This is a genomic window from Sphingobacterium paramultivorum, from assembly GCF_014109745.1.
Classification (GTDB): Bacteria; Bacteroidota; Bacteroidia; order Sphingobacteriales; family Sphingobacteriaceae; genus Sphingobacterium; species Sphingobacterium paramultivorum.
The window spans coordinates 3,228,461-3,459,146 of sequence record NZ_CP058555.1; the positions used below are offsets into that span (position 1 = coordinate 3,228,461).

Sequence of the window (230,686 nt, forward strand, 5' to 3'; positions counted from 1 at the left end):
GTCCGTCTTTCAATACCGAAACACTTTCAATATCGTTGGGGTTGATATTATTCATCGAGCTTTCTATTCCATCGACAATAACAAGCGGATTCGCATTATTGATGGTACCCAGCCCACGAATACGGATCGTACCGTTGTCTTTACCGGGCTGTCCTGAATTTTGGGTAATCGTTACACCCGAAAATTTACCCTGGATCGCAGAAGATACATTGGTAACCGGACGATCCTGTAGATCTTTTGACGTGATCGCCTGTACTGCACCGGTTAAATTTACCTTCTTTTGTTTAGCAAATCCCACAACGACCACTTCCTCCAAAGCCTCATTATTACTTTCCAGCTGAATGGATAGGGTCGTTCCTGTAACTGTCACTTCTTTGGTTTTGTAGCCAACGCTACTAACAAGCAAAATATCTCCAGCTTTAGCTCGAATAGCAAATGTTCCCTTTGCATCTGTAGATGTTGATACCGATGTCCCTTTGACCGAAACAGTCGCAGCCGCAAGAGGACCACCTTCTGCAGTTACTTTCCCGGTAACTTGGTTCTGCGTGGCCTCGTTTGCTGTATGTTTAAATGCAATCGGCATTTCTGCGGCCCACAAACTTTGCGAAGACGCAACAAGAAGAGCAATAGCAAGCAGGCTTACCTTTTGGTTACTTGTAAATTTTGAAATCATAATTAAATAGTTAGTAAAATTGAGTCTGTCAGTTTAGTATTAGATTGACTGGTTCAGCCCATTAAATTAGAGGGATATTTTATGGGAACAAAACAACGGTGTCACGAAATCGATTGCGCAAATAACGCAATCGATTGACTTTTATTTATTGAAATTCACTTTGTCACTTTTTTAGTATAAAAAACAATGCAACCGGCTGCATCCAAGCTGGAACGCTGTTGTTATATTAAAAACAAATACTTATATGTTCCATTAATACTTTATTAATGGACTATTAATTGGGTTAATCGATATTTAGTGGCATAACTTAATTATAAATCGATATGATAGCTAAAACGCTCAAATTCCATCTTCTTGGCATCTGTCTACTTTTTTCGGTAGGCTTACTATTCGCACAAAAACAATACGACTCGTATAGCGGCCTTGTTATGGCCGGCTACCAAGGCTGGTTCAATAGTCCTACGGATGGTGCAGACCGCGGATGGTACCATTACCGTGGAAAAAACGGATTCCAACCTGGTTCTACAAATATCGATTTTTGGCCAGACGTCAGCGCCTATCAAATAACCTATGACAGTCCTTTTATGACAAAAGATGGAAAGCCCGCTAAACTCTATAGCGCACATGACTATTCTTCCGTCAACCTTCATTTTAAATGGATGCAACAATACGGAATCGATGGCGTATTTATGCAACGATTCGTGGGTGAGATCGCTAACCCCAGTGGTCGCAACCACTTCAATACGGTCCTGACTTCGGCTATTCGTTCAGCCAATGAATTTGACCGCGCAATCTGCGTGATGTACGACCTTAGTGGCATTAAAGATGGTGACGACAAAATCTTAATGGACGATGTAGCCGCCCTTGAAAAAGAATGGAACCTCAAAAAGCGGGATCGCGCCAAAACCTATCTTTTTCATCATGGCAAACCACTGATTGCCGTTTGGGGTATCGGATTTAACGACGGTCGCAAATATAATCTCAAAACAGCCGAACGTATTGTCAATTACCTCAAACAAAACGGCTATAGCGTCCTTCTTGGCGTACCGACTTATTGGCGTGAATTACACCAGGATACTGAATCCGATCCATTTTTGCATGAACTCATCAAAAAATCAGATATCATTATGCCTTGGTTTGTTGGTCGATATAATCAGGCCGGATTCGATCAGTTCAAATCCCTGATCAAAGATGATATGGACTGGTGCAAACAACATCAAATCGATTATGCTCCACTTTGCTTCCCGGGATTCTCCTGGACTAACATGACTGGGAGTTCACGTGCGTTCGTCCCACGTGATTCCGGAAATTTCTTATGGAAACAATTACAGTATAACCTTTCAATTGGTGCCCAAATGCTCTACATCGCCATGTTTGATGAAGTCGATGAAGGTACCGCCATATTCAAGACACTGCATCAAAAAGATGTCCCACTTAATGGAACAGGTTCATTTGTCGGTATTGAAGATAATCTTCCAAATGATCATTATCTTTGGTTAACCGGACAGGCAAGCAAATACCTAAAAACCAAAACCTCAGTCCCCGTAAAACAACCAAAAAGAAACTAAAAGATGAAAATAAAAACGCTCCTATACTGCGCACTGCTACTGATGGGCAACACAACAATTAAGGCACAGCAGTCTACTAAAATAATAGATGCCCCAGCTAGTCAGCGGCAACATAAGATCACGCAATTCTGGACAGACCGCACACAGATTCAATCGGCTGCAAGTCTTTCCGCAGGCCCTTTAACGTTATCCTATGCACGCCCCGCAGGAGTTTGGGAGGAAGCTCTACCGCTAGGTAACGGTCAGCTCGGTGCTATGGTTTTTGGTGGTGTCGCCGATGAACGCGTCCAACTGAACGAAAGTACGCTTTGGGCCGGTCATCCGCAGGATCCCAATAATCCCAAGGGGAAAATGTATCTACCTCGCATACAACAACTTCTTTTTGAAGGTAAAAATAAAGAAGCAATCGACCTTGCAGACACAACTTTGATGGGCTTACCCAAAAACATCAAACCCTATCAGTCGCTTGGCGAACTATGGTTTGATATGCCCCATCTTAAAGCTGAACAGTATGCGCGCTCGCTTGATCTTGAGCGTGCATTGCAACAAACAAGCTACGTGTATAATGGTGTCAAGTTCTTTCGCGAGTCATTCATTTCAGCTCCTGCCAACGCGATGGTCATCCATTATACAGCAAACAAGAAACAGGCACTCGATCTAAACTTCACCTGGAAAAGAGCCCAGGATTTCAGTTGCACGGCTGATCCGACAGATCCCACACAATTGCTACTTCAGGGGCAGATTGGCCAATCTGCTCACGCCAATGAGCGCGGAACAAAGTTTGCCGCAATTGCAAAAGTAATCCTTAAAGGCGGTAAACTTATCAATGCCGACGGCCGCATAGCGATTACCGGAGCAGATGAGATTACCATCATCGTCACCGCTGCTACGGATTATCCCGGATTGAAGCATATCGCCTATCCACAAACCCCGGTGGATATTGATCCACTTGCAAGCTGCCGCAAGGTAATCAGTAGCCTGAACAAACAGCATTATCAACAGTTAAAACAGGCTCATATAGAAGATTACCAACAGTATTTTAATCGCGTCAAGTTGAATCTTCCAGATCCAGAACAAGATAAACTCGCAAAACTACCCACCGATTCACTCATTCGGTTGACAAAAGAATTGCAAAAGGTACCTAATACCTTAGTCAACAAATTCTTTCAGTTTGGTCGTTACCTTTTAATCAGCAGCTCCCGTCCAGGACATATGCCGGCAAATTTGCAGGGCTTATGGGCTTGGCAGATGGATCCACCTTGGAATGCTGATTTTCATACCAATATTAATTTGCAAATGAACTATTGGCCTGCCGAGGTAACCAATCTTTCTGAATTGCATAAGCCCCTATTTGACCTGACCAAGGCATTAATCCCTTTTGGTGAGCGTACCGCAAGCAAGCTCTATGGAGCCAAAGGCTGGGTGGTACATCATCTCACCGATGCCTGGGGCTACACAGCTCCAGCCGATGGCGTACAGGGCATTTGGCCCATGGGATCGGCCTGGATGGCGCAGCACCCCTGGGAACATTATAACTATACTGGCGACCGAGAATTTTTAAAAGTCCAGGCTTATCCTATTATGAAAGGAGCGGCTGAATTTATTTTGGATTTTATGGTCAAAATCCCCCAAGGTAAATCATTTGCCGGTTATTGGACCACCAACCCTTCACATTCCCCTGAGAATAGTTTTATCCTACCATCGGGTGAAGTTTCCAGTTTTACCTACGGTGCCACCATGGATACACAGATTATCCGCGACCTCCTGCAAAATTGTGTTGAAGCCACAAAGCTCTTAGATTGCGATCCTGATTTCAGACAACGCTGTCAAGCTGCCTTAACCAAACTTATTCCAACACAAATCAGCAAAGAAACAGGCCGCATTATGGAATGGATCGAAGATTATAAAGAGACTGAGGTAAATCACAGGCATACGTCACATTTATTTGGTTTGCATCCGAGCAACCAGATTTCAATCGTTAATACGCCCGAACTAGCCGAAGCTGCAAAAAAGACACTATTAAGTCGGGGCGATCATGGTACAGGTTGGAGTCTGGCCTGGAAAATCAATATGTGGAATAGATTGCATGACGGAGAACATGCCTACCGCTTATTGTATAACCTGATCAGTGATAAGACACTGCCCAATCTGTTCGATAATCACCCACCCTTCCAGATTGACGGGAACTTTGGCGCGACCGCAGCGATTGCCGAAATGCTGCTGCAAAGTCAGGTCAGGGACAAAAACAACAATTACCTCATCGAGCTGCTACCCGCTCTAAGTCACAACATGGATCAGGGAAGCGTAACCGGACTTAAAGCAAGAGGAAATCGTACGGTGAATATACAATGGGAAAACGGTAAGCTTAAGAAAGCCGAAATCCTACCCAGCAGTAGTGGTCCGGTCTGTATCAGCTATGCAGGTAAACAGATCGAACGGAATGGAACAAAAGGTACAGCAGTCTTGATTACCCCCGATATGTTTCAATAAGGGAGTGTTCATCCATATTTGAGCTGCTTATCAAAGTTTTGGTTATTCGATTTAAAGCAAGGCGAATATCCTACAGCGTATAGACAATAGGACAAAGCTATCCATAAACAAAAGCGCTGTTGATCGATGATCAACAGCGCTTTTTACTTTTTTTACTTTCTGACATACACATGCTGGTAAGCAAGCTTTGTTAGTTTCCCCAATTTCGATTTGCGCTATCCCCCATCACAAATTCCAATGTGCCACCTTTCAGCACATCGGCATGGGTCAGCTGTGGAACATTCAGCGGCTGCCCATTTAATTTCGCCGATTGAATGTATTTGTTTTTTGCAGATGCATTCTTGCCGATAATTACAAAAGACTTGCCATTAGGAAGCTGTATGCTCACTTTCTGAAAAAATGGAGATCCGATGCTGTAGGAAGTCAGACCAGGTGTTACAGGATAGAAGCCCATTTGGGAAAAGACCACAAAAGCAGACATCCCCCCACCGTCTTCATCGCCCGGTACCCCCATTAGATCGTTTCTAAACCACTCACCGATCAGTTTATGTATCCGTTTCTGCGTCATCCAAGGTTGTCCGGCGTAATTGTAGAGATAAGGAATATGCAAAGCCGGCTCGTTCGCCATAGAAAATTGTCCAACATTACCTGTATGATCGGGAAGCTGTGCATAAAAATCAAATTTCGACCGACCCAAAGGCTGCTGAAACATCTCATCGAGGTACTTGACAAACAATTCATTTCCCCCCATCAATTTGATCAGATCCGGAATATTGTGCTGTACATCCCAGCGATAGATCCAGGCATTGTTTTCACCATAATACTCCCGTGCTCCCTGTCCGCCAGAAAACACATAATCAAAAGGCATGATAAAATTTCCCTTGTCATCTTTGGGATGGAAAAATTTGGTCTGTTCGTTGAAAAGATTTCGATAATTGAAAGATTGCTTCATAAAGAGATCATAATCAGCCTGAATACCCAATTCTTGAGCAAGCTGTGCCAAGCACCATAAGTCATAAGAGGTACCCAAGGTTACAGCGACAGGTTGTCTCCGTTCAAAACCGTTCACTTCTGGTATCGTTTCTTTTTCACCTGGGTACAATGCTGGAATATAGCCTTTCTCCTTAAAAAATTCGTCTAATTTCCCCGCGGCTTTACCCGACCAAGGAGCCAGCGTCTTTTCTGTAATCGCACCTTTTGCTGCCAGATAGGCTTTCTTGATATCAAAATTACGCACGCCTTTGCGGTAAGCATCCAACAAGGTTGCTACACCATGATTGGAATTCATCCGTCTACTATCGCCGGTAATCTCAGGAAAAGTAGGCAACCAAGGCTGCTCCATTTGTTCAGACATCCGAACAAAAGAATTGAGGATCAAAGATTCTGTGCCAGGCTCTAACAGTACCCGCAATGGATGATGTGCACGGTAGGAGTCCCAGATCCAGTCATCGGTAAAAAAAGGTTTGCCCTCGTCCTGATGTACCTTACCGTCGAACGCACTATAATAACGTCCATCCTCAGAAATATTGACTGGCCGTTCGTAGGTGCGGTATAAGGAGGTATAAAACACATGTTTATTGGACTCATTGTCGCCTTCCACAGCAATTTTACCTAAAGCATCGTTCCATATTTTACGCCCTTTTTCAGCCAGCTTCTTTTGGTCAAAATCGCTGATTTCACGTTTCAAATTGGCTTTTGCTTGTGCGACATCGATAAATGAAACACCATATTTCATGCGCAAGCTAGTCCCTGCCTGATTAAACTCCAATACCATACACGAATTCTTACCTGCAGTTTCTGTTGCATTTTCCAGTTGTTGGCCTTGCAGTCGCTTCACCGCAACTGGCTTGGATTCGGGAATAGCATAAATATACACGTGCGTACCATTACCGATATCCTGTGTACCCGAAAGTCCCTGTCCGTCCCATTGAAGTTTCCCTTCCTGTGAGTTGAACTGAAGATATTTTGTCGAAGTTGTCGGAAACGTAAAGGTATACATCCCCGACTGATGCGACAGCGCATAGTCTACTTGAATATTCTCTTGATCCAATAGCACCGAATAGGCATACGGATGTATTTCCTCCTGATCGTAACTATACAGTTGTACCGGTTTCAAACTGCCCGGCAATTTCACCATGGGACTAAGATTGAAAGCCGATTTTCCACGATGGCTGGTAACGATAAGCGGCAGACCAAACAGACGGTCTGAAGTATAGTCTCCCCGCTCAGGATAAACGCGCAAAAGGCTGTTTGGCAAGTGAACCGTTGGGTAGGTTGGCACCAATAAATGGCTGATGTTTCCCATATAAGGATTGACATAGTCAACATAATCTTTCGTCATTTTAGCTTGGGAAAAACCTTTTAGCATACTGACCGAAAGAAGAGAACAGCAACATATTGTGCGTAACAATGTATTGGTTTTACGTTTGATATTCTTCGTTAGCATTTTAAACAATTAAGTGTTCGATGGTTTAAGGGCGAAACAGTTGTTCCGCCCCTAAAGTTAATTTTTTTTGGCAACATCTCGTCTTCGTGTCCATCGATTATTTGGGACCTGTCAATAAGCCAGTCTGCTTTACCTTCTTGATACTGCCGTCCTTATTGTACTCCAAGCGGTCTACGCAGATGGAACGAAGCCAATCGTTGAATTCGCCATTTTTTTGTGACAATTCACTGTTATGGTAAAAAGCGTACCATTTACCTTTAAACTTGACAATGGAGCCATGGTTTGTATAGCTATTCGTCGGATCCATATAGATGCCCATTGATTTCCATGGTCCCATTGGACTATCACTTACCGCATAGCGCATGCGGTTATCCCCTTTTACTCCATCTTTCCAGTTCTCATCGTGATTGTCAGAATAGGACAGATAATATTTTCCATTATACTTGTGTACCCATGAAGCTTCGTGAAAATCTTCCAAACCTTCCATCTTTTGCAATTCACCATCAATCTCCATCATATTGTCTTTGAGCTTACCCGCTTTACAGACACCACCGCCCCCCTGATAAAAATAGGCCTGTCCATTATCATCGATAAAGATGTGCGGATCAATAAGTGCTTCGGCACCCTTTACATAGCCCTGTACCACAAAATCTTTTGCTGGTGATTTACTCGTAGCTACACCAACTTTCCAGGTCTTATTCCACTCCGTACCACTTGGGTGTGGAAAATAAAAATAATAAGTACCATTTTTATAGACACAATCCGGAGCCCACATAAATCCACCTTCTTTTCTACCCCAAGGGACTTGTGAGGCGCGTAATATTTCACCATGATCGGTCCATGTTTTCATATCCGCCGTCGAAAACACATGATACTGATCCATCAGATCGCAACCTTGAGGCGGAGCAATATCATGTGAAGCATACACATACAGGCGGCCATCGGCCCATACCCGTGCCGAAGGGTCTGCGGTATACATATGTTTGATAAATGGATTATCTTGCGCCTGCAAGTGTGTGGCAAAAAATAATGTCATGCCCAATAGGCATCTGGAACCTGCTTTGATAAATTGTTTCATCCGAATAATTATTTAGTATTGAGTAGTAGTAGCGGGCACCAAGTCCCGCTCATTGTTTAGATTCTTTACTTAAGGTACTTTAATAACCTCCACTTCCGAATAATTGAATTTTTCGTAAGTGTCGCGCACCTTTGCACCCATCCGTACATAATAGGTGTACCCTGATTTCAATGGAATATCCTTGATCGTGTAAGTTTCCTTTCCTTCTCCGGTCTGCATATTGCCGATATTTTCCCAGTTTTGATTGATCAATGCGCGATATTCATCCTTATAATACGCATCAATACGGTTGCCAGCCCCACAGTATGGTGTCAGACTCAGGAATGGGCGGACCTCAATCACTTGCGGCAATCCACCCGTAATAGGTGCGGCAAGCGTACAGGAGATTTCCAGTTTATTTTCCGCTTTTAAGGTCCACTTCACATTTTTGATCTGTAGGTAGGGCGTCACCTCAAAGTTTTGCTCTGCATTAGCACCCAGTTGGTAACCTTCGATCTTCTGTGCTGGCCAAAATGCACCGCCATAGGGCTGGAGGGTATACGTTGCCTGAAAGAGCTTTGTATGACTATACGATCCGTCCTGCTTGACGGCAATATCCTGCGGTGCGGGATTGTCACTCCAACTGGTTTCTAGCAAACGGATGCTAAATTCGCCCTGTCCGGTCAGGAAGGGTTTATTCGTTACCTTATCAATGACCTGCCCTTTCATACTCGCATTCGGGCCATCGTAATTATCTGTTTTCGAACAGGCATTTAAAAATAACAAGCCTGTCAATGCTGTAAATAAATATATCGTTCTCATTTCCGCTCAGTTAGTAAATAGGGTTCTGTGGATATAGATTAGGGTTTTTGTTCAGTTCTCCACCCGGAATAGGTTCATAATACCATTTCTTTTCAAAGTTGAACGTCTTGTTCCAAGGTTCCTTTTCGCGAATAAAAATAAAGGAGTTGATCCGTTCACCGCCCGGAGCATATTTCAGTTCATCCAATACAAGGTAAGGCATCAGCGAATTGGGTACAAAGTTGTTGAGCTCCACATCTGCAATGCGCCATCTCCGCATATCCCACCAATGGTGATTTTCAAAGCAAAGTTCACGTTCGCGCTCCTCGCGTATAAATTGCAGATTTCCATCCAGGGGATAACCATATTTACCGGAGAGGTTTGCCGAAGCAGCTGTGTAGAGATAAGGCTTGGCACCAGCACGATTACGGATCTGCGCGATGTATTGAAATGCTTCCTGTTTAAGTGCTTCATCATTTTTGATCAGGCCAAGTTCATAAGCAGCTTCTGCCTTATTCAAAAGTATCTCTGCGAGCCTAAAGACCTTCCAGGGTTGTGTACTGTTGTATAACTTCACATCCTTGGTAGACATTTTATAGTTAATGTATTTACGGATGTAAAATCCAGTTCGGGTATTGTTGGCATGTCCATCTTTCCACATGCCATGCTCGCCTGTTATGTTGATCTTCGTACCATTGTAATCAAACAGGCTATTTTTGGGGCCAGCCAAGATTCGATTTGACTCGCTATTTATCGTCGCAGTACCCGCGCCCATCTGTGCATCAGCAGCCTTACCGGGAAAGGTCTTATAGAGTCCACGCTGAATATCAAAACTCCGTCTTTCGGCGCCTTCGCGTAATTCCATTCCCGAGAAGTAAAATGTGGCCCGCTGACGAGGTTCCAAATCGGCATACAGCTGTTTACGGTCCGTATAGCGTACTGGTTTTCCACCGGCATCAGTGATTGGAAGTTCACCGAATAACTCCACGACATTCAATACGGGGTATGCCGCAGACTCATTGTCACTCGAAAAGGTCGGATTGGGTAAGTGTGTGGCGTCGTAGCTATGTTTGAGACGGTTGTTGTGCGGTGCGGTCAGACTGTACTCCTTGATCAGAATATCCTCAGGGCTGTCTAAGTCCAAAAACAAATTTACGTAGTTGAGTTCCTTATCCTGTGCATTTTTATTGTACAGACTGTACGGTCCTGCCAGCACGGTTGTTGCAGCATCATAAGCCTGTTTGAAGAACCATTCCGCTTCTTCCTTTTTGATACCTACCAACTGCTTGTCTGTGGCATCGCCAGAGAGATTGCTATACGAACTGTATTTAGCAATACTACCGGCATACAACATGGCGCGGGAAAGTAGAGCTGCTGCCACATATTTGTTGGCGCGGCCACGTTCGCTGCTTCCAGACATCATTGAAATAGCCACCTGCAAGTCTTCATTGATAAAATGATAAACCTCAGATTCTTTATTTCTGCTAACCAAGAGCTGTTCTTTATCAGCTGTTGGATCCTGCACGTCTTTTATAATAGGTACCCCACCGTAGCGCTTAACCAAAGCAAAATAATAGAAAGCCCGTAGAAAATGGGCTTCCCCAAAGATCTGGTTGTACCCCTGCTCGGTATAATTGGTTTTGTATTTAGGCAGGCCTGCAATCAGGGTATTGACATTCCGGATGCGATCATATGGCCAGTAACCAAAGCCCTGTGCCCCAGCTACGCCCCAAAATTGTCCGGTCATCTCGCCGCTCATGGCCGCAAGCGTTTCCGAATTTTGCCAATAATTGTCCCATCTAAATCCTCTTTCAGGATGATATACAAAGTCTTCTATGGGTAGATAGCTGTACATTCCAGCAACATATTTACGTGCTCCAGCCTCATTTCCAAAAAGCGCATCTTCACCCAATACCCCTAGTGGATCCAGATCCATTTTTTTACAGGATTGCATGCCCGAGCACAGAAAAAGGCCAATGATTGCTATAGCGATTGATTTTTTCATGTTTTGTTCGTTTTGAGATTAAAATTTAATGGATGCTCCAATGTTGTAGGTTTTATTGATGGGATATTTGTACACATCAATATCACCCGATGAAGAACCTCCGGCAGATCCTGGGTGCTCGGGATCGGTATATTTAAGACCTGTCCATGTCAACAGGTTATAAGCACTCGCATAGATCCTTAGATTCTTTATTTTTAGTGTCTTCAACCATTGTTGCGGGAGAGAATAACCCAGTTCTAAGGTTTTCAGACGCAGATAGGAGGCATTTTGAACTGCCCGGGTTCCTTCGGCCATGGCAGAGCCAGTAGAAGGATAATATCCAGCAAGCCATTGTGTGCTTGGGTTAAATAGATCGGCACCGGCATCAGCTGGTCTCCAGCGATCCAAAAACTGCGTCAAAGCACCGCCGTCAAACTGCAATGGTCCTGCCAGTACCTCACTATACTGTACATACACTTTTGCTGCACCCTGAAAATTCATCGTCAGATCCAGACCGCGCCACGATCCACCTACTGTAAAACCATAGTTGATCAAAGGCATATTATACGTTGCAATAGGATGATTGTCGGCATCGTTGATCACCCCATCGCCGTTCCAGTCCTGATAGTAATAATCACCAGGCAATGTGCCGCTGCTTACCAATGTTGGGTGGTTATAAATCTGTTCATACGATCCAAACTGTCCGGCGTACTCCTTGCCCCACCAGATATCCTTATTACGATTAGAATAGCGGTTACGCCAGTTGTCGTACGAATTACCGGCTTTTGATTCTACGCGGTTTACAAATTGACTCTTGGTAGAAGAAACCTGTGCATTAATAAAATAATTGAAATCATTGATCTTATTGCGATGTGTCAAAGAGAGCTCATAGCCGAACGTGCGATCGCTTTCCAGATTTTCCTGCGGTAGGTTGGCACCAACAGTACCAGGGATCAAGTCAAGGCTTGTCGCTAGAAGGCCTGAGCGATTACGGTTAAAATAATCAAAAGTCAAGCCCAGCTTGCCGTTCCATAGATCCATGTCCAAACCCACGTCAGCAGTTTTGGAAGTATACCAGGTGAGATTAGGGTTGGGAATTGCCGTAGGCAAGGCCCCATTCACGAGGTTTCCACCAAAGATCCATCCCGTTTCATTGGGTTCCAGTGCATAACCAACGATGGTTGAAGGGTAATTACCTGCCGAACGGTCATCCCCGAGCTTACCATAGGATGCCCTTATTTTTAAGTTATTGATAAAATTGTAGTTGTTTTTAATAAACCCTTCTTCGCTGATACGCCAGCCCACCGAGGCTGCAGGGAAAAATCCCCAACGCGATTCTTTTGGAAATTTAGAGGAGCCATCATAGCGAAAACTAAATTCGGCAATGTATTTACCCAAATAATCGTAATTGAACTTACCGACCAAACCTCGCGCTGTACGTTCGCCAATACCTTCCATATTTGCCAATTGGTTCTTGTCCTCACCAGCAAATAGATATTCCGAATTGACCATGATCTCCCGCTGTGCATAGAAGCTGTCCCATTTGTTATATTCTTCGACGAAAAGCAACAAACCGGAGACCTGATGTTTTTCGGCAAAACGACGGTTATAATTCAACGAGAATTGCATCAGGGAATGTGTATCCGGATAGGAACTCCGCCTCACGGTCGTAGGAGCATTTTTCTCATGTGCATTATACTTTTCAGGGGTTATAATCTGGCCGTTACCATCATAGACAGGTGGTGTATAGCTATATAAAAAATAGGACTTTTTGAAATCCGTATTGTCACTGTACTTGAAGTCATAATTATAGGTTGCTTTCGCATTTAAGCCTTCCACAAAGGGTACTTTATAGTCTAAAGCGATAATACCGTTGAATTGCTTACGCAAAAATTTACGATAGCCAGTCTGTTTGGAGTCCGTTACCACGACCGGATTTTCGTTATCGATCATCTCAAAATTCGGATAAAGGGGATTGTCGTTGACATAGATCGGCACAATAGGTCTTTGTCTCCAGGCCTGTTTGTAGACGGCCCAGATATCCGTACGTGGTTGATTGGTCTCATCGGCATACCCGCCCACATCCAAAGATGCTTTCAGACGATCTGTGATCTGCGCATCGATGTTGGAGCGGAAATTCCAGCGATTATAGTTGAGGCTCTTGCTTTTGTAAGCACCCATCTGATCCATATGGCCCAGGTTGAAGAAATAATTAACTTTCTTGCCGCCACCGTTGATGGAAAGATTGTGCTGATATTGTGGTGATACTTTGTCAAATGCCGCATCGACATAATTGGATGTCTTTTTTGTGCCGTTCTGATACGCTTCAAAATCTGCCGGCCCAAAAATATTAGGCATCTTCGCCGGATAATTGCTATTAAAATCGCGACCTATCTGTTCATTTTTAAGCTGCATATAGGCAAGGGCATCCACCGTATTGGGAACATAAAGAAACTTTTGCCAGGCACGATTATAGGAATAGTTTATTTCAAAGTTTCCATCTTCATTGCTTCCCCGGCGTGTGGTCACCAAAAGAACACCATTCGCCGAGCGCACACCGTAAACAGCTGCTGAAGCATCCTTTAATACGGATACACTTTCGATTTCATTGGCATCCATGCGTGACAGATAATCTTTATCACGGGGAATTCCGTCAACCACAATCAGGGGCTCACCCATTCCGCGGATGTCGATATTTGATTCAAATGATCCCGGTTGGCTCGACTGTTGGCTGATACGCACACCGGGCATCTTACCGGCTAACATATTGACCACATTTTCATTTTTTGTTACTGTGATTTCTTTATTGTTCACCGATGATATCGCCCCTGTTAACGAAGCCTTTTTCTGCGTGCCATATCCCACAACCACGACCTCTTCCAAGCTTGTATTATCTTCGTTGAGCAATACATCCATGAGCCGTTGTTGCCCAACGATCATTTCAGTCTTGCGGTAACCGACAAAAGTGATCACGAGTTTATCTCCCGGCGATGCGCTAATCTTGAAGCGTCCCTGACCATCAGACGATGTTGTCTGCCCGGTACGGAGGTCTGTAATGGAAGCCCCAGCGATCGGCTTATCCTTTGAAGTCTGCACCTTACCTTCGATCTGCTGTTGCTGCGCGATGGTTGCCATTGGAGACAATAGCAGCAGCGAGGACAATGCCCACTGCCAAGGGTAACTACGGAGCTTGTTCCACGGCAGTGGCCTTTCATTAAAAATGAAGTTTGTTTTCATGTATTGTTTTAAATTGGTTATTGAATTATATATTAGGTTTATGTATTTAGGGAGGACCTGTTTGCTACAAACAGTCCATTACCACTATTCCCTAGGGAAGAGTTGAAGATAATTTTTCGCTTTCATTTGATTGGTTATTAAGTATGAAAACGAATATATTGGCGAGGGGTATAATAGAAGATTAACAGAAGATTAACAGGTATCCAAAAACACCATTAACAACTGTATATCAATACATTAAAATTTTAAATATTTTTTCTTAATCTAGACAGTCTTTAAAACTTTTGGGGTAAGCTTCACCATATAAACGAGCGTAGATCTGACAGAAATTCTCATAGCACTGTAAAGCCAAGCTGTGATAGCCCAGCTGTAACAAGGAACGACATTTATGAACCATCGCCTCCTCATTGATTTCATCAAAATAGAATATCTTATTGCAGATCTCAATAATCAGTTCAGCATTATCCTGCACATTCAGATTTTCAATAAAATTGCCCAACGTGGTGAGCACCAGAATAGACATTTCACTTTTAAAATTATCGAGCCACTCATAGTCCACTTCGAAAAGGAAGCCTCCTTTGTCAATTATATCGAGTAATTCTCTAATTTCAGTTTCTGTAAAATGTTTTTTATTGGATACCATCCTGCTGAAGCGGAGGTAATCGATATATACTGTATCCATTGGCTCAATGCACCAATAACCGCTTTTTTTGGTCACCCTAAAATCACCCAATTGCTCGAGTAAGCTATTGAGCTTAGCGATGTTCACTGATCGATTATTGCGTGCACTGGACTGGCTCTTATCGGACCAAAATAGCTCAGTCAGCTTCTCTGAGCTAATTCCCCGCTCCCATCGTACGGTATAGAGAATAAAAATCAGCAGCATTTCTTTAAGCAATGGCGAAAACTTCTTTGTGATTTCTTTTCCAGCAAGATCCACAATCTGTAAGTCGCCACCGAAAAGGTAGATTCCGGCGCCATGTCGGGTTTCAAATCCCTCGGCCACTTTCTTGGTTTGCGGAAGATCAACCAATTGCGCGCTCTTATCTTGTTCAGTCTCCTTCAAGGGAGCTGCATGTAGGTGCGGCTCTCCTATTTTATCGGTTTCCATGACAGAAATAGCCTGTTTTTTTTGCTTGCCTCTTTTTCGATACCACCAGATCAAGAGCGATAATCCCATTACAGCGAGGGCATAAAGGCTGTATTTAAGCAGCATAGGCTTAGCCAAAGGCATTATACCCTGTTCAGACGGTAAGGGGGGAGCCAGCAAGGTATAAATCGTTGCTTTAGTCAGATCGGTCTTGTCATCATAAAACAAGGTGACTGCAACGAAAGACTTAGATTTCGGTGCATAATAGAGATCGGCAAAAGAACGGATGTCATGAAAATCGAAGGGTATACTGCTCCCCAGAAACTGGTATTGTGTCCCTTTGAGGCTACCTGCCACCAGTTGTAAATGTGTTTTGAATTTATTGTTCGGGAAAATCAATCCATAAAACAGTCCACTACTATCTTCAACGACCAGACTATTGGCCCATACCATATCGGCGAATGCAGATGAAAATTCGTAAACTTTTAGAGACTTGCGGTTTTTAAAATCAAGCTTAAGAAAATCATTTGAAATGCGGGGATTCAACATTTGATCTCCTGTGGAACTGCCATAACCACCGGCCAGGTATACACCATCTTTTCCCTGCCCCATTCCCGCAAGATAATGCGGAAAAATTTCATCACCTGTAAAAGGAATGCTATCCCAAGATTGTGTGGGCAGATGATAACGCAATACGCCCGCTTTGTATTTAAAATGTCCATAGCCCCCGATCATATAGATACTCGTGTCGGACGAATTAAAATATTTGTTGAACAGCCAATAGTTTGTGCCTACAGCAGGAAAATCAAATTGTTTATTCCATGTTCGACTGGTGGAATCATAAGCAGCAACGATTTTTTGGTCGATGGAGATATTCAGGACGTTCTTTTTGATCGGATCAAAAAGCGATTGGCTGCCATTGACAAGCAAAAGCTTGCCATCCGCATATTCCTGCGAACGTAAGTCACTACCACCAATTTTACTGATCATTAAACGCTTATTTCCAACAAAAAACAGTGTTTCTTCATTTTTGTCAAAGGCCACACTAGCTTGTCCTTCCAGTGTAAAAGAAGACTGTGTTTTCCATTCACTACGTTGCCGTTTGATCCAGATCGGATTACCGATTTCCGCTGCACTCTTTTTTTGTTCGTCTAAACTCTTGGTCCCTGAAGACTCATCCAATGGCCAATAGTATTTAAGTTTGCTATTATCCGCAATTCGAATATCCTTTAAGCGCATGGGTGGAACATCCATCGTTTGGAAGTTTTTCATCATATTTGCGCCAAAAACGAGCTTAAACTGAGGCGCAAACTGTTTATTGAGCCGATAGGAATATCGGGCTGTTCCAACCTGAAAATAAAGCTCCTTTTTATCCATATCGAGCTCGAGGCGCATTGGCGTCCAGTTATAATACAACTGTAAGGCTGTGATATTGAAAGATACCGGGGTAAAGTCCTCCCCCACTACCAATTTAAAATGTTTGTCCTGATCAAGCCGCCGATCGTATATCAAATCGATATTGACACCATCATCCGTAATCAGTCGAAAGATATAACCAAAATAATCCTGTTGGAGTGGCAGAAAGGAAAGATCGAACGAAACAGACAGTTTATGTTGAAAAGAAATCGATTCCTTGGTACCGATCTGCAGGCTAGTCCGCTTATCGGCTTCCATGTTGTGACTGGCAAATTCTAACCCATATTGCGCCGATCCAATCTGACAGATCAGTACGAACCATAAAACCAGAAAAAGATATCTTGATTTTTTCTTCACAATTTAGATTAAGCCTGATCTCAAAAATATAAAATTTTAAATAGAAATCTAAAATTTCTGCAACTATTACCTCAGTGGGTGTAGCGATCTTTTGCTTAGCAGCAAATTTCTTCTTCATCGTGTATTTTGCTTCCATTTATGAGTAAAACCATGTTTTCACATGCGTAAAAAAAACGCTACGCTTCACGACTTAATTTGGATGTTGGGCGATTATCCCTATATTCGACAAGCCAAATCCCATAGGGAATTGTGCGATATAAACCAATTTATCAATAGCAGGACATCATGAACATCCTAAAACCTTATTTGCTTATCCTTCTCCTACCATTCATGTATTTTAACTGCCTTGCGCAGTCCGCAACAAAGATTATCGATCTTTCCACCTATGGTGTTGTTCCCAACACGGGCAACAATAGTACTGCATTGGTCAATAAAGCTATTCAATCCATCTTCAGCAAGATTGGCAAGAAAGAACCTATTATTTTAAAATTCAAAAAGGGACGTTATGACTTTCATCCAGAAGGGGCGCTAACCCGCGAATACTACATCTCCAATCACGATCAGGACAACCCCAAGACCGTAGGTATGGCATTTGAAAATTGCGACAACATCACAATTGATGGACAAGGATCAGACTTTATTTATCATGGACGCATGTTACCAATTGCATTGATAGAGAATAAAAACCTCACGTTGAAAAACATCCACATCGATTTTGAGCGTCCCCAGATCTGCCAGGTTAAGATTTTACAAAACGATACAATCAACGGTACAATTACTTATCAAACTGCACCTTGGGTAACCTATACGATCAAAGACAGTATATTTTACAATACCGGTGAAGGCTGGCAACTGAAACCGACATCGGGGATTGCCTTTGAAGAAAAGACCAAACGCATTGTCTATAATACAAGCGATATTCGCGTGGGCACAACCAAAGTGAAAGAGCTCTCCCCGGGTATTATTCAAGCGCAGCAATGGAAGAACAGCAAGCTTATACCGGGTACCGTCGTTGCCATGCGCGCTGGATTTCGTCCCAACCCGGGCGTATTTGTCCATAAAGGAAAAAATATACGGCTTGAAAATATTGCCGTCCATTACGCCGAAGGCATGGGTTTGTTAGCTCAATTAACGGACAACATCACATTGGAAGGTTTCCGAATTGCACTTCGCAGCGATCAGGATCCGCGTTATTTTACGGCTCAGGCTGACGCAACACATTTTTCGGGTTGCAAGGGTGTCATTGTATCGAAGAATGGACTTTATGAAAATATGATGGATGATGCCATCAATATCCATGGTACCTACCTGAAGATCACCAAACGACTAGATGACAAAACATTGATCGGTCGTTATATGCACGATCAATCCTACGGATTTGACTGGGGCTACCAGGGGGATACAGTCCAATTTATCCGATCCAGTACAATGGAACTCTGGGACCAGAAAAATAAGATCCAATCCATTAGCATTTTACGCGAGAAAGCCTCAGACCCAATCCGCGAATTCAAGATTACTTTAAGTAGTGCTTTGGACCCAGCTATTGACCCAACAAAAATGGATATTGGCATCGAAAACCTCACATGGACGCCAAGTGTACTATTTAGTGGTAATATCATACGCCACAATAGAGCACGAGGTGCTTTATTCAGTACGCCCAAAAAGACCCTGGTAGAAAACAACCTCTTTGATCATACTTCAGGTACAGCTATTCTCCTGTGTGGCGATGCCAATGGTTGGTATGAAACTGGCAGCTGCCACGATATTCGCATCCGGAACAATACTTTCATCAATGCCTTGACCAATATGTTCCAATTTACCAATGCGATTATATCGATCTATCCAGAAATTCCGGATTTAAAAAATCAGCAGAAATACTTCCATAGCCATATCGTCATCGAAGACAACCGCTTTGAAACCTTCGATAAGCCTATTCTTTATGCCAAATCAGTCAATGGATTGGTCTTTCGCAACAACCAAATCAAAACCAATAAGGAATATCCAGCATTTCATTGGAATAAAAAGCCCTTATTTTTTGAACGTGTCGCAAATAGCAGTATTTCAAACAATACGGTAAATGGCAAACAAAGTGATTTACAAAGTTTGGATCAATAACAAGTCCCGATATTTAAACTATAAACTGTCCCTATGTTATTTCGCAAAAACAATTCATCATTCACCCTTGCGGTGTTATTCATGGGTATATGTATAGGAGGCCATGCGCAAACTGTCAACCGAACTAAAGCTAAGCAGAAGCACCAATCGGTATCCACAACAGAACGCCCCAATATTGTCGTGTTTTTTGTGGACGACCTCGGTTGGCAGGACATGTCCGAACCATTTTACAAGGTCAAAACGCCGATCAACGAAAAGTTTCATACCCCCTATCTGGAAACATTGGCCAAAGAAGCCATTAAATTTACCAATGCGTATGCAACACCGGTGTGCACACCTTCCCGGGTGAGCTTTCTGACCGGTTTAAATGCTGCTCATCATCGTGTCACCAATTGGACCCATCCCAAGGCTGACACCCCGACCGATAGCAAAGATGAATTGTTGAATCCACCGGATTGGAATATCAACGGACTAAGCCCTGTGCCCAATATACCACATACGATATATGCTACTCCATTTCCAAGCATCCTTAAGGCCAATGGTTACTATACCATTCATGTGGGCAAAGCACATTGGGGATCTGCCGGAACACCTGGTGCCAGCCCTTTAAATTTGGGCTTTATGGTCAATATTGCAGGACACTCCGCTGGGCACCCACAAAACTACTATGGCGAGCAGAATTACGGTAACCTTCCTGGCAAAGCAGGTTATCAGGCAGTTCCCGACCTTATGGAATATCATGGCACATCCACATTTCTAACGGAAGCCTTAACCCGGGAGGCGCTGAAGGCACTGGAGGAGCCTATACACCGTAAGGAGCCTTTTTTTCTTAATTTTTCCAACTATGCGGTGCATGTCCCGATCCAACCCGATCCACGTTTTGTACAAAAATACCTCGACCGCGGCTTAGATTCCACTGAAGCAGCTTATGCGTCACTGGTCGAAGGTTATGACAAAAGTATGGGTGATATCGTTCAATTTCTCAAAGACAAAAACCTATACGATAATACCGTCATTATTTTCCTTAGCGACAATGGCGGACTTAGCCTCAGCCCAATGCGCTCCGGACCAAGCCATACACAGAACCTACCATTAAAAGCTGGGAAAGGGTCGGTTTACGAAGGTGGAATCCGGGTTCCTCTGTTGATCAAACAGGCCAAGCAGCACTCTGCAAGCACAGATGCCACCCCTGTTATGGTCGAAGATCTCTTTCCAACGATTCTCAGCTTAGCCAAAATAGATCACTATCAGCTCGTACAGGAAAAACCAGATGGAAAAAATCTTTTGCCCTTAATGGAAGGTAATAGGTCCGACAATTGGAACAGCCGGCCATTGGTATGGAATATCCCCAACAAGTGGACAGTGCCAGACGGCCCTGGAATCAACTTTTTCTCGGCAATAAGACAAGGTGATTATAAGTTGCTTTACGACATGAAAAATGGGAAGCTTGAACTTTATAACCTGCAGCAAGATATCGGTGAACTCAACAACCTTGCCCCAAAAATGAAAGGAAAAACCAATGAGCTCAGCAAATTACTTTCGGATCAGCTCCGGACCTGGAAGGCTCAGTTGCCGACCTACAAAGCTACGGGACAGCAGATCCCCTATCCTGATCAAATTAAGCCGATGGATTAAGGGGGCTGCTTGGATGACTTATACAACGAAGCCCCAACAGTACATATCGGGGCTTCGCTGGTTTATCCTCTCCTCCGAGGATACGATTTAGCAAAATATGTTGCTATCCATGACAACTATCCTTTTTTCTCTTTTTTTGCAGATTCAATCAGTTCACGCATTTCTAACTTAATGTAATCAACATTAGGGGTCGATCCTGTTAACATATAGCGAATATTACCGTCCTTATCTAAAATAAATTTGGAAGGAATACCGTTTATACCCAATTTGCCGGCCAACACTTTTCCTGTTTCCGGATCTTTCTGATCATCAAAAATCACCTCAAAAGGATATTGATTTTTGTCGATAAACTTCGCGACATTCTCCTTGTAGTTTTTGTCGCGTTCCCAGGTATTAACAAAAACAAACTGTACATCTTTATCATGTGCATAGAGCTCCTGCGCTGCTTTCATTCCTGGAAATGAACGTACACACGGCTGACACCAGGTTGCCCAAAAGTCGAGTACAACAACTTTCCCTTTCAGGCTAGCCAAACTGACTTTATCACCTTTCAAGTTTAACAATTCAAAATCAGGTGCCTTCTTGAAAACCTCATTTCCTTTGATGTGTTCACGAATATTTTTAACAAGCTCTTCCTTAAGAGTGGCATTATATTGCTCATAACCTGCTAAAGTACCATTAAGATCGCCATATAATTTCTTCAACTCGGGCTCGGTCTCAAATTGACCTTTGGCATAGAGCCTAGATAAAATATTGTAAGCTTCAAGCTTGCGGTTGACGCCTAATAGCGTCTTTGCATGCACTTTTGCTAACCCATCGGCTTGTTCGGGAGCTGCTACCAAAGCCTTATCAATATACTCGAGTGCCTCCCGATATTTTCCTTGTCCAACTAAAATATTGACATAAGCTGACATCGAGCTGGCATAGCCCATGGAGGCAAATCTGGCTTTATTGTCTTTCTGTTCTTCCGGCAAACTGATATAGTAATAAGCATCATCCATTGCCGTCCTAAAAATTGGCGCGGCAGCGGCCGTATCTCCTGCAGCTAATAATGCTTGTCCCGTTGGCAAATAGCCATTTCCTCGCCAGAAACGCTCTTTCATCTCACCTAAATAATACGTTGCTTTTTTAGCATTACCATCTTTTGCGAAAGAAGTTGCCAAAGATCCCAATACATAATCATAGGTTAGTTCATCACCAGGAAAATTAGCTACTGGCCATTTTTTTATCAACTCCAGATAAGCTTTTTCTTTAGCCGTGGTTTCCTCTGCTTTGTAGAACACGTTTGTCACAAATGCTTCCCGTGTAATTTTCCCTTTTGGGTATTTTTTAGTCGCAATTTTCTCCAAAGCAAGCTGTTTATCTTCCTTTTCCAGTGTTCGGAGGATATTGATTGCCGTACGGTATTCATCTTCTGAATTATATTTTTTTGATTCAGCGAATAAGGCATTTGCCAAGGAGTCTTTCCTTTCGGCATTTCCACCATTGGCAATCTGATAATAACGTTCCATTTTAGCACGGTCCACTTGTTGGGCGAGCACAGTTCCCGAGGCCAACAAAAGGCCTATCATCAATTTAAATTTCATGTTATGTCTGTTTTATAATTAGTATTTGTATGCTAAGTCAATAATCCTCCCAAAACCTGTGAAGGTTTTATCCAGTGACTGAATGGTGCCTGTGGGGCTCACTTTAAAATAATAGACTTTTCCTTCTGTTCCATTCCAAGTAGCCACAATCAACCGCGGCAAGCCCTGACCATAGCCATGTCGTTCAAATTTTATTTTACTGACAGTTTCATTTGTCGGCAGCTGATATTCCACAGTATAACTATTAGAGGTCACCTCATACCGATAAAGCTTCGCATCGGCTACATAAAAGATATGTGGAGATAAAGTAGAACAGCTTAGGTCGGCTGCTTTGGTCAATCCTGGCGCGTCCAAGTGTTGTTTGGCCACATTTATAGTTGGCTCAGCAGCGGTTCTCGTGGTTCGAAATTGCAGCAAATAGGCTTCAGAACCATCTGTAGTGCTCATAATCGCATTTCGGACAGTACTTACATTGGAGGAATCCAGTTTGATCAGATCCATACCCACATTATTCATGTCGAAGAGTGCCGTATTCTGTGAAGCTGCATCAAAAGCATTGAGGTTGCTGGAAGTAACTGCATAAAAACACCTATTCAGCCGATCAAATACAAAAACATTGTAGGTATCCGAATAATTAGCGCCCGATATATGTTGAGCCGCTAGATTATACGTGTATTCATGCGTTGAAGACTTCATTTCAGCTCCAAATTTTTTTGCTCCGGGAAACCCACCGACCATATTGGGATACAGTTTACCGTCGTTAATCAAAAGACCAAGATTGTTGCCCCCAGCTCCACCCCAAGCGATATACTCGGGTTTGATCGTTGCTGGAGCCTGAAAAAATAGATACGCATAGTCAAAACGTTTCTTCATTGTATTGCCATCCAATTCAATAGCATCACTGGCTCCAACGATGTAGAATTTCTTACCATCCTGTGCCACTCCGTCTGAGATGGATTGGGGCGATATGCTAAAGCTTTTGGGATTAGCAATAGGATAATTTGCATTCCTTCCACTGTAGATATCGTGGTACAATGTTCCATTACGCAAGATCATGGAAAGATCAGCTTTTCCATTGCGGTCTTCCAAAAAGATCCAGCCCTGCGTAAATAAGTCCTGAACGGCAAGCTGATAGAAACGAAATACAGCGAGTCCTGTTTTATTATTTGTTACCTTATAGGTCAATTTGTAATTTTCACCCAGTATAAAAATATCTGGAGAAACCGTATAGTTCAACGATTTTGTTTTAGCAATCAATGTACTGTCCTGTATATAACTTGCACTTGCCGAATTAAGGTAGACAAACCACTCATAGGAAAGGTCATTGGCATCTCCATTGTACACAACCTCCGGTGAAAGCGTCAAAGCCTTCCCCTGCTGGATAAAAATTGTCGTGTCACTCTTTTCTTCCGGAAAACTAACCTTATCCAGCACAGTGTAACTGTAGTTACCCTCATCTTTTGCACAGGAGAAATTTAATAGTGTTATCAGACACAGGTATAATAGCTGATATAATTTTGTTCTTTTCATAATATTTCAGTTAGGGAATAATAACCCTGTTACCATTTTCGTCGAACATCGGGCCGTTGGCCTTTTCATATTCGTAAATACCTAATCGTGCTTGAGCCAGCATCCGATTGCTATCCTGTGGAAACAGTCCACCTTGGTTCCAATTGGTATAATCGAGCAACTGTGTCAGAAACAGGATCTTTGTATTGGAATAGTCTCCAAACAGATTTTTCCAATAGGAATCCCAAATACTCGGTTTTTCCAGTTTATCGGTTAAGGTGAAACGCCAGGTCAATCGGTCGAGCACTGCAGACACGGCATTATCGTTATATCCAGGTTTAAAGTCAGCATTTGCTATAATTTTTAATTCAGCCATAACGACGCTATCCTTGAGCCCTGCACGTCTAAAAAATATGACGTCCACAATACCATCGGAGGCATTGGCCGGAATTACAGCGTGTTCGAGCTTAAAGTGATAGCCTTCTTTTGCTGTCGAACCTGTCGCCAGTGCAATGGCTACGGGGCGATCAGTATTTCGGGGCAAACCAATAATCCGAATTGGAATTTGAACGGTATCCGTAAGGATATCTTTCGATTGAAAGGCAAAGCTGTAGTTTACGCTATCCACCAGTGTCCCTGCATAACGCTTATCAATGTAAACTTTGGGATCACTGTCATCGAACATCAATTTATTGTCCTCCTTACATCCGAGTAAAGTGAACAGCAGAGCAGCACATGCTCCAATAAAGGTGAGTAATCTTTTCATCATGCTGTCTAGTTCAGGCCAAATTCAATTTCATTGTCCGGTAAGGGGAAAACATATTTGCTATTGTCCATTGTTCCCCCAACGGTATTTTGTAGTGTACTGTAGTTTTTGCGCTTATAGTAGTACCATAACTGGCCTTCAGCATAAAAGTCTTTGCGATATTCTTTAAATAATTCACCTTCTAGCAGTGTAGGCGTATTGATGGTACTCGCAGATAAGGCCGGAATCAAACGTGCTGTACGCACTTTATTGAGGTAGCTCAGGGCTTGCTCTAACGTTTCACTCGCCTCTGCAGCAATGTAATACATCTCCGAAAGCTTGATCACAGGAACCAGCTTTTGATTAACATTTGTCACATTGTTGCCGACATAATACTTCGTATTATAAACTGTTGTGGCATTAAATTGATTCCAACGGCTGTTTGAAGCTTGTGGCCCACGGATATCAATGGCATGTCCGGCAACAGCGATCTCATACCAGCTATTGAGGTTGGTTAATGTGGTAAATAAATCCTCATTTTCAGGAGCGCCCGCTTCTGTTTTGAAATAACGGTCCGATAGATCTTTTAGGTTGGATTTGTAAATCGAAAAGATATGCTCCGTGCTAAAAATCGCATTGGAAGTGGCACTTGTGGCATTCACGGTATTGGTATTGCCGTTCACAAATTCAAACTTCTGGCTATCGATTACTTCTTTGGCATATTTAAGCGCATTGACCTTATCGCCCCTATACAGATAGACCCTTGCCAGCAGGGCTTTAACGGCCCAAACATTCAGTCGGTTTTGACGAAACATGGTAAAGACCTCCAAAGAGGTATTTGCAGCATTATCTTTAATCTGGTCTATTGTCGGATATACGGCCAATAATGCTTCAGCCTCCTTCAGATCTTTCTCCAATAAGGCAAGTACTTCGGCTCGCGAGAGAACCTTGCCCGGGTTGACCGTAAATGCGGTCATATAAGGGATACTTAGACTTTCCTCCGTGGGACTTGCTACGGGTGACGCAGCAAAAAGACGCAGCAGATCAAAATGAAGTAGCGCCCGGGTCGCCAAAGCCTCACCTTTAACAAGCTGATAATTTACTCCGGTAAAAAGTTCTTTATCGGCATCAATATCTTTGAGGATATAATTGGCCTGAGCGATGGTACTGTATTGTGTCGTCCATAAGCTGCTCAACGTAGATTTAACTGTAGCATCAGTATAATTATATCTTGCCATTTGACCGTAAGTATCTGTATTGGCATTCGATTTACTCTGATAGAGCTGTGCCAGTACATCCAGGTATCCATAGCTAAGCTCTTTACCATAACTGTTTGCCTGCGCCATTTTCTGATAGATTCCGATCAAAGCATCCTTATATCCCTGTTCGGACGAAAACTGCTTTTCTTCGGTTGTTTGTGTACTGGGCTGTACATCCAGCCATTTGTTGCAGGACTGAGTTAAAATGCCCAGTCCTATCATAAGCAATACAATATAATTGTTGTTGTTGTAAATGATTTTCATCTGTGTTGCTTTTAAAAACTGGTGGATAATTGAAGTGTAAATGAGCGTGCAAAGGGATAGTCAAGACCACGTTCCCGGCGTATCGAAGACATGCGAAATACATCATTGGAATACAGCGATATTTTAGTATTGCTCATCCGCCAGCGTTTGGTCAATTGATCTTTGAAGCGATAGAAGACCGAAACACTTTCCAGGGAAAGTAAATTGTCATTTTGCACAAACCTGGAAGTTGCGTAGGTAGGCGTATTAATCGCATAGCCATCGGCATCGATCAGTCCTTTATAGAATACATGATCTCCTTGTTTCATCCATCGCTCCTCGGCAACTCTTCTATCCACATTGTAAAGACGTGCATTGACATTTTCTACCCGATCTGCGAGTGTTTGGTTATAAGCCTGTCCGCCCAGCCTAAATCGGAAAAATGCATTAAAACCAATTCCACGGTATTCGAAATTGGTTCCGAAGGTACCCTCTACATCGCTGCGCGAGTCTCCAACGATTACCTGATCCAGTGGATTGTACGTATTGGTCAATTTGCCATCCCTTGTTCTAAAAATCTCATAACCCGATGCGGGGTCTATCCCGAGCGACGGTACCGCCCAGATCGCCGTTTGTGACTGCCCTTCTGCATAGCGGGTAATCGGGAGTGAAGACAGCTCCTCATTCGCCAATTTATTCAGTGCAGCAATGGTATTGGAGACTTTGGTAATCTTGGTCTTGACCGAAAAGAGATTAACAAAAACAGACCAGTTATTCCTGTTGGTACTGTTTGCCAAAATATTATAACGGGTGTAAAGTTCCCAGCCTTTCGCCTCGAGATCGCCCATATTTTCTTTATATTGATCAAATCCAGTCGATGGCGCCGTCGATATGCTCGCGATAGAACCTTCAGTTTTTTCGATATAATAGTTGGCTGTGAGATCAAAACGCTTGAAAAGTGTCAAATCCAATCCTATATTATTCTTCTGTGTCTTTTGCCAAGCCAAAGCATTATTTCCAAATCCGAGTAAATAGGTTCCGATCATACCACGGTAGTCTGTGGAATTGAAATACTGGGAGGTTGTTTTACCATAGAAAGAATCAAAATTTTGTGATCCCGTATAACCGAAAGAATAACGAATTTTAAGTCGGTCTATCCCGTTGACCTTTGCCAGAAAATGTTCTTTATGCAGGTTCCATCCTGCCCCTGCAGACCAGAATGGTGCAAATCTATTGTCACTCCCAAATTGGGAAGATCCATCCAAACGGAACGAGAAATCCAATAAATAGCGGTTATCGTGCGAAAAGGAAAGGTTAGAAAATAAACCTGCCAAGCGCTTGATATTCTCCGTTCCTTCTGGTTTTGTACCAGTTGCAAACTGAAGTCCCTGGCTCATGTTGTCCATACTCGCATTTGGAAAACCAACCACTTTGAACGTTTCAGTATGATTGTTTTCCTGACTAATATTCGCTCCCAACGTTGCGAAAATCAAATTCTTGTCAAAGGTTTTATTGAAATTGGCAGAGAATATCCCCTCATAACGTTGATTTTTACCATAACCTTTTGTGTAAGATCCCTTTTCAAAGGTTGCCACATTGGTAAAGGAAGAATGTTGTGCAGGCAAGAAGCGATCTGATTCGTCGGCTTGATAGAGGTAAGCAAAAGTTCCCTTTAATTTTAACCAGCTATACGCCTGCCATTCCAAGGCAAAATTATTGATTATACTATGGTAATTTGTCTGATCAACTAGGTTCAATGCCGCGTCATATAGCGGATTTACCGGCCTGCCCACATAACCAGTGAGGTTGTCATAGCTATCAAAGTTCGTCAGCCGTTTTCCCGTTTCCTCATTAAGGATATCTTCGAGATATACCTTATAAGATCCATCAGCGTTGTATGGGGTCCAGTAGGGATTTAGCTGTGCATATTGTCGAAATGAACCATAAGGTGAATTGGTACCTTTATTAGACACTAAAGTCAGATCATTCTTGAAGATGATGTTTTTGTATCGGTAGGCCAAAAATGTGTTTCCAGTCATGGTTTGGCGACTAGATCCCTTCATTACACCGGCATTGTTATAATAGTTGAGGTTGATTCCGTACTGAACTTCCTCTCGTCCTCCCTCGAGATAAAGATTATGCTTTTGCCCTATACCAGTGCGTATTGGTTGTGCCATCCAATCGGTATTGACACCAGAACGTACCGCAGCCAATCGATTGTTATAGATAGTTTTTAATTGTTGATCGGTACCATTCCAACTGTAGTCATACACGCCGATCTGTCTTTCAAGCTCGAGTTTTTCGGCCGCATTGAGTACATCATAACCCTTTAGATCGGGTATTTCCAAGGTCATGTTACCTGTATAGGTGACCTGGAGTTTGCCTGATTTTGGACGAATCGTTTCGATCACAACGACACCATTTGCCGCGCGTGACCCATAAATAGATGTTGCTGTAGCGTCCTTAAGCAGATCGATGTTTTTGATACGCGTCAGATCGAGATCATTGATCCGGGATAACGATACTTCAAAACCGTCCAGAATAAACAAGGGAGTATTTGGGTTATTCGAATAATTAAAAGGATTGCTTCCGCTGCTGTTTGGATCGATAAGACTATTTCCTCCGCGCAAAGTGACCTCAGGTAAAGCATTGGGGTTAGAACCCAAGTTGAGATTCTCTGGCATTTGAAAAGATGGATCAAGTGATTTTATCGCCGATAGCACATTGTCGCTGCTCACATTCTGCAACTGCTCTTTGGTAAATGATCGTGCGGCACCCGTATACATTTCCTTTGGCCGCTCAAAAAGGCCCGTAACGACTACATCTTCAATCCTATTTTCAAGCGTTTTTAATACCACCTTAAATTCGGATCTGCCGGAGAGAGCAAGCTCCTGTGTTTCATAGCCGATCATCGAAAAGACTAGGGTAGACACCGGTCCGGTAATAGGCAATCCCCAATGTCCATTTTGATCCGTTGCAGTACTATTGCCCGACGGTGCCCCCTGCTCCTTCCCATTTTTGGTGAGGACAGTCACACCGGCGATAGGCTTACCCTTGTCATCCAAGACTATACCGCCGATACGACGAGGTTGCTCACGCTCATTTTTGACTTTACTTTGTTTATCGTGATCCTCAAAAAGAACGACACCCAAAGAAGTTTCCTTAAAACTCAGATTGGTTTGCAGAAGCATAAGCTGTAAAGTCTGGGCGACAGACCGCGATTGCTTATCCATTGTGGGTGCCATATATTGCTCCACCAGATCACTGGGGTAGAAAATAGTAATCCCCGATTTATTTTCAAGTTCCTGAAGAGCCTTTTTTAATGACAAAGAAGAAGACCCCATGTGAATCTTCACTGTGTTCATCCGTTGACCCAACGTTTCGGGCAGTGCCATCAATTGTAATGAACTGGATAGCAGCAATGCCCCGATCAAATTTACTTTCATGGTAGATAGAAAGATTTTTCGATGTTTAGGGTTAAAGTGGGCAAAATAATCCCCACTTGCAAAAAACAAGAATTTTTGCATTATTTGTATTGGGTTTAATTGTTTGACAATAATCGAATAAGCTCAGCTCCCTGTTTGCTTCCTACGGCCAGGGAGTTTTTACTATATCAGTTGTTGTTAAGTCTGTTTTTTCATTTTCATTAGGCGTTGATTTTTAAGTTAATGTATGTTAGTTTTTTCTTTCGCTCCATTTTTTATTGACAGCCCTCTCCTTGTATTTCATATTCACCATCAGCTGTCTGACGATAGATCGCATTGCGCGTAGCACAGATATTCAACAATACCTCTTCGATCGTTTCACTTCCGGTAAATTTCCCGCTGACGGGACAATTTTCTAGGGCCGGATTGATAAAATGTAGTTTCACTCCATACCGTTTTTCCAAATTTTTAGCGATGTCACCAAAAGCCAGAGCGTCAAAAGACATATCCTGTCTTTTCCAGCTTAATGCCGATGCGGTATTTATTTTCTCAACCTTAGCCTTCAACTGTGATTCTCTTAGGTCGATTTTCTGATCCGCCACAAGCTCGGCAAATACTTGCTTTTCATTTTCTACCCTTACTTTTCCACGTTCGACAAGGACTTCAATCTGCTTGCTGTCAGTCGGGTATTTTATTGTAAATGCCGTACCAAGGACAGTTGTTTTAATCTCACCCGTATGAATGATAAAAGGTTGATTATTCCGATGTTTAATATCGAAATATGCCTCCCCCTCCAAGCTAACCTCACGTGTTGCATCATCAAAGGTATTGGGATAGGATAGTTTACTCCCTGCCCGCAAAACAACACGTGAACTATCTGGCAATAGGATAAATCGATTCGCCGATCCTTCCGACTTGGAAAAGGTCACCTGCTGTTCATTCGAAGTAGACTTGTTCCACAGCAGAATAGTGAAGGAGACCAACAGTAGCGCCGCTGCTACGGCCGCATAGGGCCAATAAACACGTTTACGTACAGGTATATTATCCATTTGCGCCCAAATATTGGCTTTCATTCGTTCACCGACCTGTTGCTCTGTTTCTCCTGGCGCTAGTTCCCAAATGTTTTCCTCTTCCTGCTGCTGACGATACCACAGTAGTAAACGCTCTTTTTCTTCTACAGAAATTGTTCCCTGAAGGTATTTATCGATTAGTTGCTGTAAATTACTATTGTCCATGAAATCGTCCGTTATATGATAGTACCACATGACCATGGGTACCCCTATATTCAAATTGCTTTTTTTAAATAAAAAATAAAAAGATAAAGCCAACCTTGCGCAATTGCATACGGAGCACTTTCAGGGCACGCGTAATATTTGCTTCCACAGCCTTCTCAGAAATTTGGAGTTCCGCGGCTATTTCACGGTTGGAAAAATGTTCTTCGCGACTCAGCTGAAAGACCAGCTTACAACGATCAGGTAGTGTTTCAACAACTTCATGAAGATATTCTTGTAAAAAACGGGCATCGATTGTATTCTGATCCTGCTGGAACATAGGTTGAACGACAACAGTGTTCAGGATTTGCTCATGGCGCTTGGCACGTTGCAATGCTTTAAAAGAAGCAAATTTTACTGCTGTCGCTAAATATTGGGACAGCAAGTTTATTTGCACATCCTCACGTCTATTCCATAGTGAAACAAATACCTCTTGTACAATTTCCTCAGCTGTCTGTTTGTCTTTCGTTAGGTTAAAGGCAATGCCTAATAATCTTTTCCAGTAAAAATCATAAATATCCGCAAAAACATGTCTATCACCTTGTTGCAAAGAGACTAGCCAATGCTTTTCTAAATCTGCTACCTCCATATCCGCAGTATTTTTAAAGTTAGGTCATTGTGAAACTGGTCAAATATACAAATTGCCCTACTATAATCTACTAAATTAATAGATTTTATTTTCAGCGATTTGTATCTCTTCGTCTATTCTTACCTAAACATACGACAACTTTCAAGAAAAAAGAATTGGGCACTAAATTTCAAGAAATATTTCAGATAAAACAGTATTTTACCATAAAAATTACAATTAAAAACACAAATTAATATAATTATCATCCACTACAGGTTTTTCATAAAGCCTCTTCCGCCCCTATTAAATACCATTGAATGAGCCATACAGCACATAAATTTGAGCTATCAGCAAAAATAGATCTGTCTCAGCAGTCTTATCTTTGTTGTTATACAATATGCAGATGGCAACAAGAAACAACAGCAATAAGTGGCTTCGGTTTTTGAAAAGAACAATCTTAGGACTGGCAGTTCTCATCGCTCTTATCGGACTATATATGATGCATCCACAATTCGGCAAAAGACCCTCGGGTGAAAGACTTCAACGCATACAGCTATCGAAACAGTTTAAAGGCGGAAAATTCCAGAATAGCAGCCCTACACCACAGCTCACACAGCCCTGGACCGTAGCCCTATACGATTATTTTTTTAAGCGCTCCAACGAAACAAGTCCCAAACATACTATACCAACAGTGGATATCGACTGGGAAAAGTTATTAAGTCAGCCTCATGGGCTTGTTTGGTTTGGTCACTCCTCTTATTTCCTTCGTCTCGATGGTAAGAACATACTCGTCGATCCTGTCCTTAGTGGCAGTGCTTCCCCTATTCCAGGAAGTGTAAAAGCGTTTAAAGGAGCCGATGTCTCTACCGTATCTGCTCTACCGCCGATTGACTATCTATTTATATCACATGATCATTATGATCACATGGATTACAAGACGTTAAAGGCACTACAACCCCGGGTTGGAAAAGTCATTGTTGGTCTTGGTGTCGGCTCTCATCTTGAATATTGGGGATATCGTCCTGAACAGATCATCGAAAAAGATTGGTGGGACGAAATCAACTTGGGTGATGGTTTCAGTGTAACAGTTGCGCCCGCCAGACATTTTTCAGGCCGCAGTATATTTACTGCCAATACTTTATGGGCATCCTATGCGCTCCAGACACCTTCCATGCGGCTCTATTTAGGCGGGGACAGCGGCTACGATAACCACTTCAAAGAGATAGGTAATCAATTGGGTCCTTTTGATCTGGCTATATTGGAAAATGGTCAATACGACCTCAGCTGGAAACATATACACATGATGCCAGAGGAGGTTGTCCAAGCGGCACATGATCTCAAAGCTTCCTTACTGTTTCCAGTTCATTCGTCCAAGTTTGTATTGGCCAATCATGCCTGGAATGAACCTCTAGAACGTATTTCCAATGAAGCAATACGACAACAACAGCCCTTGCTTACCCCAATGATCGGCCAGGTCATCGACCTCGATCAGCCCCCTTTAACACCTAGTTATTGGTGGCGGAAATAGTCTTAAGCAACGGAATTGATGGTCGCTGGTGTTATGCCAAACTTCTCCTTGAAAGAAGCATAAAAATGAGAAAGGTTTTCAAAACCCAGATCAAGATAAAAATCAGCAGGTTTTTGCCGCTTATTTTCAATTAGATAATAAGCCTCAGAAAGACGTCTTTCTTGCAGCCATTTTCGGGGAGACGTCTGAAATATTTTCTCAAAATCACGTTTAAAGCTTGCTAAACTCCGCCCTGTTAGTTTCGCAAAGTTTTCTAAAGGTACATTGTACCGATAGTTTTTAACCATAAACTGCTCGAGATCAATTTTATGCGGCTCCGAAAAGTCAAAAAGCAGGTCTTTTAACTGTGGATAGCTTTCCAACAACAAAGTGATCAACTCGTAGATCTTGATATTTTCCATCTGCGGGCTCACTCGGTCGATGGCTTCCGCATAGGGCGTCAATGACTCAAAATAACTTTTTATAAACAGGTTACTTTCCAGTACAACATTGGACTCACCCTGATACTTTTTGTCCGAACTGAGGTGATGGTCCATCGCGTATTGCTTCAGCCGATCAGCCCCCAGCAATACTGAAACAGATTTATAAACATTATTTTTCGCGGGATATTTAAAAGCTTTGGCCAGTTGGTTTCTACGGGCAACTACAATCTGCCCTTCTGTCGCCACCAATTTTCCTTTCTGATGGTCCAGATGTGTTTCACCAGATAGCTGAAAAAAAACAACATGTTCGGGAATGAACTGTTCGTGCCCAAATGCTTTCTCGACATAACAGGAATACAAAAAGGCATTCCCAAAATCTTTCTCTTCCATGCTCAATACGATTTATTTTAAACGGCTCTGCGATTATGGGTACCGATAGCTAAAATCAGTCCCAGCCTAAAGGTAGCAAATATCTCATACCTTTTGCAAAGTCTAGTTGTCCGAAAGCTCAAAATACATTTGGTACACAGCTCAAATCAAATCGCAAAAAAAACTCAACGCATAAATACATTCACTTTTTGGAAAGCCTTCTTCTTTTTTCTAAATCGAATGGCCCATGTCATCACCTACGTGTTTCAACATGGAGCCATTCGAACTGCTTGTTATTTCTTTGCAGCAAGCCTCTTACGTATAATACTGACAAATTCGGGTGAAACCCCCAGGTAGGATGCAATATAGTATTGCGGTACCCTTTGGGAAATAGTCGGGTATAGTTCAATAAATTCGAGATAGCGATCGGCGGCTGGTTTGGCCATTGTATGGATCAGCCTATTTTGCAGAACAGCGAGCCGGCGTTGCACCAACATACGAAAGACCCGCTCAAACTTTGGAACAGTCTCTAATAATCTCTCCTTGGTCTCTGGTGTTAACATCAAAAACTCACTGTCTTCTAATGTTTCCATGTATAAACTAGATGGTGTATGATAATGAAATGAAGCAATATCACTAATCCACCAATCTTCGACAGCAAAAGCCAGCGTTACTTCAAAACCATTTTCATCCAGATAATAAATCCGGACACAACCTTTTTGAAGATATCCTTCAAACTGACATACCTCCCCTTCCTCCAATAGCATCGTTTTCTTGGGAACCTTCTTTGCTGTCAATAAACCAGTAAACTGTTCGGTTTCTTCCGCTGTCAAAGTAATGCACTTGGACACATTTTTAAGAATATTTTCGTATAACATAGTATTTCTTTAAATAGATCCGGTCGTTAAACACCTTCATTTTCGTGTAAAATATAACCCGCTCCATAGATACTTTCGATATGAAGTTTGCGATCCATCTGCAGCAATTTACGAAGTCGGGAGATAAAAACCTCTAGGCTTTTACCGTTAAAAAAATCCGTATTACCCCAAAACTGCAGCAGGAGATCTTTTTTATTGACCAATAGATTTTTATGAAGGACCAGATGTCGCAGCAATTCAGCTTCACGGACTGTGAGCTTTTGTATGCTTCCCATCCCATCACGCAGACTATAACGTTCCATGTTGAGCAACAGACAACCGATAGCGAGTTCGATTTCCGAATTCGTCGGCATTTCGGGCGCATTTGCCACGGTCAATAAATTGCGGATCTTGAGCAATATTTCGTCCATGTCAAAAGGTTTCGCAATGTAATCAACAGCACCCAAACTAAGTCCTCTGAGTCGCGATGTGCGTTCATGAAGTGCTGTCAAAAAGAAAATAGGTTGCCCAGGATTCAATTGTATCATTTGTTGTGCCAGGTCAAAACCATTGCCATCGGGCAACTGCACATCAATAATTAGTAATTTGACGGCACAGGACTGAAAAGCCGCCCAGCCTCCTTGCGCCGTGCTTTCCCAGCGTACCCTAAAGCCTTTGTATCGCAAATAACGTGAGAAAACTTCGCCCAAATCAGGTTCATCTTCAATCAAAAGGATGTCAATCTTATCTTTTGCCATTGAATGCCACATTACTCATGTAAATATAAAAAATTGTACCGGAACCAGACTTACCGCCTGTTACATGGATCGTCCAACCCAGCCTGTCCAAATAAGATTTGACATAGTAAAGCCCCAGTCCTAGTCCAGGTTTATTACCGGATAATTTCCCTCTATAAAATGCTGTAAATATCGCTTCCTGATCTGCAGCGGCGATCCCAACCCCATTATCCACTATTTTGAGGTTATAATGATGACCTTGCTGCTCCCAGCTAAACTGAATCGTCTTCTTACTATTATCGTTAAATTTTATCGCATTGGATACCAGGTTATCTAAGATTGAAAAATAATAATCTTCATCAAGACTCATCTCCACATCGGCAGCTAAAGGTTCATATTGAATTTCAATTTCACCTCGGTAGCGCAAATGAAGTTCTTTCAGTATTTGCTGTGTCAGCCGATCAATAGAAACGGATACAATTGTAGCCTCTTGTTCCTGTAATGCCACAGATCCCATGACCTGTTCAAAATAAGCTTTGAGTCGTTTGGCTTGCCTTTCCACGATGCGCCCAAGTTGTGCCACCTCCTTATCGTCTTTTCCTGTTTCACGATCGATCAAACTATGTGCACTGATCAAAATTGTCGTCAGCGGTGTATTAAATTCATGGCGCATATGATTTAGAAAACTCGTTTTCAGGTCTGACAATTTACGTTGGTTGATCCAATTACGATAGGTTCGATAACTCAATAATACGATCACAACAATACAAGCTAAGGAGAGTAAAAACACGGGCATCATCCGTTGGACAAGACGCCAGTCCCTATTTTCATAATCAACATACAGGCTATAAGTAAAACGATAAGGAATAGGATTCTTGTCACTAACAGACAGTTGGAATACCCTATTATTATTTGTTCCGCGCTTGAGTTTGCCACTAATTAGACCTGCACGATCATCGGCTGCTAACGCATAGAAAGTCGTCCAGGCACGGTCTCTTGCATTATATATTTCCAATTTATCAAAATGGAATAGGTAAACAAGTGTCGTATCGAGCCCTTGCTGATGTACGATCCGACGAAAAATGCTGTCTAACGACTGCTGCCTCCGCATCTGATCGAGAAAGCCATTCATACAATGGTTACCGTACTGGTCTGCGTCTGCGGACTTATTTATTTTTTTTTCATACCATTTCGGCAAACAGGGTACCAATGTTGTCTGGAATATGGCATCTCCCCCAGGGAATATCTTATCATCCATAATAACAGCTCCATAAGCATTCTGGATCCGGTTGAGCTGTCCAATCTGATAATTCTTGTCCTCAAGCTTATACGTATTGAAGATCAGAAAACCGATCAACCCCGTCAAGATCAAGAAGCTTGTTCCAAATGCCCAAGGATATATATTTTTGCCGGTACTCTTCATGGTTTAAAAATAACATCAATTTGTCGAATCAAGATATCTATTAGGCTTTTATTAGGCTTTCGTTAGGTTTCCATTAGGCTTAAATAACACAACCTTGACCTATCTTTACAACATAACAACTTAGCAAATTATGTCCAAAATTTCACAGCAACTACTTTACTGCCTATCTTTTCTTTTACTGGGCAACACGCTATTGGCACAATCCGGTTTTTCAAAGAAGATCCTCGAACAGAGCCAGCTCGACTTTGTTAATCTTGGATTCGGTATGTTCATCCATTATGGCATGCCAACTTTTATGGAACAAGACTGGTCAGATCCCAATGCCGCACTTGAACTGTTCAAATCTCCGAAGCTCAACGCAGATCAATGGGCTAAAGCTGCCAAATCGGCCAATATGAGCTATGGTTGCCTAACCACCAAGCACCATAGTGGCTTCCCGATCTGGAATACCAAAACAACAGATTATAACGTAATGAAGACGCCTTTACATCGTGATGTTGTTAAAGAATTTACAGATGCTTTCCGCAAAAATGGTTTGCGTGTTATGCTTTATTATTCCATTTTGGATATGCATCAGGGCATACGTCCACATACCATTACCAAAGCGCATATCCAATTGATCAAAGATCAGCTGACGGAATTGTTGACCCAATACGGAGAAATCGACGCCTTGGTCATTGATGGATGGGACGCCCCTTGGTCGCGTATTTCGTACGATGATGTTCCTTTCGATGACATCTATTATCTTGTCAAATCACTCCAACCGAAATGTTTATTGATGGACCTCAATTCGGCAAAATACCCAGGTGATGCGTTGTTTTACACCGATATCAAATCGTACGAACAAGGCGCGGGTCAATTTATCTCCAAGGAGCATAACAAATTGCCGGCAATGGCCTGTCTTCCCTTACAGCAAAATTGGTTTTGGAAAACATCGTTTCCGAACACCCCAGTTAAAAACGTCAATGAATTGGTCGAGAAATTTGTAATTCCGTACAACAACGCGTATTGCAACTTTATGCTCAATGTAGCACCAAATAGTGATGGTCTGATGGATCAAAATGCGCTTGATGCACTGAAGATAATCGGTACATTATACAAAAATAAACCCAGCTACAGTTCATTACCAAGTTACCAAGCACCAATAGTCGACCACAATATAGCCAAACAAGTACCTTCATACAGTAGCTGGAGCGAAGATATGAACATTATGGATTTTGCCAACGACGATAACTTTGGTAGTGCCTGGGTCTCCAATCCGACAGTCAAAGGTGAAGTATGGTATGAATTGGATTTTGAACGTAGTAAAGCTTTCAATAGTGTTGTTATTACCGAAGGAAAAGACAATCCTTCACAGTATAACTTATCCTATCTGAAAGATGGAAAATGGCATCCTATCGCGGTTACAGCGGTACAACAGGGCCGCATCAAGATCTTCCGCTTTGATGAAGTACTGGGACAAAAATTACGCTTCAGCATCAAACCTGAAAAAGGCCATGCGGTCGTAAACGAAATCGGCGTTTACCAAGAAAGACGCTAACACAAAACAAAGAATCAAAAACGTCTTTGCTATTCTTCTCCTATAAAAGTCTATATCCACCGACTTTTATAGGGGGAGATTTGTACCCATGGTCTGTTATCCTATTCTTTCAAAATCGCTCCATTTTTAGTGAATTTCACGCTAAAGCCATGCATCAGAACCCGCAAACGTTTGACCTTTCCTTCTCGTTTTCCAAAAGTTCCCAAAGCCGTCTCTTCCGGTGCGCCAAAATCAAAATCCACATCAATCAACAGGGGATATTTCTTTGTATTAACTAAACCCAAGCGATTGCTCGCTTTAATCCAACGGGTCACATCATCATCCCGGTCAACAAAATAGGTTCCGATTGTTAACCGATAAAATTCATCGTTTCTAGCCAAGTCCAAATAAACCCTTTCTTTATCATTATTTAGGCTGTACTTACTTAAATGTTGTTCCAGTATTCTCTCTACGGAATCTGGAAATACATACAAAATTTCCTGCCCAACAGCCATCAGCGTCATACAGTTTAAAAATAAAAAAAGTAGGCTGCTTCTTATGAGGTGATGTATTTTCATGATCTTTATCGTTTTTCTAAAATCATCGGAACAGCGTTCATTTCAAGGGAATTCGTTTCATCCAAATGGAAATGGGCACCTTTTGGCACTTCATCCTGCGCAAGTATCAAAAGTTGCTTGGCCAATGAGATAAGCCCCTGTTTGTTGGCTCGAATTACAATTTCGTTGGCAACAACTTGAACTGCAATTTCGAATCCAGGTTCCCATGACGCCTGTAGCCCCAACTCCTCGGTATAGGTGGGTAAATTAATTTCTAAGTTCATATATACTGGTTTTGCTCCACCTAAACTTAATTAAAATTACCTAGATCTAGCGTCCATATAATCTAAAGTCCCCATAAAAGAGGCTCCTCGCAATGCAAGGAGCCTCTTTTATGGGGACTAATAAGTTAAATTCCTATTTACTCCAACCTGGGTTTTGTGTCAGATTTCCGTTCAGCACAATCGCTGCAGACGGAATTGGGTAAAGGTATTGCTTGTTGTTGTCATCCCAAGTACGCTTCACAGCTTTAAACCATTCCAGGTGATTGTCCGAAGTCATTGTCTGGAAATTGGTACTTTTACCCCCTATAGCCACCTTGGCTACTCCTGCAGGAACAGTTATTGAAGGAGCTGATTTACTTCCATCATAGAACACGACATCTGGAGTTCCATTGTGGTCGATATCAATCAACTTATCTAAAGCAGGGATATAAATTCCCGTCCAAGGCAAATTTGCCATAAGCGGTCCAAGTTTCCATCGCTTCAAATCATTGAAACGGAAACCCTCCAGAGCTAATTCCACCTGTCTTTCACGACGTATTTCTAAAAGTGCAGGGCTGTTGACTTCGGGGAAGAATGTATTTTTCAAGTAGGTATCCACTTTGGTCGGCAGTGTATTCGTTCCACTTGTTATTCCTGCCCTTGAACGTAATGCTCCAATAGTTTTCGACCAATCCGCATCATTGAACGTACCTAGTTCCTGTTTCGCTTCAGCATAGTTTAATAATATTTCCGCATAACGCATTAAAGGAACTGCATTGGTATTGTAACCACCATTGTCATAATAGGAATCGTCTAAAGTATACTTGATTGGTTGATATCCCGTATAGGTAAAACTTGCAAAATTTGGGGGAGCAGGCTGTCCATTACGGGAATATCCTGGCGTCCGGATCAACTGCGCCAAGCGCAAGTCGCGATTTTGACATTCCTCATAGAATTCCTCAGTCTGAAAGTTCGGTCTATCCGTATAAGGAGTACCGTCAACATTCAAAAAACTATTGATAAAAGGCCTTACCAAACTTAAACGTGGACCGTAGGTCGCTGATGTCCACCACCAGTTGGCGTCGTTCAAAAGCGCAAGATCTTTACTGAAAGTTACGGCTAACATGACCTCTTTTGTCACTGGCATATTACTGGTAAACAACTGTCGCTGTGATGTTTTAGGATCTGCGGAGATATTAAGCCCATAAGGACCATTTTCCATTAAAATCTTGCCAGCGTCTACCGCCATCTGGAAGAATACTTCCGGCTGTGTAGCCAAATTGAGCTTTTGGTATTTACGAAATGTTCCTTCGAACAGCGCGATTCGGGTCTTCAAACCAAGTGCTGTCCATTTATTAATCGTACTACCGTCGCCCGCCGTATTTGTGATATTGGCGTAGGCAAAGTCCAGATCTTCCATGATGTGCTTCATGACCACTTCGCGCGAATCCCGTGGTGCTTTAAGGATATCCGTCTCATCAACAGCCAAAGGGTGATCTACCCAAGGCACATCGCCAAAACGAACTACTTTCTCATAATAGAACCAAGCTCTGAAAAAGCGGGCTAAGCCGATATAATTATTTTTGATGGCATCGCTCAATTTGGGACTATTACATTTAGCTATCAATTGGTTGATATTACGCAGGGTAGTCCAGGACCACCCCGAACTGATCTCAGCACTGTAAGCGCCGCCGACCATAAAATCATTGAGGCTATTTACGGCCGAATAGTCAGCCATAGCGTCACCTTTATAAGCGTCACTACCAGAAGTGATATTCCGATAGAATGAGTTGCTGTAATTTTTTAATCCACTTTCGCTCCCGAAGATATCCTCCTCGGTGGCACCTGCCTTCGGCAGCTCGTTTAGTTCACAGGAGGAGAACAAAAGCGCAACAATAGGTATATAAAATAATTTTTTCATGATAATAAAAAACTATAAGCCAATAGATAAATTAAAACTAACACTCTTCATGATCGGATAGTTAAATCCGTCGCCAGAACCCGTTCCGATCTCCGGATCAGATTTGCCCAGATTACCGACATCGAGATCCTTCGTTTTTTTGTAAAGAGGCGACCAGGTCCATAAGTTTTCGCCCGAAAGTCCAGCCCGAAGACTACTGATTTTTAACCTGTTGGTTACAGATTTAGGAAAACTGTATCCGATCTGTATATTTTTCATCCGTATATAGGCCACGTTCTGCAGATATCTTGTCTGTGGCGTTGTTTTGATAGATTCATTGTACCCAGCATAGCGAGGAAAATAACCGTTTGGATTGTCTTCAGTCCAATAATTGTTGAGGTGCCATTCCGGCAAGTTGTTGTAAGGTCGATTGTATTGTCCCCAAAAAATAGATTCATTGCTCGGGTACCAATTCTGCTTACCCACACCCTGGAAGAAAGACGATAAATAAATACCTTGCCAATCAAGATTAAGGTTAAAACTATAGATATATCGTGGATCGGCATTACCGATTACAGTTCTGTCACCATGGCTATAAATCGTATTATTTCCATAATCGATTACACCATCACCATTTAGATCCGCAAAACGCACGTCACCTGGATATATTGTACCATTGTTTGACGATTTGATCAATTTTTGTTTTGCAGCACCATCAATTTCCGCCTGATTCTGAAATAAACCCTGCGTTACATAGCCCCATATTTCACCGATTCGCTGACCTTCATAATACGATCCATCTTTGATTAAACCCTCTTTATTTTCGTAACGGTCTATATTGGATCTATAATCAGCCAAAGTACCTCTTACGGACCAATTGAAAGGACTACCGTTCAGATCGAATCTATCCTTATAAGTCAGGCTCACTTCAAAACCTTTTGTGGTCATGTCAGCATAGTTTCCTTTCGGCGACTCCGCACCAAAGATATCAGGCAAAGCTACACCTAAAGTATACATATTTAAGGTCTTGCGTTGATAGATATCGCCCGTAAAAGTCAGTTTTCCATTTAAAGACGATAGATCAAGACCTAAGTTTGCCGTGCGCGCTGTTTCCCACGTTAAGTTATCGGGGATCACCTTAGGCACCGAGGTATACGCCGGCTTCTGTCCGTTCAATACCCGATCCATAATCTTGATCTCGTAAATATCCAAATAGGAATATGGATCGACATTACCATTACCCAATGAGCCATACGACGCTCTTAGCTTCAGATCAGAAAGTGCTCTTTTGTCCACCTGGAAGAATGGCTCTTCAGAAATACGCCAGCCCAGGGATGCGGAAGGGAACAGTCCCCATCGTTGGTTTGTCGGAAATTTGGACGAACCATCGTAGCGGCCATTGAATTCAAAAAGGTAACGGTCCTTGAAAATATAATTGGCACGCATAAATACCCCGACATTACGGTACTTGTTATATCCCGCTGTCGCTGTGGTATTCTGCCCTACTGCAAGGTTGATATTTTCAACGTCATCATTGAGTAAACCTGTTTTGGTAATATAGGTTGAATTATACGTACGCTGTTCATAATTGTATCCGAGCAAACCTTTAAAATAATGATCGCCTATTGTGCGTTCATATTCACTGTATAGATTTCCAAACAAGTAACGGTAGCGTTGGTCTACTTGATAAATATTGTCGTTCATACTTGTTTCCAACCGCAACATTTTTCCCTCCTGTGTGCTATACGGAACAGGCACACGGACTCTTACCGAATTAAAATCGCGATTTCTAAAAGTCAGATCCCCTTTAATGCGGAACGTATTGTTGAAAAACTTAGTCTCGAAAGAAGTTGTGTTGCGGAGATCCTGATTTGCCGTATTCGTACCATTCTTACCATAGATAAAATCCCCTACTGTATAGGCTGCAGAGAAGCTCATTGATCCATCGGGGTTAAAGATCGGCGAAGAAGGGTGCCCCTCATCGGCAATATTGCGCCAGATATTTCCACCTTCACCAGCAGTCGATGGGTCTCTATATTTGGCATAATTAAAATCGATATTATTGCTTATCCGTAACCAGTCAGTGACCTGAAGTCCCGCTTTTGCACGTGTATTATAGGTCTTATATTTATCACTGTTGTAGCGGTACAGGCCATTGTAGTCGTAAGCACGTCCTGAAATATAGTAATCCATTTTTTCCGAATTACCACTGATAGAAAGGTTGTGATCCTGGACAAACGTATTATCCTTTATCAACGTACCGTAATAATCTTCATTACCGTAGTATACATAATTACCCTGATCGTCTACTGTGACCTGTTCGGTAATGCCCTGTTCTTTTCTTCTCTTAAATTCTTCCAGCCAATCTGTTGTAAAGATCTGTGTCTTGTTGAGCTTGCTCGGAATCGAAGAATAATTATTCCAGGCATTATAAGCTGTAAAGAAATGCGAAGCATATTCATAACCATCTGTCACGAATTTGGGCAACGTTACAGGTTTTTGAAAAGAGCCACTTCCTGAATAGTTGATCGAAGTTTTTCCGGACTTGGCACGTTTCGTAGTGACCAAAACTACCCCGAAGGTACCGCGGGAGCCGTAAATCGCAGATGAAGCAGCATCTTTGAGTGTAGTTACACTTTCTATATCATTGGGATTGATCGCCGAAAGATCACCCTCGACACCATCGATAAGCACAAGTGCACTTCCACCCTGACCAATGGAAGTTGTCCCACGGATATTGAAACTTGGTGCACGATTGGGCTTACCATCTGCTGGGGTTACATTCAAGTTGGGAATTACACCTTGGAGCATCTGGCTTGCATTACCCAGTACGCGTCCCTCAAAAGCTTCTGATCCCACTTGGTCTACTGCACCGGTAAAATTCACTTTTTTCTGCGTACCATAACCGACCACCACAACTTCCTCCAGTTCGGTATCTTTGGATTCCATGATGATATCGATCTGCCCTCCCGTCACGCTGACGATCTTTTCACTGTAACCTATCCCTGTCAATTTGAGTCTTTGCCCCATAGTGGCTTCGATCGTGAACTGACCCGCTACATTCGTTGAGGTTGTTTTTTGGCTGGTTAAATTGGTAATGGTAATTCCGGACAAGGTTGTTCCGTTTTTGTCTTTTACCACCCCTTTCACGGTAGATTGAACTGCAATACTGTGCACCTCTTGATTCAATTTGACATAATCACGCTCTACATTAGCCCAAGTGGGGTATGAGAGACCCAATGCCATACTGATTAGTAATGTTTTTTGCATTTTTAGTCTGGTTTAGAATTTTGCATCAAAGTTGATGCTTTGACTTGGTTTATAATTTACCGTAATGTTAACAAATATTTAATTAATATCAACAACATTACTACCTAAACAGGTTTAGCACACCATTAAATAATCAAAATTTATCTTTTAGATAACATAAATCATAAAAACAAGTCTTGATACGCCTAAAAGTTAATCTATTCAATTCAAAAACCTAAAGTCCCATTTTCAGAATCCAGAAATACGTTAATTGACCGCGAAGGGATTACGCAATAGCCATTGTTTAGTACATTTTTTCTTTCCCTGTTTTTCTTGAACTAGTTCAATGAACAGCAAAATTAACTCGCCTAAATTTGGATATACAAATATCAAACAACAAAAAATACATATTTATGAAACCATCACTAGAACTATTGTCACCAAGCAACCATGCATTGGTATTGATCGACTTCGAAGGCCAAATGGCATTTGCCACAAAAAGCATTACCATGGAAGAACTCCGCAATAATGTCGCCGTAATCTGCGGTGCTTCCAAGATTTTCAATGTGCCGACCATCGTAACCACAGTCGCGGAAGAAAGCTTTTCAGGTCCTGTTTTTCCGGAAATTGAGACATATTATCCACAAGCAAGTACAGATTATATCGACAGAACCAGTATGAATACCTGGGAAGATGAGGCCGCTTACCGAGCCATAACAGGCACAGGTAAGAAAAAACTGGTACTGGCAGGCCTATGGACAGGTGTATGTATCGTTGGACCAGCCTTATCTGCACTAGCGGAAGGATACGAAGTTTATGTCATTGCCGATGCCTGTGGTGATGTAAGTCAAGAGGCACATGAGCGTGCGATGCAACGCATGATTCATATGGGTGTAAAACCGATCACTGCGGTACAATACCTTCTGGAATTACAACGCGACTGGGCCCGTCAGGAAACCTATGTGGCTGTAACAGACCTCATGAAAAAGCATGGTGGCAGCTATGGCTTAGGGATTCATTACGCCCACAATATGCTAAAACACGGTTAATTCAATTGTAAAAAAATACTCATTCAAAATCGTACCTCGTGCAACAGCAACAGACCATATTCAATTACATCCGTCAAGCGGTGGTCGTATTGTCAATACTCAGCCTATTTCCGCATTTTTCCAAGGCTCAAACCTACAAATTAATGCGTTTTGAGGAAGATTACAGCGCCCTCGCAGACAGTACACGTCATGGTTATCAAAAGCTCAAATATAGCCATTTAACTGCTGACGGTAAATTATGGCTTTCGATGGGTGGCGAGGCACGGTTGGAATATGTCGATTTTAACAATGAGGACTGGGGACGTGTAAAACTTGGGCATAACAACTTTCTACTGCAACGTTATAGCCTGCACGCCGATTTACATTTCGGGACGCGTCTCCGTCTTTTCACTCAACTTCGCTCAGCCCTGCAGCATGGCCGCAAAAATGGATCACGCCAGATCGATGAAGACCAATTGAATGTACAGAACCTATTTATAGATGGAACGCTGTTCAAACAAAATGATAAATCAGTATTGATTCGCCTTGGCAGGCAGGAGCTTGACTATGGCTCCGGCCGCTTAATCTCCGTAGGTGAAGGCCCGAATGCCAGAAGATATTTCACTGGAGCAAAACTAGCTTACAACAGCAGTAAAGTGAATATCGAAGCATTTGCCATGATGGCAGATACCATTAGACCGGGCATATTTGACAACAAACCTTCCAAACAGGTGAACTTGTGGGGAGCATACGGTAAATTTATTGTTCCTCAACAGGCCAATCTCGACTTATATTACATCGGCATCTATCGCGACCGTTCGGCTTTTGAGGAGGGTATAGCACAGGAAACCCGCCATACTGTAGGAATCCGGATCTGGAAATATGGCGGTGGATTTATTTACAACCTTGAAGGGGCTTATCAATTTGGATCTTTTGGCCAAGGTAAGATATCAGCATGGACTGCTTCCGTCGATATCGGCTACCTCTTTGAAAATACGGTACTCAAACCATCCATCAATCTACGTAACGACTATATTTCAGGGGACAAAAAGGCTGGAGATGGCAATCTGCAAACTTTCAACCCCATTTATCCCAAAGGCGGATACTTCGGTTTTAGTCCACAGATCGGTCCCGTCAACTTGATTGACATTCATCCTTATGCCACGCTAGACCTTCTTTCCAAACTCAAGATGCAGGTTGACGTGGTTTTCAACTGGCGGCATACCTTACAAGACGGTTTATACAGGCCAAGCGGATCTTTTAACCTCCCTGGATCTGCTTCGCGTAAACGTTATATCGGCACGGCTTATCTAGCCAACTTTACCTACGCCGCCAGTAAGCAATTGTCGCTGGTAACAGGTATTCAATATTTCAAAACCGGCGCTTTCATTGAAGACATCATTAGCACACCAAAAAATGGAATTTTCTTCAATAGCAGGATCGCCTTTAAATTCTAAAATCATGAAAACAATAAAGAGACTCTTTCAAAAGAAAACATGTCAATGGGCACTGATCGCCTTGCTTGGCATCCTGGCGGTCACTCCGATACAATCCTATGCACAAGTAAAGACAGCAGCTCCTATTAAAACCACAGCAATAGGCACAAGTACCATCTGGGGAAATGTCGATGGACTTGCTATTGAAGGCCTCGTTCAAGGTCCTTCGGCAGCCGCAAGTGATCTGCAGGTAGCCTGTGTATTTGAATATACCGAGGGCGATATCTTTATCTCACCGCCGGCATTACCTGCCCCATTGAATGGTCTTGTACATTTAGATGAAGCTTTACATGGTACGTTAACTGAAATACGTAAAACAGGAAAATTTAAGGGGCATGCACTCGAAACCATTCTCTTAGCTCCAAGCCAAAAGGGTACACTCGCAAGTAAAAAACTGTTGTTGATTGGGCTTGGCAAACGGGAGGACTTCCATGCTGAACTGATGAAGGATGTAGCCCATGTTGCCATGCGCGAAGCGCTTAGATTAGGTGTCAAAGATTTTAGTTTTGCGAGTGATCTCAAAGATGCAGGTGTGGATTCGCCGACTGCTCTGGTCGCAGAGAATGTTGTTCTCGGTTGTATCGATGCCTTCAGAACCCAAAAATGGTTGAGCGAAAAAAATATGGATCAACAACCGGTATTAAACAAGATCACGTTACTAGCCGGACCGGCATTTTTTGAAACTGCTGGCGAAGGCATCAAAAACGCGATTTCTTCCTTAAACAATTAAACAAACCAGATTATGAAAGCAGACCTTATTCTATATAACGGAAAAATAACCCATTTCGGCCACAACCAGGAAGCTGTTACCGCGGTAGCGATCCAAGATGGTAAATTTGTTGCAATCGGTTCGGACAGCGATGTCCTTAAGCTTGCCAACACACAGACAAAATTGATTGATCTAGGCGGTAGACGTGTTGTACCGGGCATCAACGATTCGCATATCCACCTGATCCGTGGTGGACTCAATTATAATCTTGAATTGCGCTGGGATGGTGTTCCATCATTGGCCGATGCACTACGTATGCTCAAAGAGCAAGTTGACCGTACGCCACATCCCCAATGGGTTCGTGTAGTAGGCGGCTGGTCCGAGTTTCAATTTGCCGAACGTCGTATGCCAACTTTGGCTGAGATCAATGCCATTGCGCCCGATACCCCAATTTTTATCCTTCATCTCTATGACCGCGCACTTCTAAATGCTGCGGCACTGCGTGCCGTAGGTTACACCAAAGACACACCTGCTCCTCCAGGCGGAACCATTGAACGGGACAGCCATGGTAATCCCACTGGATTGCTGATTGCATCGCCCAATGCCATGATCCTATATTCAACCTTGGCAAAAGGACCTACGCTTCCCTACGAAGAGCAGGTTAATTCGACCCGACATTTCATGAAGGAACTCAATCGCTTTGGAATTACCAGCGTCATCGATGCTGGTGGCGGTTTTCAGAACTACCCCGACGACTACAAAGTCATCCGTGATTTACACAGCGAAGACCAACTTACGGTTCGTATCGCCTACAACCTCTTTACACAAAAGCCCAAGCACGAATACGAAGATTTCCAACAATGGATAGACAGCGTTCCTCTCTACCAAGGCGACGATATGTATCGCCACAACGGCGCTGGTGAAATGCTCGTGTTTTCGGCAGCAGATTTTGAGGATTTTCTACAACCTAGACCTGATCTCAGTGAAAATATGGAAGCCGAACTCGAAAAAGTTGTTCGCTTACTGGTGAGTAACCGATGGCCATTCAGATTACATGCCACATACAACGAAAGTATCGGCCGCTTTTTGGATGTATTTGAGAAAGTCAACCGCGACATTCCGTTTGACGGATTGGCCTGGATTTTCGACCATGCCGAAACAATAGACGAACGTAATATTGAACGAACCAAAGCGTTAGGTGGTGGTATTGCCATCCAAAGCCGCATGGCCTATCAAGGTGAATATTTTGCAGATCGATATGGCACTACTGTGGCCGAACAAACACCTCCTGTCAAAAAAATGCTAGCCATGGAAATTCCTGTAGGAGGTGGATCCGATGCAACCCGCGTGAGCAGCTACAATCCCTGGGTGTCCATGTACTGGCTTACCGCAGGAAAAACTGTTGGTGGACTCCAGATATACCAAGATAGCAAGCTTGACCGCATGACAGCGCTACAGATCTATACCAAAGGCAGTGCCTGGTTTTCACAAGAACAACAAAAAAAGGGGGACATTGCTGTGGGAATGCTAGCTGATTTAACGGTACTTAACAATGACTATTTTACGGTAGAAGATGAAGCTATTAAGGAAATCGAATCCGAGCTTACTGTCGTAGCGGGCAAAATTGTCTATGCGGAAGGTGATTTCAGTTCCTTCTCTCCCCCACCGATCCCCGTTCTACCCGATTGGTCACCTACAAAAAGCTACGGCGGTTATTATAGTGTTTCGAAAACAGATCAAAAAAGCATTACAACTGCATCAACAGCTCAAAGTAGCATTGTAAATTCCATACATCTGTGTAGCGGCAGCTGTCAGGTACATGCACACGATCACAATCAAGCCCGAATGAGTAACATCGCGATAAACAATTACACCGCATTCTGGGGAGCCCTAGGCTGTTCATGTTTTGCATTTTAAGACACTGGAAAGATGGAAATACTTCAAAAACTTTTTTACACCGATTTGGGCAATACGGCCAATAACATTGCCATACTGATCTTTCGAGTTCTATTTGCCTGGGAATTATTGACCGTGCACGGTCTCAAAAAAATTCAGAAAGGCCCACAAGCTGAACCTGAACATATCCCAAATCCTTTGCAGCTGCCAGAAAAACTAAACGCCGCGGTAGCCCAGTTTGCAGACACTATTGTTCCTTTTTTTATTGCACTTGGCCTACTTGGAAGGTTAGCGCTATTACCGACAATAGGAGTCACCGCAGTTGGTTATTTTGTCGTCCATCGCCACGATTCACGCGAAGTACGCGATATTCCATTTATGTACACACTTTGTTTGTTTTTACTTCTACTGACAGGACCGGGTACATATTCCCTGGATTACTATATTTTCCAACTTCTAAAGGCATATTAAATATTATGGAAACTCAATCCCAAAACCACACACATATAACCACCTTGGTTCTTACGCTGGTAGGCGGCTATTGTGACACCGTTACATTTGTTGCCGCCGACAAGATCTTTTCGGCTCACGTAACAGGTAACTTTATTGTTTTCGCTTATCAATTAATAAATGGGGGAGACATCACGGCCTGGATCAAACTGGCGACTTTTCCGGTTTTTGTTGCAGCCGTGATGCTTGGAGGCTGGCTTACGTCACGTTCTCACAAAAAAAATACAGTTCTTTTTGTCGAAGCCCTATTACTTGTCCTTGCTGGAGCATTAGCCATCATACTACCGGTGGAAGAATCAAAAACAGTGATGTACAGTCTGGTTATGCTTATTGTCTTTGCATTGGGTATGCAAAATGCATTTGGTAAATTATTCACTAAAGAAACCCACGGTCCTACAACCATGATGACGGGCAATGTTACCCAAGCCTCCTTAGATCTTTGTGTACTTATCGCCAATAAATTTAAAAACCCTACCACCAATGTCAGTTTTGCTAAGCAGCTGATTACACTTTCTGGATTTTTTATTGGCTGTCTGGCAGGAGCCTATTTAGGTAAAGAACTTGGCTTAAGCTCAGTTGCATTTGCCGGAATAGCAATGCTCATCTGTTACTTTCTTTCCAGCCAAAGCGACCAATAGAAATAGCTCTAAGATAGGATAACAAAAAGATGCTGCCCTGATAGTATATCAAGGCAGCATCTTTTTGTTATCGCTTTTTGTTGTATGCGCTTATTTTCCGCTAATAAAAGCCAAAATATCCTTATTGATGGTCTCCGCTTCTGTAGTAGGCATTCCATGTGGAAAACCGGGATAGGTAATTAAAGTACCATTTTGGACTAACTTAGCCGCTCTTCTACCCGTTATATCAATGGGTACAATTTGATCATCTTCACCATGCAATACTAAGACAGGGATTTCTAATTTTTTTAGTTCTTCTGTAAAATCAGTTTCAGAGAAAGCTTTGATACAATCATAATGTGCTTTTATCCCTCCCATCATTCCTTGCCGCCACCAGTTGTCCATCACGCCTTGTTGTACATTCGCTCCATCTCGGTTATAGCCATAAAAAGCGAGGGTAAAATCCTGAAAATACTGTTGTCTACGTGTTGCAGTATTCAATCTTATTTCGTCAAAAACCTCCATAGGTACACCATCGGGATTTGTAGCACTCTTGGCCATTGTGGGGGTAACCGCACTGATCAATACAGCTTTTGAAACCCGAGAAGTACCATGATTGGTTATGTAGCGAACGACCTCTCCACCACCTGTTGAGTGGCCAATATGGATGGCATCTTTTAAATCCAATGCTTCTACCAATTGTGCAATATCCGACGCATAGGTATCCATCTCATTTCCTGTCGCTGTCTGTGTCGAGCGACCATGCCCCCGGCGATCGTGTGCGATCACACGGTACCCTTTTTCGAGGAAGTACATCAACTGCGCGTCCCAATCGTCGCTGGATAGAGGCCAACCATGATGAAATACGATCGGTTGTCCTGTTCCCCAGTCTTTGTAATAAATTTCTGTTCCGTCTTGAACTTTGAATGTTGCCATGATGATTAGTTTAAGAATTTTATTATTTACATGATATGTTGATTGGATTGGAATTCATAATCCAATTAACACATACAGCTGTATTTAAGCATATTAAAAAAGCAAAAGTTAATTTAAAAACAACGATAATTCATTATTTATACAACAGATTTATCCGTTTTTTACGATAGGTCCTATTTTCCTGCAAAAGGCTTCTCGTCGAGTGCGCACCTGTGTTCAAATAGTAATCATATATTCAGTTTTCACCTAATATTTGAACCAGATCTTCCGCGCCACCGTCAAATTTCTGTCCGTTGACAAAAAATGTCGGTGTCCCATTAACGCCACTCAGCATACCACTTTCAAAATCACCATCCACACGGTCCTGTAAAACTTCTTTCTGAACATCAGATTTAAACTTTGGCATGTCCAAATCCAGTTGCTCGGCGATATCCAACAGCAATCTCGCACTCAGCAAGTTCTGATTTTCGAAAATGGCATCATGCATCTCCCAAAATTTCCCCTGCAATGCAGCTGCCTCCGCCGCCAAAGCTGCGGTTTTTGCATAAGGATGCATTTCCGAAAGCGGAAAATTGCGGAATACAAACCTGATTTGGCTTCCCAGTTCGGCCATCATTTCTTTTATTATGGGATGAGCTGCACCGCAATGTGGACACTGGTAATCTCCATATTCAACAATGGTCAGATCGGCCTGGCCATTTCCCAATATATGGTCAGCATTGCTGACCTTCGGTTTCAATGACATAATTATTTTAATTTAAGATTCTCCAATGCTTCGATAATACCGTCTGCACCTGGATTGACCGCCGTCGGGGACATATAACTCCAAGCAATAATCCCTTCCTTATCAATCACAAAGAGTGCGCGCTTGCACTCACCTTCTTCTTCATCGTAAACACCATATTTCTTTGCTACCTCACCTTTACCCTCAAAATCAGCTAAAAGCGGAAAATGCAGCTTGCGAGATTGCGCAAATGCCATATGGCACCATTTGCTGTCAACGGAAATACCCATAATCTCCGCATCATATTTCTTAAAATACTTGAGCATTTCATTATATAGTGCCATTTGATCGCTACATACCGGACTCCAATCTGCCGGGTAAAATGCCAAGATCACATTTTGTCCCTTGAATTCAGATAATTTAATTTTCTGATCTGGTGTCGCATACAAGGTAAAATCAGGGGCAACATCATTTTTTTGTAACATACTAATATCTTTAAAGTGTAAGCAATATTGGCATTCCAGTCCGCCTGTTTATACATTTACAAATAGATCTGTACCACCATAATATAAAGGTGTGAACAGTTAAATTTGTTTTATTTAGTTTCAGGTTTGATAAAGATCTGACTTTCCGGAAGTCCTTTAAGGAATGAGTTTCCGATCAAAAAATCATTTTGAGCTGTCTCTCTCATACATCATAAATTATTTAGATTCAGAATTCCTTGAAAAGGCAGAAATTATCGTTCAACACAGCCAACTTTAGACTATTTATTTAGCCATTTACGAATCAGCTTAGTATACTTTGGCATGACAACATAGACCATCAAAAACACAATCGTACCAGAAATCAAGAGTGCATCCGAAAAGTGATTGAAGGGAAAATTTAAAGCGCGCAATAAGGGCACGAGTAACATGGGTATACAAATGGATAATGGATAAATAGCAGACCAAGTGATAAGATATTGTTTCCAGCGAGGAGGGATTTTTGCACTATTCTCTGGGGCCTCAAAAAGAAAATCCAAACCCGACCGGATTTGATAGTGATCGTGGCGACGAAATAGTGGCTCAACCTTTTCAATCCAGCGCTTTCGCTGCGTCGATTCTAGCCACATTTTGAGATGGTCGACCGTGTCAAAACGAATAATGACCGTATATACAAAAGTCAATTGAGGAATAGGCCTTACGATCTGAAGATCAATAAAACCCTTTGCATGTCTAGTTAATGGCATAATCTCTTCAAGCCATTTTTCATATTCATAGATTTTATCATCCAGAATATGATGTGTGATTACAGCGGAAGCGCCTTGGTTTTCCATAGGATCAGATAAAATTAAAATGCACGTTGGTATTGCCAGGGTATTGCTATTTCCTCTCCGAGTATTTTTGCTGCATGTAAGGAAAAATAAGGATCCCGAAGGTGCTCACGAGCAATTAGAATAAGATCGGCCAAACCGTCGGTAATAATAGCATTGGCCTGCACAGGTTCATTGATCATTGTCGCTGATGATGATTTCAACTGCCATCCTCCTTCTGAAACAGCCAAAGGCAGCATCCGTTCTTTTGGATTACATTCAGCGAGTAGCAATCCTGCTCCACCAATCGCACGGCTGCCCAAGTGGACAAGATGCCAATCTCCTGGTATACCTTCAGTCGCACTATACTGTTGCATAGGCGATACCACAATTCTGTTCTTTAAGGTAAGATCTCGTAGTCTTATTGTTGAAAAAAAAATTCATACTATTAGTTTTTTGGGTTCTTTTGCTCATAACTGATCTACTATTTTTTTAAAATTATAGTTGTTGAGCAGGAAACTTTACCATTCATCAAGACGGTCGATTCTTTTTTCTGGGCAATCAGGCTATTGGTTTTCATAACATATTGATTTAATGAAAAAGCGCTATTAGTCTTCCTTCGTTTAAAATTACCCAACATTTTTTTTAAGCTGTATAAATTTCGTCGAACGGGCAAATTCAGTCGTTGAAAGGATGACAATCCACGATTTGACTACAAGATCCGTTGATCTGCCTACATCCAAACTCGATCGATTAGCCACCTTTGTAGCATCAATTTATTAAAAAAAAGAAATACATGAAATCACAAAAGGTATGGTTCGTTACTGGTGCCTCCAAAGGGCTAGGTCTCAACCTCGTTAAAGAGTTGCTCGCCCAAGATTATTCTGTGGTTGCCACAACAAGAACAAAACAGGCCCTAGAAGATGAAATCGGTGATCAGGAAAATTTTCTGCCGCTTGAGGTAGACATTACCGATGACAAAGACGTTGCCCGGGCAGTACTATCGGCCATTGATTATTTCGGAAGGATTGATGTACTGGTCAACAATGCCGGATATGGTCAGACAGGTACCCTAGAGGAGCTCAGTGACCGGGAAGCACGCCGCAACTTCGAAGTGAATGTCTTTGGATCCCTTAATGCCATTCGGCATATCGCTCCCCAAATGCGACGCCAACAATCGGGACATATTTTCAATATAGCATCTATCGGTGGACTCGCAGGAAATTACCCAGCCTTTGGTGTTTATTGCTCCACCAAATTTGCTGTTGCAGGCTTTACTGAAGCCCTTGCTGTCGAAATGGAGCCTTTTGGTGTACACACGACCTTGGTGTATCCCGGCTACTTCAGAACTGATTTTTTATCTGAAGGATCCTTACATACAGCAGCCAATCCGATCGCAGCTTATGTAACTGCCCGAGAAAACGAAGCCACCCATCTGCATCAGATCCACGGGAATCAGGCAAACGATCCACAGAAAGCAGCAACCTTATTAATCGAGCTGAGTACGCTGGAGCAGCCTCCAGTCCATTTTTTAATGGGCGAAGATGCGTATGAACTGGCCAAAAACAAGATCAACATGCTTCGGGCAGAAATCGAAAAATGGAAAAGTTATACCGTGTCAACAGGTTTCGAGCAATCTGTATAACAGCTTAGTTCAGCATAAGGAGCTTCCTAGGATATTTCACAATAATCAAATAAGAAATTCAGTAAATTTACAACATGGAGAATACATTTCGCTTTCATTCCCTTTCGGAATTCCACAGCTTTTGCGGACTACCTAAACCCGAACATCCATTGATCAGCCTGGTTGATTATAGTCAAGTACATTACCCTGTGAATGATAGCAAATTGAATTGGATACAACATTTTTATTCGATCGGTTTAAAGCGAAATGTAAATGCCAGGTTCAATTATGGACAGCAGCACTACGACTTCGACTCGGGCATACTCACCTTTGTCTCACCATTGCAATTTCTAAAAGTGGAGATCAATCAGGAAGTACAGGCGCAACCCAGCGGTTGGATTTTGTTGATCCATCCCGATTTTCTCTGGAACAGCGAATTGGCAAAACATATTCACTCCTACGATTTTTTCCAATATCAGGTCAATGAAGCGCTTTTTCTTTCAGACAAAGAAGAAGCCATCATTGTCGATATTCTGCAGAATATCGAAAAAGAGTATCAGTCTAATATCGATAAATTTAGTCGTGAACTCATTCTCAAACAGATTGAACGCTTGCTGATTTACGCCGAACGATTTTACGAACGTCAATTTATCACCCGCAAACGATCGACTCAAGAGCTGGTCACCAAGTTTGAGCAGTTACTGTCAACACAGTTTCAGCAACACATACTTGTGGAGCATGGTGTACCTACAGTCAGCTTTCTGGCGCAGCAGCTCAATTTATCACCAAACTACCTGGGCAGTTTGCTGCGTATCTACACACAACAAAACACCCAGCAGCATATTCAGCATAAAATGATCGAGTATGCCAAATTAAGATTAAGCACGAGCTCCCTCTCCATCAGCGAGATCGCATATGAGCTAGGCTTCGAGCATCCACAGTCGTTCAGTAAGGTCTTCAAAAAGAATACCCAACAAAGTCCCGTGGAATTTAGGCAACTGTTTCAGTAGGTTATTTATCTTTACTCCGCGTAATATCCCGCTACTCCAATGCCAATCGTCCAAAAGAACTTTGACTTTTTAAGGTCCTCCAGCAGCATATCCGCATTGTCTTCGTATTCGCCATCGGCTTTGATTTCCTCAATCTCCTCCTGAACATCCTCTTCAGTAATCTGTCTCCAGACACCAACAGAGCTATTTAAAAATGTATAGCAATATCCCGCTTCGGCATCATCAACCTCACCCGCGTTTTTATCACTCAGGATGCTTACAAGTTCGGTCGCTTCGACCTGAAACGGATTAACACCATAGATACTGATTTCAGTTTTTTCTGGATAGGGTCCATTGATGCTTTCTATAAATTCCAATGTTCCCTGATCATTAAAATCAAGTCTCAATTCGAGTTCATCATAATAATATTGGTCGTCCAGCGCATCTGAAGGAGCACCAAGTACACTTTGAACTTCAGCACGGCCCGCACCGAGATTAACCTGACCAATACCTTCAATTTGAATCCCAACAAGTGGGACTAGTTCGATCTTTTTCATCCGTATTCAGTAAATTATAAAAACGACAACTGCATAAATAACACTTGAACATCCGCTATCGTTTTATCCAAGGATGAACATAGCTACAGCTTTATGCTGACATAAATTTACACTAATTCCCATTAAATAATTATTAACATTTTTCACTTTTCTTACGATCCTTAGTGCACATGATAATTCGCATACTCAGGCAATTATGACTAACTTTATGGATGCATCAAAAATCGACGATTATGCAACAGACGCTAGCGACATTAGACAGTTATATCCAAAATCTAATAAATTTGGCTAGACAATCTGCAGGTCCATATTTCTAAAGGGATTCAATTCGGAATCATTTGAATCCAGGTCGGTGATCAATGCCGTAAGCGAATCTATTGGACACACCCTAAACAGTTCACCTTGGTAAAGCTTATTCTGGCTGGCTAAGGCTATCGTTTTCTTTGCACATTGAACCATCATCTTTTTGGTTTCGCCATCTGCAGCTGACGCTGCGGAAACGCCGAGCTCAGGATCTACAGCACAAGTTCCCATGATAAAGATATCGGCATTATACTTAGCCACCTCCATACAGGTTGTGATGCCTGAAGTTACAGCCAGATCGGGTTCAAAATTACCACCCAAAAAAATAAGTTCTACATTTTTGAACTTCTCGAGCAGCGGCACGATGGAAAAATTATTTGTAACCATCCGAATCCGGATATCCAATGGCATCGCATTCACTACGGCCCATGTCGTGGTGCCGCCATCCACAAAAATGGTCATACCATCCTTCAGAAACGGCTGTACTTTTAATGCAATAATGTCTTTTTCTTTGGTCAGAAACGATTGCCTATCCTGGAAAGTCAGCGGATCTTTTTCACGCAGTATAGCACCACCCCTGGTCTTGGAAAGCAAGCCGTTCCGATAGAGAAGGTCTATATCACGGCGGATAGTATCTTCCGATACCGCCAACAACACCGCCAGCTCTTCAAACTTCACCTTCCTCCGGACCGCTAATTCGCGGAGGATTATCTCAAAACGTTCTTCTTTTAACATGCTATTACTTTCTGATTTTATAGATAAGAGCTACCACTAGAAAAAGCAAAGCTATTGTTTCGAAAGCAATGATCAAAGAAAAATGCTGCGCAATGGCCCCCAAAAGCGCGGGGCCCGCTAGCTGACCGGCATAGCCCATTGTTGAAATAACCGGAATGGCTACCGTCGGCGAAAGTCCTTCAATCCGTCCACCCTCGCTAAAAAATACAGGAACAATATTGGCGGCTCCCAGTCCCAAAAGGACAAATCCAATGAGCGTTAGCGATAACCAAGGACTACACACTACGATCAAAATGCCCAATGAAGCCAATAAGCTACCACCTATCACCACAACTTTACTATTCAGTTTACTTACTAATTGGTCACCCTGCAATCTCATGACCGCCATCGCAACGGAGAAGGCCGCATATCCAATTCCCGTAAACTCAGGAGATACTCCTTTGTGATCCCGCAAGAAAATCGCACTCCAGTCCAACATCGCTCCCTCAGACAAAAATGCAATGAAACACATCAGCCCAAGTATCAGCACACTCCACCTAAGCCATTGAAATCCTTTTTTTGAAACCTGAGTTTCATCAATGTGGGAAAACTGGACAATGATTTCTTTTTCCTTTTGATAGCTCAGCAACTTTCGATATTGTACGATCAGTAGCAGTATTAAAAGAATGGCTATAGTAATGGCTGCATAAATAGGAACTAACCCCATCTTTATCAGAAAACCCAAGCCGATCGATCCAAATAGCCCGCCTACACTGAACAGTCCATGTAAAGATGACATTATCGGTTTACCCATTGCATTTTGAACCTGCACACCATGTGCATTCATGGCCACATCTATGCCACCTATACTGCAGCCAAATATAAAAAGAACACAGGCCATCAAATAGCTATTGGTTACCATTAACAGTACAGGGAGCACTACGGCAGCTATCAAACCTGAAATCAAAATCACTCGTCTGCTCCCAACTTTCCCGATGAAAAACCCAGTAAGCGGCATCGTTAATAGTGCACCACCACCCAAACATAACAGTAAAAGCCCCAGTTCTCCGTCATTCAGACCAAGACGGTCCTTGGCGAAAGGTACCATCGGTGCCCAGCTTGATAACGCGAGGCCACATACCAAAAACATAACCTGTGTCGCTACCTTAGCCTTTAATATTGATTCGTTCAACATATCTGATAAATTTTACATTGCAATATTATGCAAATTTGCATAATATTGCAATGTAATTAAACAAAAAGATTTGCCATGCGAATAGAACACCTCGCCCTATGGGTCGATGATCTTGAGAAAACACGTGCTTTTTACGCCAAATACTTTGGTACTGTAAACGGAGAAAAGTACCATAACCCGAAGAAAGGGTTTTCATCCTACTTTCTTAAATTCCGCGAATCCGGCGCGCGTTTGGAGATTATGAATCGTATTGATATTACTACTGCCGCGGCTGATAGAAGTCTCAACAAAGGCTATACCCATCTGGCCATTAGCGTCGGTGGAAAGGATATTGTCGATAATCTGACCGAGCAATTACGGTCGGATGGTTATATTGTCGAAAGCGAGCCCCGTACTACGGGGGATGGTTATTATGAAAGCGCCGTGCTTGATCCGGAGGGAAATCCGATAGAAATTGTAGCTTAAAAACAAACAAAAGTCCATAATCAGCCAAACTTGAAGATTGGCTGATTATGGACTTTCCGAGATATTATCCTGCTTATTTTTGACCGTCAAATCACGGTTCTATCTTGAAGGATACCTTACCCCTTTTTTGCTAACTCGATCTTGTTTGAAATTTCGTTAACGATCTTTTCGACATCCGAACCACTACCTGACGACTGAAAGCGAATAAAACCGTCTTTATCAATCACCACTTTCGTAGGGATGCCACTAACACCGTAGGCCGAAACTACAGACTTATCCTTCTCCTTCATCTCATCATATAGGACATGGAAACTGTATTTATTGTCGTTGATAAAGTTGTTGACGAGTTCCTTATAGTTTTCCTCCTTTTGCCAGGTATTGATAAACAAGAACACTACCTCTTGATCACCTTCATATTTGTTGACTGCAGCTTGCATGCCTGGGAATGACATTTTACATGGTCCACACCAGGTTGCCCAAAAGTCAAGTACAACCACCTTTCCTTTCAGGCCTGCCAAAGATACTTCCTTGCCCGAACGATCCACCAACGAAAATTGAGGTGCTTCCTTTTTGATCATTTCACCCTTCAGTTTTGTCACCAGCATTTCGTCAATACGTCCATTTAGCGCTTTGAGATAAGTCGTCGTATCCGACAGTCCGCTATTCAGTTTACTGTACAAAGGCAGCAGTACTTCCATCATTTTGGGCTCTTTCCCTTCTTTGACAACTTCCTTTTCAATAAGTTGAAAAGCATCCAGATCGCGCCCTTTTGCCTGCAGCGCCTTAGCATAGGCAATCGTTGCCGATTCGGACGGTAATTCTGAACGCACTTTGTCCAATACTTCAAGCGCCTTATCCACATCCTTGTTGCCCATTAAAGCGTCCGCATACTGCAGGCCGATAGCCCCCAGGTATTGACCACCCGCAGTTTTCTTACCTTCAGATTTCAGCTGATTTAGATTGACATAGACGGGTTCAAGCATCTTTTGTGAAAAAGTGTACTCTTTTTGCCGGTTTAATTCGCGTCCGATCGCAAAAACAGCGTTAGCATAATTGTCTTTGGGTTTCAATAGATCCAAATAATAACTGACCTTATCCAAGTTTTTTTCTTTTGCATACTGTTGTGCAATAGTCCCCATGCCGTAACCATAGATTCCTCTATTTTTTTCGGTATAGCTATTTTCCGGAAACTTTTTAACCAAGCTAATATACTGCTCTTCTAATTGTGCCGCAGTCTGATTATCCGCTTTAAACAGTTTACCGAAAGCTTCATTTCGTGCGGTAATTCCCTTTGGAAACTTTTTGGCGATACCCGCCTTTATCGCATCGGCCTTATCTGCTTTTTGCAAACCGGTATAGATCTGCCCTGCTAGCAATTGGTCTTCCTCTTTTTTTGATTTCGCTAGAAATTCAGCTTCCTTCAAAATTTCTGCCTTCGAATCATCTGTACCTTTCTGGAACAAGCCATTGAGATGCTTATATAGCTCCTCCTGAGTGATTCCTTTTTTTGCAGCTAACTGTCCAAAAGCAGCCTGGCTTCCCAATAGTAGTAGCGGAATGGCTAATTTTATTGATTTCAAATTCATATTTTAAGATTTATACATGTTTAAATGAATGATATTATGTTTTAAGAGCTAACAGTTTTTATTGCGTCAATATCCCTAAATGGAGGTCGACGATCTCGTCAACCACATGTGGAAAAGACTGTTCCAAGACCATGGTGTTTGCATTATAAATATAGATGGACCCAGGCTTACTGGCGGTCAGATCATTGGTTGCTATCATCAGCTTGCCATCCAGGATCTTAAATTTGACAATATCTCCAGTGGCATCTGCAGGCAGCTGCGCATATTTCTGAAATTCGACACCGAGGTAAGAGGCCATATAAATAGTCTTGCCAATAGCCATAAACCAACGGCTTGTAGGACCATCAAAATAGACATAACCAATTGAACCAGTTGTCGGCATTGGGCCGGAGCCCAGTAGACTGAACGATTTCGGTTTATAATCTGCAGCGTAATCCAAACGATAAGAATACAATTGATTATCCTGTTTAAAGAGGTAGATATGGTTGATCGAAGGGATATTGGCATAACTACAGGCCAAAAATACCTTTCCATTCATGAGCTCCTGCCCTAGGATATCTTTATAATCATTGATATAAACATACTCATTGGCCGTAATACCATTATCCCACACCCGCACCTTTTTATTCTTTTCATCGTAGACACTCATAAAGTATCTTCCGTTGCCCAGCGGGGCGGCCACACCATTCGGCGCAACCTGGTAATCCGTCGGATCATTGATAAAAGCAGGCAGCGCTATAGCGCCCTTCCGCAGTACATGAAACTTACCTTTATTAACCACATAGATCACGTCATTGTATCGATCGTTCATCACCTGGCTTGGACGAAGCTCAAAATTACCACCACCGACATAGCTGGAAGAATTGTACAGCAGCGTAGGCACAAACTCCCTAGAATCAATGACCACGACAGGATTTACAGCATCCTGAATCCCGATGGTCAACACGTTATAAAAGTCTGTTGACGAAGCGCCATACTTTTTGGTCCCACTGATCGACAGCGGATTCTGGCCCAGCTTACCTAACTTGGGCAATAAAACCTGATCAAAGGACGCTTTTTTGGTAATGCTCGATAGGCAGTACAGTGATGCCGCTTTCGATTTATCCTGTGTCAGTAAATAGTACCCCCATTTGTAAGGGTTCACAATATTCAAAAAACAATTGTAGCTGCTTGTTATTCCCGTAGACCTGTCCGTTACAGTAAACTCGGCCGAGATCTTACCATAACGCTTATTGGCCACATAAAATAGATTTTTCGATTTACTGACCGCAACAGAGTCCACCTTCCATTCAAAGGTCAATTGTGCCGTATCACTAGCCGAAAGCGTCCCCTTCACTGTTGGATTCAACCGAATCGTATCGTTAAAAGGAATTTCATAGATTCGCCCCGTCGGATGATTAGCTTCCAGCAGGCCCGTGATTGTTATCGTATTCACGTCCTTGTAATTATAGTTACCTAGATCCTTAGAACAGCCTCCTACAATCAGAAGAGCCAGGAACAGGATAAAAGATCGGTTTATAAATTTCATCTGCTTCATCGTTAAGGTAATAGAATACGTTCTTTTGTACTGTCGCCATCAGGATAGACCTGGTGATCGATAAAATACTGTTTGAGCACCTGAATATAATTGAAGGTGACAGGATACCAGCTTGCAATAGCCGAAGTAGGCATATTATTCCAATAATATATCGGGCCCGGTGCCCCTGTCGTCAGATCTGGTGAAGGGTCGGCGCCAAGGTGATAGACCTGCATCCATTGCTGGAACACCTCTTTTTGATAAGGGCCAAAATAATTTTTCCAGGTATTCCACCAAGCCGGTTCATTCAGTATATCGTCAACTACAATCCGTATTTTTTGATTGTATAGGTTTCCGGGCGCAAAAGCCTCATTTTGTTCCAGGTGCAGATACAAAACCGTGGGCTCAGCTTTCATCTTGGCTGTACGTTGAAATGTGATAAAAAGGGTATCCACATATCGGCTAGCGCCAATCATTGCTGCAGAAAATTTCACGGTAGCTTGATCATATTTGGACGAATCTTCCAACACATAAGTATAACCACGGTCCTTCGCAATCGCCCTCCCGCCGATACCGATCGGAATCGCAATTGTCTTTTCCTTGCGTTGCAAATCGGCATCCAGCGCAAATCCATAATAGACACTATCTGCGTATTTTTCTACGGATCTGGTATTGGCATTTGGATAAGCAAAATAGATGTAGCTCTGCGCCTCGTCAAATTGGAGCATATTGTCGTTTTTATTGCAGGCACCCAGTATAACGGCAGCACAAAAAAGCAAAATATATCTTTTCATTTCGGTTAGTTTTGAGGGTTATACAACAATTCATCATCTGGAATCGGCAGCCTGAATATTTCGTTTTTAGGCTGTACCAGTGTAGGTCGGTCAATGGCCCTATACAGACGTTTATATTCCGTAAACAGGTAACCTTCACCAATATTCTCTTTGCGCATCTCGTCAAAAATCAGATCCTTGAGCTGTTGGGTTGTCATAGCTGTGTTGAGTACAAGGTCGGTGCTGATGTTTCTGCTTTTGCGCACCAGGTTGAGATATTCCATTGCTTTGGTTGGATTAGCAGCAGCATTACTTTCGGCCGCAATCATATAGATGGTATGTAGTCCAATGATCTTGTTTTCATAAGCCGGGCGATAATTGACCTCTGAAGGCAATCGCTTGAGATCAAATAGGTACTTCGAAAGCTTCCAGGGATACGCCGTATTAGGTTGTATAAACCAATTGGCCAAACGAGCATCATTCAGCGAGCCATGCACCGAGCTGTTGTAAAGGTTCGTTCGCAACCACGAATAATTAGGAAATAAAAAGGGTGAGGTCGAGCTTGAAATAGTCGCATCTGGCTGCGCAAAAACCAAACTTACCATCACGCCCAGTTTACTGGAAAACAGTGCAAAGATATTTTCCATGGGCATACGCGCAAAAGCACCCGGAGCTATTTCTCCAGCGAGGGCCAACCGAACACTCTGCGTAGTCTTAAGCTCCGTAATCAGCTCTTCTGCATACTTTCCCGCACCAGTCAGATCACCCTTCCATTGTGCGACCATCGCTTGCAGTGCCACAATTGCATAATAGTTCATGCGGATACCACGGTAATCAATTAAGCTGTTGTAATGTTCGTACGCAAATTGGTTTAAATTAGCATCCCGTGCATTCGAACGGATCGGATCTTTTTCTAGCAAAGCACGAGCTTCCGCAAGATCCTTTTCCAAAAAGGCGATCACCTCGGCTGCTGTAGAAAACTTCGTCGCCGAATAAGTCACCGCATCCCGGTACGGGATCGCCTGTGCCGAAGCCCCTTCGTTCGAAATGGCGGGACCAAATAATTTCAGCAGCTGGAAATGGCAAAATGCCCGCAGACCGATGGCCTCCCCCTTGATCAGATCGTAGTTTTCATCCGTCTTGATACGGTCTACGTTTGCCAGAATAATATTGGTCTGATTGATGCATTGGTAAAATTTACCCCAAATGTTGGCAATCGTTTTTTTAGGTATATCAAAATTGTATTCATACCGAAATGACCGGTAGTAGTTGTGCCCCGAATTGGTCACATTATACGATCCGACCAGGCTTTCCATAAAACCATATTTCATTTCACGGCCATAGAGTGTATCCGTATTCATGGTTTCGTATACACCAGCCAATGCAGCACTAAAGCCCGATCGATCTGTGAGCAGATCCTCCTCATAAGCTTTATCAGTGGGATTGACATTTAAGAATTTTTCGCAGCCCGACAGTATGCAGAGCACAGCGATGGCGATTATTAACTTTTTCATGCTTTAAAATTGAACCATTACACCAAAATTAAATTCACGGGCATACGGATAATCTATCCCCCGTTCCATGCGTACCGTACTCCAGCGGAACATATCGTTCATTGAGAAGTTAAGCCGAAGGCGTTCCAGCTTATACCGCTTGAGGATAGCATTGCTAAACGAGTAGTTGACGTTGATCGTGGAAAGACGTAAAAAAGACTCCGTCTGCACAAAACGGCTCGAAGGCTGTGTTACCGACTGATCACCGATCGCCTTATATCGGCTGAGGTCTCCAGGTTGCTTCCAACGTTCTTCCAATACACGTCGGTCGGCATTCAGATAAGGGGAGTTATTTTCGATCTTATCCATTAACGTCTGATTATAGATATCTCCTCCAAGGGAGTAATTGCCGATGATCTGCACTGACAAGCCCTTGTAATTAACCGTTGTACCCACGTTTCCATACAATGTTGGCTCCGCATTACCCACCACCTCTTGATTATTGGCATCCCATTGATAGGTTACATTACCGTTTCTGTCGCGGTATAGTTCACGGCCATTGGCTGGGTCAATCCCTAGCGAAGGTACCGCCCGAATAACACTCAGCGACTGGCCTTCCTGATAGAACTGCGATGGACGGATCACATTTCCCTTGTTATCTTTCTTCACAAGCGACTCGTTGAGGTTACGCAGCTCATTGGATATCTCTTTCAATTTGCTCCTGTTTTGTACCGCCCCAACAGAGAGGTACCAACTAAAATCCTTTGCCGTGTTGTTCAACACGCGGAGATTGGCCATAACCTCAAACCCTTTATTCTGTACTTTTCCCAGATTTTGAAAGAACTTATCGTTGTAAAAACCAAACGATGGAGCGACGTTCACCGTAGAAATCATACGGTTGGTGATCCGATCATAATAGGAAACATCCAATTTCAGCAGATCGCCTTTAATCCCAAACTCTCCACCGATGCTTCGCTGCTGCTGTTCAGGCCAGCGTACGGCTGGGTTTCCTTGCCCGGTATAAATGGCCGCATACTGATTATAATAGTTTTGTCCCGTAAAAAAGTTGTAGGCGGTACTCACCATCCCCACATTAAATTCACTTACGGTACTTGATGTCCCCGCATTCAGGTACCATCGCAGTTTGGTCAAGAAGCTATTTTTGAACCATTCCTCATTGTGCATGTTGTACGAAAATCCGGCACTCCAGAATGTACCAAAACGATTTTGACTTCCATAGATCGAAGCGCCATCCGAACGCAGGGTACCACTTACATTGTATTTATTGTCGTAGGTGTAGAACAAGGAGCCAAGGAAGCCCACCGAACGGACCGGCAATGAAGTCGACTTCGGAAGTGATCCCACGGCATATTGCAAGGCCATTTGAGGCGTCATAAAACGATCGTCCACGTACCCCGTTACTGTATTCAGATTACCCACGGTATTCTGCTTTCTGATTTCGGCAATAGCATTGGCCACGAGCTGATGCTTACCAAATTTGTTGGAATACTGCATATCCACTTTACCTTCATACTTGGTAAAGTTTTGGTTGCCAAAAGTGTAGGCCCCACGCAAATTAGCATCGGTGACGGTTGTAAAATCTGTATGGAACGGCGATTTGTACCGGTCTAGATCTGTAACGGTACGTACGATTGTTCCCGAAGCTCTAACAATCAGCTTGGGCAATGCATACCACTCTATGGACATATTATTCTGTAGCGTCTGGCTTACTTGTTCATCACGAAAACCAAGTCCCGCATTATACAAAGGGTTATACAGTGTTGGCCCCCAGCTATACCATTGCCCGAGTTCACCGAAGCGGATATTATAATTACCTCGATCATCGTAGATCCGTTCATAAGGATTCAGTGCAGTATAGGTTTTAAAGTCGCCGTAGGGACTATTGTAGGCCTTGCTGTACAGATAAGTACCCACATTGCGAAATGTGATCACATTGGGAATACGATATATCAGTGTAAAACCGGCATTACCGCGAGTCCTTCCAGACTCTTTCATAACTCCCTTATTGTCAAAATAACCACCTTCGAGGCTATACCTGACTCCATTGCCACCACCTTCCATACGCAGACTATGGTTGATGGAAAGCGTATTTCGCACAGGCTGTTTCAACCAATACGTATTCACTCCGGCCGCTACATCCTGCTCCCGCTTGGCGAGTAGGTTGTTGTAGCTTTCCTGCTGGATTAGATCCCAGGAAGGGTCTCCGCTTCGGGAAGTATAGAGATCTGCCAATTTTTCATACTGCAGCTTCTCGGCAGCATTCATCAGGTTGTAATCGGAGAGGTCGACCATCGCTACCGAAGGTTTCACGTCGTAGGTTACGGTAAATTTACCGTCTTTGGGCAGACGGGTTTCAATGACCACCACCCCATTCCCCCCACGGGAACCATACAAACTCGTGGAACTGGCATCCTTTAAAATCGAAATCGATTCAATCCGATTGACATCAATATCGTACAAAGTGGTAAGGGGCACCTCAAAACCATCCATAATAATCAGGGGTGCATTTACAGCATACTCCCCCACACTCGATACCCCACGAATATTGATCTGTGGCATCACATTGGGATTGGAGCCTGCAGTGACACGTTCATCCACTTTAAATGACGGATCCAGCGCTTGCAATACCGTAAAAATATTGGTTGAATTGAATTTCTCCAGATCCTGCCGAGTCACCATTGTAGCTGCCCCCGTAAAGTTGTCCCGTCGTACTTTGGTATAACCCGTCACCACCGTTTCCTCGATTTTATTAGTTACCTGCTCGAGAGTTACCGTTAATGGCTCTGGCGAGGAAACTTCGACGCGCTTGCTCTCATAGCCCACCATGGAGAAAAGCAGCTCGGTCTTCTTCGACATCACAACGAAGAAAACACCGTTTTCTCCCGACAACACACCATTATTGGCGCTGCCCACCACTTTGATGGATACACCAACTAGGGGTTTCCCCGTATTGTCCTGAACGCGGCCTCTTACCCTGATATGTTGCTCTACCGAACTTTCAGCTCTCTGCCGCGGGCGTTGATCGCTGACCGGCCCTGTCGCGGCAGGCTGCTTTCGGCGTACCAAAATGGTGTTGTTTTGAAATAACAGGTCCACAGGCTGATTTTCGGAAATCTCTTTTAATACCTGAACGATATTTTTGTTATCCGCCTGGATACTGATGGGTTTGCTGTTCTTGAGGAGAGCCAAATCACCTATCAAATCAGCATTTGCCTGTTTACGGATCTTCTCCAGAACCTGATACATAGAACTTTTTTGCTCCTTCAGTGTAATATTCTGCGCATGTGACACCCCCATGGTCACCGACAAAAGTAGTCCACTAAGCACTAGTTTAGACAGGTACTTACCGACATCTTTGGGCAAATCGGTAGCCGCCACTTTTTTTTCAAAATGGTAAACATTCAATTTCATAAGGTTAGTTTTTGTTAGTCCGTCGTTTTTCTATTTGATGTATATGTAATTATTTTCCATCGTATATTTCATCGGATGCACCGTTGCGATGAGATCGAGTACTTCTTTGAGATTTTTGTCGCGTCGCACACGCCCGAATAGCTGCACCTGTGCCACACTGGCATCTACGCGAATCTCTACGCCATACCAGGCAGTCAACTTCCGGGAAAGCTGCTCTACATTCACCTCATTCAAATCAAAATACCCTTCCTTCCAGTCGATATAGCGCGTAATATCTTTTGCTTCGGTAATTTTTTTGCCATTGTAAACCTGATTTGGCCGAATCCGCACAGTGAATTTTTCTTCATGCGCTTGCGCTAGACTTGATCCGCGATCAGAAAAAGCCACTGCCCCCTCAAGCAAAGCTGTTTCATTGTTAGCCGTAAAATCAGCATTGAATTTCGTCCCCAGCACCTGAATGGTCTGTTGGTCACCACGCACAAAAAATGGTACCCGCTTATGATTCCGCTCCTGCTTGGCCACCTCAAAGTAACCTTCACCCCGGAGGGCAACCTCGCGAATATTGCCTTCAAAATAGATTGGATAACGCAGTTCACTATTGGTATTCAGCCAAACTTTCGTTCCATCGGCCAGCTGTACATGGGCCGTACCACCGGTCTTTGTACGAATGGTATTGTAGACCGCCTTTGAGGTATTGACTGCATCAGTTAGGTAGATAATCTGATCGTCAGCTGTCCGCACAATACGATAACCCAGGGCCTGTAAAGTATCATTACGCTTGAGCTTATCGAGGTCAAACTCTTCGTTGTTTTCCAATACGACGATGGCATTTGATTTCAATGGGGCTTTGACCTCCTCAATATTAGCAAATAAAACCCGTTCGGCTTGTTTCTGCCAATATAGATACAATGTCGTTGTCAATAAGGCCAGAATACTCGCCGCAGCGATCCACTGCCATGTAGCCTGTTTTTTAGGTTTCTTAATAAAAGGCATCTTTTCATCCAGACTTTCCAATATGCTTAACATCCGTGCATCTTCGGGCTCCGGAAATTTATCAAGCTGGTCCAGCCAACGTTCAACCACAGCCATCTCCTCTGGGGAGCATTGCCCAGCCTGATACCTTGCAAATAGTGAATCGTCAATTTTCATAGTCATAATTGTTAGTCCAGCCCTAATGGTGCTATACTAAGGTAAACGGCGCTACTGGACGATTGTCCCTTAAAAAAATAAAAAAAGCAAAAACGATGAAAAGTTAGACCTGATAATTTTTAAAGTAGATGAATATTGATTGCGCACGGTCTTCTCCGAAAGGCCCAATAAGGCCGCTATTTCAGGGTTGGAGTATCCCTGTAGCCGTAATTTTAAAATGGCCTGGTATTGTGGCCCATAGCGATGGAGCACAGCAAATATTGAATCGCTAAAAGATTGTGTACGGATAGATGCATCAGCCTCTTCAAAAGCAAATTCATTTCCATAAGATTTTAGATCCTCAAGATAGCCCTGTACATTCGTTTCTTTGGCAAAATAATCGATGATTCGCCGCCGGAGGGCTGTAAAAAGATAAGCTTTGAAATCGTTCTGATAATGGATGGTATACCTGTTGTTCCAGGTACGGATAAAGACATCCTGCACAAGATCCTCGCCGACATCTTCGCCGACCCTTTTGATCGCATAGATGAGCAGAGCAGCCTTATACCGTTCATACAACATATGAAATGCCCCATCCTGGTTATTAGAAACCAAAAGAAGCAGTTCCTCGTCACTCAAACTTTCCAACTTAGGCATGATGTATTGATTTGGACAAATATAGTTATTACTATAAATATCTTACGTAATTATTATTTTGCTAAAAACTCCAGATTTTCATCACATCATAATCCTAAAATGTGATTAATCCAGTGCAAAAATAATAAAATTCCAATAAAGACTACTAACTAAGTATACTTTTAACAACATTGCGTAATATCAAACAGTTCAAAAAAGTAAAGCATCCTGAACACGATCGAGATGCTTTATCTTATTCTGCATGAAAAGTAAGTCTAAAAGGCTTTTATAAAGGCTTCCCTTAGGATTTTCTTATGACAGGATCAATCCAGTAATAGTCATGGTTGGTATGAGCGAAAAACTCCATCGGCGTAACATGGCAATCAATGGTATCGCTGAGCCCGTCGTCGGTATAAGTGACTACATCTTCGGAGGGCATCACCATCCCACTCATAATGGATCCATAATCCAGGCAATGGAGATCCGACATCAGTACATTGACATGATTTGAGACGACCCATTGCTCCATTTCTTCCTTACTGACACGTTTTACACGATCGGCTAAAAAACGAGCTTCCTCCAGCTCTTTTTCAACGCTGTCCGGAAAAAATAACAGCAAAAATGCCTCATACTTTTCAAAGTCTTTATTTCGAATTGCTTCATTCCGTAGAAACAACTTCTCGCCCATCTGTCCATACTGGTCGGCATATTTTTTCAGTTCCATCTGCGCCAGTTCCTGGTCCGACCATTGTTGCAGTTCGGATAAAGTATACACCTCCGTGCCTTGTCCGTCACAGCGGTTGAGGTATTCCCAGATGTCGCCCTGTACGACTTTGGGCTTCATGTGCTCCAGCACATTGTAACCTTGCGCCACCCATGCTTCTATTTGTTCTCTTCTCATCTTAAGCTGTTTTTTTAAAATAAACAACAGCGCAGCTGCAATGGTTTTCTTTTTCTATTTGAGATTCCGGGCTTTCAGCTCCGCATCGACAGCCTTTTCATTTTTACCAAAATATTTATAGGCTATGACCGCCAGTATCAGGGGAAAAATTGTCGGCCAGGTTATGCCCGCTACGAATACACTGTATGCGGCTATCCCTAAACAAAAGCCAATGATCGATGCATTGATTATTTTCGTGGGTTTGGCTTTCTTCTTGAGAACCAACAACTCTTCGTTGCTCAGTTCATTTAATTTCTTTTCTTCCATCTGGTCTATACTTTTATAGGTTAGTTATTTTATATGTTTGATGCGAATATAATTATTTAAATGGGCAATAAAAAAACAGAAAAGGTTGGAAATTAGCAAAAGAATAGCGCAAAAAAATAAAAAAGGTCGGATGAAAATGGAACACCCGACCTTTTAACTAAGTTACTCCTTACATGGATACCTATAGGACAACAGCCGCAGGCAGATGGTTTGTTTTTTACAATTTTGTATCAACTTCTGTTCAACCAGTCTTCACCCAATCAGCTCTTGCATGTACTTTTCAAAGCCCATGCAACCAATATGGGCTGAAAAAATAAACGGGCAAGCCGCTTTCCATCCGTATCCAATCCAAAGCCGTCGCGATGGTCTTTATATTGAGCAATATTTCCGGGAAACACAGCTGCAAAAAACGCTGCTGCGATTTTTCCAGCGTTCGATCGCTGTTTAGCAGGTGCGAAAATCAGTGTAGCACCCAAAGCAATTTCCGCAAAACCTGAATATACAACAGTATCATCTTTGGAGATCGGAACCCAGTCCGGCACCTGAGCCTGAAATTCCTTTCGGGCAAAGGTCAGATGTCCAATACCGGCTACAACCAAAAAGGCTCCTAATCCAACCCGTGCAATCTTCTGCATATGTGATTTATCCATAGCTTTTTTATTCAAAGTACATTTTTCGACGTAAAATTGTTTGACCTATTACAACGCGTCCATATCATAGCCTATGATGAGAAAGAACAGCAACGTATTATAAATTTAGTCAACGAGGCTGGCGTTATGCTCAAGAGTGTTGATTTCATGTGCTATCCTACCGATGATTTTTTGGGTACGGGATAATACTCAAACGTTTTCGAAGAAATATAAGAACAGCTGCCTTTCTCAAATCCAAAACCTAAGCATATTTCCCTATATTTATACCGTGCTCCCAGAGCGCCTGTTATGTCAATTTCTTTATACATCATCAAACAAGGTGGAAAATTTGCAGATAGCTTTACCTTACGATATTGAATCTCTTTTTCAGCAATACTACCGACAGCTTTGTCTCTTTGCAAACAATATCCTACACGACGAAGCTTTGGCTGAAGATGTTGTTCAGAGCTTTTTCGCAGGGCTCTGCGAGGGACGCAATACCCTACCCGATGATGAAAATACACGCCGAGGTTATCTCTTCATTGCCATCCGAAACAATTGCCTCAAACACATCCGCAGTGAAAAAATAAAAAGTAAATACGTCGATCAGCTTGACAAAGATATGATCGAAGAGCAGACAGTCATGGATGCCATGATACAGGCCGAAGTCATAGACCAGCTCATGGAAGCCATTCATCAACTTCCTCAGGGCTGCAGACAGGTATTGCATATGGCCATCTTCGACAAACTCTCAAACGAAGAAATTGCGGGCAACCTGACCATCTCCATCAACACCGTCAAAAGTCAGAAAAAACGAGCGATACAGCTTCTCAGATCACGTTTAGATGCACGAGCACTCCTCCTCTTGTTATTTTTACTCACTGAATAACAATTATTTATAATTTTTATTTTTTTTCCTTCCATCCTTTTGCGCCCCCCGTGGCTCTTCTCTTTATACAGCCAATTGAACAACATGATGGATCACCAATTTATACTCGTAGATTTCTTAGTCAAGCACTTTAGCGGGACATTGAGTCAAGCAGATATGCAGGCTCTCCAAAAAATCTTTGAAGATGATCCGACCCTACGCGAACAATGGGAACGATATACCAGTCAGGGGCTCAGATCTAGCGATGCAGAGTTCTGGGATAGACTGGACCTGGATCAGGCTAGAGCGAAGATACTAAACTATACGTCGGCCAAACCAGCAAAACGACCATTACATACCCGCGGCATGCGCCGACTAAAGATCTATGCAGGTCTTGCTGCCAGCCTACTCATCTTTTTAGGTGTCGCATGGTTTCTAAACTCTGCTCCTCAGGACAAACAAATTGTCGCCGATCAAGTCTATCGGTATAACAACGATGTATTACCCGGCGGGCAGAAAGCCACGCTTACCCTCTCCAATGGTAAAACTATTGCGCTCTCTGACGAGCAGACGACTATAGAGGAAACGCATGGCGAACAGCTTCAGATCGTAGATGGCCAGCTGCACTACAAACCAAATAGCGGACAGGTCGAACTTGCAAGCCTAAAAAACACGTTGAAAGTACCCGAATCGGGCTTCTATCGCATGGTCCTGCCCGATGGCACCAAAGTGTGGATCAATTCAGCTTCTGAGCTGAGCTATCCTTTGGACTTTGGTAAATCGACCCGCAATGTGGAACTACGGGGCGAGGCCTACTTTGAAGTGGCCCACGAAAAAAATCGTCCCTTCATCGTCAGCACGACACACGGTGATATTAAAGTACTGGGGACCGCCTTTAATCTGACGGCCTACAGCAATACGGCCTCCAATGTCACATTAATCAATGGAAGTATCCAGCTGACCAATAAAAATAATACGACCAAACAAATCGTACCTGGACAGAAAGTCGAATTCGACGGCAGCGTCATGCGCGTCTCTCAGGCAAATATTGAAAAGGAAACCGCCTGGCAACATGGCTATTTCTATTTCGAACACGACCAGATTCAGGACATCATGGAACAGCTGGCACGCTGGTATGATATCCAGGTTATCTACAAAGGACCGATCAGTAAGAAAAAGTTTGGCGGGAGCATGAGCCGAAGTGTAAGCCTCGCCGAAGCCTTAGAACTCATTAAACGCGGGGCCGGCCTTGAATTTGAAATTGACAGAAAAACCGTTACCGTAAAGAACAAAAACTAAAAAGATAAACCAATTTTTAAAAACCAAAGGAGGACCAAAGATGATTTAAATATTTACCTACTCCAACAAACATTGCTATTACTCTATTCAGCAGTGCTTGAATAACATCTATATGTGAATTAAACAAAAAACCAACCCTATTACTGAAAATATGAATTACTTTATCAAATGCAAAGATTACCTATTCGGGAACCGAATGGCCGAACCTAGCTTTGCACCTCTCATTTCCAAAAAGGTGAAAGCCACCCTTTTCCTGGGTTTACTATTTACCTATGGTGTCTACGGTAAAACCGAAGCCCAACAGGTTACCCTGCATATCAATAAAGGAAATCTAAAATCGGTCTTTACAGAAATCAAAAAACAGACCGGATATCATTTCTTTTATGACGAAAGTCTCTTTAATGATCTCAAGCAGGTAAATGTAGACGTTTCCAACCAAAAACTGGAAAACGTTCTCAAAAAGCTTTCAGACGAGTTGCCCCTGCAGTTTGAAATGCACAAAAACCATATTATTGTATTGCCAAGTGCGCCAAAGAGTATGCCCCAAACGCTGCAACAGCAATCTACCATCAAAGGGCAATTGGTAGCAAAAAAAGATGGCAAGCCCATCGAAAACGCAACGATCAGCATCAACGGCGGCAACAGCAGGACCTCTTCCGATAGTAAAGGAAACTTTTCCCTGCAAACAGTTCAGGCGGAAGGTACGCTGACCATTTCGCACCTTTCCTTCAAACCACAGACTGTGCGGTTTAACAGTGCAACAGCCAGTGCTTTGACAATAGCATTGGAGGAGAATGACAGTGCATTGGAGGAAGTAGTTGTTGTCGGATTCGGCACACAAAAGAAAGTCAACTTAACAGGAGCCATTTCACATGTTGGCAAAGAGGCCTTTGAAAATCGACCGGTAGCCAATATCGGGCAGGCTTTACAGGGTCTTGTTCCCAATCTAAACATCACCTTCGGAAATGGTTCGCCAAACAGCACACCTGGGTTTAACTTACGGGGTGGTACCTCCATGAATTACAATGGCAATACAGGAGTATTCGAATCCGTAAACGGAGACCCTTTGGTGATTATAGACGGCGTGGAGAGTTCTACCGGTGCCTTGAATCAGCTCAACCCAAATGATATCATGGACATGTCTTTTATCAAAGATGCATCTGCTGCCGCAATTTATGGTACAAAAGCAGCCTATGGGGTAATACTGGTACGTACCAAACGGGGTGAATTCAATCAGAAAGGCAAGATCGCCTACAACTTCGACTCCAACTTTGATACGCCCTCTGGACTACCTGATATCCTTAACGCGTATGAGATCCAAAAATCAGGCATGGACAGGACATTATGGACCAACGGCAAACCAGGTACTTCCGATGAAAAAAAGCTGGAGATGATCCAAAAGTACATGGACAATCCCACTCCCGAAAATGCATGGTATCTGGAAGGGAACAGCATTATTTGGGTAGCTAACGTTAACCCATTTGAGGAAGCCGTCAAAAAATGGACGCCGATGCAAAAACATACGCTCAACCTCAGTGGTGGAGCCGAGTCCATTAACTATTATATTTCGGGTGGTATGCAGAATCAATCGGGTATGTACAAGATCAATACCGATAAACTGAAACGCTATAACGCCCTGATGAATATCAACGCCAAAGTGAATAACTGGTTCAGCGTTTTTGGAAAAATAGGTTTCGACCAAACAAATTTCAATAGCCCCTATATCGTTGGGGGCAAAGGCAGCATCTGGTCGGCTATGATGGGTGAGACGAACAAAAACATCAATATGCCTATCCAAACCGGTCCCAATGATCCGCTCCCCAATACCTATACAGACAATATTCTTGCCTGGCTGAGCTATGGTGCAAACAACCAGTCCATGGACAGAAGAGTATCCTTGTTGATTTCACCGGAATTTACCTTGATACCGAATGCGCTGAAATTAAAGGCAGACCTCAGTTATCAGCCCCAGTCTTATAGTTTGAGCCGATACAGCCCCAAATTCAACCAAGTCGTAGACTCTTGGCAGTATACCTCTCAACAGGCCGAAGCGGCTGAAAACAGGGCGTATTTTGACAATAATAACACCAACAAATATCTGGTCAACATCTATGCTGATTATAAGAAAACCTGGGCAGAGAAACATAATTTCGCTACTGTAGTCGGCTACAATCAGGAGCAGACAAAATATAATCAGATCACGAACACATTCAGAAAGTTGATCTCGCCAGATATACAAAACCCTGATGCCGCTGAGGACCCATCTCTGCATACGGTCTCCCGAAATGCTTACACACTTGCGGGACGAGCACTATTTGGGCGTGTCAGTTACAACTTTGCAGAAAAGTACTTTGTTGAGAGCAATCTCCGCTATGATGGAAGTGCAAAGTTTACGGAAAAAGACCGATTTGTCACTTTTCCATCCTTTTCTGCCGGCTGGCGCATATCGCAGGAAAATTTTATGGCCGGAACCAAGAGCTGGCTCAACGAACTCAAACTGCGTGGAAGCTGGGGGAAATTAGGAAATCAGCCTTCATCCATCTATCCCTATCAGGCAACCATGAATACCGGCAAAGCACCTTACTTAATCAACGGGCAGCAAATAGTCTATATCGATCCTCCGGGACTCGTATCCCCATACCTTACATTTGAGAAAGCAAGAACATGGAACGTCGGTTTTGATGGAACATTTCTCAAAAACAGGCTCGATGTAACATTTGAATATTACAATAGAAAGACCACCGATATCCTGACCGATGGCAGTGCCTCGTTTCCAACCACTTTGGGAACCGCTGCGCCACTGGAAAACTCAGGTATACTCGAAACCAAAGGATTTGAACTTTCTTTCCTTTGGAAGCAAACGATCAATGCGGACCTCCGCTACCGTGTAGGCCTCAACCTATCCGACTACCTCACCAAAGTACAGCATTACGCTGCCAACACCAGCATGATGATCACCAACTCTTCGGGCAGGGAGGTGATGTATGATGGTAAAACGATCGGCGAAATATGGGGTTACCGTACCGGTGGTATACTACAGGAAAGTGATTTCGCAGGTCGCAATCCAAGCAATGGCAACTGGATCTACAACGGAGCGTACCAGGGCACGTTATATCCAGGTTATATCTGGTACCAGGATCTTGGCGGACCGGAGGGAATTTCTGATGGAAAGATAGATGCCGGACTGAACACCTTGGCAAATCCAGGCGACCGGGTCATTATTGGAAACTCTACACCACGTTATCGATTTGGTATCACTGGAAATGTCCAATACAAACATTTCGATCTCGACTTTTTGTTCCAAGGTGTGCTGAAACGTGATATCTGGGCCGGACTATCTTCTTACTGGGGCGGTGGAGCAGGCTCAAAATGGATGTATGAGAGATCTTGGACACCAGACCGCACAGATGCTGAATTTCCGATGTACGGTTCTTCGGTCAATGTCCAGGACAGATACTTGATCAATGGCGCTTATCTGAGACTTAAACAGGCGGTATTGGGCTATACCCTACCGCAGGAGATGACCAAACGATTTGGTGTGGAGCGCCTGCGTTTCACGCTTGCCGGTTACAACATTTTTGAGCTCACAAAAATACCTACAATTTTTGACGTCGACCAGATATCTGCAGACTATCCACAAAAGAGATCAATTGCTTTTGGTGCCCAAATTGTTTTCTAACTAATACTACTATGAAAAAAAATATATCCAGATTAATCGTCATTGCCGCAGCATCCTCCTTATTGCTGACACAATCTTGTAACGATAAATTTTTACAGCTAAGTCCCGAGACCGATCTATCGAAGGACAACTCCTTACATACCGAAACGGAGTTGACATTATACCTCAATAATCTCTATAACCGCTATATTCTAGGACACGGTTCAGGCTGGGCCGATGCTAAAGTAAACCCCAATGTTGTCGGCGGCAGCCATTTGTTGGCATCCGACTTTATGACCGACAATATGGTCCGCTACGGCAATATCAGCAGTATGATGGACAACACCTTTATTCCACCAAATGCTGGTACGTCGGTCGACTGGACTTGGGAAAACCTACGCTCAGTCAATTATTTCCTCAAAAACTACAGCAATGCTTTGCCCACCGTCAACAATGACATCAGCAGACTGAACAAATATGTGGGCGAGGCCTATTTCTTTAAGTCGATGGATTACTACCGCAAGCTTATGCTTTTTGGAGATGTGCCCTGGTTTTCAAGCGACCTCAATATCGACAGCAAGGACCTTTACAAACCTCGGGATAAGCGAACAGTGGTTGCTGATTCTTTAATGAAGACAATCGATCTTGCTATTGCAGGTCTTGCAGGCATTACTGGCCGTCCAGACGGACGTATCAATCAGGATATGGCCTTGTTTTTAAAAGCGAGAATTGGCCTTTTCGAAGGCTCCTTTAGGACCTACCATAACGAGTTGTCTCTACAAAGCACAGCAAAACCTTTTTTGGAGGCAGCTGTGGATGCTTGCGAAAAAATCATCGCCTCAGGTCGCTATCAATTGTATGCTACGGGTGAAACTCCTTACTGGAAATTGTTTACATTCAAGAAAGATCCAAATTCCGACGGCAATAAAGAGGCTATCTTAGCACGCGTTTATGATGGCACTGTTGTCGGTCACGCAACGCAGCGTTATTGGGATCAGAACAACAGTATTTCGGGCGGAAGACCTGCTGGAGGTGCAACACGGGGCCTGATCGATGAATATCTGTGTATTGACGGTAAACCGATCTATACGTCAGGATCCGCTGGCAGCTATACGGCCAACCCACTTTTCAAAGGTTACGACGGCCTCTGGTCCGAACTCGAAAACCGGGATCCACGTCTGAAACAGACCATTAATTATCCCGGTGAAAATCGTTCCTTGTTTAATCGAACAGATGGGACGACCAGCCTCGAAAAAAATGGTATAACATATCCTCGGCTATCTTATAATGTCAGTGGTGGTACCACCGTAACCGGCTACTTACCTATTAAGCACTGGATGGGTGACCGTACCGAAAACGAAGCGACAACAAACGGACAACAAACGGCTATTGAATTCCGCTATGGAGAGGTATTGCTGATGTTAGCAGAAGCAAAAGCCATTTTAGGTACTTTGACGCAGAACGACCTAGATAGAACAATCAATCTATTGCGTCAACGCGCGGGATTTGACTTTGCAAAATATCCGAGCAGCAAACTCGAGCTTGGCAACCTCCCTGCCGATCCAAGGCTCGATGAGATTTATGCTGCAAAACTTGATTATTCCGTTAGCCCCATCATCCGTGAAATAAGAAGGGAACGTCGTATCGAGATGGTCCTGGAAGACCGTCGATATGAAGACTTGATGCGTTGGAAAGCCGGCAACCTGATGACAGTTCCGTTACGGGGTATGAAATTTACAGCAGAAAAAGGTAAACTCTACGACGGTACCCATACTGCCAAACCGGTTATTGCCCTAAAAGAAGAAGTCAATAAAGACATCTTTTTAGATAATAACGGATTTATCATCGCTTATCCGCGGAGTGCCAACATTGCTGATGGTGTCGCCTTATGGGCAGACTACCGCTACTATTGGCCGTTACCTTTATACGATCTCACTTTAGATGGTAATCAGCTCGTTCAAAATCCGGGATGGCTGGGTGCAAAATAATACGTATTAAAAAGAAATAACATTATGAAAATTAAAGCATATATCTACCTGTCGATTAGCCTCCTATATGTAACTATGGGGTTGAACGCATGCAAAAAGGACCTGGGGCCCATTAAAGACAACTTGACTGTTCGGGAAGCTGTACTTTCTGGAGGTTTCATGCAGATTCCTGTTAAAATCGGAACGCCGCTTCAGATCAATCTAGCCGTCAATCCGGGAAACCGCAGTGTCACTGAGGCGACCTATACCAGCAAACATCCAGAAATCGCAACATATAGCAATACAGGCTTGGTTACCGGTTTAACCGTCGGTAAGGATACCATCACCATACGATCTGGCGAACTCCATGTTTGGTATATTGTCAATGTAACCAAATAATAGCGGACATATAAACAAGTCAAAAGAATAATGGTAAGAGATGACCATTTGTTAGTTTAGTGTTTAGTTTAGACTATCAGACAAACCCGTCTGGTAGTCTTCTTCTGACCAAATAACATTTATTCGCTTTACCATTTTTCAATTTATAGAAACGGTTTACTTAATTGCAAACCCCTGTAAAACAAACCCTATTTCTTACTATAGGCTTGTATTTTGAGTAATTATAAGCCACCAATATACATTAACAATTATAAATTATTTACTTCAAAAATTATGACAAAACAAACAAAAAGATGGATGCAGATCATGAAAGGATTTGCATTGTCCACCGCGGTCCTATCACTTTTTTTCGCCTGTTCAAAGCCATTGGTAGAGCAAAATGCAGCAGAAACTCAACGTTTAAAAGCGTCATCGAATGGTGCCATAGACACCACACTTTCCAACCTTACCTTTGTGACTAATCCAGTAAATCTCAATATCATCATGTTTGTACCCACAGACAATCCAGCGTTGCCTAACTATAAAACACGGTTATCCCAGCTGTTTGTCCATTTCCAGGACTGGCTGCATAATGAGATGGGTCGCTATGGTTATAGCAGCTATCTGGGCCTGGCAAAAGATTCTGCAGGCCTAGTTAACATCATTGAAATCCCGGCCTCAGGAGCTCAAGCGGACTACCCCTACAGCTCGGCCGTATCCGCTGGTAAAATTATAAATGAGATCAATATCTACAGAGCTGCCCATCCAAGCCAATTTTCATCCAACAATCACTATCTAGTGCTGTTGCCTGCAAGAACAGATGGCGATAACAGCCAACCATTCTATGGCTATGGAAAATACTGCTTTGCAGTAGATAATTCCTCCATGTCTGTCAATGGAATTCCAAACCCTAGCTCAAACTATCTCGGCGGCATGCTACATGAATTGGGTCATGGACTAAATTTGCCCCATAACCGCGCTAAATATGTCAGTGAAGAACCTACATTGGGTACATCATTGATGGGAAGCGGCAATGTGAGTTTTAGCAAGGGACAGCCTACATTTCTAACCGGCTCTGATGCAGCAATTCTCAACAGAAATGAAGTTTTTCAACCTGCAGTGACGACAGCTAGCCCTTATCAGGCACCTACTTATTCGGTACAACCTCAATTTGCCATTGACAACAGCCAGCAAAAAATCTTTATTACTGGAAATTATACGTCCAATTTGCCTGTGAGTGAGATATTGGTTTATATGGATCCCAATGTAAACAACGAAGGCACAGGAGCCAACAAAGATTACAATGCAGTTACCTGGAAATTTGCCCCCGTTTCCTCTGGAGTCATCCAAGGAACTATAGATCTGAATGAGCTTTACTACAAAGGCAATACACCTTACGAACTTAAGGTAAAATTATTATTGCAAAATGGCTACACAACTTCTAATGTTTACGAATTTAACTATGTCAATGATCTCATGACAACCAATCAAGATTCGGTGTATACCTATTCCAATGCGTCCTATGCCGGTGTGAAAGGAAGCTTTGGCAAAGGGCAGTATACTACTTCAGATTTATTGGCAAAAGGCGTGACAGACAATAGCATCTCTTCCATTAAAGTTGGCGCCAATGTTAAAGTAACTTTATACAACGGCAATAATTTTACAGGCGATAGCCTTGTCGTCACCTCTTCATCGACCTATCTCTCGACTTTTAACGATAAGGTTTCGTCCATGAAAGTACAAAACCGTTAGAAAACTTGGGAAATACGATGCATAAATTATTTTTAACAAACACAAGTAGATTACTGGCTCTGGTACTATCCTTCATGGCATTAAAAGTGTCGGGCCAGCCCGCTCCTTGGTTTACCGACAGTAAATTCGGTCTGTTTTTGCACTGGGGGCTCTATTCCCAGACTGCGGGCGACTGGAATGGCCATCCCACCAAAGGCGGCGAGCATTTTATGCTCTACGAACGCATACCCGTCAAGACCTATGCAAAGATCGCCGATCAGTTTAATCCAACAGACTTTGATGCCGACCGTTGGGCTCAGATGGCCCACGATGCCGGCATGAAATACCTGGTGATCACAGCCAAACACCATGATGGATTTGCGATGTATAACTCAGCCGTCAGCGACTATAACATCGTCAAGCGCAGCCCTTGGGCAAAAGATCCGATGAAGGAGCTTGCTGCAGCCTGTAAGAAATATGGTCTCAAGCTCTGCTTCTATTATTCCCTTGGCCGCGACTGGGAGAACCCCGATGTACCCACCAACTGGCCTGTCAAAGCCGGGCGCAGCAATACCTGGGATTATCCCGACGAAGATGCCAAAGACCTCAACAAATACGTCGAAAACAAGGTCAAACCGCAGCTGCGCGAATTGCTGACACAATACGGTCCTATCGGTATTATCTGGTTTGATACTCCCGAGCTGATCACCAAAAAACAAAGTCAGGAAATCAAAGATCTGATCCATTCCATTCAGCCCGACTGTATCATCAACAGCCGGATAGGCAATGGGCTTGGCGATTATGCTGTTGTTGAGCAGTCGCTGGTTTCTACTGCACGGAAGAACTGGGAAGCCTGCATCACGATGAGTGAAAATTGGGGTTACAATAGACATGACATAAAATGGAAAAGCCCTGAGCTGCTGGTCCGCAACCTTATTGAAGTCGTGAGCAAGGGGGGCAACCTGCTGCTCAATGTAGGCCCCAAAGGCGATGGTACCTGGCCAGTCGAAAGCCAGGAAAACCTACATGCTATAGGAAGCTGGATGAAAACCAATGGTGAAGCGATTTACGGCACCACGGTCTGGAGCGGAGTCAAACAAGCGCTGCATACCGTGCCGTCGGACAATAAAGCAACCAAAAAGGATAAAGCCAGTATGAAAGATGCTGTGAATGATGCAACGTCAAAAGAAATCGTATCAGACTACCGCTTTACGCAGAAAGGGAAAAGTGTTTATCTTTTTGTGCGTAGTCCTTCAACGGCCACGATCGACATCCCGGAACTTGCAAAAAGCAGCCTCTACATCAAAAGTTTAACGCTTCTCGGCAGTTCCTCAAAGGTGAAATGGACACAAGGAAGAGATGGCCTACAGCTGTCGTTACCCACTGTCAAAGACCCAGAAATCCCGATTTACGTATACAAGATCGAAGCGAAATAGCCCAGCGCCTATTTCACAAATCGTCTTACTCCCTTTAACAATAAGCTCCCTGATCATTAAATTATCAGGGAGCTTTTACGATTCACAACGAAGCCCAAACCATTATTCATCCAGGTGCAACGAATCGTAAGCCAAAGCGATCGGATATAAATCCACAGAAAAGAGCAGTCTTAAAATGTGCATCTTTGTTTCAACGACAAAAGACAAAGCACACACATGAAAAAATATATTATCGTATTCAGTCTATCCTTACTTACGTTAAGCGTCTCGGCGCAAAAGAAAAAGAAAAAACAGGGCCCGCCACCAGTGGTGAAACCTATCCCCGAGCCACCAAAAGTGATCGAACAGGCAGGTACTTCGGAAAGCATGCCTGTTATGATATCCATGCCCATGCGGGCGGCAGATCAGGTGCGCATCAAAAAGACGGATGGGCAAGAACTCAATCTGGAGAAACTGGAGGAATTAGTAAGCACAGACCTTGCTCAGGTAAAAACCTTATCCCTGGGTTCTTCCATCTCCGGAAAGAAGCTCAGCAGCGAAATCCTGCAAAAGATTATGGACGAAGGCAATCAAATGGAGTCACTGGAAATTAGCAATCTAGACATCAGCACATTTCCTGAAATCACAGCCGCCCATCCTAAACTTAAAAAGATCGCGTTAAGCAGAAATAATCTCAGTGTACTTCCCGCAAGTATTTCCAATCTGACAGCGTTGGAAGAATTTGACTGCAATAATCCCTTGACGGGTTTGCCTTCAACCTTTGCACAACTCAAAAACTTAAAACAGCTCGGGCTTAACGGGAATCTGTTCAGCACTTTTCCAAAAGAAATTTTTAGTTTGAACAAGCTGTCTTTCCTATACCTTTCAGGCAATTACAAAGGTGAGACTAAGCTGACAGATCTGCCCGATCTATTTGAGCAGTTGCCCGAACTAAAAGAACTCGGCATAGAACATGCGGGGCTATCGACACTGCCAAAATCTATTGCTGCATTAAAAAAACTAGAAAAGGCCAATTTTTCTTTCAATCAATTTACAAGCTTCCCCGCCGCATTGTACAATAATCCCAAACTGGTGTTTATACCATTTACAAATAATCCCCTGCAATGGGAGCCGTTTTTGGCTTCTGTCAAAAAAATAAAATGGAGCGGTCTCTTCTTTTTGAACGATACAGGGCTTAGCAAAAAACAGTACGAACAGGTACAGCAGATCCTCAGCAAGACAGACGTCTATTATGATGAGATGAATGATTAAATCTTATAGTTAGCCCAAAAGATAATTTTTGGGCTAACATTCGAAATTATTCATTCTAAATTATACACTATATAATTATTAAGCATGAAATTTATCTCTAATCGACTTTGCTAAATTTGGAATATCAACAATAGCTTGATCAATCATTTTTCGATATAAATTTTCTCCATATTTTGCTATTAAATGCTCATTTAAATCACCGCTCGCTGGCCTTCCCTCACTATAAACATAAGTAGGCACAATTAAATAATTTGGCACATCATCAAAGGTTATCATTTCCCATGACAACAGCCCTTTAAAATCTTTTACAGCATCCCTGATTTTGCTATATATAACATCATTTTTATCTTTTTCCTTAAATCGGAATCTTAAAAAGGGAAATGACACATATGGATTATTTGAGGCTAGCATGCCCGCCCTACCTGTCGCGATAGGATAAATATCATTCAGGGTAAAAAACAAAATTATATTTACTTCTTCGAAATCCATATTACAGTCGTTTAATTTAATAGCAATGTTAGTCTGACAGTTTATTCGCCTTGAATTTTAAAAATCAAAAGTCATCAGACATTATTAATTCGGAGAAAGTGCGTTTTGAAAGATTAATTTCTAATTTCCCATAGGTACCTTCATATGTGGGCGAATCAAAAGAAATTATAGGATAGTACCTAAAAAAATCCTTAAGAGATTTATTATTCTTTAAGAAGATATTTACGTCAACAAGTACACTATCCGAATTACTATAAACTTTCAATTGTTTGTAAAATGCATTATTACCCTCTTTATTTTTCAAAATTGACGTTAGAACAGAATCAATAAAAATTAAATCTCTTTGATTCAGATTATAACTATTATCAAAAACAGAATCCTTTGGAGCATTGAAAATTGCATAATCATGAAACCTCTTTTGATCGAAATAATTTATACTATACGAGTTCCCTATTTGTAACCGTAGTCTCCTGAAGAAACTATCCCCAATATATAAATCCATAAAGCCATTTTTCAGTAAAGCCTTATCAACCTGTTTAAAACCAGGATTAAAGAAGAAAGTATTTCCATCTATTCTAGTTTTACCCGTAACAGTATTCTCCGCCAACAATAGCGAATTTTCTTTAGGATCTATTAATTCCAACGTAACAGAATCAAGACCTAGGGAATAATCAATTACCCGATATGAGGAGTCTTCTCGTATTTCAATAGCGTAATCCGAAGCACCAAACATATCACTATTGACTGTTACGGCCTCAACCAAAACATGATCTTTAGGGGTACTATTACAAGAAACTGTAAAAATTACGACGACCATGCAAATAAATGCGCTTCCTCTCATAAATCTCATTATTTTCCCAATTTTAATTGAACCGACATAACCCTCGGCTGATTTATTCGAGCCCAACTTCATACCCTCCTTCCTTCAGATACCATTATCTTCTCAAGCTTTTCATGATCAGACAAATCCCAATACCACCATTTGTGAGGATTGTCTTTTTCATCAATAAATCTTCTCTCATAAGCTACTTTAAATAAATTTAAAAGCAGCACAAATGCTTTTGTTAACTCATATTCCGGCAGATTTATAATTTTTTCTAAATTATGGTTTGCAACTCCTCTTTTAAGCAGCACGCAGGGAGTAAAAGTGGACTTTAAATCACTTTTTATAATCGCGGGTTCAATATCTCCTTCCTCCGGTTTAGACTGCATAATTAGAAAAAGAAGTTCGTTTAGAAATTTCTTTTTCGTCATCAATTCAAGTAATCTAAAACCTGGTGTTAATTGATCAATTGCAATCAAACCTTGTCCAAACCGATTAACTAAAATTTGGTCTTCTAATTTCATATTTACATAAGTACGGATAAATAGTCACATGAACTTGGTTCTCTTTTTAGCGACAACAACGATAGTATACATGTCGTTCTTTTCATATCTGGTCTATCAGCTAAGGCTCATTAACACCTACTAATTTTAAAAATAAAAAGACAAATACTTCCCCTAAATAGATTACTTTACTTAAGAATAAATAAGCTAGCCCGGGAACTACATTTTCTGTCTTCCTCTTTCCTGCAAACCATTTTGACAGCACAAAATCTAACTGTAATATTTTATTTATCATACCTTTGCTTCCTACAAGCAACTAAATTTATTTTTCCATTTAAATTTGCCACACTCCGATAATTCAATCACCGAATAGGTTTAATAACCAAAGCTCGTCTAGCAGCATTGGGCCTTGTTTCATTAGTTTCATTCAATGATTTGCACCTTTATCTCCGATACTACATCCGCAAAATCTTTCCACTTCCAATGCGAATAAATATCCTTGACCACACCTATCTTACTGAAAACTGAGTTAAAATAGCCCTCATTTAATATAGCTTGGAGAGCTGCATGAATCCCCTGATAAGAGAGCTCTTTTACAATAAGCATATCTGTAGACCAAAAATAAATTTCACGATTTTTCTCCATCAGTTTATCGATATTAGTCAACGTAAACAATGTTCCAAAATAAACCTCATCATTCTCTAAAATAATGTTGACATCAAGGTTATCATCATATACATCGATAACTTGATAAGGAGCTGGAAATCGAACTTTAAATTTCATAACCTTCTTACTTTTTATAAACTGTCAACCAAACTACATCTGTCTCGGCACCGAATCATAAAACCTAGCCCCATAATCATAGCTATATATTATCCTATAATTCGGAACCAAAGCAAAAACATCAAAATACTAAAAGTGAGCATTAGAATTAGGATTAGCTTATATACATTTAACTTTGCATTTAGATCGTTAAATCTAGGGATCAATAAAGTAAAAATCAAGGCTATTAAAGAAACGCATAAGATTTCTTTAAAAAGGACTGGATATGAGTATCTATGCAAATAAAGATCAGATCCAATAATTAACATATATATTGTCGTAAACGCAATTGAGGTATGATAAAAAAAACTCTTCTTCTTAATGATTAAGATCAGCATATTTATAGTAAATAATGTGATTAGACAGCATATTGACACTATACTGTGATATGGAACGGGGTAGCCGTAGGAACCTTTTGGAAGTCCTAAATATCCATCATAGTTTATCAAATCATTGCCTTTTTCGACCAAAAGTACGAGCTGGAGGAGGATGACTAGGCACGCTATAATTTTAAATAGGTTTTTCATAATTAGTTTTCTCGCCCTAATATTCATTGTGGGTTTTTTGGGTTATTTAGTAAGTTTGCACGCAAAACACTACAGCACCTACTTTATTTAATGAGCAATCGAAAGAGAAACAATACATATAAGAAACAGAAATTGACAGAAAAATTTGCTCTTCACTTTCTTTTGCCTTTTGTATATCTGATAGTCCTGTATTTTAGTGAAGCTCCGGTCATTATTTTTACGGGAATCCTGTCCCCACTCCTCTATATATTTATTTTTGACCGCAAAATTTTCAGTAAAAGATTTGTTATATTTTCTTTTCCTGTATTTTTGACCGGAGCATTGATCTACAGCTGCTTACCCAATTTTCAATATCAGAGCTTTCGTTTTTTTCACCCCAACTGGACAGAAACAGAGGGTAGAATTATCGATTATAAAATCGAATGGCTACCGACTGCCAAACGCACTGATAAAGCTTCTACAGCCACCATTCATTATGCATATAACGTCGACCTTCGCGAAGAACAGGTATATGCACCAAAAACAGTCATCCGATATTCGGGAGACGTCTGGAATACCGAAAACGATATTGCTACTTATAATCTAGCGCTGCAAAAACAAGTGCAGGAATATATCGGTGCCAAAAATTACAAGATACTGCTCAATGAACGAGCTGAACCAAAATTATTTATGCCCCTGGATATTTTTAACTTCAGAGGGTCAGTCTTACTTCAGTCCTTAGTCATCATTTTAAAAGTCTCCGTCGTACTGGCTATTTTTGTAACCTGGCCTTATCTGCCAGCGATCCGATCGAAATTTTTAAAGAAAAGTTAGTCAAAAAAAACAACTATTTTAATCCCCTCTTTTTTAACCCCATCTTTTGATAGAAAATCTGGCTCTCTTCTCGAGCTAATTTCGACATTTTGTGATCGACATTAACTTTTTCTGCCTTATATTTCTTTAAGTTACTAATCATAACTATGTAAGCCTGCAAAAGCTCATCAGGGCCCGTATTTTGATGATCTATTACACGTTTGATTACTGTACCGTTTCTAATAAATGATATGGAATAGTGTAAAGATGGGCCTGTGCCTCCGCCAATATATTCAGACTTTAAAGAGCCGACATCCAAACGATCATATGCATCAAATATGCGATCGACCATTTTCTGATTAAATCGATAAGCTGAAAGTTCATCCTCACTATTTTGATAATAGTAATTGCCGTGTCTATCAAAATAAAATGATTCATCAACACATGTGTACCCAACACCTACAAATACTTTAGAAAAAAATATTCCATCAAAACTATTATTTTTTGAACTCGAAGGTCTGCAATATGCGACATCATAGTTCATATTTTGATCAAATAATATCAGGCTGTCTTTTGTCAGATTTTTTATCAGGTAGATATGCCAGCTCTTTCGTTCAACATCCCAAATCCGTAAAGAATCTTTTTTAATATCAAAATTGGTACGGAATCCTGTCGTCATACCATCGCAAACATTCGACTCGCTTTTTCGATAAAATGCACAGCTCATATTACATGAATCCATACGAAATTCAAAACCACAATTATCACGGATTTTTGAAATCACTCTTCCCGAACCAATATCGGGCAGGGTTGCCGTATCGAAACCCCAGCTTCCCTGTATATTTTCTATTGATTGCTTTTCATTATTCCCGGTACAGGATAGGATCAACGTACCCATAAATACACTAAAAACAAGTAAAAAACGATTCATTATACTATACATGCTAAAATGAAATTTCAATTCGTTATGGAAGTCTACTGTATACGATGTTTATAGTCCTAAATCTCCATAATTATGTTAGGCCGTATTTGTTTCTCGCCTACGAGAGCTGTCATCTGTTCACTAGAAACATTAGAGAAAAGGTATTCATGTTAAAATCTATTTGCGTGCCAATACAGTATTCTTATATATATCATCAGTATCCATGCATCTGATTTTTTGATATTGATTAGATAGCGCTTTTTATATGCGCTCAGTATATGGAAAAAGCTTATCACTTATCATAAATATATAATTGGAGTTCAAAAGCCAATCAGCTTCACCAATCACCTGTTTTACAACTTGCTCTGCTTTTATCAGCGATTCCATATTTTCGATTTTGTCAATAAACAAAACCGTCATTCCCTTTTCATTCAACCCTTTTTCAATGATGTCAGGCACTTGATTTATCCTTTCGCAATTAACCAAGACATTTCCCCAAGCACCTATATACTGCTCTTCGAGTTCTTCTTCATGATCAAGGAGATCATGAAATATTTAACCGTCTTTTGCTTCGATTTCAACTAAAGCAAGCCAAATATTTTTGTACATTTTTATATCTCTTGTTGATCAATCATCAGATCGTATATTATTCCTTTGGGTCTATTTTTACCAACTTTAAACAAATGTCCCTAATATAATAATAACATGCTTTACAGTAGGTTATTCTAAAAAATCAGATTGAATTCATAAATTCACATCCTTAAGGATAACCTTTTCATTTAATTATTTTTGTTCAACGGAACAAAAAAACTATTCGGCTCATAATCATCTTCGTCAAGTGAAAAACCATTTAAATAAAATAGATAAGCAATAGAATATTTTGTATCAAGTGGACTTTGAAACTCACCTTTCAAACGCAAGATAACCGATCCACGGATATGGTACGTAAATCGTTCAATAGATTCTGAAATAGGTTGGTCAACGTATTTTAATACTGCTAAATCTTGATTAAAAATCCTATATTTATCAACTATTTCGGCTATAAAAGCTTCATCTTGCGGATTCGTTAAAAGATCATTAAGAAATTGCGAGAAACTTATCTCGGTATCCATATTTTCCTTAAAATAGTTTCTAAACCACAGTAAGCGCCCCATAAAAAGTCTATTCCCCTTTGTTTTTCCGTATACAAAAAGTAGATCATTTCGATCGTAAAAAAATTCACTACTATCGCTTAAAACAAACGTCCTAATGCTTGCGGATTTGTGCAATGTTTCTGCGTCTTCTCTAGAAAAGCTAACTTCATTAGGGCGAGGATCTATAGAAGCCGTTTTCTTGTCGTCAGGATGACAACTACAAAAAAAAGCTGATACACAAACTAGAAGTAACAATCGCAATCCCATACGTTCCTATTTATATTTTACATCGACTTCATAATAAGTTTTTGGTGGACTTGGTGGATTTTTTATCGCCTCATATTTATGTTTATCCAAAAATGCTGAATTTCCGGATAAATAGATCCGGTCGATCTTCTCAAAATAATTGTAATAGTCAATCAGCGATCTGATTTTATCTCCAAAATCCTTATCCCGAAACGTGATGATGCCATTTTTGCTCTTATAAAAAATATCGTTATCATTATTAATCAATAAGATATCGTCTTTAGAAGTAATCAGGTAAATTTTATAGTCTCCATAGGGATACATTTTATTGTCATCGCGATTAATGGTATCTCCCTGGGTTCGATATTTATTTACTATCGTTTTATACAACTTGTTCCATTCGGCACTATCTAATAGTTTATCATGGACCTTTGCAACAGCATCGTAATCAAATATATTTTGTTGAAAAGTTGAAAAGCTAAACTTGTCATCTTGGATAAGTCCATCTTCAAAGATAACTTTAATATAAGCACTGTCTGTCCTAGATGCGCTGTCTATCTTTTTATTTTCAACAACAGGTCCATTGCAGCTTGATATAAGCAGCAGGCAACTCATCATGCTGGCTAGCAACCAATGTAGAATCTGTTTCGTTTTTTTCATTTCAGATTGCCCATTTTTAAACATATTTTCATAATGCTATGTTACGGAAGTTTATTTCTTACGATGTTTATTGTCCTAACTTTCCATAATTATGCTTGGATTAATGCCTTTCCAAATTCCATCCAGTCGGTTTATCTTCCAGATCTGTGATGTCAAGCCCATTGATTAGTGTATAAAGTGGCTCTTCAGGAAAATTATTCATCCGCAATAGAATCAGCTTGTCGTATTCTTCGTTGTAATAGTAATACCCAATTTCTGGATGTTTTTTCCAAAGAATAGTTGACGAAATTAATTCTTCATTGTTCATAAGACCTTTATTTAGTAAACCTTGTTCATCGCGTTACCGGTATGTTTGTACTGCAATCCCAGATTATCCAATACCCTGTTTTTAAAGTTGTCTATAGCGATTTTTCTATCACGGATCTCCGCTTCATTTTCAGGTTTGTTATTAACATGTTTTCTTTCTCCCGATTGTTTATTTTCTACAGAAAGAAGCAATAATTCGGTTGGAGATTCCGTTGGAACCGGAATTAATACCCAGTAGATATCATTATTTTTCTCATCATTAACATAACCTTCGTAAAAATAAGGACTGTCCGTGCCGATTTTAAATAATGAATCCTGGAGAGTCATGTTATTATAAGCTGTTATCTTTTTAATAAGAGAATCCTGCGTTACATCAAATTCATACCGTTCGGCCATTAAATTACTTCCAGCAGCGATGAAGTCGCAAGAGGCAAAGAAACCGCTCAATAAAATTAGAATCACTATGGTTTGATAAAATTTGAACATGCTTAATCCTTTTAAAAATAATATGCTATCAAGTTATTCAGAACGATAAGAATTTATTTTGATCCAATTGCTTGACGTTATAATTCTTCCATTTCCCTTATTTTTTAGATATAGGTGCAATTTCACCTTCCTATCTGCGGTCGAAACTCTCAAATCGTCCTTTCCTACAGTAAATCGATATGAAATAATACTGTCCTTTTTCAATTCCAATTTGAATTCCTCTAAAAATGCGCAGTTTGGCAGTACAGTCGGTACTTGCTTTCCTTCTGGATAAAACTGTCTTGACAATAACCTAATTTGATCATCTGTATTTTCAATAATAATTTGGTTATGTTTTAATGCATCTGGATTCTTGGTTTTATAAAATACGGTCGGGTCTTCCCAATAATCAGGACAGCCAGTTGCAAACATTCGCTGATCTAATTTTAATATTGTATCCATTTTTGATTTGAACTCCAACCTTACAAGATAATCATTCCCCGTTTTTCTAATCGCTGTTTTTAAACATATTGAATCTTCGCATTTTTCAACGGATTGACATGAAGATAAAATACCTAATAAGGCAATATTTAAAAGTAGAATTATTTTCATAATGCTATGTTACGGAAGTTTATTTCTTACGATGTTTATTGTGCTGACTTTCCATAACTCCACCACTACCTATTTTTCAGCGTATTTCGTATATAAATCAATAATTCTAAGCATACATATACAATAAATATAAATATGAGGATGATTTGAGCCCAATCATTCAAAAAAGCTAGTTTATCCATCATATTTCGGTTTATTTTTAAGTTTAAAAATATTTTTCACAATCTTAACAAAGAAATAAATAATCAAAATTATATGGAGAAGCAGGCTGGCAGGGGTAAGTATACCGCCATCACCTGGCTCATACCTAACTACGGTATTCATTTGTGGATTATGCACCCCAATCCCACCGTAGGGTACAACTACTTTATGATTATATCCTTCCAGACGAATCAATGAATCATAATATTTGACATACTGCAATGAATCATAATTCACAGTTTCCTTTTTATCCATATTTAAAATTGACTTGGTCTAAAATAAATTGCGGCACTTTCTTATCCATGCTATTTCCATAAACCGTCCATCGTACTCATTACTATTTTTTGATAGTTCGGACAGATCCTATAAGGAAGTTCCTCTATAGGGCTTTAATAGAAAAGAATCCGACTTGTTTTCATTGATGACCTTACGCAGCAGTATGCGATAAAATGCCTTCATATTTTTTTTCTGAATTCATTCTTCCCAGCTAATGATACCTCTCAATAAAAAATGCAGTGGTTTTTATGGCCTTTTTTTTTCTAAAGCAAATTTATAACTTTATTTACTTGGAGACTTAAAAAAATGCAATCATTTAATGAAGATCTAGCGCAATGCAGCAACAAATAATGATATTCTCTAAATCGATTATTTAACATACCAGATAACGCATCAGCAGATTGGAATATTAATATAGCTAAATTAGAGATAAACACATGAAAAATTTCGAAAGAAACGGAAATGAATACAAAATGAAACCCCAGTTAGGAACCTATGTTCCTTTGGTTGGTATATTTTCCATTATGGCCCTAGTAGGTTTCATTAAAATGCCTGAATCCTCATTTAAATGGTGGATGCTGGGTATTGTCGTTATCTTGATGATTTCCCTGCTTAGAGCCTATTTCATCATTGATATGGACAATAGGGAGATCCGTACACGTAAGGGACTTTTGGGTAAAGAAGTGACCATTCCACTGGAGAGCCTACAGGGTTTTAGTATCCACAAGCTTAAACAATATGGCTTTATCACGATCAACGTCGCCCTGATCGCGCGTTATAAGGATGAAAATGGGAAAGAAAAAAAGGTACAGCTGGCCCAGAGCTATTTCACAAAACCAATTAATCGTATTATTAATGATATCGACGAAATCATAGCTGTTCATTTGGCTCAACAATGATATAAATCCCTATATAATCATCAAACTGCAGTATCTACTCAACTACGATTTAAGATCGATGTCATCACGTCCTCCCTTAAATTTCGGGCGATCGGAATTTTGTATTCCCCCACATGTAACTGATTCCCTTCTATGATTGCTATCCTATTCCTATTGACAAGATAGGATCGATGGCAGGCGATAAACTGGTGGACTGGCAGCGTACTCATCATCTGCTGTAGGCTGCAATAGGTCACTTCCTGCGAATCTATCGTCTGCACGATCACATAGTTACCCATACTCTGCACGAATAGGATATCGTGCAGAAAAATCTTCTTTAACTGTTTGTCCACCTTCAGAAAAATATGCGCATCTGGAGAAGTTGCCAACAGACCTGCAGATGGAGCAGCGCTGCTGAGCACATCAAATGCCCGATTCGCCGCCTTAAAGAAGCGTTCGAAGGGCACCGGTTTTAACAGATAATCGACAACGTCCAGCTCATACCCCCGCAATGCATATTTTTCGTACGCTGAGACGACGATTATCTTGGGCGGATTGCTCAGGCTCGCTATGTAATCCAAGCCCGATATCTCGGGCATCTCAATATCAAGAAAGATAAGATCAAGGGGATGCAAACGCAGATATTGGCTCAACTCGATCGCATCTTCGCATTCAGCAACAAGTTTTAAAAAATCTATTTTCTCGATGTAGGATGCGATTCCTTTGCGCGCAAACGGTTCATCGTCCACTATAGCACATCTGATCTCTCTCATAAACAATTATAAATCTAGTATTAACTCAGCAAAAAAATGCGTTGTATCGGCATGCGTATTCAAGGTATGCCGCTGCGGATAGCGCAATGCCAATCTCTTTTTCAGATTGGTAAGTCCAGCCCCCGACTCCGCTACCTCAGCCCGGGGAATTGCCGCCTCAACCGCCGCGGCCCCGGATAGACTATTGGAAATGCTGAAGCATATGTTGGTAGGCCGACGCTTGAGACAGATTACGATGTTGTACTGCCCGCGCACATATTTAAAGGCATTTTCTATTAAAGGCTGAAAAAGCAAAGGAAAGATGCTGATGTCTGTCCAATCCTCGTCAATGTCTGTGCGCACGGTCAATCTTGCTGTCAACCGCTGCTGCTGAAACGCAATATAAGATTTTAAATATGCAAGTTCCTGCTCCATGGATACCTTTTCATCCACCGTATAAATCTGATAACGTAACAGTTCCGAAAGCTGTTCGACACTTTTTTTTGCCAATGTATTTGATTCATCAATTTGAAAATAGACCGTATTAAGCGCATTAAAGAGAAAATGCGGATGATACTGACTTTTCAATAATTGCAATTCGGTATTTAGCTTGTCCGCTTTGATCTGCTCCACATAGATGCGATTGTCGGCCATATTCCTGTCGCTGCGCTCGTTCCGCAAAAACATGTAGTAAAGCAGAAACAAGGGAACATAAATCGCATTAACCAAGATGTAATCAATATAACCATCCCCCATATAGATCCAGCCCAGGCGTTGGGACACGAAGACCGTTGGATTCAATATCCCCATGATTTGTACAACAGCAACGATATACTCTACTGCGACATTTGGTTTAACGGTGGGCTTTGCAGCAAAGATTCTCACCAGTCTCCGGCGCCAAAGCAGTGTTATGACGTAACAAAAAACCACCGAGATAAGCAGTCCAACCGAATGGATCCTAATTCCGCCAGACCAAAATTCATCTTTCTTGGTTATATCTGTCACGACACGAAGAATATTGAAAGAAGCGATTCCCCAGAGTGCCGGACCTAGATAGTGTATGGGGTTTACGCTTAATTTTGCAATGTTCGCTCTCATGATATCAGTAATTAATCCGGCTATTTTCTTCCAATCGGTCATTGGTACGATCGCTTTTTAGGTTATCTTTCATTCCGCGATGTAATCGGTAGGAAAGGTTGATCCCAATAGCTCTACTGTCGTACAACTCCCTGTACTTCCCTTCCATAGCATCACTACTAAAAATTATTTTAGGCCTGTTGGTCCTGAAAAGGTCATTGGCATAAATATACAAAGTTAATTTATCTTGCAAGATGGTTTTGCGTACGGCAGTATTCATAGACCAGAGGGAAGCCATGGTGGCTTGCCCCTCGGCAGTAGCCCCATTCCAGAAGCCATTGAGCTCGAGACTGAGTTTAAAAGGCAGACTTACCGTATTTTGTACCTGCAAAGAAGGAACCAGCCGCCTGTTGCGATGCACATCAGTTACCGTCCGCCATTCAAAAGAGGTATAGTTCAGGTTCCCGTTCAGCTGTATGTTCCACTTTTTCAGGGGGGAAATACTGGCTGCATTAAACCGCAACCCCACATTGGATGCGTGCTCCAGATTCATCGGCATAACGACAGTCCGCCTTTGCTCATCCAGGTTGTAACTCTTGCTGATCGCATTTTGCCGCAGGTTATAGTGCAGCTGCAACGAATAGCTGTTTTTGAACAACCAGGTCAGTTCCATCGTATGGACAAACTCGGGCTTCAATGCTGAGTTTCCCTTCTCGTACAAATAGGGGTCGTTGACCTCCACAAAAGGACTCAGGTCTTTGAAATTGGGACGATTGACCCGCCTGTTGTAATTGAGCGAAAGCTTTTGTTCCGCATCCATTGCATAAGTAGCGGTCAGGTTCGGAAACAAATTTTTATAGGATCTCAGCATGGTAAAATCTGTATCCTTATCATTGGCGGTCCTGCTCTTAAATGTAGCATCCTCAAAACGTAGCCCCACATCGATTTGGAAGAGGTCCGAAGGGCTAAACCGCGTCTGCATAAATAGCGCTTTCAGCTGCTCCTCATGACCGAATGTATTGGTCAGGTCGGCGCGCTCCTGCCAGCTGTTGTCATGAGTTTGCTGATAAAATGAATTGGTGCGCATATTAACCTGCGTCAACTTTCCACCAAAAGAGGTCGTCATATTTGGACGGATGTCGAGCATATATTTCGATTGTACCGTCGTAATAGTAACCTTTCCTCCCGTCTCACCGCGGAGTTTTTGCTGCAGGGCTGTTACTGAACCATCAGCACCAAATTTGTCCAGCAGTTGATCTTGGGTTTCGGATTGGTTAAACTGTTGCCGATCAAGATAATTTTCCCATTTGGAGCCAGCGCCAAACTGAACCGTCAAATGGGCTCCGGTACTAAAGTTCCTAAAGGTATGCCCCAACACATTTCCTGTTGCTATGCTGGAGTCCACCTGTGAAGAGCTGTTAAAGAAATTAGAACGAACAGCTTCCTGTTTGGTCCGCTCATGATTGTTGATTAATACATAAGTCCCCATTTTCACGTGATCATTTGGTGCATAATCGAGCGTGCCGTTGTAATAATGATTGCGATAATTTCTCTTTCTAACGGCGTCCATATCCAATCGCAATGCATTGCCCCTCTTATCCCCCTCCTTGCTGATATACCTGGTCGAATTAACATCAATTAATTCCGTCCCTTCTCCATAAGAATAGGTATGCGACATCGCCAACTTAGCGGTGTTGGCGGCCACGGCGATATTTTGGAAGGTTCTGCTGTACTTCCCTTGTTCGGCATTGGTCGATAAAGAAACACTGAGGCCAGGGGCGGTCCTGTTGATCCGTTTCAGATTGATAAAGCGGGCATCACCATTGGCATCCATTGTAGCATCTGGTTGCGTAATAAGTTCGACAACATCGAGCGATGCGGCTGGCATGGAGGCCAAAAAATTGATCAGATTTTCGCCATCCATAAAATTTGTTTTGCCGTCGACCAGCAGTTGAATGCCCGCTTGCCCGTTTAAACTGATCTTACCATTTGCTAAAATGCTCACACCAGGCATTCTGCGCAGCAGCTCCAGGGCGCTACCCGAAGAACCGGCGCTGCCTTTAGCTACCTGATAAGTCAGCCTGCCGGGAGCAATTTTAAGGGGATTTACCCGTCCAGACACGTGTACCTCATTCAAGCGTATCGGTTTAATGGTGGTGGTATCCTGCAACGAACAGCCTGTCTCCCCATAAGCGGTACGGCAAGCAAACAGCATTGTGGCCAACTCTAGATAGATTAATTTTCGGATCATTATTCGTATTCTTTAATTCGATACGAATGTATAGGCCTAACAGCGGTTGCCTAAATAATTTATTCGAACGGTATGATTTTCGGGATGAATGACCACAGCTAAGCGCAGAGCCCAGAGGCATCGATACAATAGCAACAATACAAAAATCAAAAAAGCCACATCTCCCGACGTGGCTTAAACTAAACATAAACATATGAACCACCATCTCATCTTGTGGTTTTAACATACTCTTATTTGATATTCACATTAAATGTGAACGTCGCCTGCACGCTTTTCGTTCCTTCGTACGTATACAGCAGTGCCTGCTTGATGGTGTATTTCTTTCCAGTGGCCAAAGCGCCCGGATATTGACCGATGGAGAACGTTATCGTACTGGCGTTAAATTCCGAAAACAAGCCCGCACTGGCACCCCAGTTGGTGACAGCCCCAGCAGGCGTAAACCAATGCCCGTAACCTGTGGCCGTATTGTTGGGATTTAAACTTCCATTCGGCTCCACGGCATAGAACTTAATTTTCCCGCTGCTCATCAAACCCGCCAGGTCTGCCGAAGATATGGCCAAAGCCTCCCCTAGCTGAGCGGCATTGACGCTTACCTGCGCACCCGAATACCCTGTGGCATCTGCCGGGAAGCTCAGGTCATAATTCAACGCGATATCTTTGGGCTGACTGCTCACCTCATTGTATCCTGTAGCCGTTGTACCCTGAATTTTGATTTCGTAAGGCCATTGCTCATCATTGCTATCGTCATCATCCCAGGCATGTGGCTGGTAAACCGATGGGGCGCCTGTGACAACAAACCAGAGGTTGCTACAATTGGCCGGAACAGTAAACGCTACCGTATTCTCCGTGCCCTCCGTCCTGTCACCATATACCCGCGTGCCGTCTTTCAATAAAGCCACATAGCCATAGCGCCATCCGGCACGGCTGGCATCCACCGCGTTGAATCCGGCGGCATTTGGTAGTCCCTTAAAAGCTACTGAAACCGGGGTTCCCGCAGCCGGAACTTCGAGCGGAATCACATTATAACCCGTAGTACCCGGACAACGATCATAGGCAACGCGAAGACTACCGTTGGATTGCCGCGTAAATTTGGTCGTCAGCTTACCAATATAATTCTTTCCATAATCCCGGATGCTGTTCAGGTCCCAGGTCACAAAGTGGGTCGCCGCATCATAGATCTCATTGTTGAACTGCTTCACATCGATACCCGTTATACGCATATAGGCCTGCACCGGATCTTCGGGTTTTAACGCTTCGCGCCAGATGCGGCCAATCATATCGATCCCATGTTTACTTGTCCAATACCAATGGATGAAATAGCTGGCATAACGATATTTCTCGTGATGAATATGGCGAAAGTAATTCTCGGTATAGACGGGAAAATCGGAGCCCGAAAATGCCTGTGCGGGATAGGTTTGGTAGGCCTGCCATTGCGCTGTCTGCTCCCAGAACCCATTGCCGCTCGTTCCGCCAAAACCGTAGCGAAATCCATGTCCACCTTTTAAATCGGCAAATACCTGATATTGAAAACTATGCCCGATCTCGTGCGCAATCACTGCACCCACCGGTTTACAGGTCGCCGGATTGATCCACAATGCGCCGATTAGATCGTCGTAACCGCCACCATACGCCATCCATTCTGTCGTATAATGAACAAAAATCATCATTTTGTATTTATCCAGATTGGATCGGTTTACTTTACGTTCTGCAAACTTCAGCGTGCCGACGTTCAATGCGTAGAACTGTTCGGCCTTGGCCAAAAGATCATCAATATCGACACGGTATTCTTCAGGGACGGTGTCAGCATTGGGATCATTCTTCCCATAACTTGCACCCCAGAACACGATAAAATGCTCCGACTGACGGCTGCGCGAATAGGACCATTTACTCCCTTTATCGTTATAATCCATCCCTTCAAATTCCTTGGGCTTATAAATCTTCAAAGAATCTGTCCCCACTGTAACGGGCGGCGTGGTGACCTCTTCCTCTACAGGAAGTTCAACTTTTTTGCTGCATCCCTGCGAAAGGAATACAAGTGCTGAAACCAGTATCAGCAGGACTTTATGCAATACTATACTTTTCATCATTTGCGCTTTTAATAGGTAGAGATCAACTATGTGTGACGGTCAAAAAACGGAAGCGAACGATGTAGGTACCACTTCTATAGAATTTGATGGTCGATACCGGATTGAGGTTACGCCCCAGCGTAGTCGCTGTCCCCACAATACGGTAATAAGAAATGGGATCGCCAGACCAAAATTCCGTACCTACATAAGTACCGTTCATGATGGGGTATACCAGCCCCGAAACATCTGGATAGCGATACACCAAGCCCGTATCGGTAACTTCCTCCGGATAGTAAGGCGACCAATTTTTGAATGTCGGCCGGTCGCCACGCTTGATGATCTCGCCTTTTTTAGGATTGAAGGGCTTGCCGTTTTTATCTTCCCACTGATATACAATTTTGTTTTCCCCTTCAGCCTGATGTTCTACACTGATCTCGTAATCTGTATACGGTAGAAAATTGGATTCGGCACCGTAGTCCGAACTCGTGCACGACTTAAATAAAATATCTTCCTTCTTGGCACCGATAACATTAAAATCGAGGATGTTCTTAAATTTTTTCTGTCCGGCGATATTGCTCACCTCCACATCGATCGTGTATTGTCCCGGGGTCACGAATTGCGTCGCCTGTGTAAAACCCACGCGGCCACCGGTCGCATTGAGCATCATCGGCGGATATTTAGCCTTGCCAATCTTCGCTTTCAACAGATCCAGGGTGGTATCCCGCCAGGTGACTTCAGCAAGGTAGGTGGATATCTCATGTTCTTTTGAAAATTCTGTTGTGAGCTCGCCGGTTTCCTTGTTCCGTACCGCAACCAGATTGACGGTCAGCGGGGTTGTGCTTCCATTGGCAACAATGGCATCCGTGTACACCACCGTCCCCTGGTTGACTTGCAGATTCTCCACATTATAGCGTATATTTTCACTTAAATAACCTATTTGGTCACTCTTGCAGGAATCCAATAGCAATAGGGATAAACCTGCTAAGCCGATTATAAAACTTCGTTTTTTCATCTGTTTTATTTTTTCATTTGTGATGAAGCTATCCGGTTGATCCGGCACTGCCGCGGAATCAATCCAGTTAGTTTCAAAATTTATTTGATCTTAATGTTGAATACAAAAACAGCATTCAAATCACCCTTTGTTTTCGACTTGTATACGAGGGATTGGCGGACCGTATAGGTACTACCCACCGTTGTTTGCCCTGGATATTGCAGAATATTGAAGGTCATCGTTGAGGTTGCCAGCTCAGACACAATGCGTGCATCGGTGCCCCATGAACAGGTTTGCCCTTTCGTATCGAACCAGTGCCCGGGGGCGTTGGCAGTGCTGTTTGCATTTAGGCTGCCATCGGGCTGTACAGCATAATACGTAATATCCTTACCCACCAGCGCGGATATTGCGCCGCTCTCCACGCCATAAAAGCGCGCTAAACGTGGCAACAGCAGGTCCACTGTGGTACCTGTATAACCGGCTGCATCATATTTAATACTCAGGTCGTATGTAAAGGTCAGCGTAGAACCGGTTTCCACGATTTTAGGCCCCGTCAGGAGGCGTGGCACAAAATCGCCTATAAACGTATGTGTATTGGCCAATACATTCAGCATGGTTCCTGAAGCCGTTTTAATCCCGGTTGTCTGACAATATATACGCATGTCGGCCTGATCATCTTCTTTGACCGTAACAATACCGTCAGGGCTGATCTGATCCGCCTCGCCACGCACTTTGACGTAGTATAAATAATAAACGGGCTGCGAAGACCAGGCCGCTTTGGGCTGCTTTTGCCTATGATAGAAAAATCCACCCACATTGGACGCATTGCTGATCGTCGTATACGCTGTACTGGCCGTTTCCAAATTGTAAGGGGCATCGTTGTAGATGTATGCCCTGACCGAATCCACAGGGATTTCGTTGAGAAACTGATCAAAAGAATACTGTGCATTTTCGTCCACATACTTCACCGAGTCTGCCTTCTGCTTATAATAACGGTTGACCGAATAATCCGAAGGCGCCCAAAAGGTTTTCGCCTTGTTGATTTCGTCTTTGAGTTTAAAATGGTCAATCACCAGCAGCAGGGTATCAAACATCCCATTGGGATGAGCCGCCAGGTAGTCGTAAGTAGACAGATTGACTTCGGCTGTATGGAGGCCGTCATCCGTCAGATAAGCTGCTTTCTTGCAACCCACCACTGCCAGTCCAAAAGCCAGCAGCAACGCAAATCGATATAAGGTTTTCATTTTTTTCAGGTTTAGTGGTTTACATATTGACGGTTCCCCAGTATGGTGTCTGATTCAGCAGCGGATTGGTTGACAACAACGATGGGTCAAATGGCCAAAGGTATTTCTTCGCATTAAATTGCGACTGGTTCATTTTGCCTTCCGGAAATTTATAGACATTGAAGTGTTTATACAACCGCACGAGATCGTAATAGCGATGGCCTTCCAGAAAAAGCTCGCGCGCTCTTTCGCTAAAGATGGCCTCGATGAGCGGTTCCTCATTTGTGTAGGCAGGCAGTCCAGCTTGCGTCCGGATTTCATTTAAGATGGTTTCTGCGGAGCTATTTTTACCTGTTGCGGCCAATCCCTCTGCCATAAGCAGCTTAATATCAGAATAGCGAAAGATGATGATGTTATTTTTAAATATCGCATTGGCATTTGACGCATTACTCGAAAACTTAACATTCGCATATTTCGTACACAGCGCATAGTTACCGTTATAAACTATATCAAACACACTTTTAAATCGTTTATCGTTACTGTCTTTAAAGAGCGTTTTAATATAATCCTGACTGATTCTTAGAATCGGATCTGTTAAAGTCCGAAAATAAGGCCCGGCTAGCGAGAAGTACCCTATTCCCGAGTTTGTACCTTCGTTTTCCCCATTTTGGGAAATCTCAAAAATACCTTCATTGGATTTTCCCTGATAAATACTGCGGTAGTTCAGACTGTCCCTTCCCACAAAAGAATATTCGCCGCTTTCCAATACCGATTTAGCTGCCTCGATGCAGTCCGCATATTCGCCGCGCCATGCACTCAGGTGCGCCTGCAGGGCAAGCGCTGCTCCGGTATTTGCACGCAGGGCAAAATCATCTTGGTCAATATTGCTCCATTTCAGTAAAGTCAAAGCTTTAGTTAAATCGGCCTGGCTCTGATCCAGCACATCGCTTTCTTTACTTGCCGGGAGATTTACAGCATTGATGGGCACCACAGATTCTGTTATAATCGGCACTGTTCCCCATACCCTCGCCATATAGAAATAGGCAAATGCACGCACAAAGTAAGCTTCGCCGATATAGTAATCCCTGGTCGATACATTGTCAAAGGCATTTTCATCCATCTTAGGGAGCTTTTGGATCACGCGGTTGGCCTGGTCTATAGCCTGATAGAAGACATCATAGCGCCGCAGCTGATATGCGGGCCGCCAAGTTTCCGAAGCCGCTACAGCCGTATTGAGCTGCATATTGACAATCGGATTAAAGTCTGCGTTGGTCGAAGAAGTAATTTCGTCCGTTAGCAAATCGCCATAGGCATAGTAGGCCATCCCATTGCCTTGATTTAGGGCCTTGCGCAGCAGCGCATACATGGCGTTGGTTGCGCTATTGGCATCTTCCTGCGTTTTCCAGAAGTTCTCGTCGGTTGCCGAACTGACAGGCTCAATGTCCAGAAACTTGGAGCAGCCTGAAGCGAGATACATGAAAGCACTCAGCATTAAAAACAATATTTTTCTTTTCATCTCTAACTAATTTTAAGCCACCGTTATCCGATGGAACTGACATGATTAAAAGGTAACATCCAAGCCTATTGTCCATTTCTTCGGGATCGGATATCCGTTACCCGTTGAATAACCATTGGCTTCCACTGCTTCAGGGTCCGGCACAGAAGACCAGGACTTAACAGCCACATTATCCACGACCCCATAAATGCGGAGCATTTTCAACTTAAGTTTCTTAATCATGGCCTGCGGGAATGTGTAGCTCAGCTGAATATTTTTCAGTCGTACAAAACTGGCATTTTCCACAAAAGTGCTATTGGCGATGTGCCAATTGTCTACCGTATTGCGAAACAAAGTAGGGTATTTGGTCTGATCGCCGTCTTTCATCCAGAAGTCGCTGGGTTTAAAATCGCCTGCAATGGCCGAATTGGTACCCCAGGTCGAATAAAGGGCAGATGAACCGGCATCCTGTAATTTATCCGACAGGTAACCATTCCACAAAGAGCGTCCGAAAACAAAGCTCACGAGTGTGGATAGGCTAAAATTCTTGTAAGAAAATTGGTTGATAAAACCGCCCACAAAGTCGGGATTTGGATTTCCCATATCAATTTTATCATTGTAATCGATCAGGTAATCCCCATTGACATCCCTTCTGCGCGGATCGCCAGCCTGATAAAGGACCGATCGATTAAAGTGCGCTATTCTTCTTCCCGTCAAAGGATCGACAGGCACGTCAGCATTGGTCGCATATACGCCATCCACATCCCATACTTTGAATGGAAAAATAGGCTGGCCTACATTCAGGGCGCGTTGCATCCAGGGTGGTCCCACTTGTATTTCCTTTCCACCGTCAGGCAGGCTGGTGACATAATTTTTATTGTAAGCGATATTGAAATTGGTCGTCCACTGGAATGCCGACGAAGGGGCCATATTTCGGGAGATAATCGTCATTTCCACACCACTGTTTCTCACACTGATAAAATTATTGGAGACGGTGCTGTATCCCGAAGTAGCGGGCATCGTCAGATCGTATACCAACTCTTTGGAGTCGCGCACATAAAAATCAGCAGTTACCGTAACCCGGTCGTGCAGCAGGTTCATATCGAACCCGGCATTAAACTGCGGTGAACGCTCCCATCTGATTGTCGGTGATGTTGCCGCCGCCGCATAATTAGGAGATACTGTCGGCTTACCGTTATACGAGAGTACCGAACCAGCAATGCCATTTTCCAGCACCGCCCCTGGATAAGATGCGTCAAAAGTCAGTCCTGTGTAGCGCGCATAGTACGAGCCCGGATCACGACCCGTAATACCATAGCTACCCCTTATTTTGAAAAAGGATATCGCGTTTTTGACTCCCTGGAAAAACGGTTCTTCCGAAAGCACCCAGCCGGCAGATATGGATGGGAAAATACCCCAGCGGTTATCCTTGCTGTAGCGCGACGATGCGTCCATCCTGTAGCTTGCAGAAAGCAGGTATTTGTCCTTATAATCGTAGCCAAAACGACCGAATACCGATACGCGCGAGCGCTCATTGATGGAAGTCGTTGCATAGAGATCAGGCCCGGAAGGGATACCGGTTACGGTTTTCACATAATTTCCATTGTCGTTGTAGCCATACATATAATTTTCATTGGACGTATTGCGTTCAATACCAGTACCCAAAACGGCACTAAAATTATGGATGTTTCGAATGCTCTTGATGTAGTTAAAATAGGTTTCCCATTCCCAGCGCTTATTTTGGTTCACCCAATTCTGTGCAAAGTTTCTATAGCCCGTAAGCAGTTTGGGGCGAAAAAGATCGCGTGTATTATTATTGACATTAAACGAAAACTGCGAGCGCAGGGTCAGCCCATTGATCAGAAATTTCTTGAGTGTCCCCGCGAAGTTTCCATTCAGGCTGAAGGAGTTATCGCGATCCATCAAACCATCGTAGCGCCCCGTATAGATCTGCTGGTCGACATCCGTAAGCTGATAGAAAGAAGAAGGAAATCCCCAGGTGCTAAAGGGATATTTTGTATCGTCACCCGAACCATGTTTCGCTTTAGTAAAACCTGCGAACAAATTTGTTTCAAATTGGAAATTGTCCGTCGGGTTAGCCTGTAACATCAGGCGCGGGGTTAGGTTTTCATTTTCAAAGCCCATCATTACGCCCTGCTCATAATAACGCTGTGCCGAGAAACGGTATAAAAATTTCTCCATGGTGGCACCGATACTCACATTGACATTGTTGATGTTGGCCGACTGCAGAAAAAGCCCCTGCCAATCGGTATTGTTGTTAAAGGCTGGATTTAAACTATCTGTTAACATGGGGCTAATGGATCCATTATTGAACCAGTCGTACGATCCACCCTGATAGAGCAAGTTCATTTTCAGCCTGCGCTCGGCTGCACCAACAGTGATGGGCTTCATTGCCGGACGGCTAGAAACTCCGTTGTAAGCCGAGATCCGTATTTCGGGTTTACCCTGCGCCGGACGTTTGGTTTTGATGATAATGACCCCATTTGCAGCACGGGCACCATAAATGGCCGATGCCGAAGCATCTTTCAGGATGTCAACCGATTCGATGTCGTTGGGATTAATGGCCTGCAAAGGACTTGCATTACCATAAGCCGACCGGATATCACTCACGTCGTAAATAATATTGTCGATCACATATAAGGGCGCCTGCAGTTGGTTGTCTGCTAAGCCCAGGTTGCTCGTCCCGCGGATGTTGACAATGTTATTGGTACCGGGTTCGCCCGAAGTACTCAATACCGTCAGACCAGCCACGCGTCCCTGCAGCATGGCATCGAAGGTTGCATAGGGTGTATTTTCAAAATCTTTCCCTTTTACGGTAGCAATAGCTCCTGTCGTCTTCCGCCGCTGCACATCCTGATAGCCCATCACGACCACCTCATCAAGCCCCGTTCCATCTTCCTTCATCGTTATCTGAAGTGTATTTTCGCCGGCACGCAGCTGTTTCTCCTGCCGTACATAACCGACATAACTAAAAATCAAGGTCGGATTTGCCGATTTAAGCGGTAGGCTGAATTTTCCATCCGCATCCGTTTTGGTGGCATTGCGGATGCCTTTCTCTAAAATACTCAGATCAGACAAAGGTATGCCTTTTTCGTCTTTAACGATCCCCGTGACCGTTCTCTGTTGTTGCGCATATAGCTGTTGACAGACCAACAGCAGCAACATAAAAATACCCGTTAAGCATTTTTTTGGAAGATTTTCATACATAGTCATAATTTCGTTAAGCAGGTGTTCAGTTTAGCATACTGTCAATGACACATCTATCCCTGGGATAAATGGATTCCTTTTGCAAAAAAGGCTGTAACAGCATGTTAAAAAATTGATTAGTTCTTCTTTCTGTAACAAAATTAGTACTTCGGAGTAGCGGTTTTCGGTCAGATCTTACCCACTCATTCTAGCATTTTAACAAAAGAAAAAGAGGCCTATTGGCGAGCTGTAGGATTGCAGCATAGTGCATAAAACAGCAATTCCGTCTAACCATAACAGGAAAAATATTTCTGTTATGGTTAGACGGAATTGAATCAGAGCCGAAATCGCGCAGGAAATTGAGCGACCTTCTGCCAGATGGGATCAAATAGCCTAAAGTGATTAAAAAGTTTTTTAATCGTATAGATAATTTCGGTAGTTGCGCACATATATTTTGGGCGATATCCCCAATATACTTCGAAACACACGGTTGAAATTGGTGATGCTATTAAAGCCGGCATCATAGGCGATTAAAGAGATCGAGTCGTGCCTACCCAAACCCAATAATTTACAGGCTTCGCGGATACGCAGTTCATTTAAATAGGCGACAAAAGTTTTTCCGGTGCAATTCTTAAAATAGCGGCAAAAGGCATGCGGCGTAAGGTTTGCCTTTTCGGCTATTTCATCCAAACTGATATCCTCTTTAAAGTGCTCTTCCAAAAATTTACATAATTTTTCGATTCTGAAAGGTTTGGAGATTTCCCTTTTGGCCAGTTGAACACCAGAAAGCGGCTCCAATTCGGCGAATACTTTGCTGAGTGATTTTAAAAGATAAAAGAAATTGACGAGCTGATCCAGAAAGTCGGACTTTTGCAGGATTTCAATATAATAGCATACCTGTCCCTGATGTTTCGGCGGAACCTTAAATCCCCGCTGGCATTTATGCACAAAATCAAGCAGATTGCGAAGTTCGGGCATGGTGGCCATGGTAGACAGTGCTCCTTTCGGGCTAAAAAATAGTGAGACAGACCGCACAGATACTCCTGCGATGAAACTTTTAAACACATGGGCCTGGTTTGTTCCCAATAGAAAAATGTCGCCGGGCTGAAACTCATGTACATTATCGTCCACGAGTAGCTGGCCGATACCTTCTTTAATCCAGATTAATTGATATTCCTCATGACGATGCATATAAGGATAGAACTTATCCAGCACGTCTTCTTGAATATAGATAGATTTATCCTGAGGGGCAGGAACTTTAAATTGAACTGGCTTCATAACAATTTAGATTTAAATAAATGTCAACTTGACATTAAATATACAATAGCCAATTTAGGATTACAATGCTTAGCTAAAAAAGGTTAAAATAAGGTGATATTTGGTTATAATTTGCACATACGTGAATTAAAACCCAATAGATATCATTTTTTTACGTCATTATGAGCTTCGTACCCCTCCCATATCGATTTTAAAATTTACACCCCGAACAGGTATAAAAAGTATATAAAACACATAATTTATACCCGATGTAGTATAATTTAAGAACATTTACTATATTTATATCAGAAAGGGTATAATTATGGATTCAATACGAGTGTTTGTAAAACAGAAACGGAAAGAATTAAAGCTAACACAGGAAGACTTAGCTGCTAATGCTGGAGTCGGCTTACGGTTTGTGCGTGATCTCGAGCAAGGAAAAAAAACGTTACGTTTAGACAAAGTAAACGACATATTGGCGTTATTCGGCAAAGAAGTTGGTGTAATTGATCAAATTAGAGAGTGATGGCACGCGAAGCAAAAATATATTTTCATGATGATTTAGCTGGATATCTCCTTGAGACTGATCATGGCTATTCATTTAGTTATGACGAGAACTATCTAAAAAAAACTGATCCATTCAAATTTTTCAAGCTAAATTAAAACAGATCGAACTATAGAAAAGAATTTAGTGATCATGAATAAACTCCTATTTCCCATCCTCTTTATTATGGCTTCTACTTTCGGTGTTTCACAAACCTTGACTAAGGCAGCCACTGCTAGCTGTTAGCCAGCCCCCAGCTCTTCAGCCAGCTTTTGTAAGCCTTGATTAGCTTCTTCAAATCGTTTAAGTTCGACCGCATAAGATTCCGTAACCGTTTGGAGCAAGGCACCTTCCGCGGTAAAGTCAACATAGGCCATTACCGTATCACCACCCCACATCCAGTCAAAAATCAGGGCATAACCCTCCAAAACAAAGCCTTCCAGTTGTTTTAAGAGAGCCAGCATCGGCAATATTTCAAGATAGTTTTCACTGAAGTTCAGTACGGCGAATGTCCAGTGTTGCTTTTCCTCATCGTAATACTCCTTTGCACCATAAAATCGATCCTTGAGCAGATTATCGAAGACTTCACGAATGCGCGCCTGTGAATAACTTGGAATAATTTCCAAAGTTGTTTTGCTGTACATCTGCCGGCTCTCCCACCACTGCGACCAATTATCATCTTTGTTCGGGGAAATTGGTTTAGAAGCAAAAAACTCATTCAATCTCGATTTTTCTATTCGAATACTAATATAAAGGCTATCCAGTTCCATAAGATCGTTCTAAAAATATTCTTAACTTCTTTTTTAACGTTACCAGCTCGACAGTTTGATCTTACCATCGCTATCAAAATCCGTATTATCGGTCACCCTTTTGAGGTTCAGCTGCTTTAATGATAGGCCTTCTTTTAGGGGCAAATCGGCAGCTTTCATCCTAAATAATGGATAGGATAATGGTTTTTCGCTCCATTCCAGCACAAAATGATAGCCATCTACGATCTTTTGCTGGTCGTCGGTTTTGATGATCAAGATATTGTGGAAGGTTTGCTCCGGCTTGGCCGGATCGCTATCTGTTGAGATACCCCTTGCTTTATAGGTGGCGATAAACTTGTAATAATGGTACTTGCCATTTATGGGATTGAATACTAATTCACGGCTGTTGTTTTCCTTGATTAATGCTGAAAAAGACTGCTCAAAATCATCCAGTAACTTATAATTAAAATCGGTATTGATCTTATTGGCCACCAATACATAAGTCTTTTCATCTTTACCGGCACTATTTCCCTTTGCTTGGTTTTGTGCAGCGACCGAATAACAAGTAAACCAGCCTAACAATAGGACTATTAAATATCTCATCCTACTAATTTATTAAAATTCAAAGAATAATACCTTAGTTGGTCAGCAATCATTTCATTTTTCGATTTCTAGCTGACACAAGCGGAAAACTTTTGCGCTATCCCAATAAATTTTCCAATCGTGTATCATGTATTGGTCAATTGGGAGACATTATCCTCGCAAATGCCCAATCATTTGTGATCACAATGCAGCTTTTAAAGTCTAGGGGGAACTATTAACTTATATTTATTAAATTTGTAGCATTACGCATATTATTTCCGTTTGCAATAGTATAGTATCAAAATAAATTATGAAAAGGCCTATTTTGACGAAATGCACAGTTTTATTGATTTTCCTGTAAGACTTCTTACTGACCTATTTTACATTATTATGCTAAACATATTTCAAAAAGTGAATAAAGGACAATGGTTGCTCTTTATCCTACCATTCTTTCTATTTGGGTGCGAAAAAGATGAGCGCGATGGCACAAACTGTGCGCAGAATTGTATTGTACTATCGGGAGTTGTTGTGGATACTCCTGCGAACAAATTATTATCCGATGCAGAAGTAGGGATTTCTTTCCAATATTACAGTTCATTCCTTAAACCATCTATAAGTTTGGGGAAAACAAAGACAGATTCCAAAGGCAAATATAGTTTTCGATTTGATGCCAGCAAATACCTATCCCGGGAAGGCTTTTTTATAGTTAGTGTCAAAAAGAATGGTTATTATCTTAATACAAACCATCCAGATTCCTATCAAAGCGTAGCTTCTTATGACTTGGACGAGCTCAAGTATGATACGCCAACTGATGAACGAATAATGCTGTTTAAAAAGGGCGAAATGGAGTTGCATCTCAAAAATGTCAAAAAACTCGATTTGACGATGCTTGCCGTTAGCTATGGTCCGGAGAAATCCAATACTGGTTTTTCTATCGCTCCGGTCCCTCGTGATTTGGATACCATCGTTAGGATACCGATTCCTGCCGATATGGAATCGGTATTAAAATGGCAAGGCTATAATGGATCGAACCCCTTACAATTCGACAAAGCATCCACTGTTAATTCAGAAAAAGGAAGCTTTACACGCTATCAGTTAGATTTCTAGTGGGAACTAGCGCTAATTAAAAAGAGAAAACAATTATAAAATCTATAATCATACATTCATATGCTTAAAAAATTACTTTCCAGGATATTTCTTTCTGTTTTAACTTTATCAGGAACCGGCCTCTATGCCCAGCAAAGAAATGGCAGCGGTTATGACATCGAATTTTCTATAACTCCTCTCGCTGAGCGTACTATTGGACCGCGGAAGAGCCTTATGGGAGCCGGTAGCAACGCCAGTAAGAATTATATAGCTGGATTGCTCCGCATAGGCTATCACTATAATGAAACATGGTCGTTTGGTGCAGGTGTGGGCTATTCCCACCAGAATATAACGACAACATCGGCAATAGTCGATCCCTCGGTGGAGCGGATCCAATACTCCTCAGAACTTTCTATTTGGGAAATCCCTTTAGATGCCAGGGTAAAATTTTTAAAATATCTCTACGCAAATGCGGGGCCTATGTTACACTTCCAGCAGAACGCAAACAGTTATGTAGACAAGCAGCATGGTATAGGTTTCCATGTTGGACTAGGCGCAAAGGTTCCATTATCCCAACAGTTTGCTGTCTTGCTGTCGCCACACTACAAAATGTACTCACTCATCCCTTTCCAATCGGAGAGAAATTATGATCGTCTGCGGGTTTTGGGAATTGCGGCTGGATTAAATTATAGGTTTGCCAAGAATTAATATAAATCACAGTTCAAACAGCCTCTTTTTCCATTTTCTCTACTGAAGAAAATTTATATCTTTATAAACAGGAAAACCTAAAATTATACTATTATTTACCGCAGGTTGCATTTAAATGATCATGAATAAAATACTATTTACCATCCTCTTTGTTTTGGTTTCTACTTTCGGCTTTTCACAGACCTTGACTAAAGCAGACTATCTTGAAGACCTCGATTTTTTAAAAAGAACATTGCCCGCCAAACATACCAACCTATTTGCTAAAACCACAAAAGCTACCTTCGAGAAGCTCGTAGATGACATTGCCAGCAAAGCGGATTCGTTGAATTATGAGACCTTCACCGTAGCGCTCTTCAAGCTTATGGTAAGTATAAAAGATGAGCATACATTTGTTGAAGCAAAATTCAATCGGATACTTCCCATTCAGTTGGATATGTTTAATGATGAAGTATATATAACAGCTATAGATCCAGCTTTTGCATCGCTATTGGGGACCAAATTAGTAGCAATCAATAACCACAGCTTCAATCAGATTACTGCTTTGTTTAAGGAGGCTATCTTAAGTGAAAACCGTTCGTATTTTAATGATCACCTGCTCCGTTTCATCAACAATCCGGCTTTTTTAAAAGGCCTTGGCATCATCGATTCGGACAAAGAAGCTGCATTCACATTTGTTGACCGGAACAATAAAATCAGTAAGATAAAATTGACGTCATCGGAAGGTAATGACCTAAAAAAATTAAACTTAACAGCGGGTGCAGTCAATCTACTTTCAAAAAAGAAAAAAGGGAACTATTGGTACGATTATGACGCTGCTCACAAAATCCTTTATTTTAATTATACGACATGCCGGGAAGATCCGGCTCAGCCTTTCGATCAATTCAATCAGGAGTTGTTCACGTTGATCAATGCCGAACATCCCAATAAAATTGTGCTGGATCTAAGGTATAACAACGGTGGGAATTCCGGTATTTTAACACCATTTATTGAACAAATAAAAAACAGCTACCTCAATAAAAAAGACAGCTTTTTTGTATTGATAGGCAAGAATACCTTCTCCTCGGCTGTGATGAATGCTGTTGAACTGAAGAAAAATTCTAATGCAACCTTTATTGGTGAAGAAACCAGTGGCTCAATCAATCATTATGGAGAAGTCAGGGGATTCAGTTTACCAAAATCAGACATCGTAATTGCCTACTCGACGAAATACTGGGAAGTATGGAAAGGGAAAAAAGGACCGCTAAAACCTGATATCGATATCAAGTATACGATCGAAAATTATATGAAAGGAAAAGACGAGGCATTAATGAGCATATGGCCCCAAAGATCGCGTCCTAAAGGAAAGCCAATAAGCAGCACACTAATACTGCGATAAAAATCTACCTTCTATTAAATATCTCATCCCACTAATTTATTAAAATTCAAAGAATATTACTTTAGCTGGTCAGCAATCATTTCATTTTTCGATTTCTAGCTGACACAAGCAGAAAACTTTACGCTACTCCAATAGGTAGTTCCAATCGCTTATGCTGGACGAAACATCCCAGCTCAAGACCGTTTTTTTATAACGCTCAAAATTGTCCTTTTTCCATTTGGTAATATGGTATCCTTTACAGAGCCTGCAATAGTAGGCTCTACGGCAAGCCGGTTTTCCCATGCGGTGTTTGATGCGTTTACCATTGGTGACATTTTTTACGCGCGAACGTAATTTGAACCGGAACATCGCATATTGGGCGTCTAACCGGGACGGAAATGCCACCTTTCCTGTGGCCCGGCATTTCCAAGTGTTGCTTTTCATGCTTTCCATAATCGATCTGTTAAAGGTTATTATTTATTGTATTCTCTTTTTCAATAGGTACCTGGAGCATGACCCAGTCTTTTATCCTGCGGGAAATGGTCGACGAAACCACAAAACTGTCGATAGCACCAAACGGTACATGCAAAATGATCCGAAGCCGCCCGCCCTTCATTTGATAGCAGGCCTTGATCATGTCCAATGGAATCGCGTGATGTCGGTCTATTTTCTGTACAAAGCCGTGGGTATCGCGCACAATTTCGTTCAGGCTACGCTGTTCACAGCCTTTGCTATCTTCCATATCTTCTTTTAGGTATAGCTTAACGATAGGCGTATTATTGGTCTTCTCAAATAGAAATATCCCCAGCTCCGTGTACATAATCTTTTTTGTGAGGTATTTGTTGTTGATCACAAACTCCTCCTCTGCCGGATTTATCGATTTGAGCAGCGTCAGATCAATTTCCTCCACAGCATCTGTTTCCTTCCCGGTCTCATCGGCCGATGCCGGATCTATAGTATCATACAAATCAAAAGATTCTGCGTCAATTTGCGCATCCGCATTGACAGCTAAGTTATTCTGCCTTTGTAAAGTACGTTCCAAGCGGATCAGGTACCGTTCCCTTTTCCGATAAATACTCCAATAAAAAAAGGTGATATAGAGCATATTAAAAAGCAGTATACAGACAAAAATCACCAATAAAGGCAGCCATATCCATTCACTTTTAGGTGCTGCAACAGGCTTGAGGATACCAAATAGGGCTACGGTTGGCAGCAGTACACAGAAAAAGAACTGTGTGCCCAGCCGATCGCCCATGTGCAGCAGCCAGCTTTTCTTTTTGTCCAACAGCTTGATCCCCCATCTTATATAAAAGAGTGTCAATGCCGCGATAATTACATTAAATAGATAACTTACAATCAGTGGTCTGCTATCGAACCAGCCTGACAGCGCTGTTACCGCACCGATATACCAACAGATGCCGCCAAAAAGAAACGAAGCGATCCACACCCAGATGAAATCTGGATAATATACGTGCATCTCCGTATCTTTAGCATACTTGACCTGTTGGTTACTTTCCATAATGTACTGTTAATTTCAACGATTAACCTTGAACTGATCGATAGATAAATGCAGGCGAGGCTAATGCTTTCCAAAAATCTCCTATTAAAAAAATTTCTGTATACTAAATTTAGCCATTAATTCTTTTAAACAGTACCATCAGATCGATAAACCACCCTTTTGTGTCCTGCCAAATACGCAGAAACACACCTTTTTAGCTTATAAACACGTTCTTTATTGTATAAAATGAATGCTTCGTTACAGAAAAAGGGAGTTCGATGCGAAAAACATACGCTTATTGAAATAAAGATAATATTCAAACCAAATAGCATGCGTTATAGGTAATTTTAATTTGATATCAAACCATTGATTTAACAGCCCTGCGTATGAGACCTCCCATGCATTTTTTCAGACGGATCAGCCGCAATCACATCCTGATTTTTATCGCGATCGTGGTGACTGTATATGGATCCTTTTTAGCGTCGGCATTTTACCTAAAGGTTTATAGTATCGGTGTCCTTGTCCTACTGATCCCTTTTTTGGAAATTCGTAGCCATCATGTCATACTCCAGCTTTTTGCTCTATTTTTTATCTGCATTCAGATCTGCAGTATAGCGGTGTATGACCGCTTACCTTATGAGCTGTTGCTGAGTTCACAGCCACTTAAGCCAGCATTTAAACATGCCTTCCCCATCGCCCTTGGCAGCTGTGCGGTGGCCAATATTATTTTCGTCAAACGTGCCAATCTGGTTACGCTTTACGCCATCCAATTTCCACTGATGCTCCTTGCCTGTACCTGGTATATCCGGATGAACCTTATTATGAATAATTGCCAAAAGGTCGATAGCCCCAAAGCGGTCTATATCCAAGCCGAAGTGGTACAGAAATGCCCAGTCTGCTGCGACATACATGAATTATTGGTGTCATTTACGTATGAAGATGAGAAATACCAATTTCCGGTCGAGGTACATCCAAAGACTTTTGAGCAGGCAAAAGAGGGCGGCAAGCTGAACATGACGCTGCATCCGGGTGTATATGGCTGGCCATGGTATCACAAAGAAATGAAAAGGAGGTACAAATGATCACAAGCTTATATCCCCTGATGCTTTTAATAGAGACCTTTGCCCATATCAGCCCTTCCAGCCGAACCAAACAACTGGAAGCCATTGCTTCTGCCTGTACCGAACATTTGAACGATGCCCTGGCCCTCCATCGGCAATATACCCATGCCGATCAGGCGATCCGTGGCATACAGCTCTACCATACGCAGCTGCTTCGCCTGCATGAAGTATTATACACCTGCTGCGATCTGTCCATTTCCGAGGAACTCAACACGCTTCATCGGGTGGAGGAACTACTGGAAAGTGTAGAATTTTTATTTAAGAAAGATATCAATCCCCTGACACCGCTACCGCAGCATCATGAAAAACGCATCAGGCAATATATAGATCTTCACCTCGAAGACAGCTTAGAGAGGTTAAGGCTTAAACAGATTCCCCAAGCTTATCTGGATGAAGTGCATTCCGCCATTGAAAGCCTTTTCCAGCGGGGCAAAATACCCTACCTGCAATATCATCATCAGCACTACCTTGTTCAGCTGATTGATGCACTTAGGCAACTGGCTCAGGACGGGCGTCAGCATAAAAACTGGCCTTATCGCTTTTTGATCTTGATGATCAATTTTAATTTTAACCATATCGGCTTTTTAAATCGCTGGAAGGAGTTCTACGAAGCTGACCCGGCCGCTACCGACAATCTATTGCGGTATCCGCAGCATTTTTCCGCCATCCCAGGCTTTGCCTATGATCCCAACCGCAGCACGCTGCTCATGCTGATGTGCCAATATATTGAAATGGAAACGGAAGATGATAAGTCATCCAGTGCTGTTCCCTATCGGTTTATCCATAGCAATCTGAATGGGAAGGAGCTCAAACTCTGGTTACATTTATGTGTGAAGGCCAAAGTCATGCGCTCGTCCGAGAAAAAGGAAGTTGCGGAAGAATTTTCAAAACTCGTGAAAACCAAGGAAGGCATACTGCTTTCGATACACAGCCTCACAAAGATGGACAGAGGCAGCGAATTTCCCGCTGCTGTCCACCTACGCAAAGTATTGAAAACGATGCTGAATGAATTGCACGAAAAATTCCCCGAATTAAATGGATAAAAATCCATCCAAATTTTAAAAAGCAGGGGTATTCCCACGTTACCCCTGCAATCGCAGGGTTGACCAAGATTTAAATCTTGTTTAAAATCATTTCTGTCGGCTATTTTGCTCCGCCATGCTTATAGCAGTTATTTCGTCTCTAATTCTCCGCCGCCGTTCATACAGCTATTTAGAACGGTATTCGCTGGCTCAAATGCCCTATTTACTACCCCTGCGGTCGACTGATATCCGATCTATCTTTGTTTTGAAGCGTACGAAAGGTAGAAGTTGACGCTGAATCAGGCCGCTGTACCCGAGCAGGGCGCGCAGGTACGGCGCCCTGTTTTTGAAAGGAAAAAACAGTGGAGAAAAATAATAAGTAACGCTGTACAAATAATTAAAGCTATGGAAGCGAACAAAACCAATACAACAATTTACAAAATCCTCCGGGCGGCAATGATCCTCTTTTGGGTTTATGTGGGTATTGAAAAACTCTGGCAGCTCAGTGCATTTCATATTGCACTGCAGCAACAACCGGTCATTAGCATCCTTGCGCCAATACTTTTCTGGCTGCTTCCGCTGCAGGAAATTAGCATCGGAGCTTTGCTTGGGTTGCCTGCACGCCGTTTACAGCATTGGGGCTGGATAGCATCGACTATCATGATCACTTTGTTTTCGATTTATATTGCCCTTGGCGTCCTTGATGTGTATGACAAGAAACCCTGTATGTGTACCAGCTTTCTCAGTCATATCTCCTGGACAGCGCATCTGATCTTTAATCTCGTTATTCTTGGTCTATCGCTAGCAGGATTAGTACTCAATCGTAAGGTTTTTCTACACGATCAAAGCAATTTAAGCAACAAGACCGCTATCGGCCTCTTTCTCACGGTTATTCTAGCAACAGGAATTGTAAGCTATAAAAACGCAGCAATTAAACCAACATATGAAATCTGGTATATGCCAGACAGCATAGACCATGCTCCAGTATATGACAGCGTCAGTAGGCCTACAGTAGGCAGCCTGGCATACAGATACGATCGGTACACAGAACCGTACCGACAACAATTATTTACCAAAAGTTTGCAGGCCAACAACTTTACTCACCAATTATTGGCTTGTAATAAAGAAAGGAGGGTAGCGTTATGCTAACCAAATTTTTAAACAATTATGGCTACATGATATTAGGCGGAGCCATGATTATCGGATTCTCAGCATTTAAAGGTGCTGAGGCTTATACAGGAAAAAGTTTAGCTCCTGTGACTGTTTATTTCAAGGGAAATCCGCTATTAAGCGGAGAGGTTTCAAACGAGTCGAATTGGACAACGACACCAAATGGTCAATCCTGTTCAGGCGACAATAAAGCCTGTTCTATGCAAGTGGAGACCTCAGACCTAAATTCGGCAGGGGAACTAGATCCCGGTCAAATTGAGTTAACAGAAATCTCTACTGGTTCGGGTTTTATCCCTGAACGAAGTGGTGGAGATAGTGAAACTGAAATTAACATTCACAACAGAAGCTAATTTTTCGTATTGGCCAAAGATTAGTTTGAAGATTTTCGTTTCCAATTAATCTATTGACTGTCCTTCAACAAGAGACCAGTTTCAAATAATGCTGGTCTCTCGTTTAAGGTATATAATTCAAAAAAAGACTATTATAAAAATTTTTCTTAAATAGGATTTTGAAGCATTCCAGTCGCCATAATCACATCTTCAGGCAATGGTAGTGCATATTTATTATCTCTCGGTTTGAGCATATATTCTTTCCCGTTCACGTTTCTTTTGAGCTGAATTCCCCGCCCCTCTTCGTTTAAACGTTTCAGGTCCATCCATCTCAAACCTCTAAAGAGCAGCTCTTTCCGTCTTTCCCCAAGAACAAAATCAAGTGCTTCTTCCTGAAGCTCAAAATGAGCTGGCAAATAACTTCCTATTTTATAACGTCGGGATAATAGATAATCCATATCATCCATTCCTTCCCGAATGCTTCCTTTTCTTACAGCGCATTCCGCACGGATTAAAAACATTTCATCAACAGCAGGCCCACCAAATAAATTTGCACTACCCGCGTAACTGCCTTTAAACGAAACATAGCCATCTGCATTCATTTTGAAAAAGGCCTGCTTTCTTAGGTCATTAACATGATAAGACTGGTAAAGATTTGAATCAATATTAGCGTTATTAACTCCTATTTGTGCATTAATGGTCACAAGTTCAAAATATCCGAGTGTTTCTTTGTTAAATCTTGTAAAAGGATATGCAGCTAAGATTTTCACTTCAGCCGCGTTGTTATAATCCATCAGCTCTTTATTTACCGATAAGACCTTGTCCGAATAATAGTAAGCTGAATCGTATTTCGCCATCGAGTGGTAAGCTCTCGCCAATCCCGCATATGCTGTTATTTTTGATGGTCTCATGACGTGAATTGCTTTATCAGGCAATATGTCGGCGGCAGCTAAAAGATCATCCACTATAACACGATAAGTCTTTAAAACAGTTGCTCTTTCAGACTTTACATTAAAATCTGAGGTACTACGCAGCACAATACCCAAGTCCTTCGGAGATGTATCGTCCTGATATGCTTTACTATAAGTCCATACCAAACTAAGATACTGGCTGGCACGATAGTAAAGGGCACTGCCCTTTACATTATCCCAATCATTTTTATTTGCCTCCGCTCTTTTAATTTCTTTAATTTTATCTAACACTAAATTGCAGTTATAGACAGTGATATAGGCTTTTGCCCAATCGTTATTAAAATTATAAACGGGATTTTCCCAGGTATAAAATTTTCTGCCCACTTCATTCAGGCCATCAAATACCTTTTGCTTCAAAAAGTAATTGTCAGCCGAAACCTCACCTATGGAACAAAAATTAAAATTAATGTTTTGCGAGCCATCCAATATCTGCTGCAGATCTGTCAGATCCTCTGGTACTACCTGATTTTTGTTTGCTTGTATATCCAAATACTTGTTGCAGGATGTATGGAATGTTACGAATAATGCGAGATAGATCGTAAGAAAGCAAAAGTGTTTTTTCGTCTTTTTCATTTCAAGATTCATTTATGATCAATAATTTAACTGGCATCCAAAAGATAAAGTCGTTGGGGGCGAGATCCGATAAGGAAATTCAGGATCAATATTTTGCTTATTCGCAGTCCATAGTAAGCCCAGATTGCTTACATTTCCATAAAATTTCATACGTAAAGCGCGCTGTTGAAGCCTCAGGGTTTTATCCCATGAAATGTTTATATATTCTAACCTCAAATGATCAGCTTTCAATACATTTACCTCAGATTGCACATATAGCGCGTCCCTAAAATCTTCCAATGGATATTGCACCGAAGGCACTGAAGTCTTCAATTCATCCCCTGCTTGCTGCCAGCGCATCTCAAAATCAGGAAAAGCAGTCCCTCGGTTGAAAAGGTTATAATAGGAAGTTGCAGGTTTTCTAAAATAATAGTCTCCTTTATAGCTCACATTTAGCGAAAGCGTCCAAGATTTCCATCCGAAAGTATTTATAAGTGATCCATAAACCTGCGGCTTGGCAGAACCATAAAAAACGATGCTGCCGCCTTCCAGTCCGTCGTTAAATGCAGCGTTGTTGATACCGATATAATCTTTACTGACTTCACCACGGAGGATACCTTGTGGATTTCCCTCACTATCGAGCCCCATCCATTTAAAGGCTGAGAGTGCATTCAATGGCATCCCCGGTATTGGCGTGATGGTATTTCCATCGCCCAAAAAAGATGATACGCCACTGTTCAAAGCCCTATAATATGCCGTAGTCCTGTTCTTATTCAAATTCAAAAGCAGCCTTGAATTCCATTTCACCGCTTTATCCAGATTATTCGTTGAAAGTGTGATATCCCAGCCTTTTCCTCTCATGGATGCAACATTTTTGGTTACTGTATTGGATTTACCCCAAGCGGTATAATCAAAATCAGTAAGCCCATACAGATCTTTTCCTGTTTTAATGTAATGATCCACCGTACCATATAGACGACCTTTAAACAGAGAGAAATCCAGTCCAAGGTTGAAGGTGGACACTTTCTCCCATCTCAAAGATGGATCATTTAATTTTGAGATCGTCAGTGCAGGTAATCTTGTATAGGTACCTGCAGTTACACTGGCGATAGGCTGCGGCGTTTTACGCAGGTCAACATTCCCGCTATAACCATAGGTAGCCCTTAACTTTAATCGATCTACATCCTTATGGGTGATAAACGATTCCTTCCCGATATCCCAAGAGAGACCTGTAGACCATAGCGGAGACCATTTATCGTTGGTTTTTGCTCCGAATATATTGCCTCCATCTTTTCGAAAGCTTCCCGACCAGGCATATCGATCCTTAAAAATATAACTCCAATTTGAATAGAGCGATACAAACCTGTTCACGCGATCAGTGAAAGATGGACTTCCCGTAATACCCATTGGCACCATTGAAGGCGCTATAGTGAAATATGTCGTAAAGTCTACCGGAACTGCCTGTAAGGGCTTCTCTTTATAACCATATACCCAATAATTTTCACCCTTGCTTGCTGTTTCGCGAATTTCTCCACCAGCCATACCGATCAACCGGTGCAGACCCCATGACTTATTCATATTTAACTGCGTTCTTGCGGTATACGACCGTCCTGAGGAGAAGTCTTTGCTCTTGATCCCACCTCTGGGAATATGATACGTAATGCTACTTCCCCCATTTGAAACCTCCATAAATTGATTGATGTTCTTTCGGGCATAATAGCTTTCTTCATTATATAGTCCTTGCAGATCGGTCTGTTGGATTTGATACTGGAACCCGACACTTACATCTAGAAAAGGTAAAATTTTATATTTTCCACTTATGGTTGAATACCACTCATTCAATCTTGTCGTTGAAACAGCCTGCTTATAATCAGACAATGGATAATACCCCCAGTCTAAGTATGGTGTGCCATAATTTTCGGTCATATAAGTACCCCTAAATTCTGGATAAAAGGCGCGTTGAGAGCCATCATTATTGTAAAAATCCATGTAAGGCACCTGCTTACCGTTGTAGTGAAGTGATTCAAACTTTGGCTTTCCTGATTCAGAAATACTGTTTGTAAACAAAAGGTTGATCGCAATGTCCAGTTTTTCCGTAGGCTGAAAGCTATTGGTAAGCTGTAAATTCAACTTTCGAAACCGTCCTGCATACTCGTCTATTTCTCGGGTATAGCCTCCGGAAAAACCATAATTATACTGTCTGCTGCCGCCCGAAAGATTTAAGGAATACTGTTGCGAGAAGGGCGATTCGAGAAACAGGTCACGGTATGATTTTCTCCCATCTTTTGTCATAAGCTCATTGATCAGATCTGCTGAATCTGCAGGAGTCAGCAATCCACGTTTTGTCCTGTCAAATATGTCTATAGCCGGCGTGACCGAGATATACTGAAAACCATTCCCAAGCCAATCGTAAAATCCCTTATTGAACAACATGGACTCTGCATCGATAAAATCCTTATTGGACAATTGATACACCTGATCAAGGTTTGGCTTCGCTTTTGTAATCAATGTGCTGCTAAATGTGGTATTCATTATTTTGCCAGCACCCTGACCTCCTTTTTTAGAAGTGATGACCACAACCCCGTTTCCAGCCCTTGCACCCCATATCGAACTTGCCGCGGCATCTTTCAAAACGGTAACAGATTCGATGCTATTCGGATCTATATTAGCCACATTGCCCTCATAAATAAAACCATCCAATACTATCAATGGATCAAGATTACCATCTATGGTACTGAGACCCCGAACAGAAAAATTCAGCTTTTGTCTGTCACTGACAGTACTGGGCTGATTTTCAAATCTCAGCCCAGAGGCCACATTATTGAGCCTGTTTAAAATGTTTGCACCAGTTTGCTGGTTGAGCATATCATTGGAAATCACACTGGCAGAACCTGTTGTTTCATTGGGTTTTAAAATCTGATAGCCCGTATTGATCTGCACTTCTTCCAAGTAATTATCCTTTACAGCCATCAAAACCCTACCTTTAGCCAACACATCCTTTACCAATACCCGTAATTCCTGATAACCCATTGCCGAAAACCGAAGAGTATCCCGCGAATCTCCGCTTATTCCGAAACTTCCATCGGCTTCACTTTTTAAACGCATATTGGTAACCATATTTTGCACAGTGACGCCCTGCAATGGGCGCAAGTCTTCGCTTGATAGAATTACTCCCCGAACTATGTTTCTTTCTTTTACCTGACTATAGGACGTAAGCCAGCACATCCAAACACTTAGGATGCATAACATTCTCATATACATATCCTACCCTCCTATCTATCCGTTAATGAAAATGATGCACAGACAATAGTCTCCTGTACAGAATTAAGCTCTAAACCCATTGCTCGGAGAAATGCCTTTCGCGTATCCTCTTCCCAGCCTTCAAAATCTTTAGGAATGGTCATGTCTACAAGTACCTCTTTGGACGCTCCAATTACCAATGGACGATGAAAATATAGGCTGAGGTTATCCACCAGCAATTCTAGAGGAATATTGCGGAATTTCATTTCCGTCTCCGAATCTCCCAGGAAAACTTCTGGGATACCACCTTTGCTCCTGATCTTCTCGGCAGCTGAATTGAAACTGACGCGCCATACATCCGTTGGCTTGTTTTCTACTGATAGTTTTATCCCAAAGAACTTTTTAAAATCTTCCGTAAAAAATTGTTTCGCTCTGCTCTTAGGCAAAGAATCCAGCACCACCATTTCATAACAGAAGCTATTTTCATAACGATTTGGGGTCAGGAGCCGCTGTTTAGAGTCTACCCCGCTGCTTGTAGCAAACTGCCAATGTCTCCATGGTATTCCTTTCAATTCTTTTTGAAATGCTATGCCCAAGAGCTGAGAGAATCTGAGGTTCAATAGCTGATACCTGGTCCGTTTTCCGTCGAACGAATAATTTCCAGAACTAGCATCTAACCCTTCTTGATAAGTCTGAAAAACAGAACCTGCATAAAATCCGTTATTCAGCATTTCATTGGTTATCAGAGCCACTTCTTTATTGGTCCTCATTTTTTTTTGATGGAAATCTGCATTTCCAGTATGAAGCACTGCTGTTATATTTTCTTTTGACAATGCATTGGCATAAGTATTGGCAACCAGAATACCATCTTTATTTATCCAAACGACATGTGGAACCGCGTTATGAGGGAATAATTGCTGAAAAATAGTGTCGCCAAATAGATAAGGAAGGGAAGTCTGAAAGCCATATGCCGTTTTATATTTTTTCTTTAGATCTTGTACACGTTTTTGTGTATCCTTTGTCTGTGTGCTATTGACAAGCAGCACGGCAATCTCATTTTTATTAATCGCCAACACATCTTCTAGATGTGGAAATCCCTCAATACACGAGGGGCACCAAGTCGCCCAAAAATCCAGCAGGATCAGCTTTCCTTTCAGATCAGCGAACTTGATTGTTTTCTTTTTCCCATTAAAATAATTCAGTTCGAGCGACTGGTTCCATACCGCATCCGGGATCTTATCGCCCGGTTTTAGCGCAACGAGACTGGAGAGCCCATCGGCCCCGCTATCTTTGCGGGGCGTCTGAGCCGATAAACTAAACATAGAAACTAAACATAAAAACAAGCATGTCAATACCATGCGATAGGTACGCTTATAATCTGCAAAGAGTAAAAAGCATTTTAAGGCCCGCTGAGCAACCAAAATCACCAAAGCAAGCAAAGTATTTACCTGAAACACCAAAGCCTTACAGATCGACTTAAAACACGTTAAAACAGATCGTTCAGATTCTACTCCATACGTCAATCTAAAGTCTCCCACCTGCTGAAAAGCTTCAACCATCTTTTGAGCAATTCCTGACGAATTTTTACATTTCATCGGGTTTTCATCGAGTCCGCATCGGGTTTTGATCGGTGTGGCCCGATGAGATCCCGATGAAAATTCGATGCCAATTGCATGAAAGGCAGAAGTTGGGGCGAAGTTGATCAGGCAAAAGTCCGAAAAAGGTAATGCCTCTCCCCCTCTTCGGCTGACCTTTGGCTCGGCTTCGAGACTTCTTCGGGACCTGTTCGAGACAGGCTCGGCACTTCTTCGGCTCGGCTTCGAGTACGCTTCGAGTACGCTTCGACTCCTACCCCAAGCGCAGTCGAACAACAGTCGAAGCGTTTCCGAAGATGAGGCGACGCTGGTACGACGCAGTGTCGAACAGTCCTCAAACAAAACCCGAAGGCTGCCCGAAGAATCTGCTTTTTTTAGAAGGTTCTGAACGCTAATCTTACAGCGCTTTTTTAGCAGGATCGAAGTACCTTTAAAGTACATTTTTCCTTGTCTAATTTTCTTACGCAAATTTTGCGTAATTAGTACTATATCTGTGCTTAAGTAGTGCTTCACAGGTACTTGAAATATATAAGTTATATAGCCCATTAAAAAGGCTAAAAATTTAAGGGTTTTCATTATTTTTTTATTAGTGGTTTTGAGAAAGCTGATAAAAAAAATCGTAGATTTCCTTGCTACTTTCGAGTTCGCAGGCGATGAATCTATTGCTTCGGAGAAATGAAATTTCCACCTCTGTAATATTGATCTTTCTGTAGTGAATCAGAAAATAAGCCATTAGCATCCGAAATAATGCCACGGAGAAATTCTGTACATCCGTTGTACTGATAGTAGGATTAACTCCCCTTTCTCGATCTAAGTAAACAGTCAGCAATTCTACTAGATGATTGCGACAAGTGTCCATATCATATCTAGTCCAAAAATCTTTAATACAGGCTACTGGATCATACTCCAGATGATGGATTTCGTACATCGCCAGGTCGAAGGCGACGAGTTTTTTAAAAAGCTCTCTCATTTTTTTGGCTTTTGAGGGCGTGTATGTGCAAAGTTTCTTTGGAAAAAAAAGGATAAAACACCCCCCTATCGAGTCCAAAGTCCCAATACAGATACACTGTTAAAAAATTTATTAACTAAACCTCAGAATGCCGTTTTACTCTTAATTACTCGGTTATATATGGTTCGTCACGGACATCCACAATGATAGGAAGAACCGACCCTTTGTTGTGTTACGACAATATTTTGAATAGAAAGTTGCCAGCAATAAAAACTTTGCCTAAATTTATGCTGCAAAACAATTATTTAGTACAAGCCATCTTCATTGCCTTTTATTTCTCTATTTATATATTGATGTAATGGGTCGGTGGCAGACACGCTTAAGGGAAGTTTGGCTATTCTATTGAATAGGCATTGCCGAGCCATTTTTTTGACTCCTACCCTCTTACGTACTGTGTCTTATTATAACGTCTAATCCGGCGCTCGGATTAAATTTTTGAAATGCTGCTTGATGGAATACCGAGTATTTCGATCAATGATCTTGTACTGGTGAGTTAGAATTTTAAATGGTGTCGTTCTCATAATTCATATTTAGTTATGATGAACGATGAACTTTAGCTAAGAGATAAGTTGCCTCCTTACCTTAATCGGTAAGCAAGGAACGGCCTCACACTTTGAACCCCAGGAGAGCTAATCCTGTTGTCTTCTTACAATCTACAAGAGATTTTCAGAAAACTACCAAAGTGACGTGAAGCCGCTCGCATGCCACCTCATATGTCAAAAGTATAAAACTTTTATCGCATATCAGTGCACGGAGCGATCAACACGGTTCTCTCGGTAAAAATTTAGCTCTTTTTTGGGTTCGAGAAGAACATCGTTAGTCAAGGCAAAATGCCATGATTTTCAAATCGCTTAACAAATATAAGAATATAATTCCATTTAAACAAATAATTACAAATGGAAATATTGAGAATCTATTATGGAGGAAAATGAATTATTAGCAATTGAGGTAGATAATTTTGGAAACTACGTTTTATCGAGAAAAATTGCTCTAGGATTATCAAATGAGGCTTTTGCGAAATTGACTGATGTATCAGGAGGCGATATAAGCAAGATAATTAATAAAAAAAAGAAAAGTGTTTCCCTTTACTCTTTCTATAAAATTGCTATACTTTCTGGTGACACGATAGAAAATGTCCGTGACACGGTATATACAAAAAGAAATCTTGAATTAGTAACCGATTATAAGCTTGAAGAGAGAACCAACTTTGGCACATTCATGCGAGACGAAGTTGAAGGTGATAATACCTTTGATATTATTATGTGCAAAACGGGCATAGAAAAGCAGAGACTAATAGATATTTATTACAATACTGGCGCACCTGAACCGTTTGAACTCCTTCTAATAGAAAAAGCTACAGGAAGGAAAACAGGTGAGTTAATAGAAAAATATATAGCCAAGTATCCGATTAAGAAGAAGGGGGATTAATTTGGGAGAGATAAGAAAAAGATAAAATATTTCTTTTAAAAAAGAACTAGAAAACCTTAAGATCTTTTATTAATCAAAAAAGTGGGATAAAATAAAAGGAACTTTTTAAAAAATTTCCAATATATCGATATTTGAACTCCGGAAATGACATCTAAATTAATAGACTATATAATTTCAAAAACTGAATCAAAGAGAAAAGCACCATTTTGGAAATATAATTTTGATTCATTTTCCTATCTTAAAGATTTCAAAATATCACTTTTAAAAAAGCATCTAATATTTCTAGGATTGGTAATGCTTTTTAGCGATTATCTGGCTGACAACATTTTATGCAATTTCATAAAATTCGTATCAAATAATATTAACACAGGCATTAGTGTCAAAATTTTCTTCTTAGCTATACTATCGCCAGCTTTACTAGTATATTGCTTTAATCAATTAACAAAGGGATTCCTCCCCACAATAAATTCTATAATAAACAGTACAATTTACTCATTTATATATCTATTTATATTTCGGTCAAATAGTAGTCTAAATATTGTTGAATTCAAAATTGAATACCTCTATTTAGATATCTCATTCATTTGCTTAATCATTTTTTTTTCTCAATGGTCTTTGTATTTCAACAGAGTTAAGACAACTAAACGTAATTATCAATTTGTAATAGATGAAAAAGGTGCTAAAGATAAGTTCGGCTATGGAACATTAAGTAATGAACTCTCTGAATTTATTCATCATACTGATTCAGAGCATTCTTTTGCCATAGGTATACTTGGAAATTGGGGCGATGGAAAAACATTTATTGCTAATCAAATCATTCAATCATTGAAAGATAATAATGATGATTATATTATCTTAGAATTTAATCCTTGGCTTTATGATAAAAATCTTCTAATCGAATTTTTTCAAGAATTTTTGAATATTACATCTAGAATTGATAAATCGTTACAGAGAGATTTTATATCATACATGTCAAAAATTACTGTTGAATCAAACAATGAGAAAATAAGTATCGTTAATTTTATCCTTAAAATTTTTCATGACGACAGATCTATCGAATCCATAAAAAAGAATATAAGTCAAAAAATAAAACTTTCAAGAAAAAAAGTAATTGTATTTGTCGATGACACAGATCGTCTCGATCAAGAAGAAATTCACCATATCCTAAAAATTATAAGAAATAGTGCAGATTTTGCAAATACATTTTTCATTGCTGGAATCGACTATAACTATATTTGCAATCAGATTGATGAGCCGAAATACTTAGAAAAAATTTTCAATGTACTAGTTACATTGCCTAAAGTTAGTAGAACAGTAATAAATAATGAAATTTTCAAATTATTTGAAGAACAATTCCCTAATGATAATGATTTGTTAAGTGAGCTTAAAGAATTGCTAAATTATGAATGGTTTGCTTATTTCTTGAACAACTTACGCCAAATAAATAGATTAACAAACTCATTTAAAATATCATACAACAAACTGCAAGGAAATATTGATATTAAGGATTTATTAATTCTAGAGACTCTAAAAAATAGTGCAACTAAAGTATATATAGGAATATTTAACAATGAAATACTGCGATATGACGAAATGAAACAAATAGCTGGTGGATCTAGAGAGGAAGCTTGGTCTATCAATTATAGGAAGGATAACGAAAACGAAGATTCAACGTTAAATACCAATTTATATGAAGCACTTCAGTTTCTGGTAAAAAGAAAAGAATACAAGCATCTCAGAGCATTCTCAAATGGATACACCCTTATGTATTTTAATTTTGCTAATGAAAACATTGATATAATCGATTTTTATAATGTTATTGAAAAAGATAGTCAAATAGTAATAGATAATTTTAACATTTGGGCCGCGCAGGATCCAAAGAAATCGACAGAATTATTACAGCTTCTTTCCTTACATATAAAAGATAATATATTAGGAACATATGAAAAACTAATTCCAATTCTATTTAGGATAAATGACTCGTTATTTGCTACTAAAATTTTTGAAGGATGCTATATAAGCGATATTCAATCTGTAGATTATGAACTAACCAGATATCTGGATTATTTAGCTAATTTGCTAGATATTATTACAGAAAATATATCAGCAAATCCTATTCTTGCTCGTAATTGGACGTTTCAAATCATTAATAGTATTACATATTTAGATTATTCAAATTATGATCCTATTAAGACTTTTTTAAAAGAAAATAAAGATAGGATAGAGCACGTCTATATTAGGTCCTTAGAACTAAACCTGAATTTTGAATCTTCTCCTGAAGAAAAGGAAAGTGCTCTTCTAAAGTGTGTAATAAATAAAAGAGAGGGGCAAACTATTATAAGTTATAAATGTACAGACTTATTAAAAATAGATATTATAAATATTGATATCAAATCCATTCTATTAAAATTGATTCAAAACTATTTTGTTTTCGAGGCAATTTACACCCATACACAAAAAACAGGTGTTGAATTAGATAGTGACCAATTAAAAGTTTTCGACCATAAGATATCTTCGAGTTTAAACCCAATATTATCCTTGTGGCAGTTGAGTTATCAAGTTCTCAGACAATTAACGATAGCTAAGAATGAACCATTAAATAATATCATTTATGATAATTCAATTTTATTAATATCATATATATATTATATTTTAACATCTTTATGGGGAGATATACCTCTTATTCAATATCCAAGAAATCCAAGATTAAACTATGCACCACCTCGAGAATCTGTTAATAATATACTTGATGAAAATATATCATTACTAGAAGAACTTATAAAGAACGCGGATATTAATTCAAATATATATCGTAAAGCTATATCTCTGATTGCAAAATTCGAATTAGAAAAGAAAAACTATGATAAAGTCCTACAAATTACAGAAACATTAATTAATCATCCAAACTTCATACTATGCGACATAAATGAAATATTTGATACAGATAAAGAATCTATTATCAGTTATAATATGGAAAAATTTAAGAGCATTGAAACAGAAGAATATATTAAATTTTGTAAGAAAGGGAGTTTCATTCATCTTATCAGAAATACGGAGATTATTCTAATGGCCTCAGAAGTGAGCTTTCATACAGGAGATATTGCGAAAGCATTTAAGTATCTTAATATGTTAAGAAAAAGAGAAAGCAAATCTACAATCAATATTGATCAAGATAATTTCGTCAAAATCCTATTAAAAGAATGGAAAACAAACCTGAATTGTGAAGGTTCTTATTTAATAGCTCTCAAAAGAAATCAATTAGCGGCAGAAAAGTTAGGTCTAAAAAATTATAATAATCTACTTCCAATTCCTCAAAATGAGATTAATGTAAATTCTAGAATGGTTCAAAATCCCGGATATTAAAAATATGTCACTGTTTTATAATGGGTGTAAGCAACGGAATGGAGAACGTCATATTTTCGCTATGTACCACAAGCATGAATGTTTCGGATATAGAAAATATGAAACGCGATGTATATGGATTTTACCTTTCTGAATCGACAATTTCCCGGATTACCGATCATGTGGCGGATGATGTGATCACCTAGCAAAACCGTCCACTGGACAACGTATATCTAATTATCTGGATGTATGGCATCGTTTTCAAAGTCAGAGAGTGGATATTACGGTTTGATTTGTGCGAGTCATTTCGGTGGGATGGGTTCTTCATCAATTTTGGTGAATTAGGCTGATTTAGCAAGAACCATTTTTCTTAATAACTCAAAGCCTGCCTTCCCATACATTTTCCTTTTGATGTTTTTTATTCGGTTTACCTGGCCTTCAACTTGACCATTGCTTATGGATGTTATGACAGCATTATTAACTGCCTGATAGTCCTTTATGAGGTTTTTAGCAAAGTTTTTCAAACCACATTCTGATTTTATCGCCTCATCAATCCAATTTTTTAACAGACCGTCCTGTTTGCTCTGAAACAATCGCTTAAAACCCTTTACCTGCTGCTCCAATTGTTTTATCTGCGGAAATTTATCAAACAGTAATTTCAAAAATTCCTTGTCATCATTTCCCTTAATTTGCTCTAATTCCATATAGAGCATCAAGGAGAGCCTCGCCGGTGACCAGGTTTTTGCTACTATGGGAGTTACTGTTTTGGTTCTAGTGAATGGCTGCATTTGATAAACTTCGTTCATCTTGTGGCAGAACTGTGTGTATTTTCCGTTGAAACCCATCTCTACAATTGTTTCATGCAGTTCGCGGTATGTTTTACCTCGGTTCTCTTCCATCAAGAGAAAGTTAATAAAAGCGTCCAGGTTGGTTGAACTTCTGGATTGCCTTTTTGTAAGTGAGTCCATTAAAACGTATCTTCTAACAGTGCCACGCGCGAGCTTCGTAATTCTGGCAATCTGTCTTAGCGTAATACCGTTTCCGTGTAGCTCTTTAACTTTGTCAAAAAGATACTTTCTAGCGACACTATTATTAGCCGTCGAAATGTTCGGCTCTACGATTTCTAATACTCTTTTAGCTGGCTGCTCAGTCTCAGCTGATGTAGATCGTTCGCTTTTGGGATCATTGTAAAGCTTAAATATCTCCCTTAGTTCTTTTCCTTTTGATTGAAAAATCCTTTTGGTTGCTTCTCCAAGGTTCAACAGTAAGTGAAAGCGATCTGCAACCTGGTTGGCTTGAGGGGCGCCCGCTTTTATGCCCAAAGCATATGGTCCATATCGATCCCTGGAAACTGTTTTTATTTCCGGATGCTTTTTTAGCCATTCGGCGAGGGTGCCCGATTCACGATCGGGCAGCAGGTCGATAACTTCTTTTCTTTTTAAATCAACAATAACGGTTCCGTAGGTCCTTCCTTTTTTGAAAGCCCAGTCATCTACGCCAATTACACCAGATGTTAATGAATTAGGTTGTATATTGACTCTTTTGATCACCCGTAAAATAGTGGACGGGCTGACAGGTAGTCCAACATAACCGCTTATTGATGCGCCTTTATTTCCGCCCAGTTCAAGTGCCATTTTAAAAAGAAGATCATTAGAGCGCATAAGTCTTCTATAATAAGGCTTGATTTCACAGTGGAAGCGTTCAGTAAAAATCTTTCTTGGGCAGGCTATATTGTCACAGAAATACTTTCTAGCACGCAGCTTGACTTTCGTTATATGTCCGGAAATAGGAAGATCCAAAAGAGTCCTAAAATACCTACTGTGGATCCTAATACTCTTCTTTTTGCAAATAGGACAAACTGAATATTTTTGATAAGCACATGTATTAATACAAAGTTCTCCTGGAGAGGAATATATTGTGTGAGCTTTTAGCTGTAAATTAGAAGGAAGGATAAAATGTGGAATCATGACATAAAAGTATAATAATAAATTACACATTATTATCCATATATTTGTTTGTTTTCAAAAAGAAATATCGTGGGAAAATCAGTCTTAAAAATTCAAAGATCAGAGGCAGGAGAAATAAAAAAATTATTAAATACAAATGATGCTTACGTTGTCGGCGTAAGACTGTATTTGGTATATCTGGTTGCCTTGGGACATTCAAGCAGACGGCTATCGGAACTCCACAGTATCAGTTTCAAGCAGATAACAAATTGGGTGCACCGATTTGAAAAGGAAGGTATAGAAGGATTAAAAGATAAGAAAGGACGAGGGAGGCGTAGCGGGTTGTCGGAAGAACAGCTGGAAAGAATCAAAGAGCTGGTAATAAAAGAAACGCCATTGAATCATGGATATCAATCAGAAAAGTGGACCGGACCTCTTTTGATACAGTGGATTAAAAGAGAATATGGTTTAGTATATCAAAAGGCGCAAATTTATAACTTGCTAGCCAAGGTTGGAATTATCTTTGAAAAGAAACTTGGCCTAATATCTAAAGTGTAATTATTTATTGTACTTTCACCAAAATTGATGAAGAACCGTGGGATGGTGCCAACTATTACGGTTCAAATGATACCACTTTAGTGGTTTAATTTTCGCTCATCCATCTGCACTTTTCACGGTTTGAATTGTGCAACTTTAAAAAGATCAAGAAAAATTTAACTTTTCGCTTTAAATACAGTGATATGGCCAACAAACTTTATCCATGTAATTTATTAAAGTTCATTATACTTCTTGGCCGTTCCTTTAGCCTTTTCAACTGGGTATTTTTCATCGTTGAGTTTCATCTTTTCCTCCACGATCTGCTTCACATCGAGTCCATGTTTATCGGCAAGCAATAGTGCATACATTAGCACATCTGCGAGTTCGTTCTTCAGCTTATCAGGATTGGCATCCTCATTCCCTTTCCACAGGAAAAGCTCCAGTAGCTCGGAAGCTTCAATACTCAATGCCACTGCAAGATCTTTAGAATTATGAAACTGCTCCCAATCCCGGGCATCTCTGAATGCTCTGATCTGTGCTATTAATTCTTGGATATCCGACATAGTAATATATTTAAACGACAAACTTGCTTATGTCCAAATATCCGAAAAATATCATTAAGGATATTTTACATCCAGGAGATTTCTTCATAAACCAGCCTATTAGTTCTTTATTGTTTAGCTTCCAGCTGTTTTTTGAAAAATGCATTCGTCTCCGCATCAGTGCAATAGATATAGCACCCCTTCATACCCCGAGTCATAAGAGTACGATAGGTATTTTTTATGATTGCTTTAATCAGTTCCTTACCCTCGATAGGATTTTCCTTAAGTAATTTCTTATAGCCCAATATCGTTCTGTCATCTTTATCCCTTGCGGTAGGTTGAACGAGTACTTCGCCATCTCTCACCAACAGATCATTGCCGATAATCACACCGATATAATCAGCTTCAAGCCCCTGTGCCGTATGGATACATCCTATTTCAGTAACTGAATCGGGATCAATAATCCATGCCCCGCCATAAGCGGTCATATTCCACCGCATCTTAAAGTCATATTCATCAAAGATAATATCAAAGGCCTCACTCTTCTTTTTACTTGCCCAAGGCCAACAATAGCCTGCAACGATACGAGCTTTGTTATTAATTTTATTTTTCTCGTAAATCAGATCACGCAATTGATCTGGCGAATCCATCACACGGAAATCATAATCTAATCCGTCCAAAGTGGTGTTAGCCGTTTCCCGGATTTGCAAAGTATTATCTAGCCATGATAAGTAACCATCCGAACCGTTACACCTAAACTGGGATTCTAAAGCTAGTCGATGAACATTAATACCTTTTTTATTTGCAAACTCTTCGATCACGGCAATTTCACCATAGTCTTCAAGACTTACGCGCTGGTTTTCATCGATAAAAAAGATGGAGCAGTGAGCGGCATCCAGGATTTCTTCAACTTGATTATTTCCCATCCTATAGAAACCAGTTTTTTCGGTCAGCCGATGTGCTTCATCGACAATAAGGGTATTAAAACTATTAGCCGGAGTCTGCATAAAAGATCCTGAGCCGACAAACAGCTGTTTCAGTTCTATTTTCTTTTTATCGCGCGACAATTTTTCAAAATAAACGTCACGCGGTGCAGAAGTTTTAGTCACATATTGTGCAAATTGTCCAGTTTTGATCAGTTGTACCAATAAATTAATGGCTACAACCGATTTCCCTGTACCCGGCCCTCCTTCTACGATCAGGACATTCTTGTTGCTTCCGGAAGAATTCAGTGCCAGCTTTTTCGCTGTTTCAAAAACAACTTTCTGATCATCGATCATATAGAATTCCGTATTGCCCTTGATCATATTGGAAAGGGCATCAGCAAGAGATTTACTCGGTCGAATCTTACCGTTATCAATTCTGAAAAGGATATCCGAACGATCACCAGTCTTAATATATTTTTTGATGAACTCTCTTAGCTTTAAAGCATCATGTTTTAAAAAGAGCGGCGCTTTATCGATATAACCTTGGTAGAAGTCATTTCGGATGCAATTATCGTCAGCATAATTATGAAGATAGGCACAGGGGTGTAAATTTATATTCTCCTCAGCAATAGCTTCGTTAAATCCATTTAATAGTGCAGCATAAGACCAGGCTTGATAAGAGGGATGGGCAGTATCTTTCATCCCTTGCTTAAATCTGGTCCGCACAATACCATCTCTATCGGTGATTTCCGCAGTTTTCCATTGTTTAAGTTCAACAATAACAACATTATCTGTATTTCCGTCAGAACCACTGATTATAAAATCTACCCGCTTCGAAGTTTGTGGAATATGATACTCGATAGAAATACCACAGTCAGCAGGTATCTCACCATCATGAAGAACTTTGTCCATATAGCTGAGCGAGTTACGAAAGGAGTTAAGTTCTGCCTCGCCCACTCTTTTTCCTGTACGTTCTACAAGCGCATGCTGGATAATATTATCAATATCGTTGGTGAGAATATCGCAGGAGAACTTCTCTTTGGTACTATGGTAAATAATCATTCTAACTAACCGGCTTTGTTAGCCCGTAAATTAAATAATTATTTGTAGATATACATATTTTAGAGGAATCTAATATTAAAATGTTCACCTATCCAGATATTAGAAATCAAAGGAATACCGATCGGGGATATATTGGCTCAAATATTTACGTAAATTATCATTGCAAACGTATACATAGGTACCAAAGATACTTCTAAAAAGCATCGTACGGTAAATATTGAGAATATAGTTCTTTAGCGTATCAATATCTTCTACAGAGTTCTTTCCAATAAAATCCATATACCGGTCTTTATAAACTACAAAAGATTGAGTAATAAAATTATAATCAAGTTCAGGCCCAATAATTACCCCCGCATAGTTAAGATCACGCCCCTGTATATTTTCGATATGCCCAACTTCATTAATCGCATTGAGGGAGTTCATCCACTCAATATTACTATTCCACTTTAACTCAAAGCCACCGATTGAAATATCAGAGAGTGATTTATTACTTTTGGATTTCCATTCCCAAGCATACCCTGCTATCATACGACAAAGTCCGACTCTATCTTCTTTTTGTTTTATACGCTCATACATACTTTCCACACTATTAAACAACAAAAATTCATAACGCTTACTTTTAAAAAATTTTGGTTCCAAGTTCGTGTGATCAGAAAAAATTTCATGGATAAAATCCATATATGATATTCCTCCACGAACTCTAAACTGCGAACGCAATTCTTCCCTTCTTGTTGTATCCTTTTTTTCCAGCTCTAAAAAATCGCTAATGGCAACATCCGAAGGTTTGATAGACTGAAATCTATCGTAAAAAATGAGAGTTTTATCAGACCTTAGCTCTGCCCAATTCAACTCTGTACCTGTATCTCTGTCTAAACCTAAATCATCATTAAATGAATCAAAAACTTTGTAATAAATACCCAAATTTTTGCGTCTCTTCAGACGATGCCCCTCATCAACAATTAATATGTCATATTTTCTCTTCCCTATTTGAGATGGACTAATTACCATACTAGATGATAATCCCTCGATATCCTTAAACACTTTTGAAATAGTTTTCCTAAAAGATAGAATTGGAATCACCAATGCCATTTCCAGCTCACAATATTTTTCTTTAACTTTTTTAACTAATTCAAATAATTCTTCGTCACTTTCATCAAAAGCCAAGTAATTGAAATCTTTTAAATCTGTCTTTAGCAGCTTAAAAAGAAAAATGGCTATAATCGATTTTCCAGTGCCGGCCGCGCCGTGAATCAAGCTAAGTTTGGCTTTTTCATCGAGCAAACACCAGAGGATTGTTTTCAATCCTATGATCTGATCGTTGGACAAACTTTTATAGGGAGAATACTTGAATAGGTCCAAATTATCAATTTGGGCTAGCGTATATTTAACCATTCCCTTTTCCATCAACTCTGCCCAAATACGCTGAAACTGTTTCTGATAGATTTCTTTTTGTTGATAGAATTGGTGGTCTCGAATCCCAAGGTTACCATTTTGAAGTTTAAAACTCTTATCTGCTGCCAAATAGCGAATAAGATTGGACTCAATATCTAATGTAGCAGATTTATTAAAAAACTCACTCAAAATAAGAGAAACAGAAGTAAACGATTTTCCTTTCTCACTTTTCAGATGGTTCCTAAAGCGCGTCACCATGTCAGTCGTCTCTCCAACATAGACTTCTTTGGATTCATTATTTTGAAGTAAGTAAATTATAGGACGGCGCAAAAAGAAATCCTCATGGTCTAACAATAGGTTCTCTAATTTATGATTGAAGGGGTATTCTTTAATTTGAAATGACTTTGCCATTATATACTTTAATTTTAACGATTTTCTTCATCTTTTCTGCTCACTATGTTAGTAAATATCCTTCTAATTCAAGACAGATTCGCAGGGAATAAATTATCTAAGCACAAAATTTACCGTTGAATAATAATTGTTTTATAAATAAAACAATAGATTGAGACAACATTTAATTCCCATGATCTGGTGACAATAGGCGATGGTCTCCAACTCAAATGGCTAAATCTTAATTCGATGTTAGGGTAAATAGCTGAAAAACAAAACTCATAATAAAAAACAAAATAAAAAAGCTTTAATATTAAATTATTTACTATATTAAATTTAAAATTAACACTAACACAAAATAATGCAAAACAACATCATTACATTAAATCATGCTATCTTTAAATTAAAACATCTTATTATACCAATTCTAATAGCTGTTTTAATTCTTTCTTGTACTAAAGAGAAAAATCAGCTTTCCCCAAGTAGCGATAACATAGACGAAATTAAAAAGGAGTTTTACGCTCAAAATCCCCTCGCTGACAATGAAAATTTTTTCAACTCCAATTTCACAAGTTATATCAAATGGGATTCTGTTGTAGTGAAAGATGAGAGCAATGTATATATCAAAATAAACAGTGCGGAGCCGATTTATTATGGTGACTCCACGTTTTCAATAAATCTGGCCGACTATTTTTGGTTGAAAGCACAGAAAAAGGATAATAAATGGGGGTATTCATTTATTTCTTTCCTACCAAATTCAGAAGCTTCACGTGAACATTTCCAAGGGAAAATTGTAACGAAATTTCTCTCTTCTAACAAAATTATAATTAGGGAATACAAAGGTGATATCAATAGTAGTGGGTTAATTGCAGGATTCCCGCCAATGAGAGAACCTTGCGTTTATGCATATGTAGCTGGTGTATTGAATGCTGTTTATTGTTCGACAGGTGGAGATGAGGACTACGAACAGTGGCTTTCTGGGGGACCAAAAGACTATTCAAATATTCCCCCCTCGACAGGTAGCCCTGGCGGAGCTTCGAGCACTTCTCCAAGCACGGTCAAATATAAGTTTGAAAATTATGCTTGTATGGAGAGTTTTTTGAAGAATCTTGAAAATTTAAGTACTTTTAAAGACATGGTTAAACCTTTTACGTTGGATGGAAATGGAACTGGGAACCCCAATTTACAATGGAGCTTCAAAACAGATATGTCTTGGGATCCTAATAAAGGGTACAATTATGGACTTGCATCAGCTACAAATCCTACTGAAAGTACAAACCGTGATGTAGATATCTATTTCAACGCAAATGCATTAAACAATTCTTCAGACCTCGTAATTGCTGCTACAGCTCTTCACGAAGCAATTCACGCCTATTCAAATTATTTTTTAAAAACTAATAAGATGAACGCAGATGGTATTGTGGATGAAAAAATTCAGGAATTTTGGTTTACATCGGCATTGAAAACGCTTGAAATCCAGAAGAAAGCTGGCCTCAATGGAGATTATCGTGATCATCAAACAATGATGTCCGACAATGTATTTCCTGTTATGATTGGTTTTCTGAAAGCTTGGGGAGGTAACAGATATTCTTCAAATGAATATGTTATGGCCAGTATGCTAGGACTTGGACAAGCTGGACAAATGTTTGACCCTTCTGTCAATGCTCAAATGGCGCAAGATGTTTCATCGCTATTTGACAAATTAAAGAAGGACTATAAAATTACAGATGCAGCATTCAATGAATTTTTAAAAACACATAGTAATGTTGATCCCAATGGACCGTTAAGTAATAAAAAAATATCATGCGCAAAATAATAATCTTATTTACTTTCTTAGCCGTATCAGCCTTCCAACTTATTGGTAGCTGCTTTGCTCAAACCCAATATGTTGTATTTGATCAAGACAAACTAACCGATTCATTGGACGGGCATTTATTCTGCAAAAGAACATATGCAGAAATCAGATCCGATAGCACCAATTTCCCAGATTTAACCATTTATAACTTTCTGTTCAAAAAAAGCATAACTGATGATGATTCAAATCAAAAAGTATTTCAGAATTTTATAAGCTTTGAACGTGAAGGGAAAAGTTTACCCGTTGATATCTTAGTTACAATAACGCCGTTGACAAGGTCTAAATTTGAGCTAAAAAATATCTCGAAAGCCATTGTTAACAAGGATATAAACGTAATTTCTTTGGATAGCCTATTGCGAACCTCAGCAAAAGATATATTTTATGCGACTTATGCTCCTTTAGGTATTTTTTCAGAGACGCCATCACTCAACTTGAAAAGAACGGATTATAAAATCGTGATAAAGCGAAAAAATGAATATTTTTTAGTTGACAACGAGACCTTAACTGAATCCTATTTTATTGGTAATGGCTACATGGAGCCTTATAGAAACAATGCAGCTGGTATATATCCGCAAAGTAATAATTTTTCAAAACAAAATTATCTCTCCGCTGAAAAGTTAAATACGCTAAAAGGAGGAATAATAAAGGATACTACCATAAATTTAAATAATCAAGGCCGAACTATTGCGATAGATAGATTTTGGACAAATGAACCGCACATTCCTTTTACAAAAAGTGCAGGTTTAAATAAAGGTAGTGACTGGTATGCAGTAGAAGGTATTGGAGATTTTGAGTTCTTTTGGGACAATGGTATATTAAACGGTAATTTTTTGGACTATTTTAAAAAAGCTAAATTAAACTATATGCCCGACAAACAGCTTAATAGAAAACTGAACCTTTGGTATAAAACAAAGAAAATAAATGGAAAGCCATTCGAAGATTTTTTTAAAAACAAAGGTGTGAACAACTCAAATTTGAAATCGATATTATAGCTAGCAATACCAATGTTTCATTGACGTACACCTTGGAAATTCAATTGTCTTTTAAAACATTGGATGACGAAACAAAAAGAAGAACCGTTAGGAAACATAAAAATTACTGTACAAATAAACACTAACAGAAAGGGTCTGATGAGAATCAGGCCCTTTTGACGTAAAAAGCCACATCTCCCGGCGTGGCCTTAAATAAATATATGATTCACTAGTGGTTTGCCTCCTTTTACTAGCAAACCACCAGTTATTGGATATTATTTATACGAATTAATCGATTTGGATACTTTCCAGTCATTGCCCACACGCTCCAAGATAACTAGATCAGTCTTGGTGAAGTTTTCAAATTTCAAAGTCACTTTAGCGACCATATAGTCTGCCGATTCCTCGATGATATCTGTGCTTACTGTGCAGTTGAGCTTTTCGCCTTTTTGTTTTTTCAAGGATTTAACCACTTCGCTACGGCTATTACTTTGTGCATTAGTAGCTTGGATCTTTTGATTAAAACCTTCGGCGAATAACTGCTCTACTCCTGCTGATTCTCCCTCTGTGGTTACTGCAACATAGTGCTCTAAAGCGAAGTCTGCTGTGGAAAGGTTAACGTTTGTTTTTGTTGCTTTTGCTCCAGGTCCTTCAGCCGCTATAGCAAATGTTGATACTGCGATTAGCGCTGCTGCTGCGAATGTTTTTACTAGCGTTTTCATAATGTCTTTATTTTATAGTGTTAGTTTATCTGTTCTTATTTATTGACTCAAAACTACAACACAATAGGCTCCTAGCCTATGGGCTTTAGACTAATGGACTAGAAAACTCGGTGAATGACGGAAATGGGGAGGTGAAGCAAGTTGCATTTCAGGATAATTTTGTTCATCTTCATCCTCCCAACAATTCGGCCTCGAAGCTGAATGATTGGACTATTACGCACTTAAAAAAAAGAAAATGGTTACATATCTGGATTCTGGAAATATATTCAATTTACCTGATGTAAAAAATTATGCTCATGGTTGTAATTGTGCTGGAGCAATGGGGAAAGGAATCGCTTTACAATTCAAAGAAAAATATAATCAAATGTATTTGGAATATAAAAAGCGTTGTAAAGATGGTGATTTCTCTCTTGGGGATGTTTTTTCTTACGACTATGGTGAAGGCACTGTTTTCAATCTTGGCACTCAAAAGACCTGGAAAACCAAAGCAGAGCTTAAAGCAATTGAAGATTCTCTTCTCAAAATGCTTGTATATGCCCGCCAAAATGGCATCGAAAAAATAGCCCTGCCCAAAATTGGGGCCGGGTTGGGTAGTTTAGTTTGGGACGATGTAAAAGCTACTATTAACAGGGTTGCCAAAGATTATGATGATATTGATCTTATCGTAGTAGAAAATTATAGAAATATTTAAAAAAACAATTGACAATTAGCAGCAAGTGGACAAAACTAAAAAAGCCACATCTCCCGACGTGGCCTTAATAAACATATAATTCACTAGTGGTTTGTCTTTTATTACTGGCAAACCACCAGTTGTGAAATTCTATTTATACGAATTGATTGATTTGGATACTTTCCAGTCATTGCCTACACGCTCCAAAGTAACTAAATCTGTTTTGGTGAAGTTTTCAAATTTCAACGTTACTTTAGCGACCATATAGTCTGCTGATTCTTCTAAAATGTCGGTGCTTACTGTACAGTTTAGCTTTTCGCCTTTTTGTTTTTTCAAGGATTTAACCACTTCGCTACGGTTGTTATTTTGAGCATTGGAGGCTTGGATCTTTTGATTAAAATCTTCGGTAAATAACTGCTCTACTCCTCCTGATTCTCCTTCAGTCGTTACCGCAACATAATGCTCTAAGGCGAAATCTGCTGTAGAAAGAATAATGTTAGCTTTTGTTGCTTTTGCTTCAGGTCCTTCAGCTGCCATAGCGAAAGTAGATACTGTGATTAAAGCCGCTGCTGCGAATGTTTTTACTAGCGTTTTCATAATGTCTTTATTTTATAGTGTTAGTTCTGTTGTTCTTATTTGTTGACTCAAAACTACGACACAATAGGTCCCTAGCCTACGGGCTTTAGACTAATAGACCGGAAAACTCGGTGAATGGCGGAAATGGGGAGGTGAAAGGGCTTAGAATAAAGCACTGAATTTTCGATAATCAGACTATAACAGTTATCTTTAATAGCAAAAGCTTCTACAAGTTCAAATGATTGAAATTTCCCATCAACAATATAAAGTATTAATCTATACCGATCACCAATATACAGTTGAGTCCGCCGACAATCTCAGACGCTACAAACGGGTATATGTCGATGATTCTTGCGATCGATATAGCAACGTATCTAACGTTGCCATTTTAGTAAAAGATGGTCAAGATGAAGTGGCTAGTACTATTCTTTGTGATACTGGGGTTTTCACAGGATTGAGCGAATCCTCCTTTATAATAGAGGAGCGTGTGCTTTATATTTGCGCGGGGAATAAACTGTACTATTTAAATATACCAGACTTAACGCTCAAATGGACAGGACAAGTAGATTACGTAACGAATTTCAGTGTTCAGAAATTAGAAGATGATTTGCTCGTTCATGGTGAACTCGAAATCACAAGAATAACAAAGCTCGGAGAAATAAAATGGCGATTTGGAGGACACGATATCTGGTTAAATAATAATGGTTTCCCTGAGATAACTATACTGCATGACCGGATTAAACTGGTTGACTACCAATCGAATTTTTATGCTATCGGATTTGATGGAAATACTATTTTCTAAAAAAGCAGAGAATTATACAGCGCCAGTCATCTATTCATTTGATAAAATCATAGGGTCAGCAAAACTAGCGAATGAAAAAGGAAGGCAACTGATTTTGAAATAGCGGGCAACAATGGAATTTATACAAAAAAGCCACGTCTCACAACATGGCTCTACAACATATATATTTAATTGAGATGGCTCTTATTTGTACGAATTAATTGATTTGGATACTTTCCAATCATTACCTACACGCTCCAAGGTAACTAGATCCGTTTTGGTAAAATTCTCAAATTTCAAAGTCACTTTAGCGACCATATAGTCTGCCGATTCCTCGATGATATCTGTGCTTACGGTACAGTTTAGCTTCTCTCCTTTTTGCTTTTTCAAGGATTTAACCACTTCGCTACGGCTATTAGACTGCACATTGGTAGCTTGGATCTTTTGATTAAAATCAGCTGCAAATAACTGCTCAACTCCTGCTGATTCTCCTTCAATCGTTATCGCAACATAGTGCTCTAAAGCGAAATCTGCTGTGGAAAGGTTAATGTTTGCTTTTGTTGCTTTTGCTCCAGGTCCTTCAGCTGCCATAGCGAAAGTAGATAATGCTATTAAAGCTGCTGCTGCGAATGTTTTTACTAATGCTCTCATAATGTCTTTACTTTATAGTGTTAGTTCTGTTGTTCTTATTTGTTGACTCAAAACGACGACACAATAGGCCCCTAGCCTATAGGCTTTAGACCAAGGATCGGGAAAACTCGGTGAATGACAGGAAATGGGGATGTGAATGGAAACTTATGGCTAAGTTATGCCCTTTTTAAATTTTGCAACAAAGTATTTATTTGTAGATGAAATAATTATCGAAAAAAGTTACCAATTCAAAAGATCATGGAAACAATCTTATGAAAATAAATGTACTGTCTGATGCTTTGAATTGTATATTTTTAATGATATTAAAGTCTTTATTAAATGCTCGAACCACTACAGAAGGATAAAGCACAAGATAGAAAGCCTGAAAAATTATATAAAATACTTATTTAAGAATACCATTAAATTGATAATAGCATGTAAGAATATAGTATGCCAAAGACCAGTCCCCTTCTTCTTAAACTCCGTGATGAAAAAGAAAAAAACAAAAACTATTCCCATAAGGAAACTTAAAATAAAATAATATAAACTATACATATGAGTCAAAGCAAAAGTAAGGGCAGAAATTAAAGCCATCAATAATTTCCTTTGTTTAAAAAAAGTATATGTAGACAGGAGTTTTATAGGAATAAATTGGAATAATAATGTCTCAAAAAAAGGACCTAAAATTATTGCATATAGGAAAATTTTTAAAATCCCTTGGCCACGAACCACTTCGTTTGACACAGACGCTAACTTGAGCACGTCAATGAGAACTAAATTACACAAAACATCAATAATCACATAAGCAATTATCATCACAACATATAAATAAGTTACAGGTAACTTCAATAATCGATTTATATATTTCGGCATCTATAATATTTTTTTCATAAGGAGAACGGCGTCTCCTTATCTAATACTAGGGTCTAGCTCCTCCGTAGTGACCAAAAGATGTGGAATTCCAGCCCGGCTCAGGATTATTCATACTATATCCAATAGAGTCTACAATAAGATCTGCAACTTTAGTTTAAAAAAAAGTCGCCAATAAATCTTCCACCATCGATTGTCGACATTTCATTAACACTCAAGTCTTGAGCATCAAAACTTTTCAAATCTAATTTATTCATTTTTTTTAAACTTTGAATTTACTCCAATAAAACTATTTAGAAATGACTATTGTTCTTACAATACAAAACGGCTACAAGCTACCTTTTGAAAGAAAGGTTCAACATAAAATTGGCGTCGTACAGTGAAAATCCAATAGTCTTTAAAAACATTGGATGACGAAACAAAAAAGAGGAAACGATAAGAAACATAAAAATTACTGTACAAATAAACGCTAAGAGAAAGGGTCTGATGAGAATCAGGCCCTTTTGACGTAAAAAAGCCACATCTCACGACATGGCTTCACAACATATATATTTGTAAGGGATGGCTCCTATTTATAAAAATTGATCGATTTGGATACTTTCCAGTCATTGCCCGCACGCTCCAAAGTAACTAGATCTGTTTTGGTGAAGTTCTCAAATTTCAACGTGACTTTAGCTACCATATAGTCTGCCGATTCTTCTAAGATGTCTGTGCTTACTACACAATTCAGCTTTTCTCCGTTTTGTTTCTTCAAAGATTTAACCACTTCGCTACGGCTGTTAGACTGCACATTGGTTGCTTGGATCTTTTGATTAAAATCAGCCGCAAATAACTGCTCTACGCCTGCAGATTCACCTTCTGTCGTCACTGCAACATAATGCTCAAGGGCAAAGTCTGCTGTAGAAAGGTTAACGTTTGCTTTTGCTGATTTGGAACCTGGTCCTTCAGCAGCCATAGCGAAAGTTGATACGGCGATTAAAGCTGCTGCTACGAATGTTTTTACTAGAGTTTTCATAATGTCTTTTTTTATTGTGTTAGTCTTTAGTTCTTATTTGTTGACTCAAAACTACAACACAATAGGCCCCTAGCCTGTGGGCTTTAGACCAACGATCAAGAAAACTCGGTAAATGGCGGGAATGGGTAGGTGAAATATTTATCTATTTCTTATTCAGGTTATGGTTTCCCGTAGCATAGCAACTTAAATGCGCGGTAAATTTGTTCAGCCAAACACTTAAGGTACTCATGATTAAACAATTACTAATTCCGATTACATTCGTTAGCATGTTGGCAACGAGCCAGGCACAAGAAACAAAGAAAGAAGCTGAAAAAACAAAAATGGATCTTTTTGTCTCGAAAACGGGCACTATTACCAAGTTGGTAGAGACAAAACTTCCAAAACTAAAAACGACATACAATTCTTGTGAAACAAAAATTCGTAAGATAATAAGTGGCAGCGCCATAGGGTACTTTTATCAGATCGAAAAACAAGGACAATATGGTGACAAGGTGGCCTCCATTGAATACAGTGATCTAATTGAAATATTAAAAGCACTTACTGCATTAAAAGACCAGGTAGACAATGACATTGCTTCAAATCCAGATTATCTAGAGAATAAATTTATCACTGTCGACGGATTTCAAGTTGGCTACTTCGTAAGTAAAGGAAAAGCGACTTGGTATATTAAGCTTGAACAATATGGATCTGACGCTACATTATTCATTGACCAAAGTGAGACCATAGAAACAGCTTTTGCGAATGCAAAAAGTAAAATGGACGAGCTTAAAAAGTAAACCAGACTACTATAAAAATAACAGTTCATACAATTAAAATCTAATACTCATGGATAAAATAACGATTTCCCATTTGGTCGAGTTTAATAGAAAGAGCCCCAAAGGGCGCCGGACATTAGTAGAAAAACTAAAAAAGCCTAAGATAAAACCTGAAAAGTCTGAGAGTGGTGGCGACTATTGGACATCAGCTGTAAGCTGTATTAGCAGAGCATTTGCTGCAGGCAACAATACTGAAATAGTTGAAAAGATTGACAAACTACTAGAGAAAATTGAAAACAGCGATGCTAAAATAACCAAAAACATGTTTCAAAGAAACATTCATATCCTTCAAAAATTTGAAGAATTCGACTTTGCCTAGTTAAAGCCAAAAAAGTTTCAATTTCAAAAGCGATCAAAAAAACAATCTATTGTTGTGTTAAAAAAACTACCATTATACGCGAAACCAAATCACGTTTTTCTTTTTGAAGATAATGGCGTGAAAAAAATTGGCGCGATATGGTTTGTCGCTAAATTAGATGGTTTTACGCAAGATGAACTTTCAATGATTACAGACATACTGTACCGTTATCTAGAGCTAAACTATTCGGACAGTTTTGAAGTGGCTACCAATTTTTGTATAGCTTTTGACGTCACTACCATCAATATTTTATCCTATGCACAGTTAGGGAATAAAAGAATTAAATCTCCATTGATCGAGCTAGTCAATGAAATCAACCAATATATCTAAAAGATGACCACCGCTAATTTAAAAATGTTTCATACAGAGTTTCATATTATTAACTCTGTATGAAAAAAAACAATGACTAATTAACGTTGTTACCTAGCATTAGTAACCTTTCGTTAGATTGATCTAAAATATTTAAAATTGTCGCTGAATCCTCTTTAGTGAGCCAAATGTAAGACCGGTCATCATATTGATCTAACTGCAAATAGAATTTCCAATCTCCGGGCATAGAATAACATCCAGCCTTAAATCCAGTTCTACTGACAAAACCTACTTCAGTATAGTGTTCAGGAAATGAATTAAAAACGACCGTTCTCATAATATTAATGGATTTTATAAGTCCTTCTAGCTCATCCTTATCCAATGAACCAAGCTTGGTTTCCGTCTGATCTAAATAACTATCGTAGTATTCGTATTCAAAACGAATCGCCTGTTCCTTATTTTCATTAATTAAATCCTTGTACTGTACGACTTGGATCTTTACAGATTTGACTTCTCCAATGGGAAGAAACTGTTTACTCATTAGAGTTCCCGATTTCCTTGAGAAACTCTCGGCATTGCCGCGTTGCCTTTCTTGTTGCATGTTATTAGTTTTTTAAAGTTTAAATTTTCCTAGCATTGGACGAGTTGACTTACCGAACGCTGATATTCTGTAAAAGCATTTGCAAATGCCTCGGTTGCTTCATAATTACTGAACTCATATTCTTCATTAACCCCAGTGACAGTTCTTAATTTAATCTCGCCATAGCGTACTACTGGGATCTGATAATTACCGGTAAACCGTTTATCCCTGCTCCCATCCTTATTAACCTTAGCCCAGGTCATATCAATAGTCTTTGAATCTGCTGGCACCCCCTGCGTCTCCGTAAATCTTACCGCATGTTGTTGTAAGCTAATTTCGTCCAAACCGATAATAGCAAACTCTTTGGATCTGCTGTACATAACGATAAAACTTGGATAGATGTAGAGATCTGCACCATTCGCATTCTGGAAATACAATGCCTTTATATCGGATTTAAATTCAGGGATCGACTTCAATCCAAATCGAACATCGGTTCTGCTTACAACGGTGCTGGCCGACGATCGAGTAATGGCACGATCCTCATAATGAGCACTTGTCACATCCCATATTTTCTGACTTTTCGCTAAGTTGATAAAACTTGAGACCAAGAGGTCATATTTTTGTTTTAACTCAAGGTCAAAATCAACTTGTAAATCAACATAAGAGGCCTCTATTTGCTCGTTTGTCTGCTTGATAGCTTCTTCCTGCGCATTAAGATCTTCATTCATCCGCGCCGGTATTGATTTATTGATCAATCCATAAAGCAAAAGGTAGCTCATTAGCTTTTTGTTCTTTGTGGATTTGATCGCTGCATTAATTTCAATAAGATCTTTCTCCAATGATAGACGTTGCTCTCTCGCGAGTAAAATTGCCTCTTTTATGCCCGCCATATCCTGGCTCGTGATCTCATGGATGTCGGCGCTAAAAATATTACCTCGATTTTGTGGTTCCACCGGAGCTACATATGGCAGTGTCGCAGGCGGAGTATCAAGCACAACGGGAGAAGAAGGTGTGGGACCTCCACCATTTACTTTCTGCCTATTGTAAATTTTCAATGCCGGTATTCCTGTGTTTAAATAAGTACCATTGGTACCAAAGGTCATATTTACTCCTTTTACACCTATTGATGTAGAAATACCGCTCTTGCTAAAATTCAGATGTACCCCTGGCACAATCTTCATTCTTCTTCTAAAGTTCCAAGCCATTACCTTATGAAATTAAATTCTTATTGATCTATAACTTCGACAAAGTAAAGAGATGCAAAACATTGATTTTTACGGTTTTCCGTAATATATATACTTAACTATGTGAGTGTATGCAGGTTTGAGAAAATATATTCCAAGCATTCGTAGAAAAATTTTATTTAGATCTACTAGCATTGAATAATTAATTGAAAAGGGAACATTCCTATTTACAAAGCAAAAAGCCACATCTCTCGATGTGGCACTACAACATATATATTCATTTGAAATCGCTCCTATTTATATGAATTGATCGATTTGGATACTTTCCAGTCATTACCTACACGTTCCAAAGTAACCAGATCAGTCTTGGTGAAGTTTTCAAATTTCAAAGTCACTTTAGCCACCATATATTCTGCTGATTCCTCGATGATATCGGTTCTCACTGTACAGTTTAGCTTTTCGCCTTTTTGTTTTTTCAGGGATTTAACCACTTCGCTGCGGCTATTAGACTGTGCATTGGAAGCTTGGATCTTTTGATTAAAATCAGCTGCAAATAACTGCTCTACACCTGCTGATTCGCCCTCAGTCGTTACCGCAACATAATGATCCAAAGCCAAGTCTGCTGTGGAAAGGTTAACGTTTGCTTTTGTTGCTTTTGCTCCAGGTCCTTCAGCTGCCATAGCGAATGTAGATACTGCGATTAAAGCTGCTGCTGCAAATGTTTTTACTAGCGTTTTCATAATGTCTTTATTTTATATTGTTAGTTTTTTATCTGTTCTTATTTGTTGACTCAAAACTACAACACAATACGTCCCTATCCTACGGGCTTTAGACCAACGATCGGTAAAACTCGGTGAATGGTGGGAACAAGGAGGCGAAAGTTCTAATTGCCGTACCGCTATAACCCTATCTCTTCCTTTTAGAACCTATGATAACGTTTTCGAACGCCACATCAACTTTACGGTTTCCCTTTTTTATTCGCTTTATCGATGAGATATTTTTGAATAAAAAAACAGCAATATGATAAAGAGATTTTTTACGATAGCCATTGTACTAACCGCCTACAGCTGCAATGGCATTTCTCAAGATGAATATGAAAAACTCAAATCCGAAAATCAGAGTTTAAAATCAGAATTAAATGAATTTAAATTTGGTTCAGCGAACTTGTTATCCAATGCTAAAAGGATGATTACAGGAAAATCGTTTGAAAATGCAAAATCAGAACTAAATTCTTTATTAGAAAAACACCCCGATTCAAAGGAAGCCATAGAGGCGAAAGAATTATTAAAGGATGTTGAATTTAACATTAATAAAGAAAATGAACTTAAGGAAAAAGCAATCGTCCAGGCTGAAAGATCAAAAAATGAAGCAATAAAAAGCCTTAGACAAAAAACAGATGACATAAGAAATATCACCTGGTATTCCGACAAATCAACTCCTCAATACACTAATTCTAATAGCTTTCATTTATATTTTGGAACTAAAAAAGACACTAAACCCTGGTTACAGCTTGCTATCAATTATACTGCAGATGATTGGCTCTTTATTAAAAGATATATTATAAAAACTGATAATGATACTTATACTATTAACCCTAGCTATAGTGAAATAAATACAGATAACGGCGCTGGCGAAATATGGGAATGGTATGACGTACCGGTAGATCAGGAAAAATATAAAATGATAGAAGATATCATAAAATCTAAGAACGCAAAGATACGTCACGAAGGTAAGCAATACTATAAGGATAGAGCCATAACTCAAAAAGAAAAGCAAGCTCTTCAAAATATCTTAACAGCTTACAAAGCGCTAGGTGGTGAACAACCAAACGGCTAATATTATTGTCCTGCTCCTTAAAAGCATAAAATAAAGGCTACAAAATTGCAGCCTTTATTTCTTATCGAGCGCTATTCCCCAGGTTTTCTTACGACGAGTACCGAATCCATACCTGCATTGAAATAAAAAATATTATCTGAAAGCACTTTTGCTCCAAATGCATTGCTTGCTCTGTACCGATGGATCATTTGAAATCCCTGCCGATCCTTTAATATTTTACGTTGCCTTATCATAATTCTTTTTCTTTCCTCCATATCAGTACTTTTTGAAAATTCATTTTGCAGATTAAAATACTCAGCACCGGTCCCAATCATATCGATTGATTGCAATGAATCCAAAGATCCAAATTCAATAGCCTCATAACTTTTAGGATCATTTGCATACTTAAGTATATATTCTTTGATTAGAGCTTTAGCCTTTTCTTCATTAGAAGGCTTTACACACGCTACCAGTAACAAAAAAGGTGTTGCGAGAAAAATTAATCTTTTCATAATTTCTAGGCAATAAAATAACTTTTAAAATATATTCGGTTTCTAAAGGTTTCTGCGCATCATTATAAGGATAATCAGTAGTTAACGACTGTATCAACAATCTGCTCAGAGTATTTGTAAATATCATCCAGTGAGTCCAGATCATATTTAGCTTCCTTTTTATCTTTGTCAAACAAACCGATACGAAGTCTATTGGGCGTAAAATAAAAACGACAAATTGGTTTGCGATTGTTATCGTCCAGCAGGATACCACAATAGGATTGATTATCACGCATAAATACACGTCCCACTTCAATCTCCTTGCGTAAAATAGATTTAATGATCAAGTATCCTTCAATCTCTTCTTCAGTTGTGACAATCAGTGCCTCAGGTTCTACTGGTGTTATAGTAGTATTCTTTTCTTCGGCTTCGGTTTCTTTTTTAAGTGCGCTTTTTAGTCTTTCGGCGATCTGATCATTGATTATCTGTGTGAACACGCGCTTTACCAATGGCGTAAACTGTTCCAAAACCTTTGCTGTAACAACACTTGGATAGGCTTGCTTCGCAAAAAAACGAACGAAATCGTCGCTTGGGTTTTGCATCTCGCCCATCGCTAAAATAGTCAACTCGTTAAAGTACTTTAATTCGCTCGCAACGCTGGAAATGCTTTCGAGATCAAATTCTGTTTTGTGGAATTTGCGTAATTCGGATACTTCATTATCCTTGATGTCCATGATCTTGAACTCGAAAAATGGCTTTTCATCCATCTTATTTGGTGTCACGAGATCAGTATAAAAACGATACTCTACGCCATTGGTCAACAATCCAAATTTAGCTTCTGTGGTATGGAAGTAACGGAACAGTTGTGAATTGTGGGGGTCAAGTCCATCAGCATAATGTTTGCATTCAATTAATATAACAGGTTTTTCGTCACGTAATATCGCATAGTCAACCTTCTCCCCTTTCTTGATACCGATATCGGCAATAAACTCTGGTTGTACCTCAAACGGGTCAAATACATCGTATCCCAATATCTTCAAAAACGGCATCACTAAGGATGTCTTTGTGGCTTCCTCTGTTTTGATCTGTGGTAAAAGTCGGTCAACGCGCTTGGCAAATTGACGAATCTCATCTTTAAAATCCATGGTTTTTTATTTTTTATTAATGGCTTATTTGATTTTGCTAAAACAGCAATACATTTCTTTATTGTTGATAGTCAAAAGTAGGTACTCGGTAAGAGGACTATTTACGGGAAACCATAAATACCCGAAAATCTTAGTTTTAATTTTGAACCATGTTATTCATCCTATTCATTCACAATTAAACAGCTTAAACATGTATGATCAATGCGCATGGTGCAACAAAGAGATCCAACCTGGTAAAGGGAAAAAAAGTTATAAAGGCAAAGGCTTCACAATGAAAGTACTCACCCTAATGTTCGGCAAATCTTATTGTTGTGAAAGGTGCCGAAACTCAGCCGAAAGAAGAAAAGGGAAAAGAAAATAAAATAGTAAAATCATGAACAAAAACATTTTATATGTCTGTCTCTTTTCAACTCTTTTTCTCGCTTGTAAACCCAAAAAGGAAAAACAAACGCAGCCGTTCGCGGCCTTTACAAGTGGAACCCTGAGGAATGACAAGGGTATAACCGAAGGCGAATATCAGATCACCAAGGTTTCCGATGGAGACACTTTCTGGTGTGTAAACAGGGAAAGCAAAAAGATCAAGGTAAGATTGATCGGAATTGACGCTCCTGAACCCCGTAATTATTTTCATAAAAAGGAACAACCTTATGGAAAGGAGGCCTCGAAATATGTAGAAAAACTGCTTATGGACCAAACTGTACGCTTGGAATTTGATGTCAACCCATTAGATCAATATGGACGTACACTCGCTTACGCCTATTTGACTGATGGCACCTTTGTCAACGAAAAGATTATGAAGGATGGCTACGCCGTACTGATGACCATTCCGCCGAATGTTAAATATGAACAACGTCTGGTAGAGGCCCAAAAATATGCGCGAAATCACCTACTGGGACTTTGGAAAAACCGCTTATAATTATGATAAAAGCTATTACATTGATATTGACCGCAACATTAACTTCGCATTTTGCATCTGCACAGACCACAAAAAACACGTTTGCTTTTGCAGAACATGCAGTCGGCCGCTGCACAGGCTCGGCCAACTGCACTGCCTGTCGCAATTGCAGCAAATGTGCGCACTGCAACAGTGGCGGTACCTGCGGCGTATGTGATCTCGATATGCACAAAAAATCGGCTCCTAAGATTGAGAAAAAAAACAAGTCTGTAAAAACGCCGCCTAAACCCTCCGACAACGGCACATCGGGAAATCAGGATTATTACCTAAAAACTGTTGTATTGAACGTGGAAAAGATGGATTTACTTAAGGGACCGGCAGCTGATTTCCCCAAATTGACAACGATCTATAGAAATCAAAAATTGACATGTCTTTCCAATATCGGAAATTGGGCCAAAGTAAAAACAGACAAAGGCTTGATCGGATTTATTAAAAGTGATGCAATACGGTTAAGTAACAATTAGTCTATAAAAGGGTAATCTTCCAAACAGATTACCCTTTTATTTTTAATAGGTATAAAAAGCAGCGCTCGAGCCATAGGTTGTACCATAGGCATTTGTCGCATAAGCCCGTACGTAATAAGTCGTATACTTATTAAATCCTGTGACCGATTTACTAAAATATCCGACACTACTGCCCGATACGGTCGTCTTTGTTCCACTGGACAATGTTGGATTACTGGACGTGGAATATACAAAACCGCGCTCCGTTAATGTACTACCACCGTCTGTAGCGATATCTCCGCTAAAGGTAACATAAGTGCCCCCAGTATTACCGACTTGATAGGTTGTCACCCCGGTGGGTACCGTATATCTTGTTGTGGTAAAGCTTATGAGATTGCCATAGGCAGTTCCGGCTTCATTGGTCGCATATACCCTGGCGTAATAACTGGTACCTGCGGATAGCCCTGTCAATGTAGCTGCGATACTTCCGATACTACTCCCTAAAGTAACTGATGTACTATTCCCAATAGTGGGATTTGATGTACTGCTACTATAAACAATGCCACTCGCAGAAATGATCCCTCCACCAGCCGAGCCAATATAACCCGACACATAAGCTGAGCCTGGTGTGATACTGACAGCTCCATAAGTACTCAGGCTTGATGGTAGGCTTGGCAACAATGTTTTGAACGTGTACACATTTCCATAAGTCGTGCCGGCCTCATTCGTAGCGTAAGATCGGACGTAATAAGTTGTATTTTGCTGCAATCCGGAAAGTATAAGTGAAAAATTACCTGTTCCTGAACCACCAGATACCCTTGTACCATTGGTTAAAGAAGGTAATGAGTTGCTGCTGCTATAAACCACCCCTTTGGCAGAAATAGTTCCACCGCCAGCGGAGCCAATATATCCCCCGGTATATGCCGAAGTCATAGTCACATTATAAGGGGTAGCTGTTGAAACGTTACTTGGCAGGTCTGGCATCGAAGTTTTAAAACTGACCACAGGCCCATAAGCCGTACCTGCGCTATTGGTAGCAAAAGCGCGTACATAATAGCTTGTATTTACGACCAAGCCCGTCAATTGACCAGAGAAGCTACCGGTTCCGCTACCTATATTCAAAATTGTCCCACTACTGACACTTGGCGTAGTATTGGAATTGCTGTAGCATATACCCCGAGCTGTTACAATCGATCCATTATCATCCAAAACAGTACCACCAACAGAAGCTGAAGAGTAAGTAACTGAACTGACCGCCGCGGTCGATATTCCTGATGGGACAATTGGCGGAAGTGTCGTAAAACTTACCACCTGCCCATAGCCTGTTCCAACAGATGAAGTGGCATAAGCGCGCGCGTAATAGATTGTACCCGCCTTTAATTTGGTTAGATTAACTTTAAATGAAGTACTCTCTGTATCAACACTTACCTTGTCATTTGAAATCGTCGGGAACGATGATATATTGCTATAGCAAACCCCTTTGCTGATCACCGGGTATCCGCCATCATCGGAAATCTTTCCGCCTAGTTCGGCGGTAATACGCGTGATACTGCTTGCAGATTGTGTTTCCAATTTAGCAACATAACCACTCTGCGTAGTAAAACTCAACGGATCGCCATAGGCAGTACCATTTTTATTGGTTGCAAAAGCCCTAAAATAATAGGTTGTAGCCGGCTTTAAATTTTGAGCATATAGCGTAAACGCTCCTGTATCCAGATCGCCTGTCTTAAGCACTTTTTCATTGTTCACTGTTGGCTTTTGGTGGGTAGCATAGCAGATGCCAACCTGTGTCAATGTCTCTCCATTGTTGGTATTTACACGTCCGTTCAGCGTAGCATCATTTTTGGTTACACCGGTCATCTGTAAGGTCGTTACCGCAATTTTATTATGCTGATTAAAATCAAACTTGTCTTTATCATCGCAAGATGTCCATGGAAGTATCAGCATAAACAGGGAATAGAGATATCGTATATTGAAGTTTTTGGGATTCATTTTTATCGAATATTAAAAGTAATACCACCGGTAAATTCGGGCTGGGTAAATTTTTTAGAAGAGAACTGTTTGTCAATAGCCATCATGGAAGCACCACCTATGATATTTACGTACCGACTAAGTCGTAAAGTCACCCCGCCGTAACCGCCAATATAACCGGTTTTTCCATGGCCCTCTCGGTCTGCGTAATCATCACGAAATAAATGGGAATAAACTCCATAGCCTGCTCCGATGTTCAACAACAACCAATCGACTACCTTAAAATTTGGCCCTACGATAAGCTCTGTTTTATTGGGTTGGGACGACCGAGTGCTTAAGTAATAAGAATCGAGTTGGTTATCTGACTTCAGCCCATAACGCAACGTCGCAAAGAATCCAACAAATGCACCACCAGTTTCAAATCGTAGACCAATTGGTGCCAATTTTCCATACTCGTAGCCGATATTGGTAAATAGCTTTCTTCTAGCCCGACGCAGTGCCGCCAGCTCCTTCTTCTCCTCCCGTTTAACCATCACATCGTAAGCGTATTGCGAAGTCGGATAATTTTTATGCAGATCTCCTAAGGCAGCAGATACCTCAATTTTAGAGGTCAAATCTTCCTCATTAAACTTCGTTATATACCCTTCAAGAGCAGACTTTACCGTCAATAGATCCGAAAAACTGTAGTTTCCCTCTCGTTTAAACAGCTGGTAACGGCTCATAGCCTGAAAGTAGCTCACTTTTTGATTATCACGGGATCTGTCCGGAAAATCATTTGTAGCTGAAATGACTTTACCATACTCCTGTGCATTGTAGCTGTCCGATATCGCATCAAATTTACGTTGCATCGCTAAGGCATAGGCAGCAGTACGTTTATCCTCTTCTTTTTTTCTGAACTCGTCAAGCGATTTTGGTAATCCGGCAACAATATTTTTGATCTTTTCTACTTCGGCCGTACTTAACTTAGCCAGAGAATTATGGTCACTGCTTAAAATAGCATTTCCAAGTGCAACGATAGATTCTACTTCATGGTATGTCTGCGAGGGGCTATGATCATATAGCTTGTACTTGACCATAAAATTATAAAACTGAACAGGGCTCTCATCATATCCAGATTCTTTGGCAACCTTAATGGCGGCTAAACTCTGGGCATAATCTTGCACCTCATAAGATTTCCTGATTGCTGTAAGTAAAGTCTGTTGCCTTTCGGTCTTTTTCTCCTGTAAGATTCGATTCTTGGTATCGTCATAACTTTGCTGTGTCTTTGGATACTCGTCCATTTTTTCGAGTATCCTTTTGACATCACCTTGGTTGCGCGATTTTGAATAATTTTTCAAAAACAGAGCGGCTTGGCTACGTACCTTATTGATGAGCTCAAAAGATGGATAGTCTCCATTATCCAGTAATTTGAAATAATTTACGGTCTTAAAGTAGTCCACGAATTCTTTTGTTTTCGTCTTGCCGTGAATTTTATTTAGGGTATTTATGGACTCTTCATACAAGCCGTTATCCATTTGTGCTTTGGCCTGGGCCAATAATTCATCGTTGGTCGCCTGCGCAAAGCAAAAAGAGACCAGGCCCATTAAAAAAAGGGTTAACAAATATTTCATATCTATAGATTAATCTATGTAGGTTTTATTTGATACAGCCACTGTTTAGCGGAAGGATCAAATTTTATAAATTCATGTTCAAATTCCAGTTTTCGTAATTCCGATGAAATTGTTGCAGTTTGCTTACGCCAGTATTTCTAACGGCAAGAACAGATTTCTTTCTTTTGAGATTTGCATCTAGGTTTGGCATCCGCTCCAGTTCGTTCATTAAAGCCCTATACCCACTCTCATCAAATTCCGCGAAGCCTTGATTGATCAATGAGTTTACACGTTGTGGCAGGACTTCCGTATAATGATTCAAAGCTTTGACTTTATTTTTGATCGTTGAAACCTCGGCCGTAGGACCAAAAGTACTTTCAAGATGAGCGACCAGAATATTAAGTTCTGCCTGTTTAACAGGGTCCGAACGAAGCAATTTATTACTGCGGTCGATGGTCAGTTGAGTATATCTGTCATTGAGCTGCTGAAGCAGCATGTCCTGAATAGCTTTATTAAACAGATTCTGTGAAGCTGCATTATTGATCTCGATCAGCAAGTTGTTGTATTGTGCTGGACTTACATTGTCCTCGGAAAGCTCCTTGATCTTATTTTCCAATACTTTATGCCCACTTGCCATTGTGATAGCCGATTGCTTCCTAGCGCCATGCTGGGCTGGAGATGAACTCATCAGCTTCATCGAACCAACAATCAGTAAACCAACCCCTAGGGTAGCTCCCAAAAAATAAAGTCCCCTATACTTTTGATTCATGGCCTTTGGTCCCTCCTTTCGCTGGCTGGCTAGATTGTTTTTCAGGCTTCTCCGGCTGTACTTTATTATTTTTTTCGCTGGTGATCTCTCCGCTATCTATCGGTCTTGAATTGGTCGCGGCAGGCTTATCCTCCGGAATATCGCTTGGAATCTGTGCGGTAAGCTGATCACAAAAATTAAGAACACGATCCTCATCCTGAAAAATAGAGCGTAACGCGGCTTTGGTTAAAGTTTTCGTATTCTTCTCCTCTCCTTTTTTATACAACTTCCAGCCTTCAGCTTTTCCTTTGTAATTAAAAACGTAACCTTGCAAGGTGGAATCGCTAAATTCGAGGTACAGTGCCTTACTCTTGGCAGTATCGATTTTGAAGTTAAAATTCTCGGCGGGTATTTCCTCTTTTACAACAACAGTATCGGTAGCTTTTTGTCCCGTTCCAAAAAAATTCATAACGAGGCCAATTCCCCAATAACCGATGGCAATTCCAAGGATTGGGCCAATAATCCACGCCCATACCAATCCATTCGAACTTCGTTCAGGCTCTTGGTTTGAAGGTTTCGGCGGTCTGGGTTCCTCGGGGCGCACCTCCACTTCTCCTTCGAAAATATTGACGTCCTTATAACGTGAATCAAAAATAAGCTTGTATTGCACACGGTCTCCATCTTTGCAGATGATAAATTGATCCTTCGCCAAACTAATCTCTTGCTCGTTGATCTTTACACGCAATCCATTTGTAGTGGTATTATTAAATGTAATCTTACGAACCTTTCCAAATAAGTTTTGCGCCGACTGAAAACCGAACTGTTGAGCGACGCCCTCATTTTGTATTGACTGTTCGTCCAGGAAATAGACTTTGCTCGCATATACCAATTTGGGATTGTTGAAAGCATCACTCTGATCCAAAGTGAGATTCAAAAATTGATAATATATTGTTTTATCCAATTCAATCACCGGTGTAATGCAATTGACTCGTTTGATGTCTTTTGCAGCCTCTTCTAGAATAAGATCGTAGTTTTGATTATTTAAACTCCCGTCCTTCATATGATTTATAAACTGTGTAGTGATCTGCAATAGATATTGCATGACACGTGACAGCAGTTCATTGTGCTTAACAATCAAACGCACTGCAAAAAATCCATTACGCTTTGCATTATCCTTCATACTCGTATTGATAACCGAATAAATCAAATGCTGCGATGTCCGCTTGATAGAATAGCAATACCCCTCATTAAACTGACCGACTTGACTGGTTTCATCAAATGAAAGCTGTAACTTTTCTAATTCATTTTTATTCAGTCCGGCCGAGACATAATCATAATCCAGACCATTCAGAGTACGTTCAATAATAAGATGCACTCTATTTCTATAATGTGTACTTTCCATAAATATTTCTTAAAAAAATCTTTTCCAAAATGCGCCGCCTTTTACTACAAAACTATCTTCCAACATATTCTTCACCAGTTCTTGCGGATATTTATCTTCGATCGTAGTCACAATCTTTTCGTAAACAAGATCACCAATTGAAAAGGGCAGTATTTTGATCTTAAACTGGTTTCTGGAATTTTCCCGTGCAGTCTTGCAGTTTTCGATAAGGGATAAGAACTCCTGATTCATGTAATCGAGGGCCAATTCACTTTCTGCCCTATCGTCATCGCGATATCTGGTCTGTTTGATATAATCAAACTTATTGACCACAAAATATACCGCATCGGTATTCTCCAATACCCTAGAGTCCTTAAAAATGGAAATGATATTGGTATAAGCGATGCTTTGATCTAATGCCGAGAAGAACTTTTCATCTTCAAAACGCTTATCGTGAGATAATGCATCAATAATAAATACCAGGATTTTTTTGTTGTTACTTTTGACGTAATTGATAAATTGGGGGATCTCCGAATTGTCAAAGCCCTGATTAAAGATCTTCACATAATTTTCACCCGGAACCTCGACAATATTGAAGGGATGGGTCGTACCTTTTTGATCTTTAAATGAAGTTGCGATATAGTTGTAACTTGCACTATCAGTACGTATCGGCAATACACCGTAATCTAAATTTCTCTTCAGGGTTTCCAAATATTTATTCCCATCGGGATTATAGCTATCGTGCATTAATATCCCCTGCTTATTGGAATGTTTGATGAGACTTGCCAAGATCGTTGATTTACCTGAAAATGGCATACCCACCATATAAAGATCTGTCCGTCCACTTTCCATGGGTGGCAGGTCCTCAATTCGCTTAAAGATCGTAATAGCAGAGGCACTGCTATAGAATTTCAATGCCTGAACCACTCTCTTTTCGACACCAATACTTTCAAGATAGTCAAACGTCAGTTTCTTCTCCCCGATAAGCTTTTTGATATCGTCGGCAGAAATTTCATTGTTCTTGATTTGTTCCAGCAATGTTTCACTGGTCTGAATCGGAGCACTTGGACTGGTCATCGTAGGTAACGGAGGCATTCCTGGCATTGGCGGCATCAGCGGCAGCTCGACATCAATAGGTGGCAAACCTGGGATCGGAGGTGGCAAAACAATTTTGCCATTTCGACTATCATCCAAAAGCTGCAACTCTTTCAATTTGTCCCTGGTCAGACCATGCTGTTCCAATTCATCAAATGCGATAAATCCGCCCACTATAGCTTGATCTAAGGCAGGCAATGGAACCATATTGCAGTTCGATAAAATATTTTGTTTTTTATGCTTATCCATCTTTTAGGTATTAAAGTTCTATTGTTCCACCACGATTAATAATTTCTGCTTCAGCGTCCTTTAAGCGGGGACTGTTATACTTGCGCACCCGATACGTGAAGTAGGGGATCAAAATAAAGGCATGCATAATCAGTATAATAATCAGTGGGAGGAGATAATCGGGCGAATAGATCTTCGCCAATGCAATCGGGCTGTCCAAGGGCAAATTCCGTTCACTGATCGTAACTTTTATCGGTTCATTGTCAACGGGTAGCTCCTTGATTTTTTCATTCACAAGCGTTGCGCTACTTTTAACAAAATCGTTCAGGCCAACGTAGTTCGTTGCCAAACTAAGCCTATCCCATTGCTGAAAGATCTGATTATAACTATCTGCTTTTTTGAATACCAAACTGTCCAATAACTTATGGTTGTTGTTATATTTAACTTGATAAGCATTCAATATGGCATTGGTACTCGCCGACACGTCAATACTTGCTGACGGACTGTTCAATATGGCTTCGGGCAGGTTAAAAGGTGGATTTCCCAATTCATTGCGCAGTACATTTGTTCGTTGATTTTTATAGGCCTGTAACTTACCTTTAAACAGCGCCTCAAAAGTCTGCATCGATTCATTTGCACGTTTATCGTATTGTATGGCTAAATCTTTCACAAGCAAGACTTTTTCACCTGCTTCTTTCTGAATTGCCTTTCTGCTGTTTTTCTCAATATTGACCAAATGGATCATAAAGACATAGCTAATCAAACCAAAAACAACGAATACAATAAAAAACAAACTGGCGGTACTCTTCAGATACCCTTGATTGAGCATACGCTCTTTATTCCGTTTCAGCAGCTGCAACACAAAATAATAACAGACTACAATAATCAGGCTGACGGCTAGGCTCAGCAACATGTTACCCTCTGTCATATAGAGCATTCCAAAGAAATTACAGAGTAACAGGATGAGCAGAAAAATGGATGAAACCACATCCACAAACAAAAAATTCTCTTGTTTCATATAGGCTAAATTTTCTTTACTTTTAGATTCAAATATTAAAGATTAGGCTGGCCCACCGGCGGCGGATCTAAGTGCGCCATGGAGGTTGTCTGCACCATGGAAGCAGTAGTATGTCTATATCTTGTAGGCGTCGCCAGGACCTTGCCTCGTCTTACCGCGGTGCCAGCAGTAAGGCAAAAGATCCAAAAAAGTACGCTTAGCAATACAAAAAAGACCAGGACCAGGTAGTAATAAAAGGGGTATTTTGACTGTTTCATCGGTCTTTATTAAAGTGGACAATTAACAATGTACTCCCAAACGGTACGGGGTGTTGGTGCCGAAACTTCCACATAGCAATATTTGGGTTTGCCAGGAGCAACTTCATAAATCCATTCCAGCTGGCCGGCTCCAGAAACAGGTCCATCTGTATGAGCAATAGGTTTACCATCGTAATACACTTTGATCTCATCTGGAATTGTTTTCGTATCATACTGCAAAATGACGCGTCCCGATTGATCGCCCAGGATATGCTTGGTCTTGGTGACTCCCTGACCACCGGACTCTACCTTTGCATCACAGTTAACGATCGTATTTTCAACTTTTTTGTCGTCCCCTGGCAGCGCCCGATTTTTATCAAGTTCCCCTATTTGCAGCGAATCAATATTGCCAGGCAAGGTATTGTCGCCCCCATCAACCGGTCTTGTAGAAGAAGCGGCATGGCTATCCCTGCAATCGTTCAGTTCCTGTCTTAGCACCTCTATCGTATTCTCAGGATTCCATAGCAAGGCATACACAAGCAAACCGATAAGCAGAAACAATAGGGGATAAAATAGCCACCAGTTGTTGGCGAAAGATTTGTTTTTTACATGTTCCATTACGATCTGTGGATTAGAGATTTAAAAAAGAATACAAAACAGATCAATACCAATAGTACAATCAACACCCACCAGTAAGTCACCGCTATATATTTTAGAAAGGCTAAAAAACCTTCTTGTCTGCCTGATTCTACACGAACATTTTCTTCTTTGACATCAGCCATAAAATAATCCCCGGGGGCAACCGGCGATGAAATGGAGGGTTCAATTGCAGGTACAGGCTCCAGGTTTTGAGATTGTTTTGGTGCACTAATATCAGCGATTGGGGGATCCATATCCGGAATCTGTGGTGGCAATGGGGTATCCTCCGGACTAATTGACTCCTGAAAGCTATCACCAAGAAGGTGCGGTTTCCGATTTTGGTTATTCTCAAACTTCCAGCCCCAGATGATGCAGATATCCTGCCCATTGGTGAAAATAAGATTGTCCTCTGGATTAAAAACTGTCTGAAGAATTGCCCCCCAATACTGTACGTTGGCGTCTCTATTCCGCATAAGATCTTCGATACGTTTTTGAAGTTCCTCCATGACCAGCCAATATTGTTTGAGACCATATTCCCGATAAGACGAATGCTCTACCGGCTGAAGGCCCATATGTATGCTGTACCAATCAATATCATAGTTGTTTTTGACCGGTTTAGCCAAAAAATTCCGATACTTTTTATCCAAGTTAAAGACGAGGAAATTACTGATTCTATCATACTGATTAAACAGGTAAGCATTGTCAAACGATAAAGGAATGTACCTATCTGTTGCTATTGAATGAAATTTTTGCATTTTTAAACCAGTTGAAAAGGTGAATACTGTTCGACCAATAATTTTAATTCCTGATTGGCCTGCTCATCGTAATCGATATATCCTGCATTGACAAGGAGTGAAAGGCGTAAATATTCAATCCATTTGTTGTACTTCTGTAGTGCTATTGCGCGTACATCAATATTTTCGGCGTCGAATAAAGCAGATATTGCGCTGGCGGATGTATCAAGTTTTCGTTCAAAAAATCGATTGGGATTAGCTACCAAGATGTTTCTGGCTTCCTCTTTCTCTTCTTCCGTAAAGTAGCTCACGTCAAAATTAAAAATCAGTTCATTGATCACCAGGGAGAAGGTTTCGGTCAAAAATATTTCATAACCATGGTTAACATCTATCTCAGAAATGATATCATTTAACAATCTGACCATTTTGCTGGCGACATTTCGCTTTTTAAGCAGTTCCTTAAAGTAGCTCACAACGAAAATCAAACTGTTTCTATTCAGTCCATATGCGATGAAATCCCTGTACTGATCCAAGGTGTTGATCTTCGTTAACCAAGATTCGATAATCAATTGAACGTAATACTCAGATTTTGATGAATTGGTCTCTTCCTGCTGAAATAATTCAGCGATTTCGATACCACTGTCTTTTAAAAAGTCTTCAACAGCTTCATGCGATGAAAGCCAAAGATGCTTTTGCAGAATGGTCAGCATTTCTGCTTTCGACTTCGCCTGTTTTAGCTCCGGATATTGAACCAATAGAATGGACTCCTGTGTGGTTTCATCCAATATGCGACGACTTGTATCAACCACCATATGTTCATTCAGCAACTGAAAAATATCATTAGGGTTAATCGAAAGACAGTCTATAAAGGCGTTAAACAAGCCAAGATCTTTTACTAAGGCACTGTTAAATGCCAACTGAAACTGATTTACCTGACGCATCTGCGTTTCGCGCATCACAGTGACATCATCCTTATGAATAAAACGTTCGAGGTCCCGCTGTATCTTGGTCAGGATTGTGTTTAACTTTTGAAGGTTATGATTGATCTTGGTTTTATTCCCCGATACCTTCGCCAGGGATTCAATAATCAACGCAGACCCATCATGATTGATGGTAGCAACGTGTTGCCATGTTCTTTCAGCATCCTGGAAATGATTTTGGACAAAACCATAGCGTGTAAAGGACTGCTTCATGACTTTCAAAAAATTCTCCCTTTCGGGATGGACTGCGAGCTCTTCCCCTTCCTGTTCAAATCCGACAAACGTATCGTTTGAATACTTGTAATCGCGCAACAGATAGAAATTCTTGAACAGATTTTCTTGGCTTGTCCATTTTGTGTGCCAGTTACGCGACTGCGTAACGATCTCCTGTTCAAAGAAACGCTCAAAACGCGTGTGCCATTTGTAGTTTAATTTTTCAGCAGATTCCAGGTATTCACCGTCGTTTGTGGTGTCAAACTTGATCTGATTATTGAAAAAGGTAAAGATGACAAACAATGGCGGCAAGCTTGCTTCTTGAAGTGATTTTGATCGTTCTTCGACACTCCCGCCTACATTGTTCTCGATCCAGTTGTATAACAGCGATGAAATTTCGTTGACTTCCAGCTGCTTGTCATTGGTACAGAACAAGAGATTATTGATATTAAAATCAAGAGAGTATTTATTAAAAAGATAAGAGACCTTACCCCGCAATAACATGGCATCAATATTCTTTGTCGAGATATCCGATTGATCCAATGCCAAACGGCTACGGGCTCCCGGAAAGTCCAATAAATCATTGTATTTTAAAAACTCTTTGGATTCGACAAGTCTTTCGGGAATCGAAAAAACAAGTTCGGCAATCAGCGCTGACAATGCAGGGACCTCAATCTGAACCTCAGCACCATTCGTCAACTTGAAAATTGTGCTGCCCTTTCCAGAATCGGCACTGAGTTCGCCCAAGCGTTTGACATCAAGAATGGCTCCCCCCTCGCGCAGGACATTTTCAAACTTGATATACCCATGGCGTGCAAACTGTACCAATTTCAGCTTATTGATCAAGTTGATAAAAAGATCTGTCAATAGAATTTCCTTATTCCAGAGGATATCAAATATGCGCGACCAATCTGTAGCCTCATAATGATGGATAATGCGACCTATACGTTCGAAGAACCTTGTTTCATAAAGACCTTCAAACAAGATGGTATGCTGTGAAAGATTTTTTTCAAAGTACTCCTTAATCTCAAGCACATCGAATTCGGTTAAAAAATCCTGCTGAGTTCCTTTTTCCTCAAGCTCCAGCTTTTTAAGATGTGCTTCAAAATCCCCTTTTGAAGGAAAGGAAGTAATTTTCTTGAGATCCAGAAAAAAAGCATCAAGCAACACCAATAGTATATCTTTTGCTGCCAGCAAGTTCACCTTTATTGGAAAATCTGGGAACGAGGGATCTTGATCAATCGTAAATCGAGTGACCAAGCCCGTACTTTCGGCACCAGTTCCCGGCGGATTTATTTGCTTTAGGAAATCATATTGTTTACCGTCATTTTCAATCTCAAAGGGCCTGTTTGTATCGCTCAACAGGTTTTTGATCAGATAGGATTTTCCCACCTGACTTGCCCCAAAGACAGCGATGACCGGTTTATTACCGATATTGCCCTGAACCTTTTTTATGGTATTCAAGCTGTTCTTCAAGCTGAGTAGCGCTTTATTACGTTCTTCATACTTTAGATTTTTGTCAGCCCATTGAATCGATCCCTGTATAAGATCGATCTTACCGGAAATAAATTCCTCGATAAGCTTGATTTCTAATTCAGAATAATTATTCGACATTTCTTTTCTATAAAACGAATTCACAAGTATCTAACCAATATCCCTGAACACTATCCAAGGTCTGATAATGGAGCTGGAAGAAACGCCCCGGCTTCTCATTCCCTTCATTATCTTCGATATGTTCGATCTTCAATATTTCCTTACTTTCATCCCAATCTCGGGCGATGGTCACCTTCAACGGTAGATGTCGTAATATTTCACCCCGCTCTTTATCGACCTGTTCTTCATAAAATGACTCATCGCGACCGACAAAACGGTTCTTGATAACCTCTTCAATCTGCCTGTGATCAATACTTAATCTATAGAGACCTGAATAGGTGTAGTTTCGCGATAGATATTTCGCATAGCCAAACTCAAAAGGAAGTGATTTAAGCAGAAAAGTCTGTTCATGTTTTTGTGGAGTCAAAATGACTTCTTTTCTATTCTCCACTTTGGAAATAATATGATCGGCTGTTGAACTCAGGTTTTTGATCAGCTCCGTTGTATTTAAATTGAAGTCCTGTATCTTCTTCAATTTGGCTGCCATCAAAGCGATAATTGCCCCCACGGCAACAATCGTCTTGGGATCTTCAACATTCCCCAAATTGTCTGCAAACGGATACCATTTTCCGATCCAATAATTATTGAGATTGATCACATTGGTCGGCGAAACAAACAGAAATTTTTTGAACAGTTCCTCATAGCTAAGCAGGGATGCAGGCTTTCCGGACAGGACCACAAAATCACACTCAAACTGGTTAATCACCAGACACATTTGACGAACCAATCCCTCAAATACACTAGAAACGATCTCATTGACGACCTTAGCCGATATTGTCCATCGGATTTCCAAAAAATTAAATCCTATTATCCGCTCAAAATAGTTGACAAGTGCACTATTTTCAAATTTGTGCCCTATGATTTCTTCGAAAGACATTTCCAAAGATTCTTGCTGATTGGCCTGTTGTAGGTACTTAAGTACAATAGGCTGTGCTACCTGATGGACAAATGATTTGCGCATCATCTTTGCGAGATAGCCCATATTATTGGAGTTCTCCCCAAAAAATCCGTTGATCCGACTTTGGATGTCTATAATTCCCTTTGATCTCCCATAATTTTCTAATCCTTCAATGGCCGAATCATCCGTTTTTAGGGTACTGCGAATAATCAGCTTTTGGATCAACTCCTTCATCAGATCATCTCCTGCCAATTTAAAGCTATCCCAAAATAGCGGTTGGGGAATCAATTCCTGAATCTTATTTGAGGTCTTAAGCTGATATTGATTGATGATAATATCAGTTGTTCCCGCGCCGATATCAATGGAAGCAATCTTTAACGTATTCTTATTATTGAATAAAAAATGGTCAATCACATAATTGTTGCTCCGCAGTTTTTTCGAAAAGAGGCTGTAAACAAACACCAGCTGGCTACATGTTGCCTCATCATACATCCAATCTTTTTTATCTTCCAGCTGGCTGAGGGTCTTGGATATATCCTGAATAGATGGAATAATCTCCGGCTTTTTAAACCAGTTTGTATTTTCATCCTGATCAAAGTAGAATCGTTGGTATCCATCCAGTAATTCACACGCCTCTGCCGCCGCTTGTCTTAGGGCGATCTGCTCATGCTGGATCATACCAGTAGGGCATGATATCGTAATCCTTTTGATTGTCCTTGGCATGGTCATCTCGCCGTGTTCCTCCCTAAACTTAAAAGAATTGATCTGCACGTGCGCATGCATCAATACTTCCAGAAAAACAAACTTCATTAGAGAAGCCCTTGAAAACATCGATTTTGCACCAAATACCTCTCGCGAACTCTTTAAGCTACCGTCTAGGCTCAGTTGCTCTGATATGCCATTCAGATACACTTTCTTTACCCGATTAGTCTTAAGAGGTTGAAACTCCCATTCGCGGTCACTTATCTGATCATCCCATAAATAGCGTTTCGGGCTCGAGTTGTAAGTCTTTAGTTCGTAACCAAGATCTAGATTTGTACTTGCTGAATGGATCAATTTTTCTGCTTCAAAACCAATACGGGTCAAACTGGGAACAATAAATTTATTGTTGTGGTAATTATCTTTATCAATATTTCCAAAACTAGATTCGCTAAACATCATGTTCATCGGAAATGAGTTATTGTATTCCAGATGCGGATTGGTATAGTCTTGAATGATAAGTTTCTTAACGCTATCAAAGTCAAAGCTATCGTCGTCTTTATTCTCAAACAATAGCGCACAGGTAGCCGAATTGCCGATATCAATGACGAGATCTACTGTTTTCTTTCTGATATTATCCGTAAAGAGCTGAATTTCGGGTGACTCAGTTTGAGCAGCCAGCCACTTTATCAAAAGGACATATTTGGCGATGTATTTTTTTATCGGATGTGTGTACCTATCTTCTTCATTTCTATCGTAAAATAAGTCGGCCAAATACCGGTCAATCCATGCAACAGAGTTGTCCTGCGTAAATAAGAAATTACTCAGATTGATTTCATCAGACTGGAGTCTGAAAACATTCTCATCCGGATTATTGCTCAACTGAGGACCAGTTTTATCATTTTCACTTCTGGCTAAAGACGTATCTACGGCAATGACGATTTTTGCCAGTGAAAACTCTTCATCACAAGTAAAAAACACGCGGACCCAATCTGTAGGATACAGCAAGTCTCTATTAATGGCGTTCTCCTTAAAAAAAGGCAACGGAATCCATTTATTTTGGTACTGCTTAAGTGTCTGCTTCAGATTACTTTCTTCGTAGACTTCAGTAACGATACCTGTACAGGTACTCAAATCAGCTTCATCTTTGAGACGCTTATTGATAACAAATCCCTTATCGATCAGCTCCTGTAAACGATAATAATTCTCAGTACCTTCCTTCGTAACCTTAAATAAGGGATCGAGAATAAAATCGAAAAAATTGGTATCGAATGGTTGGTGGTAATAAAATCTATTTTCCTTGCCAAACTCAAGATCAATATTTACCTCATACTTGTAATATTGAATGCTCGAATTAGCAATCAAAGAAATCCTTTTCATCTATCTAATATGGTTTTGTTAAAATCTTGTTTGGAAATTATCGCCTTTGGGATTGGGTCCGTAGTCATTTACGAATCTGTCACTTTCGCCAAATGCCATCCAAAGACCGTAAAAAGGAATAATCTGGAACCACCCGGAGTTTCCACGATCGTGACATCGCTTGGCATTTTGGGCAATGAGGAACCAGTAAAAAGGCAGTATAAATAAAAAGAATGCACCGCCCCCACCCGATACTCGCTCGATCCTAGCCGTTACTGCGGCAAGAAGCAAAAAATAGATATAGGCGATTATATAACTCAGCCAGTATTCAGTCCTTCTGATTCTTCCTTTAAAACCAAATGGATTTGAGAACATAGCTTGCTTCGGATAAATCAATTGATGTTGCGCACTAGCGAATGGATCGTCAATACCATGATATTGATTCATGGAAGAGGTATACGCCTTCAGTTTACTCTCAACACTATTTTGATAAACTGCGGGTGCATTGTCTACTGCAATAACAGCATTTTCGGAAATGGCTTCTTGCGTGGAAACAGGTTCGTCTTGGATTAATGGCTCAATGATTTCGATTGAATCTAAAGAGTCTTCAACAATAGGTTTTGTTTCTTCCGGCGGAAAGGAAAGATATAAAAATTCCTCCAGCTCACCGGCAGGTTGCCAATTTTCCAATCCCTCGTACCAAACCAATGTCTCTTCAGAAATATCGGTGGCTTTAATTTCCTCAAAGGATAGCGGACCGATCCTTTTACCGTCAAGTATGTAAAAATATCTTTTCATTTGAACATCCAATTAATAATCGCTAACTCGTAATGGTTAATACAAAAGTAGCTGACAGAGTTCGCATGATTTTACGGGAAGCCGTAAAGCGATAATTAAGATAAGAGTGGACTGAAGAGAACTTGAACACTTCGTGTACAACAATGTCCGAACGATATAATTATGGAAATTTTAGATACCTTTAGAAAAATAAAAACCAGCAATTTATTAATCTATGAGTGCAAATGTTCCTATTGTAAGGTCAGTGTCCTGGCCAGCTGTTTTAATCCTTATTGTCTTCTGGATGGTCCTGGTGGTAGCTTCCTTATTCTTATTCCAACTTGAGGGCATGATGGTCGCCTCAGTTCTTTTTTTCATTTTAGTAACAGCATTGCAACAGCTCATTCCAAAGAGCCACAAAAAGGGAATGAAAGCAGTCAAACAAAATAATTTTAACGGTGCGATTGAATATTTTAAACAGAGTGTCGATTTCTTTACAAAAAAGGAATGGTTAGATAAATATCGGGCAGTTACCATGTTTAGCGCTTCAAAAATGAGCTATCGGGAAATGGCGCTCTGTAATATTGCATTCTGTTATTCGCAGACTGGGCAAGCCGAAAAAGCAAAAGTGCTTTATGAAGAAATTTTGGAAAAATATCCGGATAATGGAATCGCTTACTATGCGCTAAACTCAATCAATACCTTTTCAAATCAGGCTGATTAAATGATCGCGCATTTAGCTGGATCTCTCATAAGTCGGCTGTTACAAATGATCATAAAAACAAATAAGGGCTATCAGTGGATAGCCCTTTCTCATCATCTTATTGGTTAAAATATGGCACTAAATATCTTGAATGCATCAGATATCGTATTTTCGGCAAGTAACCCTACCTCGCTATTTACCTTGCTTTCACAAAAGTAGCACGATACCCTCAAGATTCTTTACGGAAAACCGTAATCCGATAGCAAAGATTATTTATATAAAACCTAATTCCTTGCAGTGTGCAACAAGCTGTTCATTTTTGGTAAAACCAAGTACATCTTTCATGAGGTTGAGCCGTTTCTCGATACTGCTCAGGCTCGACGGGCGGATATCACGCTGCTGGAGATATTCGGGCATTTCTTTTTGGGACACGCCTTCGTACAGGAGCTTAATGATATGTAGGTCAAACTGCGTAAAGTCATGCGAGTTCTGCTCCTGAATAAATTTTTTACTGTCGGGCGATTGGTACGTTCGGTTCTGATCAACCGCTTGCAATGCCTCGCGCAGATGTTGGCCATCGCGGCGTGCTTTGCGTACCAGGCCATCGATCTCGTTGTTTTTGAACATATCATTGATCAAGGACGAGCGGTCCTTGGCCGTCAGGACAATAACCTTAATGTCTGGTTGTACAATCTTGACAGCTTTGATCAGTGAAAGGCCATCCTTTATCTCCTGCGGACTATCATCATCTTCAAATTCGATATCCGTAATGAGTAGGTCATATGGTTCGCCATCGCGGATCGCATTTTTAATCCAGGTCAGTGCATGATCGCAATAATAAACGTATTTGGTATTGTGAATACCGAGGTCGTGCAAGGTTTTCTGCACGGAAATGTTGGCTATCTCGTGGTCTTCGGCAATGAGTACTTTCTTAAACATACATTATTGTCTTTTTATAATGGGATAACGGTCGTGATATTGAGCCCTTTTCCCGGTTCATTGACAAAGGTAATTCTACCACCAAGGCTTTCAATACGGGAAACCGTATTGGCTAAACCTTTTCCATTCGATTTTTCTTCAGGAATTCCAACACCATTATCCTTATAGAATATATTGAGTTTTTGCTCCGATTTTTCAAAACGTACGACGACTTGTTCGGCCTGACTATGCTTCTTCATATTAACCATTAGCTCCTGAAGCACATGCTTCACTTCATCCTTAATACGTTTGCTAATATCGTCCCACTGTTCGGCATCATTACCAGCGATTAATACCTTCCGATGGTCAGCGGCAAAGGATTTAAGTAGGCTTGCCAGTTGCTCGTTATAAGGTGTCTCTGTGATCGTTTCCTGTTCGACATCGTGGGAGATATCGCGTGACTGATGGTACATATTTTCCAGTTTATCGAGCACACCATCACGATCCACTTCATCGCCATGTTCAATTTCTGACATTACCCGATAGATGCCATTGGCCACGACATCGTGAATCTTTTTGGAAAGATGAAGCTGTGTTTCTTTGACCCGATTCTGTGCTTCGAGTTCAAGACGTTGCTTGCGCCGTTTGTACCAAAGCGTTCCTCCACCAACAGCTAATAGGAGTAAAAAGATACTTGCGCCGGTAATGGCTCGTTGTCTGACCAGTCGGTTCTGCTTTTCGACATTTTCTTTTTCCAGCCGCAGGTTATCGGCTTTATTTTTTTCGACTTCATACCGGATCAGGGCGAACTGGTTTTTGGCGGCGGCTCGGGCCTGTTGGATGCTGTCGGAAAGCTGCTTAAATTTTAAAAAATACAACCGGATATCATGAGGGTCTGATATTTCAATTAATTTATTTAATGCGTTGATTTGGTCCCCAGGGCTATTTATGGTTTTTGAAGTTGAATACCGTTTAATGGCATAAAATAAAGCCGAATCTTTATTTACAAGTTCATAGTATTCTGCGAGATGTGTATAACTTGAATTTACTCCCCATAAATCACCTTTGGACACACGAATTTTCATCGCTTTTAGAAAATCAATATTTGCAGGATATTCGTGATTTTTTAACCATCTTGTTTTTGCCAGATTTGTTAATATCCTAGGATATTCAGCGTCTTTAGGTTGAACTTGTTTAAAAATATGTTCAAAAATTGCCAATGCATCATCATAACGTTTTGCATATTGATAGCTTAGGGCAAGGTTATTTTCGTATATTCTGCGGTTTGCCGAATCTGTCGAAAAATTGATAGCCTGTTTGTAAAAGCTAATCGCTTGATCATAATCCTTCAAGTAATCGGTAACGGCTCCAAGATTGTTATAATTTATACTAAGATAAAAATGATGTTTAATATTTTTTTTGTCTAGATAATCTAAAGCTTGTAGAGAGGTTTCTTGCGATCCAAAATAGTCTCCTTCTTCTCCTTGAGTGATAGCCATATTTATGATCGATTTAGCTACAGACAAGCTATCATTAATTTCCAGATATATTTGTCTTGCTTTATTGAAATAAAGGTATGAACTATCAGATTGTCTTATATCTACAAATGCTTTCGCTTTATTGTAATATAAGTCGCCTTCTTTTTGCGAATTTTTAAGTTGATTATCCTTATCACTCTCTATTCGCGTACAAGAAAGAAATATAAAAAGTAAGGAAATATATAGGCTTAAGTATCTCAACTATATGATTATTTAAATCTAAAATAGTAAAAGTATTTTTGAAAACAAAGTTGATCTATTCTTTAAAAAAAAGAGGCGGTAAACCGCCTCTTTTGTATGGATTAATTATGGACGTACCGTACCTTTGTCCCCCCCTGTTCCTGTTTCAGGTCCAGGATCTGTTGGAGGCTGATCAGTATCTGCCGTTTGTACTGTTGGTGTTCCTGCGCTTGGCTGTGAATTAGACGGTTGACCGATTCCAAATAGAAAATATAATATTAAACTCCACATAACTCAAAAAATTAAAAGTCAAAAACTTGGTAGGTCCCGTGCCCCATGCACGGGATTGCTACAAATGTTTTCAGAAGGCCTTCTGAATTTTTTGGGAAGTAAGAGTGTCAATCGCGGGAGGCAGAAGCTGCTTCCCAAACCGGCTAAAGACTACCGCGAGATCTTCTCATTGTGAAATCAGATTAGTATCTTAGTTTATATTTTAATCGATCCATCATCTGACTTCGAGAACAAAGTTATAGCCGTTAAAACCCTTTTTATCAAACGCTTCCAATGCTTCACAACATTTCATGATGTTTCATGATGTTTCAAAAACTCTGGAAGGTCTTCCAAATTTTTCCAAACGGTCGAGATGATTTTTAGCGTTGCTAAGCTTACGGTTTCCCGTATTTTCCAATGCTGCATAAATATTAATTTTGGAATCATGTTTGAGAATTTTCAAAAAGCTGTAAGAGACAGCTACCTAGATTTAAAGAAAAACAGACAACTTGGTTTCTCCCGCGAATGGCCTTCAGCAGGAGATCTTAAGAATTGGTCTATACAATGTTTCGAGAAAGGGCTCTCTGAAGCGGATGAAATTGTATTTACTGATTATTTCAGAGAAAAAGATGAAAAGAAATTACAAAAGCAACTTGGTAAGTCACTCAGGGAAATAGTTAAAGATTCCGATACGGATAAATTCAGGGCTTTAAGAAATTTTATCATTGGAGATACAAAACGCAGCCCAGACAGAGATGTCGTAAAATTTCTCGCTGTGCTGATTAATTTTCAACCGCGGCCCTACGATTTTAATTATAGGAACGAAGTCCAAACAGATGGTGCAGCACCAATCGATGATGCCGATATTAACGATGATACTTATACCTGTCCAAGCAAAGACAACGGAGATGAATTAGTTTACGACAAAAGTTCGGACCACTTAGGAGTTGACATCAATGATATAAATGAGCTAGCCTCTGACATACCACCCGATCATCCGCAAGGATCTCTATTTCCTGAAGAAACTTGTAGCGTGAGTATTTTTGAATATAAACCCGATATCATTCCAACAAAATCGGAAGATCAAATCGAAGACATTATTGGTTCAAGTGATAGTAAAAATGAAAACAGTGAAAATTTAGAAACAGAAGAAATTCGACCTGTAAGTGATATAATTAATTCGGATGAGATAATTTTAGATAACAACAATAAAGGAAATGCGAGTCAACAAAATGATCCCCGATCATTTTTCACAAAAAACAAACTTGTATTGAGGTTTTCTGGTGTAGCACTTTTGGTATTGGCAATATTGACTACCGTACATTTTCTGACGCCTGAAGAGTGCATGTGCTGGAATGGAGAAAAATATATTGAGGTAGATTGTCAGAGTAAGACACAGCCCTATCAAGTGATAGGCTTGGATAAAAACAAACTCGAGGGATTTGTGAAAATAACGAGACCAGATACCCTAGGTCCCAAGGATGTAGGAAGAGTATGGTATTCAAAAATCAATCATGAGGTGGAATTTTTTACTGGACCGGGTTATCATCCCACAGAATTCGGACGTTCCCTAAAGGCGGCCACCATGCGGATTTTAGATAGCTACGCAGGAGCAAACGCCAAAAGCGATCAAAACAAGAAATATGGAATTATGCAAAAACAATAACCGTTATTTAATTCCAAATTTCCAAACGCAAAAAAGCCGCGACTTACGGCGCGGCCTTAAATAAACATATGATTCACTAGTGGTTTGTCTTTAATTGCTGGCAAACCACCAGTTATTGGATACTACTTATACGAATTGATCGATTTGGATACTTTCCAGTCATTGCCCACACGCTCCAAAGTAACTAAATCTGTTTTGGTGAAGTTTTCAAATTTCAAAGTTACTTTAGCGACCATATAGTCTGCCGACTCCGCGATGATATCTGTGCTTACTGTACAGTTTAGCTTTTCGCCTTTTTGTTTTTTCAGGGATTTAACCACTTCGCTGCGGCTGTTGCTTTGTGCATTGGATGCTTGGATCTTTTGATTAAAATCAGCTGCAAATAACTGCTCTACACCTGCTGATTCTCCCTCCGTAGTTACCGCAACATAGTGCTCTAAAGCGAAGTCCGCTGTGGAAAGGTTAATGTTAGCTTTTGTTGCTTTTGCTCCAGGTCCTTCAGCTGCCGTAGCGAATGTAGATACTGCGATTAAAGCTGCTGCTGTGAATGTTTTTACTAGCGTTTTCATAATGTCTTTATTTTATAGTGTTAGTTTATCTGTTCTTATTTGTTGACTCAAAACTACGACACAATACGCCCCTAGCCTATTGGCTTTAGACCAACGATCGGGAAAACTCGGTGAATGGCGGGAATAGGGAGGTGAATATTTTTTATTATATTGATATGAATCAACGATCAAATTATTTATGAATATACAGTCTAATACAGCTGCTAATCAAGCGAAAAATAAAATGTATGGAGCATTGTTTGGCATCGCGGTTGGTGATGCATTTGGTGTACCATTTGAATTCAGGTCGAAAGAAGAAATGCTAAAAAATCCAGCTACCGAAATGATCGGATTTGGCAGCCATAATCAACCTATGGGTACCTGGTCAGATGATACATCTTTAACCTTGTGTCTTGCAGACTCGCTGTTAGGTGGATATGATTTGGTAGATATCTCCAAAAAATTTATAGCTTGGAAGGAAGGTAAGCTGTGGACAGCAAGAGGAGAAGTCTTTGATATCGGTATCACCACGGCTAAATCGATCGGTGAGCTTAAAGATATTATCGGATCCGGGCAAATCGGAGAGCTACATTTGCTAAAATATAGGGCGAGAGAACAAGACAACGGCAATGGTTCGTTAATGAGAATATTACCCCTTTTATTTGAGATCAAAGGACTTAGCCCGTCGGAACAATTCGAGAAAATTTGGGAAATTTCCGCCCTAACGCATAAGCACATACGCGCTGCAATGGCATGTTTTATCTATCTTAAATTAGCCGAACTCATTTTGCTAGGTTTGGCCAAGGAGCAGGCTTATGCTGAAATGCGGAATCAAGTTTCAAAGTTCTGGACGGACATCAATTTCCCTGAGTCGGAAATAATTCATTTTAATAGCACCATTTTGCATGACATCCGATCTAAGACACATAATCAATTAAGGTCCAGCGGTTATGTGATCGATAGTCTAGAATCAAGCCTATGGGTTTTTATGGAAAAAGACAACTATAAAGACACTGTATTATCTATTGTAAGCCTTGGTGAAGATACAGACACCGGGGCTGCGATTGCGGGCGGATTAGCTGGTTTGTACTATGGGCTGGAAAGTATACCTGAAGATTGGCTTTTGAGCATCGCCCGCTATGATGATATCAAATTGCTAGTAGAAAAAATAGCGAAGAGATATTTGGATTAGAAATTCGATAATAATGTCTAACAAGTAAGAGCTTATTTCAAAAATGTCAATTTAAAAAATCGAAACATTTATTTTTAAAACTATTTTAAATCGACAGCTGTTCTTACTATACAAAGCGGCTACAAGCTGCCTTTCAAAAGAAAGGTTCAACATAAAAATTGGCGTCGTACAGTGAAAATCCAATTGTCTTTAAAAACATTGGATGACGAAACAAAAAAGAGGAAACGATAGGAAACATAAAAATTACTGTACAAGTAAACGCTAAGAGAAAGGGTCTGATGAGAATCAGGCCCTTTTGACGTAAAAAAGCCACATCTCTCGACGTGGCTCTAAAACACTTATATATTTTTATTACAGTTCGAATTCTGTCTGGAACATTCCGTTTGTCGACGCATATGCACCGCCAAAAGAAATAGGAACGCCATACACATCCGTAGTATAGACTCCACCATTTATAATGAAGTTCTGAAATTCATCAAACCCTTTAACCGTACGGACAGCATCTTGGCCACTTCCTCCTATGATACAGATCGTGATCTGAGCTTCGGATAGAATCTTTTTTGTATTCGCATCTAAGGATACAGAACCATTTACTATACCTGCTGTAAACGCCGCACGTACAGCTACAGATAACTCACTGTAGTTTACTGATGATTCTACTAGAATTATCCCTTTGCGCCCATAGTTAACTGAATTAACATACACCGGATTCTTCGCTAAAAATCCCTGTCTGGTTGGCTCATCTTTAAAAATATTCCCGTCATCTGGTATATCCATTGATACGTTAAAATAAGTCTGGCTAAAATCACAGACTAGCGCAGAGGTTTGCAGAATTTTGCCGCTGGCGACTGATGCACTCATTGAAAAAACAGAGGCGATATTTATATTAGCTCCAAAAGCAAGCTTAGCTTCTTTATAGTAATCTATCTGTTTCATTTTGTATGTAAAGACCTGTGATTGTCTTCCGCTGAAATCTTTATCTCCAATAGCATCAATAACAGCATTATTTAGACCTGAGCGAGTTGGAGAAATCTCCTTCGACCGTACTGGCAGTGAAAATGAAGCCGTAACCTTCGGCTTTAATAAACTGGTATAACCTACAGGTTCATACAAACCGCTATTTATTGATTGTGCACTAAGTACTGAGCCTAAAAATATGTAATTGGGGGCCAATGTTGCTATCTCATAAAATTGTTCGACATTAGCAGTATTTGCAGAAGCACGAAGTTTAGAATTTGCTGAAGGAGTTATATCAATTTCTTTTCCATCTTTAATGGTATAAACTTTATCCCATTGACCTTTGTCTTTTTTGGCAACCCCTTCTTGGGTTACATGAGCTGTATCAAGACGATTTACTCCTTCCTTATTACATGAATAAAGGAGAATAGGTACAGCATAAATTAATTTAAAAATCTGTTTCATAATTATATATTTAATTTAATAGATAGTAATAAAAAATGGACTCGACCTTAAGTTATAATTTAATTGATAATCTGTTGCTTCCCAATATCGTCTGGGTTCATCCGGCATGGGTTCGGGGCCATTACTTTCATAAGAGGAGAATTCGGTCCCCACAACCAGTCTGTTCGAAAGATTAATATTTCTTAGTTTTAAGAGGTCGGAGCTGCTCTGGCAATCCATCAAAATTTCAGGCCAATTGTTTTGATTGGGCGTATAGATACATTTATTCTCATATTTTTGCACCTCAAAATAGATGTCAGTATAGGGATAAGCAGGTTTAGTCTTTTCTCTATCCTTAAAGAAGTTTAAAACAATATTCGCCCTAGAACGATAATTGTTGCTTGATGCGTCCGGTTCATAGACACTATTCTCTCTGTTTACTTTTACATACAAGGGCTCCACAAATGACGTATTTACAAATTCTGTTTCAACCAATTGATGTGTATTTGCATCTGAAAATGAACACGCAATAGGAACACCAAAACTTGTTTCGGTAAACTTCGAGTTGTAAATCAAATTCAGAAAATAAGAATACCCTTTAAAAGTCTGTACCGTATAATCGCTATCCGCTCCCATAATAAGGACTTTAAACGATGTCTCGTCAAAAAATTTCCTTTCCTCTGTTGTTAAAGTTTCTGTTTTGTTATAGAAGATTCGGTCAAATTCTTTTCTTATACACGTTTCGGCAAACTGATACTCTTTATCTGTTTCGATAACAAGTATTCCCATTCTGCCATAAGTAACTGAGTTAACATAAACAGGTGGTTCACCAGAAGTACCTTGGATCGGCTGATCTGCTAGTGGTGCTATATCCATATTTACAGTAAAACTACCCTGAAAGAATTTCACATAAAGTCCGGTAGACTGCAATATTTTGTGAGATTCCGTACTGCTGTTCTCACTCTTCGAGGAGAACAATCTTTGTGTATTGACGTCGGTACCAAATGCCTCTTTGATCTCATCATAAAAAGTAAAACGCCTATATTGAAACATAAATTTTTCGTTCTGCTTAAAACTTCCACCAATAGCCATTTCTTTGACGTAATCATCCAGCTTAGAGTATGTTGGATTTGTAATGATGCGGCTTGTCGGCTTAGGGGTAGTGTGAGTCAAGCTCATTGAAACTGTTATCGGTTTTCTATTCGCAAGGAAAATAGGATTATAGACCTGTTTGGATATACTATTCCCTTCCAAAATCGCCCCTGGAAAAATAAAGTTTTTTCCCTGATACAACATCGCTTCAGTACTTTTTACCGTATGTCTTTTTGAGAAAAAAGCTTCGTCCTCAGGTGTCATCCCTGCTATAGACGCTTTCTTTACAAAAAGAGCGTTACTTTGGTTATTTTTAACATTTGATTCAGAACGGCTACTGTATTCCCGTGCCATGACTTTATATAAAGAATCACCTTGATAAGCATATGACGAGTCTATTTTGATTTGATATGGCTTGCGTACACTCGCATTCGGCACCTGACTATTCTCGGTATGAATGGATAGATTATCCTTGTTACATGATGCAATTATGAAAAATATAAGTGCACCACAAAAGGTCCTGAAAACTTTCATGATTAAAAAATAGGTTAAATAAGAAACAAAAAAATGGTTAATATGAATTATAAAAAATTTGGTGATTCTTTAAATAAGCGGCCTTATACGCAATAGGATCTCCGTAATTGTTTACATCCAACGTTGTATCAATATAATTTATTAGTTGTTGCAATAGTTGTCCGGCACTGAAATCTAAATCACTGTGACGCCCTCCAAGGAAAGCAACATGATAATTGCAGTTTGCGAGAACGGCTCTTTCTTTATCAGCAAGCTTGTTCCCTTTAAGCTGAGCGGATAACGCTTCTTTGACCAATGTACCAGCTAAGTCCGATTCGACGATAACAACGGCCTTTCTTCCGAAAGAAAGTGTATTGATATAAATGAGGTCATTTATATCGTATTTATTAAGAAGCTCTTTATTTGTGTTAAAAGTTCCTTCGGCAGGTAAGTCCATATCTACTGTAAAAGCAATCTTTTCCATATTGATAGCCAGTAATGTCCGTGGTTTCTTTGCCGTTTCGGTGATGGAGAACCAACTTGCCAGATCAATCTGCTGTCCAAAATAAAGAGAAACATCATTATAGCCATTCAATTCTTTTATATCAAATGAAAAGCGCCTGTTATCCGAGCGTTTCCCTTGTAGAGCCTCTTCAATTGCTTTGTAAAATGATGTCTTTTCGGTTTTTATGACTTTACTCTTAACATTTAAACCGCCAAAATTGACGACAATATTATCTAATATGACATTCAGAACCGGGGGGATCGGAGAATTGATTGTATGCTTTTCCAATACTGCTCCGACATATAATTCTTCAGGTGATTTAACCGTTATGAGGGTTGACTTCTGTTCTTGACTCACGGCAATCTTTGAAAATCCGGTTCCTAAAAAGAGAAGTAGTGTGATGTATTTAATCATTATTTGGTATTATTATATAGTAAGTCAATTTTCAGCCAAATAAAATCTGTATTCTCAGCATTTTTAGACAACAGGTGATCATAAGATTTTAGATTATATTCTTGCCCTATCAAAAAATTCTGTGATGACTGAGTAACACTTTTCTTTGAATAAAAGCTCATGCTGAGCACAAAATCTGTTTTGTTCTTTTTCGCGCCGATTAGCTTCCACGATGATTCGTCGCTATCCTGGAGATAAAGATCATCCTTCTCCCATTTTGACTTGTAGCGCTCTGTAATACCATATTGTTTAATGAGGATTGTGGAGTCCTTTTCAACGATAATTTCTTTAGGTATTGACAGATCAACACGATCCTCAAAGTACTTTTTTATTTCCGATTCCTCCAGAGAAGACGCTGCACTGGAGGAGGTGATCTTTTGAAAATCAAGCACCTTTTTTGAATCTAGCTTCAACTTCAAATCATTCGTTTCTATCGGTGGATCTACAGGTGGCTTCACAACGCCATTTTCCTTTTTACAGGCAGCAAGCAGAAGAAACACCATGGCATAAATACTAAAATACTTTATATTACTTTTCATATATATTATTCTATTTAAAAAAAATTACTACAAAATCATATTTAATTAAAAAAACCTACAACGAAAGCAAACATACTACATATTCGATAAAAAATAACATAAAGAGAAATCAACTACACAAAAGTGTTCAAAAAGAAGAAAATTAAAGATCAATAAACCAATAATTTCACAATAGTTATCTATTACATCAAATAACGACAAAAAAAAACATAATTAATAATAAACACCAAAGAAGTAAAAAACTACTTTACATACAAAAGTTGAGGTAAAGCATTCAATTAACGTCAAACCCTTTTGACGTAAAAAAGCCACATCTCACGACGTGGCCTTAATAAACATATGATTCACTAGTGGTTTGTCTTTTAATACTGGCAAACCACCAGTGGTAAAATTCTATTTATACGAATTGATTGATTTGGATACTTTCCAGTCATTGCCCACACGCTCCAAAGTAACTAAATCTGTTTTGGTGAAGTTTTCAAATTTCAAAGTCACTTTAGCGACCATATAGTCTGCCGATTCCTCGATGATATCTGTGCTTACTGTACAGTTTAGCTTTTCGCCTTTTTGCTTTTTCAAGGATTTAACCACTTCCCTACGGCTATTAGACTGCACATTGGTAGCTTGGATTTTTTGATTGAAATCATTAGCGAATAACTGCTGTACACCTGCCGATTCTCCCTCAGTCGTTACCGCAACATAGTGCTCTAAAGCGAAATCTGCAGTAGAAAGGTTAATATTAGCTTTTGTTGCTTTTGCTCCAGGCCCTTCAGCTGCCATAGCAAATGTAGATACTGCGATTAAAGCTGCTGCTGAGAATGTTTTTACTAGAGTTTTCATAATGTCTTTATTTTATAGTGTTAGTTCTGTTGTTCTTATTTGTTGACTCAAAACTACGACACAATAGGCTCTTAGCCTATCGGCTTTAGACTAACGATCGGGAAAACTCGGTGAATGGCGGAAATGGGGAGATGAAAGTTATCATTTGAATTAACGATTCAATGAAGCTATAGACTCCGAGATAGATAATTCACTTTAAAATTTCATTATCTTAGCGCATGTGGACACCGATATCAATTTACAAAATAGAACTTCTTATTTTGCAGGCAGAACTGACAATGGATTATAAAGCTTTAAACCTTTGGAATCTCATCAAAGTAACTCCTCATAAGTGGCAAGAAAAATCATTTGGAGATGAAAGTGGGGGCTTTTGGGTGGTTGCTTTATTTGGAAATCAAATAATTTACTACAATGACATCGAAGATGGCTTTAATATATCACTGTTTGAAATCTACGGCGTTATTGATCAATACTATTGTAACCAATCTGAATTGACCGTCCCCATTAATTATTTAGTTTCACAGTTAAGTCAAATCCCAGACAAGATTATTTAGGATAATAAACCGTACTAAATAAAAATAGATAAACCATAAAAAAGCCACATCTCTCGACGTGACCTTAATAAATAGATGATTTACGAGATCAGCCTTGGTAAGAACTTCAAATTTCAATATTACCTTGGATTCACGGCTATTACCCTTAAATTCTTTATTAGGGAAAAAAGTACAATACATATCCACCACTATCCATTCCTTTCGAATTAAGCTGATTATATCTTTGTATCATAACTTTTAAACAATTTAAACATTAAAAAAATGAAAACAATTATTGCAACAATCAGCTTAGTGATGACTTTATTGAGCACTTCTATTTTTGCTCAAGGGAAAAGAGTACCAGCTTCTGCCGGAAGAGCAGAATACATCGAAGTAGAAAAGGGAGTAAAGCTCCATGTAACCGACCTTGGCGAAGGTAAACCTATCGTATTGATTCACGGTTGGCCATTGAGCGATGAAATGTACGAATACCAATACCAATATCTATCCCGCAGAGGATTCAGAGTGATTGGAATTACACTTCGTGGTTTTGGAAAATCAGATAAACCTTACGGAAAATATGATTTTGATGTTTTTTCCGATGATATAAAAGTGGTTCTGGAAAAACTGGACATACAAAATGCTACGCTTGGAGGGTTTTCGCTCGGTGGCGCAGTGGTGCTGCATTATGTAACAAAATATAACTCCGCCCATATAAGCAAGCTAGCGCTGTTTGGGGCGGCAGCACCATCGTGGAAACAGCGGGAAGGTTTTCCTGACGGATTGCCGAATGAAGTGGTACAAGGATTGATAAACGCAACCAAAACACAAAGAGAGGATCTAATCGCAAGTTTCGGTGCAGGCTTCGTGGCGAAAGAGGGCAATATCTCTAAAAACGTAGAAAAATGGTTGGAGAATATCAACTTGCAGGCCTCTCCTTATGCCATGACAGAATCGATCACCGCACTCCGCGATTTGGACCTACGCCCCCAGCTTTCAAAAATCAATATTCCTGTAACCATCTTTCAGGGAGTGTATGATAAAAACTGTCCGCTTGTTTGGGCCGAACAATTACAGAAAGGCATAAAAAATGCAACGCTTATCCGCTTTGAAAACAGCGGTCATGCCTTATTTGTCGAAGAAATGGAAAAATTCAATACTGAGCTGGAGAAATTTGCAAAATCATGATGAATTGCAAAACAGGAGAGCAAGAATATTATGTTCTCCTGTTTCTATTTGAACTGAGATTTGTATTTTTAACCCCATTAGTTTACCAATATGGCAAGTGAAAAAGTATTTCGAAACGACCTAAAAACCATAGGACTTATATCGTTGCATGAAGAAAATGTCGATTCCATTAATGGCGCGGGTTATAAACAATACATAAAAGTACTGCTTCTTTCAATGGGAACTGAGTTACAGGTTGATCTTACTGAATATTCCGTAAAACAGCCCTCCCTGTTCTTTATAAGCCCCAATCAGCATCTGCATATAAAGAAGCTCGGACAAGAAGAGGGACACTTCATTTTTTACAACCGCAACTTTTATTGTATCCAGATACATGATGAGGAAGTAGCCTGTAACGGATTGCTGTTCAGCAACATTTACAATATGCCGATGGTGGAATTGGACAGTGGCGAAATTCCTTTCTTTAGCTATATTTTCGGACAGATGACGGATGAGTTCGGATTGAACGATACCTCGCTGGAAGAGATGCTTCGTACCTATCTCAAACAATTGTTCATCAAATCTGCACGATTGTGGAAAAAGCAAAATCTCGATAAAGAACTTACTGAACAGAACAGCGACCTGGAGTTTTTCAGGAAGTTTACCTTGTTGGTTGACGAACATTATAAAGAAAAGCACCATGTTGCCGATTATGCCGAGCTGCTGTTTATGGCTCCAAAAACGATTAGCCATAAATTTAAAAGGCTCAATCTGCCACAGCCTAATGATGTGATAAAGAACAGAATTCTGTTAGAAGCAAAACGGCTGCTGGTACATACCAATCTGACGGCAAAAGAGGTTGGCTATGAACTGGGATATGAAGATCCAGCATACTTCAGCAGGCTATTTGTGCAGAAATCAGGTGAAACGCCATCAGCATTCCGGGCAAAATTTCTTGCCATAAATTAAATTCAGTCTTTTTTGTAAATTCAGTCTTTTTTGCTCCAAAACAAAATTCAATATGATAAGCAGATTTTTTACTTACTTATTTTTTTCTCTTATTATCCCGATGGCTCTTCGCGCGCAAAGTTCAGAGAGCCGGTCCTTGTCAGCATTGGCAGAACGAATAAAACCGGCACCGGACGAAGTTTTCAACAAATTTCGCGAAGCAGGGATGCAGCCTGTGGATCATGTACTGACAGCCAAAGAAAAAGACAAGGTCGCAAAGGCCTTTAACATGCTGTCGCCGCTGCATAGTAAAATTCTGAAACAACATCTGCACAGTATAAGTTTCATGGATAATATGCCCAACACGGCACTTACATCCCCGGTTGAAACAGCCGATTCAACCCAAAAATTCAACATCACTTTTCGTGCAGAAATTATTAATGAAACTGTTTCCCAATGGGCCACATGGAAGGAGAATTCATACTACACATTTCCTGAAGACAGCGGACTGAAGGTAACGATAGATGCCGGCGAGCTGGACGCTATGGTGTACGTATTGCTTCACGAGGCAACGCATGTAGTGGATGCGGTGCTGGCTCTTACACCTCACTCCTTCGAAAGTGATACAGTTGCGGCACCTACAGCATTTACCCGGGGTATCTGGCATGCCGCGAATGTGCCCGAGAAAGCGTTCATTAGCCCTTTGCTGGCAACCGCACGCTTCCGGAGCGGAAAGCAGGTGTCAGTTTCTGATGCACCTAAAATTTACAAAGAGCTTCAAAAAACACCCTTCGCGTCACTTTACAGTACAGCTGCATGGTTTGAAGACCTCGCTGAGCTAGTGGCTATCTATCATTTGACAGCAAAGCTAAACCAGCCGTTTCGGGTATCCGTAAAACAGAACAGCAAAGAAATCATGAGTTTTGAACCGATGAAAAGTAAGCTGGTAAAAAAGAGGCTGGAGCAGCTGAAGGTATTTTATGATTAGCGGTCCTTCATGATTAATCCCGAGTTGTAAGCTCTGGTTGATAATCAAAGGATGTTTCAAATGTTTACTAGTACAACCTGTACTTCACTAAGAGCGTAAGCTTTTTGAATTAAAACTGCAGTTAGTAAAAAATTATAAAACTATTTTGAACTGGCTATTGTTCTTATAATACAAAACGGCTACAAGCTACCTTTCGAAAGAAAGGTTCAACATAAAAATTGGCGTCGTACAGTGAAAATCCAATAGTCTTTAAAAACATTGGATGACGAAACAAAAAAAGAGGAAACGATAGGAAACATAAAAATTACTGTACAAGTAAACGCTAAGAGAAAGGGTCTGATGAGAATCAGGCCCTTTTGACATAAAAAAGCCAGATCTCGCGACCTGGCCTTTAAACTAAACTTAAACATATGATTCACTAGTGCTCTACCTATAGCTTCGCAGAGCAATAGTTCTTGAGATTTATTTATATGAATTAATTGATTTGGATACTTTCCAGTCATTAGCCACACGCTCCAAGGTAACTAAGTCCGTTTTGGTGAAATTTTCAAATTTTAGAGTCACTTTAGCTACCATATAATCTGCAGATTCTTCGAGGACATCAATGCTTACTGTGCAGTCTAGTTTTTCGCCTTTTTGTTTTTTTAAGTATTTAACTACTTCGCTACGGCTGTTAGATTGCGTATTGGATGCTTGGATCTTTTGATTAAAATCAGCTGCAAATAACTGCTCTACACCTGCTGATTCGCCCTCAGTCGTTACCGCAACATAATGATCCAAAGCCAAGTCTGCTGTGGAAAGGTTAACGTTTGCTTTTGTTGCTTTTGCTCCAGGTCCTTCAGCTGCCATAGCGAATGTAGATACTGCGATTAAAGCTGCTGCTGCAAATGTTTTTACTAGCGTTCTCATAATGTCTTTATTTTATTGTGTTAGTTCTGTTGTTCTTATTTGTTGACTCAAAACTACAACACAATACGCTCCTAGCCTATCGGCTTTAGACCAACGCTCAGGAAAACTCGGTGAATGGCGGAAATAGAGAGGTGAGCCTGCTTCGTATCAGATTCGTACCACGTTCGGATCAACTACAGATATTGTACAGACACCCAACAGACCTTGTCCAGTCTCTGAACAGGGAAAAACTGGTCAGAGACTAGTCAACAATAGAACCCTCCCCGACCTAATCCGAATGCTGTACGAAGCAGGTACGAACAAGACCCCTATAAAAGTTATTTAAACCCATCCTCGAATAATAGATTTTCATAATTGCTAAAATCAGAATTTTATATTTTACAACATGGACAAACAGAACCCGCTAACCATAATAGTCCAGGCCGAACTATAGTGATCGATCGATGTTGAACGGATGAGCCCAGCATTCTCTTTACAAAAGTGCAGGTCTGAATAAAATTACTAATTATTGGGGAATCAATTTATAAGCTTTCGCCATAGCTGAGTTATAGAAAACTAGCCGTTTTCAATCATCCTGACTTTCAATCAAATCTCTAATGCTATTCGACTGGTCAATTATTTTTAGCCAATTTTCTTTTGCAAATTCCTCTTTCATGGTAAATATCCTGTTATAAAAAAAATCACTCCAATAAAACTATTTCAAATCGACAACTGTTCTTACTATACAAAACGGCTACAAGATACCTTTCGAAAGAAAGGTTCAACATAAAAATTGGCGTCGTACAGTGAAAATCCAATAGTCTTTAAAAACATTGGATGACGAAACAAAAAAGAGGAAACAATAGGAAACATAAAAATTACTGTACAGATAAACGCTAAGAGAAAGGGTCTGATGAGAATCAGGCCCTTTTGACGTAAAAAAGCCAGATTCATAAAATCTTAATATTTTTCACAAAAAATAATTCGTCATTTTTTTAGCATCGATTTTATTATCATGCAAATATTGGAAAAAGCAAAAGGGAAAACCATTGCCCAAAAATCTCTATTATTATGATACTTCTGAACAAATACAAACAGATCCCCGCCATTTATCTGCCAAAGCAGGAGCATTAAAAAGATATAGGCAATCAGAAAAGATAGTATATAGCTAACATATTCTTTCAGCGAGCGTACCAGCCTGTTAAATAAAAAGACAAACGATATCATGATAAAAAACGTAGCTCCCTGAAGAATAAAATATTGAAAAAAAGATTAACTTGATATGCTTTAACTAGATTTTGATGGTAATATAATTTATCCTATTTAATCCGATATCTTCCAATCAGCCTTTTCATAAAAAAAACCACAGGTATCATCCAAAACAATATTGATCTTATTTCCAACTTTGTTTATTTCTAGCTCATTTGAGACAGTCCCACCTGAATTGCTTAAAACTAATACTGTTCTAAAAAACTCATATTCTATACGATACTCTCCATTTCCCCAGTAAGGACTTCTATATTTATTTTCATCAAGCAAAGTAAGCATATCATCCCTATTCGGTAAATCCCCCATAGCAGTACATTCGTGATATTTAAAATAATATTTCCCTATAATCATCGAATGAGTAATTAACCGTGAATATACAATTGCCAAAACCACTAAAAATACAATAAATAAGAATGGCCAATTTTTAGTTTTTTTCACTCTTAAACCGACATTATACTGATGATCATTATTGAATTGCATAAATTAAAACATGTTAATATGGTCAATTATTGCTCACAGTACCTATAGGTTTTTTGATCAGAAAGCCTGTTTAGATATAATCTTCTTTCGCCATAATAGCTATCAATCCGGTTAATTACAGCGATTGGGGAGTCAATAACCAGCCTGCTATAGATGGTATCATTCCGTACGAAATTATACGTATCATTAAACACAAGGATATCCTGTAGGTCACTATTATCGCCACAATTTTTCCAAATGGAATTTGTTAAACTCTTGTTTTTACAAGAAAAAAGCAAAAAGCTTGGCCCCAAAATAACAAGGAGAAATTTTAGTCTCATCGTAAAACTACTTTGCATAATATGTACTCTAGCAATAATACATAATTTTCTAAAATATTTCAGCTTCCAATTTTGCAGAGAAGATTTCTGCTTTCTTCGGAATTGAAAATAACATAAAACAGAAAAAGCCACATCTCACGACATGGCTTCACAACTTATATATTTGTAAGGGATGGCTCCTATTTATACGAACTGATCGATTTGGAGACTTTCCAATCATTACCCACACGCTCCAAGGTAACGAGATCAGTCTTGGTAAAGTTTTCAAATTTCAACGTCACTTTAGCGACCATATAGTCTGCCGATTCCTCGATGATATCAGTATTTACTGTACAGTTTAGCTTTTCGCCTTTTTGTTTTTTCAAGGATTTAACCACTTCACTACGGCCGTTAGACTGCGTATTGGAAGCTTGGATCTTTTGATTAAAATCAGCTGCAAATAACTGCTCTACACCTGCTGATTCGCCCTCAGTCGTTACCGCAACATAATGCTCTAAAGCCAAGTCTGCTGTGGAAAGGTTAATGTTAGCTTTTGCTGCTTTGGCTCCAGGTCCTTCAGCTGCCATAGTGAATGTTGATATTGCTATTAAAGCTGCTGCTGCGAATGTTTTTACTAAAGTTTTCATAATGTCTTTATTTTATTGTGTTAGTTTTTTAGTTCTTATTTGTTGACTCAAAACTACGACACAATAGGCCCTTAGCCTACGGGCTTTAGACCAACGATTGGGAAAACTCGGTGAGTGGCGGGAATGCGGAGGAGAAAGTTAGCAGTAGGTTTTTATTTAAAAATAATATTAAATTTAGATCTTTACTGATAAAGCATTCAGTCTTAAATTCTTCTCAAAATATGGTTAATAAAAATGTTATTAGTAAACTATCAGATAGAGAACTCGAAAAATATATAGAACCAGATAGTCGATCTGTTTCAAATGCTGTAAAATATGCCTACGAGATTCTACAGGAACGTGGGCGAACTTTTACTCCTTCCGAAACAGCACGAATCGAAGCTTTAATTGCCAAAAAAAACGATAGTGAAAAAGTAGTGGACGAAGGATGGGACAAAGGGCTCACAGAGGACGTAAACGCTATTGAACTATATACAAATACACTTATTTGGATGCTTTCCGTAATATTTGGTGTCTTTTTTGGTGGTGTACTTCAAGTGCTAAATTTCATAAAAATAAAAAATATAAAAGGAGCTGTTATTACTGCTTTTTATAGTATTATCTATATAGGCATTCAACTAGTTATTATAAATTATATTCGAAATAATTATCCTGAAATGAGCCAGAATATATTTTATGTTAACTTTATCCTTTCGGGCATAGGTGCAACGGGTCTATTTTTTATCAGACAACAAATGTTTCCTAATAATCTACAGTACAGAGCCAAATCTTCCATTGTACCATTAATTGCATCATTAGGAATTTCTATTGCGCTATTCTACTTGCTTTAAAATAAGAAAAAAAGAAGCCACCTTTTTTCCGTTAAAAAAAATCATAGTCTTCAACTATTAAAACAAGTAGTAAAATACTAACAAGTGTATTAAGTTGATTTCATATAACATTGTAATAAGGCGATAAGAATCAAAATATTAGTAGCAATAAAACAATATGCAAGCCACTTAATTTTAAAGCCATAATAAAATAATCCCAGTATCCATGGGTTCGAAAAAAGATATATTCTAAAAATTTGAAAACCATCAAATTTATGCCCTAAGTGAAAAAAATCAGCCAATAACTGACTAAAACATCCTTTAATTTCCTGATGTTCTATTGCGATAAAATTCATCACAATTAAACAGACATAAGTCAGAACATAAATACCCGGAACAACTTTTTTATTAATTTCCACTTCTTAAATATTTATTAATTTGTACGTTATAAAACTTTAAAACACAGCCTATACATCACCTTACCAGAGTATATATGAATTAGCTAAGTTATTTTACTTAATATACTAGAAAACATTACGATATAATAACTGACAATTTATATAAAAATCGGTTCGATACATTCTCATTTATTACACAAAGCTATTTAAAATTTTCAAAAATTTATTCCTTTATCTGCTAAACGAACAATAATAACTTATTATAGATAAAATATCACTTTCGATGGTGAATATAAAAGGGGGGAATTCTTTCCCCCCTTTAGCGATATAATTATTTTTTAAAGACTTCCACCGCCTAAATATTTATTTGTTCTGATATCATAAAACTTAAAAATGGTATAACCAACTCCTCCATGTACTGGGATGTGAACTCGCGTTTCATTGATTCTGACCCCCATACCGGCTGAGTTTCCATTCATTTTGTCATAGTTATATTTAACGTCTCCAAGCATTTTTGAATAATTTTCAAACTCTTTCCCTGTCGCGTATATATGTGTCCCGACTAAAGTCTTAATATTGATAATCTTTTTAAAGGCAGACAATTTAAACTTAAATAAATCTTTGAAAAAGTCTCTTACCCCCACTGCATCTGTAGGAACTGTCCCAATAATACCAGCCGTTTGCTTTAAATATTCAGCATATTTATCTAATAAATCACGATTCTGCTTTACATACTCGTTAAATTCATTTTGCGACAATTTTTTACTTGATTGACTTGAATATTGATCCTGCTGCTCAGAACGTTGCCAGTCAATACTATGCATCGCATGATTAAGTCCCGAAACAATGCCCCCTATTAATACTCCCTGCCAGAAATTACCTCCAGTCAACTCGGCACCTACTCCACCTGATATTGCACCAAAACCTATCATTCCATAGGTACTTTGCGAAAATTGACCTAGTCCGATACCATTCATAGCCTTCCCCCATCCATAGGCTCCTAAACTACCAAATACACCGGAAGCTGCCGAACTCAAGAAATTCTGTCCCTGTACCAGCCCTAAAACCCCTTGTGACAGACCATGGGCACCAGCTTGCAATAATGCATTCCCAAAAGTACTTGCTGCAGCCTTAAAGATCGAACCAATACCGAAGGTAATTGCCCCAGAAACCGCTCCAAAGAGAGTAGCCTTCAGTGCTCCACCCAAATTCCACATACCAATATTTCCCGAAACTGCAAGGCCAACTGTATAAGCGGCAAGCCCTATCGCAGCTCCGATAAATATAGCTTTTATCAATGGTATAGCTAGGAGACCAAAGAAAAACTCACCACTCGGGTCATTGTACATCAGTGGATTATTTAATACATACCCATATTTATTGTAGTTCTGCGTATTAAACATATCTTGAATATGCTCGTCTGCATTTAAAAACCTTCTCAAAAAGGGATCATATAGACGACCATTCATATGGATAATTCCAACCATGGCAAAATGTTCATGTGATGTATATCCTCGGTCCAAAAGCTGCATATTACCTTGAGTCAAATTACCCCAGGCATCAAAATGCCGCTCTTCCAACAATGTTCCTCCTGAATCACTGATTGCCAAAATACTTCCCAAATAATCTTTGTGCAAAAATTTATAAGATGCAGCACTCTCTGAATAATCTTTCAGACAGACAATGTTACTTTCGTAAGGTGTATTGCCGATATAGATCAAATGTTTTTCCTGCCCCGTACTATTATTACGGATTACTTCAAAACTTCCATCGGCACTGTAGTATTTTGTATATTGACCTTCCCATTGTGAATTCGCCGCATTGTCAATCTCTGTTCCGGCAGCTTTTCCTCCATAGCTGACCATTTGTCGCATTTCACAAAGTCCATAACCAAACCGTACATCGCCCTGTTGACCGCTGATAAATATTGGATCGTTGTTTTCATTATACACCACCCGCTGAATCAAATCATTACTATAAAGCTGTTTTCCATCGGTACTCAGCTTGATACTCGAAGGGCGATAGATTTTTGCGGTATTGCCAAATTGAACAGTTCCAATATTATCGATCGTAGTAATACGCCCTTGATTGTCATATACGTTGGAAGAACGACTTCCGTTTTTTGGATTTGTCCAATCAATGAGACGGTTATTGCCATCATAGGTAAAGGTTTCTGTCAAATTAATAGTTCCTGTCCGTATCCTTTCATTCAATTCATTACGCGTAACATCGAAGGTATACTGCATATTCAGAATGTCTTGATGGGACTGTTGCTGCGTATTTTTAAGAAGATCCTGCTCATTGTAAGTATTTTTTATGTTAGTATACCCCAAGCGAGAACGTACAATTTTACCGCTGGCACTGTTTTCCTGCCTACGCCATAGCTCTTCCCCTGTTGTCTTATTGACAATCTTTTGCAGAAGACCACTCCACTCTTCATAGACATGCTGAATCACAGCAATTGTCTCGACCGTACCTGATTTCAAACTCTTCACATAAGAAATCACCCGCGATTTATCGTCATAGAGAATCTCCCGCTGCGCATAAATACGACCAAAGCTATCCTCCGTCTTGGTCAATAGTCGGCCATAAGTATCGTAAGTAGAAGTAATCTTAAATGTTTTACCTTTTGATGTACCTGATTGTGTCAGCAAAAGGCCTTTCGTATTGTAAGCATAATTGATCACCTTGTCTGTCACTCCTACAACAGTCGATTTTTCAATCTGCTGCGTCAGCTGTCCTTTTGTATTATAACGGTATTCTTTATACCCCTTTGGACTAATTTCTTTCGTCACCTGTCCTAGACCATTATAGGTATAGGAGTAAATACCATTGGAGGGGTCATCAAACTTGGACTTGCGTCCCCAGGCATCGTACTCTGTTTTTACAATATTCGTCCCATACTTGGCAGAAAGCTGTTGCCCTGCGGCATTAAAGGTAAAGCTAATGATGCCGCCCTTATCTTCTGAACTGACAACATTACCCAGCGGATCCATGGTTTTCTTACTTGTGCGCACATAACCATTGACTTCTTCCGTTATCGCAACCCGTCCGGACTGTTTAACACGCATCTGCTTTCCATGAAATGATGTCGCCGTGACTACGCTTGGAAATACACTGTCATTGTAACTAATGGTGTTCCACTTTGGATCAAATCCATCGCGATGCGGTTCGGACTCCTGAACTTTTCGACCTAATTCGTCATAAGCTGTCAGTACAGAGATACGCGTGTCGGTATCAGCTTCAACCCAATAATCAAAGCCACCAGCTTCTACTATGTATCCTTCGCTATTAAAACCTCTTTTTCTAACCTTGACCTCTTGTCCTAGTTTATTTATAAATGTTGCAATGGTCATTCCTATAGGTTGAAATTCACTGATTTTGGTACCCCCATCATCCATTTTTTCATAGGTGAAGGTAGTAGTCCCACCTAACGTGGTTTTAGCACTCAATGTTTTGCCCCAGCCATCGTAGGTATTTGTTATCTTGTCACCCAATGGATCTGTTTGAGTAAGTACCAATCCCCAATCATTGTAGGTAATGACAGTTGCCAATCCCAGATTATCAGTTTTTTTGACCACAAACCTTCCTTTGGGATCGTATTGTGCCTGTTCGGTTTCTGTTAGTGCATCAGTGCTATTGGAAAGAACCTTTTTAGTGACATTGCCAAAACCATCATAGGTATATTCTTCTTGTATCCAGGCTGTATTACTTTTATCGTATGTTTTCTTGGTAGAAAGCAAATTACCTAGATAAGTATATTCCTCTTTAATAGACCTAACATCTGCATAGGCATTGATCGTTTCTATTTTGCTCGCTGCCCGACCGATATAATACTCTTTTCCCACACCTGCTGGATTATGACTGTAGGCCAGTACAGTATTGACTGTCGAAAAATTAGTATTGATGACAGCAGTGGTCGTTGTAGGAAGCATATAATCCCCATAAGTAATACTGTTCTCTTCAACAATATTCTTAAGAAAATCTTTGCTCACTATTTTAATCGGCACTATTGCTGTTACACCTTTTGATGGGGTCGACCGCTTATATTCGATAGACTTAAACGATAATAATTTTGTATTGGACACCGAAACATCAACAGGAAAAATAAGATTATCATCATTCACGCTACGTACGCTCCATTCCTTTATAGGTAAGCCCTCATTCAGTGGATCCATCTCCGTTCCGTTCCATAATTTGGTCGTTTTGAGAAGGTCCGTATACCAAGTTGATCTCGCAGATTTTCTGAAACCGATCATGCCTTTACCAAGTACATTGGTTACAAAGCCACGGTATTTAAAATCTTGCTTTCTGTTTCCTTGTTTTAATTGCGAAACTACGAATGTCTTTGACATACGCTCTAATTCTACGTAAGGAAAGATCTCCTTTTTTGTTTGGGCATAAAATCCTGGATTTACTTTAGGATCAAGTTCAGCATATTTCACCTCCGTAACGACTCCGCCCTGATTAATAGAAGCAATGTAGCTTTCATCTGCAACGCTGTAATGGCTATATTTAACCAACCGACCCTGTCTAAAGACCAAAATATTTTCATTAAAATTATTGATCCTAAAATCGCCAACAATGGGAGAAAAATGTATCAGAGGAGCACTCCTGGGGGCGAAAAATGATGCATACCCTTTAACTTCTGTCCAATAATTATTGTATTCAGCAGGATACCAATCCATTTTATAACTACTCCGGCTTTTCAGTGTACTGCCGTCGATATTTGTGGGTACAAAGATCACATTCCCATTGGCATCCATCCCTTTATTCTCATGATATAAAATCATAAATTTGGTGGTGGTACCATCTTTATTGTCGGCAAGAATATGAGAATAAAATGCGACAAAATCGGCTTTTCCATCTTTGTTAAGATCTTGCACAAAATATTGTCTATTGATAAAGCGCGAATGCGTCTTTCCGTTGAATGTCAAATTCTCCTTATACAACTCAAAATTGGGCAGATTCTGTAGTTTAAATCCAGCACCTGTGGAAATATACAATTTCCATTGACGGCTATCGACGGCTTGCGGAACCAACAAATCGGTCTTCCCATCGCCGGTGAAATCGCCTACTACAGCACGGTGTCTTAACCCTTCAATAACGACATTTGCATATAGCGAAGTGCTTGTGATATAATTTCCTGCGGTATCTCTTTTGAAAACAGTCAGATTGGGCTTACCTAGGCTATCAAAAGTAATAAAATCTACACATCCGTCGCCATTAAAGTCGCCCTGCAGAACAGTACCTCTAAAAAAATTGGCTGTAGATGAGCCTACATTAAACATCGATATTAATTTGGTTGAGTCTGTTTCACTAGGCCTGACCATTAGATATCGATAGCTGATCTGCTGCTTAATTTCCATATAAGGCAAACCACCACCTGGAGCAGAATTTTCCTCCTCCCATTGCATATCATCATACAGGACGAAAATCAGTTCTGAAAGGCCATCACCGTCTACATCAATTTCTTTGACCTCCTCTATCGTGGTGTTGAGCCAGTAGCCTACTTCATTGGGATGTGCGTAATCCCTTAAAATAGTATTATCATATTGATCCGCAGGTATCGTTCGGATAAACTCCTCTTTCAGCTGCCGTTCATTAGTAACACTATCGACCTCAATAGAATATCCTTTAATCACGAGATCTTTACGCCCAGGTTCCAAGCTAGTTGTCGACGCTATAGTTTCGTAAATGAAAAAGCCCTGTTTGGTCAGCATTTCGCCTGCGCTATTTCTCAAATTGAATACCTTAGCCCTTTTCAATTGATCGCGGGTCAAAATTGAGCCGACAAGCACCTGTTTTGGCCTTTCATCATCAAATACGCTCCCAAAATGATAAATGCCTGCCGGATGGCTTACAGGTTGTGTACAGACAGACTCCCAATATCCCGCCTGAGAATCATTGTCACCAGAACTGCTCCCTCCAGGATGGTAAACCTCTTCGTATTTAAGACATTCCTGAAAAGCATCCACATACTTAATAATATCGATCTTTCCATCACCATCAAAATCGCCATAAAGTATATCCGGAGATGTATCGTTAGAAATCCAAGTTTGCTTCCACCCTCCTGCAACAGACTTTTTGTAATCGAAGATAACAGGAGTAGCAGCCTCTCCTTTGCTATTTAACTCAGTAATGGATTTCAGAAATTGATAATGATTTCCTTTGTTATCTTTTTCATACAACATATTGTATGTTTTGAAAACAACGCCATTGGCTTTAACCTGGATGCTGGTCAATAAATTGGTCTGTATAAAAAGTTTCCCTTTTACATAGGATGTTTCTCGGAGTGCCCTCGGCGCATAACTAAATGTAATACTGTTAAAGTGTGCAGTTCCAAGATCTTCATTTCCGCCCCATTCGATACGATCGATCACGGCCACATTATTCCCTTGTATATAGCTATACAAAATTGAATTTCCTTGGGGATCTATCCATTTTATAATATTGTATTCCATTTGGGTTCTGGCATCTGCATTCAGTCCATACCAAGCCTGGGAACCGTCTTCAAAAGTCACTTCAAAATGGGCCGGTCCATTTTTTTCTACATTTTGTCCAACAGACTTAATTTTTATATTTGAATATTTCTCAGTGACATATGTTGCGGCATCTTTACCATAGGAGCCAGACTTTAAAATCAGCCTTTGACCATTTAACATATAGTAATCAGCATAGTCAAATTGAATAGACCTTATATCATTATCTTTATCAATCGTACGCCCCATTCTGGATATACTTGTTATGCCAGAAACTGTCCATCCATAACCAGCGATTCCATTTCCTGATCCGCTACTATAGTTCAAATTGATTTGAGGGGCCACCGTTTTAATTCCGGGAGGAAGTGCAATGGGCAAGGTATATTGCAACTGCCCATTTGAATTCACCTCAATTGTACCCTTGGTATCTTGAAATGGCGCCGTGCTAACATTATCGCTTGGACCGGTAAAAGCCGCTTTTACCTGTATATCCGAACTAACCTTAGGCAACACGTTATTTGTTGATTGAATGGCAAATCCTTCTGATGCAATCTCATTTACCGATTGCGATGATTCATTTAAATTTTTCATGTTTTTATTTTTCTTTAAGCTATCTATTGGATTCGGTCAGTTTAAACGACTTTATTCCAATATCCTGGCTTATATTTTTTAGTTTACTTTAATTACTTCTCTGCGAATCTGGTTGCCCGAATCATCATACTGAAATACGAGATCAGAATCTGATGGAGCAGCTAATGCATTAATTTGCATATCTGGTTTTACGGATATTTGTTGTAAAAATTCAGTTTTACTTTCTATCGCTCCAATTTGCTCGTCATACTTTTTCATAAATTTTTCTAGTTGTTTATATTTTATTTATTCACAAACGCAAGTCCTTTTCTTGTCCCAAGAAGCTCGCTATACCTAAATTTGACAACAGTTTTTTCGGTTCCAACTCGTTTTATACACATCACAAGTGATGTAGCTCCTTTAGTGATTCCGAAAAATCAAGTGTTCCGAAACTCAGTTACCCTTTCTGTAACTAAACCTTTCTCTTACAGTTCTCACTAGTCCATATTACCTCCTATTCTTGTTTGATAATTAAGTATCATTTGTCCAGGAATAATTATCCCTTCAATCGTAATGCTAAATTAATTAGTAAAAAACAGAAGCTATGATAAAGAATACGTTATGTTTTCGGTATAAGAGAGAAACCGAAAACTCTGCATGATATGAGCTGCCAACTACTATGGAATCTAGTTTAAAGGGCCATAAACCGGTATGTAAACTCTTTCAAATCGGTCATTATTAGGAAGACAAAAACAGGAACAAGTTATCCTTCGAGAGAAGGTACCAACATAAAAATTGGTGTAATGCAGTGAAAAATCCAATTGTCGTTAAAACATTGGAGGATGAAACAAAAAAGAGGAAACGCAAAAAAGCCACATCTCACGACGTGGCCTTAATAAACATATGATTCACTAGTGGTTTGTCTTTTATTATTGGCAAACCACCAGTTGCGAAATTCTATTTATACGAATTGATCGATTTGGATACTTTCCAGTCATTGCCCACACGCTCCAAGGTAACCAGATCAGTCTTGGTGAAGTTTTCAAATTTCAAGGTTACTTTAGCGACCATATAGTCTGCCGACTCCTCGATGATATCAGTGCTTACTGTACAGTTTAGCTTCTCTCCTTTTTGTTTTTTCAAGGATTTAACCACTTCGCTACGGCTGTTAGACTGCGCATTGGAGGCTTGGATCTTTTGATTAAAATCTTCGGTAAATAACTGCTCTACTCCTGCTGATTCGCCCTCTGTTGTTACCGCAACATAATGCTCTAAAGCCAAGTCTGCTGTAGAAAGGTTAATGTTAGCTTTTGTTGCTTTTGCTCCAGGCCCTTCAGCTGCCATAGCAAATGTAGATACTGCGATTAAAGCTGCTGCTGCGAATGTTTTTACTAGCGTTTTCATAATGTCTTTATTTTATAGTGTTAGTTTATCTGTTCTTATTTGTTGACTCAAAACTACGACACAATAGGCCCCTAGCCTACTGGCTTTAGACTAACGCTCAGGAAAACTCGGTGAATAGCGGGAATGGAAAGGTGAATTTTAATTTTGTGATGTAGGTCACGGTAAATTACTATACAAAATCGAGAAATTTGTTCCAACAAAAAGAAAATCACAGCAATATGAAAGCAAAGCAACTCTTTAGGCAAATAGGAATATTTTCGGCTTTATTCATCCTAGTAGTAACGCATTGCTATGCAACAAGCCGAAAACCAAAAATTTTATTTGTAGTGACGAGTCACGATACAAAAGGCAATACAGGCGAAAAAACAGGTTATTATCTCGGTGAAGTCTCACATCCATGGGAGGTTTTAACAGCTGCTGGATATGAGATTGATTTCGTTAGCCCACAGGGTGGAAATCCACCTGTGGATGGATTTGACCTAAATGATCCCGTTAACAAAAAATTCTGGGAGGATAAATACTACCACAATAAAATCACCCATTCGCTCAAACCTTCTCAGATAAAACCTGAAGAATATAAGGCCATCTTCTACGCCGGAGGACATGGTGCGATGTGGGATCTGCCTCTCGACTCGTCAATCGCAAAGATTGCCAGCAAGATATACGAGGCAAATGGCGTTGTCGCAGCTGTATGTCATGGTCCTGCTGGCTTAATCAACATCAAACTGAGCACCGGTGAATATTTGATAAAAGGAAAAAAAGTCAATGGCTTTAGCAATGAAGAGGAAGACCTTGTAAAGCTCAGCAATGTCGTCCCCTTTTTACTGGAAGATAGACTAAAGGCAATAGGTGGGATTTATGAAAAGTCCGAACCTTGGCAGTCCCATGTCACCATTGACGGCAGATTGATCACTGGCCAAAATCCTCAATCAGCTAAGGCTGTAGGCACGGCCATCGTCAAGGCATTAGGTAAATAAGGTATCCAAAAAAAGCCACATCTCTCGACGTGGCTTCTAAACTAAACTTAAAACATATGAAAACTATAGTATTCTTCTACAGTCAAGCCTACCCTTTTACATAAGCTTGTACATCTAGCAAGAATAATTTGTATAATTACTGCGAAAAAAACTCGGTAAATTCATTGTGAACTGAAAAACCATAGTTATCCTCCGCTTTAATTCGGATCACTTTTATGCTATCACCATTTACGTTTTGCAACGGAAATTCCCAAAGATGACCAGAGGCCCGCTTTCGTAAAGGATTCGCTGTGCTACCTAAAGTGGGATAGATTTTTTGATTATTTTTTTCGATGATATCGGATACAAAGGGATCTACACTTTTACTTTTCCGCATCTGGCCCCATTCTCCATCATTTATCTGTACCATGACATTCGTACTATCTGCCGCTCCAAAAACATTGGCTAGCAATACGCCTGCTCTAACAGCGATATGCATTTGTTTTTTGGCATCCTGATCCACGGCTTTGAACTGAAACGAATAGTTATTCTTTTTAATATTAATCACAAAATACCCCCTTGGGCTACCGCACAGCATCCTGGCGTCCGGAACTCCTTTGGCATCCTTCTCACCACGCCACCAGTTACCACAGGTAGCACCAGCACCCAATTCCTGTATCGCTTTATTATTAAAAAAATAACGATCCACCTGATGAGTATGTCCAGATAAAATCAATACATTTTTATAATCGGCCAACAATTGAAGTACGTCCATTCTATTTCGTGTAAAAGCCATAGGAATATGCTGACTAAGCACTACTAAAGCATCTTTTGGAATATAGGAAAGATCATTTTTCAAAAATGTCAACTGCTCATCAGTTAATCTTCCTTCATAAGAATTTTTGCCTGTAGCAAACACATTGTTTAACACGATAAAATGTACGTTACCATAATTGAAAGCATAATTATCAGCTCCAAAAACTGCATTGAATCGGTCGTTCATATGGTCCGGATTGGCAACGTTCCGATCATGGTTGCCGACCATTGTGTAGGATGACATCGGCAGCGCATCGATCATTTTCCCCACTTCAGGCAGAATCTCCATATTATTGTTGACTAAATCTCCCAGAACAAGATTAAAATCAATATCCTTCCTTCCTATAAGTTCGGAAAATATACTTTTGGCAGCAAATCCCAATTCCTCCTGATCGCTCACCTGCACATCTCCAATGGCGGCAATATTGAATTCGAGAGGGATATTCTTCCTCTTTCTTAATGGTATATCAAACACCAAAGTATCGGGAATAGTATGATTAGGATTGAGGTAATATGCATTTGCATTTCCTATTTTCTTTTCCTTTGCCCATACATATTCAGATGGAGTGATAGAAAAAATGGATTGACCAATCTTAGCTTCAAAGCTATATGCTCCGGTTTTATCGGTGCTTATCACATCAATACCATTTGACACCCGTATTTTAGAAAGCCTTTTTTCTCCTTTATCCAAAAGGCCATTGTTATTTTTGTCTTCAAAAGCATGTCCCTCAATCAAGACTTTCTTAGCTACTGCTACTTGGGCTGTGACCTTTATTACAAAAAGTAATCCCAAGATCCAGATAATGCTTATTTTTTTAATCATATTGTTCATTGCTGATAGATAAGTCACGGTCAGATAATTTTATACATCCGACCGTGACCTGAACTATGTTATAATCCGGGAATATCGTATTTGAAAAGAGCAGCTTTGCTGTTTATCACTGTGATCAAATAAGGTATTCCTTGATCACTTATCTGCATCACAAATTTATTTCCATTTTCTGGTGAAACCTGCACTGCAGTATTCCAGTTTCCTGTAGCTTCATTGTAGGTGCAGACCTTTATTCCATTGATTGCGTCTCCGTATGCCAAGAAAATTCGACCATCGGGGTGTATACGGACCGCCACATTGTCGCGGTTTGCGGAGCTACTGGTCGTTTGGCTGATACCGTCACCCAACTGTTTCCAACTGCTACCATTCCAGTGCATAACAAATGTTTTATAAGCCGGTGAATTGGACTGGTAAACCATATAAATTTGACCGTCTTCTTTTACGTCAAGATCAATATTGATACCTCCGGAATTTGACTCTGCAGGTCCTACATTAACATTCCCGACCAAATTCCATGCACCATTTTCTAATCGATATACAGAAGGTTTACGGCTTGCTGTACCGCTTGTTAAATCCATTACGACATAATACAATTTATTATCCCGCCCTTTAAACATTTTTGAAAACCATCCTGTAGTTGACTGTGCAAAGGACTGCCCCGTCCACTTTCCATTACGTAACGATTCAGCATATGTACCACGGCTAGGGTAAGGAGAAGATGCACGTGAGAACACATATCCTAGATAAGGTACATCATTTTCATCCAACTTTAACGTTAAATAATTCACCCTGTTGAAAGACCCCTGCTGCTCAACTACAAATGACCAGGTATTATTCTCATACTTCATTAACGATGCATATTGTGCATTAGTTCCTGCCGTATAATCTCTAAATGCAACATATGGAATTCCTTGTTTCGAAAAATCTAACGAAATGTAATCGGCTCTTGTTGGCGTAAAGCCAGATTCATTCCCTAAAGTCTCCCATTGTTTGCTTTCACTATTGAACGCGGTAATAAGCCCCTTTCGTAAATCATCTGTACTGCCGGAAAATTGAACGGATACATACGGCTGATTATTTATTGGATTAATTTCAAGCCCTGCCTCCGCAACATTGTTGATTTGTAAAAAGTCTGGAAGCTGCATCGCTGTCCACACAGGTGCTGTCAGCCTGCCTACCTGAACAGCAAAATTTTCAGATGTCCCGCTTTCCAAATCCTGCAATGTCAGGGTTTGGGGATTGGAATAATCTAAAATGGTTTCCTTGCTTTTGAAATCTGCACCATTGGACTTCAGTACTGTGCCGTCGTTGACAGTATATCGGGCAACCAACTTGGTGATATCGGCATCTACAGGTAGGTCTACTTTGATATCAAGTTTGCTTATTGTAGCGGGATAATCGCGAAACAAATAATCTGGATTATCAGCTGCATAGAAACCAAAGGAAAGAATAGATCCCGACTTTTGTGCCGAAACGCTATATTCCGACATTCCGTTTGGTGTCACAAAACGGTAGACCGTTGCTTTGGAAAGATCGACGGCCGTAACCCCAGATTCCTGAATATTTTTCCCAACGTATGCAACCATTTTCTCCGACGTACCTTTAAAGGAAGGTACTGCTTTTGTAATATCGACAGAGTTGGGCACACGAATAGAAATATGCTGTCCTTCGATGGTACCATATACTGCATCTTTAAGGCCTGGATTGCTTGCTGGGTCAAAAGAAAAGGATTGCAACTGTACGTTATCTGCAAGTAATGCATCCTGTTTGCATCCGAGAAGAAACAGACTAAAGATCATTGTGATCAATATTAAACAATAGTGTTTTTTCATCCCTATATTTTTATGATGATGAAGCTTAGGTCTTATCGTTATCAGACTTGTCCGATATGTAGCTGACCATTTCATCTGTATGAATTATTTCTTTAAATTTTCCGGTAATAATACCGCCTTTACTTTGTAGGCTTTATTGAGCTTCTGTTTAGCATAATCGGCAATGTCTGCAGCTTTTATCTGATCAAGCATTTGCTTATAACTGATAAAAAATGACCAGGTTCCAAAACCATAATAAATATGGTTGCGCAGTTCTGCACTCCAAAAAGTATCTTTTCCAAATTGTTTGTCGTATACCTGATACATTTGTACTTTAGCATTATTAAGTTCTTCAATAAAGTAAGACGGATCTTTAATGATTTTATCAAGTTCAACCTGAACTTGTCCGATCAAAAACTCTGCTCTTGAAGGTTCGCAGGTAAAATTAATACGTGTGCGCATCAAATCGGTCGGTTCAGAAGTTGCACTGACACTAACGCCTACGCCATATACGCCTGACTGCTCTTCTCTCAAATTCTTTCGGAGTTTAACCTTGAGCACATTTTCCAAAAGTTCATTTTTTAGTATCTCAGGGTAATCATAATGTGTAGAAGTGGTCTGATAGAACAAGTTAACCGTGGCCTTTTCGGCCTGGCCTGCATATTGGACAATTTCTTGATCTTGGCGTTGTTTATAAGCTGGGATCCGCTGCCCACTGCGGTAATATCCTGTGGGAAGTGCCGCTATATACTGTTCTACAAATGCTTGAATACTATCTATATCAAAATCACCGACGAGCACAAAATCAAAATCTTTAGCTGAATGGAAACGTTCTTTGAATACTGGTACAATACGATCGATCTGCAGATCCTTTTCAATGCGTTCGACCGAAAGTGTATTTTCATCCAAATCGTCCGCCCCTATAGCTTTATTGATCGCTTGATTATAGGCATCCATCACATTGAATTTTTTATTCCTGGCGGCATCTAACCCTTGTTTTTTAATGCTTCCAAAAATTTTCTCATCGACACGAGGCTGAGTCCATTTGAGGTAAATCAGCTCAAACATAGACTTGATATCCTTTTGATTAGCTGAAGCCGACAGTCCCTCTCGATTTGGCGCTATCATAAACGTGGCCGACGCTGAGTTTCCATTTAAAAATTTTGTTAATGCCGCCCGCGTAAATGCCCCCGCACCACTGGCTCCAATTATATTTTTGGCATACACAGCGTTGACATAATCGGAGCTGTCCATAGCAATAAAACCGCCTTTTCTAAAGGCTGTTAGTTGAATATGATTTTTTCTACTATCATTTTTCTTCAGAAAAAATCTGGCGCCATTGGAAAGTTGCCATTCGGTCACACCGACCTCGTTGATCAGTTTCTTTTGTATCACTTTACCGGATATAGGCAGATCGCTCAGCAATTGCTGGGGTATTTCAATATGATCTGTCCATTTCTTCAAATCTGCCTCGGCGGACTCTGCGAACAACTGGCGCAAAACACTTTCTTTGGGCACCTCTGCCATTAGGCGTTCAGGGGCGGTTAGCATCACAGCTGTATTTCCCGGCTTAAAATAACCCTGGAGATGATGTAGGAGATTTAAAGAATCTAGTCGATCCAGATCACGCAATATCTGCTTATTACGGGCTTCCTTATCCATTAATATTTGGCCCGTAAAAAAGACATCTTTTAATTGGCTCAACATTATATTGGCATTCAGTTCTTTGTTCTCCGGCGCGCGTTGAAGCTGTCTTTTGTATTGCTCTCTATAATCAGACAGTTCTGAAGAGGTAAATCCATAGCGCAAAATACGTTCGCGTTCTCTCAAATATTTAGAAATTCCAGATTTGATCTGCCCCTCGTACAAGGTAGCTCCACCAACAGAAAGTCCATTGTTCAGTAAAAGATCAGAGACCGACATGGAAGCACTTTTGTAACTGTCATCCAACTGGGCAATTCGATCAAATCTTTTCTTTAAAAGTGCATTTACTGTACTACGTTTTAAATTTTCAAAAAAATCGGCTTCCGTCTTTACAGCTTTGCTAGCCGGCAAAATCCCAATATAACTAAAGTCAATACTATTGGCCTCTTTATCGGTATAAACATTAAAAAGTGTATCTGTATGATTTGCGAGGCTATATGAAACGCGCTTTGCCTCTGGTTTTCTGTTTTTAGCTTTTCCAAAAAGCTTTTTGATCATCTTTTCAACTGCTTTTGGATCTTGGTTTGTTACGACAGCCAATCCCATTAAGTTTGGTCTATACCATTTTTGATAAAAATCTACCAGTGTCGGTCGACGAAAATTACGCAATATATCCAGCGTACCAATCGGTTTACGAATGTCGTAACGGGAATGAGAAAAGATCAAAGGCAGGGTCTGGTCGCTCAGGCGGGCAGAAAGACCTTCCTTAGTCCGCCATTCTTCTATGATGATGCCGCGTTCCTTTTCGATTTCCAAAGAATCGAAACTAAGATTGAATGCCCAGTCGCTAACGATATCAAGAGCTTTCTCTAAGTTTTCCTTCGACTTGCTATCGATCGTAATTTTATAAACCGTTTCATCATAGGAGGTGTGTGCATTTAAGTCAGCTCCGAATTTTACACCCAAAGACTCCAAGTAGGTGATCACTTCATTTTTGGGGTAGTGCTTGCTTCCATTAAAAGCCATGTGTTCTACAAAATGCGCTAATCCCAACTGATTATCCTCTTCCTGTAGACTGCCGGCATTGACAAAAAGCTGTATAGCAGTCTGCTGATTATTCGTATTATTAGGATAAATAAAATACTGAAAGCCATTTTTTAATTTTCCGCGTATCAGTTTTGGATCCTGTTTAAGGTCCTGAGCTTTCACCTGTATGAATGAGACAAGAAGAACACTCAATATCCCTATTGTTTTTTTCAGAATATCCATATGTTCTATATTTTAGTGATTTTCAGACTAGATTGTTTATGATCAGGGCCGGGCAGGCCAAGCGTAATATTCTTATCATTTCTGAGCAGACGAATAGTCAATGTATTATCTTTACTTTCTTCTATCGGATGATTAATCCAGCGTATTTTTATAGGCATTTCGATGACACCTGGCTTAAACAAAAGAGAAGAACCGGTAGTGACAACTTCGTAATCTACACCAGCTTTAAGCCCATCGCCGGCCACCACCTCATAATCCAATTCAATAGCTTCAAACTGTGTTTTTGTACTGAAATAAACTTTATAATCAACTGACTCATTTCTGTTGGCCTGCACAGTTATTTCCGAAACGTTATTTTGGTGGATATAGAAAAAAGGATGATCATATGGAGTTTCTAATTCTTTATTACAAGCTAAAAATAGCAGGGAGATGAAACTCATTAAAAATAGGATATTTTTCATTTTTATTTATTTACAGTGGGATTGGGAGTGATGGATTTATTGGCATCTAATTCTGATTTTGGAATAGGAAGAATAAACAGATCATTGGGATAATTTATCTGACAGTTTGCCGAGTTACATCCGGCCCCACGATCCAGCGATTCTTTATAACGCATGATATCGTAGATACGCTGGCCTTCAAAAGCCAATTCCTTGCGTCTTTCCAATTTTATCAATTCCAACAATTCATTTGGTGAAGTATATTCGACAACAATCTCCGTGGTATTTTTACCTAATGCCCTCGCTCTAACGGTTTTTAAGTCTTCAATCGCCAAATTATATTGTTGAGTATGAAAATATGCTTCCGCTCTATTTAGATAGAGTTCGGCAGACCGGATCACTTTAAAGTTGACAGGCCAATTCAAATCAGTTGTTGTTGAATACTTCCCATTCTTAAGAGACATATATCTCTTCGAACTTGATTGTAGTTCAAACATTGATTTACGGATATCATCTGTGCCTAATAAATTTAAAAAATTGTCTGAAGGATAGGCTAAAAACGCAACTCTATCAGAATAGAAGCTTGACATAAAATTTGAAGACCTAATAGTCAGATTTAGCTGCCAGATCACTTCAGAATTAATGCTGTTAAAATCTGAAAACTGACTATCCGAAATAAACATATTTTTATAATCTTCGGCATTCACCAATTTGTACTTTCCATCGGTCAATACTACTGAAGAATAGTTAATTACATCTTCATAACGCCCCATGTATAGATATATCCTCGACAAAAGGGCTCTTGCGGCATCTGCTGAAGCATATATCTTAGTCCTTCCCGTTGAATTTCCCAAAAAGGTAATTCCCTGTTCTAGATCAGCTATGATTTGCGCATAGGTATCTTTCATACTTGCTCTGGGCACGCGCTCACTCGGTAATGGTGTTACTGTAGGAATAGGAATTCCCGGATGACTTCCATCCGCTGTATATGTATAATGCTGTGCATAGACATTTGCCAATGCAAAAAATAGTAGTCCACGCAAAACGTGGCTCTGTCCCATATAGCTATTAAAATCGTCAGACCTACCATTTAGTGATTTACGCACCGTTTCAGCAGAGTTAATAATATTATTGATATTATTAATGGCCTCATAGCCTGTTGACCATATGGCTAAAGTCCCACCAGTTCCATCTTCTTCATCAAAAGTATAGTTATAGTCCGTTAACATATAATTTTGCGTACCATTTGTGATGCGTTGTACATCATCGCCACGTAAATCGCCATATATCCCATACTGTGACTGAAAAAAACGTGAGGTCAGGTTGTAACTACCGACAAGTGCATCCCGCATACCATTCAAATCAGAAAATAGTTGCTCTTTGCCGAGTTGTCCTATGGGTTCAACTTCCAAAAATGATTTACCGCAACTTGCCAACGATAATGACACCGCGATTACTGTATATTTAAATAACTTCATGTTAAATTCTGATTAAAAACCGATATTGATACCTAATGAATAATTAAGCACGCGACTGGATTCTGAAAGCATATTTGCATAAGTATTGTCAACTACGCTTCCGTTTGTTACACCATACTGCTTAGCTAAAACTTCATAATTTTTTATTGATCCTTTTTTCGATGAATATGGAGTCCACATCGCGATATTACTCGCCATAGCGGTAACTGAAATATGATCTAACTTTAATCGGCGAATTAGACCGCTATTAAAAGTATATCCTACACTGATATTATCTAACTTAAGGTATGTTTTGTCCAATAAAAAGCGGGTGGAGTTCATAATAGATGAGGTACTTGTATTCGAAAGTCGTGGAGAAGTTGCCAGCTGCCCCGGAAAATACCAAGAATTCAGCATATCAATGGATTGATTGCCACTCAAAATATTAAGACCATCCAATCCATTATTTCTAGTTGCCTGATCAAAATAATAGCCTCCTTTTGAATATTTGAAGAAAATTGAAAAATTCCAGTTTTTATAATTAACATAATTCGTTAGTCCTCCATAATATTGCGGGGTTGAATTCCCAACAAGTACACGATTTTCTGTATTATATACTTTAGTTACATTGCCATCCAAATCATACCACATTGGATCTCCTGTAGAAGGATCCACACCTGCCCAACGCACAAGGTAGTAAGAGCGGGAATTATATCCTTTTCTCATGATCGTATTGCCCGAAACACGGTCAATATCTTCATTTAACTGCAACACTTTGTTTCTATTTGAAGATAAAATGAACGTTGCATTCCAATTAAAGTTTTCCTTTTGTAGTATTGCTCCATTGACACTCAGCTCTACACCTGCATTTTGCATTTTTCCGACGTTTTGATAAGTACGTCTAAAGCCTGTCACCATAGATACATAGGCATCGTCAATCATATCGTGGGTAACATTTCGATAGTATTCGGCCGCTACATTCCACCGACCTAACAATCTAAAATCTATCCCTGTATTGAGCATTTTTGTTGTTTCCCATTTCAGTCCGTCATTCACACCTCTCGACATCGTCGTTCCAGAACTCCCCCCGTAACTATAATTGGAATCGTATTTGTAAATACCACTGGCATAAGCTGAATTAAATCGAGAGTTACCATTATTTCCGTAGGATGCCTTAAATTTCAAGAAATCAACAATCTTATTTTTTGGCCAAAAAGCCTCATTGCTTATTGTCCAGGCCGCACCGACAGAACTAAAGGTTCCCCATTTTACATCTTTCCCAAAATTGGAACTGCCATCTTTTCGATAGGTATAGTTTATTGCATAACGTTTATCATATACGTAACCGGCACGCCCAAAATAGGAAAGTAACGTTTGTTTATCGCGGCTTGTTGTGCCAAGACGATTATCAGTGGATACAAAGCCGACTTCCCGGATATAGTCATTTGGAAAATTACTTCCCGTAGCGGAAACAGATCTACGTTCTTCTTTTCGTGCTTCGGTTCCCAGTACAACATCAAAATCACCTTTAAAAATAGTACGCTTAAATGCTAAGGTATTTGTACTGATTAAGTTTAAAACCTGTGACTGCCCTCGATAGGCCTCGCCGTTACTCGAAGAGCCCGTGTAATTATACATTGAAAAGTACTGATCTTCATTGGCGCTGGTAAAATCCGCACCATTAAGGTTTGTAAAGACTAATCCATCCCATAGTTGATAAGTAAATCCTAAGGTTCCCAAAACATGTGCGGTTGCTTGTTTTTGTTCATTTTGATCGATCAGACCAGGCATACCCTGCAAAAGCCCGCCATTTGGATCTCGCTCAATATACTCACCATTTGGACTAAATGGACTAATCAATGGGCTGTACTGAAAATAAGCATTGCCTGGATTGAACATGTCATCTTTAGAATAAGAAGCAGCAAGTGTACTGTTCAAAACCAAACGTTTGCCCACATTCCCACTTACGTTTGAACGCACATCATAACGTTTTGTAGAATTACCGATAATGGTCTGTTTTTCGTCATAGATATTGGCCGAGAGGAAATAATGAACAGCATCTGTTGAACCCGACAGTCCTAGGCTGTGGAGATTAGTAAAACCAGTACGATTATAAACATCTGCCCAACGCGTATCCTGGCTGGTATCAATTTTCCCCAACTGATCAACCATCCCCATGTCTTTGACCAGGTTTAAATATTGGCGACCATTCAGTTGGTTGAGATGACTTGATGGCCGTCTATTTATCCCAGTCCGAAATGAATAAGTAAGTTTTGGGGCTCCTTTTCCTCGTTTGGTTGTTATCAGGATAACACCATTGGATCCATTTGCGCCATAGATTGTCGTTGCACTGGCATCCTTAAGTACGGTGACACTTTCAATATCATTCGGATTTATATATGTCAATGGACTGATCGAATTTTGCATCCCAGGAATTGAATTAGTCGTTCCGCCAGTATACAAAGGCACACCATCTACGACCCATAATGGCTCATTTGATGTTGTACCGCCAACGGTAGAGGATTCTCCACGTATTCTAGTGCTATAGCGTGATCTTGCAGAACTATTTGTCCCCCCATCTTGTGAATTAAATTCGACCCCTGGAACGACACCTTCCAGTAAAGCATCCAACCGGAGTGCAGGCCTGTTATCGAGGTCCTTTCTTGTAATCGTAAAAGCCGATCCTGTTTGGTTCTCTCTCGCTTCTTTGGTACCATATGCTGTTACAATTACTTCGTCCAGATAATCCATACTTTTTTGGAGCACGATAGCTAGATTTTTTCTGATATCTTTAGCAGGAATTTCTCTGGATTTATAACCGATGTAACTGACCACAATAGTTGCCTCCATAGGAACTTCCAAACTAAATTCGCCGATATTGTTTGTACTGGTAACTTTATTAGTTCCTTTGATCGCGACACTGACACCAGCTTGATATGAAGGAGATTTACCATCCTGATCATCGATGGACACACGTCCTTTCAACAAGATTGTTCCCTCCTTTTCTTTGATCCGAGTTAATGTAATAGTTTTATTAACAATCTTATAGTCAACATGAAGCTCTTTAGCTAATTTCGACAATGCAGCTTGAATCCCATCTTCATCAAGCGAAATCTGAAACATAGCCGTGTTTTCTACAATACCTGCATCATAAACAAAAGAATAACCTGACTGCTCTTCAATCTGCTTTAATACTGTTTTAAGTGGCTTTTTGGTTGTATCGATATGAATTCGCTGTGCGAAACTTTGCTGTATGCTACAAGATAATAGCCCAATTGTCATTAAGGTGGTTAGTTTAACCGAAAGCAATTCCGGATTTAAAAAAGCCGGGCTTCGTTTAAAGAATTTTTCATTCATTGTATTAAGGTTAATTATTTGCGAAATTTACATAGAGGACGTTGCCTTTTATCTGAAAATTCCCATTCGTTAAGTTTTTCATAATCTCAAGCACATCGGAGGTTTTTGTGCCATTTACTATTTTACCAGAGATATGTTGGTTAGGAACAGCGGACTGATAAGAGAGCTCAAAACCATACCACTGGCTAAGTTGATGAAGTACAGTCTTAATAGATTCATTATCAAATTCAAAATCTAGTTTCCGCCATGCCTCTTTCTCTAGCTTCACCATCCGTTGAAGAGACAAAGCTCCATCTTTGTTGACAACTATATTATTGGGTTGCAATATGACATTTTGGTTTCCATTGCTTAGCTCAATTTTCCCCTCGTGTAGTGTGGTAACTGTTTTATCAAAACTAGGATAAGCGCTGACATTGAATTTTGTACCGAGAACTTTGATCTGCTGATCTGCTGTTTTTACGACAAAGCTACGTCCAGGTATTGTTACGACTTCAAAGTAAGCCTCTCCTTCCAATGAAATTGTCCTTTGTGCCGCCTTGGCGTAATCTGGAGACAAGACGATTTTCGATCCGGTATTTAGCGACACTTTAGTCCCATCTGGGAGAATAACTTTGGTAAACTCCCCTGCCGCTGTTGCCAAGGTTCTTAAATCATGATGTTCTTTAAGATCCACATAGCTCGTCGAATCTAGAAAATCGTTTAAGCTGCTACTAATTTCTTGAGTTTGGCCCGAAGCATCTGTAATCCACGCCGCTGATCTAAAAACTTCATTGCTATTTCCCTTTTGCTGAATTGACCAGATCCAAACTACAGCTGTAGAAAGCAGCAGCAGTGCAGCGGCAACTCCCCATGCCCATTGCAATCGCCGTACTTTAGTGGGTGCAATACGTCGGTGAATCTCCGCCCAGTTTTTATCTTTAAATTCGACAGCTGTGAGATTGCTATCGAGTATCGTTTCTTTATCATCAAAACTATTGTACCAAAGCTGGAATTGTACTATATCTTCTTCTGAAGCTGTTCCCTGGTTGATACGGGAAATAATTTCTTTAATATCTTGTTGCGTCTTCATATGATTAACAATTGTGGTCTATATAGAAGTACCACAAGTCTTAAGCAACGCACGCCAAAAAATTAAAAAAATAATAAAGATTTCAAATTATTTATAAAAATCCTTAAATGTTTGAGGCTTTTGCTGATTTGATTTTCAACAGTTCGGTGTGATATATTTAGTTTTTCAGCGATCTCTCGACTGTCCAAATGATCTATGCGGGAGTAATTAAAGATAATCTTTGCTTTCTCCGGCAAGCGTTCTACCTCTTGGAAAATAAGTTGCTGAAGCTCTTTAATGCATAATGCATCGTCCAGACCAAGCTCTTCCACGCGATCCAATAGTCCATAGGAATTAGGATCAACAAAATCGATTCTTGAAGATCTATTTAGATATTTGATTATAGAAAACTTGGCTGCCTGAGATAAATAAGCTTCAAGATTTTGAATCTCCTCGAGTTTGGGATTATTCCAAAGTGAAATGAAAATATCCTGTAAAAGATCTTCCGCAATATCTTTTTGTGGTATCCGGTTATTACAAATCACAAATATTTTGTCCCAATACCTTTCATAGATTATCCTAAATGCTTCTTGGTCTCCAGCCCGTATTAACTTTTGCAAAGTTAAATTTTCGAGTGAACTATAGTTGTTTTTCATTTTTCGCCTCGTTTTATCTCGTTACGGCAAAACAGTTCGATGTGAGGTACCAAAACTACAACAATAATTAAAAGAAAACAAGACAGTTAGCAAGACAAAAGAGGTCATTCTTATAAAACTATTTTGAAACGACTGTTATTCTTATGATATAAGAACGGCTACAAGATCCTTTTCAACAGAAAAGGTTCAATATAAAAATTGGCGTCTTACAGTGAAACTCCAATTGCCTTTAAAAGCATTGGATGATGGAATAAAAAGATGATTCACTAGTGGTTTGTCTATTATTACTGGCAAACTACCAGTTATTGGATACTACTTATACGAATTGATCGATTTGGATACTTTCCAATCATTATCCACCCGCTCCAAAGTAACTAAATCTGTTTTGGTGAAATCATCAAAACGAAAAAAGATCCTGATCATAGGTCTTTTAAGGAGAAGTTTTGAAAAATATAATCCCAATCGTTGGAACCATAAACGAATAGTTCCAAATTAAATAATTTAAAATTTTCAATATTTCCAATGAACCCAATCCCAATTTCCAATCCTTTTCTATGAAAACACGATATTTCTATGTGTAAAGTCTCATAATTATCAAGCCTGAAAACAATCAATTTGATATATATATTTATCAAATTCGAATTCAATGTCTACATATTTTTTTAGAATTTCAGATTCCGCTATATTAATATCATAAGGATTGTACATTAAAGGATCTTCAATCGGAGGTCTAAAAGTCTCCTTCAAAAAATCTAAAGGTATAAAGTCTATATTAAATTCACCAATAAGCCCCTCATCTCTTCTATCAAACCAGCTAATAATACGCTCTATTTTCATAAAAAATCAATTATTTCGCAATTTCAAAGTTCTTGTCCTTTCTCAAAATCTATAGTTTATTTTTCATTTTTCCAATACGATCTCTCTGGATTATCAATAAGGGGATTCCTAATTTTATGCCAACCCAATTTATAAAAAAAACAACTCCGATAAAACTATTTGGAAATGGCAACTGTTCTTACAATACAAAACGGCTACAAGCTACCTTTCAAATGGAAGGTTCAACATAAAAATTGGCGTCGTACAGTGAAAATCCAATAGTCTTTAAAAACATTGGATGACGAAACAAAAAAGAGGAAACGATAAGAAACATAAAGATTACTGTACAAATAAACGCTAAGAGAAAGGGTCTGATGAGAATCAGACCCTTTTGACGTAAAAAAGCCAGATTTCACGACCTGGCTTCTAAACTAAACTTAAATAGATGATTCACTAGTGGTTTGTCTTTTATTACTGGCAAACCACCAGTTGTAAAATTCCATTTATACGAAGTTAATAAAAATCCATCCAGGAATAAGGAGGAGGATAGGTCAGTTGATATATGGTTTGTTCCCTTTCAGACAGATGATCATAATAAGCACCGAATTTGCTCAAATATTCCTCACCCAATCCCATTCTCCAAAACATATCCTTACTGTCCTTATCGGAAAACTTCGACCAAGGCGGTTGCATAGCGTTTTGAAGTACTTGAAATTGCGCAAATTGACCTAGAAAATCTCGTACTTCCATCAATGCAAAGCCCAATAAATTTTGACCACGCCAACAATAGATGTTTTCAATATCGACGTCATCTTGTGCAAGTCCAATACCCCAGATGGCATCAACGGGGCTTGCCTCAACAAGAACTCTACTTTCTGTTTTTAACAGATATTCGGCCAGCGCCCAATGTTGATTAAACTTATGGATGTTTCCTTTCCTAACGATCTCAAATTTGCGTTCATTCCAAATCTGATCATCATAGCCTACAACTTGCCTTCCCAACTCTTTGGCCTCACCCGGTTTAATACAGTTGATGATTTTCTCAAAATTCTTCTTATCATCAAAAAGTAATGCTTTTTGGGCCATCATCCAATGCTCCGCAGTCCTATAGGTAATATTATCTACTGTAAACGGACTCTCATACCATTGACTGAAAACAAATTTTCCAACTTCCTGATTTTGCTTGGCTATATGCCCCCAAAAGAAGAGAAATTTGAAGCTATCTCCATTTTCAAATCTATCTGTTAGCCACTTGATAGTATATTGTACCATATGCTCAATTCAAAATTGATTACCTATTATCCATCGACATACAATGATACGCAAAAAATTGAAGCCACATCTCTCGACGTGGCTTCGCAACTTATCTATTTGTTAGGGATGGCTCTTATTTATACGAATTGATTGATTTGGATACTTTAAAAATAACCAAGCTCCTATTAAAAGAAAAAATAAACGCCAGTTTGCCTTTTCACAGCTTCTTCAAACAGGCAAATAATTTCCTCCAAAAGCATCTGAATACGATCATCTTTTAGCCTTAAATTTTTCAAATATTTTAACCCTTTCTCCAACTGTTACTTACTCGTGATAGCATCGTCTTCAAAATCATCTATTAAACAGCCTAGCATATTATTCAAATCTGAAAATACACCACAAGCATCTAATTGATAAAATTGCGACTCTGAGAGAACTAACTGGATCAAATCATGATCTCCGGCTTCATTAAAATCCAAGAACTCTTCTGCCCTTTTGTCTTTTGGTGTAACGATATAACGATTTTTCATATAACAGTAATCCTATGGTTGTTGATCAATCAAAGGTCACTTGAGAACCTTAAGTTAACAAATTCTTTGGGAGTTAAACACTAGATTTTAAATCGCATTGCAATCAGAAACTGTCTTGGTCTGAGTTCGAAATAACTCTGTATAAGCTCATAATCTGAGGAAAATTGCTACAGATAGTTTTTATTATTCAAGATATTGGTTGCTGTCAACTCTAAATCGGTACGCCAATGGCTTAGCCTGAACCGATAAGTTGCGTCCATAAAATACTGACTTTTTTGTGCATTGACATTATTTGCATATAATGAATTGGACAAGGTGATCAAATGTCGATCATGGGGCGAAATTACCAGATTAAAAAAATGATTGTTATACAACAGCTCATTGCGCTGTCCAGCAGCCAATCTATTGTGGGTCCGACCCATAGCAAGCCGGTAATCTCCGGAAATCAACGCTGAAGACGAATTGATCAAGTCAAGTGTGAACGACTGACTGCTTACATGTTGTTTGACCAACTGCTCATTGAGCAAATAATCTGAAGTACTCCAACTGAAATTACCATTTAACTTTGCTACAGTTTTGATACGGACAAATAGTTTGGAAAGTCCACCACTGATCCCATGCGACAGACTCTGCGCATTTTGATTAATAATACTGGTCGTGCTGCGTCCCATACTATCCAATACTGTACTGAACATATAGTCACGCCAACTTTTTCTAAAATTATAACCCAGATTGGCAAAGCTTGCCTTCAAGGTGTTTTTATACGCATAATGTATTCCTGTACGCAGCTCTTCATTCTTGAGTAAGCGTGCATCATACTTTTGAATACTGCGATACTGACTGATGATGTAACCATTGTAGAAATTGTCGAGCCCACCAAAATTTCGACCTCCACTCAGGTTTGTACTGATCGTATTTTCCCCGTTAAACAGATAGCTCATCGAAGCAGAGGGGCTCCAACTGCTCCGCAATTCATTTTTCAGACGCTGTATACCTTGTTGTTTGACATTATAGTAATATTGACTGAATGGCAGATTAAAACTGTATTTAAACTTGCGCACTTCTTTCCCAATTTGGAGCGCCATCCGCAGCTGCATCTGCGCGCTATTCATAGCATTGAAATAACCAGTATCCAGGACGCGAATATCATGCTGATCATGCAGCTCGATATAGCTGTTTAACGTACTGTTGTTGTAATTCAGGTTGATGCTAGGTGAAAAAGTCCATGTTTTGATCTTGCGCGATAAACTCAGGCCATTTTCAAAATTAAAGCTCTTAAAACGAACGATCTGTCCCATCTGATCATAGGGCATCCCGCCGTTGAGCAACGATTCAAACTGACCGGGATTGACCGTAAGACGTTGAGGTGTACTGTGCCACTCTAAAGTAGACGTGATATTGACCAACTGCTTGCCTATAAAACGGCCGAGTGAAAAGGAATTGAGAAAGGCTTCGTCTGAGAATTTTTTGTCCTGCTGTATAGGGATGTCTTCATTAAAAAGAATATTACCGGCACTGTTATTCCAATGTTTACGATAATTGGTACTGTTACTAAAAAAAACGTTTGACTCGTTCTTTTCGACCAGCATCCCAATATTCAACTCATCGATACCATAGCGATTGTCTACTACCTCCTGGTTGTGGATCACTTCGTTGTTTGTAAAATATTGTGTCGACGTTGTTCCTTGCAATTTTCGATTATCGTGGAAATAAGAAAAATTACCTTTGACTTCCAAACCGTTCTTTAACTTTTGAATCATATTGCTACTCATTAAAAAGATCTGGTTGTTCAACCATTTTTTCTGATCGAAACCCGGAGTGGCGACCTCCCGAATGGAGAGATAGGACGGTCCATCTGAAAAGCGAGATCGCGCTGTAAAATAACCAGTACCTGAATAGAATGGTTTTAACTGCTGTGACACGTCATCGCCAACATTGTTCGTCTGAAATGAATTGAGCATTTGAAAGGTCTTGGCAAATGTCATTGGTGTAATATTAGCATCCCAAAGCGCAGGAGCTGCTCCAAGACCTAGTTTACCGGTACCTGTTGTGGTAAATTTCTTAAGCTGTAAATTAAGGGTGGCGCGGTTTGAAAAGACCAACTTATCCAACATTTTGATGGGTTGATGATTTTCAAGGATCTGAACTTTCATAACCGCATCTGCTGGAAGATTTTGATTGATAAGCCCGTAACGTCCGCCCATCATGTCCAATCCATTGACCCGATACTGTTGAATAGGTTCGCCTTGATAAAAGATCTGACCGTTGCGCATCTCTACGCCTGGAAGCTTCTTGATGATATCACCTATTACACGATCTTGCGCTCCTGTAAAAGAAGCTACATTATAATTAATCGTATCTTTTCGGTTGTACACTGGCACATCCGACACCTTTACCTCTTGTATTTTCCGCACCTCACTTTTTAAAATATAAGCATAATTTGCAGTCGCATTGGCAACATGTACGCTACGTTTGGCATAGCTGAGGTGATTAAAATCCAACTGTACTGAATCTACGTCGCTAACTTTAACAGTAAGTTTGAAGGCTCCACTAGCGTCACTTTTTGAAAAGTTCAATAAGGCTGCAGAACCGATCTTTTTATAAGACACAGTGACATTGGCGATCGGTTTTTGATTTTCGTCGAGTAATTTGCCTGTAATAATGGTTTGCGCAAAGGAATGGCCACCTATCCAGATAAATATGATGGTGAAAAAGAGTTTAGCTAGCATAGCGTCTATTTGCACATCTCATTAATGCCGCTCGATAGGATTATTATCTGTTTTCATTTCTGCACGGATATTTATTTTGCTTTCGTCAGATAATATAGCTCCGGTCAACAGCGCATATTCAATCATATTATCCCTTAATTTTTGCCTTTCCTTATAAAAATTAGCTTTTGTTGTCTTTTGGATAATAAGGTCTGGTCGTAATTGATCGAAAGTGGCCGATACACTGTTTACTTTGCTTATGGAGACCATATCGAATATGAAATACTTATCCTGATCTGATATGGACAACACTAACCCCGGTAGTCCACAAAACTTATATGGACCATCTGAAATCGGTATATCCATGGTAAACCACGCGATCCATTTTCGCCCGCCCCAGTCCGTCGTTGCTTTCTGACAAACAAAATGATGTATATGCGCAGTGTCAGGGTGTATTTCCCATTGCATATCTGCCTTATTTTCCTCATAGTAGGACAGCTCATTATTTCCACTAAACCCCACCCCGTTCATGGGATCGTAAGTGGAAATGATATCTTCGCGTTTTATAATTAAAAAGTTATTGGGTGCTATACGACCATAACTGTAGAAAAGCATATTACTGCCATGTGCCAGTGCTAATGCTGAATCAGCTCTAAATTTTGATAGGGTCTGAAAATGACTTTCTTGCTCACCGATCGTCAATTGTGTAAAAATACTTTTTCGCGAGGCACTAGATGTACTATCGTTCTGATAAGTAAACTTATACATGATCTTCATATCGAATGCCACCGGTTTGACCTGAGCATGAACGGTAAATTGAAATAATAAAAAAAATAGTGGGTAAAATAGTATTTTCATAATTAAAACGGATTCACTTGAAGAGGATTATAGCAGTTTTGATAGGCTGTTCTTATTTGGTCCGATGTAGGGTTATCATTTAATTTCGCATGCGTCACCTTAATAGTATCTAGCAAAAATGCACAAGTATAATTTAGATCACTATTTTTACCTTTAAAAAGAGCAGATTTACCCATAAATTAAGCGTTTCGTTTGGTTAAAAAATTACAAATCGTGATAACTAGCGTTACCAGAATGCACATTTACACTTCAAGTTATATATACATTACCGAATATTAAAATATTAAATCAAATCAATCGATTGCGTTATTTTAAACGGAAAATAATTTACGCAAAACTCACATTTCTGGTAAGCTATTTTGGTGATCTTCTTTCTTTTCGATGTTGCAATAGTCTCCATATCTTGTACTATGCATTGTTTCGATATCACAAAAGAAAAAAAGCCACATTTCCCAAAGTGGCCTTAATAAATAGATGATTCATGAGTGGTTTGCCCATTTACGACGATACTTACTTTAACATCGGTGGCATTGTACAGTAATAATCTTTTTTATAACGATCTACATTCACTGATGCGAAACCCACGCTATATTCAAATAATGTGAAATCAAAACGAAAAGGAATATATTTAATTCTTGAATTGTGTACATACCCAGTGATGCTCTTGTTATGGTTGTCGGTATAATCAACAATTACCCAATCGCCGAACTTTTCATCAGGAAATGCATAAACAATTTCATCAGCAGCAATTTTTGAAACAACCACGCTATTCACTGTAGCTTGTTGCCTCACATTTACATAGCCGTCTTTGTCAATGATTTTTGCAAATTGGGCCGAGGCCAATTGGCATACAGTGAGAAACAGTAGTACTAAAAGATATCTGTAATTCATTTGGTATAAAGTTATTACTGATAATATTTTGCCCCCGACTAGTAAGATCTTGTACCATACGATCTTCCTTACGATGACTCATATTTACGAATTTAATTGAAAGATAACAATCTCGCTACCTTTATATCATTTGTTGATTAAAAATCTTTTAAAATATATGCTCGGACTAGCTATTTACGAATTTATATAATGAAAGTCCTTTTACCCGTTTTCTGCTGAAAACTCGCTAGGGTTAATGACTTTTTGTATATAAATTTCATCACTAAACAATTCCAAATGTTCTTGCATCAATCTTTATGTTGCTAGAAGTGGAAGCTGTTTTAATAACAGAACAGTATAACTTATTATTAACTCATTCCATGAGATTTGAAATCATATTCCTTCTCCGTAATGGATTATTAATGATTTCCTGAATGAATAATCCCCAATCCTGTTCCATATCATTTAGATAGTCAAATAGCGCTGGATAGTTGAATTTAGGAGCAAATGGAAAAGAAAATCTAACAATTAGGTCTTCTTTATGATAAATAAGAAGCTCCATCGTATTCTCCGTTAGTTGTATCAAATCTACTTTACATTGATCTCCCACATGGAACTTTGTTGTACCAAATAAAAAATAAAGTTCATTTTTTTCTACATAAAAAGCTGTCAAAACATCTTCAATCTGTCTGTACCATCCATAAATATTGGTGACTGGCTCCAAATTTTCAAACTCTTTGCCAGATTCTAAATCAAACAGTATATCGTGTAATTCAAAATTTCGTAGTAGTTTCATAGCTATCTATTTTTTAGAAAAATTGGTATTTTTGACTACTAAATCCCGAGATATTATTTCATTCAAACCAACGTGTCCCTGAATGGATCTAAATAATTTAATCCTCGTTCTTCAAATATTTCCTCAAGCTTTTCGGCACCATTTTCCTTTTTAAAAGCTACTTCCTCCTCGGTAATAGGCAGCAACCAATAGAAATGGACTGATTTATTGTTATCAAGGATAAGAATTTCGAGTTTGGGTCCATCGAGATAAGGCAGCGAAATAAGGCCATAAGAACAGGGAGAATCCATGCGCCATCCTCTTCCCCAGTTGATGGTATGCCAATGTCCCAAACTTGCGCCAAATCTATGATAATGTGCTACGACTATTAATGATTCAACTAATGTTTCATCTTGCTCACCAGAAAACATGTGCAGTTCGAGGGCAAATTCATCATGCAAGCCAGACATACCTATAGTAGCATAAGCCCACATGTTCCGTTCGGCTGTTGGGGGAAATTCCAGCACCCTAAAGTGATCGCCTAGATCCTTATAGGGACCTTTTGGCCAAGTCAAGACGTTATATTCCTGTCCCCAATTACAGGTATAGTGTTCTAAAAGCTTCTGATTATATAAGGCTGTATCCATTTTTTTCAATTTATCAAAAATAATCTACTCCAATAAAACTATTTCAATATAACCCTTGCTCTTACTATACAAAACGGCAACAAGCTTCATTTCGACAAGGAGATTCAACATAAAAATTGGCTTGGTACAGTGAAAATACAATAGTTTTTAAAAACATTGGATGACGAAACAATGGGAAACATAAAAATTACTGTACAAATAAACGCTAAAAGAAAGGGTCTGATGATAATCAGTTCTTTTGACTTAAAAAAGCCACATCTCTCGACATGGCTTTGAACTAAATTTAAACATATGATTCACTAGTGCTCTACATATTACATCATTTGACAGAGCACTAGCTATTGTAAACTATTTATACGAATTAATCGATTTGGATACTTTCCAGTCATTGTCTTCACGAACCAAAGTCACCAAATCAGTCTTGGTAAAATCTTCAAATTTCAACGTTACTTTAGCAACCATATAGTCTGCTGACTCTTCAAGGATATCCGTACTTACAGTACAGTTCAGCTTCTCGCCTTTTTGTTTTTTCAAGGATTTAACCACTCCGCTACGGCTCTTAGACTGCGCATTGGTAGCTTGCATTTTTTGGTTGAAATCATCAGCGAATAACTGCTCTCTCCTGCTGATTCTCCCTCTGTGTTTACCACAACATAGTGATCGAGTGCCAAATCTGCTGTGGAAAGGTTAACGTTTGTTTTTGCTGATTTTGCTTCAGCTGCCACAGCAAATGTGCATACTGCGATTAAGGCTGCTGTTGCGAATGTGTTTACTAGCGTTTTTATACAAATTACTTGCTTTTTTATTTGATGATAAAGCTATCATGAGTGTCTTTTTTATAGTGTTAGTTTTTTATTTTTTCTTGCGCAAAAATTTACCTTTGGTATCAAAATATAGTTTATTGTCATTCGTTAGTTCCAATTTATACCCTTTAGAAGATTTATCAATGCTCTCCACAGCAGTACCATTGTAATTTTCTTTCAAGTAAGATTGTATTGACTGCGGAAAAAAAACGGTCGGCAGTCCAATTCCATCTGGAGCTTTAACCTCAATCCAGTTACCCAACTTCCCAAAGTCAATTTCCGTACGATCAGCCAATATCACTTCGTGAAATGTTCCTGTGGCAGAAGGGGATTTCTTTACCTTTACTTCAAGTATCTGTATATTCGGAAAATATGCCTTAATAAATGCCAAAGCACTATCTGGTAGCGTTACATTCTCTAAAGGTTTAGATTTAAGTTGATTTTCTTTGCTGAAATTATAAGCCTTATTACTTTGCGCAGCATTTGAACATGCGCAAAAAATTAAACAAGTAGGTATTACCAAGAATAGCTTCCACATGATCGTTGTTTTTTTAAATAATAACTTTTAAAGAAGCAAAATGTTTTTAAGGAATTTACCCAAATTCTTAAGCTAATTGAATATTCAATTCTACATACGCATACAAATCTTCTTCAACACTCTTTTTTTTAAGAAAAAGAGCTGTACTAAAAATCACTTTCTTTATTTTATAAAATACATTCGTACAATTGGGGCCCTGTCTCTTGAAAATGGCCAGGACTGCTAGGTGAACTCAATCAGTGTAAGAAGATCTTTTCCCAATGACCTGCTCAACTTTCCTTCGTCATCCAAGATCGACAGTAAACCAATCTGCGCTATGTATTCTTTCCCATGGTAGGTATCGCAAAGCTCTTTCTTTTTCTGGGTATTGGCATGGGGATACAGCAACATTCCTCCTACAGCATTCCAATAATCCACATAAACGTAGATCTGTCGTAGATCTTGCGTGGATATCATATCATAGCTATAATTCTTCCATTTGGTATCAATGACAAACTGTTTTCCACTGATTCGATGCTTCAACAGAATATCTGGTCGAAGGGTCTTATCGCGCCAAAATTGCTTGCTCTCCTGTCCTCGTACTTCCCAATCTTTCGAACAGTTCGCCAGCTGCGCAAGCACATACTGCTCCCAGAGCTCATTCATATTGAAAAGCAGAGCCAGCATATTTTCAGTTCCCGCTTTGACATTGGGGGCATAGTTTAAAATAATCAATCGTGCTAATTCAATTGCTGTCCGATAAGGTTCCATTTTACGGCTATAAGATAGCCTATCAAATAATTGCTGGTCGGCCCAGATCTCTTTGACTTCTGGAAAATTCAATTGCACCGTCTTGCAACGTCCATAACGATAGCTCCCTCGCGACAGGCGAGCAACTATCTCCAAGCCTAGCTGGAGAATCTGATGCAGCACATGGTCACCGCCATATACTTGATGGGTATTGTAAAAATGCTCTTTATGAACGAGATTACGCTGAATATGCCCTGCAAACTCTAGTTTTCCTTTGAGCGCAACGGTATTTTTAGTTTCCTGATAATATTGTTTCACCAGTCCGTGATGCAGCAGTTCTTCTACCGCTGTTAAATACCAGTCAAAATAGATATCCAACAGATGGATCTGCTGTTTGTCAACAAAAGCCTCCCCAACTGCTGCAACCTTTAACCGCTCCGTTTCGAGAAGCATTTCGATCAATACGTCGCGCCAATTTACGGTAGATGCAGTCCGCTGGATCTTGGGAAGGATTTCAATGACAAGATCGTCCACCTGAACAATCCCGACATAGTTTTTAAATCGGATACCCTGATAGACAGGCGCAAAGTATTTACCCTGATGTAGGTCATTGTATTTGAGCAGCACATGGAAGTAAATCTCTACAAATCGCAGACTTTCTCCTGTCTGAGTCTTGTAGGACTGATTGAGATACAACGTATCATGCTCATAGACTTGAAGGACATGCTGCATATGATTATCCGATCAATTGATTCAAGGCATCAATAATATTTTCTTCTGGTACCTCGAGTACATTCAGCTTTGGTTTATACTGCGGCTTCCGTATTTTATCGAAATCCGGAAAGAGATCTACTGAAAAGCTGTCTTTTTCAATTTCAACAAAACCTGCTCCCAGCACCAAAGCAATTTTCTCCTCATCCCGATAAAAGTATTCTTTGAGTAAGGGTACGATGCAATTGTTAAAGGCATGTGTGAGATCGCGGCGTGACTGCACATTAATCAGATAAGAATGTCCAATTTGATGGTCTTTGTCCAAAAGCACCTTGATGCGATTGTTGATTCTACTGAGGACATGTTGCAGATTGATATTTTCGATGATGATATCGCCGAGCAGTTCGGCATTGGGCATCATCTCCACAAAGGCAAACCGACGGCGCAAAGCAGTATCCAAAGCTTCCACCGAGCGATCGGCTGTATTCATGGTACCGATGAGATACAGATTGGATGGTACAAAAAATTTCTGCTTGCTATAAGGAAGGATAACTTCAAGTGCTTCGTCCCGTCCGGCACGTTTGGATTCCTCAATCAACGTAATCAGCTCACCAAATATGGCGGATACGTTGCCCCGATTGATTTCGTCGATAATTAAAACCACAGGCTTTCCTTGAATATCCTGATTGGCCATCGCCTTTTGAAATACCCCGGAATTAAACTTACTGACCAGTTCGGCACTGGCAGGCCTCTCTTCACTCGAGTGCAGTTCGAGATAGGTATTGTATGCCGCATGGGCACAGGCAATCTTAAACAAACCGCTTTCTACTTCATAGATAAGCTGCTTGCTTCCATCGTCGGTTTCATGAAAACGTGGTTTGATTCCTTCCACAAAATCCTCATAGCTCATGCTCTGATGAAAAGTTGTAAAAAGGATCTGTCCGCTATCCACATACCGCTGGTAACGTGCTTTCAATGAAGTCCTATCCTCAAGGGATAGTTCCGTTTCGCTTTTTCCTTCGATGATGGAAAGAGCCAAGTTGATGCTGTTATATGTTTTTCCCGTACCAGGAGGACCATACAAAATTTGGTTGAGCTGCATAGGGATACTGTTTGCGAATGTTTCGGTATTGACAGATGTTTCCTCACCCCCTATTTCTTTAATGATAGCATGGTGTTTTTCGACACGTTGGTTCAGCTTATTGATCAGACTGACAAACTCCTGAGGTGTAACGCGGTGCGCTGTAAACCGTTGAATAGATTGCTTGACACTCAAGATACCCAGATCGACGATAGCGATAATATCGGCCAATTGGCCATCAATATCCTGGTACATCGCTTCCAAAGAGACATAGTTTTCTTTGAGGCCAGCGATTCGAATCGTATACATTTTTGCAGTTTCATTGATTTTCCGTGCCAGCTTATACTTTTCCACCAAGGGCTCTTTAATTGTCTTGATTAAGTTTAGCACCGCACGATTTTGATCATCTTTGGGATCTTGGGTTTGGGTAAATTCAAAATAGTACGTATAAGTAGACTCCCCCAACACAAATATTAGACTCATAGCATCGCCAGAAGAACCCGGGAAATTGACAGGAATAGACCAAAAGGTAGTTGCAAAATAGCCCGAACGCTGGGTTCCGATAAAGTAATCCGTTTCGGAATTCTTCGTGGCACTTTGTCTCACTGTAAACGTAAAATTGTTGTCTGTCTGATGTTTGGACATCAGCCAATCAAAAACACTCTTTTCGTATGCTTCGTAACTTAACATATATGGTACTGGCTTGCTATCTCGGTATTCCTACCGTGTTAAATAATATTCTTGAAAATCTAATTTGATCGCTGTAGACACAGCTCTTAAGGATTGGACAGCTGCCTGTCCTTGGAACAAAGATACGATTAATACGTCTGTTTTTGTTGATATACTTTTGGTTCATGCGCTGACAGCACATTGATTAAACCATCAGCATGCAAAAAGATAAAATGCTGAACATTTTCTTTACTAACAATATGATAACTATTTTTTACTATCCAATCAATCAAATCAGATTTTTCCACCGTAAATAAGGACCAGTTTCCAGTAATACCATAATCGTCAATTATTTTTAAAGAACTGTTTTCATTTTGATTTTGATAATAAAGTGCATGAAATCCAAAATCGAAGACAAGGTTAAGTTCAATATTCTCTATTTCAAAACTTATCTGCAGTCCATTCTCTTGATCATCTGATAAACTTATTAAATAAAGGTCTCCATTAATCATCTCAGCGGGATGCCATTTTTTTAATATGTTGCTCTTTTTCATATGCAAATTTAGTGGTGTTTAATGGCTCATAAAAATGGGTAAGCATTCCTTGAGCAAATCCGAACTTCGTCTTTTTACTCCATTTCAGAATTCTGCTTGCCAGACAACTTCGATTTCATCACCACTTATGATGTCGATAATATTATTTACATTACCAACTGAATAGTGTTTCAGATCCCAATCTGAAAACATTTCTTGACTTTCTCTACGAAACCAATCTAAATAGTTTGAATTATCAGATACCACTAAACCTCTATAACTTGGGTGCTCATAGAGGCTTCTTGATCTTGCACCTTCATCTGTCACTTGATAAGACATTGCACCTTTAAATTTTAAGATTAATATTCGGTCATCTTTCATTTCAGCCAGATGAATCTCTATGCTACCACCGTTGTCCGTTAAATTAACAAAATAAAGATCATTTGGTGGAGGAGATACAGGATCCCATTTTATAAAATTGTTCATAACTATTGATACCTGAATTTTGTTCCTTTTAATTTATTAACGGGTTAACTCACTAACGTTTTCACCTCTTCCTTACTTAACCAGCGAAATGTAGCAGGTTCATCCGAAAGTACCTCAATTGCATTTTCTAAATTATAAATAACGAAATGTTCAATATTTTTTCGTTCTAAAATATCATAGCTGCCCTCAATAACTGAATCCAAATAAGCGGAGCATGTAGATCTCGCAAATCCCCGAAAATCGTCGTTCTCGCTAACCATCTTCATTAGTGCCAAGTCGATCGTAACTTTATACGAAACAAAATACTCAAATTTTATTTCGAGAATTTGAGTGTGATCAACTAAGTTTTTTAAAAGAATAACTATTTCACTGTATTCCACATACATTTTATAAAAAAATAAATCTTGAGGAAGGGATAAATCAATAGCCCATTTTTCATATTTATCTTTCATCGTGTAGTATCTAAATTTTGTTTCTATTACTTTTTCGTCCCAATTCAATATGGGGCGCTGATATTAGTCCTACAGGGCCAACCTGACTACCTATCCAAATTTTCAATTTCTTTTTGGAAATTAGCTAATAGAGAACAAAATCGAGTTTTCAATAGCTCACTTTTTCTTTTATTATCTATAACAATTTCATTAAAATAGATCGCATCAACCCAAATATTTAAATTATTAGTATTTGTTTCGAGCATAAAATCATAGGCCTTTTCGATATCCGACAGTTCAAAACTTGAATATATATCCTCAGATTTGGATAATTGCATAGCTCTCAATAATAACTGACTTGACCTTGAATCCATTTTATAGCAATTATTCAATTTATCAAAATTTTCCAGGAACGACAGGTCGTTACCAACTTCACGCTGAAGTTGATCTAATGCTTGGGCTAAAGAATCTTCAAAACTTTTTAACGCCAATAGGTGCTTTTTAATATCCATTACTTATTCTTTTCTACGCACAATAATCTAAGTAACTAACCGCTCTATTTTTTCACAATATGATCAGCTGTAGTTACGACTCTTGAGATTCTAATCTTATTTTATTTCCGGTTTATACAATGGTCGACACTGAAGATTTTGGGAACAATATCGATACAATGATCAGTTCTTATACATAAGCCCAGTCCGATTAAAGTATACTTTTCTTCCATAATTACTATCATCTAGCGACCACACGCTATTTGCACGAAATCTCAGCACGAATGGTGAATACCTAAAGTTAAATTAAAAGTTCCAAACTTGTATATCAGAATAAAAGCCACATCTCCCGACATGGCTTCGAACTAAATTTAAATAGATGATTTCACTAGTGGCCTGTCCTCCACCCGATCTGGCAGATTACTAGCTATTAGATTTTATTTATACGAATTGATTGATTTCGAAACTTTCCAGCTGTTACCCTCGCGCTCTAAGGTAACCAGGTCAGTCTTGGTAAAATTTTCAAATTTCAAAGTTACTTTTGCGACCATATAGTCTGCTGACTCTTCAAGGATATCGGTGTTTACGGTGCAGTTCAGCTTCTCTCCTTTTTGCTTTTTCAAGAATTTAACGATTTCGCTACGGCCATGACTTTGCGCATTGGACGCTTGAAACTTTTGGTTAAAATCTTCAGCAAATAGCTGCTCTACACCTGCTGATTCTCCCGCAGTGGTTACCGCAAGATAGTGATCCAGTGCCAAGTCTGCTGTGGAAAGATTAACGTTTGCTTTCTCTGATTTCGAACCTGGTCCTGCAGCTGCCATAGCGAATGTTGATACGGCGATTAAAGCTGCTGCTGCGAATGTTTTTACTAGGGTTTTCATAATATCTTTTTTATAGTGTTAGTTCTGTTGTTCTTATTTGTTGACTCAAAACTACAACACAATAGGTCCCTGACCTATGGGCTTTAGACCAACGCTCGGGAAAACTCGGTGAACGGCCGGAATCGGGAGGTGAAGATATGTACGAATACCCAGTCTAATTTTTGAGCTGATTTCAGTTTACTGGGTAAACTAAATATCAACTAAGTAAGCGCGAATATTAGATCAACTCTCACGAATACAAATCGCTCCGCCCAGTCAAATTTCTTGTGATTACTTTTAGCATTAGATAATTAAAACATGCCCAAAAGGCATATATTATTTAACAAATAAAACTTAAAAACAATGAAAAAGTTATTGATGAGTTTGGTAGCCCTAGCTGCGCTATCGACAGCGGCTTTTGCAGGCACGGACACAAAAGCACCCAAAGAAAATGCAGAAGTAAAAACAAGTACTTCGGCAGCATCCGAAACCACCAACAAAGTTGAAGTTGCCGAATCAACAAAAGAAAGCAATGCAAAGTTTCTAAGAAAGTGTGTTTACACGCTAACAGTCTACAATAGTAGTGGCCAAGTTATTGACACTTTCACTTCGCAAACCTATGTTGAAAATTCCTGTTCAGGATTCTTCGACAACTGCAGAACGATTTACAGACATATGCTTGCCAATGGTGAATTAGGAATATAGTCTGCAAATTATATTTCATTCGAATTATAAGTGCTGAAAAATAAGCGGGGCTAAGGCCCCGCTTTGTATAATACCTAAATCATTTCCTACAAGTTAGCAGTTAACCCAACATGACTATGCTTAAGATTCCAGCCAATTACATTGTTTTACTTTGCTCCATTGAGTAATAAAATTCAACAAAACCACTTCAAATCTGCTGTTGTTCTTACTATACAAAACGGCTACTAGCTACATTTCAAAAAGAAAGAGTCAACATAAAAATTGGAATCGTACGGTGAAAATTCAATAGTATTTAAAAACATTGGATGACGAAACAAAAACGAGGAAACGATATGAAACATAAAAATTACTGTACAAGTATACGCTAAAACAAAGGGGCTAATTTGAACATCGGGCCCTTTTGAGGTAAAAAGCAACCAACGCTTAATTTTAGCTACTTAAAACACTATAAAATTACAGGTATATGATTACTGTACAAGTACACGCTAAAATAAAAGGCCTGATCAATATCAGGCCCTTTTGACTAAAAAACTTTCGCTAATTTTGGCTTTTAAAACTTATGCGAATGATCTCACTGTACCTGCACCTCCAATAGTTTTAACCATCCTGAATCAGTTATATCGCCATTTACGGCAAGCCTTATTCCCGGCTGATTTTCATTTGTTGTATCTACAATGGCGACGGCCCAGGTATAGTTTCCAGCAGCTACATCGACATTAGCTTTCAACTCGTATGCGACTGGATTATTCTTAAGCCAGGTGGAAGGTTCTCCTTTATCATCAACAAAAACTTTTTTCACCCTGTTTTCTTCGTCCAGGAGTGCAAAAGCTACTTTATATTTATAATTCC

At 40.0% G+C, this 230,686-nt stretch carries 192 protein-coding genes (2 of these 192 cut by a window edge); 57 read left to right on the forward strand and 135 right to left on the reverse strand.

Annotated features, from left to right (window positions below; translation table 11 throughout):
- Nucleotides 1-673, reverse strand: the start of a protein-coding gene (locus HS960_RS13725; RefSeq protein WP_182329541.1) for a SusC/RagA family TonB-linked outer membrane protein. The gene continues 2,441 nt to the left of window position 1, outside the view; 673 of the gene's 3,114 nt are visible here — the first part of the coding sequence; it begins with the start codon at nucleotides 671-673; its stop codon lies beyond the left edge, outside the window.
- A 323-nt stretch (nucleotides 674-996) separates the two neighbouring features.
- Between HS960_RS13725 and HS960_RS13730 the strand changes: the two genes are divergently transcribed.
- Together HS960_RS13730 and HS960_RS13735 are read left to right on the forward strand one after the other, a co-directional pair.
- The gene (locus HS960_RS13730) at nucleotides 997-2,241 is read left to right on the forward strand and encodes a glycoside hydrolase family 71/99-like protein (RefSeq protein WP_182329543.1); all 1,245 of its coding nucleotides are present in this window, start codon (nucleotides 997-999) and stop codon (nucleotides 2,239-2,241) included.
- Nucleotides 2,242-2,244: 3 nt separating this feature from the next.
- On the forward strand, nucleotides 2,245-4,731 hold the full coding sequence (locus HS960_RS13735; RefSeq protein WP_159729323.1) for a glycoside hydrolase family 95 protein: 2,487 nt from the start codon (nucleotides 2,245-2,247) through the stop codon (nucleotides 4,729-4,731).
- A 190-nt stretch (nucleotides 4,732-4,921) separates the two neighbouring features.
- Here the strand turns inward: HS960_RS13735 and HS960_RS13740 are convergent, their stop codons facing one another.
- From HS960_RS13740 to HS960_RS13765, 6 genes are all read right to left on the reverse strand, one after another.
- Complete coding sequence (locus HS960_RS13740; protein ID WP_153845070.1) at nucleotides 4,922-7,177, reverse strand: GH92 family glycosyl hydrolase; 2,256 nt, start codon at nucleotides 7,175-7,177, stop codon at nucleotides 4,922-4,924.
- A 97-nt stretch (nucleotides 7,178-7,274) separates the two neighbouring features.
- Nucleotides 7,275-8,255 (reverse strand): family 43 glycosylhydrolase, encoded by a 981-nt coding sequence (locus tag HS960_RS13745; RefSeq protein ID WP_153845071.1) that lies wholly within the window; start codon nucleotides 8,253-8,255, stop codon nucleotides 7,275-7,277.
- A 69-nt stretch (nucleotides 8,256-8,324) separates the two neighbouring features.
- A complete protein-coding gene (locus HS960_RS13750; protein WP_153845072.1) occupies nucleotides 8,325-9,056 on the reverse strand; it encodes a DUF3823 domain-containing protein in 732 nt (243 codons plus the stop codon).
- A 10-nt stretch (nucleotides 9,057-9,066) separates the two neighbouring features.
- The gene (locus HS960_RS13755; RefSeq protein ID WP_182329545.1) at nucleotides 9,067-11,040 is read right to left on the reverse strand and encodes a RagB/SusD family nutrient uptake outer membrane protein; all 1,974 of its coding nucleotides are present in this window, start codon (nucleotides 11,038-11,040) and stop codon (nucleotides 9,067-9,069) included.
- Nucleotides 11,041-11,058: 18 nt separating this feature from the next.
- Nucleotides 11,059-14,256 (reverse strand): SusC/RagA family TonB-linked outer membrane protein, encoded by a 3,198-nt coding sequence (locus HS960_RS13760; RefSeq protein ID WP_182329547.1) that lies wholly within the window; start codon nucleotides 14,254-14,256, stop codon nucleotides 11,059-11,061.
- Between the two features lie 259 nt (nucleotides 14,257-14,515).
- Nucleotides 14,516-17,119: a hypothetical protein gene (locus HS960_RS13765; RefSeq protein ID WP_182329548.1), complete on the reverse strand. Its 2,604-nt coding sequence runs from the start codon at nucleotides 17,117-17,119 to the stop codon at nucleotides 14,516-14,518.
- A 285-nt stretch (nucleotides 17,120-17,404) separates the two neighbouring features.
- Here HS960_RS13765 and HS960_RS13770 point away from each other — a divergent pair, with 285 nt between their 5' ends.
- Both HS960_RS13770 and HS960_RS13775 read left to right on the forward strand, forming a co-directional pair.
- Nucleotides 17,405-19,234 (forward strand): right-handed parallel beta-helix repeat-containing protein, encoded by a 1,830-nt coding sequence (locus tag HS960_RS13770; protein WP_202883683.1) that lies wholly within the window; start codon nucleotides 17,405-17,407, stop codon nucleotides 19,232-19,234.
- 33 nt (nucleotides 19,235-19,267) lie between these two features.
- On the forward strand, nucleotides 19,268-20,869 hold the full coding sequence (locus tag HS960_RS13775; protein ID WP_228280016.1) for a sulfatase: 1,602 nt from the start codon (nucleotides 19,268-19,270) through the stop codon (nucleotides 20,867-20,869).
- 116 nt (nucleotides 20,870-20,985) lie between these two features.
- Here the strand turns inward: HS960_RS13775 and HS960_RS13780 are convergent, their stop codons facing one another.
- From HS960_RS13780 to HS960_RS13810, 7 genes are all read right to left on the reverse strand, one after another.
- Entirely contained in the window at nucleotides 20,986-22,455 is a 1,470-nt protein-coding gene (locus HS960_RS13780) for a TlpA family protein disulfide reductase (RefSeq protein ID WP_182329551.1), read from the reverse strand.
- A gap of 18 nt (nucleotides 22,456-22,473) precedes the next feature.
- The gene (locus HS960_RS13785) at nucleotides 22,474-23,985 is read right to left on the reverse strand and encodes a PKD-like family lipoprotein (protein ID WP_182329553.1); all 1,512 of its coding nucleotides are present in this window, start codon (nucleotides 23,983-23,985) and stop codon (nucleotides 22,474-22,476) included.
- Nucleotides 23,986-23,995: 10 nt separating this feature from the next.
- On the reverse strand, nucleotides 23,996-24,733 hold the full coding sequence (locus HS960_RS13790; RefSeq protein ID WP_182329555.1) for a DUF4843 domain-containing protein: 738 nt from the start codon (nucleotides 24,731-24,733) through the stop codon (nucleotides 23,996-23,998).
- Nucleotides 24,734-24,738: 5 nt separating this feature from the next.
- The gene (locus tag HS960_RS13795) at nucleotides 24,739-26,232 is read right to left on the reverse strand and encodes a RagB/SusD family nutrient uptake outer membrane protein (RefSeq protein ID WP_182329557.1); all 1,494 of its coding nucleotides are present in this window, start codon (nucleotides 26,230-26,232) and stop codon (nucleotides 24,739-24,741) included.
- 11 nt (nucleotides 26,233-26,243) lie between these two features.
- Nucleotides 26,244-29,657 (reverse strand): SusC/RagA family TonB-linked outer membrane protein, encoded by a 3,414-nt coding sequence (locus HS960_RS13800; RefSeq protein ID WP_182329559.1) that lies wholly within the window; start codon nucleotides 29,655-29,657, stop codon nucleotides 26,244-26,246.
- 254 nt (nucleotides 29,658-29,911) lie between these two features.
- Complete coding sequence (locus tag HS960_RS13805; RefSeq protein WP_182329561.1) at nucleotides 29,912-30,871, reverse strand: FecR family protein; 960 nt, start codon at nucleotides 30,869-30,871, stop codon at nucleotides 29,912-29,914.
- Between the two features lie 64 nt (nucleotides 30,872-30,935).
- Nucleotides 30,936-31,496, reverse strand: coding sequence for an RNA polymerase sigma-70 factor (locus HS960_RS13810; protein WP_182329563.1), 561 nt, complete (start codon nucleotides 31,494-31,496; stop codon nucleotides 30,936-30,938).
- Between the two features lie 382 nt (nucleotides 31,497-31,878).
- On the opposite strand from HS960_RS13810, the gene HS960_RS13815 reads away from it, so the two are divergent.
- On the forward strand, nucleotides 31,879-33,003 hold the full coding sequence (locus tag HS960_RS13815) for an MBL fold metallo-hydrolase (RefSeq protein ID WP_182329565.1): 1,125 nt from the start codon (nucleotides 31,879-31,881) through the stop codon (nucleotides 33,001-33,003).
- Between the two features lie 2 nt (nucleotides 33,004-33,005).
- Here HS960_RS13815 and HS960_RS13820 read toward each other — a convergent pair whose 3' ends face one another.
- The 4 genes from HS960_RS13820 to HS960_RS13835 all read right to left on the reverse strand — a co-directional run bounded on the left by HS960_RS13820 (nucleotide 33,006) and on the right by HS960_RS13835 (nucleotide 36,811).
- Complete coding sequence (locus HS960_RS13820; RefSeq protein ID WP_120336625.1) at nucleotides 33,006-33,815, reverse strand: helix-turn-helix domain-containing protein; 810 nt, start codon at nucleotides 33,813-33,815, stop codon at nucleotides 33,006-33,008.
- Between the two features lie 272 nt (nucleotides 33,816-34,087).
- On the reverse strand, nucleotides 34,088-34,672 hold the full coding sequence (locus tag HS960_RS13825; protein ID WP_182329567.1) for a Crp/Fnr family transcriptional regulator: 585 nt from the start codon (nucleotides 34,670-34,672) through the stop codon (nucleotides 34,088-34,090).
- Nucleotides 34,673-34,698: 26 nt separating this feature from the next.
- The gene (locus tag HS960_RS13830; protein WP_182329569.1) at nucleotides 34,699-35,409 is read right to left on the reverse strand and encodes a response regulator transcription factor; all 711 of its coding nucleotides are present in this window, start codon (nucleotides 35,407-35,409) and stop codon (nucleotides 34,699-34,701) included.
- Nucleotides 35,396-36,811: a sensor histidine kinase gene (locus HS960_RS13835; protein WP_182329571.1), complete on the reverse strand. Its 1,416-nt coding sequence runs from the start codon at nucleotides 36,809-36,811 to the stop codon at nucleotides 35,396-35,398. The genes HS960_RS13830 and HS960_RS13835 overlap by 14 nt, the downstream gene beginning before the upstream one ends.
- 130 nt (nucleotides 36,812-36,941) lie before the next feature.
- Here HS960_RS13835 and HS960_RS13840 point away from each other — a divergent pair, with 130 nt between their 5' ends.
- Entirely contained in the window at nucleotides 36,942-38,351 is a 1,410-nt protein-coding gene (locus HS960_RS13840; protein WP_182329573.1) for an alpha-L-fucosidase, read from the forward strand.
- 101 nt (nucleotides 38,352-38,452) lie between these two features.
- On the opposite strand, the gene HS960_RS13845 is transcribed toward HS960_RS13840, so the two are convergent.
- The 4 genes from HS960_RS13845 to HS960_RS13860 form a co-directional block, all read right to left on the reverse strand.
- Nucleotides 38,453-38,908, reverse strand: coding sequence for a hypothetical protein (locus HS960_RS13845; RefSeq protein WP_182329575.1), 456 nt, complete (start codon nucleotides 38,906-38,908; stop codon nucleotides 38,453-38,455).
- Between the two features lie 5 nt (nucleotides 38,909-38,913).
- On the reverse strand, nucleotides 38,914-39,171 hold the full coding sequence (locus HS960_RS13850) for an Imm32 family immunity protein (protein ID WP_182329577.1): 258 nt from the start codon (nucleotides 39,169-39,171) through the stop codon (nucleotides 38,914-38,916).
- A 133-nt stretch (nucleotides 39,172-39,304) separates the two neighbouring features.
- Nucleotides 39,305-41,071: a RagB/SusD family nutrient uptake outer membrane protein gene (locus HS960_RS13855; RefSeq protein WP_182329579.1), complete on the reverse strand. Its 1,767-nt coding sequence runs from the start codon at nucleotides 41,069-41,071 to the stop codon at nucleotides 39,305-39,307.
- Nucleotides 41,072-41,083: 12 nt separating this feature from the next.
- Nucleotides 41,084-44,320 (reverse strand): SusC/RagA family TonB-linked outer membrane protein, encoded by a 3,237-nt coding sequence (locus tag HS960_RS13860; protein ID WP_182329581.1) that lies wholly within the window; start codon nucleotides 44,318-44,320, stop codon nucleotides 41,084-41,086.
- Nucleotides 44,321-44,712: 392 nt separating this feature from the next.
- On the opposite strand from HS960_RS13860, the gene HS960_RS13865 reads away from it, so the two are divergent.
- The 6 genes from HS960_RS13865 to HS960_RS13890 are packed head-to-tail and all read left to right on the forward strand — an operon-like array spanning nucleotide 44,713 to nucleotide 50,576.
- Entirely contained in the window at nucleotides 44,713-45,348 is a 636-nt protein-coding gene (locus HS960_RS13865) for a hydrolase (protein ID WP_153845091.1), read from the forward strand.
- Between the two features lie 38 nt (nucleotides 45,349-45,386).
- Nucleotides 45,387-46,784 (forward strand): alginate export family protein, encoded by a 1,398-nt coding sequence (locus tag HS960_RS13870; RefSeq protein ID WP_228280018.1) that lies wholly within the window; start codon nucleotides 45,387-45,389, stop codon nucleotides 46,782-46,784.
- Between the two features lie 4 nt (nucleotides 46,785-46,788).
- Nucleotides 46,789-47,553, forward strand: coding sequence for a M17 family peptidase N-terminal domain-containing protein (locus HS960_RS13875; protein WP_182329582.1), 765 nt, complete (start codon nucleotides 46,789-46,791; stop codon nucleotides 47,551-47,553).
- Between the two features lie 12 nt (nucleotides 47,554-47,565).
- A complete protein-coding gene (locus HS960_RS13880) occupies nucleotides 47,566-49,449 on the forward strand; it encodes an amidohydrolase (protein ID WP_182329583.1) in 1,884 nt (627 codons plus the stop codon).
- A 12-nt stretch (nucleotides 49,450-49,461) separates the two neighbouring features.
- Nucleotides 49,462-49,899 (forward strand): DoxX family membrane protein, encoded by a 438-nt coding sequence (locus HS960_RS13885; RefSeq protein WP_182329584.1) that lies wholly within the window; start codon nucleotides 49,462-49,464, stop codon nucleotides 49,897-49,899.
- A gap of 5 nt (nucleotides 49,900-49,904) precedes the next feature.
- A complete protein-coding gene (locus tag HS960_RS13890; protein WP_182329585.1) occupies nucleotides 49,905-50,576 on the forward strand; it encodes a YoaK family protein in 672 nt (223 codons plus the stop codon).
- Nucleotides 50,577-50,666: 90 nt separating this feature from the next.
- On the opposite strand, the gene HS960_RS13895 is transcribed toward HS960_RS13890, so the two are convergent.
- The 5 genes from HS960_RS13895 to HS960_RS13915 form a co-directional block, all read right to left on the reverse strand.
- On the reverse strand, nucleotides 50,667-51,491 hold the full coding sequence (locus HS960_RS13895) for an alpha/beta fold hydrolase (protein ID WP_182329586.1): 825 nt from the start codon (nucleotides 51,489-51,491) through the stop codon (nucleotides 50,667-50,669).
- Between the two features lie 235 nt (nucleotides 51,492-51,726).
- Nucleotides 51,727-52,236: a DsbA family protein gene (locus HS960_RS13900; protein ID WP_182329588.1), complete on the reverse strand. Its 510-nt coding sequence runs from the start codon at nucleotides 52,234-52,236 to the stop codon at nucleotides 51,727-51,729.
- Nucleotides 52,237-52,238: 2 nt separating this feature from the next.
- Nucleotides 52,239-52,700: a redoxin domain-containing protein gene (locus HS960_RS13905; RefSeq protein WP_182329590.1), complete on the reverse strand. Its 462-nt coding sequence runs from the start codon at nucleotides 52,698-52,700 to the stop codon at nucleotides 52,239-52,241.
- 278 nt (nucleotides 52,701-52,978) lie between these two features.
- Complete coding sequence (locus HS960_RS13910; protein WP_182329592.1) at nucleotides 52,979-53,530, reverse strand: antibiotic biosynthesis monooxygenase; 552 nt, start codon at nucleotides 53,528-53,530, stop codon at nucleotides 52,979-52,981.
- Nucleotides 53,531-53,544: 14 nt separating this feature from the next.
- Nucleotides 53,545-53,883: a hypothetical protein gene (locus tag HS960_RS13915; protein WP_317167944.1), complete on the reverse strand. Its 339-nt coding sequence runs from the start codon at nucleotides 53,881-53,883 to the stop codon at nucleotides 53,545-53,547.
- A 419-nt stretch (nucleotides 53,884-54,302) separates the two neighbouring features.
- On the opposite strand from HS960_RS13915, the gene HS960_RS13920 reads away from it, so the two are divergent.
- Together HS960_RS13920 and HS960_RS13925 are read left to right on the forward strand one after the other, a co-directional pair.
- Nucleotides 54,303-55,151 carry an SDR family NAD(P)-dependent oxidoreductase gene (locus HS960_RS13920; RefSeq protein WP_182329594.1) on the forward strand — a complete coding sequence of 283 codons (849 nt, stop codon included), beginning with the start codon at nucleotides 54,303-54,305 and terminating at the stop codon, nucleotides 55,149-55,151.
- Between the two features lie 74 nt (nucleotides 55,152-55,225).
- Entirely contained in the window at nucleotides 55,226-56,140 is a 915-nt protein-coding gene (locus tag HS960_RS13925; protein ID WP_182329596.1) for a helix-turn-helix domain-containing protein, read from the forward strand.
- A gap of 11 nt (nucleotides 56,141-56,151) precedes the next feature.
- Here HS960_RS13925 and HS960_RS13930 read toward each other — a convergent pair whose 3' ends face one another.
- The 3 genes from HS960_RS13930 to HS960_RS13940 form a co-directional block, all read right to left on the reverse strand.
- A complete protein-coding gene (locus tag HS960_RS13930) occupies nucleotides 56,152-56,676 on the reverse strand; it encodes a hypothetical protein (RefSeq protein ID WP_182329598.1) in 525 nt (174 codons plus the stop codon).
- Nucleotides 56,677-56,964: 288 nt separating this feature from the next.
- A complete protein-coding gene (locus HS960_RS13935; protein ID WP_182329600.1) occupies nucleotides 56,965-57,714 on the reverse strand; it encodes a DeoR/GlpR family DNA-binding transcription regulator in 750 nt (249 codons plus the stop codon).
- A 4-nt stretch (nucleotides 57,715-57,718) separates the two neighbouring features.
- A complete protein-coding gene (locus HS960_RS13940; protein ID WP_182329602.1) occupies nucleotides 57,719-58,888 on the reverse strand; it encodes an MFS transporter in 1,170 nt (389 codons plus the stop codon).
- Between the two features lie 75 nt (nucleotides 58,889-58,963).
- On the opposite strand from HS960_RS13940, the gene HS960_RS13945 reads away from it, so the two are divergent.
- Nucleotides 58,964-59,353: a VOC family protein gene (locus HS960_RS13945; RefSeq protein ID WP_182329604.1), complete on the forward strand. Its 390-nt coding sequence runs from the start codon at nucleotides 58,964-58,966 to the stop codon at nucleotides 59,351-59,353.
- A 116-nt stretch (nucleotides 59,354-59,469) separates the two neighbouring features.
- On the opposite strand, the gene HS960_RS13950 is transcribed toward HS960_RS13945, so the two are convergent.
- The 10 genes from HS960_RS13950 to HS960_RS13995 all read right to left on the reverse strand — a co-directional run bounded on the left by HS960_RS13950 (nucleotide 59,470) and on the right by HS960_RS13995 (nucleotide 71,774).
- On the reverse strand, nucleotides 59,470-60,939 hold the full coding sequence (locus HS960_RS13950) for a TlpA disulfide reductase family protein (protein WP_182329606.1): 1,470 nt from the start codon (nucleotides 60,937-60,939) through the stop codon (nucleotides 59,470-59,472).
- A 58-nt stretch (nucleotides 60,940-60,997) separates the two neighbouring features.
- Complete coding sequence (locus HS960_RS13955; protein ID WP_182329608.1) at nucleotides 60,998-62,467, reverse strand: PKD-like family lipoprotein; 1,470 nt, start codon at nucleotides 62,465-62,467, stop codon at nucleotides 60,998-61,000.
- Nucleotides 62,468-62,478: 11 nt separating this feature from the next.
- Nucleotides 62,479-63,249: a DUF4843 domain-containing protein gene (locus tag HS960_RS13960; RefSeq protein WP_182329610.1), complete on the reverse strand. Its 771-nt coding sequence runs from the start codon at nucleotides 63,247-63,249 to the stop codon at nucleotides 62,479-62,481.
- A gap of 5 nt (nucleotides 63,250-63,254) precedes the next feature.
- Nucleotides 63,255-64,742, reverse strand: coding sequence for a RagB/SusD family nutrient uptake outer membrane protein (locus tag HS960_RS13965; protein WP_182329613.1), 1,488 nt, complete (start codon nucleotides 64,740-64,742; stop codon nucleotides 63,255-63,257).
- Between the two features lie 3 nt (nucleotides 64,743-64,745).
- Entirely contained in the window at nucleotides 64,746-68,153 is a 3,408-nt protein-coding gene (locus tag HS960_RS13970) for a SusC/RagA family TonB-linked outer membrane protein (RefSeq protein ID WP_182329615.1), read from the reverse strand.
- 30 nt (nucleotides 68,154-68,183) lie between these two features.
- A complete protein-coding gene (locus tag HS960_RS13975) occupies nucleotides 68,184-69,302 on the reverse strand; it encodes a FecR family protein (protein ID WP_182329617.1) in 1,119 nt (372 codons plus the stop codon).
- A 69-nt stretch (nucleotides 69,303-69,371) separates the two neighbouring features.
- Nucleotides 69,372-69,938 (reverse strand): sigma-70 family RNA polymerase sigma factor, encoded by a 567-nt coding sequence (locus tag HS960_RS13980; protein WP_182329619.1) that lies wholly within the window; start codon nucleotides 69,936-69,938, stop codon nucleotides 69,372-69,374.
- Between the two features lie 280 nt (nucleotides 69,939-70,218).
- On the reverse strand, nucleotides 70,219-70,818 hold the full coding sequence (locus tag HS960_RS13985) for a hypothetical protein (protein WP_182329621.1): 600 nt from the start codon (nucleotides 70,816-70,818) through the stop codon (nucleotides 70,219-70,221).
- Between the two features lie 54 nt (nucleotides 70,819-70,872).
- A complete protein-coding gene (locus HS960_RS13990; RefSeq protein ID WP_120336657.1) occupies nucleotides 70,873-71,124 on the reverse strand; it encodes a hypothetical protein in 252 nt (83 codons plus the stop codon).
- A 260-nt stretch (nucleotides 71,125-71,384) separates the two neighbouring features.
- Nucleotides 71,385-71,774 (reverse strand): DoxX family protein, encoded by a 390-nt coding sequence (locus HS960_RS13995; RefSeq protein ID WP_182329623.1) that lies wholly within the window; start codon nucleotides 71,772-71,774, stop codon nucleotides 71,385-71,387.
- A gap of 319 nt (nucleotides 71,775-72,093) precedes the next feature.
- Between HS960_RS13995 and HS960_RS14000 the strand changes: the two genes are divergently transcribed.
- From HS960_RS14000 to HS960_RS14035, 8 genes are all read left to right on the forward strand, one after another.
- Nucleotides 72,094-72,642 carry an RNA polymerase sigma-70 factor gene (locus HS960_RS14000; protein ID WP_182329625.1) on the forward strand — a complete coding sequence of 183 codons (549 nt, stop codon included), beginning with the start codon at nucleotides 72,094-72,096 and terminating at the stop codon, nucleotides 72,640-72,642.
- Between the two features lie 84 nt (nucleotides 72,643-72,726).
- Nucleotides 72,727-73,920 (forward strand): FecR family protein, encoded by a 1,194-nt coding sequence (locus HS960_RS14005; protein WP_182329627.1) that lies wholly within the window; start codon nucleotides 72,727-72,729, stop codon nucleotides 73,918-73,920.
- Nucleotides 73,921-74,071: 151 nt separating this feature from the next.
- Entirely contained in the window at nucleotides 74,072-77,599 is a 3,528-nt protein-coding gene (locus tag HS960_RS14010) for a SusC/RagA family TonB-linked outer membrane protein (protein ID WP_182329629.1), read from the forward strand.
- A gap of 11 nt (nucleotides 77,600-77,610) precedes the next feature.
- Nucleotides 77,611-79,566 (forward strand): RagB/SusD family nutrient uptake outer membrane protein, encoded by a 1,956-nt coding sequence (locus HS960_RS14015; protein ID WP_182329631.1) that lies wholly within the window; start codon nucleotides 77,611-77,613, stop codon nucleotides 79,564-79,566.
- Nucleotides 79,567-79,590: 24 nt separating this feature from the next.
- A complete protein-coding gene (locus HS960_RS14020) occupies nucleotides 79,591-79,944 on the forward strand; it encodes an Ig-like domain-containing protein (protein WP_120336663.1) in 354 nt (117 codons plus the stop codon).
- Between the two features lie 273 nt (nucleotides 79,945-80,217).
- Complete coding sequence (locus tag HS960_RS14025; protein ID WP_182329633.1) at nucleotides 80,218-81,675, forward strand: hypothetical protein; 1,458 nt, start codon at nucleotides 80,218-80,220, stop codon at nucleotides 81,673-81,675.
- 5 nt (nucleotides 81,676-81,680) lie between these two features.
- Nucleotides 81,681-83,090 carry an alpha-L-fucosidase gene (locus HS960_RS14030; protein WP_202883684.1) on the forward strand — a complete coding sequence of 470 codons (1,410 nt, stop codon included), beginning with the start codon at nucleotides 81,681-81,683 and terminating at the stop codon, nucleotides 83,088-83,090.
- Between the two features lie 216 nt (nucleotides 83,091-83,306).
- Nucleotides 83,307-84,341: a leucine-rich repeat domain-containing protein gene (locus HS960_RS14035; RefSeq protein WP_182329635.1), complete on the forward strand. Its 1,035-nt coding sequence runs from the start codon at nucleotides 83,307-83,309 to the stop codon at nucleotides 84,339-84,341.
- A 78-nt stretch (nucleotides 84,342-84,419) separates the two neighbouring features.
- Here HS960_RS14035 and HS960_RS14040 read toward each other — a convergent pair whose 3' ends face one another.
- The 4 genes from HS960_RS14040 to HS960_RS14055 form a co-directional block, all read right to left on the reverse strand.
- Nucleotides 84,420-84,830, reverse strand: a complete 411-nt coding sequence (locus tag HS960_RS14040) for a hypothetical protein (protein WP_182329637.1) — start codon at nucleotides 84,828-84,830, stop codon at nucleotides 84,420-84,422.
- A 64-nt stretch (nucleotides 84,831-84,894) separates the two neighbouring features.
- The gene (locus HS960_RS14045) at nucleotides 84,895-85,671 is read right to left on the reverse strand and encodes a hypothetical protein (protein ID WP_182329639.1); all 777 of its coding nucleotides are present in this window, start codon (nucleotides 85,669-85,671) and stop codon (nucleotides 84,895-84,897) included.
- Nucleotides 85,672-85,739: 68 nt separating this feature from the next.
- Nucleotides 85,740-86,177: a DUF5958 family protein gene (locus HS960_RS14050; RefSeq protein ID WP_182329641.1), complete on the reverse strand. Its 438-nt coding sequence runs from the start codon at nucleotides 86,175-86,177 to the stop codon at nucleotides 85,740-85,742.
- Between the two features lie 402 nt (nucleotides 86,178-86,579).
- Nucleotides 86,580-86,939, reverse strand: coding sequence for a hypothetical protein (locus HS960_RS14055; RefSeq protein WP_182329643.1), 360 nt, complete (start codon nucleotides 86,937-86,939; stop codon nucleotides 86,580-86,582).
- 656 nt (nucleotides 86,940-87,595) lie between these two features.
- On the opposite strand from HS960_RS14055, the gene HS960_RS14060 reads away from it, so the two are divergent.
- On the forward strand, nucleotides 87,596-88,318 hold the full coding sequence (locus tag HS960_RS14060; RefSeq protein WP_182329645.1) for a hypothetical protein: 723 nt from the start codon (nucleotides 87,596-87,598) through the stop codon (nucleotides 88,316-88,318).
- A 13-nt stretch (nucleotides 88,319-88,331) separates the two neighbouring features.
- On the opposite strand, the gene HS960_RS14065 is transcribed toward HS960_RS14060, so the two are convergent.
- From HS960_RS14065 to HS960_RS14095, 7 genes are all read right to left on the reverse strand, one after another.
- A complete protein-coding gene (locus tag HS960_RS14065; protein ID WP_153846670.1) occupies nucleotides 88,332-89,228 on the reverse strand; it encodes a hypothetical protein in 897 nt (298 codons plus the stop codon).
- 770 nt (nucleotides 89,229-89,998) lie between these two features.
- Entirely contained in the window at nucleotides 89,999-90,619 is a 621-nt protein-coding gene (locus HS960_RS14070) for a hypothetical protein (RefSeq protein ID WP_153846669.1), read from the reverse strand.
- Between the two features lie 6 nt (nucleotides 90,620-90,625).
- Nucleotides 90,626-91,258, reverse strand: coding sequence for a hypothetical protein (locus HS960_RS14075; protein WP_153846668.1), 633 nt, complete (start codon nucleotides 91,256-91,258; stop codon nucleotides 90,626-90,628).
- Nucleotides 91,259-91,358: 100 nt separating this feature from the next.
- On the reverse strand, nucleotides 91,359-91,565 hold the full coding sequence (locus HS960_RS14080) for a hypothetical protein (RefSeq protein WP_153846667.1): 207 nt from the start codon (nucleotides 91,563-91,565) through the stop codon (nucleotides 91,359-91,361).
- Between the two features lie 11 nt (nucleotides 91,566-91,576).
- A complete protein-coding gene (locus tag HS960_RS14085; RefSeq protein ID WP_153846666.1) occupies nucleotides 91,577-92,050 on the reverse strand; it encodes a hypothetical protein in 474 nt (157 codons plus the stop codon).
- A gap of 33 nt (nucleotides 92,051-92,083) precedes the next feature.
- On the reverse strand, nucleotides 92,084-92,641 hold the full coding sequence (locus HS960_RS14090) for a hypothetical protein (RefSeq protein WP_159729416.1): 558 nt from the start codon (nucleotides 92,639-92,641) through the stop codon (nucleotides 92,084-92,086).
- Nucleotides 92,642-92,815: 174 nt separating this feature from the next.
- Entirely contained in the window at nucleotides 92,816-93,097 is a 282-nt protein-coding gene (locus HS960_RS14095) for a hypothetical protein (RefSeq protein WP_159729418.1), read from the reverse strand.
- Nucleotides 93,098-93,555: 458 nt separating this feature from the next.
- Between HS960_RS14095 and HS960_RS14100 the strand changes: the two genes are divergently transcribed.
- Complete coding sequence (locus HS960_RS14100) at nucleotides 93,556-94,017, forward strand: hypothetical protein (RefSeq protein WP_153846662.1); 462 nt, start codon at nucleotides 93,556-93,558, stop codon at nucleotides 94,015-94,017.
- Between the two features lie 38 nt (nucleotides 94,018-94,055).
- Here the strand turns inward: HS960_RS14100 and HS960_RS14105 are convergent, their stop codons facing one another.
- From HS960_RS14105 to HS960_RS14145, 9 genes are all read right to left on the reverse strand, one after another.
- Nucleotides 94,056-94,769 carry a LytR/AlgR family response regulator transcription factor gene (locus tag HS960_RS14105; RefSeq protein WP_159729422.1) on the reverse strand — a complete coding sequence of 238 codons (714 nt, stop codon included), beginning with the start codon at nucleotides 94,767-94,769 and terminating at the stop codon, nucleotides 94,056-94,058.
- Nucleotides 94,770-94,775: 6 nt separating this feature from the next.
- Nucleotides 94,776-95,846: a sensor histidine kinase gene (locus HS960_RS14110; RefSeq protein ID WP_182329647.1), complete on the reverse strand. Its 1,071-nt coding sequence runs from the start codon at nucleotides 95,844-95,846 to the stop codon at nucleotides 94,776-94,778.
- Nucleotides 95,847-95,850: 4 nt separating this feature from the next.
- Entirely contained in the window at nucleotides 95,851-98,076 is a 2,226-nt protein-coding gene (locus tag HS960_RS14115) for an outer membrane beta-barrel family protein (protein ID WP_182329649.1), read from the reverse strand.
- Between the two features lie 230 nt (nucleotides 98,077-98,306).
- Nucleotides 98,307-100,163, reverse strand: a complete 1,857-nt coding sequence (locus HS960_RS14120) for a DUF4859 domain-containing protein (protein WP_202883685.1) — start codon at nucleotides 100,161-100,163, stop codon at nucleotides 98,307-98,309.
- Nucleotides 100,164-100,185: 22 nt separating this feature from the next.
- The gene (locus HS960_RS14125; protein ID WP_159729428.1) at nucleotides 100,186-101,154 is read right to left on the reverse strand and encodes a hypothetical protein; all 969 of its coding nucleotides are present in this window, start codon (nucleotides 101,152-101,154) and stop codon (nucleotides 100,186-100,188) included.
- 80 nt (nucleotides 101,155-101,234) lie between these two features.
- Nucleotides 101,235-102,377: a DUF4859 domain-containing protein gene (locus HS960_RS14130; RefSeq protein WP_159729430.1), complete on the reverse strand. Its 1,143-nt coding sequence runs from the start codon at nucleotides 102,375-102,377 to the stop codon at nucleotides 101,235-101,237.
- A 19-nt stretch (nucleotides 102,378-102,396) separates the two neighbouring features.
- Nucleotides 102,397-103,872 carry a RagB/SusD family nutrient uptake outer membrane protein gene (locus tag HS960_RS14135; protein ID WP_083663519.1) on the reverse strand — a complete coding sequence of 492 codons (1,476 nt, stop codon included), beginning with the start codon at nucleotides 103,870-103,872 and terminating at the stop codon, nucleotides 102,397-102,399.
- A gap of 45 nt (nucleotides 103,873-103,917) precedes the next feature.
- The gene (locus tag HS960_RS14140) at nucleotides 103,918-107,079 is read right to left on the reverse strand and encodes a SusC/RagA family TonB-linked outer membrane protein (RefSeq protein ID WP_182329651.1); all 3,162 of its coding nucleotides are present in this window, start codon (nucleotides 107,077-107,079) and stop codon (nucleotides 103,918-103,920) included.
- 393 nt (nucleotides 107,080-107,472) lie between these two features.
- Nucleotides 107,473-108,336, reverse strand: a complete 864-nt coding sequence (locus HS960_RS14145; protein ID WP_112373465.1) for an AraC family transcriptional regulator — start codon at nucleotides 108,334-108,336, stop codon at nucleotides 107,473-107,475.
- 301 nt (nucleotides 108,337-108,637) lie between these two features.
- Between HS960_RS14145 and HS960_RS14150 the strand changes: the two genes are divergently transcribed.
- The gene (locus tag HS960_RS14150) at nucleotides 108,638-108,841 is read left to right on the forward strand and encodes a type II toxin-antitoxin system Y4mF family antitoxin (RefSeq protein ID WP_153846654.1); all 204 of its coding nucleotides are present in this window, start codon (nucleotides 108,638-108,640) and stop codon (nucleotides 108,839-108,841) included.
- Nucleotides 108,842-109,101: 260 nt separating this feature from the next.
- Here the strand turns inward: HS960_RS14150 and HS960_RS14155 are convergent, their stop codons facing one another.
- Complete coding sequence (locus tag HS960_RS14155) at nucleotides 109,102-109,629, reverse strand: hypothetical protein (RefSeq protein ID WP_182329653.1); 528 nt, start codon at nucleotides 109,627-109,629, stop codon at nucleotides 109,102-109,104.
- A gap of 39 nt (nucleotides 109,630-109,668) precedes the next feature.
- Nucleotides 109,669-110,211 carry a hypothetical protein gene (locus HS960_RS14160; RefSeq protein ID WP_182329655.1) on the reverse strand — a complete coding sequence of 181 codons (543 nt, stop codon included), beginning with the start codon at nucleotides 110,209-110,211 and terminating at the stop codon, nucleotides 109,669-109,671.
- A 369-nt stretch (nucleotides 110,212-110,580) separates the two neighbouring features.
- On the opposite strand from HS960_RS14160, the gene HS960_RS14165 reads away from it, so the two are divergent.
- The 3 genes from HS960_RS14165 (at nucleotide 110,581) to HS960_RS14175 (ending at nucleotide 113,359) form a co-directional block, all read left to right on the forward strand.
- Entirely contained in the window at nucleotides 110,581-111,297 is a 717-nt protein-coding gene (locus HS960_RS14165; protein WP_182329657.1) for a hypothetical protein, read from the forward strand.
- A 60-nt stretch (nucleotides 111,298-111,357) separates the two neighbouring features.
- A complete protein-coding gene (locus HS960_RS14170; RefSeq protein WP_182329659.1) occupies nucleotides 111,358-111,984 on the forward strand; it encodes an outer membrane beta-barrel protein in 627 nt (208 codons plus the stop codon).
- A 121-nt stretch (nucleotides 111,985-112,105) separates the two neighbouring features.
- Nucleotides 112,106-113,359 carry a S41 family peptidase gene (locus tag HS960_RS14175; RefSeq protein WP_182329661.1) on the forward strand — a complete coding sequence of 418 codons (1,254 nt, stop codon included), beginning with the start codon at nucleotides 112,106-112,108 and terminating at the stop codon, nucleotides 113,357-113,359.
- A gap of 123 nt (nucleotides 113,360-113,482) precedes the next feature.
- On the opposite strand, the gene HS960_RS14180 is transcribed toward HS960_RS14175, so the two are convergent.
- Nucleotides 113,483-113,791 carry a hypothetical protein gene (locus tag HS960_RS14180; protein ID WP_182329664.1) on the reverse strand — a complete coding sequence of 103 codons (309 nt, stop codon included), beginning with the start codon at nucleotides 113,789-113,791 and terminating at the stop codon, nucleotides 113,483-113,485.
- Between the two features lie 10 nt (nucleotides 113,792-113,801).
- Nucleotides 113,802-114,857, reverse strand: a complete 1,056-nt coding sequence (locus HS960_RS14185; RefSeq protein ID WP_182329665.1) for a hypothetical protein — start codon at nucleotides 114,855-114,857, stop codon at nucleotides 113,802-113,804.
- Nucleotides 114,858-115,222: 365 nt separating this feature from the next.
- On the opposite strand from HS960_RS14185, the gene HS960_RS14190 reads away from it, so the two are divergent.
- From HS960_RS14190 to HS960_RS14205, 4 genes are all read left to right on the forward strand, one after another.
- Entirely contained in the window at nucleotides 115,223-115,918 is a 696-nt protein-coding gene (locus HS960_RS14190; protein ID WP_182329666.1) for a hypothetical protein, read from the forward strand.
- The gene (locus HS960_RS14195; RefSeq protein ID WP_182329667.1) at nucleotides 115,915-117,000 is read left to right on the forward strand and encodes a hypothetical protein; all 1,086 of its coding nucleotides are present in this window, start codon (nucleotides 115,915-115,917) and stop codon (nucleotides 116,998-117,000) included. The genes HS960_RS14190 and HS960_RS14195 overlap by 4 nt, the downstream gene beginning before the upstream one ends.
- Before the next feature lie 384 nt (nucleotides 117,001-117,384).
- On the forward strand, nucleotides 117,385-118,128 hold the full coding sequence (locus tag HS960_RS14200; protein WP_182329668.1) for a MauE/DoxX family redox-associated membrane protein: 744 nt from the start codon (nucleotides 117,385-117,387) through the stop codon (nucleotides 118,126-118,128).
- Nucleotides 118,122-118,499: a hypothetical protein gene (locus HS960_RS14205; protein WP_182329669.1), complete on the forward strand. Its 378-nt coding sequence runs from the start codon at nucleotides 118,122-118,124 to the stop codon at nucleotides 118,497-118,499. Before HS960_RS14200 ends, HS960_RS14205 begins: the two co-directional genes overlap by 7 nt.
- A gap of 146 nt (nucleotides 118,500-118,645) precedes the next feature.
- Here the strand turns inward: HS960_RS14205 and HS960_RS14210 are convergent, their stop codons facing one another.
- From HS960_RS14210 to HS960_RS14225, 4 genes are all read right to left on the reverse strand, one after another.
- Nucleotides 118,646-120,022 carry a RagB/SusD family nutrient uptake outer membrane protein gene (locus HS960_RS14210; protein ID WP_182329670.1) on the reverse strand — a complete coding sequence of 459 codons (1,377 nt, stop codon included), beginning with the start codon at nucleotides 120,020-120,022 and terminating at the stop codon, nucleotides 118,646-118,648.
- 18 nt (nucleotides 120,023-120,040) lie between these two features.
- A complete protein-coding gene (locus HS960_RS14215; RefSeq protein WP_317167945.1) occupies nucleotides 120,041-123,262 on the reverse strand; it encodes a SusC/RagA family TonB-linked outer membrane protein in 3,222 nt (1,073 codons plus the stop codon).
- A gap of 11 nt (nucleotides 123,263-123,273) precedes the next feature.
- Complete coding sequence (locus HS960_RS14220) at nucleotides 123,274-125,277, reverse strand: TlpA family protein disulfide reductase (RefSeq protein WP_182329672.1); 2,004 nt, start codon at nucleotides 125,275-125,277, stop codon at nucleotides 123,274-123,276.
- A 145-nt stretch (nucleotides 125,278-125,422) separates the two neighbouring features.
- Nucleotides 125,423-125,806 (reverse strand): hypothetical protein, encoded by a 384-nt coding sequence (locus HS960_RS14225; RefSeq protein ID WP_182329673.1) that lies wholly within the window; start codon nucleotides 125,804-125,806, stop codon nucleotides 125,423-125,425.
- 957 nt (nucleotides 125,807-126,763) lie between these two features.
- Between HS960_RS14225 and HS960_RS14230 the strand changes: the two genes are divergently transcribed.
- The 3 genes from HS960_RS14230 to HS960_RS14240 all read left to right on the forward strand — a co-directional run bounded on the left by HS960_RS14230 (nucleotide 126,764) and on the right by HS960_RS14240 (nucleotide 130,821).
- Entirely contained in the window at nucleotides 126,764-127,273 is a 510-nt protein-coding gene (locus HS960_RS14230) for a hypothetical protein (RefSeq protein WP_182329674.1), read from the forward strand.
- 144 nt (nucleotides 127,274-127,417) lie between these two features.
- On the forward strand, nucleotides 127,418-130,636 hold the full coding sequence (locus HS960_RS14235; protein WP_182329675.1) for a P-loop NTPase fold protein: 3,219 nt from the start codon (nucleotides 127,418-127,420) through the stop codon (nucleotides 130,634-130,636).
- 20 nt (nucleotides 130,637-130,656) lie between these two features.
- A complete protein-coding gene (locus HS960_RS14240) occupies nucleotides 130,657-130,821 on the forward strand; it encodes a hypothetical protein (RefSeq protein WP_182329676.1) in 165 nt (54 codons plus the stop codon).
- A 135-nt stretch (nucleotides 130,822-130,956) separates the two neighbouring features.
- On the opposite strand, the gene HS960_RS14245 is transcribed toward HS960_RS14240, so the two are convergent.
- The gene (locus tag HS960_RS14245; protein ID WP_182329677.1) at nucleotides 130,957-132,582 is read right to left on the reverse strand and encodes an ISL3 family transposase; all 1,626 of its coding nucleotides are present in this window, start codon (nucleotides 132,580-132,582) and stop codon (nucleotides 130,957-130,959) included.
- A gap of 69 nt (nucleotides 132,583-132,651) precedes the next feature.
- Between HS960_RS14245 and HS960_RS14250 the strand changes: the two genes are divergently transcribed.
- Nucleotides 132,652-133,119 (forward strand): helix-turn-helix domain-containing protein, encoded by a 468-nt coding sequence (locus HS960_RS14250; protein ID WP_159732720.1) that lies wholly within the window; start codon nucleotides 132,652-132,654, stop codon nucleotides 133,117-133,119.
- Nucleotides 133,120-133,331: 212 nt separating this feature from the next.
- On the opposite strand, the gene HS960_RS14255 is transcribed toward HS960_RS14250, so the two are convergent.
- The 3 genes from HS960_RS14255 to HS960_RS14265 all read right to left on the reverse strand — a co-directional run bounded on the left by HS960_RS14255 (nucleotide 133,332) and on the right by HS960_RS14265 (nucleotide 137,431).
- On the reverse strand, nucleotides 133,332-133,661 hold the full coding sequence (locus tag HS960_RS14255; RefSeq protein WP_182329678.1) for a nucleotide pyrophosphohydrolase: 330 nt from the start codon (nucleotides 133,659-133,661) through the stop codon (nucleotides 133,332-133,334).
- Between the two features lie 107 nt (nucleotides 133,662-133,768).
- Nucleotides 133,769-135,628 carry a DUF2075 domain-containing protein gene (locus HS960_RS14260; RefSeq protein WP_182329680.1) on the reverse strand — a complete coding sequence of 620 codons (1,860 nt, stop codon included), beginning with the start codon at nucleotides 135,626-135,628 and terminating at the stop codon, nucleotides 133,769-133,771.
- A 99-nt stretch (nucleotides 135,629-135,727) separates the two neighbouring features.
- Complete coding sequence (locus tag HS960_RS14265) at nucleotides 135,728-137,431, reverse strand: DUF2075 domain-containing protein (RefSeq protein ID WP_182329682.1); 1,704 nt, start codon at nucleotides 137,429-137,431, stop codon at nucleotides 135,728-135,730.
- Nucleotides 137,432-137,771: 340 nt separating this feature from the next.
- Between HS960_RS14265 and HS960_RS14270 the strand changes: the two genes are divergently transcribed.
- Both HS960_RS14270 and HS960_RS14275 read left to right on the forward strand, forming a co-directional pair.
- The gene (locus HS960_RS14270) at nucleotides 137,772-139,226 is read left to right on the forward strand and encodes a hypothetical protein (RefSeq protein ID WP_182329684.1); all 1,455 of its coding nucleotides are present in this window, start codon (nucleotides 137,772-137,774) and stop codon (nucleotides 139,224-139,226) included.
- A complete protein-coding gene (locus HS960_RS14275; RefSeq protein WP_182329686.1) occupies nucleotides 139,214-140,257 on the forward strand; it encodes a hypothetical protein in 1,044 nt (347 codons plus the stop codon). The genes HS960_RS14270 and HS960_RS14275 overlap by 13 nt, the downstream gene beginning before the upstream one ends.
- 254 nt (nucleotides 140,258-140,511) lie before the next feature.
- On the opposite strand, the gene HS960_RS14280 is transcribed toward HS960_RS14275, so the two are convergent.
- Nucleotides 140,512-140,958, reverse strand: a complete 447-nt coding sequence (locus tag HS960_RS14280; RefSeq protein ID WP_182329688.1) for a nuclear transport factor 2 family protein — start codon at nucleotides 140,956-140,958, stop codon at nucleotides 140,512-140,514.
- 235 nt (nucleotides 140,959-141,193) lie between these two features.
- On the opposite strand from HS960_RS14280, the gene HS960_RS14285 reads away from it, so the two are divergent.
- The gene (locus HS960_RS14285; protein WP_182329690.1) at nucleotides 141,194-141,649 is read left to right on the forward strand and encodes a macro domain-containing protein; all 456 of its coding nucleotides are present in this window, start codon (nucleotides 141,194-141,196) and stop codon (nucleotides 141,647-141,649) included.
- A gap of 129 nt (nucleotides 141,650-141,778) precedes the next feature.
- Here HS960_RS14285 and HS960_RS14290 read toward each other — a convergent pair whose 3' ends face one another.
- Nucleotides 141,779-142,225, reverse strand: coding sequence for a nuclear transport factor 2 family protein (locus HS960_RS14290; RefSeq protein WP_182329692.1), 447 nt, complete (start codon nucleotides 142,223-142,225; stop codon nucleotides 141,779-141,781).
- Nucleotides 142,226-142,442: 217 nt separating this feature from the next.
- On the opposite strand from HS960_RS14290, the gene HS960_RS14295 reads away from it, so the two are divergent.
- Entirely contained in the window at nucleotides 142,443-143,006 is a 564-nt protein-coding gene (locus HS960_RS14295; RefSeq protein ID WP_182329694.1) for a hypothetical protein, read from the forward strand.
- A 183-nt stretch (nucleotides 143,007-143,189) separates the two neighbouring features.
- Here the strand turns inward: HS960_RS14295 and HS960_RS14300 are convergent, their stop codons facing one another.
- The 3 genes from HS960_RS14300 to HS960_RS14310 form a co-directional block, all read right to left on the reverse strand.
- Entirely contained in the window at nucleotides 143,190-143,636 is a 447-nt protein-coding gene (locus tag HS960_RS14300) for a nuclear transport factor 2 family protein (protein WP_182329696.1), read from the reverse strand.
- Nucleotides 143,637-144,005: 369 nt separating this feature from the next.
- The gene (locus HS960_RS14305; RefSeq protein ID WP_182329698.1) at nucleotides 144,006-144,488 is read right to left on the reverse strand and encodes a CPBP family glutamic-type intramembrane protease; all 483 of its coding nucleotides are present in this window, start codon (nucleotides 144,486-144,488) and stop codon (nucleotides 144,006-144,008) included.
- 565 nt (nucleotides 144,489-145,053) lie between these two features.
- Nucleotides 145,054-145,500, reverse strand: a complete 447-nt coding sequence (locus HS960_RS14310; RefSeq protein ID WP_182329700.1) for a nuclear transport factor 2 family protein — start codon at nucleotides 145,498-145,500, stop codon at nucleotides 145,054-145,056.
- Nucleotides 145,501-145,727: 227 nt separating this feature from the next.
- On the opposite strand from HS960_RS14310, the gene HS960_RS14315 reads away from it, so the two are divergent.
- The 3 genes from HS960_RS14315 to HS960_RS14325 are packed head-to-tail and all read left to right on the forward strand — an operon-like array spanning nucleotide 145,728 to nucleotide 147,003.
- Complete coding sequence (locus HS960_RS14315; RefSeq protein WP_182329702.1) at nucleotides 145,728-146,276, forward strand: hypothetical protein; 549 nt, start codon at nucleotides 145,728-145,730, stop codon at nucleotides 146,274-146,276.
- A gap of 49 nt (nucleotides 146,277-146,325) precedes the next feature.
- The gene (locus HS960_RS14320) at nucleotides 146,326-146,634 is read left to right on the forward strand and encodes a hypothetical protein (RefSeq protein WP_182329704.1); all 309 of its coding nucleotides are present in this window, start codon (nucleotides 146,326-146,328) and stop codon (nucleotides 146,632-146,634) included.
- Between the two features lie 54 nt (nucleotides 146,635-146,688).
- Nucleotides 146,689-147,003: a hypothetical protein gene (locus tag HS960_RS14325; RefSeq protein WP_182329706.1), complete on the forward strand. Its 315-nt coding sequence runs from the start codon at nucleotides 146,689-146,691 to the stop codon at nucleotides 147,001-147,003.
- 76 nt (nucleotides 147,004-147,079) lie between these two features.
- Here HS960_RS14325 and HS960_RS14330 read toward each other — a convergent pair whose 3' ends face one another.
- From HS960_RS14330 to HS960_RS14340, 3 genes are all read right to left on the reverse strand, one after another.
- Nucleotides 147,080-147,583 (reverse strand): hypothetical protein, encoded by a 504-nt coding sequence (locus HS960_RS14330; protein ID WP_182329708.1) that lies wholly within the window; start codon nucleotides 147,581-147,583, stop codon nucleotides 147,080-147,082.
- 29 nt (nucleotides 147,584-147,612) lie between these two features.
- Nucleotides 147,613-148,767, reverse strand: a complete 1,155-nt coding sequence (locus HS960_RS14335; RefSeq protein ID WP_182329710.1) for a DUF4236 domain-containing protein — start codon at nucleotides 148,765-148,767, stop codon at nucleotides 147,613-147,615.
- Nucleotides 148,768-149,039: 272 nt separating this feature from the next.
- Nucleotides 149,040-149,486: a nuclear transport factor 2 family protein gene (locus HS960_RS14340; RefSeq protein WP_182329712.1), complete on the reverse strand. Its 447-nt coding sequence runs from the start codon at nucleotides 149,484-149,486 to the stop codon at nucleotides 149,040-149,042.
- Nucleotides 149,487-149,766: 280 nt separating this feature from the next.
- Between HS960_RS14340 and HS960_RS14345 the strand changes: the two genes are divergently transcribed.
- The gene (locus HS960_RS14345) at nucleotides 149,767-150,582 is read left to right on the forward strand and encodes a hypothetical protein (RefSeq protein ID WP_182329714.1); all 816 of its coding nucleotides are present in this window, start codon (nucleotides 149,767-149,769) and stop codon (nucleotides 150,580-150,582) included.
- Between the two features lie 71 nt (nucleotides 150,583-150,653).
- Here HS960_RS14345 and HS960_RS14350 read toward each other — a convergent pair whose 3' ends face one another.
- A complete protein-coding gene (locus HS960_RS14350) occupies nucleotides 150,654-151,073 on the reverse strand; it encodes a hypothetical protein (RefSeq protein ID WP_182329716.1) in 420 nt (139 codons plus the stop codon).
- A gap of 74 nt (nucleotides 151,074-151,147) precedes the next feature.
- A complete protein-coding gene (locus tag HS960_RS14355) occupies nucleotides 151,148-152,197 on the reverse strand; it encodes a type I restriction endonuclease (RefSeq protein WP_182329718.1) in 1,050 nt (349 codons plus the stop codon).
- Between the two features lie 373 nt (nucleotides 152,198-152,570).
- Here HS960_RS14355 and HS960_RS14360 point away from each other — a divergent pair, with 373 nt between their 5' ends.
- Nucleotides 152,571-153,113: a thermonuclease family protein gene (locus HS960_RS14360; RefSeq protein WP_182329720.1), complete on the forward strand. Its 543-nt coding sequence runs from the start codon at nucleotides 152,571-152,573 to the stop codon at nucleotides 153,111-153,113.
- 2 nt (nucleotides 153,114-153,115) lie between these two features.
- Entirely contained in the window at nucleotides 153,116-153,616 is a 501-nt protein-coding gene (locus tag HS960_RS14365) for an SH3 domain-containing protein (protein ID WP_182329722.1), read from the forward strand.
- A 42-nt stretch (nucleotides 153,617-153,658) separates the two neighbouring features.
- Here the strand turns inward: HS960_RS14365 and HS960_RS14370 are convergent, their stop codons facing one another.
- From HS960_RS14370 to HS960_RS14420, 11 genes are all read right to left on the reverse strand, one after another.
- Nucleotides 153,659-155,587: a hypothetical protein gene (locus HS960_RS14370; protein WP_182329723.1), complete on the reverse strand. Its 1,929-nt coding sequence runs from the start codon at nucleotides 155,585-155,587 to the stop codon at nucleotides 153,659-153,661.
- Nucleotides 155,588-155,589: 2 nt separating this feature from the next.
- Nucleotides 155,590-157,176: a hypothetical protein gene (locus HS960_RS14375; RefSeq protein ID WP_182329725.1), complete on the reverse strand. Its 1,587-nt coding sequence runs from the start codon at nucleotides 157,174-157,176 to the stop codon at nucleotides 155,590-155,592.
- Between the two features lie 64 nt (nucleotides 157,177-157,240).
- Nucleotides 157,241-157,924 (reverse strand): hypothetical protein, encoded by a 684-nt coding sequence (locus HS960_RS14380; protein ID WP_182329727.1) that lies wholly within the window; start codon nucleotides 157,922-157,924, stop codon nucleotides 157,241-157,243.
- Nucleotides 157,908-159,305 carry a hypothetical protein gene (locus HS960_RS14385; protein ID WP_182329729.1) on the reverse strand — a complete coding sequence of 466 codons (1,398 nt, stop codon included), beginning with the start codon at nucleotides 159,303-159,305 and terminating at the stop codon, nucleotides 157,908-157,910. The genes HS960_RS14380 and HS960_RS14385 overlap by 17 nt, the downstream gene beginning before the upstream one ends.
- A 9-nt stretch (nucleotides 159,306-159,314) precedes the next feature.
- On the reverse strand, nucleotides 159,315-160,628 hold the full coding sequence (locus HS960_RS14390; RefSeq protein WP_182329731.1) for a TRAFAC clade GTPase domain-containing protein: 1,314 nt from the start codon (nucleotides 160,626-160,628) through the stop codon (nucleotides 159,315-159,317).
- Between the two features lie 10 nt (nucleotides 160,629-160,638).
- The gene (locus tag HS960_RS14395; RefSeq protein WP_182329733.1) at nucleotides 160,639-161,625 is read right to left on the reverse strand and encodes a hypothetical protein; all 987 of its coding nucleotides are present in this window, start codon (nucleotides 161,623-161,625) and stop codon (nucleotides 160,639-160,641) included.
- A gap of 266 nt (nucleotides 161,626-161,891) precedes the next feature.
- Entirely contained in the window at nucleotides 161,892-162,479 is a 588-nt protein-coding gene (locus tag HS960_RS14400; RefSeq protein WP_182329735.1) for a hypothetical protein, read from the reverse strand.
- Nucleotides 162,479-163,255, reverse strand: coding sequence for a hypothetical protein (locus HS960_RS14405; RefSeq protein ID WP_182329737.1), 777 nt, complete (start codon nucleotides 163,253-163,255; stop codon nucleotides 162,479-162,481). The genes HS960_RS14400 and HS960_RS14405 overlap by 1 nt, the downstream gene beginning before the upstream one ends.
- A gap of 2 nt (nucleotides 163,256-163,257) precedes the next feature.
- Entirely contained in the window at nucleotides 163,258-166,041 is a 2,784-nt protein-coding gene (locus HS960_RS14410) for a virulence factor SrfC family protein (RefSeq protein ID WP_182329739.1), read from the reverse strand.
- A 7-nt stretch (nucleotides 166,042-166,048) separates the two neighbouring features.
- Complete coding sequence (locus tag HS960_RS14415) at nucleotides 166,049-169,057, reverse strand: virulence factor SrfB (RefSeq protein WP_182329741.1); 3,009 nt, start codon at nucleotides 169,055-169,057, stop codon at nucleotides 166,049-166,051.
- A gap of 18 nt (nucleotides 169,058-169,075) precedes the next feature.
- Nucleotides 169,076-169,834, reverse strand: coding sequence for a DUF805 domain-containing protein (locus HS960_RS14420; RefSeq protein ID WP_182329743.1), 759 nt, complete (start codon nucleotides 169,832-169,834; stop codon nucleotides 169,076-169,078).
- Between the two features lie 214 nt (nucleotides 169,835-170,048).
- Between HS960_RS14420 and HS960_RS14425 the strand changes: the two genes are divergently transcribed.
- Nucleotides 170,049-170,537 carry a tetratricopeptide repeat protein gene (locus tag HS960_RS14425; RefSeq protein WP_182329745.1) on the forward strand — a complete coding sequence of 163 codons (489 nt, stop codon included), beginning with the start codon at nucleotides 170,049-170,051 and terminating at the stop codon, nucleotides 170,535-170,537.
- A 252-nt stretch (nucleotides 170,538-170,789) separates the two neighbouring features.
- Here HS960_RS14425 and HS960_RS14430 read toward each other — a convergent pair whose 3' ends face one another.
- The 3 genes from HS960_RS14430 to HS960_RS14440 all read right to left on the reverse strand — a co-directional run bounded on the left by HS960_RS14430 (nucleotide 170,790) and on the right by HS960_RS14440 (nucleotide 173,443).
- Complete coding sequence (locus HS960_RS14430; RefSeq protein ID WP_182329747.1) at nucleotides 170,790-171,455, reverse strand: response regulator; 666 nt, start codon at nucleotides 171,453-171,455, stop codon at nucleotides 170,790-170,792.
- Between the two features lie 14 nt (nucleotides 171,456-171,469).
- Complete coding sequence (locus tag HS960_RS14435) at nucleotides 171,470-172,933, reverse strand: tetratricopeptide repeat-containing sensor histidine kinase (RefSeq protein ID WP_182329749.1); 1,464 nt, start codon at nucleotides 172,931-172,933, stop codon at nucleotides 171,470-171,472.
- Between the two features lie 345 nt (nucleotides 172,934-173,278).
- Nucleotides 173,279-173,443 carry a hypothetical protein gene (locus HS960_RS14440; RefSeq protein WP_156167661.1) on the reverse strand — a complete coding sequence of 55 codons (165 nt, stop codon included), beginning with the start codon at nucleotides 173,441-173,443 and terminating at the stop codon, nucleotides 173,279-173,281.
- Nucleotides 173,444-173,867: 424 nt separating this feature from the next.
- On the opposite strand from HS960_RS14440, the gene HS960_RS14445 reads away from it, so the two are divergent.
- Nucleotides 173,868-175,088, forward strand: coding sequence for a hypothetical protein (locus HS960_RS14445; protein ID WP_182329751.1), 1,221 nt, complete (start codon nucleotides 173,868-173,870; stop codon nucleotides 175,086-175,088).
- Nucleotides 175,089-175,210: 122 nt separating this feature from the next.
- Here HS960_RS14445 and HS960_RS14450 read toward each other — a convergent pair whose 3' ends face one another.
- Nucleotides 175,211-175,657, reverse strand: coding sequence for a nuclear transport factor 2 family protein (locus tag HS960_RS14450; protein ID WP_182329752.1), 447 nt, complete (start codon nucleotides 175,655-175,657; stop codon nucleotides 175,211-175,213).
- Nucleotides 175,658-175,835: 178 nt separating this feature from the next.
- Here HS960_RS14450 and HS960_RS14455 point away from each other — a divergent pair, with 178 nt between their 5' ends.
- The gene (locus tag HS960_RS14455; RefSeq protein ID WP_153846592.1) at nucleotides 175,836-176,828 is read left to right on the forward strand and encodes an ADP-ribosylglycohydrolase family protein; all 993 of its coding nucleotides are present in this window, start codon (nucleotides 175,836-175,838) and stop codon (nucleotides 176,826-176,828) included.
- A gap of 351 nt (nucleotides 176,829-177,179) precedes the next feature.
- On the opposite strand, the gene HS960_RS14460 is transcribed toward HS960_RS14455, so the two are convergent.
- The 5 genes from HS960_RS14460 to HS960_RS14480 form a co-directional block, all read right to left on the reverse strand.
- Nucleotides 177,180-178,250 (reverse strand): thiol-activated cytolysin family protein, encoded by a 1,071-nt coding sequence (locus tag HS960_RS14460; RefSeq protein WP_153846591.1) that lies wholly within the window; start codon nucleotides 178,248-178,250, stop codon nucleotides 177,180-177,182.
- A 15-nt stretch (nucleotides 178,251-178,265) separates the two neighbouring features.
- On the reverse strand, nucleotides 178,266-179,855 hold the full coding sequence (locus HS960_RS14465) for a thiol-activated cytolysin family protein (protein ID WP_182329754.1): 1,590 nt from the start codon (nucleotides 179,853-179,855) through the stop codon (nucleotides 178,266-178,268).
- 37 nt (nucleotides 179,856-179,892) lie between these two features.
- Nucleotides 179,893-180,753: a thiol-activated cytolysin family protein gene (locus HS960_RS14470; RefSeq protein WP_153846957.1), complete on the reverse strand. Its 861-nt coding sequence runs from the start codon at nucleotides 180,751-180,753 to the stop codon at nucleotides 179,893-179,895.
- A complete protein-coding gene (locus HS960_RS14475; RefSeq protein ID WP_153846958.1) occupies nucleotides 180,753-181,331 on the reverse strand; it encodes a hypothetical protein in 579 nt (192 codons plus the stop codon). Before HS960_RS14475 ends, HS960_RS14470 begins: the two co-directional genes overlap by 1 nt.
- A gap of 393 nt (nucleotides 181,332-181,724) precedes the next feature.
- On the reverse strand, nucleotides 181,725-182,171 hold the full coding sequence (locus tag HS960_RS14480) for a nuclear transport factor 2 family protein (protein ID WP_182329756.1): 447 nt from the start codon (nucleotides 182,169-182,171) through the stop codon (nucleotides 181,725-181,727).
- A gap of 218 nt (nucleotides 182,172-182,389) precedes the next feature.
- Between HS960_RS14480 and HS960_RS14485 the strand changes: the two genes are divergently transcribed.
- From HS960_RS14485 to HS960_RS14500, 4 genes are all read left to right on the forward strand, one after another.
- The gene (locus tag HS960_RS14485; protein WP_228280020.1) at nucleotides 182,390-182,725 is read left to right on the forward strand and encodes a hypothetical protein; all 336 of its coding nucleotides are present in this window, start codon (nucleotides 182,390-182,392) and stop codon (nucleotides 182,723-182,725) included.
- A 261-nt stretch (nucleotides 182,726-182,986) separates the two neighbouring features.
- Nucleotides 182,987-183,892 (forward strand): alpha/beta fold hydrolase, encoded by a 906-nt coding sequence (locus tag HS960_RS14490; protein WP_120335520.1) that lies wholly within the window; start codon nucleotides 182,987-182,989, stop codon nucleotides 183,890-183,892.
- A gap of 90 nt (nucleotides 183,893-183,982) precedes the next feature.
- A complete protein-coding gene (locus HS960_RS14495; RefSeq protein ID WP_153846964.1) occupies nucleotides 183,983-184,840 on the forward strand; it encodes a helix-turn-helix domain-containing protein in 858 nt (285 codons plus the stop codon).
- A gap of 100 nt (nucleotides 184,841-184,940) precedes the next feature.
- A complete protein-coding gene (locus tag HS960_RS14500; RefSeq protein WP_202883686.1) occupies nucleotides 184,941-185,807 on the forward strand; it encodes a hypothetical protein in 867 nt (288 codons plus the stop codon).
- Nucleotides 185,808-186,269: 462 nt separating this feature from the next.
- Here HS960_RS14500 and HS960_RS14505 read toward each other — a convergent pair whose 3' ends face one another.
- From HS960_RS14505 to HS960_RS14515, 3 genes are all read right to left on the reverse strand, one after another.
- The gene (locus HS960_RS14505) at nucleotides 186,270-186,716 is read right to left on the reverse strand and encodes a nuclear transport factor 2 family protein (protein WP_159729578.1); all 447 of its coding nucleotides are present in this window, start codon (nucleotides 186,714-186,716) and stop codon (nucleotides 186,270-186,272) included.
- 1,302 nt (nucleotides 186,717-188,018) lie between these two features.
- Nucleotides 188,019-188,444, reverse strand: coding sequence for a hypothetical protein (locus HS960_RS14510; protein ID WP_182329758.1), 426 nt, complete (start codon nucleotides 188,442-188,444; stop codon nucleotides 188,019-188,021).
- 499 nt (nucleotides 188,445-188,943) lie between these two features.
- On the reverse strand, nucleotides 188,944-189,390 hold the full coding sequence (locus HS960_RS14515; protein ID WP_182329760.1) for a nuclear transport factor 2 family protein: 447 nt from the start codon (nucleotides 189,388-189,390) through the stop codon (nucleotides 188,944-188,946).
- Between the two features lie 221 nt (nucleotides 189,391-189,611).
- Here HS960_RS14515 and HS960_RS14520 point away from each other — a divergent pair, with 221 nt between their 5' ends.
- On the forward strand, nucleotides 189,612-190,220 hold the full coding sequence (locus HS960_RS14520) for a hypothetical protein (protein ID WP_182329761.1): 609 nt from the start codon (nucleotides 189,612-189,614) through the stop codon (nucleotides 190,218-190,220).
- Between the two features lie 89 nt (nucleotides 190,221-190,309).
- On the opposite strand, the gene HS960_RS14525 is transcribed toward HS960_RS14520, so the two are convergent.
- From HS960_RS14525 to HS960_RS14540, 4 genes are all read right to left on the reverse strand, one after another.
- Nucleotides 190,310-190,618 carry a hypothetical protein gene (locus tag HS960_RS14525; RefSeq protein ID WP_182329763.1) on the reverse strand — a complete coding sequence of 103 codons (309 nt, stop codon included), beginning with the start codon at nucleotides 190,616-190,618 and terminating at the stop codon, nucleotides 190,310-190,312.
- Nucleotides 190,619-190,935: 317 nt separating this feature from the next.
- Complete coding sequence (locus tag HS960_RS14530) at nucleotides 190,936-197,670, reverse strand: SpvB/TcaC N-terminal domain-containing protein (protein ID WP_182329765.1); 6,735 nt, start codon at nucleotides 197,668-197,670, stop codon at nucleotides 190,936-190,938.
- Nucleotides 197,671-197,748: 78 nt separating this feature from the next.
- Complete coding sequence (locus tag HS960_RS14535) at nucleotides 197,749-197,928, reverse strand: hypothetical protein (RefSeq protein ID WP_182329767.1); 180 nt, start codon at nucleotides 197,926-197,928, stop codon at nucleotides 197,749-197,751.
- A gap of 678 nt (nucleotides 197,929-198,606) precedes the next feature.
- Nucleotides 198,607-199,053 (reverse strand): nuclear transport factor 2 family protein, encoded by a 447-nt coding sequence (locus HS960_RS14540; RefSeq protein WP_182329769.1) that lies wholly within the window; start codon nucleotides 199,051-199,053, stop codon nucleotides 198,607-198,609.
- Between the two features lie 218 nt (nucleotides 199,054-199,271).
- Here HS960_RS14540 and HS960_RS14545 point away from each other — a divergent pair, with 218 nt between their 5' ends.
- Nucleotides 199,272-200,030, forward strand: a complete 759-nt coding sequence (locus tag HS960_RS14545; RefSeq protein WP_182329771.1) for a type 1 glutamine amidotransferase domain-containing protein — start codon at nucleotides 199,272-199,274, stop codon at nucleotides 200,028-200,030.
- Nucleotides 200,031-200,166: 136 nt separating this feature from the next.
- Here the strand turns inward: HS960_RS14545 and HS960_RS14550 are convergent, their stop codons facing one another.
- From HS960_RS14550 to HS960_RS14670, 25 genes are all read right to left on the reverse strand, one after another.
- Complete coding sequence (locus HS960_RS14550) at nucleotides 200,167-201,648, reverse strand: calcineurin-like phosphoesterase C-terminal domain-containing protein (protein WP_182329773.1); 1,482 nt, start codon at nucleotides 201,646-201,648, stop codon at nucleotides 200,167-200,169.
- A 68-nt stretch (nucleotides 201,649-201,716) separates the two neighbouring features.
- Complete coding sequence (locus tag HS960_RS14555) at nucleotides 201,717-203,489, reverse strand: hypothetical protein (protein WP_182329775.1); 1,773 nt, start codon at nucleotides 203,487-203,489, stop codon at nucleotides 201,717-201,719.
- 84 nt (nucleotides 203,490-203,573) lie between these two features.
- The gene (locus HS960_RS14560; protein ID WP_182329777.1) at nucleotides 203,574-206,381 is read right to left on the reverse strand and encodes a M16 family metallopeptidase; all 2,808 of its coding nucleotides are present in this window, start codon (nucleotides 206,379-206,381) and stop codon (nucleotides 203,574-203,576) included.
- A gap of 5 nt (nucleotides 206,382-206,386) precedes the next feature.
- Nucleotides 206,387-206,842, reverse strand: coding sequence for a hypothetical protein (locus HS960_RS14565; protein WP_120335512.1), 456 nt, complete (start codon nucleotides 206,840-206,842; stop codon nucleotides 206,387-206,389).
- A 2-nt stretch (nucleotides 206,843-206,844) separates the two neighbouring features.
- Complete coding sequence (locus HS960_RS14570) at nucleotides 206,845-208,299, reverse strand: RagB/SusD family nutrient uptake outer membrane protein (protein ID WP_120335511.1); 1,455 nt, start codon at nucleotides 208,297-208,299, stop codon at nucleotides 206,845-206,847.
- A gap of 12 nt (nucleotides 208,300-208,311) precedes the next feature.
- On the reverse strand, nucleotides 208,312-211,635 hold the full coding sequence (locus HS960_RS14575; protein WP_182329778.1) for a SusC/RagA family TonB-linked outer membrane protein: 3,324 nt from the start codon (nucleotides 211,633-211,635) through the stop codon (nucleotides 208,312-208,314).
- Between the two features lie 10 nt (nucleotides 211,636-211,645).
- Nucleotides 211,646-212,704 (reverse strand): FecR family protein, encoded by a 1,059-nt coding sequence (locus HS960_RS14580; RefSeq protein WP_182329780.1) that lies wholly within the window; start codon nucleotides 212,702-212,704, stop codon nucleotides 211,646-211,648.
- 62 nt (nucleotides 212,705-212,766) lie between these two features.
- A complete protein-coding gene (locus HS960_RS14585; RefSeq protein ID WP_120335508.1) occupies nucleotides 212,767-213,339 on the reverse strand; it encodes an RNA polymerase sigma factor in 573 nt (190 codons plus the stop codon).
- Between the two features lie 594 nt (nucleotides 213,340-213,933).
- Nucleotides 213,934-214,176 (reverse strand): colicin E3-like toxin immunity protein, encoded by a 243-nt coding sequence (locus HS960_RS14590; RefSeq protein ID WP_120335507.1) that lies wholly within the window; start codon nucleotides 214,174-214,176, stop codon nucleotides 213,934-213,936.
- Nucleotides 214,177-214,668: 492 nt separating this feature from the next.
- Complete coding sequence (locus HS960_RS14595; RefSeq protein ID WP_182329782.1) at nucleotides 214,669-215,427, reverse strand: NADAR family protein; 759 nt, start codon at nucleotides 215,425-215,427, stop codon at nucleotides 214,669-214,671.
- A gap of 302 nt (nucleotides 215,428-215,729) precedes the next feature.
- A complete protein-coding gene (locus HS960_RS14600; RefSeq protein WP_182329784.1) occupies nucleotides 215,730-215,939 on the reverse strand; it encodes a hypothetical protein in 210 nt (69 codons plus the stop codon).
- Nucleotides 215,940-216,106: 167 nt separating this feature from the next.
- Complete coding sequence (locus tag HS960_RS14605) at nucleotides 216,107-218,668, reverse strand: peptidase associated/transthyretin-like domain-containing protein (RefSeq protein WP_182329786.1); 2,562 nt, start codon at nucleotides 218,666-218,668, stop codon at nucleotides 216,107-216,109.
- Between the two features lie 21 nt (nucleotides 218,669-218,689).
- Nucleotides 218,690-219,505, reverse strand: a complete 816-nt coding sequence (locus tag HS960_RS14610; protein WP_153846979.1) for a GLPGLI family protein — start codon at nucleotides 219,503-219,505, stop codon at nucleotides 218,690-218,692.
- Between the two features lie 510 nt (nucleotides 219,506-220,015).
- Nucleotides 220,016-220,396, reverse strand: coding sequence for an SH3 domain-containing protein (locus HS960_RS14615; RefSeq protein WP_153846980.1), 381 nt, complete (start codon nucleotides 220,394-220,396; stop codon nucleotides 220,016-220,018).
- A 352-nt stretch (nucleotides 220,397-220,748) separates the two neighbouring features.
- Nucleotides 220,749-221,171: a hypothetical protein gene (locus HS960_RS14620; RefSeq protein WP_153846981.1), complete on the reverse strand. Its 423-nt coding sequence runs from the start codon at nucleotides 221,169-221,171 to the stop codon at nucleotides 220,749-220,751.
- A gap of 62 nt (nucleotides 221,172-221,233) precedes the next feature.
- On the reverse strand, nucleotides 221,234-221,797 hold the full coding sequence (locus tag HS960_RS14625; RefSeq protein WP_153846982.1) for a suppressor of fused domain protein: 564 nt from the start codon (nucleotides 221,795-221,797) through the stop codon (nucleotides 221,234-221,236).
- 348 nt (nucleotides 221,798-222,145) lie between these two features.
- Nucleotides 222,146-222,382 carry a nuclear transport factor 2 family protein gene (locus HS960_RS14630; RefSeq protein WP_182329788.1) on the reverse strand — a complete coding sequence of 79 codons (237 nt, stop codon included), beginning with the start codon at nucleotides 222,380-222,382 and terminating at the stop codon, nucleotides 222,146-222,148.
- A 267-nt stretch (nucleotides 222,383-222,649) separates the two neighbouring features.
- Entirely contained in the window at nucleotides 222,650-223,138 is a 489-nt protein-coding gene (locus HS960_RS14635; RefSeq protein ID WP_182329790.1) for a PepSY-like domain-containing protein, read from the reverse strand.
- Between the two features lie 222 nt (nucleotides 223,139-223,360).
- Entirely contained in the window at nucleotides 223,361-224,599 is a 1,239-nt protein-coding gene (locus tag HS960_RS14640) for an McrC family protein (RefSeq protein WP_182329792.1), read from the reverse strand.
- A gap of 4 nt (nucleotides 224,600-224,603) precedes the next feature.
- On the reverse strand, nucleotides 224,604-226,349 hold the full coding sequence (locus HS960_RS26795) for an McrB family protein (RefSeq protein WP_202883687.1): 1,746 nt from the start codon (nucleotides 226,347-226,349) through the stop codon (nucleotides 224,604-224,606).
- A gap of 128 nt (nucleotides 226,350-226,477) precedes the next feature.
- Entirely contained in the window at nucleotides 226,478-226,882 is a 405-nt protein-coding gene (locus HS960_RS14650; protein WP_182329794.1) for a hypothetical protein, read from the reverse strand.
- Between the two features lie 84 nt (nucleotides 226,883-226,966).
- Nucleotides 226,967-227,347, reverse strand: a complete 381-nt coding sequence (locus HS960_RS14655; protein WP_182329796.1) for a hypothetical protein — start codon at nucleotides 227,345-227,347, stop codon at nucleotides 226,967-226,969.
- A gap of 44 nt (nucleotides 227,348-227,391) precedes the next feature.
- On the reverse strand, nucleotides 227,392-227,799 hold the full coding sequence (locus tag HS960_RS14660) for a hypothetical protein (protein ID WP_182329798.1): 408 nt from the start codon (nucleotides 227,797-227,799) through the stop codon (nucleotides 227,392-227,394).
- An 86-nt stretch (nucleotides 227,800-227,885) separates the two neighbouring features.
- A complete protein-coding gene (locus tag HS960_RS14665) occupies nucleotides 227,886-228,290 on the reverse strand; it encodes a hypothetical protein (protein ID WP_182329800.1) in 405 nt (134 codons plus the stop codon).
- A 416-nt stretch (nucleotides 228,291-228,706) separates the two neighbouring features.
- A complete protein-coding gene (locus HS960_RS14670; protein ID WP_182329802.1) occupies nucleotides 228,707-229,153 on the reverse strand; it encodes a nuclear transport factor 2 family protein in 447 nt (148 codons plus the stop codon).
- Between the two features lie 342 nt (nucleotides 229,154-229,495).
- Between HS960_RS14670 and HS960_RS14675 the strand changes: the two genes are divergently transcribed.
- The gene (locus HS960_RS14675) at nucleotides 229,496-229,837 is read left to right on the forward strand and encodes a hypothetical protein (RefSeq protein WP_120335500.1); all 342 of its coding nucleotides are present in this window, start codon (nucleotides 229,496-229,498) and stop codon (nucleotides 229,835-229,837) included.
- 571 nt (nucleotides 229,838-230,408) lie between these two features.
- On the opposite strand, the gene HS960_RS14680 is transcribed toward HS960_RS14675, so the two are convergent.
- Nucleotides 230,409-230,686, reverse strand: partial view of a DUF4832 domain-containing protein gene (locus tag HS960_RS14680; RefSeq protein WP_228280021.1) — the end only. Its footprint extends 1,288 nt past the window's final position; only the last 278 of its 1,566 coding nucleotides appear in the window; its start codon lies beyond the right edge, outside the window; the stop codon is at nucleotides 230,409-230,411.

Excerpts from the sequence above, each read along its gene's own strand:
- HS960_RS13730 (WP_182329543.1), top strand. The coding sequence starts at position 997 with ATGATAGCTAAAACGCTCAAATTCCATCTTCTTGGCATCTGTCTACTT.
- HS960_RS13735 (WP_159729323.1), top strand. The coding sequence starts at position 2,245 with ATGAAAATAAAAACGCTCCTATACTGCGCACTGCTACTGATGGGCAAC.
- HS960_RS13740 (WP_153845070.1), bottom strand. The coding sequence starts at position 7,177 with ATGCTAACGAAGAATATCAAACGTAAAACCAATACATTGTTACGCACA.
- HS960_RS13745 (WP_153845071.1), bottom strand. The coding sequence starts at position 8,255 with ATGAAACAATTTATCAAAGCAGGTTCCAGATGCCTATTGGGCATGACA.
- HS960_RS13750 (WP_153845072.1), bottom strand. The coding sequence starts at position 9,056 with ATGAGAACGATATATTTATTTACAGCATTGACAGGCTTGTTATTTTTA.
- HS960_RS13755 (WP_182329545.1), bottom strand. The coding sequence starts at position 11,040 with ATGAAAAAATCAATCGCTATAGCAATCATTGGCCTTTTTCTGTGCTCG.
- HS960_RS13760 (WP_182329547.1), bottom strand. The coding sequence starts at position 14,256 with ATGAAAACAAACTTCATTTTTAATGAAAGGCCACTGCCGTGGAACAAG.
- HS960_RS13770 (WP_202883683.1), top strand. The coding sequence starts at position 17,405 with ATGAACATCCTAAAACCTTATTTGCTTATCCTTCTCCTACCATTCATG.
- HS960_RS13775 (WP_228280016.1), top strand. The coding sequence starts at position 19,268 with ATGTTATTTCGCAAAAACAATTCATCATTCACCCTTGCGGTGTTATTC.
- HS960_RS13780 (WP_182329551.1), bottom strand. The coding sequence starts at position 22,455 with ATGAAATTTAAATTGATGATAGGCCTTTTGTTGGCCTCGGGAACTGTG.
- HS960_RS13785 (WP_182329553.1), bottom strand. The coding sequence starts at position 23,985 with ATGAAAAGAACAAAATTATATCAGCTATTATACCTGTGTCTGATAACA.
- HS960_RS13790 (WP_182329555.1), bottom strand. The coding sequence starts at position 24,733 with ATGATGAAAAGATTACTCACCTTTATTGGAGCATGTGCTGCTCTGCTG.
- HS960_RS13795 (WP_182329557.1), bottom strand. The coding sequence starts at position 26,232 with ATGAAAATCATTTACAACAACAACAATTATATTGTATTGCTTATGATA.
- HS960_RS13800 (WP_182329559.1), bottom strand. The coding sequence starts at position 29,657 with ATGAAAGTAAATTTGATCGGGGCATTGCTGCTATCCAGTTCATTACAA.
- HS960_RS13805 (WP_182329561.1), bottom strand. The coding sequence starts at position 30,871 with ATGGACAATAGTAATTTACAGCAACTAATCGATAAATACCTTCAGGGA.
- HS960_RS13810 (WP_182329563.1), bottom strand. The coding sequence starts at position 31,496 with ATGGAGGTAGCAGATTTAGAAAAGCATTGGCTAGTCTCTTTGCAACAA.
- HS960_RS13815 (WP_182329565.1), top strand. The coding sequence starts at position 31,879 with ATGGCAACAAGAAACAACAGCAATAAGTGGCTTCGGTTTTTGAAAAGA.
- HS960_RS13820 (WP_120336625.1), bottom strand. The coding sequence starts at position 33,815 with ATGGAAGAGAAAGATTTTGGGAATGCCTTTTTGTATTCCTGTTATGTC.
- HS960_RS13825 (WP_182329567.1), bottom strand. The coding sequence starts at position 34,672 with ATGTTATACGAAAATATTCTTAAAAATGTGTCCAAGTGCATTACTTTG.
- HS960_RS13830 (WP_182329569.1), bottom strand. The coding sequence starts at position 35,409 with ATGGCAAAAGATAAGATTGACATCCTTTTGATTGAAGATGAACCTGAT.
- HS960_RS13835 (WP_182329571.1), bottom strand. The coding sequence starts at position 36,811 with ATGAAGAGTACCGGCAAAAATATATATCCTTGGGCATTTGGAACAAGC.
- HS960_RS13840 (WP_182329573.1), top strand. The coding sequence starts at position 36,942 with ATGTCCAAAATTTCACAGCAACTACTTTACTGCCTATCTTTTCTTTTA.
- HS960_RS13845 (WP_182329575.1), bottom strand. The coding sequence starts at position 38,908 with ATGAAAATACATCACCTCATAAGAAGCAGCCTACTTTTTTTATTTTTA.
- HS960_RS13850 (WP_182329577.1), bottom strand. The coding sequence starts at position 39,171 with ATGAACTTAGAAATTAATTTACCCACCTATACCGAGGAGTTGGGGCTA.
- HS960_RS13855 (WP_182329579.1), bottom strand. The coding sequence starts at position 41,071 with ATGAAAAAATTATTTTATATACCTATTGTTGCGCTTTTGTTCTCCTCC.
- HS960_RS13860 (WP_182329581.1), bottom strand. The coding sequence starts at position 44,320 with ATGCAAAAAACATTACTAATCAGTATGGCATTGGGTCTCTCATACCCC.
- HS960_RS13865 (WP_153845091.1), top strand. The coding sequence starts at position 44,713 with ATGAAACCATCACTAGAACTATTGTCACCAAGCAACCATGCATTGGTA.
- HS960_RS13875 (WP_182329582.1), top strand. The coding sequence starts at position 46,789 with ATGAAAACAATAAAGAGACTCTTTCAAAAGAAAACATGTCAATGGGCA.
- HS960_RS13880 (WP_182329583.1), top strand. The coding sequence starts at position 47,566 with ATGAAAGCAGACCTTATTCTATATAACGGAAAAATAACCCATTTCGGC.
- HS960_RS13885 (WP_182329584.1), top strand. The coding sequence starts at position 49,462 with ATGGAAATACTTCAAAAACTTTTTTACACCGATTTGGGCAATACGGCC.
- HS960_RS13890 (WP_182329585.1), top strand. The coding sequence starts at position 49,905 with ATGGAAACTCAATCCCAAAACCACACACATATAACCACCTTGGTTCTT.
- HS960_RS13895 (WP_182329586.1), bottom strand. The coding sequence starts at position 51,491 with ATGGCAACATTCAAAGTTCAAGACGGAACAGAAATTTATTACAAAGAC.
- HS960_RS13900 (WP_182329588.1), bottom strand. The coding sequence starts at position 52,236 with ATGTCATTGAAACCGAAGGTCAGCAATGCTGACCATATATTGGGAAAT.
- HS960_RS13905 (WP_182329590.1), bottom strand. The coding sequence starts at position 52,700 with ATGTTACAAAAAAATGATGTTGCCCCTGATTTTACCTTGTATGCGACA.
- HS960_RS13910 (WP_182329592.1), bottom strand. The coding sequence starts at position 53,530 with ATGGAAAACCAAGGCGCTTCCGCTGTAATCACACATCATATTCTGGAT.
- HS960_RS13915 (WP_317167944.1), bottom strand. The coding sequence starts at position 53,883 with ATGCAACAGTATAGTGCGACTGAAGGTATACCAGGAGATTGGCATCTT.
- HS960_RS13920 (WP_182329594.1), top strand. The coding sequence starts at position 54,303 with ATGAAATCACAAAAGGTATGGTTCGTTACTGGTGCCTCCAAAGGGCTA.
- HS960_RS13925 (WP_182329596.1), top strand. The coding sequence starts at position 55,226 with ATGGAGAATACATTTCGCTTTCATTCCCTTTCGGAATTCCACAGCTTT.
- HS960_RS13930 (WP_182329598.1), bottom strand. The coding sequence starts at position 56,676 with ATGAAAAAGATCGAACTAGTCCCACTTGTTGGGATTCAAATTGAAGGT.
- HS960_RS13935 (WP_182329600.1), bottom strand. The coding sequence starts at position 57,714 with ATGTTAAAAGAAGAACGTTTTGAGATAATCCTCCGCGAATTAGCGGTC.
- HS960_RS13940 (WP_182329602.1), bottom strand. The coding sequence starts at position 58,888 with ATGTTGAACGAATCAATATTAAAGGCTAAGGTAGCGACACAGGTTATG.
- HS960_RS13945 (WP_182329604.1), top strand. The coding sequence starts at position 58,964 with ATGCGAATAGAACACCTCGCCCTATGGGTCGATGATCTTGAGAAAACA.
- HS960_RS13950 (WP_182329606.1), bottom strand. The coding sequence starts at position 60,939 with ATGAATTTGAAATCAATAAAATTAGCCATTCCGCTACTACTATTGGGA.
- HS960_RS13955 (WP_182329608.1), bottom strand. The coding sequence starts at position 62,467 with ATGAAATTTATAAACCGATCTTTTATCCTGTTCCTGGCTCTTCTGATT.
- HS960_RS13960 (WP_182329610.1), bottom strand. The coding sequence starts at position 63,249 with ATGAAAAGATATATTTTGCTTTTTTGTGCTGCCGTTATACTGGGTGCC.
- HS960_RS13965 (WP_182329613.1), bottom strand. The coding sequence starts at position 64,742 with ATGAAAAAGTTAATAATCGCCATCGCTGTGCTCTGCATACTGTCGGGC.
- HS960_RS13970 (WP_182329615.1), bottom strand. The coding sequence starts at position 68,153 with ATGAAATTGAATGTTTACCATTTTGAAAAAAAAGTGGCGGCTACCGAT.
- HS960_RS13975 (WP_182329617.1), bottom strand. The coding sequence starts at position 69,302 with ATGAAAATTGACGATTCACTATTTGCAAGGTATCAGGCTGGGCAATGC.
- HS960_RS13980 (WP_182329619.1), bottom strand. The coding sequence starts at position 69,938 with ATGCCTAAGTTGGAAAGTTTGAGTGACGAGGAACTGCTTCTTTTGGTT.
- HS960_RS13985 (WP_182329621.1), bottom strand. The coding sequence starts at position 70,818 with ATGAGAAGAGAACAAATAGAAGCATGGGTGGCGCAAGGTTACAATGTG.
- HS960_RS13990 (WP_120336657.1), bottom strand. The coding sequence starts at position 71,124 with ATGGAAGAAAAGAAATTAAATGAACTGAGCAACGAAGAGTTGTTGGTT.
- HS960_RS13995 (WP_182329623.1), bottom strand. The coding sequence starts at position 71,774 with ATGGATAAATCACATATGCAGAAGATTGCACGGGTTGGATTAGGAGCC.
- HS960_RS14005 (WP_182329627.1), top strand. The coding sequence starts at position 72,727 with ATGATGGATCACCAATTTATACTCGTAGATTTCTTAGTCAAGCACTTT.
- HS960_RS14010 (WP_182329629.1), top strand. The coding sequence starts at position 74,072 with ATGAATTACTTTATCAAATGCAAAGATTACCTATTCGGGAACCGAATG.
- HS960_RS14015 (WP_182329631.1), top strand. The coding sequence starts at position 77,611 with ATGAAAAAAAATATATCCAGATTAATCGTCATTGCCGCAGCATCCTCC.
- HS960_RS14020 (WP_120336663.1), top strand. The coding sequence starts at position 79,591 with ATGAAAATTAAAGCATATATCTACCTGTCGATTAGCCTCCTATATGTA.
- HS960_RS14025 (WP_182329633.1), top strand. The coding sequence starts at position 80,218 with ATGACAAAACAAACAAAAAGATGGATGCAGATCATGAAAGGATTTGCA.
- HS960_RS14035 (WP_182329635.1), top strand. The coding sequence starts at position 83,307 with ATGAAAAAATATATTATCGTATTCAGTCTATCCTTACTTACGTTAAGC.
- HS960_RS14040 (WP_182329637.1), bottom strand. The coding sequence starts at position 84,830 with ATGGATTTCGAAGAAGTAAATATAATTTTGTTTTTTACCCTGAATGAT.
- HS960_RS14045 (WP_182329639.1), bottom strand. The coding sequence starts at position 85,671 with ATGAGAGGAAGCGCATTTATTTGCATGGTCGTCGTAATTTTTACAGTT.
- HS960_RS14050 (WP_182329641.1), bottom strand. The coding sequence starts at position 86,177 with ATGAAATTAGAAGACCAAATTTTAGTTAATCGGTTTGGACAAGGTTTG.
- HS960_RS14055 (WP_182329643.1), bottom strand. The coding sequence starts at position 86,939 with ATGAAATTTAAAGTTCGATTTCCAGCTCCTTATCAAGTTATCGATGTA.
- HS960_RS14060 (WP_182329645.1), top strand. The coding sequence starts at position 87,596 with ATGAGCAATCGAAAGAGAAACAATACATATAAGAAACAGAAATTGACA.
- HS960_RS14065 (WP_153846670.1), bottom strand. The coding sequence starts at position 89,228 with ATGAATCGTTTTTTACTTGTTTTTAGTGTATTTATGGGTACGTTGATC.
- HS960_RS14070 (WP_153846669.1), bottom strand. The coding sequence starts at position 90,619 with ATGGGATTGCGATTGTTACTTCTAGTTTGTGTATCAGCTTTTTTTTGT.
- HS960_RS14075 (WP_153846668.1), bottom strand. The coding sequence starts at position 91,258 with ATGAAAAAAACGAAACAGATTCTACATTGGTTGCTAGCCAGCATGATG.
- HS960_RS14080 (WP_153846667.1), bottom strand. The coding sequence starts at position 91,565 with ATGAACAATGAAGAATTAATTTCGTCAACTATTCTTTGGAAAAAACAT.
- HS960_RS14085 (WP_153846666.1), bottom strand. The coding sequence starts at position 92,050 with ATGTTCAAATTTTATCAAACCATAGTGATTCTAATTTTATTGAGCGGT.
- HS960_RS14090 (WP_159729416.1), bottom strand. The coding sequence starts at position 92,641 with ATGAAAATAATTCTACTTTTAAATATTGCCTTATTAGGTATTTTATCT.
- HS960_RS14095 (WP_159729418.1), bottom strand. The coding sequence starts at position 93,097 with ATGGATAAAAAGGAAACTGTGAATTATGATTCATTGCAGTATGTCAAA.
- HS960_RS14100 (WP_153846662.1), top strand. The coding sequence starts at position 93,556 with ATGAAAAATTTCGAAAGAAACGGAAATGAATACAAAATGAAACCCCAG.
- HS960_RS14105 (WP_159729422.1), bottom strand. The coding sequence starts at position 94,769 with ATGAGAGAGATCAGATGTGCTATAGTGGACGATGAACCGTTTGCGCGC.
- HS960_RS14110 (WP_182329647.1), bottom strand. The coding sequence starts at position 95,846 with ATGAGAGCGAACATTGCAAAATTAAGCGTAAACCCCATACACTATCTA.
- HS960_RS14115 (WP_182329649.1), bottom strand. The coding sequence starts at position 98,076 with ATGATCCGAAAATTAATCTATCTAGAGTTGGCCACAATGCTGTTTGCT.
- HS960_RS14120 (WP_202883685.1), bottom strand. The coding sequence starts at position 100,163 with ATGATGAAAAGTATAGTATTGCATAAAGTCCTGCTGATACTGGTTTCA.
- HS960_RS14125 (WP_159729428.1), bottom strand. The coding sequence starts at position 101,154 with ATGAAAAAACGAAGTTTTATAATCGGCTTAGCAGGTTTATCCCTATTG.
- HS960_RS14130 (WP_159729430.1), bottom strand. The coding sequence starts at position 102,377 with ATGAAAACCTTATATCGATTTGCGTTGCTGCTGGCTTTTGGACTGGCA.
- HS960_RS14135 (WP_083663519.1), bottom strand. The coding sequence starts at position 103,872 with ATGAAAAGAAAAATATTGTTTTTAATGCTGAGTGCTTTCATGTATCTC.
- HS960_RS14140 (WP_182329651.1), bottom strand. The coding sequence starts at position 107,079 with ATGTATGAAAATCTTCCAAAAAAATGCTTAACGGGTATTTTTATGTTG.
- HS960_RS14145 (WP_112373465.1), bottom strand. The coding sequence starts at position 108,336 with ATGAAGCCAGTTCAATTTAAAGTTCCTGCCCCTCAGGATAAATCTATC.
- HS960_RS14150 (WP_153846654.1), top strand. The coding sequence starts at position 108,638 with ATGGATTCAATACGAGTGTTTGTAAAACAGAAACGGAAAGAATTAAAG.
- HS960_RS14155 (WP_182329653.1), bottom strand. The coding sequence starts at position 109,629 with ATGGAACTGGATAGCCTTTATATTAGTATTCGAATAGAAAAATCGAGA.
- HS960_RS14160 (WP_182329655.1), bottom strand. The coding sequence starts at position 110,211 with ATGAGATATTTAATAGTCCTATTGTTAGGCTGGTTTACTTGTTATTCG.
- HS960_RS14165 (WP_182329657.1), top strand. The coding sequence starts at position 110,581 with ATGCTAAACATATTTCAAAAAGTGAATAAAGGACAATGGTTGCTCTTT.
- HS960_RS14170 (WP_182329659.1), top strand. The coding sequence starts at position 111,358 with ATGCTTAAAAAATTACTTTCCAGGATATTTCTTTCTGTTTTAACTTTA.
- HS960_RS14175 (WP_182329661.1), top strand. The coding sequence starts at position 112,106 with ATGAATAAAATACTATTTACCATCCTCTTTGTTTTGGTTTCTACTTTC.
- HS960_RS14180 (WP_182329664.1), bottom strand. The coding sequence starts at position 113,791 with ATGGAAAGCATGAAAAGCAACACTTGGAAATGCCGGGCCACAGGAAAG.
- HS960_RS14185 (WP_182329665.1), bottom strand. The coding sequence starts at position 114,857 with ATGGAAAGTAACCAACAGGTCAAGTATGCTAAAGATACGGAGATGCAC.
- HS960_RS14190 (WP_182329666.1), top strand. The coding sequence starts at position 115,223 with ATGAGACCTCCCATGCATTTTTTCAGACGGATCAGCCGCAATCACATC.
- HS960_RS14195 (WP_182329667.1), top strand. The coding sequence starts at position 115,915 with ATGATCACAAGCTTATATCCCCTGATGCTTTTAATAGAGACCTTTGCC.
- HS960_RS14200 (WP_182329668.1), top strand. The coding sequence starts at position 117,385 with ATGGAAGCGAACAAAACCAATACAACAATTTACAAAATCCTCCGGGCG.
- HS960_RS14205 (WP_182329669.1), top strand. The coding sequence starts at position 118,122 with ATGCTAACCAAATTTTTAAACAATTATGGCTACATGATATTAGGCGGA.
- HS960_RS14210 (WP_182329670.1), bottom strand. The coding sequence starts at position 120,022 with ATGAAAAAGACGAAAAAACACTTTTGCTTTCTTACGATCTATCTCGCA.
- HS960_RS14215 (WP_317167945.1), bottom strand. The coding sequence starts at position 123,262 with ATGTATATGAGAATGTTATGCATCCTAAGTGTTTGGATGTGCTGGCTT.
- HS960_RS14220 (WP_182329672.1), bottom strand. The coding sequence starts at position 125,277 with ATGTACTTTAAAGGTACTTCGATCCTGCTAAAAAAGCGCTGTAAGATT.
- HS960_RS14225 (WP_182329673.1), bottom strand. The coding sequence starts at position 125,806 with ATGAGAGAGCTTTTTAAAAAACTCGTCGCCTTCGACCTGGCGATGTAC.
- HS960_RS14230 (WP_182329674.1), top strand. The coding sequence starts at position 126,764 with ATGGAGGAAAATGAATTATTAGCAATTGAGGTAGATAATTTTGGAAAC.
- HS960_RS14235 (WP_182329675.1), top strand. The coding sequence starts at position 127,418 with ATGACATCTAAATTAATAGACTATATAATTTCAAAAACTGAATCAAAG.
- HS960_RS14240 (WP_182329676.1), top strand. The coding sequence starts at position 130,657 with ATGGGTGTAAGCAACGGAATGGAGAACGTCATATTTTCGCTATGTACC.
- HS960_RS14245 (WP_182329677.1), bottom strand. The coding sequence starts at position 132,582 with ATGATTCCACATTTTATCCTTCCTTCTAATTTACAGCTAAAAGCTCAC.
- HS960_RS14255 (WP_182329678.1), bottom strand. The coding sequence starts at position 133,661 with ATGTCGGATATCCAAGAATTAATAGCACAGATCAGAGCATTCAGAGAT.
- HS960_RS14260 (WP_182329680.1), bottom strand. The coding sequence starts at position 135,628 with ATGATTATTTACCATAGTACCAAAGAGAAGTTCTCCTGCGATATTCTC.
- HS960_RS14265 (WP_182329682.1), bottom strand. The coding sequence starts at position 137,431 with ATGGCAAAGTCATTTCAAATTAAAGAATACCCCTTCAATCATAAATTA.
- HS960_RS14270 (WP_182329684.1), top strand. The coding sequence starts at position 137,772 with ATGCAAAACAACATCATTACATTAAATCATGCTATCTTTAAATTAAAA.
- HS960_RS14275 (WP_182329686.1), top strand. The coding sequence starts at position 139,214 with ATGCGCAAAATAATAATCTTATTTACTTTCTTAGCCGTATCAGCCTTC.
- HS960_RS14280 (WP_182329688.1), bottom strand. The coding sequence starts at position 140,958 with ATGAAAACGCTAGTAAAAACATTCGCAGCAGCAGCGCTAATCGCAGTA.
- HS960_RS14285 (WP_182329690.1), top strand. The coding sequence starts at position 141,194 with ATGGTTACATATCTGGATTCTGGAAATATATTCAATTTACCTGATGTA.
- HS960_RS14290 (WP_182329692.1), bottom strand. The coding sequence starts at position 142,225 with ATGAAAACGCTAGTAAAAACATTCGCAGCAGCGGCTTTAATCACAGTA.
- HS960_RS14295 (WP_182329694.1), top strand. The coding sequence starts at position 142,443 with ATGATTGAAATTTCCCATCAACAATATAAAGTATTAATCTATACCGAT.
- HS960_RS14300 (WP_182329696.1), bottom strand. The coding sequence starts at position 143,636 with ATGAGAGCATTAGTAAAAACATTCGCAGCAGCAGCTTTAATAGCATTA.
- HS960_RS14305 (WP_182329698.1), bottom strand. The coding sequence starts at position 144,488 with ATGCCGAAATATATAAATCGATTATTGAAGTTACCTGTAACTTATTTA.
- HS960_RS14310 (WP_182329700.1), bottom strand. The coding sequence starts at position 145,500 with ATGAAAACTCTAGTAAAAACATTCGTAGCAGCAGCTTTAATCGCCGTA.
- HS960_RS14315 (WP_182329702.1), top strand. The coding sequence starts at position 145,728 with ATGATTAAACAATTACTAATTCCGATTACATTCGTTAGCATGTTGGCA.
- HS960_RS14320 (WP_182329704.1), top strand. The coding sequence starts at position 146,326 with ATGGATAAAATAACGATTTCCCATTTGGTCGAGTTTAATAGAAAGAGC.
- HS960_RS14330 (WP_182329708.1), bottom strand. The coding sequence starts at position 147,583 with ATGCAACAAGAAAGGCAACGCGGCAATGCCGAGAGTTTCTCAAGGAAA.
- HS960_RS14335 (WP_182329710.1), bottom strand. The coding sequence starts at position 148,767 with ATGGCTTGGAACTTTAGAAGAAGAATGAAGATTGTGCCAGGGGTACAT.
- HS960_RS14340 (WP_182329712.1), bottom strand. The coding sequence starts at position 149,486 with ATGAAAACGCTAGTAAAAACATTTGCAGCAGCAGCTTTAATCGCAGTA.
- HS960_RS14345 (WP_182329714.1), top strand. The coding sequence starts at position 149,767 with ATGATAAAGAGATTTTTTACGATAGCCATTGTACTAACCGCCTACAGC.
- HS960_RS14350 (WP_182329716.1), bottom strand. The coding sequence starts at position 151,073 with ATGAAAAGATTAATTTTTCTCGCAACACCTTTTTTGTTACTGGTAGCG.
- HS960_RS14355 (WP_182329718.1), bottom strand. The coding sequence starts at position 152,197 with ATGGATTTTAAAGATGAGATTCGTCAATTTGCCAAGCGCGTTGACCGA.
- HS960_RS14360 (WP_182329720.1), top strand. The coding sequence starts at position 152,571 with ATGAACAAAAACATTTTATATGTCTGTCTCTTTTCAACTCTTTTTCTC.
- HS960_RS14365 (WP_182329722.1), top strand. The coding sequence starts at position 153,116 with ATGATAAAAGCTATTACATTGATATTGACCGCAACATTAACTTCGCAT.
- HS960_RS14370 (WP_182329723.1), bottom strand. The coding sequence starts at position 155,587 with ATGAATCCCAAAAACTTCAATATACGATATCTCTATTCCCTGTTTATG.
- HS960_RS14375 (WP_182329725.1), bottom strand. The coding sequence starts at position 157,176 with ATGAAATATTTGTTAACCCTTTTTTTAATGGGCCTGGTCTCTTTTTGC.
- HS960_RS14380 (WP_182329727.1), bottom strand. The coding sequence starts at position 157,924 with ATGAATCAAAAGTATAGGGGACTTTATTTTTTGGGAGCTACCCTAGGG.
- HS960_RS14385 (WP_182329729.1), bottom strand. The coding sequence starts at position 159,305 with ATGGAAAGTACACATTATAGAAATAGAGTGCATCTTATTATTGAACGT.
- HS960_RS14390 (WP_182329731.1), bottom strand. The coding sequence starts at position 160,628 with ATGGATAAGCATAAAAAACAAAATATTTTATCGAACTGCAATATGGTT.
- HS960_RS14395 (WP_182329733.1), bottom strand. The coding sequence starts at position 161,625 with ATGAAACAAGAGAATTTTTTGTTTGTGGATGTGGTTTCATCCATTTTT.
- HS960_RS14400 (WP_182329735.1), bottom strand. The coding sequence starts at position 162,479 with ATGGAACATGTAAAAAACAAATCTTTCGCCAACAACTGGTGGCTATTT.
- HS960_RS14405 (WP_182329737.1), bottom strand. The coding sequence starts at position 163,255 with ATGCAAAAATTTCATTCAATAGCAACAGATAGGTACATTCCTTTATCG.
- HS960_RS14410 (WP_182329739.1), bottom strand. The coding sequence starts at position 166,041 with ATGTCGAATAATTATTCTGAATTAGAAATCAAGCTTATCGAGGAATTT.
- HS960_RS14415 (WP_182329741.1), bottom strand. The coding sequence starts at position 169,057 with ATGAAAAGGATTTCTTTGATTGCTAATTCGAGCATTCAATATTACAAG.
- HS960_RS14420 (WP_182329743.1), bottom strand. The coding sequence starts at position 169,834 with ATGAAAAGATATTTTTACATACTTGACGGTAAAAGGATCGGTCCGCTA.
- HS960_RS14425 (WP_182329745.1), top strand. The coding sequence starts at position 170,049 with ATGAGTGCAAATGTTCCTATTGTAAGGTCAGTGTCCTGGCCAGCTGTT.
- HS960_RS14430 (WP_182329747.1), bottom strand. The coding sequence starts at position 171,455 with ATGTTTAAGAAAGTACTCATTGCCGAAGACCACGAGATAGCCAACATT.
- HS960_RS14435 (WP_182329749.1), bottom strand. The coding sequence starts at position 172,933 with ATGGCTATCACTCAAGGAGAAGAAGGAGACTATTTTGGATCGCAAGAA.
- HS960_RS14440 (WP_156167661.1), bottom strand. The coding sequence starts at position 173,443 with ATGTGGAGTTTAATATTATATTTTCTATTTGGAATCGGTCAACCGTCT.
- HS960_RS14445 (WP_182329751.1), top strand. The coding sequence starts at position 173,868 with ATGTTTGAGAATTTTCAAAAAGCTGTAAGAGACAGCTACCTAGATTTA.
- HS960_RS14450 (WP_182329752.1), bottom strand. The coding sequence starts at position 175,657 with ATGAAAACGCTAGTAAAAACATTCACAGCAGCAGCTTTAATCGCAGTA.
- HS960_RS14455 (WP_153846592.1), top strand. The coding sequence starts at position 175,836 with ATGAATATACAGTCTAATACAGCTGCTAATCAAGCGAAAAATAAAATG.
- HS960_RS14460 (WP_153846591.1), bottom strand. The coding sequence starts at position 178,250 with ATGAAACAGATTTTTAAATTAATTTATGCTGTACCTATTCTCCTTTAT.
- HS960_RS14465 (WP_182329754.1), bottom strand. The coding sequence starts at position 179,855 with ATGAAAGTTTTCAGGACCTTTTGTGGTGCACTTATATTTTTCATAATT.
- HS960_RS14470 (WP_153846957.1), bottom strand. The coding sequence starts at position 180,753 with ATGATTAAATACATCACACTACTTCTCTTTTTAGGAACCGGATTTTCA.
- HS960_RS14475 (WP_153846958.1), bottom strand. The coding sequence starts at position 181,331 with ATGAAAAGTAATATAAAGTATTTTAGTATTTATGCCATGGTGTTTCTT.
- HS960_RS14480 (WP_182329756.1), bottom strand. The coding sequence starts at position 182,171 with ATGAAAACTCTAGTAAAAACATTCTCAGCAGCAGCTTTAATCGCAGTA.
- HS960_RS14485 (WP_228280020.1), top strand. The coding sequence starts at position 182,390 with ATGTGGACACCGATATCAATTTACAAAATAGAACTTCTTATTTTGCAG.
- HS960_RS14490 (WP_120335520.1), top strand. The coding sequence starts at position 182,987 with ATGAAAACAATTATTGCAACAATCAGCTTAGTGATGACTTTATTGAGC.
- HS960_RS14495 (WP_153846964.1), top strand. The coding sequence starts at position 183,983 with ATGGCAAGTGAAAAAGTATTTCGAAACGACCTAAAAACCATAGGACTT.
- HS960_RS14500 (WP_202883686.1), top strand. The coding sequence starts at position 184,941 with ATGGCTCTTCGCGCGCAAAGTTCAGAGAGCCGGTCCTTGTCAGCATTG.
- HS960_RS14505 (WP_159729578.1), bottom strand. The coding sequence starts at position 186,716 with ATGAGAACGCTAGTAAAAACATTTGCAGCAGCAGCTTTAATCGCAGTA.
- HS960_RS14510 (WP_182329758.1), bottom strand. The coding sequence starts at position 188,444 with ATGCAATTCAATAATGATCATCAGTATAATGTCGGTTTAAGAGTGAAA.
- HS960_RS14515 (WP_182329760.1), bottom strand. The coding sequence starts at position 189,390 with ATGAAAACTTTAGTAAAAACATTCGCAGCAGCAGCTTTAATAGCAATA.
- HS960_RS14520 (WP_182329761.1), top strand. The coding sequence starts at position 189,612 with ATGGTTAATAAAAATGTTATTAGTAAACTATCAGATAGAGAACTCGAA.
- HS960_RS14530 (WP_182329765.1), bottom strand. The coding sequence starts at position 197,670 with ATGAAAAATTTAAATGAATCATCGCAATCGGTAAATGAGATTGCATCA.
- HS960_RS14535 (WP_182329767.1), bottom strand. The coding sequence starts at position 197,928 with ATGAAAAAGTATGACGAGCAAATTGGAGCGATAGAAAGTAAAACTGAA.
- HS960_RS14540 (WP_182329769.1), bottom strand. The coding sequence starts at position 199,053 with ATGAAAACGCTAGTAAAAACATTCGCAGCAGCAGCTTTAATCGCAGTA.
- HS960_RS14545 (WP_182329771.1), top strand. The coding sequence starts at position 199,272 with ATGAAAGCAAAGCAACTCTTTAGGCAAATAGGAATATTTTCGGCTTTA.
- HS960_RS14550 (WP_182329773.1), bottom strand. The coding sequence starts at position 201,648 with ATGATTAAAAAAATAAGCATTATCTGGATCTTGGGATTACTTTTTGTA.
- HS960_RS14555 (WP_182329775.1), bottom strand. The coding sequence starts at position 203,489 with ATGAAAAAACACTATTGTTTAATATTGATCACAATGATCTTTAGTCTG.
- HS960_RS14560 (WP_182329777.1), bottom strand. The coding sequence starts at position 206,381 with ATGGATATTCTGAAAAAAACAATAGGGATATTGAGTGTTCTTCTTGTC.
- HS960_RS14565 (WP_120335512.1), bottom strand. The coding sequence starts at position 206,842 with ATGAAAAATATCCTATTTTTAATGAGTTTCATCTCCCTGCTATTTTTA.
- HS960_RS14570 (WP_120335511.1), bottom strand. The coding sequence starts at position 208,299 with ATGAAGTTATTTAAATATACAGTAATCGCGGTGTCATTATCGTTGGCA.
- HS960_RS14575 (WP_182329778.1), bottom strand. The coding sequence starts at position 211,635 with ATGAATGAAAAATTCTTTAAACGAAGCCCGGCTTTTTTAAATCCGGAA.
- HS960_RS14580 (WP_182329780.1), bottom strand. The coding sequence starts at position 212,704 with ATGAAGACGCAACAAGATATTAAAGAAATTATTTCCCGTATCAACCAG.
- HS960_RS14585 (WP_120335508.1), bottom strand. The coding sequence starts at position 213,339 with ATGAAAAACAACTATAGTTCACTCGAAAATTTAACTTTGCAAAAGTTA.
- HS960_RS14590 (WP_120335507.1), bottom strand. The coding sequence starts at position 214,176 with ATGAAAATAGAGCGTATTATTAGCTGGTTTGATAGAAGAGATGAGGGG.
- HS960_RS14595 (WP_182329782.1), bottom strand. The coding sequence starts at position 215,427 with ATGGTACAATATACTATCAAGTGGCTAACAGATAGATTTGAAAATGGA.
- HS960_RS14600 (WP_182329784.1), bottom strand. The coding sequence starts at position 215,939 with ATGAAAAATCGTTATATCGTTACACCAAAAGACAAAAGGGCAGAAGAG.
- HS960_RS14605 (WP_182329786.1), bottom strand. The coding sequence starts at position 218,668 with ATGCTAGCTAAACTCTTTTTCACCATCATATTTATCTGGATAGGTGGC.
- HS960_RS14610 (WP_153846979.1), bottom strand. The coding sequence starts at position 219,505 with ATGAAAATACTATTTTACCCACTATTTTTTTTATTATTTCAATTTACC.
- HS960_RS14615 (WP_153846980.1), bottom strand. The coding sequence starts at position 220,396 with ATGAATTACAGATATCTTTTAGTACTACTGTTTCTCACTGTATGCCAA.
- HS960_RS14620 (WP_153846981.1), bottom strand. The coding sequence starts at position 221,171 with ATGAAACTACTACGAAATTTTGAATTACACGATATACTGTTTGATTTA.
- HS960_RS14625 (WP_153846982.1), bottom strand. The coding sequence starts at position 221,797 with ATGGATACAGCCTTATATAATCAGAAGCTTTTAGAACACTATACCTGT.
- HS960_RS14630 (WP_182329788.1), bottom strand. The coding sequence starts at position 222,382 with ATGCAAGCTACCAATGCGCAGTCTAAGAGCCGTAGCGGAGTGGTTAAA.
- HS960_RS14635 (WP_182329790.1), bottom strand. The coding sequence starts at position 223,138 with ATGTGGAAGCTATTCTTGGTAATACCTACTTGTTTAATTTTTTGCGCA.
- HS960_RS14640 (WP_182329792.1), bottom strand. The coding sequence starts at position 224,599 with ATGCAGCATGTCCTTCAAGTCTATGAGCATGATACGTTGTATCTCAAT.
- HS960_RS26795 (WP_202883687.1), bottom strand. The coding sequence starts at position 226,349 with ATGTTAAGTTACGAAGCATACGAAAAGAGTGTTTTTGATTGGCTGATG.
- HS960_RS14650 (WP_182329794.1), bottom strand. The coding sequence starts at position 226,882 with ATGAAAAAGAGCAACATATTAAAAAAATGGCATCCCGCTGAGATGATT.
- HS960_RS14655 (WP_182329796.1), bottom strand. The coding sequence starts at position 227,347 with ATGAACAATTTTATAAAATGGGATCCTGTATCTCCTCCACCAAATGAT.
- HS960_RS14660 (WP_182329798.1), bottom strand. The coding sequence starts at position 227,799 with ATGAAAGATAAATATGAAAAATGGGCTATTGATTTATCCCTTCCTCAA.
- HS960_RS14665 (WP_182329800.1), bottom strand. The coding sequence starts at position 228,290 with ATGGATATTAAAAAGCACCTATTGGCGTTAAAAAGTTTTGAAGATTCT.
- HS960_RS14670 (WP_182329802.1), bottom strand. The coding sequence starts at position 229,153 with ATGAAAACCCTAGTAAAAACATTCGCAGCAGCAGCTTTAATCGCCGTA.
- HS960_RS14675 (WP_120335500.1), top strand. The coding sequence starts at position 229,496 with ATGAAAAAGTTATTGATGAGTTTGGTAGCCCTAGCTGCGCTATCGACA.